Genomic DNA, 223,332 nt, shown 5'->3' with positions numbered 1-223,332 from the left:
ATGACGCGCTCAACGAGTACATCCAGCACGTGGGTTCGGCCGTCTTCGCCGTTCCGCCCGGCGTCCGTGACACGGACGACTGGTGGGGCCGGGCGTTGTTCGCATGACCCGGCGTGGTCCGGGCGGCCCGGGCGTTCCCATGATCCACACCCTGGAAGGACCGGTATGTTCGGCAACTATCTGATCGGCCTGCGCGAGGGACTCGAGGCCGGCCTGGTCGTCTGCATCCTCATCGCCTACCTGGTCAAGACCGGCCGCCGCGACGCGCTGCGCCCGGTGTGGACCGGCATCGCCATCGCCTGCACCATCTCGCTGGCGTTCGGCGCCGCGCTCGAATTCGGTTCCCAGGAGCTGACGTTCGAGGCGCAGGAGATGCTCGGCGGCTCGCTGTCGATCATCGCCGTCGGGCTCGTGACCTGGATGGTGTTCTGGATGCGGCGTACGGCGCGGCATCTGAAGAAGGAGCTGCACGGCAAGCTGGACACGGCGCTCGCGATGGGCACCGGCGCCCTGGTGGCCACCGCCTTCCTGGCGGTGGGCCGCGAGGGCCTGGAGACCGCGCTGTTCGTGTGGGCTTCGGTGCGGGCCAGCGGTGAGGGTTCGTCGTCGCCGCTGATCGGGGTACTGCTGGGCATCGCGACCGCTGTCGTGCTGAGTTGGCTGTTCTACCGGGGCGCGCTGAAGATCAACCTGTCGAAGTTCTTCACCTGGACGGGCGGCATGCTCGTGGTGGTGGCGGCGGGAGTGCTGGCCTACGGCGTGCACGACCTCCAGGAGGCCCGCTTCCTCGGCGGCCTGGAGAGCAAGGCGTTCGACATCACGAGCACAATTCCGCCGGACAGCTGGTACGGCACCCTGCTCAAGGGCGTCTTCAACTTCCAGGCCGACCCGACCGTTCTCCAGGTCACGGTGTGGGCGCTGTATCTCATCCCCACGCTCGCGCTGTTCCTCGCCCCGGTAGGGTTCAGGCGGTCAGTGCGGACGACGGATCAGAAGGCGCAGAAGGCAACGGATGAGAAGGCTGGGTCGACTGGCGGCGGGGCTCGCGACGGCGACGGTACTGGTCGTGACGGCGAGCGGCTGCGTGACGGTACACGGTGAACTGGAAGTAGTGCCGGGAGCGACGGAGTCCGAGGCCGCGAAGGCCCTGGAGGACTTCACCGTGGCCTACAACAAGGCGGACAAGGCGTACGATCCGGCGCTCGACGAGGACCGGGTGACCGGTTCGCTCGGTGCGATCAACCAGGCCGGTCTGGCCGCGCGGCGGAAGAACAGCCCGGAGGGCAACGCCGAGCACGAACCGCTGGAGCTGACCGACGCGTCGTACGTCATCCCCAAGAAGGCGGGCTGGCCGCGCTGGTTCCTCGCGGACACCGACTCCAACCGCGACCAGGACGGCGGGAAGCTCGACACCCGCTGGCTGATGGCGTTCGTCCGCACCGGTCCGGACGCGCCGTGGAAGGTCGCCTACCTGGCGGTCGCCTCGCCGTCCGAGATCCCGAAGTTCCGCGAGGACGCCGACGGCTGGGCCGAGCCCGTGCCCTCCGCGGACACGGACGCCGCCCTGGCCTCCCCGCCGGCGGACCTGAGCACCACGTACACGGACTACCTCACCGACGGCACACCGGACGTGTTCGCCGCGGGATCGATGACCTCGGGCTGGCGCGACGCCCGGAAGAACACCCGCAGGGCGGGCTTCTCGTACCAGTACGTCGACCAGGCACTGGATTCCGGCACGTTCGCGCCGCTCGGCCTCACGACGGAGGACGGTGGGGCGCTCGTCTTCTTCAGCAGCAAGCACTTCGAACGGCAGACGGCGGCCGAGGGGCTCAGTCCCACGGTCACGGCGGACGTGCGGGCGCTGCTGACCGGTGAGGTGAAGAGCACCCTCACCAAGGAGCGGGTCTCGAGTCAGCTGGTCTACGTGCCCAGGAAGGGCGCGGACGGCGGCACGGACGGCAAGGTGCGCGTGCTGAACCGGCTGCCCGGTCTGGTCGCGGCACAGGGTTCCTGACCGCTGAGGACGACGGCCCCGTCGCGGCGGGGCCGTCGCGTCCTCAGCGGCTGAGCGGCCAGGCCACCGAACCGTGGTCGAGATCGCTCTCGTCGGCCGTGTCCGCGTACCGCGCGCAGGCGTCGGTGAGCGTCTCCAGCAGGGTCAGCGGATCGGGCAGCGGGTTCTCGGGTCCGCGGATCCAGTGCACGTCCAGTTCACCGGGGAGCCGTGCGGGAGGCAGGAGGACGTAGCTGCCGCGGCAGTGCCAGCGGAGACCGGGATGCTCGTCCATGGTCTCGGGGTGGCAGTCCAGCTCGCACGGCCACCACTCGTCCTCGTCGTCCGGGGTACCGCGGGTGGCGGTGAAGAAGAGCATCCGGTCGGCACCGGACCGGGCCACGGGCCCGACGTCGATGCCGGCGGCGATGAGCCGCTCCAGTGCGGCCTCCCCCGCCGCGAGGGGGACGTCGAGGACGTCGTGCACCATGCCGGTGGCGGTGATGAAGTTGGCCAGCGGCTGGTTGGCCGCCCAGCGCTCGATCTGTCCGCGGTCCGTCGTGGACTGCGTCTGCCAGGCGAAGGAGACGGGGTGCCGGGCGGGCGTGGGACAGCCGATGCGTTCGCAGGAACACCGGTACCCGGACGGATGCGCGGCGGGTGAGATCGGCATTCCTGCCTCCGCGACGGCCAGGAGCAGCTCCAGCCGCGCCGCGTCGTCGGTCTCCGGCTGCGGTTTCGGCCGCCTGCGCAGCCACTGGGAAATCCTGCCCTCTGTGCCGCGACTGCGGCCGGAATCGGCGCCCATCTATCCCCTCACCTCAGTGGTTACCCGTCCATGGTCCCACCATCCTGCTCCTCGGGTGGCCGTAGTCGCGAAGCGGGTGCCCGGACGGTCACGCGGAGGATGCCGCGCGTGTACGGGCTGTCATGGATCGGGTGGCCGGATTCAGGGGCGTACCAGGAGTCCTCGGAGGGCGTGGTCGACGACCGCGTCCGCGTACTCATGGGTGAGCGGAAGCGTTCTGAGCAGCCAGCGGTGGGTGAGAGGGGCCACCAGGAACTCCACCGCGATCCGCGGATCGACGTCCGCGCGCACCTCGCCGGCCTCCTGTGCGGCGCGCAGGCGTGTGACATACAACTGGAGCTGGGGTTCGAGCAGGTTCTCCACGAACTGGGCCCCGAGCGCCGGATCGATGACGCCCTCGGCGGCCAGGGCACGGGTGGGCGCCTCGGTCGCGGGGTCGTTCAGTTCGTCGACCGTGGCGCGCAGGACCGGCTTGAGGTCCGCCGCCAGGTCGCCGGTGTCCGGGATGCCGTGCTCACCGCCCCCTCCCGACGCGTCCGCCTCCGCCGCCCGGCGGGCGGCCATGTCGAGGAACGCGTCCATGAGCACGGCCGCCTTCGACGGCCACCAGCGGTAGATCGTCTGCTTGCCGACCCCGGCCCGGGCGGCGATACCCTCGATCGTCGTCCGCGCGTACCCCACCTCGCCGACGAGTGCGAGCGCGGCCTCGTGGATCGCGCGGCGGGAGCGGTCGCTGCGGCGACCGGAGTCGGGGGTCCTGTGAGGTGACATCCGGCCACCCTAGAGGGTCGCGGTCCGATACGTATCGTCTTGCCCGTTGCCATGACACCCGCTTCTCCGTCCGTGAGAACCACCCGAACGGATCACAGCGCGACGGCCCGGTCCGGCGCACCATGAACTCACGCACACACCCCGTGCGCATCCCACCGTGCCGCGGCCGAGGCCGCCGTTCGTGAGGAGCCTTCATTGACCCGTGACGCCACCCCTCGTCGCTACCTGATGTGCGCCCCGGCCCACTTCGAGGTCACGTACTCCATCAACCCGTGGATGGATCCGTCGAAACCCGTCGACCTGCCCCTGGCGACCACCCAGTGGGAGGACCTGCGCGACCGCTACCGGGCCCTCGGCCACACCGTTGAACTCCTCACCCCCCGCCCGGACCTCCCCGACATGGTGTTCGCCGCCAACGGGGCCACGGTGATCGACGGCCGCGTGCTGGGCGCCCTCTTCGCCTACCGGGAGCGGTACGCCGAGGCCGAGGCGCACCGGGAGTGGTTCCGGGCCAACGGCTTCACCGAGATCCACGAACCGGCTCACGTCAACGAGGGCGAGGGCGACTTCGCGGTGACCGCCTCGTACCTGCTGGCCGGGCGCGGCTTCCGGTCCAGCCCGCTCTCCCACGACGAGGCCCAGGAGTTCTTCGGCCGACCGGTGATCGGCCTCGACCTGGTGGACCCGCGCTACTACCACCTGGACACGGCGCTGTGCGTCCTCGACGACGCGGCCGACGAGATCATGTACTACCCCGGGGCCTTCTCGCCCGGCAGCCGGTCCGTGCTCGCCCGGCTCTTCCCCGACGCGCTGCTGGCCGAGGAGGCGGACGCCGCCCGGCTGGGCCTCAACGCGGTCAGCGACGGCCGCCACGTGCTGCTCCCGCAGGCCGCGGTGGGCCTCCTCGACCCGTTGCGGGACCGGGGCTTCGAGCCGGTACCGATGGACCTGGGCGAACTGCTCAAGGGAGGCGGCAGCGTGAAGTGCTGCACCCAGGAGCTGCGGGCCTGAGTCGAAAGTCCCTAGTCCTCCGCCGGCGGCCAGGAGTCGCCCCACGCGGTGTCCCGGGCGGCGCGGTAGAGCGGGCCGTGCCGCTTGGTGACCGTGGCGCGCCGCAGGCCCTCGTCCTTCGTGCACAGCTCCAGCAGCACCTGTCCCTTGCGGATCTGGGGCCTGCGGGTGACCCGGGCGGTGGCGGGGGCGGTGGCGAACCGGGTCGCCACGACGTAGCTGAACTTCTCGTCCTCGTGGCTGAGCGAACCGCCCTTGACCTGCCGGTGCAGGGACGAGCGGCTGACGCGCGCCGAGAAGTGGCACCAGTCCGTGCCGCGCTCGATGGGGCAGGCGTCGTCGTGCGGGCAGGGGGCGGCGACGGTCAGGCCGGCCCCGATCAGCCGGTCGCGGGCCTCGATGATCCGGTCGTAGCCGTCCGGGGTGCCGGGCTCGACGATCACCACGGCCTGCGCGGCCGCCGCGGCGGCGTCCACGACCACGGCCCGGTTCTCGGCCGTGAGCTCCTTGAGTACGTACGACACGGTCACCAGGTCCGTGGGCGCCGGAGCCGGTGACGTACCGATCCTCGCCCGCTCCCAGGTCGTGGCCCGCAGCGCGGGGATGCCGGACGACTCGGCCAGCTCACGGCCGAGTGCGAGGGCCGGCTCGGACCAGTCCAGGACGGTCGTCCGCGTCCCCTCCCAGGCCCCGGCGACCGCCCAGCTCGCCGCGCCCGTACCGCCCCCGATGTCGGTGTGGGTGGCGGGCACCCAGTCCGGCGCGGCCTCGCGGAGGGCGGCGAGGCAGGACCGCACCGCCTCGAACGTCGCGGGCATCCGGTAGGCGGCGTAGGCGGCGACGTCCGAGCGGTCCCGCAGGATGGGTGCGTCGGTGGGGGTGGTCCCGCGGTAGCTGGCGATCAGCCGGTCGACGGCCTGCGCGGCCTGGGTCGGGGGCAGCCCGTCGAGCAGGGCGGCCAGCGCCGCTCGCAGGGTTTCCGCGGTGGGGAGGGTGGCGTTCACCGCCGAATTGTAGGCGCAGGGTCACCCCGCTCCGCAGCCCGGTGGTCCGGGACGGAACCGGGACGGAGCGGCTGCACCTGCCGGGCTGCCGGCGGACGGGCCGAGCAGGCCGGGGCCGCCGGGACGGTGCACGCGGGGGCCCGAGCCTGCCCGCCCGGGCCCCCGTGCACGGTCGCGGTGCGCTCAGCCCTCGGCGTACGTCTCCCGCGCGGCACCCGGGCCCTGCCACGGCCGGCACAGCAGCAGGAAGCAGACCACCGCGGCCAGCGCGCAGACCACCTGGACGACGGCCATCGGCACGGCGGTCTTCTCACCGGCGATCCCGACCAGGGGCGAGGCGATGGCGCCGATCAGGAACTGGGACGTCCCCAGCAGCGCGGAGGCCGAGCCCGCCGCGTGCCGCGTGCGCATCAGGGCCTGCGTGTTGGTGTTGGGCATGGCCAGGCCCATCGCGGACATGAGCACGAACAGCCCGACGGCCACCGGCACCAGACCGACCTCGCCGAAGACCCCGGAGGTCATCAGCAGCAGGGCGACCGCCGCGACGGAGATGACGGCGAGGCCGAGGCCGAGCGCCTTGTCCAGGCTGACCCTCCCGACGAGCAGCTTGCCGTTGATCTGGCCGACGGCGATCAGCCCGATGGAGTTGATCCCGAAGAGCAGGCTGAAGGTCTGCGGCGACGCCCCGTAGATCTCCTGGACGACGAACGGCGAGGCGCTCACATAGGCGAAGAGCGCGGCGAAGGCGAGGCTGCCCGCGATCATGTAGCCGGTGAACACCCGGTCGGCGAGCAGCCCGCGCATGGTGCGCAGCGCGTCACCGACACCGCCCGTGTGCCGCTGTTCCGCGGGGAGTGTCTCGTGGAGCCACTTCCAGACGACGAGGGTGAGCAGCACGCCGACGAGGGTGAGGACGACGAAGATGCCCCGCCAGTCGGTGAACTGCAGTACCTGGCCGCCGATCACCGGCGCGACGACGGGCGCGACCCCCGAGATCAGCATCAGTGTGGAGAAGAACCGGGCCATCTCGTCGCCGTCGTACAGGTCGCGTACGACGGCCCGGGAGATCACGATGCCCGCGGCGCCGGCCAGTCCCTGCAGGAGGCGGAAGCCGATGAGGAGTTCCGCGGTGGGGGCGACGGCGCAGATCGCGGTGGCGAGCACGTAGACGACCATGCCGAGGAGCAGTGGCGTGCGCCGGCCCCAGCGGTCGCTCATGGGGCCGACGACGAGCTGGCCGAGTGCCATGCCGGTGAGGCAGGCCGTCAGGGTGAGCTGGACCGTCGCGGCCGGGGCGTGCAGCGCGTCGGTGACCTCCGGGAGTGCCGGGAGGTACATGTCCATGGAGAGCGGCGGGAGGGCGGTGAGTCCGCCCAGCACCAGGGTGACCAGGAGGCCGGCCCGCCGTGCGGTGGTCGTGGGGGCGCCCGGGAGACCGGGCGCGATGGTCGTGGAGATGGCCGGTACACCCGCAGCGGTGGGGGTGGCGGTGGCCTGGGCGCCGAGTGCGGCGCCCTTGCTGATCGTCGGTATGTGTTCGTGCTCCTGCTGGGCCCGGCTCGCGCCGCTGTCGGGCATCCTCGTCTCCGCTTCGTTGAATCCGCATCTATGCTCTCAGGTCAGTCGTAGTGGTCGATACCTTTTTGTGTGAGGGCGGGCGGCATGAGCGGGACTGTGCGTTGGGGTGTACTGGCGACGGGCGGCATAGCCGCGAGGTTCACGGCGGACCTGCTCGCGATGAAGGACTCCGGGGCCGAGGTCGTGGCCGTCGCCTCCCGTACCGAGGCCTCCGCGCGGGCGTTCGCCGAGAAGTTCGGGATCGAGCGGGCGTACGGCAGTTGGGCGGAACTCGTCGCGGACGACTCCGTCGACGTGGTGTACGTCGCCACCCCGCACTCGGCGCACCGGGAGGCGGCCGGGCTCGCACTGGAGGCCGGCAAGCACGTCCTGTGCGAGAAGGCGTTCACCCTGAACGCGCGTGAGGCGCGGGAGCTGGTCGATCTGGCGCGGGGGCGCGGGCTGTTCCTGATGGAGGCCATGTGGACGTACTGCAATCCGCTGGTGCGCCGGATCACCGAGCTGGTGCGGGACGGCGCGATCGGTGAGATCCGCACGGTGCAGGCGGACTTCGGCTTCGCGGGCACCTTCGGGGCCGAGCACCGGCTGCGCGATCCCGCGCTGGGCGGCGGCGCGCTGCTGGACCTCGGGGTCTACCCGGTGTCGTTCGCACAGCTGCTGCTCGGCGAGCCGGACCGGGTGCAGGCCGACGCGCTGCTCTCCCCGGAGGGCGTCGACCTGAACACCGGGATGCTGCTGGGCTGGGACTCCGGTGCCACGGCGCTGCTGAGCTGCTCGATCGTCGGCGATCTGCCGACGTCGGCGACCGTCACCGGTACGGCGGGACGGATCGACCTCCCGCGGGACTTCTTCCACCCGGACCACTTCTTCCTGCACCGGCCGGGCCGGGATCCGGAGAAGGTCGTCGCGGGCCCGGGGCCTCAGGGCCTCACGGGCATGCAGTACGAGGCGGCCGAGGTGACGCGCGCGTTGCTGGCGGGCGAGAAGGAGTCCCCGCTGGTGCCGCTGGAGGGTTCGCTCGCCGTGATGCGGACGCTCGACGCGGTGCGTGACCGGATCGGCGTCCGTTATCCGGCGGACGACCGCGTCTGACCTTCCGCCCCTTCCCCGGGCCGGGCCGGCAGGTTCCGGCCCGGTACCGGCCGCGGGTCACGCGGGGGTGAGCCCCGGGTCGCCGGCCTCGGTCACGAAGGAGCCTGCCGTGGCGACCGGTGCGCCGGGCGTGGTGACCGCCGCCACCGTGCGGAAGTCGGCACGTGCCCGGTCCGTTCCGAGGGTGACGAGCGCGTAGCCGCGGCGTCCGTCGTAGAACTTCATGTGCGGGTTGGCCTGGGTCAGGTTGTTCCAGTTGGACGGCTTCGCGGAGCCGTCCTTGCCGCTGGCGATCGAGGTGGCCACGATCTCCGTGCCGACGGTCCGGGAGGCCGGGTCGTCGAAGTCCTTCTTGAGGTCGAAGCCGTACCCGACGTGCACGTCACCGGTCAGGACCATGAGGTTCTCGATCCCGGCGGCCTCCGCGCCGTCCATGATCCGCTGCCGGGAGGCGGGGTAGCCGTCCCACGAGTCCATGGACAGCTTGTAGGCGTCGGTCGGCACGTCGCGCCGCCGGGCGAAGGTGACCTGCTGGGGCACGACGTTCCACCGGGCGTCGGAGGACTTCCAGCCGTCGATCAGCCAGCGCTCCTGGGCGGCTCCCGTCATGGTGCGCGAGGGGTCCTCGGACTCGGGCCCGGGGACCTTCCAGCCGTCGCCGTACGCCTGGTTGCTGCGGTACTGGCGGGTGTCGAGGATGTCGAACTGGGCGAGCCGGCCGAAGCGCAGCCGGCGGTAGAGCCGCATGTCGGGCCCGGTGGGGCGCTGCGGGGCGCGCAGCGGCTGGTTCTCCCAGTACGCCCGGTAGGCGGCGGCCCTGCGCAGCAGGAAGTCCTCCGGGGGGACGCTGTTCTCCGGTGTGTCGCCCGCGTAGTTGTTCTCGGTCTCGTGGTCGTCCCAGGTGACGACGAAGGGGTGCGCGGCGTGTGCGGCGCGCAGGTCCGGGTCCGACTTGTAGAGGCCGTACCGCATGCGGTAGTCGTCCAGCGTGAGCGTCTCGCGGTTGAAGTGGCCGGGCAGGACGCGGTCGGTGTAAGCGCGGGCGCCGCCGGCCGCCGTGACCGCGTACTCGTAGAGGTAGTCGCCGAGGTGGAAGACCACGTCGACGTCCTCGTCGGCGAGGTGCCGGTAGGCGGTGAAGTAACCGTCGTGGTAAGCCTGGCAGGAGACGGCGGCCAGGGTCAGGGAGCTGTTGCGGGCGCCACGGGAGGGCGCGGTGCGGGTGCGGCCGGTGGGGCTGGTCCAGTCCCCGGCACGGAAGCGGTAGTAGAAGCCCCGGTCGGGCTCGAGCCCGTTCACGTCCACGTGCACGCTGTGCCCGAACTCCGGGTGGGCGGTGGCGGTCCCGCGCCTGACGGTCCGGCGGAAGCGCTCGTCGCGGGCGATCTCCCAGCGGACCTCGACGCGCTCGGCGGGCAGTCCGCCGTCGGCGTCGTAGGGGCGGGGCGCGAGTCTGGTCCACAGGAGCACGGACGTGGGCAGCGGGTCCCCGGACGCCACCCCGAGGGTGAAGGGGTCCTCGGTGATCCTCCGGGCGTCGAGCTCGGCGGCCGCGGCGGTGCCCGCGCCGGGCAGGCCGGCCGCGAAGGCGAGTGCGGCGGCGGCACCGGTGACGGTGAGGAAACGGCGGCGGCCCACCCCGGACGCGAGCCTGCGCGCGGCGTCGCGGAGCTCGGCGGAATGGCCGTCCTGGCCGGGCGTCCTGCTGATCTGTGCGGGTGTCATATGCCCCTCCCCTGCCGGATGCTGTCAGAGGCATTGGAGTGCGGGGCGACGACTTTCCGTTGGCACGTACACCACATCCGTATGGCGGTGCGATGAGCACCCGGTGCCGGGCGCCACGAAACCTCCCGTACGCTGCCGGGCCATGAACGCTGAGCAGAGAATCGCCGTCGTCACGGGCGCGGGATCGGGGATCGGCAGGGCGGTCGCCCTTACTCTCACGGGTGCGGGCTGGACGGTGGCCCTGGCGGGGCGGCGGGCCGAGGCACTGGAGGAGACGGCCGCCGCGGCCGGTCCGGGCACCACGGTCCGCCTGCCCACCGACGTGAGCGATCCGGACGAGGTGACCGCGCTCTTCGACTCCGTACGGGACCGCTTCGGCCGGCTCGACCTGCTGTTCAACAACGCGGGGACGTTCGGGCCGCGCTCGACACCGGTCGAGGACCTCGCGTACGAGGACTGGCGGACGGTGGTGGACGTCAACCTGACGGGGACGTTCCTGTGCGCCCAGGCCGCGTACCGCCTGATGAAGGAGCAGCACCCGCAGGGCGGACGGATCATCAACAACGGGTCGGTCTCGGCCCACGCGCCGCGGCCGCACTCCGTCGCCTACACGGCGACCAAGCACGCGGTGACCGGCCTGACGAAGTCGCTGTCGCTGGACGGGCGGCCGTACCGGATCGCCTGCGGGCAGATCGACATCGGCAACGCGGCGACGGACATGACCGAGCGGATGAGCGCGGGCGTCCTCCAGGCCAACGGCGAGGTGGCGGCCGAACCGGTCATGGCGGCCGACGACGTGGCCCGGACGGTCCTGCACATGGCCGAGCTGCCCCTGGAGGCCAACGTCCAGTTCGCGACGGTGCTGGCGACAGCCATGCCGTACGTGGGTCGCGGCTGATCAACCACGGCCAGAGCTTGCCCTGAACTGACCGACAAATGACAGAAATTGCCAATTTTCGTCTGTGGGGCCAAGCGAGCGCCCACCGCCCGTATGCTACTGACCTTCACTGAAAGAACACAGAAGGACCACGCAGCATGCACATACGTACCGCCGCGCCCCTCGCCCTGGCCGCCGCCACCGCACTGGCCGGCTCTCTCCTCGCCTCGGCCCCGGCCTCGGCGGCCTCCCATCAGGGCGGGCTGCACCTCGGCAAGATCCAGTACGACAGCCCCGGCAAGGACACCCGGACGAACACGTCCCTCAACGCCGAGTACGTGGACATCCACAACAACGGCAAGTCCAAGCTGCAGCTCAAGGGCTACAAGCTGAAGGACGACACCGGCTACACGTACACCTTCCCGGGCTTCACCGTCGCCGCGGGCAAGACGGTCCGGGTCCACACGGGCAAGGGCAAGAACTCCGGGGCGCACGTGTACTGGAACCGCGGCTCGTACGTCTGGAACAACACCGGCGACAAGGCCCGGCTGATCAGGCCGAGCGGCACCCTCCTGGACTCCTGCTCCTGGGGCAAGGGCAACGGCGTGAAGGTCTGCCACTGACCGAGGTGAACGGGCCGCCACGGCCGGGGGGTCCGTGGGCGCGGCCAGGGGGTGGTCCGGGGAGTCAGGACCCCGGACCACCCCGCACGTCTCCCGGTGGCACTCCGTGACGCCACCGGGAATGCGCGGCCCCGGGCCCTGGTTGGCCCGTGGCATGAGTACACACTCCGGCACCGAGGTCCTCCGCTACACCGCGTTCTCCGCCGATCCAGAGGGGGGTAACCCCGCCGGGATCGTCCTGGACGCCTCCGGGCTCGACGACACGGAGATGCTCGCCGTCGCCGCGGAGTTGGGCTACAGCGAGTCGGCTTTCCTCACCGACCCGGACGGACGCGGCGGTCACACCGTCCGCTACTTCAGCCCGAAGGCCGAAGTCCCCTTCTGCGGCCATGCCACCGTCGCCGCCGCCGTCGCACTCGCCGAGCGGGACGGCCCGGGCGACCTGGTGTTCTCCACCGCCGCGGGCCTGGTGCCGGTCACCGTCGTCCGCGAGGGCGGTGAGCTCCGCGCCACCCTCACCAGCGTCGAACCGCGTATCGAGGACGCCGCCCCCGAGGACCTGGCGGAGGCCCTGGCCGCCCTGGACTGGCCGGCCGCAGACCTGGACCCCGCACTGCCGCCACGCGTCGCGTACGCGGGCGCCCGCCACCTGGTGCTGGCAGCCGCGAGCCGGGAACGGCTGGCGGACCTGGCGTACGACTTCGCCCGTCTGGAAGCCCTCATGCACCGACTCGACCTGACGACCGTGCAGCTGGTGTGGCGGGAGTCCGCCACCGTCTTCCACGTCCGCGACCCGTTCCCGGTCGGCGGCGTCGTCGAGGACCCTGCGACGGGCGCGGCGGCCGCCGGGTTCGGCGCGTACGCACGCGAGCTCGGGCTGGTCCCGGACGACACGGTCCTCACCCTGCACCAGGGCGCGGACATGGGGCGCCCCGGCACCCTCACCGTCGAGCTGCGGCCGGGTGACCCCCGGGTCAGGGTGAGCGGCACGGGCACCCGTATCGGCTGACGGGCGGGCGGGGGTCCGGCCGCCGCGCCCCCGCCACCTCCCCGAAGTGGGCCCACCCCGCCGCGCACCCATCCAACTTGCCTATGCTGCTGCCAGGTTGATCGGTCATTCGGCATCCCCGCCCACGGGATGTCCGCATCGGAGGACGGGACGGCGATGGCCCCTGCACACATCGACACCAGCAAGCCGCACCCGGCGCGGCTGTACGACTGGTACCTCGGTGGCAAGGACAACTACCCGGTGGACGAGGAGCTGGGCAAGCGGCTTACCGCGTTCGCTCCCGTCATCCCCGTCATGGCGCGGATGAACCGGGCGTTCACCCACCGGGCCACCCGGTGGATGGCCGGGCAGGGGATCCGCCAGTTCCTGGACATAGGCACCGGGATCCCCACCGAACCCAACCTGCACCAGGTGGCCCAGGCGATCGCTCCGGACGCCCGGGTCGTCTACGGCGACAACGACCCCGTGGTCCTCAGCCACGCCCAGGCCCTGCTGAACGGGACCCCTGAGGGGGCTCTCGGCTATGTACAGGCCGACGCCCGGGAGACCGACCGCATCCTGGCCGAAGCCGGGCGGGTCCTCGACTTCGACCGCCCGGTCGGCCTGTCCCTGAACGCGCTGCTGCATTTCCTGAGTGACGAGATGGGCGCCTACGAGGTGGTGGAGCGGCTGACGGCAGCGCTGGCGCCCGGCAGTTGTCTGGTGATCTCGCACCTCACTCCGGACTTCCACCCCGAGGAGGCGTCCCGGAAGGTCCGCGACATGTACAAGGCCAACGGTCTGACCCTGGACATGCGCGACCGCGACCGCTTCGCCCGCTTCTTCGACGGGCTCGACCTGGTCGCTCCCGGGATCCTGGCCGCCGAGGAGTGGCACCCGGAGCTCGGCGATCCGGTCCCCGGCCAGGAGAGCGCGCACAGCGGGGAGTACGTGGCGGTGGCCCGCAAGGCCTGACCCCGGTCCGTCCGCACGGGCGGCGGCCGGCCCGCCCGTGCGGACGGACCGGCGTGCCGGGCTTCAGGCGAGCAGGCCGGCGATCTCCTCCATCTGCCCGTGCCGCAGCGGGCCGTGGGTGAGGGCGGCCGCGTTCTCCTCGGCCTGCGCGACGGTCCGGAAGCCGGGGATCGGCACCGTCCGTCCGCTGCGCGCCCAGAGCCAGCCGATGGCCCCCTGGGCCAGGGTGCGGCCGTCGGCCGTCAGCACCTCGCGGACGGCCTCGACCTGCTTCGCCCAGTGCTCCGCCGGCTCCCCGCCCGGCTCGAACCAGCTCAGCCAGGCGGGCGGGACGGACCGGATGTCGCCCGCGTCCGCCCGCCGGCCCCGGCCCCGGTCGCCGGCGAGGAGGCCCATGGCCAAGGGGCTCCGGATGACGCTGATCAGGCCTCGCTCCTCGCTGAGGTCCAGCATCCCGGGTGCGTCCTCCAGCACGTTGCAGGCGTGCTGGACGGCCGCGCAGTGGTCACCTCCGGCGAACAGCGCGGCGCGTTCCGGGTCGTCGGTGCTCCACCCGTAGGCTCTGATGAGCCCCTCGGCCACGAACTCCTCGCAGACGTCGCGCAGTTCCGCCGCCCGGTCGAGCGGGACGTCGCCGAGGTGAAGCTGGTACAGGTCGATCCGGTCGGTGCCCAGCCTGCGCAGCGAGGCGACGAGCGCCCGACGGGCGTACTCGGGTGAGTTGTCGGCACCGTCCATCGTCCGGGTCCGCTCGTCGAAGAGGTTGCCCCACTTGGTGGCCACGACGGCCTCGTCCCGTCGGCCCGCCAGCGCCCTGCCCAGCACCCGTTCGCTGTGCCCCGCGCCGTACACGTCCGCGGTGTCGAAGAAGGTCACCCCCAGGTCGAGCGCCCGGCGTACCGCGGCCACCGACTCGTCGTCGTCGACCTTGCCCCAGCCGAGCGGGCTGCCGTCGGGCGTCGACCACTCACCTCCGATCGCCCAGCACCCGAAGCCGAGTGCACCCGTGTCCGTCCCGCCGTCGAGCGTTCTCCGCTGCCATTCCGTTTCCGTTCGCATGCCGCAGAAGCTAGGAGTTGGAGTGCACGAGAAGTCAAGCGCCACCCTCCGGCCCGTCGCCGCACACCCCCGTCAGCTCACGTACACACCCGCCCTGGCGGCCGCCGCCGCCGCCGCAGCCGCCCGGTCGGCGACCGCCTCGTCGAGCGGGTCGCCGCTGGCCAGGAGGCGGTAGTAGAGGGGTGCCGACACCGCCCGGATCACCTCGCCCGCGTCGGTACCGGGGGGCAGGTCGCCGCGCATGACCGCCGCGTCGACACAGCCGGCCCACTCCTCGATGCGCACCGCGTAGAAGCGGTGCAGGGCCTCGGCCGTCCGGACGTCGCAGGTCGCCGCCGCGACGACGGCCGCGAAGAGGGGGCCCTGGCGGGCGTCGGTCAGTGTGCGCACCACGAGCCGCGCGTTGGCCCGGAGGTCCTCGTCCAGGGACCCCGTGTCGCTGCGCGGGACGGACTGCTCCGCCATGTCCGTCAGCAGGTCGGCGACCAGTCCCGCCGTGGTGGACCAGCGCCGGTAGACCGTGGTCTTGCCGACCTCGGCGCGGCGGGCGACATCGGCGAGGTCGAGCCCGTCGAAGCCCTGCTCGACGAGTGCGTCACCGGCCGCGCGCAGCACGGACTCCCGCACGCGGGCCGTGCGCCCACCGGGCCGGACCGTGCCCGGCTCCCCATCCATCGCATCCATAACGGGTCTCCAGTTCCATTAAACGACCAATCCCTGCTACGGTGAGCCCATCTTAACGGCACCACAGTACCGTTAATGCCTTCGGGCCTCCAGGAAGGGCACCCCATGTCCACGTCCAGCTCGGCATCCGTCACCGCGCCTCCCCGGACTCCGGCCGTGCGCATGACCGGCCGCCAGAAGCTCGTCCTCGTCCTCCTCCTCGGTGCGCAGTTCATGATCGCCGTCGACTTCTCGATCCTGAACGTCGCCCTGCCGGCCGTCGGCGAGGGGCTCGGGTTCCCCCTCGCCCACCTCCAGTGGATCGCCACCTCGTTCGCCCTCGCCGCCGCCGGATTCACCCTGCTGTTCGCGCGTGTCGCCGATCTCGTCGGCCGCAAGAGGCTGTTCGTCGGCGGCATGGTCGTCCTCGGCCTCTCCTCGCTCCTCGGCGGGCTGGCCACCTCGCCGGAGGCCCTGCTCACCGCGCGCGTCCTGCAGGGCCTGGCCACCGCCGCGGTCACCCCTGCCGGGCTCGCGCTGCTCACCACGGCCTTCAGGGAGGGTCCGCTCCGCGAGCGGGCGCTCGGTCTCAACGGCGCCCTGATGTCCGCCGGTTTCACGGCGGGGGCGATCCTCGGCGGGCTGCTGACCGACCTGCTCTCCTGGCGCTGGGCCTTCTTCGTCAACGTCCCCGTCGCCGCGCTCGTCGTCGCCCTCGCCCCGTCCGTGCTCTCCGAGTCCCGGCCGTCCGAGCGCCCGAAGCTGGACCTGCCGGGCGCCGCGGCCGTCACCGGCGGCCTGCTCCTCCTCGTCCACGGGCTGACGCGGGCCGGCGAGTCCGGCTGGACCACACCGGCCACGCTGACCACCCTTCTCGCGGGCGTCGCGCTCCTCACCGGGTTCTGGTACGTCGAGAAGCGGGCCGAAGCGCCCCTGGTGCCCGTGCACATCCTGCGGCGGCGCAGCGTCGTCTGGGGGAACGCCACCGGGCTGATCGCCTTCGTCACCGAGACCTCCCTCGTCTTCCTGCTGACGCTCTACCTCCAGGAGGTCCTCGGCTACTCCCCGCTCGCCACGGGACTCGCCTTCGGCGTCCTGGGTGCCGGTACCGTCGTCGGCGGCCTGCTCGGCGGCCGGGCGGTCGGCAGGTTCGGCAACCGGCGCACGATCGTCACCGGCGGCGTCGTCCAGGCCGCCGCGACGCTCTCGCTGGTGGCGCTCGGCACCTCCCACGGCTGGATCGCGCTCCTGCTGGCCGCGACGTTCGTCGGCGGCGTCGGCAACATGCTGATGATCGTGGGCTTCATGGTGACCGCCACCTCCGGTCTCCCCGACACGGAGCAGGGTCTGGCCACCGGGCTGGCCACGATGACGCAGCAGGTCGGGATCACGATGGGCATCCCGGTCATGAGCGCGATCGTCACCGCCCGGACGGGCGCGGCCACCGGGCCCGGAGCGGTGCTGTCGGGGGTCTCGGCGGCGGTCCTGGTCAACTCCGTCCTCGTCCTCGCGGGAGCACTGCTCGCCGGGGCGTTCCTCGGCCGGCCCGGCAGCCGGACGTCCGCCGGGTGAGTCGGGCCGGTGCGGCGGGGCGCGGTACCGGCAGGATGACGGGCATGGCACTACCGCTGACCGTCCCCAGCATGACCGCCGGAGCCGATTTCGTCCTGCGTCCGTGGGAGATGAGCGACCTGCCCCTCGTCCGGGAGGCGGCGGAGGACGACTACATCCCGCTGATCACCACGATCCCCTCGCCGTACTCCGACGAGGCGGCCGAGGCCTTCGTCCGGCGCCAGTGGGACCGGGCGGCCACCGGGACCGGGTATCAGTTCGCCATCGCGCGCACCCGGGACCGGCGGCCGGTCGGTTCCATCGGGATCCGGCTCACGGACGCGGCCGAGGGCCGGGCGACGCTCGGCTACTGGATGACGGCTCCGGGACGCGGCCAGGGGGTCGCGGGGGCGGCACTGCGCACGGTCACCACGTGGGCCCTGCACGAGCTGCGCATCCCACGGACCCAACTCCTCATCGAGCCCTGGAACGCGGCCTCGGTACGGACCGCCGAGAGCGCCGGCTACCGGTGCGAGGGCCTGCTGCGCGGCTGGCAGGAGATCGGGGGGCGACGCCGGGACATGCTGATCTACGCCCGGCTGAACGAGGACCGGCATCCCGGTGACCGGGCGCCCGCCGACGGCTGAACACGAGGCGTTACGATCACGGGCACCGCGGGGAACCGCGGTCGTGCAGCCACCGGGAACCCAGGAGCCGAGCCTTGTCCGAACCACGCATCGGTGTGTCCGTCGTGACCATGGGAGACCGTCCTGAGCAGGTCGAGGCGCTGCTGGCGTCGGTGGCCATGCAGGACGTGCGGCCCTCCCGCGTGGTCGTCGTGGGAAACGGCTCCCCCCTCCCCGACTACGGCTCCTTCCCGGGCCTCACGGATCTCGTCGGCGGCGTGACCATGCTCGAACTCGACGAGAACCTCGGCTGCCCCGGCGGCCGTAACGAGGCCCTCGACGCGCTCGCCGGCTTCGGCGACGTGGACGTGGTGATCGAGCTGGACGACGACGGACTCCTGGTGGACAAGGACGTGTTCCGCACGGTCCGGGAGCTGTACGCCGCCGACCCCGGGCTCGGCATCGTCGGTTTCCGCATCGCGGACGAACACGGCGAGACCCAGCGCCGGCACGTCCCGCGTCTCCGCGCCAAGGACCCGATGCGCGGCGGACCGGTCACCGCGTTCCTCGGCGGCGGTCACGCGCTCTCGATGAAGATGCTCGCCGAAACCGGCCCCTGGCCCGCCGAGTTCTTCTTCACGCACGAGGAGACGGACCTGTCCTGGCGTGCGCTCGACGCGGGCTGGAAGATCCTCTACGAGCCCGGGCTGCTGCTCCAGCACCCCAGGACCTCCCCGGCCCGGCACGCCGTCTACTACCGCATGACGGCCCGCAACCGGGTCTGGCTGGCCCGCCGCAACCTGCCCGTCCTCCTGGTCCCCGCCTACCTCGGCACCTGGATCCTGCTCACCGTCGCCCGCACCCGCTCGGTGTCCGGGCTCCGTGCCTGGGCGGCCGGCTTCGCGGAGGGAACGCGTACCGAGTGCGGCGAACGCCGGCCGATGCGCTGGGGCACGGTGTGGCGCATGACGCGTCTGGGCCGCCCGCCGGTCATCTGACGGCCCGGGGACTCCCGGTCAGCGGACCGCCGTCCACCGGTACAGCACGTCCGGCTCCCCCTCCTCGTTGCGGCTGCCGTCGTCGTACGCCACGGCGACGAAGCCGTGCCGCTCGTAGAAGGCGCGTGCGGCGTAGTTGCGCCGGAAGGTGTACAGGCTCAGCTCCCCCGCCGACGCCTCCTTCACCCGCTCCAGCAGCCGCGTGCCGACGCCCTGCCGCAACGCGTCGGGGCGCAGGTAGAGCTGGTCGAGTTCGCCCCCGTCCAGCGAGGCGAAGCCCAGCAGTTCCCCCGCCTCCCCCTCGGCCACCCACACCCTGCTGCCGGGCAGCACGACGTGGGTGATCCAGGCGAGCGTGTCCTCGTCGCTGTGCACACGCCGCAGACCGGGCAGCGCGGCGGCCCGCGAGGCGAGGAAGACCCGGGTGATCTCCGCCGCGTCCCCGGCGGTCGCGTCCCTCAGGTGCACGGACCCGTCCTGAGCCATCCCGCCACTCCCCCTCGTCGGTGAACGCACAGGTATACCAGGGGGCGTCCGCGGTCGCGTCGACGGATGTCGCGTGACCGCTTGCCGACCTCCACGCACTCCGCCGCGACCGGTTCGGGCGGAGAAGTCCGGAGCACGGTGAAGCGCTCATTCCGGAAAGGACTCTCCGAGTCGATCTTGTGGCATAGATCGTTTAGGGTCTGGGCAGTCTCGGAGCGCAGATGACGGGTCGTCAAATTGCTGCCCAAAACGTGCACTTCGAGTCAATGGGCGTCAACTTCGATCGCCCTGTCGCAGGGGCGGGGGCCTGCGAATCGTCTCAAGAGAGGACGCCAATGCCGCAGGACGTCACGTTCGACCTCCCCTTCGAGGCCCCGGTCAGCGAGCACCTCGCCCACGCCCGGGAGCGCCACCTGCGCTGGGTGTGGGAGACGGGCCTGGTGCGCAGCCAGGCCGGGTTCGAGGAGTACCGGTCCTGGGACCTCCCCCAGGCGGCGGCACGGACCTACCCGCACGCCTCGGCCGAGGACATGGTCGTCCTGATGAACTGGTTCTCCCTGGCCTTCCTGTTCGACGACCAGTTCGACTCCGGGAGCCCCGACCGCGCGGACCGCATAGCGGCGGTCGCGCGGGAGCTGATAGCCACGCCGCTCCGGCCCGCGGGGACGGCCCCCCGCGTGGTCTGCCCGATCACCGTGGCCTGGGCCGAGGTGTGGGCCCAGCTCTCGGATGGCATGTCCCTGACGTGGAGGACCCGTTTCGCCGCCTCCTGGGGGCGCTTCCTCGTGGCGCACACCGAGGAGGTCGACCTGGCGGCCGAGGGCCGGGCCGGAACCCTCGGCATCGAGGAGTACGCGGACTTCCGCCGCCGTACCGTGGGCATCCACCACAGCATCGACGCGGGTGAACGCAGCCGCGGCTTCGAGGTGCCGGCCCAGGTGCAGGCGCACGACCTGATGGTCAGGATGCGGGACCTCGCCGCGGACACCATCGGTTTCATGAACGACATCCACTCCTTCGAGCGGGAGAGGCGCCGCGGTGACGGCCACAACCTCATCGCCGTGCTGCACCGGGAGCGCGGCGGTACGTGGGAGCAGGCCGCCGACGAGGCGTACCGCATGACCGTCCGGTGCCTGGAGGAGTACCTCGAACTCGAGGCGCGCGTCCCGGTGATGTGTGAGGAGCTCGGTCTCGGCCCCGAGCAGCGGGACCAGGTGCGGATGGGCGTGGAAGCCATCCAGCACTGGATCAGCGGCAACTACGAGTGGGCGCTGACCTCGGGCCGGTACGCCGCAGCGAAGGAGGGCCCGGCCGCCACGGCCGAGCTGGCGGGCAGGGGATCGCTGGACGATCTGCTCACCGTCTGACAGGACGTCACGCCCGGCCGGAAGGACCGGCCGGGCGTGACGCCGAGTGGGGACGGGGGGCCGGTCAGACCGCGGCGAACTCGACCGGGAGGCTGTCCAGGCGCGCTTCCCAGGTGGAGGCGGTCGCGGTGAGTTCGTCGGCGGGTACCGACAGGCGCAGCCCGGGCAGCCGGTGCAGCAGGACGTCGACGGCGGTCTCGATGATGGCCTGGCCGATGTTCTGGCCGGGGCACTCATGAGGTCCGCCGCTGAACGCGAGGTGCGACTGGTTGCCGTGCACGGAGACCCCCGGGTCCGGCCGGATGTCCGGGTCGAGGTTGCCCGCCGCCAGCCCCAGCACCAGCAGGTCGCCCTCCTTGACCTGCGCACCGCCGAGTTCGAGGTCCGCCGTGGCGAAACGCCCCGGGAGGACGGCCAGCGGCGGGGTGTTCCACATGACCTCCTCGACGACCTCGGACACGGACCGCTGGCCGCTGACGAGCCCCGCGAGCCGGGAGGCGTCGGTGAGGACCAGTTCCAGCACCCGGGCCAGCAGGTTGCTTGTCGTGGTGTGGGCGGTGATCAGCACCAGGCGCAGATGGCTGAGGATCTCCTCCTCGTCGAGACCCGCGGCGTGCCCGAGCAGCCCGGTGGTGAAGTCGGGGCCGGGCTCGGCACGCTTGCGTTCGGCGAGTTCCCCGAGGATCTGCATGATGCGGTCGTTGTGCTCGAGGGCGTCCGGACCGCCCTTGATGACCTGGGCACAGGAAACCGCGAGGCTGCGCCCTCCGGCCGCCGGGAGCCCGAACAGCCGTGTCAGCACGAGCATCGGCAGGTACTCGGCGTACTCCGCCACCAGGTCGGCGCTGCCCTTCCCGGCGAACGCGTCGATCTGCTTGTTCGCGAAGTGCGTGACGTGGCGCCGGATGCCCCGTCCCGCGAGCGTGTCCAGGTTGTCGGTGACGGCCCTGCGCAGCCTGCGGTGGGGTTCGCCGTCCTGGGACACGCAGTCGGGGCGCCAGCCGAGCATCTGGATCAGTGGCGACGTCTCCTCGACGCCCCCTTCCTTCCAGTCCCGCCAGATGCGTGAGTCCCGGCTGAACTGGAGGGGGTTGTCGAGCACACGCCGGCTCTCGCGGTAGCCGAGGACCAGCCAGGCGCGGACGTCTCCCTCCAGCAGTACGGGTGCCACCGCACCGTGCTCCTTGCGGAGCCGCCCGTAGATGCCCTGCGGATCGATCGCCGCGTCCGGCCCGTACAGCCGGGTGAGGTCGTCCCCGCCGCCGTGCGCGACGGGGCAGCCGCGGGTGCCGTCCGTGTCGTTCGCCGGGTGATCGGTCATCGGGGCTCCAGGGCGGCGTCGGAGCGTGCCTTGAGGTGGCGGATCAGGGCGATCAGCACGTCGCGGCTGGAGTTGCGGTCGCGGGCGTCGCAGGTCACGACCGGGGTGTGTTCGGGGATGTCCAGGGCGTCGCGTATCTCCTCGACCGGGTGGTTCCGGGAGTCGGGGAACATGTTGAGGGCGATGACGAACGGCACGTCCTGCCGCTCCATCTCCTCGATCGCCCGGAAGCTGGAGGCGAGTCGCCGGGTGTCCACCAGCACGACGGCTCCGAGGGCACCCTTGAAAAGGCCGTTCCACAGGAACCAGAAACGCTCCTGCCCGGGTGTCCCGAACAGGTACAGCACCAGCTCGTCGTTGATGCCGATCTTGCCGAAGTCGAGACTGACGGTGGTCTCCTGCTTGTCCGCCACTCCGATCAGGTCGTCGACGTCCACGCTGGCCTGGGTCAGCGTCTCCTCGGTGGTGAGCGGCTTGATGTCGCTGACCGAGCGCACCAGGGTGGTTTTCCCGGTACCGAATCCGCCCGCGATCATCACCTTCACCGAGCGGGTGCCCCCGGCCGGCTGCCGGTCGGGATGGTCAAAGCCTTTGAAGTCCACTGAGTACCTCCTCAAGGAGCGCGAGGTCGGGCCCGCGGCCGGCGCCGGACGCCGGGATGGGATCACGGGCCTCGACACGGCCTGCGTCCAGCAGATCGGCCAGGAGTACCGCGAGAATGTTGAAGGGCAATCCGAGATGGGCGCCGAGTTCGGCCACCGACAGCGGATCACGGCAGCGCCGCAGAATCTCCTCGTGCTCGTGCTGCAGGCCGGTCCCGGCCACGGCGTTGGAGATGATGAGGGTCGCCACGTCCAGGGTCGACGCCGAACCACCCGGTCCGCTGCGTCCCCCGGTGAGGACGTAGTAGCGCTCGAGACCGGGCGGGTCCGTCGGTCGGCGGGGACCACTCATCCAGAGTGCTCCTCCAGGCGCGGGCTGGTGCCGAGAAGCTCACCCATCCTGCGCGCCAGGTCCCTCATCTGGTGTCCGAGCAGGCCCTGGTCGAGTCCCTCCTTGGCGAGGACCCCGAGGTACGTCTCCACACCGGCCCGCACCACGAAGAGGTGACCGCCGTCGACCTCGATCATCGCCAGGCGCAACTGTCCCGCGTAGGTGGGGAACTGCTCGGCCACGGGCTGCGCGAGGGCCTGCAGGCCGGCGACCACGGCGGCGAAGCGGTCCACGTCGTCGGGGTCGTCGGCGCCGTAGGAGGTGATGGCCTTGCCGTCGCTGGAGGCCACGAGGGCGAAGCGGATCTCCCGGATGCTCTCCGTCAGATCCCGGAGTGCCCAGCTCACGTCGGTTCCCTGTTGCGTCATGTGGAGTGGTCGCTCTCTTCAGTGCGGTTGGTCTCGCGGCCGGAAGTCGTCCCACGGGGGTCCGGTCCGGCCTGCGCGGTCGTCGCTCCGGGCGGGGCGCTCTCGCGTCCGGCCGTGGCGAAGGCGGCGAGGCCGGCGAACGAGGCGTCCGGCGGCACGGCGGCCATGGACTCCGTGGCCCGGTCGGCGGTGGCCGGGCGGGCGCTCGGCGCGTCCGGCCGCCTGCTCCTGCGTCGCGGCAGGCCGCCGGGTGTGGTGTCCATGGTTCCGGTGGCCTCGGTGCTCGCCGCGGGCGCGGCGAACGCCGCCGGTTCGGGGGCCGCCGGCTCCGCCCGTCCCGGGGCGAGGGCGGCCGGCTGGGCCCTTCCCGCGGCGGGCACGGCCGACTCGGTCACGGGGGCGGGCAGGTGGCTGAAGTACTTGTGGGGAACCACCACGACCACGGAGGTACCGAGCCACGGCGAGTCCGCGAAGGTGACCCGGATGCCGTAGCGGCGCGCCAGGGCACCGACCACGCGCAGGCCGAGGTTGGCGTCCTCCGAGATGCCTCCGAGGCCGGGGCCCTTCGAGGTGCCCGCGATGGACTGCTCCGCCTCGCGCTTGCGTTCGTCGCTCAGGCCCTTGCCCGCGTCCTGGATCTCGATGCCGACACCGTTGGGAACCTCCTTGCCGGAGACGACCACGGGCTCGGTGGGCGGCGAGTAGCGTGCCGCGTTGTCGAGGAGGTGGGCGAAGATCAGCGTGAGGTGATCCACCAGGCCGCCGTCGACACCGAGTTCGGGCAGGTGCCGGACCTGGACGCGGTTGAAGTCCTTGATGCGCCCTATGCCGCCCCGCACCACGCTGAGCAGCCGCTGGGGTTCCTGCCACTGGCGTCCGGGCCGGTCCGAGCCACCGAGCACTCCGATGCTGGCCGCGAGGCAGTCGGCGGGGCCGATCTCCTGGTCGAGCTCCATGAGCCCCTGGGCCACCGTGGGCAGCCGCCCGTGTTCGCCCTGCATCTCGTGCAGCCGTCCGCGCAGGCGGCCCGTCAGCACGTGGATCCGGCTGCCGATGCCGACCACGGCCTGTTCGGCCGAGGTGGAACGATTCAGCTCTTCTTCGACACCGAGCAGCGCGGTTCTGAGGACCTTGCGTCGCGCGGCGCGCAGTTGTGGACTCGCGTCGGCGTCCTGTCCGACCTCGTCCAGGATGTCGTCGATGGCCTCGCCGTCACGCAGTCGCCCGATCGCTTCGGGGAGGTCACTGTCTCCGAGCCTGGCGACGGCCGCCTGCTGGAGTGCGAGGTTCTCCTCCATGGCGCGGGTCCGCGAGGCGAGACCGGCCTCGTAGGCCTCGGCCTGCTCCGCGAGCCGGGCCTCGAAGGCCGCCGTCCGCTCGCCGAGTTTCGCCTCGGCGGCGGAGCGTTCGGCCGCGAATCCCTGTTCCCTGCTGCGCACATCCGCGTAGCGCTGCTGGGAGTGCTCGGTCTGGGCCGAGAGGAAGTCGTCCTTCGCGCGGCCGAGTCGGGTCCGGGTCCGGACGAGGAGCCTCACGCAGGCCGCGCCTGCGACGGTGACCGCGGAACCCGCGAACGTCGCGGGTATCTGCACCTGTTCAGGTCCCGCCACTGCGGCGGCGACGGTTCCGGCTCCTAAGGCCAGCGGCATCAGCCACCAGCCGTACCAGGCGACGGGGGCACGTGTCGCCGGTGGTGGAGTGGCACGTTCCATCTGCATCCTTCGAGAGCAACACAATCGAACAACGGCTTGCGGGCGCCGCACACATCGAGCGGGCAGCGCGACAGCGGCCGAGTGAGTTCGAGTCAACTCGCCGCGCCGCGACGGAGCCTATCGGGTTTGGGGTACAAGTGATCAACTTCCCTCCGCATGCCGGAGGCGTTCGTCGACGGTGTGGCTGGAACCTTGCGCACGGATCTTGCCGGGAACGAGGGTCTCCGGCGCCGGAAACGCCGCAGGCGCTCACTCGACGGAGCAGGAGGGCCGCTGCGGGAGGGAGCCGGCCAACGGCTGGAACAGCTGCCGGGCCGGCGGGCAAGGGCGGGACGACGGGCCCGGACCTTCCGGGACGCGGAGGGCGTGGCCCCGGATCGCCGACCGGCCGGCGGCGCGGGTCAAAGGCCCGTTTCCAGGGCGAGCCGTACGTTTCCGTGGGGGGGACCGCGAGTGGAGCGGCAGACGAGTCGGGCTGTACGCCGGGTTCTGTCGCCCGGTCGCCTCGCGGCGGCCGGGGAGACGGCCATCCATCTAGGACCGGCATTGCTGCCGGTCTCGTGCGGTCTACCCGCGAACTCGGGCGGGCAGCCCTCGGACGTTCGCGCAGGAGCACCGGGGCGCTCCCTCTTGACCTTGCTCCGGGTGGGGTTTACCTAGCCGTCCGAGTCGCCTCGGACGCTGGTGGTCTCTTACACCACCGTTTCACCCTTACCGGGGACCGAGGTCCCCGGCGGTCTGTTTTCTGTGGCACTGTCCCGCGGGTCACCCCGGGTGGCCGTTAGCCATCACCCTGCCCTGTGGAGCCCGGACGTTCCTCGGGAGGATCCTGGGATCCTCACGCGGCCGTCCGCCCGGCTCGTCTGCCGTGGTCACCATGCTACCCGGCGGGGCCGGGGGTGAAGGCCGCGATGCCCGCCTCCCAGGCCGCGGAGAGGTCGGCGCCCGGTGGGAAGCGGCCGTTGAGCTCCAGGACGACCATGCCGTGGGCGAAGGCCCAGGCCGCCCGGGCCCGGTCCTCGTCGCCACCGGCGGCACGGAACAGCGGGGCGGCCGCGGCGTCCGCCGCTCCCCCGGCGGGGAGGGCGCGGCCCATCGTGAGGAGGTAGAGGTGGGGGTGCGCCAGGGCGTAGGCGCGGTAGGCGGTGGCGAGTGCGGAGAAGGAGCCGGGGGCCGCCGCCTCGGCGGCCGTGAGCACCCCGGCGGTCTCGCCGAGCATCTCGGCGGCCAGGGCCGCCACCACGGAGGACTTGTCCGGGAAGTGCTTGTAGAGGGACGGCGCCTTCACGCCCACCCGGTCCGCCAGCCGGCGCATGGTGAGCGCTTCCGGACCCTCCGCCTCCAGCAGTGCACGCGCGGCGGCGATGATCTGCCGGGGCCTGTCGGCCGTGGGGGCGATGGCGAGGTCACTCACGCGTAAGACCTTCCCTGGTACGGAGTCGGTACGCAGTCCGCAACCGAGGACGTGATCGTACGAGATGCGGACAAGCCGGTCGTCACGGACCTGGCGCCGGGCGGCCCCGGGCGCCCGCCCGCGCTCAGGCGGGTGCGAACAGCACCTTCGTCGGGCCGAGGTCCGCCCGGGTGAGGCGCACCTGGAGCCGCTCGCCCAGCGGGAGCGGGGCACCGGACTCGATCCGGGCGACGATCGCCGGGTCCTGGACGTGCACGGTGCCCACGGCCGGGTCGTCGTCCTCGACGTCGATCACGAAGGCGTCGAAGACCTGGCCGACCCGGCCCCCGAGCAGCGCCGCCTCCGTGAGGTCCACGCACTCGCGCTCCACGGTGTTCGCGCGGCGGGTCCCCTCGGCCATCTCCTTCGGCAGGCCGTCCAGCGCCTGCAGCAGCCACTCCGGCGGCTCCCGCCCGGCGCTCGCCGCGAGGCACAGCTCGGCGGCGTAGCGGTCGACGAGGCGGCGCAGCGGCGCGGTGCAGTGGGTGTAGAGCTCGGCGACGGCGGCGTGCACGGCCGGTGCGGGGAGCTCTCCGTGGTCGAACACGCTGTACCCGGCGCCGCGCAGGAGCGTGGTGCACTCCTGGAGGAAGGCGGCATGGGCGGCCTCCTTGGGGTCGAGGGAGCGCACCACCTCGGCGTACGCGACGTGGTGCGGCCAGTCGATGTGCAGCGCTTCGGCGGAGCGCCTGAGCCGGGCGACGGCGCCGTCGGGGGCGACCGGCAGCGTCCGCAGGATGCCGGTGCCCGAGTCCCGCATGATCCCGGCGGCGGCCATGCCGGTGAGCAGGGAGATCTGGGCGTTCCACCTCTCGGCGGGCACGGGTGCGCGGTAGTCGAGGTCGTAGCCTCCGTCGCGTTCGACCATCTCCTGCTCGGGCACGTCGAGCGAGATGCCGCCCCGGACGGTCTCCTGCTGCTCGCGGAGGAGGCCGATGTCCTTCAGCAGGGCGAGCGGTTCCTCCGCGGTACCGGCGTCGATCTGCCGCTGGACGTCCGCGTACCCGAGCTTCGCGCGGCTGCGCACGAGGGCCCGGCGCACCTCGGTGGCGACTGTGCGGCCCTCGGTGTCGAGGTCGATCCGCCAGAGCGCGGCGGGGCGGGGCCCGCCGGGGAGGAGACTCGCGGCTCCCTCGGAGAGCACCGGAGGGTGCAGGGGGACCTTGCCGTCGGGGAAGTACAGGGTCGTCACACGCCGGTGCGCCTCGGCGTCGAGCGCCCCGCCGGGCCGGACGAAGGCGGCGACGTCGGCGATGGCGTAGTGCACCCGGAAGCCGTGCGGACGGCGCTCCAGGTACATCGCCTGGTCGAGGTCCGTGGAGTCCGGCGGATCGATGGTGAGGAACGGCAGGTCGGTGGCGTCCCGGTGGCCCGACAGGTCCGGGGACCCGGCCGCCTCCGCGGCTTCGGCCATGACGGCGGGCGGGAAGCCGGCGGGCAGGCCGAGGCGGAGGCGCAGCGCGTGCAGGGCCGCCCTCAGCGGGGCGCCGTCCGCGCCGGTCATACGAAGCTGGCGGCGGGGCATGCCATCGAGCGTAGGCGGGGGCGACGGGGTCGGCATCCCGGTCTCCCGGCGGACCCGGCGCGGGCCGGACCGTACCCTTGCCGGAGGGCTTCTCGCGTGTGAGAGGCCCTGAGCCGCGTATGAAGGAGATCGCCCGTGCTCGTGCTGTTGCCGCCCTCCGAAGGTAAGGCCGCCTCGGGGCGCGGGGCGCCGCTCAAGCCGGAGTCCCTGTCCCTGCCGGGCCTCGCTGACGCCCGGGCCGCGATCCTCGACGAGCTGGTCGAGCTGTGCGTGGCGGACGAGGAGAAGGCCCGCGAGGTGCTCGGCCTGAGCGAGGGGCTGCGGGGCGAGATCGCGAAGAACGCTGAGCTGCGGACATCCGGGACCCGGCCGGCCGGGGAGATCTACACCGGGGTGCTGTACGACGCCCTCGGCCTGGCCACGCTGGACACCGCGGCCAAGCGGCGGGCCGGGACGTCGCTGCTGGTCTTCTCGGGGCTGTGGGGCGCGGTGCGGGTGGGCGACCGGATCCCCTCGTACCGCTGCTCGATGGGGGTGAAGCTGCCGGGGCTGGGCGCCCTGAACGCGCACTGGCGCGCCCCGATGGCCTCGGTCATGCCGGAGGCGGCCGGGACCGGGCCGGTCCTCGACCTGCGTTCGTCCGCGTACGCCGGGGCGTGGAAGCCCTCGGGCGAGGTCGCGGAGCGCACGGTGAGCGTGCGCGTGCTCCAGTCCCGGGTCGTGGACGGGGTGGAGAAGCGGTCCGTGGTCAGCCACTTCAACAAGGCCACCAAGGGCCGGATGGTGCGCGACCTGCTGTCGGCCGGGGCCCGCCCGAAGGGTCCCGCGGAGCTGGTGGAGGCACTGCGCGACCTCGGATACGTGGTGGAGGCGAAGGCCCCCGAGCGGGCGGGGCGGCCCTGGGCGCTCGACGTGGTGGTCACGGAGATCCACTGACCTGTCGGAGGTGCGTTGCATCATGCGCAACGCTCGTTGCGCATTGTGCGGTCCTCGCGGCAGGATGAGTCCATGACCTCCTCCGCGCCCGCCGCCGTGTCCGCCTCCGTGCTGGACCTCGCCCCCGTCGTCCCCGTCGTCGTCCTGGAGGACGCGGCCGACGCCGTGCCGCTGGCCCGCGCGCTCGTCGCGGGCGGACTGCCCGCCATCGAGGTCACGCTGCGCACGGCCGCCGCCCTCGACGCGATCCGGGCGATCGCCTCGGAGGTCCCGGACGCCGTGGTCGGCGCGGGCACGGTCATCTCCCCGGCGCACGTGGCGGAGACCGTCGCGGCAGGGGCCCGCTTCCTGGTCAGCCCCGGCTGGACGGACGCCCTGCTGGACGCGATGAAGGCCTCGGGCCTGCCGTTCCTGCCGGGCGTCTCGACGACGTCCGAGGTCGTGGCGCTGCTGGAGCGCGGGATCACGGAGATGAAGTTCTTCCCCGCCGAGGCCGCGGGCGGCACCGCGTATCTGAAGGCACTGGCCTCGCCGCTCCCCCAGGCCCGCTTCTGCCCGACGGGCGGCGTCTCCCTGGCCTCGGCACCGTCGTATCTGGCCCTGCCCAACGTCGGCTGTGTCGGCGGCAGCTGGATGGTGCCCGGCGACGCGGTGGCGGCGAAGGACTGGGCGCGCGTGGAGCGGCTGGCCGCCGGGGCGTCGGCACTGGGCCGCGGCTGAGCCCCGGGCTCAGCTCGCCGCCCGGACCGCGTACAGCAGGCCGATGCCCAGGGCGAGGACGCCCAGCAGGAGCCTCAGCGCCTTCTCGGGGAGGCGGGGCTGGAGCCGTGCTCCCAGGTAGCCGCCGTAGAGCCCGCCGAGGCCGCAGGCCAGGCCGAGTGCCCAGTCGGGCGCGATGTCACCGGTGGCCGTCAGCGACAGCAACGCGTATGCGCCCGCCCCCGCAAGGGACGTGACGAACGTGCAGGCCAGCGCGGCGGGCGCGACCTTGGCGACGGGCACCCCCCGCCCGACGAGTACCGGACCGATCAGGGAGCCGCCGCCGATCCCGTACACGCCGCCCGCGATCCCGACTGCGAGGGCGAGGGCCCTGGTGGCCCGGGGCGACAGGGGCACCGCCTCGTCCGTGCGGCGGACGGGGCGCAGCGTACGCACGCAGAGCCAGGCACCCAGCGGGAACAGCAGGACGGCGACGAACGCCCGGAAGACCGTGGGCCCCGGCACGGCGAAGACCCGGACCACCGCCCCGATCACCACGCCCGGTACGGCGCCCGCCACGAGCAGCCGGGTCAGCGGACCGCGCAGCGCACCGCCGCGGCGGTAGCGCAGGAGCGCGCCGGGGCACGAGACCACGTTGTACAGCAGGTTGGTCGGGGTCACCGCCGGGCTCGGCACGCCCAGGACGCTGACCTGCGCAGGCAGCAGGAACACCGCGCCTGACACTCCCACGGGCGCGGTCGCCACCGAGATCAGCAGTCCGGCGACGAAGCCCAGGAGTCCCGTGGACCAGGTCACCCGACGCCCTACCGCAGGTGCGAGGTGTCGTTGAGGAGTCTCAGCGACGCGTTCCCGTCGGCGTAGTACGCCACCGTCGAGACGGAGGCGGGTGAGAGCTCCATGCGGAACAGCGACTCCGGAGGGGCGCCGAGCGCGAGCCGCACCAGGGTCTTGATCGGGGTGACGTGGGTGACCAGGAGCGCCGTGCGGCCCGCGTGACGGGCGATCAGCCGGTCGCGTGCCGCCGAGACCCGCTCCGCCACCTCGGCGAAGCTCTCGCCGCCGCCCGTGGGCGCCGCGTCGGGCGACGCCAGCCAGGCGGTGAGGTCCGCGCCGTGGCGCTCCCGTACCTCGGCGAAGGTGAGGCCCTCCCAGACGCCGAAGTCGGTCTCGCGCAGGCCGTCCTCGACACGGACCTCCAGGCCGAGCCGTCCGGCCACGGCTTCCGCCGTCTCACGGCAGCGTCGCAGCGGGGAGCTCACGATCTCCTGGACCGTGCCCTGTGCCGCGAACGCCTCCGCCGCGCAGGCGGCCTGCCGACGGCCGGCCTCCGACAGCTCGGGGTCGCTGCCACCGCTTCCCGAGAACCGCTTCTCGGGGGTGAGGGCGGTCTCGCCGTGCCGGAGCAGGAGGAACGTGGCGGGCGCGCCCAGGTCCGGCGCACTGCCCCAGCCCACCTGCGGGGCCTGGGCGGATTCCGGCTGCGGGGCGGCCACCGGCCGGGCCGCGGCCAGGGCGGCGCGGACCTTCGCGGCACCGGCGACCGCGTCGCCGGGCGGTCCGGACGGAGGCTGCTGCTCGTGGAGGATACGCGTGCGCGTCGTCTCCACGTCGGCGGTCGAGGCCCCCGGGTCCCACTGCTCGCCCCGCTTGCCGGCGTCCATGGCCTCGTTGGCGAGCCGGTCCGCGTGCTTGTTCTCCGCGCGCGGGATCCACTCGTACGTGACCGAGGAGGCGGGCAGGACGCGTGCGGCCTCCTCGGCGAGCGGCTTCATGTCGGGGTGCTTGATCTTCCAGCGCCCCGACATCTGCTCGACCACCAGCTTGGAGTCCATCCGGACGCGGACCTGCACGGGCGTGTCCGGGAACAGGTCCCTGACCGCCGTGAGACCGGCGATCAGCCCCCGGTACTCCGCCACGTTGTTCGTGGCGACGCCGATGTACTCGGCCGCCTCCGCGAGCGTGGCGGCGTCGACGGGGTCGAGGACGACGGCGCCGTAGCCGGCGGGCCCCGGGTTGCCCCGGGAGCCGCCGTCCGCCTCGACGACCAGCCGGCGGGGTGCGGGCATTACAGGCCCGACTCCGAGGTGCGGACCAGGATGCGGTGACAGTTCTCGCAGCGCAGCACCGTGTCGGGGGACGCGGCCTTCACGTCGTTGACCTCGGTGATGTTCAGCTCCAGGCGGCAGCCCTCGCAGCGGCGCTGGTAGAGCCGGGCCGCGCCGACGCCGCCCTGCTGGGCGCGCAGCTTGTCGTAGAGCTTCAGCAGGTCGGCGGGAACGGCACCCGCGACGACCTCGCGGTCCTTGGAGACGGTGGCGGCCTCGGCGTCGAGCTCCTGGGTCGCGGCGTCCCGGCGGGCGGTCGCGTCGTCGACCTTGGCCTGCACCGCGCCGACGCGTTCGGTCAGCTCGGTGACGCGCTCCTGGGCGGACTCGCGGCGCTCCATGATCTCGAGGACGACGTCCTCGAGGTCACCCTGGCGCTTGGCCAGCGAGGTGATCTCGCGCTGCAGGTTCTCCAGGTCCTTCGGCGAGGAGACCGCCCCGGAGTCGAGCCGCTGCTGGTCGCGGACGGCGCGCTGGCGCACCTGGTCCACGTCCTGCTCCGCCTTGGTCTGCTCGCGGGTGGTGTCGCTCTCCTCGGTCTGCGAGGCGACGAGCAGGTCGCGCAGCTGTGCGAGGTCGCTGTTGAGCGAGTCGAGCTCGGCGTGCTCGGGCAGCGACGTGCGCTTGTGGGAGAGCTGCGACAGACGTACGTCGAGTGCCTGGACTTCGAGGAGTCGGATCTGGTCGGCGGGCGCGGCGTTCAGTTGGGGGCTCCAGAAGAGTGGTGGGTGGTCCAGGGGTCGGTGACCTGCTTCGAGACGTGGACCCGGAGGTCCCATCCGTGGCGGTCGGAAATCGCGTCGAGCTGCGCGGCGGCCTGCTCGCACCAGGGCCATTCGGTGGCCCAGTGTGCGGCATCGACGAGGCCGAGCGGCGAGTGCTGGACGGCCTCGGAGGCCGGGTGGTGGCGCAGGTCGGCGGTGAGGAAGGCGTCCACACCCGCGGCCCGCACGGCGTCGAAGAGGCTGTCGCCGGAGCCGCCGCTCACCGCGACCCTGCGCACGAGGGCGTCCGGGTCACCGGCCAGCCGGATGCCCTGCGCGGTGGCGGGCAGCCGGGCGGCGGCGCGGGCGGCGAAGTCGCGGAGGGTCTCGGGGTGGTCGAGCTCGCAGACGCGACCGAGTCCGCGGCGGCCCGCCGCGTCGGTGGGGTCCGGCACGAGCGGGCCGGTGACCCGCAGGTCCAGGGAACCGGCGAGGGCGTCGGAGACCCCGGGGTCGGCGGTGTCGGCGTTGGTGTGTGCGACGTGCAGGGCGATGCCGTTCCTGATGAGCCCGTGCACGACCCGGCCCTTGAAGGTGGTGGCCGCGACCGTCGTCGTACCGCGCAGGTAGAGCGGGTGGTGGGTGACGATCAGCTGGGCACCGAGGTCGCGGGCCTCGTCCGCGATCTGCTGCACGGGGTCGACGGCGAAGAGGACCCGGTCGACGTCCGCTCCGGGGTCGCCGCAGACGGTGCCGACGGCGTCCCATCCTTCGGCCCGCTCGGGAGGCCAGAGGGCGTCGAGCTCGGCGATGACTTCAGACAGACGGGGCACGGGGGAAAGGCTACCTGTCCGTCGTGCCCCGCCGCCCCTGGCCGCCGGAGCCCGGGGAGCGGGACCGGCGGCCGGTGCGAATCGTTACTTGACGAGGTCGGCGCGGAGGTCGTCGAGGACGAGGTTCGCGGAGGTGACGCCGAGACCGAGGTACCAGGTCTCGTCGGAGACGTCCTTGGCCCGGCCGGCCTTCACCGCGGCGAGGTTCTTCCAGAGCGGGTTGGCGCGGGCGGTGTCGCGCTTGGTGGCCTTCGCGTCGCCGTAGACGCCGGTGAAGATCCAGTCGGCGTCCGCCTGGTCGATGTTCTCCGGGCTGATCTCCGCGGCGAGATCGTCGATCTGCTGGTTCGCGGGCCGCGGCAGACCCACGTCCTGGAGGATCGTGCCGATGAAGGACGCCTTGGCGTAGAGGCGGATCTTGTCCGGCAGGTAGCGGACCATCGAGATCGTCGGCTTGTCGGGACCGATGTCCTCGCCGAGCTTCTTCGCGTTCGCCTCGTAGGCGGCGAGCTCGGACTTCGCCTTCGCGGTCCTGTCGAGCGCGGCGGCGTTCAGGAGGTAGTTCTCCTTCCAGGTGAAGCCCGGACGGATGGAGAACACGGTCGGCGCGATCTTCGAGAGCTCGTCGTACGTGTCCGCGGCGCGCAGCTGGCTGCCGAGGATCAGGTCCGGCTTCAGACCGGCGATCGCTTCGAGGTTGAGGCTGTTGATCGTCCCGACGCTCACCGGGTCCCCGGCGTCCTTCTCCAGGTACGACGGGATGGCCTCGTCCCCTTCGGAGGGGGCGTAACCGACCGGCTTCACACCGAGCGAGACCACGTTGTCGAACTCGCCGACGTCGAGCACGACCACGCGCTCGGGCGCGGCCTCGATCGAGGTGCTGCCCATGGCGTGGGTGACCGTGCGGGGGAACTCGCCGGCCGCGGCGTCGGTGCCGTACTCCGCCGTCTTCTTCGCGGCGTCGGCGAAGTCCTTGCCGCCCGTGGCGACGGCCGCCTTCTTGTCGCCGCCGGTGTCGCCGCCCGCCGAACCGCCCGCCGTGTCGTCGCCGCCGCACGCCGAGAGGGAGAGTGCGGCCGCGACCGCGAGACCGATCGCGGCGGTGCCGCGGCTTCTGAGGGACATGTTCTGCTCCGGTTCAGGGAGGACACAGGAAGTTCTTAGGAAAGCCTCACCTTAGATGCACGCAGATAGGGCAGCACAGGCACCCCCGCTTCCGCAGGCGAATCCGGACACCGACACCCTTATGTGTGAAAGGGGGTGGCTGACGTTGTCCGGCGGGGAGTCCGAAACCTAGCTTCTGTTGCCGGAGGTGACCGGACCATGACTGCCTGTGCCATCGAGGACAAGACCGCCGGAGTCGCAGGGGCTGCCGCGACGGCCGAGCCCGCACCCGGACCGGCGGATCCGGACGGAGCGGCGGAGCCGGTGAAACCCCGCGTCACGGGAGCGTCGGACGAGGGCGCGGACCCGGTCAGAGCAGGGGCGGCGGACCGGGACACCGGCCCGGCCACCATGGGGACGCCCGGCCCGGGCCCCGGAGCGGCCGCGGAGGGGGCGTCCGGCCCGGACCCCGGACCGGCCGCGGCGCGGGCGGATGCGCGGGACAACGGTCCGCGCGGTGCGGGGGCGCCTCACGCCACCGCCACCGTGGCCGTCGTCGCCGTCGGCCCCGGCAGCGCCGATCCCGGGCGGCTCGGTCCCGGCAGCCTCGGCCTCGGTGGTGTCGGCCTCGGTGGTGTCGGCCCCCGGGTCCCGTCCTGGACCGCTCGCGAAGGGACGGGTACGCGCGACGGGGCGGGCACGGGCGAGGGTGCGGGATCGCGCGCCGAGCCGGGCAGGACCGTGGCGCCCGCTCCTCCCCTGCCTGCCGCCGCCCCTTCCGCACCGCCGGTCCCGCCGATGCCCCCGGCTCCTCCCGCCCCGGCACGGTCGACGACCGCGCCCTTCTTCACGCTCGCGCGGACCGGTGCCGCCGCGTCTCCTCCACCTCCCTCACGGACCGCGCCTCCCGTGGCGGACGGGGTGGCGGTCCGGCCCGCGGATCCGCCGCGTCCGGTGGCGCAGCCGCTCGTCCTGTCCGCCGACCGCGCGTACGCGGCGCGGCTCACCGGGGCCGGGACGGCGGGCGGGCCCGCCTGGTACGCCGAGCGCTGGACGCTGGACGGCCCCGAGCCCTACGCCGTGCCCCTCCCCCTCGACCAGCCGGAGGAGCCCGAGGCCGATGTCCTGCCGCTCTCGGACGGGCGGGTCCTGATCCGCCGGCGGGTCACCGCCGACCGGCACACGTTCTCGCTGCTCTATCCGACCGGGCCCGTTACGGGTGAACTCCTGCTGGGCGCGCTCGACTGCGCGGACCTCGCGCTCCTGCCCCCGTCCCCGGACGGTGTGAGCGTCCTCGCGCTGCTCCCCGGCGCACGCTCCACCGCGGTATGGCTGGTGGCGGGCGGCGAGTTCGGCCCCGAGCACCTCGCGGACGTCCCGGGACGCTGTTCGGGCGGTGTCTGGCTGGACCGTGAGGGCCGACTGCTCGCCCTGGACCGGCAGATGCCCGGTGGCGGCCCCGTGAAGGCGGTCGTGCTGGACCTGGAGCGTGGCGGAGAGGTGACTCCGCTGCTGCAGATCGCCCCGGAGAGCAACGACCGCCTGCTGACGGCGGACGCCGACAGCGGTCTGCTGCTGGTCCGGTCGGACGCGCCCGGCCACGACCGGCTCGGCTGGGGGGTGCTCGGCAGCTGTCTGCCAGTGAGGTTCCCGGAGTGCCTGCGCGTGCCGGACGCCACGCTTACGCCGTTCGCCGTGCAGCCCGGCCAGATGCTGATGCCGGAGAGCTGTGCGGTGGCCCTGCGGATCGACGGGGCCGCGGGCGACCGGGTGGGGCTGTGGCGTCCTTCGGGCCGTCGACTGCACCAGTTCGCGGGCCCCGGCGGGTGGCCGGCCGGGTCCGGTTTCTGGACCCGGGAAGGCGTGCTGCACCTGCCGTACGCGCAGGAGGGCGCGCCCTGTGCCGTGGCGCTGCTGGAGGCGCCCGTGGACGAGCCCCGCCGGGCCGCCGCGCGCGGAACGGAGACGTCCGGGAGGACACCGGCTTTCGGTATGTGCAAACCCGTTCCGTTGGGGCAGGCGCCTCTCACCGGGCGCGACGCACCTGGATAAACTCTCGACGGGGCTACGCAGCCGTTCCGTGCGGGCGCCGACGGTGACCGCGCCGGGGGGCGGCGGGGCTGCGACACACACGTAAGCGATTGCAACGGGGAGACTTCCCACATGCCTGAGGCCCGAACCGACACGACCCAGACCCGTCCGCCCGAGGCGGACACGGCCCGGGGCGAAGCCGGCGGCTACGGAAAGCACCGAGGGGGCGCATCTGCGGAGAGCGTGAACGCGCAGCCGCACGGCCGTCACCGCCGTCCCTCCGAAGGAGGTGGCAGCGCGGCGGCCTGAACCACTCCGCAGGAACACGAGGGCCGTCGCAGCCGTCCGGCTGCGACGGCCCTCGCACGTGCGGTGGGCGGTGGGCGGTGGGCGGTGTGCGGAGACAGACGGACACGGAGGAAGCCCAACAGCGGGCGTTCCCAGGACATTTGTCATCGTCGTGTCCGTACATACACCCCTGCCGCAGGGCACGCCCCGATCCGTAGGGTCGTCGCCATGACACGGACGACGGAGACATCGGGGACGTCGGGGACAGGCCCGGCAAGGACGGTGACGGCAGGCCCGGCAGGCCCGGCAGGCCCGGCAGGCCCGGCACGAGCAAGGGACACGGGCGCGGGCACGGCGGGGGCCAGGGTCGCGGGCCCGGCAGTGGAGTTCACCGCCGCGGTGAAGACGTTCAGGACGGCAGGACGCACCGTCCGGGCGGTCGACGGCATCGATCTGACGGTCGGGCGGGGCGAGACCGTCGCACTGCTGGGGCGCAACGGGGCGGGCAAGTCCACGGCCATCGGTCTCCTGCTGGGCCTGGACGTGCCGGACTCCGGCACGGTCCGCCTCCTCGGCCGCACCCCTGACCGGGCGGTGCGTGCCGGCCTGGCCGGCGCGATGCTCCAGGACGGCCGGCCGATCCCCCGGGTGACGGTGGGTGAGCTGGTCCGCTTCGTCGCGGCGCTCCATCCGCACCCCCTGCCCGTGGCCGAGGCACTCGCCCTCGCCGGGGTGGCGGAGTACGCCGGCCGGCGGGTCGACAAGCTGTCCGGCGGACAGGTCCAGCGCGTCCGGTTCGCGGTGGCGCTTGCCGGTGATCCCGAACTGGTCGTGCTGGACGAGCCGACGGCCGCCCTGGACGTCGAGGCGAGGAACGCGTTCTGGGCCTCGATCCGGTCCTGCGCGGAACGCGGCGTCACCGTCCTGTTCTCCACGCATCATCTGGAGGAGGCCGACGCGCACGCCGGCCGGATCGTCGTCCTGGACCTCGGCAGGATCGTCGCGGACGGCAGCGGCGAGGTGATCAAGCGGTCGGCGGGCGGCGGCGTGGTCTCCCTCGACCTGGCCGGCCGGCCCGCCGCGGGGCTGGACTCGCTGCCCGGTGTCACGGCGGTCGAGGTGCACGGGGACCGGGCTCTGCTGCGCACGGACGACTCGGACGCGACGGTCGTCGAACTGGCCAGGATGGGTGCCGTACGCGGGCTCCAGGTCAGCAGGGCCACCCTGGAGGACGCGTTCCTCCTCCTCACCTCCCCCGCCGCGGGCGCGGCGGCCGGTCCCGGGAAGGAGGCCGAGTGATGTTCCCCTACATCGCCCTGGAGATCCGCAGGACCCTGCGCGATCCCACGTTCCTGGTCTTCGGGACGGGCATGCCGGTGATGATGTATCTGCTCTTCACGAACCTCGGAGGGGGCGGCGCGTACGACGACTGGAAGGCCGCGTCCATGGTCGGCATGGCGGCGTACGGGGCACTCGGGTCCTCGATGGCGATCGGCACGGGCATCGCGTCGGACAAGTCCCTCGGCTGGCTGCGTCAGTTGAGGATCACACCGCTGTCCCCGGGGCGCGCGGTGGCGGGACGCGCGGTCAGCGGTTCGGTGACCGTCCTGCCGACCGTCCTGACCGTCCTGTCGGCGGGGGCGCTCGTCAACGGGGTCCGGATGGCGCCCTGGCAGTGGGGCGCGCTGGTACTGCTGCTGTGGATCGGCGCGCTGCCGTTCACCCTGCTCGGCATCGGCAACGGCTACCGGCTCACCCCCCAGGGGACGGGGGTGGTCAACGTGGCCTGCCTGATGGGCTTCGCGGTCGTCGGCGGGCTGTGGTTCCCGCTCGGCATGTTCCCCGGATGGCTGCGGACCGTGGGCGGGTTCACCCCCGCGCACGCCTTCGCCGACCTTGGCTGGGCGACGATCGCGGGGCGCGCCCCGGCGGCCGGGTCCGTGGCCGTGCTGGGTGCGTGGCTGCTGCTGTTCGGCGGGTACGCGGTGCTGTCCTACCGCAGGTCGGCGAGGACCCTGTGAGGGGGGTGACCGTGCTCGGGAGGGCGACGAGAAGGAGGAAGGGGCGGCCCGGACCGCCCGGCCCGTACGCCCTGCTGCCCACGCTGCTGATGGGGCTCGGCGCGTTCTCCAATCTGTGGCAGGGCGAGACGCCCAATCCCTGGGTCGGCGGACTGGGGCTGCTGGCCTTCAACTCCCTCTACATCTCCGTGGTGTTCAGGGGCTTCGACAGGAGGAGGCGGGAGAGCGTCACGTCCTACGTGCTGCTCGCCGCGATGGGCACCATCACCTTCGGCCTCTCGATCGGCTACGGCGGCAACTGGCTGCTGTTCTTCCCCTTGTTCTCCCTGGCGTGCGGCACCATCCTGCGGGGTCGGCGGCTGGGCGCAGGCCTGGTCGTCCTGGCCGCGTGCGCCTGTGCGGTGGCCGTGTGGCGCGGCGACCACGTGTCGGAACCCTGGACGATCGGGTACGGCACGTTCATCTCGGGGGCGGTGACGGCGGCGATCCTCACGCTGTCGGAGACGGTGACGGAGCTGCGCGCGACCCGGCAGGAGCTGGCCCGCGGCGCCGTCGAGCAGGAGCGGCTGCGCTTCTCGCGCGATCTGCACGACTTGCTCGGCCACACCCTGTCGGTCGTCGTCGTCAAGTCGGAGGCGGCACGCAGGCTCGCCCCGCACGACGTCGACGCCGCGGTGGCGCAGGTCGTCGACATCGAGTCCGTGGGCCGCCAGGCCCTCACCGAGATCCGTGAGGCGGTGACGGGATACCGCGAGGGCAGCCTGGCCACCGAGTTGGAGCGGGCCGGTCCGGTGCTGGCCGCCGCCGGGATCGGCACGGCCGTCCACCGCTCGGGGCCGGCGCCCGCCCCGCAGGCCGACGCGCTGCTGGGCTGGGTGGCGCGGGAGGCCGTCACCAACGCCGTGCGCCACAGTGCCGCGACCAGCTGTGTGTTCGTGCTCGACTCCACGCCCGAACGGGTCCGGCTGACGGTGACGGACGACGGCACCGGGTCCGGACAGCCGGTGGTCACGACGCGCGGCGGTACGGGGCTGAAGGGCCTGGCCGAGCGGCTGGCCGCCGCGGGCGGCTCCCTGGAGTCGGGCCCCGGGCCGGACGGCGGCTTCGTCGTGACGGCGGAGCTGCCGGCCGGGACGTGGGCGCCACCCGGAGCACGGGACTGCGGCTGAGGGGTGCTCCGCCGTGCGAGGTGGTGGCGCCGGGCCTCCGGGCGGGGCCCGGCGGCCTACTCTGAGCCCGTGAACGAGATGCCGGAGGACCACCGCCCCACGGTTTCGGTACGCATCCTGCTCGCCGAGGACCAGGGCATGATGCGCAGCGCGCTCGCCCTGCTGCTCGGGATGGAGCCGGACTTCGAGGTGGTCGCCCAGGTGGCGGCCGGTGACGAGATCGTCGACGCGGCGCATCTGTCCCGTCCGGACGTGGCGCTGCTGGACATCGAGCTCCCGGGCCGCAGCGGCCTGGACGCGGCCGCCGATCTGCGTACGGAGGTGCCTGACTGCCGGGTGCTGATCCTGACGACCTTCGGCAGGCCGGGTTATCTGCGGCGGGCCATGGAGGCCGGGGCTTCGGGCTTCCTGGTGAAGGACGGCCCGGTCGGGGATCTGGCGAAGGCGATCCGGCAGGTGCTGGCCGGTGAGACCGTGATCGACCCGGCGCTCGCCGCCGCCGCGCTGGGCGCGGGCCCGAGTCCGTTGACCCCTCGGGAGCGGGACGCGCTGAACGCCTCGGTGGACGGGGCGACGGTCGCCGACATCGCCGGGAAGCTGAGCCTCTCGGAGTCCACGGTCCGCAACTACCTCTCCTCGGCGATCGGCAAGACGGGCACGCGCAACCGCATGGAGGCGATGCGTGCGGCACGCCGGCAGGGCTGGCTCTGATCTCCGGGCGAGGTGCCGGGAGGCCGCGTTTCAGGCCTCGGGTGAGTGCAACGCCGGCGCGGGCTCCTTCCCGGGCCGTCCCGCCCGGCTCCCGGCCCGCGTGCCCGGCCGGCCTCCGGGGCCGGTCCCTCCGCGGCCCGGCAGCCAGAGCAGCATCATCAGCGCTCCGGCCACCAGCACCAGGGCGGACGTACGGAAGGCCAGGGCGTATCCGGCGGTGATCTCCGCCGCGCCTCCCGACCCTGCGGTGCGGGCGGCCGCGACCGTGGAGAGCACGGCGAGGCCCAGCGCACCGCCCATGGTCCGTGAGGTGTTGACCAGTCCGGAGACGAGTCCGGCGTCGCCGGGTGCCGCGCCCGAGGTGGCGAGCGTGGCCAGCGGGGTGGAGGCCAGTCCGGCCCCGGCCATCATCAGGACGCCGGGGAGGCAGACCGAGGTGAGGTAGGAGCCGTGCACGCCCATGGTGGACTGCCAGCCGAACCCGGCGGCGGCGACCAGGGCACCGGCCACGGCCAGGGGTTTGGCGCCGGTGCGCGCCATGATCGCGGGTGCGGCCTTCGCCCCGGTGAAGACGGCGGCGGAGCTCGGTACGAGCGCGAACCCGGCCTCCAGCGGCGTGTAGCCGAGCACGTTCTGGGCGTAGACGGTCATGAAGTACCACATGCAGAACGTCGCCGAACCGAGCAGCAGCATCGACACGTTCGCCGCGGAGACGGCACGCACCCCGAGGACGCGCAGCGGCATCAGCGGCGCCACCGCCCTCGCCTCCACCAGGACGAACAGGCCGAGCAGTGCCGGACCGCCCAGCAGGGGCACCAGGGTGGCGGCGGTGGTCCACCCGGCGGCCTCGGTCTGCACGACGCCGTACGCCGTCGTCGCCAGGCCGGCCGTGACGAGCACCGCGCCCAGCAGGTCCACGCGGCGCCGGTCACCGGCCCGGCCCTCGGCCAGCCACACCGCCGCGCCCGCGAGGACGAGGACGCCGACCGGGACGTTGATCAGCAGGACCCACCGCCAGGAGAGGGTGTCGGTGAGGACTCCGCCGATGAGCCCGCCGGCCGCTCCGCCGCCCGCGCCGACCGCCATCCAGGTGCCAATCGCCTTGGTCCGCGCGGGGCCCTCGGGGACGGCGGCGGTGAGAATGGTGAGCGTCGCGGGGGACAGCACGGCCGCGCCGAGCCCCTGCCCGGCGCGGGCGGCGAGCAGCTGCCAGTCCTCCTGGGCGAACCCGCCGGCCAGGGAGGCGGCGGTGAAGAGACCGAGCCCGGTCAGGAACATCCTCTTGCGGCCGTAGATGTCCGCGGCCCGCCCGCCGAGCAGCATGAAGCCGGCGAATGCGATCGAGTAGGCGTTGACGACCCACTGCAGTCCGGGTGCGCTCAGGCCCAGGTCGGTGCGCATGGACGGCAGTGCCACGTTGACGACGGACACATCGAGGACGACCAGGAACTGTCCGGTGCAGGCCGCCGCGACCACGGCCCACGTACGGGTCCGGGGCCGGGCGGAGGGCTTCTCGAGCGGGGAGGCGTCAACCATGGGTGTCATCCTCGCAGCCCGCTCACGCCCCGGACATCGGTTTGCGGTCCCGCCGGCTCTCCGCCCCCCGGCGTAGGACTCCGCCGACTTCCCCGTTTTCACGCCGCGTTCACCGGAATATCGCGGGCGTACGAAAGCGTTCAACATGCACACACTTGGCGGTGAGCGCTGCCCGCGGGCGCGCCGCCGTACGCTCCACCCCGCTCGAACTTCCGCTTCTTCCCCTGCCCGGAGGCCACACGTATGCAACGGACGACGAACGAACAGCACGCAGGGAAGCTCCCCGACCCGCGCAGGGGCCGGGGCGGCGGCGTCGTTCCCGTGCTCGCGTTCGCGGGGATCACCGTCGCGGTGATGCAGACCCTGCTCGTCCCCGTCATCAAGGACCTGCCGTCCCTGCTGCACACCGACCCGGCGAACGCGACCTGGGTGATGACGGCGACCCTGCTCGCCGGGGCCGTCGCGACGCCGATCATGGGACGGCTCGGCGATCTGTACGGCAAGCGGCGGATGCTGCTGGCCAGCCTCGCGGTGATGGTGGTCGGTTCGCTGATCTGCGCCTCCACCGACGACCTCGTGGTCATGATCGCCGGCCGGGCGCTCCAGGGCTTCGCCATGGGGGCCATTCCGCTGGGGATCGGCATCATGCGCGACGTGCTGCCGCGCGAGCGGCTCGGCTCGGCGATGGCCCTGATGAGCTCCTCCATAGGTGTGGGCGGCGGACTCGCGCTGCCCGCCGCCGCGATCGTCGCGCAGCACGCCGACTGGCACGCCCTCTTCCTGGCGTCGGCCGGGCTGGGCGTGCTGGCCATGACCCTGACCGTCCTCGTCGTGCCGGAGCCGCCGCTGCGCGCGCCGGGGCGCTTCGACCTCGTCGGCGCGCTGGGGCTCTCCCTCGGCCTGGTCTGTCTGCTGCTGCCCGTCACCAAGGGCAGCGACTGGGGCTGGACCTCCCCCCTGACGCTCGGGCTGATCGCCGCCTCCCTGGTGATCCTGGTGCTGTGGGGCCTGTTCGAGCTGCGTTCCCCGGCGCCGTTGGTGGATCTGCGGACCAGCGCCCGCCGTGAGGTGCTGCTCACCAACCTCGTCTCGATCATGGTCGGGGTCGCCTTCTACGCCGTCTCGCTCGTCCTCCCGCAGCTGCTCCAGCTGCCGGAGTCGACGGGGTACGGTCTGGGCCAGTCCATGGTGGTGGCCGGGCTCTGCGTGGCGCCGCTGGGCCTGACGATGATGTTCGTCGCCCCGCTGTACGCCCGGATCTCCGCCCGCCGCGGGCCGAAGGTCTCCCTGATGCTCGGCATGCTGGTCATCGCCGTCGGTTACGGGGCGGGGCTCGGGCTCATGAGCGCCGCCTGGCAGACCGTGGTGATCGCCGTGGTCCTGGGGGCTGGCATCGGGCTCGCGTACTCCTCGCTGCCCGCCCTGATCATCGGGGCGGTCGACGCCTCCGAGACCGGGGCGGCCAACGGCCTGAACACCCTGATGCGGTCGATCGGCACCTCGCTGTCGAGCGCGGTGATCGGCATGGTGCTGGCGAACACCTCGGTGCGGATGGGACCGGTGGACGTCCCCACCATGGAGGGCTTCCGGACCTCGTTCATGATCGCCACCGGGGCGGTGCTGATCGGTCTCGTGCTGGCCGCGTTCCTGCCCGCGCAGCGGCAGGAACGCCCGGTGCTGCTGGCCAGCAGCTCCGGCGACGCCCTCGCCGCCGCGGAGTCCGCCCCCGTGGCGGCGCCGGTCGGTGTCCCGGAGCGTCGGACCTCGGCTCCGTAGCCGGCGGCCGGGTCACACCGGCCCGGGCCCACTCCGTCCGTACGCCCCCGCCGCTCCCCGCGGCGGGGGCGTACGGCACGATGGGACGCCGTCCGATCCACCGCCCCACCAGGAGGAACCCCGTGGCCGCCGAGTCCGCCGCCCGTCCCGAGCCGGAGGTTCTCGCGGCCTTCGAGGCCGCCAAGGGCTTCATGCCGGTCCACGAAGGGCTCGCCCTGTACGCCGCAGCGGTCGAGGCCGCCGCCCTGGGGCTGCCGCTCCTGGAGGTCGGCACCTACTGCGGGCGGTCCGCGATCCTGCTGGCGGACGCCGCGCGGGCGGCCGGGGTGACCGCCCTGACCGTCGACCACCACCGGGGCAGCGAGGAGCAGCAGCCGGGGTGGGAGTACCACGACCCGTCGGTGGTGGACCCGGAGGTCGGTTTGATGGACACGCTCCCGGCCTTCCGGCGCACCCTGCACAAGGCGGGTCTGGAGGAGCACGTGGTGGCACTCGTCGGAAGGTCTCCGCAGGTGGCGGCCGTCTGGGGCGGTTCGCTCGGCCTGGTCTTCATCGACGGCGGGCACACCGACGAGCACGCGAACGGCGACTACGAGGGCTGGGCCCCGAAGGTCGCCGACGGCGGTCTGCTGGTCATCCACGACGTGTTCCCCGACCCGGCGGACGGAGGCCAGGCCCCGTACCGCGTCCACCGACGCGCCCTGGAATCGGGGGCGTTCACCGAGATCTCGGTGACGGACTCGCTGCGCGTGCTGCGGCGTACGGGCCCGGGGATCTGAGACCTGCGGTCCGAGGATCACGGATAGCATCGCGGCGTGCGTCACTACGACTTCGTTCCCCCCACATCGCGTCCGGGGCCTCGCCACAGGCCCGTGTTCGCCGCCGCGGCACTGGTGGGCGTCTGTCTGACCGCCGCGGGGTGCGCGGGCGACGGCGGGCCGGGTCCCGGCGCCGGCGCGGAATCCGCGACGCGGCCGTCCTTCCCCTCGACGTCCCCCTCCGCCCGGCCCGCGACGCCCCCCGCGTCGACGGGTCCCTCCGGCGGGCCCTCGTCCGCCGAGCCGCTGCCCCGGGGCCCGCTCACCGGCCGCACCGTGGTGATCGACCCCGGGCACAACCCCGGGAACCGCGACCACACGCGGGAGATCAACAGCCAGGTGGACATCGGGACCGGCCGCAAGGAGTGCGACACCACCGGCACCGCCACCGACGCGGGTTACGCGGAGGCCAGGTTCACCCTCGACGTGTCCCGGAGGCTGCGAACGCTGCTGGAGGAGCAGGGCGCCGAGGTCGTCCTCACCCAGGACGGCGACCGCCCCTACGGTCCCTGCGTCGACGAGCGCGCGCGGATCGGCAACAAGGAGAAGGCCGACGCGGTCGTATCGATCCACGCGGACGGTTCCGCCACCGGCAACCGGGGATTCCACGTCATCCTTCCCGCGGCGGTGAACGCGGGCGCCGCCGACACCTCGAAGATCGTGGTCCCTTCGCGTGAACTGGGCGTGAGGATTGCCGGGAATTTCGTACGCGTTACCGGAAGCGCCCCCTCCAATTACATCGGCGACAGCACCGGACTGGACACCCGTGACGATCTCGGCGGCCTGAATCTGTCGACCGTGCCCAAAGTGTTCATCGAATGCGGCAATATGCGTGATCCGAAGGATGCCGCCCTGCTCACCAGTGCGGGCTGGCGTCAGAAAGCGGCTCTCGGCGTCGCCGAGGGCATCGGCAGCTATCTGAAGAGGTAGTTCTGCGGTGGAAGTGGCGACATCGGGGGGACAGCCGGTCCGAGGTCCGGGCAGCACCACAACCCGCCCGGGCAGACGATAGATTCATCCGTACGATGGGGAGCCGCCCCCGAGCTTCGCGCCGTACCCGCCGTTCAGGCGGCATCGACGACCGCCCCGACGAGACGACCGACTAAGGACCTTCACGTGAATATCCGCTCCCTCACTCGAGGCGACGGCGTGGTGATCGGAGCAGCGGTCGTGCTGTTCGTCGCCTCTTTCCTCGACCTCTCCGGCTACGACTGCCCCTCGGGCGTGGACTGCTCGGGCTACAGCGCGAACGCCTGGGACTCGCTATCCGCGCTGATGGGCATCTACCTCGCCGGCATCATCGGCGCCGCGCTGCTGATCGTCAGCCGCGCGATGCCGGGCCGCAAGGTGGTCGGCTTCGAACTCGGCCAGTTCGGCGCCGCGTTCACCGTCTACTCCCTGTGGACCATGTTCTGGACGATCATCGACGCCGGTGACGCGGGCGCCGGCCTGATCCTCGGCCTGCTGGCGACCCTGGCGCTGGCCGGCGGCGCCGTGGCCACTCCGCTGGTTCCCGCGCTCAAGGCCCCGCTGATGGGCGCACCCCGCCCGGCGCAGGCCGTGCAGCCGGCGTACGGTCAGCAGCCCGGCCAGGGATACGGATACCCCGGTGGCCAGCAGCAGTTCGGCGCCCAGCCCGGCCAGCAGCAGCCCTACGGTGCCCAGCCGAGCCAGGGCGGCCAGCCGGAGCAGCAGACCCCGCAGGGTGGTGCACCGGCCGGTGACTTCACGCCCTTCTGGTTCGCGGTGCCGGTGGCCCGTCCGCTGTACGGCGAGGACGGCGGCCAGAACCCGGTCGCCGAACTGGCGCCCGGTACGTGGTACCTCGCGGTCGAGCAGCGTGGCCCCGGGCTCATCGCGCAGACGCAGGACGGCCGTCGAGGTGTCCTGCAGGACACCTCGGGCATCCAGCGCGGCTGATCCGTCACGCCCCGAGTGGCCCCCGCCCGTCCGGGCGGGGGCCACCGTCGTGCCCGGGGCCGTGTCCGGCGCGTGTCAGCCGGTCAGTCGCGGGGTCGAGGCGACCTTGTTCCGCCCCCGGAACGGGGCACGGCAGGCCGCCCGGGCCGGGGTTCACGACGGGTGACGCGGGCCGGCACCCGTCGCCGGGCCCGCCCGCGCCGGAGCGGTCCGCCACCCGGCACACTCCGTACGGGTTTCACCTACGGTAAAGCGGCAATCCGGAGAGCATGTCTCCCAGAACAGGCTCAGGAAGCAGTACCGCCGCACGTGTCATAGCCGTCGTCGCGGACATCATGGCATTCATCATCATCCTGTGGATCCTGATGTACCTGCTCGACGCCAACCGGGGCAACGACCTGGTCCAGTGGGTCCAGGACTCGGCGCACTGGCTCGCCGGCTGGTCGTACGACCTGTTCACCTTCGACGAAGCGTGGGCGCGGGTCGTCGCGGGTTACGGTCTGGCCGCCGTGGTCTATCTGTTCATCGGTCACGCCGTGGCGGGCAGGGTCCGCCGCTTCTGATCCGTCCGGCAGCCGTGGCCTCCCGTCGGGAGCGAGCCCCCAGTCGCTCCGGCCAGGAGGCCACGGCCCGTTCGGGGTCCGGCGGTGTGCACGGGTGCCGGGAGGCACGGTCTCCGGCTCAGCGGCAGCAGTCCGGGTCGAGTCCCACCGGGAGCCGCTCGCCGCCGAAGACCGCCGTGGTCGCCTCGTCGCCCCCGAGCGCGGCCACCGCGAGCAGCAGCGATCCGGCGGTCCAGGTGGTGAGTTCCTCCGGCCACACGGCCTTCTCGCCCTCGAAGACGTATCCCGTCCAGTACAGCCCGCCCTCGGCCCGCAGGTGCTGGACGGACTGGAGGATCTCCAGCGCGCGGTCCGACTCCCCGGTCACCCAGAGCGCCAGGGCCAGTTCGCAGCTCTCGCCGCCCGTCACCCAGGGGTTGGGGAGCACGCAGCGCACCCCGAGGCCGGGGACCACGAACCTGTCCCAGCCGTCCTTGATGCGCCGCGTCGCGTCGGCGCCGGTCACCGCGCCGCCGAGGACCGGGTAGTACCAGTCCATCGAGTAACGGCTCTTGTCCAGGAACCGCTCCGGGTGACTGCGGATCGCGTGGCCGAGCGCACCGGCCGCGAGCTCCCAGTCCGGCTGGGCCTCCTCCCGCTGTTCCGCCAGTGCCAGTGCGCAGCGCAGCGCGTGGTGGACGGAGGAGGAACCGGTCAGCAGGGCGTCGGTGACGGGGGTGCCGTCGGGCTCGCGCTTCCAGCCGATCTCGCCGCCCGGCTGCTGGAGCCGCAGCACGAACTCGATCGCCGCGTAGACCGTCGGCCACATCCGGTCGACGAACGCGTCGTCGCCGGTGGCGAGGTAGTGGTGCCAGACTCCGACGGCCACGTAGGCGCAGAAGTTGCTCTCACGCCCGAGGTCGGTCGGCCGGCCGGGGTCGCCGTCGTGGTAGGCGGCGTACCAGGAGCCGTCCTCGTTCTGATGGCGGGCCAGCCACGCGTAGGCGCGGGCGGCGGCCTCGTGCTCCCCTGCCGCGTCCAGCGCCATCGCGGTCTCGGTGTGGTCCCAGGGGTCGAGGTGGTGGCCGCGGAACCAGGGCAGCGCCCCGTCCTCGCGTTGCACCGCGAGCAGCGCGGCCACGGTCTCGGCGGCCTGCCCGGCGGTCAGGACACCCGGCAGGACGAGGTGTTCGGTCTGCTCCGGCGTGCTCACGCCTCGGCCTTCGGCAGGTGCGGCTTGGTCGCGTACGCCACGAAGCTCTTGCCGACGACCGGGTTGAGCAGCTGCTCGGCGACCCGGGTGGCCAGGGGCTTCTTCATGATGTCCCAGACGAGCAGCTTGTGGTAGGCGCGCACCGGGAGGGCCTTCTCGTTGTCCACCCCGAACGCGCACTTGAGCCACCAGTACGGGCTGTGCAGCGCGTGCGCGTGGTGGGTGCCGTAGGGCTTGAGCCCGGCCTCACGGATCTTGCCGAGGAGCTCGTCGGCCTTGTAGATGCGGATGTGGCCGCCCTCGACCTCGTGGTACGCGTCGGAGAGCGTCCAGCAGACCTTCTCGGGGCCGTAGCGGGGCACGGTGATCGCGATCCGGCCGCCGGGCTTCAGCACCCGGACCATCTCGGCGAGCACGCCCTTGTCGTCGGGGATGTGCTCCATCACCTCGGAGATGATGACGACGTCGAAGGACGCGTCGGGGAAGGGCAGGTTGAGGGCGTCGCCCTCCATCGCGGTGGCGGTCGCGCCCGCGGGGGCCTCGCCGGCCTCCTTCATCGCGGCGAACCACTTCGCGACCTCGCGGATCTCCTCGGCGTTCTGGTCGAGGGCCACGACCTGGGCGCCGCGCCGGTAGCACTCGAAGGCGTGCCGGCCGGCGCCGCAGCCCAGGTCGAGCACCCGGTCGCCTGCGGCGAGCGGGAAGCGGGTGAAGTCGACGGTCAGCACGGGGGCCTGCCTTCGAGGTCGGAGGTACGGGTTCCGGGAGCCGTGGGGGTGCTCACCTGCGGGCTCCCCGGGCGGCGATCGACTGACGGTACAGCTCGACGGTACCGAGGGCGGCCCTGGCCCAGGTGAAGTTGGCGAGCACGCGGGCGCGGCCGGCCGCGCCGAGGCGGGCGCGCAGTTCACCGTCGCCGAGGAGCCGGCCGAGTGCGGAGGCCAGCGCCCCCGCGTCGCCGGGCGGCACGGCGAGGCAGGTCTCCCCGTCGGGCCCCGTGACCTCGGGGATGGCGCCGCCGGTGGTGGCCACCAGCGGGGTCCCGGTGGCCATGGCCTCGGCGGCGGGCAGCGAGAAGCCCTCGTACAGCGAGGGGACGCAGGAGACCTGGGCGCTGCGGACCAGGTCGACGAGTTCGGCGTCGCTGATGCCCTTGACGAACTCGACGGCGTCCTGGAGTCCGTAGCGCTCGATGGCCTGGGCGACGGGTCCGTCCTCGGCCCGCTTGCCGACGACCACGAGGTGCGCGGCCGGGTTCTCGGTGCGCAGCTTGGCGAGGGCCTCGACGAGGTGGACGAGTCCCTTGAGCGGGACGTCGGCGCTGGAGGTGGTGACGATCCGGCCAGGGACCTCGGCGACCGAGGGGTCGGGGGACCAGAGGTCGGTGTCGGCGCCGATGTGCACGACCTGGATGCGGTCCCGGCGCACCCCGAGGTGCTCGGTGATCTCCTGCTGCGACGAGCCGGAGACGGTGAGGACGGACGGCAGGCGGCGGGCGACCCGCTTCTGCATCCGGGTGAAGCCGTACCAGCGTCGGACGGAGAGCCTGCGGCGCACCGACTCCGCGGCGTCCAGGTCCAGTCGGCGGTCGACGGTGATCGGGTGGTGGATCGTGGTGACGAGGGGTGCGCCCAGGTCCCCGAGCAGGCCGTAGCCGAGCGTCTGGTTGTCGTGCACGACGTCGAAGTCCCCGCGCCTGGACCGGAGATGGCGCCCCGCACGCAGGCTGAAGGTGAGTGGCTCGGGAAAGCCGCCGGTCCACATGGTGGCGACCTCGGCGAGGTCGATCCAGTCGCGGTACTCGCCGCGTCCCGGGGTGCGGAACGGGTCGGGCTGGCGGTAGAGGTCGAGGCTCGGCAGTTCGGTGAGCGGGACGCCCTCGTCGAGTACGGGGTAGGGCTGTGCGCCGATCACTTCGACGCTGTGGCCGAGCCTGGCCAGCTCCCGGCCGAGGTGGCGGACGTAGACGCCCTGGCCTCCGCAGAAGGGGTTGCCCTTGTAGGTGAGGAGTGCGATGCGCAACGGCCTGTCACCGTCGGTGGCCGGCGTGCCGCCGCCCTCGAAGGGACCCGTCTCTATGGCCTCAGCGGTCACACTCGGCCCCCTTCTCACTGCGTTTTCGCCGGAGCGTAACCGGTCACGCTAATCTAGAACAAGTTTCAGACTCGTTCGTTCAAACACGCACCGAATCTACCGGCAGGTAGCGTCGGTGTGACGGCCGGATCAGGTGATTCGCGCCACGGTGGAGGCCCTGGCATGCTGTGCGCGCCCGGAAACCGGCGTCCGGCCGGACAGGGAACCGGTTCTCCCTTTGTGGATGGGGACAGATGACAGCTGAAGCCAGGCCGGCGGCACCGCCCCTGACGGAACGCCAGGAGGCCCGTCGCCGCGGCATCCTGCGGGCCGGCGCGCAGCTCGCCGGCCGGGGCGGTTTCGAGGCGGTGCAGATGCGTGAGGTGGCGGACGCCGCCGGGGTCGCCCTCGGCACGCTCTACCGCTACTTCCCCTCCAAGGTCCATCTGCTCGTCGCGATCATGCAGGACCAGCTCCAGCACCTCCAGGTCACGCTCCGCAGGAGGCCGCCCGCAGGGGACGACGCCGCCCAGCGGGTCGCCGAGACGCTGATGCGGGCCTTCCGCGTGCTCCAGCGCGACCCCCACCTGGCGGACGCCATGGTGCGGGCCCTGACCTTCGCTGACCGCGGGGTGAGCCCCGAGGTGGACGCCGTCTCCCGGCTGACGACGTCGATCGTGCTGGACGCGATGGGACTGGAGGACCCCACGCAGGAGCAGCTGGCCGTGGTGCGCGTCATCGAGCACACCTGGCACTCGGCGCTGATCACCTGGCTGTCGGGGCGGGAATCGATCGCACAGGTGAAACGGGACATCGAGACGGTGTGCGGGCTGATCGACCTGCCGGCGGACCCAGGCTGAGACCTGCCCGTGCGCGGTGGTCGCCGGCGCCCTGCTGCGGGCGGCGGCCGTCGAGCGGTGAGGCCTGCGGGCGGCCGGGGCTCAGCCCCGGCCGCCCGACAGCAGGTGCAGCCGCAGGGCGAGTTGGAGCTCCAGGGCGCGGTCGGGCTCGTTCCAGTCGCGGCCCAGCAGCACCTGGATCCGGTCGAGGCGCTGGACGACGGTGTTCACGTGGACGTGCAGCTCGTCCTTTGCCCGGATCAGGCTGCCGCCCGCGCCGAAGTACGCCCGCAGCGTGCGTACGAGCTGGGTGCCGCGCCGCTCGTCGTAGCGCAGCAGCGGTCCCAGCACCGCGGTGACGAAGCCGTCCACGTCCTTCGCGTTGCCCAGGACGACGCCCAGGAAGCCGAGTTCGTCGACGCAGGCCCCTTCTCCCTCACGGCCCAGCACCCGCATGGCGCGCAGGCAGCGCGCGGCCTCCGCGTAGGAGGCGGCGAGTTCACGGGCGCCGCGGGCGGGCCCCGTACCGGCGACGGTGACGGAGGCCTGGACCAGGTGGCCGAGCTGGACGGCCGCCGCACGCGCGGCGTCACCCGGGGGCGTGCCGCCGCCGTCGCAGTCGATCAGCAGCACGACGGTGCCGGCGTGTTCGGCGCTCACCCCGTGGATGTCCCCGCCGAACAGGTAGCGCATCGCGGCGCCTCCGAGCTTCTCCCTGGCCGCCGCCTCCGCCACCAGCAGGACGTGGGGCCGGTCCAGGTCGATGCCCAGCCTCCGGCCCCGCTCGGCAAGGCCCGCGGGATCGCGCTCCGGGTCACCGAGCAGATCGCTGATCAGCTCGCCCCGTATCCGGTTCTCGGTCTCGGCGACCGTGCGGCGCAGCAGCAGGAGCAGGCCCGTCACGACGGCGGCTCGCTCGAAGAGCCGCCGGTCGGAGTCGTCGAGCCGGTCCGGCCGGTGCAGCACCAGGCCGGCGAGGAGTTCCTGGCCGGCGAGCACCGCGCAGATCCACCGGCCGTCGCGGTGCACGGCGCGTGCCCCGTGGCGGGACTCCTCGGCGGTGGCGGCGAGCCAGCCGGCGTCCATGCTGTCGGCGGCGAACCCCGTGCCGTCGGGCCGTACGGCCGCCAGCAGGCGGCCACCGGGGTCGTGGACGGTGAGGGGGCTGTCCAGGAGCCCGGCGACGGACAGCGCGACGTCCTTCACGTCGCCGCCGCGAAGGACCAGGTCGGTGAGCCGGTCGTGGGCCTCCTCGGCGCGCCGCATGGCGGCCGAGTGCGCGCGTACGGCGGCGTTGGCCTCGGCCAGTTCCGCGTTCGCGCCGGCGAGTTCCGCGAGGGCGGTGCGGGTGTCGTCCAGGGCCCGGGCCGTGTCGATCGCGATCGCGGCGTGCGCGGCGAGCGAGCAGAGCAGGGCCACCTCGTCGGGGCTGAAGACCCGTGCGGCGCGGTCGGCCGCGAAGAGGACCCCGATGACCTTGCCCGTACCGCCCCGGCTGGAGCCGAGCAGCAGGGGGACGCCGAGGATCGCCACCAGCCCTTCGTCCAGCACACCGGCGTTGATGTTGCGGGTGTGACGGAAGCGTTCGTCGGTGCGGTAGTCGGGGGTGGCGTAGGGGCTGGCGGTCTGGGCGACCAGTCCGCCGAGCCCTTCGCCCAGTTCGAGCCGGAGCCGCTGGAAGAGGACGGACACGGAGCCGTCGGTCACCCGCATGTAGGTGTCCCCGGCCTCCTCGTCGGGGAGCGTGAGGTAGGCGGTGTCGGTGCCGAGCAGCATCCGGGCGCGCCGCACGATCGCCTTGAGCACGTCGTCCAGGTCCCGGGAGGCCGCCAGGTCGCCCGCCGTGTCGAAGAGCGCCGTGAGCTGGAGTTCCCTGCGCCGGTGCTGGCGCAGGGCGCCCCGGATCCGCAGTGCGGTGGCGGCCGCCCGCTCCACCTCGGCCAGTTCGGCCGCGGGCACGCCCGCGGCCCTGGCCCGCGAGGTGACGGCGCCCAGGGCCTCGGCGGGGGCGTCGTCGGCCAGCAGGTCGAGGAGGCCGGCCAGGAGGGGCGCGGCGGAGGGGGACGGTTCAGACATGGGCGGTCATCGTTCTTCCGGCTCGCATGGGTGGCGGGTGGTCAGTGGGCGGTCCAGCCGCCGTCCATCGTGAGGGAGCTCCCGGTGACGTGCGCCGTGCCCGGTCCGCACAGCCACAGGACGGCGTCGGCCACGTCACCGGGCTCGATCAGCGACTTGAGGGCGCTGCGCTCCAGCAGCACCCGGCTCACCACCTCCTGTTCGGAGATGCCGTGGCTGCGGGCCTGGTCGGCGATCTGGTCCTCGACCAGGGGCGTGCGGACGTAGCCGGGGCTGACGCAGTTGCTCGTCACGCCGTGCGGCGCCGCTTCGAGTGCGACCACCTTGCTGAGCCCCTCCAGTGCGTGCTTGGCCGAGACGTAGGCCGACTTGTAGGGACTCGCGCGCAGCCCGTGCACGGACGAGATGTTGACGACGCGGCCCCAGCCGCGTTCGTACATGCCGGGGAGCGTGCGGCGCAAGATGCGGAACGGGGCTTCCACCATGACGCGGTGGATCAGGACGAAGCGGTCCGGCGGGAACTCGTGCACGGGGGCCACGTGCTGCAGCCCCGCGTTGTTGACCACGATGTCCACGTCGTCGGGCAGCCCGTCCACCGCCTCGGCCACGGAGAGGTCGGCCACCCAGGCCGTCCCGCCGAGACGTGCCGCCAGGCTCTTCGCGGCGTCGGCCGCCTTGTCCACCACGTGCACGTGGGCTCCCGCGGCGGCGAGTGCCTGCGCGCAGGCCAGTCCGATGCCGCTCGCGGCGCCGGTGACCAGGGCGGTGCGTCCCGCGAGGGTGCGGGGGTCGTGCTCGGGGGTCCGGGAAGTCTGCATGGGCGTCACCGTAAGGACGTCGTCGCCCTCATCACACGGGGTCGGTGCACACACCCTGGACCGCCCGCATGGTGGCGGCGTACATGGTGCGGGGCGGCCGGCGCGGAGCGCGGCGGGCGGCCCCCGGCACGCGCAAGAGGAGCGCCCCACACAGCGGTGGGCACCGGATGGCCCCCTGCCACATGGGCGGGCCCGCCACCGGCTCGTAGGTTCCGGCAGCAGTCCCGCACGTCCGACGAGGAGGCCCCACCGTGCGCCCACCGCTCCCGCGACGCCTGCTCCGCCGCGTCGCCTCCGTCTCCGTCTGTGGCCTGCTCGCCGTGCTCGGCGCGCATCCGGCACCCGCCGCCGCCTCCCCCACGGCCGCGGCGGCCGCCGGACTCCAGCAGGTCACCGGCTTCGGCTCGAACCCGGGCAGTCTCCAGATGTTCGCGTACACCCCCGACGACGTGCCGGCGGGCGCGCCCCTGGTGGTCGCCCTGCACGGCTGCACGCAGTCGGCCGAGGCGTACCACACCAACTCGGGCTGGGCGAAGTACGCCGACCTCTGGGGCTTCGACGTCGTGTTCCCGCAGACCACGTCGGCGAACAACGCCCTCTCGTGCTTCGGGTGGTTCGACGCGGCGGAGAGCACGCGCGGCACGGGCGAGGCGGCGTCCGTCGTGCAGATGGTCGAGTACGCGAAGCAGACGTACGGCTCCGACGGCCGCCGGGTCTTCGTCACCGGGCTGTCGGCGGGCGGCGGGATGACCGCCGATCTGCTGGCCGCCTACCCGGACGTCTTCGCGGGCGGGTCCGTGGCCTCCGGCCTGCCCGCGCAGTGCGCCACCAGCCAGGCCGCCGCCTCCGGCTGCCAGACCGGCCCGCCGAAGCTCTCGCCCGCCCAGTGGGGCGACAAGGTCCGCGCTTCCCACCCGGGCTGGACCGGGCCCTGGCCCCGGGTGGCGATCTGGCAGGGCACGTCCGACCACACGGTTCACCCGGCCAACGCCACGGCGCTGCGCGACCAGTGGACCGACGTCTGGGGCATCGGCCAGACCCCGTCGCGCACCGAGGGCCTGCCCGGCGCCACCACCCTGAGCGTCTACGACGACGCGTCCGGGCAGCCCGCCGTGGAGACGTTCTCGGTGTCCGGGATGGGACACGGTCTGCCGGTGGATCCCGGGTCGGGGTCGGAGCAGTGCGGATCGACGGCAGCGTACTTCCTGGACACCATCTGCTCGGCGTACCACACGGGCGTGTTCTGGGGGCTCGACAGGACGTCACCGGGCGGTGGGACCGGGCTGCCGGCCCCGGCCGGTCTGAAGGTCACCGGGGTCACGGACAGCAGCGCCTCACTCGCGTGGGACGCGGTCGGGGGCGCGGCCTCCTACGCCGTGCACCGCGACGGCGCGAAGGTGGCCACGACCACGTCGACGTCCTTCACGGACACCGGCCTGACCGCCGGCACCACCTACCGCTGGTCGGTGACCGCCACCGATCCGTCGGGAGCCGCCGGGGCGGGATCGTCCGCCGTGACCGCGACCACCTCGGGCGGCACGACCCCGGCCGCGTGCTTCACGGCGTCGAACTACGCGCACGTGACGGCGGGCAGGGCGCACACGACGGGGGGCCATGCCTACGCGAACGGTTCGGACCAGGACATGGGGCTGTACAACGTGTTCGTCACCCACACCCTCCGGGAGTCCCCGGCGGGCCACTTCGTGATCGCCGACTCCGGCTGTCAGACCGGGTCCTCGTAGTCGCCCCTGATCTCCCCGGGGAGCCGGCAGCTGTCCTCGACCGCCGTGAGGGACACCGTCGCCCCCGCGCTCTCCTCGGCGCGGTACCGGGCGTACAGCTTCCAGCCACGCTTGGCGAGGGTGCGGTAGGTGACGTCCCCCTCGGCGTGGCTGGAGACGATCTCCCAGTCGTGCTGCCGCAGCCGAGTCACGGTCGCCTCGAACGCGCCGGCTGAGTCCGCCGCCGGCGCGTAGCCCTTCCAGGGCGCGACGCAGGTCCGCCAGTCACCGTCCGGCAGGCCGGTCGCGGACGTGTCCCCGGGCGGGAGGCCCCCCGCCCGGGCGAAGCCCGCTATCTCGTCGGCGACGAGACCCGTGGTGAACGGCAGGGTCGGTTCCGGGGAGGGGGTGGCCGGGGCACTCGCGCTCTCCCCGACGAGCCCGCAGCCCGCCGTCATCGTCATGAGTCCGGCCGCCCCGACGGCGACCACCGTCGTGCCTCTTCTGGTTGCGCGCACTGGATGCTTCCCGCCCCGGTCGTTCCTCCCCACGGGCACGCGCCCGTGTGACCCCCGCCGGAGTCTCGCACGGGCTCTGACCTGCTGGGAAGGCCCTTCGCGGACCGGGTACGACTGTCCGCCCGGAGGGGGTCGGGGGTGCCCCGGTAGAGTGGCTGGTCTCATCATGCCCGTACAGGGGGAAGCCGGTGCGAATCCGGCGCCGACCCGATCCCTACGCGCTCGGCCCAGCTCGAGCAGGGGAAAACCCCATTCGAGAGGCCCGGCCCGACCATGTCCGTACGCCGCCGCGCGGCAGCGCTCGCGATCACCGCCGTGCTCTGTGGAGCGGCCGCCCCGGCGGCGCTCGCCGCGCCGAGCCCGTCCCCGTCCTCCTCCGCACCGGACCTCCCGGAAGGGCTGTACGGCACGAAGGACCCGACGTACGACGGGGTGTGGCGCCAGTCGCTGGCCTTCCTCGCCCAGAAGGTCGAGCTGGTCACGCCCGCCACGAAGTCGGTGGACTGGCTCGTCGGCCAGCAGTGCGACAGCGGGGCCTTCGCGTCGTACCGCGACGCCTCCCGGCCCTGCGACGCGAAGACCGTCGCGGACACCAACGCGACGGCGGCGGCGGTCCAGGCCGTGGTCGAGCTCGGTGTGCACCGCGAGGTCGTGGACAACGGGGTCGCCTGGCTGAAGTCCGTACAGAACGACGACGGCGGCTGGGGCTACAACCCGGGCGGCCCGAGCGACGCCAACTCCACCGCCGTCGTCAACGGCGCCCTGGCCCGGGCGGGCGTACCGCTCGCCGACATCACCAAGGCGGGCGGGAAGACCCCGTACACGGCGCTGCAGACCTTCGCGCTGCCCTGTGGTGGCGAGGACGGCGGGGCGTTCGCCTACCAGCCGGACAAGAAGGGCGAGCTGACCGCGAACGCGGACGCCACGGCGGCCGCGGTGCTCGGCTCGATGGGCAAGGGCATGGCCGCGGGGAACTACAACGCGGTGAAGGCCCCCGTCTGCACGAAGGGCACCGGCCTCACCCCCGAGCAGTCCGCGCAGAACGGCGCCTCCTACCTGGCGAAGGCTCTGGCCGGGAAGGGGTACCTGGACCTGCCGCCCATGCCGGGCGCCGAGGAGTCCGCGCCGCAGGCGGACTTCGGCAACACGGCGGACGCCGTCGTGGCTCTGGCGGCGTCCGGTCACAAGGACAAGGCGGCCGACGCGGTCGCGTATCTCCAGAAGCACGCCCAGGGCTGGGCGAAGGACGGCGGCCCCGCCGCCACCGCCCAGCTCGTCCTCGCCGCCCACGCGACCGGAACCGACGCCCGTGACTTCGGGGGCGTCGACCTCGTCGCGCAGCTCAACGCCACGGGCCCGGCGCCCGCCGCCACGGCCGTCCCCTCGCCGACCGCGACGACGCCCTCCAAGCCGGCGGACACGAGCAGCGACGACGAGGGGCTCGGCCTCTGGTGGATCATCGGCATCGGTCTGGCCTTCGGCGCGGGCATCGGCTTCCTCCTCAGCGGCCGCCGCAAGAACCAGCAGCTGTGAGGCGCCCGCTGGGAAAGGCGGCGCTGCTTCTCCTCGTCGCCACCCTGCTGACCGTGGTGGGCGCGGGGAACGCGCAGGCGGCCGGCTACCGCTACTGGTCGTTCTGGGAGAGCGACGGCGGGAAGAGCTGGACGTACGCCACGCAGGGGCCGTCCTCCGTCCTGCCGGACGACGGCGCGGTGCAGGGATTCCGCTTCTCGGTGAGCGAGGACTCCCAGGACTCGGCCCAGCCGCGCCGCGCGCCCGACTTCGGGGCCGTCTGCGCGGGCACCCCGGCGAAGGACGGCTCCAAGCGGATCGCGCTGGTCATCGACCCGGGCACGGCGGCGGACGCGCCGGACGGCGAGAAGCCGCCGGCTCCGCGCACCGCCTGCGCCCGCGTCGCACCTGACGCGAGCACGGGCGAGGCCCTCGCCTCCGTCGCGAAGCCGCTGCGCTACGACAGCGCCGCGATGCTCTGTGCAATCTCGGGCTATCCGCGCTCGGGCTGCGGCGAGCAGGTCGGCGGGCAGCCGGAGTCCGCGGGGGCGGACGACACGGCCACCGCACCGGCCGCGGACGGCGCGGAAAGCGCGTCCGACGACAGCGGTCCGTCGGTGGGTGTGCTCACCGGCGTCGGAGCGGTGCTCGTCCTGGGTGTCGCCGCTGTGCTGCAGGCCCGCCGCCGCCGATGACCCGCTCCACCGGCCCTGCCCTGCGCGCGCCCGCGGCGACCCGTGCCGACGCGCTTCCGGCCGGGGCCTGGTGGCTGTGGGCCCTCGGGCTGGCGACCGCGGCCTCCCGGACCACCAACCCGCTGCTGCTCGGGCTGCTGGTGGGGGTGGCCGGCTACGTGGTGGCGGCGCGCCGCACGGACGCGCCGTGGGCCCGTTCGTACGGCGCGTTCATCAAGCTCGGGCTGTTCGTCGTCGCGGCGCGCCTGGTGTTCTCCGTCTTCCTCGGCTCGCCCGTCCCGGGCACGCACGCCCTGTTCACGGTGCCCGAGGTGCCGTTGCCCGACTGGGCGCGGGGGGGTCAGGATCGGCGGCCGGGTCACCGCGGAACAGGTGGTCTTCGCGCTGTACGAGGGCGCGAAGCTGGCCACCCTGCTGATCTGTATCGGTGCGGCGAACTCGCTGGCCAATCCGGCCCGGCTGCTGAAGTCCCTGCCCGGCGCCCTGTACGAGGTGGGGGTCGCCGTCGTCGTCGCGATGACGTTCGCGCCGAACATGGTCGCCGACGTGGCCCGGCTGCGGACGGCCCGCCGGCTGCGCGGCCGCCCGACCGGCGGGGTCAGGGCGGTGCTCCAGATCGGGTTGCCGGTGCTGGAGGGCGCGCTGGAGCGCTCGGTGGCCGTGGCGGCGTCGATGGACGCGCGGGGGTACGGGCGCACCGCCCAGGTCCCGCCCGCCGTCCGGCGCACCACGCACGTGCTGACGCTCGGCGGGCTGCTCGGCGTGTGCGCGGGGACGTACGGACTGCTGGCCGCGCAGGGCGCGGTGCACGGGCTGCCGTTGCTGCTGGCCGGGCTGGTCGCGGCGGGGGCCGGACTCAGACTGGGCGGCCGTCGCTCGGTCCGCACCCGGTACCGCCCGGACCGCTGGGGCGTACGCGCCTGGCTCGTCGCGGGCTCGGGCGGGGCCGTCGCGGCGGCGATGGTGTGGGCGGGCGCCGCCGACCCGGAGGCCCTGCGCCCCGGCGTCCTGCCGCTCACCCCTCCGGTACTGCCGCTGTGGCCCGCCGCCGCCGTACTGATCGGTCTGCTGCCCGCCGCGGTGGCACCGCTTCCCCCCTCTTCCTCGGACTCCAAGGAGCACGCATGATCCGGTTCGAGCAGGTCTCGGTGCGGTACGAGGGCGCCGGGCGGCCCACCCTGTCCGGGGTGGACCTCACGATCCCCGAGGGCGAACTGGTGCTGGCCGTCGGCCCGTCCGGTGTCGGCAAGTCGACTCTGCTGGGTGCGGTGTCCGGTCTGGTGCCGCACTTCACCGGCGGGGTGCTCACCGGCCGGGTCACCGTCGACGGGCGCGACACCCGCACCCACAAGCCCCGTGAACTCGCCGATCTGGTGGGCACGGTGGGCCAGGACCCGCTCGCCCACTTCGTGACGGACACCGTCGAGGACGAGTTGGCGTACGGCATGGAGTCGCTGGGCCTCGCCCCTGACGTGATGCGCCGCAGGGTCGAGGAGACGCTGGATCTGCTGGGGCTCGCCGAGCTGCGCGACCGGCCGATCGCCACGCTCTCCGGGGGCCAGCGGCAGCGGGTCGCGATCGGCTCGGTCCTCACCCCGCACCCCAGGGTCCTGGTCCTGGACGAGCCGACCTCCGCCCTCGACCCGGCGGCGGCGGAGGACGTGCTGGCGGTGCTCCAGCGGCTGGTGCACGACCTGGGCACGACGGTGCTGATGGCCGAGCACCGGCTGGAGCGCGTCGTGCAGTACGCGGACCAGGTCCTCCTGCTTCCCGCCCCCGGTGCAGTGCCGGTGCTGGGGGCACCCGCGGACGTCATGGCGCTGTCGCCCGTCCGGCCGCCGGTGGTGGCCCTGGGCCGGCTGGTGGGCTGGGATCCGCTGCCCCTGTCGGTGCGTGACGCCCGGCGCCGCGCGGTGGACCTGCGGGAGCGGCTGGCCGACGTGGAGCCGCCGGAGCGTGAGATACCGGCGCACGCCGCCCCCGCCCCGCTGCCCGAACCGGCCGCGCCCCGCCCCGGCCTCCTCGGCCGGCTGCTCGGCCGCCGTCCGGCCCCGGCACCCGGACCTGCTCCGCTCTCCGGCGTCGTCACCCGGGTCGAGGGGCTCGGGGTGCGGCACGGGCGGGTCCAGGCACTGCGCGGGGTGACGCTGTCCGTCGTGCCGGGCGAGACCGTGGCCCTGATGGGCCGCAACGGCGCGGGCAAGTCGACCCTGCTCTCGACGCTGGTCGGGACGACCCCGCCGACCACGGGCTCCGTCGTCGTCGGCGGTCTCCAGCCGTCCGGCACCCCGCCGCGCGACATGGTGCGCCGGGTCGGACTCGTGCCGCAGGAACCGCGCGATCTGCTGTACGCGGACACCGTCGCGGCCGAGTGCGCGGCCGCGGACTCCGACGCGGGCGCGCCCGAGGGCAGTTGCCGCGCCCTCGTCTCCGAACTGCTGCCCGGGGTGCCGGACGACGTGCACCCGCGTGATCTCTCGGAGGGTCAGCGGCTCGCGCTCGCCCTGGCCCTGGTGCTCACCGCGCGTCCCCCTCTCCTCCTCCTCGACGAGCCGACGCGCGGCCTGGACTACGCGGCGAAGGCGCGGCTCGTCGGCGTACTGCGGCGGCTGGCCGCCGGGGGCCACGCCATCGTCCTGGCCACCCATGACGTGGAGCTGGCGGCGGAGCTGGCGGACCGGGTGGTGATCCTGGCCGACGGTGAGGTCGTCGCCGACGGTCCGACCCGGCAGGTCGTGGTGTCCTCGCCCGCCTTCGCCCCGCAGACCGCGAAGATCCTGGCGCCGCGGCAGTGGCTGACGGTGTCCCAGGTGCGCACCGCCCTGGAGGGTCTCGCGTGACGGCGCGGTCCGCCCGCCCGGTACGGCTCGGCCGGCACGCCGTCGCCGCGCTGGTCCTGGTCAGCGCGGTCGGACTGGTCGGTTTCGGCTGGCCGCTGCTGGCGGGCGCGGGCTCCGGCCTCGCGCACGCCGAGGACGCTCCGTGGCTGTTCGCCGTCCTGCTGGTGCTGCTCGTCGGCGTCGTCCTCGCGACGATCGCGGACTCCGGCCTGGACGCGAAGGCCGTGGCGATGCTGGGGGTCCTCGCCGCGGTCGGCGCGGCGCTGCGTCCGCTGGGCGCGGGGACGGCGGGCCTGGAGCCCATGTTCTTCCTGATGGTGCTGAGCGGCCGGGTGCTGGGGCCCGGCTTCGGATTCGTGCTCGGTTCGGTCACGATGTTCGCCTCGGCACTGCTGACGGGCGGGGTCGGGCCGTGGATGCCGTTCCAGATGCTGTCGATGGGCTGGTTCACGATGGGCGCGGGCCTGCTGCCCGGCCCCGACCGGCTGCGCGGCCGGGGCGAGCTGCTGATGCTCGCGGGCTACGGCTTCGTCGCGGCGTTCGCCTACGGCACGGTGATGAATCTGTACGGCTGGACGATCGTCCCCGGGCTCGGTTCCGGTATCTCCTTCGTCGCGGGCGACCCGCTGCACGAGAACCTGGTCCGCTTCCTCGCGTACTGCACCGCCACCTCGCTCGGCTGGGACCTGGGCCGCGCCGCCCTCACCGTGGTCCTGACCCTGACCGTCGGCCCCACGCTGCTGCGGGCCCTGCGCCGCGCGACCCGGCGTGCCGCGTTCGACGCCCGAGCCGAGTTCGAGGTCCGCGCGGACTGACTCACTCGGCCTGTGCGTGCTGCGCGGCGAGCCTGACGGGGGCGTTCCGGGCGCCGTAGCCGTCGTATCCGCCGACGCGCTCGACGAGTTCGAAGAAGACGCGACCGGTCGTCACGGTGTAGCAGTGCCGGAACTCCCCCTTCCCGTCACGGTCGTGGAGGATGCCGAGTTCGCGGTAGGTCTCCAGCTCACCGGGGGCGAACTCGTAGCGCGCGGCCAGGTCGTCGTAGTAGTTGGCGGGGACCGGCAGCATCCGCGCGCCGGCCGCGAGGGCGCGGCGGACCGTGGTGACGAGGTCGTCGGTGACCAGGGCCACGTGCTGGGGGCGCCCTCCCCGGGCCGGGTCCTCGCTGGGGGACGCCCCCACGCCGAGGGCGATGCGGACGGTGCCGTCGTCGTTGCTCACGGCGCGGCTGCGGAGCAGCCCGTACGGGTCGGCGAGGTCGACGCTCGCGTGGGGACGGAGGCCGAGCACACCGCGGTGGAAGAGGGTCGCCTCGTCGAAGTGGTGCCAGGGCTGGGTCAGCGCGACGTGGTCGACGCGGGTGATCCCGATGGGGGCGGGGGTGTGCGGGGCGGGCACGAAGTCGCCGGTCCAGCCGGGGCCACCGGTGCCTCCGTCGCCGCCGGGGGCCCCGGTGACGCAGAAGAAGAACTCGGTGCCGTCGGGGGCGGCCACCGCGTCCAGCGGGGCGTCGCCGGGGGCGCGGCGCCGGGGCAGGACGGGGGCGAGCAGCGACTCGGCGCGCGCGGAGGCCCCGGCGGGGTCGGGGCTCTCCAGGCCGACCGCGGTGAGGGCGGGGTCGGCCCGGTGGCTGCCGGTGTCGGTGTTGAGCAGGATGCGGGCCTCGCCCTGTTCCCAGAGGTCCACGGGCTTTCCGGAGTGCCTGGCCGTACGGGAGAAGCCCAGCGCGGTCAGCAGCGGGGCGACGCGCGCCGTGTCGGCCGTGGCGATCTCGACGAAGGCGAATCCGGTGGGGACGACCGGTGCCGGGGGCGCGGTCAGTCCCGCCGACTCCTGGAGCAGTGTCAGCGAGCGCCGGGCGTCGATCGCGGTGCGGCCGGCGTCCGACTGGCGGAAGACGTCGTTGAACACCTCGAGGGAGAGGGGCCCGTCGTATCCGGCGCGGACGGCGGCCCGCACCAGTCCGGCGACGTCGAGGTCGCCCTGCCCGGGGAAGCAGCGGTGGTGGCGGCTCCACTGCAGCACGTCCAGCGCCATCTGCGGGGCGTCGGCCAGCTGCAGGAAGAAGATCTTGTCGCCGGGGATGTCCTCGACGCCCGTGACGTCGGATCCCCTGGCCAGGATGTGGAAGCTGTCCAGGCAGACCCCGAGGGCGGGGTGGTCCGCGGCCTCGACGATGCGCCAGGCGTGCTCGTAGGTGCTGACGTGGCGGCCCCACGCCAGCGCCTCGTAGGCGACCCGGATCCCGGACTCCGCCGCGAGGCCGGCCAGCCGGCGCAGCTGCCCGGCGGCGAGGGCGTCGTCGTCGACGGCGTCCGGCGACACGCTGGAGCAGACCAGGACGGTGTCGGCGCCGAGCCGCCGCATCAGCCGGAACTTGTGCTCGGCGCGCCGCAGGTTGAGGGCGAACTCGTCGGCGGGGACGGCCTCGATGTCACGCATGGGCTGGAAGAGGTCGATGGTGAGTCCGAGATCGGCCGCCCGTTCCCTGATCTCCTCGGGGCGCAGCGGGCATCCGGTCAGGTCGTTCTCGAAGATCTCGACACCGTCGAAGCCCGCTCGCGCCGCGGCGGTGAGTTTCTCGGTGAGCGTTCCGCTGAGCGAGACGGTGGCGATGGACGTTCGCATGTCGGCCCTCCTGCGGGCATCGGAGCGGGGATCGGGTGCGGGGCTTCGGTACGGGCTCGGGCTCGGGCTCGGAAGCACGGTGCGGGGCTGCGTGCGGGGCTCAGTGCGCCGACGTGAGATCGGCGATGTCGGCGAGCATGCGGGCGGTGTCGGGTTCACGGCCGGTGAAGAGCCGGAAGGAGTCCGCGGCTTGGTAGGCGGCCATGCCTCCACCGTCGAGGGTGGGGCAGCCGAGGGCACGGGCGGTGCGCACGAGCGCGGTCTCCAAGGGCCGGTAGACGACCTCGGCGACCCACAGCCCGGGGTGCAGCAGCTCCGCGGGGATCGGGAGCCCGGGGTGCGCGGCCATGCCGATGGGGGTGGCGTTGACCAGGCCGTCGGCGTCCGCCGTCGCCGCCGCGATGTCCAGGAGGTCCGCGGCCGTGGCACGACCGGGGCCGAAGTGGTGGTTCAGTGAGGCCGCGAGGGCGCCCGCCCGGTCGGGCAGGGCGTCCAGCACGGTGAGGCGCCCGGCACCGAGTGCGAGGAGGGCGTGGGCGACGGCGGCTCCGGCACCGCCCGCTCCCAGCTGCACCACGCGTTCCAGCGGCGCTTCGGGCAGACCGCGTGCGAAGGAGGCGGCGAATCCGGTCGCGTCGGTGTTGTGGCCGATCGCGAGATCCCCCTCGAAGACCACGGTGTTGACCGCGCCGAGCGCCTCGGCCTGCGGCGAGAGCGCGTCGAGGTGGGTGAGGACCTGCTGCTTGCAGGGATGGGTGACGTTGAGGCCGTCGTACCCCATGTCGCGTGCGCGGCGGACGAGTTCGCCCGCCCTCCCGGGCGGGACACCGAGCGTGCCGATGTCGATGAGGCGGTAGAGGTAGCGCAACCCCTGACGGTCCGCCTCGCGTTCGTGGAGGGCGGGGCTGAGCGAGGGGCCGATATCGGAGCCGATGAGGCCGACGAGATACGAGTCCGGGCTCACCGGTTCGCCTCCAGGAGCTGGGCGAGGTGGGTGAGCGCCAGGGCGTAGCCGTGGGTCCCCGCCCCGCAGATGACGGCGTCGGCGACGGCCGAGACGTGGCTGTGGTGGCGGAAGGGCTCCCGCCGGTGGATGTTCGAGAGGTGGACCTCGACGACGGGCAGTTCGACGGCGGCGAGCGCGTCCCGCACGGCGACCGAGGTGTGGCTGTACGCGGCGGGGTTGATCACGATGCCCCGGTGCGCGGTGCGGGCCTCGTGGATCGCGTCGACGAGCACGCCCTCGTGGTTGCTCTGCCGGCAGTCGGCACGCAGCCCGTGGGCCGTCGCGGTGCTCCGGCAGAGCTCGTCGACATCGGCCAGGGTGTCCTCGCCGTACACCTCGGGCTCGCGCAGGCCGAGCAGGCCGAGGTTGGGGCCGTTCAGCACGAGGACGGGGACGCCCGCGAGCGGGACCGGGGGGTTCGGCATCGTTCACTTCCCGTTGCAGCATCGGCCTGCCGGGCTCACCGGACAGCTAATGTACGGACTGGTTAGTTAGTCATATCGAAAAACGTCCGCCCGGGGAAGCCCTCGGGCGGAATCCGGCGCCCGGGGGCCCGGCTCTAGAATCGCGAGCACGCACCGCCTGCCGCGAAGGATCCGGATGACCAGCACCGAAGGACCCGCCCAGCCCTCCGTGCGGACCCGCGACGCGGCGCGCACCAGGGACGAGATCCTGACCGCGGCGACGCGGGAGTTCGCCCGCCTCGGATACGCGGGTGCCCGGGTCGACGAGATCGCCGCCAGCACGCGCACCACGAAGCGGATGATCTATTACTACTTCGGCGGCAAGGAACAGCTGTTCACCGCGGTACTGGAGCGGGCGTACACCAGGATCCGCGAGGCCGAACAGCTGCTGGACGTCGAGCACCTCGATCCCGTGGCGGCGGTCCGCCGGCTGGCCGAGGTGACCTTCGACCACCACGAGGAGCATCCGGACTTCATCCGCCTGGTCAGCATCGAGAACATCCACGAGGCCGAACACATCGCCGCTTCAGCCGAGTTGAGCCGCATAGGCTCACCGGCGATCGAGGTCCTGCGGCGCATCCTCGACACGGGGCGGGCGTCGGGTCTCTTCACGGCCGACGTGGACGCCGTGGACCTGCACGCGATGATCAGCTCGTTCTGCTTCTTCCGGATCGCCAACCGGCACACCTTCGGCGCGCTCTTCGGCCGCGACCTGGTGGAACCCGGCCTGCGCGAGCACTACCGGACCATGCTGGGCGACATGATCATCGCTTACCTCACGGCCGACCGGGCGGCGTAGGGCGAGCACCGGCAGGACTCCCCGGGCGGGACCCCGGGGAGTGCGGGCCCTGCGGCCCCGGGTCCGATCCTGCGTGAACTCTTGACAGGGACGTCAACTGCTCGCAACATCCCTAGCCATCCGCAACTAACTAACTGGTGCGTTAATTAGCCGGGTCGCTCGCCCCTCCCCCGCACGGATCGTCCCCCGAAGGAGCCCGACGTGACCGCTCACGACCCTGCCTCCGGTCCCCCGCCCCCGCCGCAGGCCCAGCCCCGCAAGGCCGCACTCGCCGCCTGGATCGGCAGTGCGCTCGAGTACTACGACTTCTTCATCTACGGCAGCGCGGCCGCGCTGATCTTCCCCGAGGTCTTCTTCGACAAGTCGGACCCGGCGAACGCCACCCTGCTGTCGCTTGCCACCTTCGGTGTCGCCTACGCGGCCCGTCCGGTCGGCGCGCTCTTCCTGGGCCATGTCGGGGACCGTCTCGGCCGCAAGAAGATCATGGTCTTCACGCTGATGCTGATGGGTCTGTCCACCTTCCTCATCGGCTGTCTGCCCACCAGGGACCAGATCGGCGGGGCCGCCCCCGTCCTGCTCGTCGTCCTGCGGATCCTGCAGGGCATCTCGGCGGCAGGTGAACAGGCGAGCGCCAACTCGATGAGCCTGGAACACGCGCCCGCGCACCGGCGCGGCTACTTCACCAGCTTCACCATCAACGGCACCCAGGCGGGTCAGTTGATCGCGACCCTGGCCTTCATCCCCGTCGCCGCCCTCCCGGAGGAGCAACTGCTCGCGTGGGGATGGCGGATCCCGTTCTGGCTGAGCGTCGCGGTCGCGGTCACCGGGTACGTCATCCGCCGCACCCTGGAGGAGACCCCGGTCTTCACCGAGCAGGCCGCGACCGAGGGCGTGGCGAAGATGCCCCTGGCCGTGCTGCTGCGCGACCACTGGGCCGACGTCCTGCGGGTCGTGGCGGCCGCTGTGATCGCCACGGTCAGCACGATCTTCACCGTCTGGGCGCTGTCGTACGCCACGAGCGACGCGGTCGGCCTGGACCGCACCGGCATGCTCTGGGTGGGTGCGCTGGCCAACGTGGTCGCCCTGTTCACCATCCCGTTGTGGGCCCGGCTGTCCGACCGGATCGGGCGACGGCCGGTCTTCCTCGTCGGGGCCGCCGGCAGCGCGGTGGTGATGCCGCTGTACCTGTGGGCGATCTCGACCGGCAGCTACCCGCTGGTGCTCGTCACGGGCATCCTCGTCTTCGGCGTCGTCTACAGCGCGGCCAACGGCATCTGGCCCTCCTTCTACGCCGAGATGTTCCCCACCCGGGTCAGGCTCTCGGGCATGGCGATCGGCACCCAGACCGGATTCGCCATCGCCGGATTCGCCGTTGCCTTCGCCTCGCAGATCGCCGGCCCGGACGGCGACAACTGGGGCGGCGTCGCCCTCTTCGCCGCCGCGCTCTGTGTGCCGCCGGTCGTCGCGGCGCTCTCCGCACGCGAGACCGCCCACGTGCCCACGGAACAGCTCGGGGAGCGGGGCGGCGACGCGACCGCGGGGGCCGGGGTGTCGGTCAGGGCCTGATCCGCGTCGCGGCGCCGGAATCCGTCACTGAGCCGTTCGAGTGGCGGAATCCTCGTCGCGGGCGGACCCTCGGGGTACGCGGCGATCCATGCCGAAGGGGTGCGGGACGGCTCGGGAGGGCCGCCCCGCACCCCTTCGGCCCGTTCCTACGCCTTGCTGCTCGCGGGTTCGGCCGTCACGACCGGCTCCACGGGCGCGTCCCCGGCCCCGGGGTCCGGGTGCCCGTCCGCGCCGCCGCCGGTGCGCGGGCCGGCGCCCGTGCCGGTCAGGAGCCTGCGCGGTCCCGCCAGGACGTATGTCAGCCCGAAGCCCGCGCACACCACCGCGCCGCCGCCGACCGCGTCCAGCACCCAGTGGTTGCCCGTGGCGACGATGGCGGAGACCGTGAACAACGGGTGCAGCAGCCCCAGGACCTTCATCCAGAGCTTCGGCGCGAGCAGCAGGATCACGAGACCGCACCACAGCGACCAGCCGAAGTGCAGGGACGGCATCGCCGCGTACTGGTTCGTCACCGCGGTGAGCGCCCCGAAGTCGGGGCTGTCGAGGTCCTGCACACCGTGGACGGTGTCGATGAAGCCGAGTCCCGGCATGAGCCGCGGGGGCGCCAGCGGGTAGAGCCAGAAGCCGAACAGGGCGAGGACGGTGGCGAAACCGATGGTGCTGCGGGCCCAGCGGTAGTCGGAGGGCCGGCGCACGTACAGCACGCCGAGGATCGCGAGCGGCACGATGAAGTGGAACGTCGAGTAGTAGTAGTCGAAGAAGTCCCGCAGCCAGGGTATGCCGACGACGGTGTGGTTCGCCCAGTGCTCGATGTCGATGTGCAGCCACTGCTCGGCGGAGTGGATCTGCCGGCCGTGCTCCTCGGCGGCGGAGCGGCCGGCGGTCGCCGCCAGCCTGACCTTGGCGTACGCGGAGTACACGACCCGGATGAGCAGGAGTTCCAGCAGCAGGTTGGGGCGGCTGAGCACCCGGCGCCAGAACGGCACCAGCGGCACCCACGCGAACCGCGCCGGGACCGGCTTCGCGTAGTCCGTGGGGACCGGCCGCTGCCAGTGGGGCGAGGTACGGGACAGGAAGGGCACCGCGCAGGCCGCGCCGAGCGCGGCGACGAGCAGCACGTTGTCGCGCACGGGGACGATGACGCCGACGTTCGGCAGCAGCATCTTTCCCGGCAGCGTCAGCACGAGCACCACGACCGCCGGCCAGACCAGCCGGTCCGAGGCCCGGGTGCCGACGCGTCCGACGACGGCGAGCAGCACCCAGAGCAGCTGGTGCTGCCAGGCGGTGGGCGACACGGCGACGGCGACGCAGCCCGTGACGGCGACGGCCAGGAGCAGCTGCCCGTCCCGGGCGTAGCGGGCCGCGCGGCGCAGCCCGAGGATGACGACGGCGGCGGCGAGGACCAGGAACAAGGCGATCTCGAGCGGCCCCTGGAGCCCGAGGCGCAACAGCGCGCCGTGCAGGGACTGGTTGGCCAGGCCGTCCGGGCGTTCACCGAGGCCCGCACCCGCGAGGTGGTGCACCCAGTACGCCCAGGAGTCGTGCGGCATCATCGCCCAGGCCAGCGCCGTGCAGACGGCGAACGTGGCACCGCCGCTCACGGCCGCGCGGCGCCTTCCGGTGAGCCAGAACAGGGCGGCGAAGAGCAGGACGGCGGGCTGGAGAGCGGCGGCGACACCGGTCAGCACACCGGGAAGGCGCTCGCCGCGTACCGCGAAGCAGGCGAGCAGTACCAGCAGGACGGGCAGGATGCTGGTCTGGCCCAGGTGCAGGGTGTTGCGGACGGGCAGCGACACCATCAGCAGGGTGATCGCGACGGGCGCTGCGAGGAACGCGGTGCGCCTGCTCACGGGTGCGGGAAGGGCGCGCACGGCGACGAAGCCGAGCAGGACGACGAGCAGCAGGGAGCCGAAGGTCCATACGACGCCGAGAGTTTGTTCGGCCGATACGGTCAGCGGTTTCAGCACCAGTCCGGCGAACGGTGTGCCGGTGAAGCGGCCCGGGTCGTAGAGGGATCCCGCGAGGTGCAGGACCCCGGTCGCGCCGGTCCAGGTCTCCAGGTCGGTGAGGCGTTCACCGGGCGGGCGGCGCAGCACCACCGCCACCTGCCGTACCGCCAGGACACCCACGAGCAGCCAGAGGACGGCCCTGGCCGCCGCGGCCCTCGCCCCCGGATCCGCTGCCGCGTCCCCCCGCACACTGCGCTCCACATCTGTCACGCTGCGCCGACCCTCCCGTTTTCAAGCACTGCCCCCTCGGCCCGGGTATGTGCGGATGAAGCTTCGCACTGCCCCATGAGGTAGACACAATCAACTCCCTCTTCGCCTGACTGTCACCACCGATTCGCGGAAACAATGCCCGGATACGGCCGGCGGTCCAGCGGACGCGCCCGTCGAGGGCCCGCGGACGGCCCGCGCATCCGTCCGCCCGCGTCCGCCCGGGTCAGCTCTCCGCGTCCTCGAAGGAGGGGATGTCCGCCTGCCAGCCCGCGAAGAGGGGGACGTCCGACGAGCCGTCCAGGACGACGACGCCGAACGGCCGGTCGAAGGCGATGTGCCGCACCACCCGGGGCGACACCGCGACGGCCCGGAGCGCCACGACCGTGACCGCCGCGGCCTCCACACCCTTCTCCGCGATCTTCACGACCGCCTCCTGGACCACCTCGGAGATGTGGAGACGCCGAGGTGAGAGGCCGGAGAAGTCGGCCGCGCCGGCGTCGGTCGCGAGCCGCACGCCGAGCGCCGGCAACTGGTCGGTGACGGGAATTCTTGTCCGCAGGGTGAATCGGGGCAGCGCGACGGTCACCACGCCGGCATTCCGAGGGGCGTGCGTCCGCGCGGCGGCCCACGCCTTCGGCAGGACGTCGGCCGCCCCTTCGCCCGGCTCACCGAGGACGAACCTGACCCGTAGCGGTGGGGCGCCGTCCGGCTCGGCCCGGCAGCGCAGTTCGACGACGTGGGCGCCCGCCACCGTCCACACGTCGGCGAGCGGGACCGACGCGTGCATCGTGGCGACCTGCCGGCTCGTGCCCGCCGCGTCGGTGAAGGCCGCGTCCCGGGTGCGGCCCATGTCGAACGGCTTCTCCCAGAGCGCCTTGAGGGCCAGTACGCCGACCAGGACGAGCGCCATTTCGCCGTCGATGTCCAGCGGCAGCCTCTCGATCAGGCCGCCGGTCCGCTCACGGACCCATGCGTCGGCCTCCGCGGCGTCCACCGGACCGAAGGCGACGTCGGGCAGCGACCGTTCGTACTCCGGGTGGAGCGGCACACCGTTCCACACCCGGGTCGCCACGTTCAGCGCCTCGGTGCGCCCCCAGTCCCGTGCCGTCTCCGTCACCACGGCGGCCGCTTCCTGCCCGGCCACGCCGAGCAGTGCGCGCAGTTCTCCGGCCGTCTGCGCGCGGGCGCCCGCGGCGACGGCCGTGAGGGCCAGCCACAGTCCGGCGGGCGAGCACACGAAGCTGCCACCGCCGGTCGGGGCCAGCTCACGTATCCACTGTTCCCCGAGCCGCTGGACCACTGTCTCCGGGCCGGTCTCCCACATCATCGCTTCCCCCTGCACCTAATGGTTCGTCGTCCCGTCCCGTCCCGGACAGAATGAACCAATGACGTGGACCGTGACCTCCGAACCCTTCGGCAGCCCCGAGGCGACCGCGCTGCGACGGGACTACTACGACGAGGTGGCGAGCCGGTACTGGGGCCGCCCGGCGACCACCGCGGAGATCGACGACGGGCTGAGGGACGACGGGGCCGACCGACTCGCCCCGCCCACCGGTGAGTTCCTGGTGGGGTGGTACGACGGCAAGCCGGCGAGCTGCGCGGGCCTGCTGCTGGTCGACGCGGTGACCGCGGAGCTGACCCGGGTGTTCGTCCGGCCAGCCTTCCGCTCGACGGGCGGTGGCGGCCTGCTGCTCGCGGGCGTCGAGAGCGCGGCACGGGCCTGCGGAGTACGGTCGGTCCGGCTCGACACCCGTGACGACCTGGTGGAGGCACGCGGGCTGTACGCGAAGCACGGGTACCGGGAGGTCCCGGCGTTCAACCAGGGCCCGTACGCGGAGCACTGGTTCGCCAAGCAGCTGTGAACCACTCCGGGCGGGTCAGCCGACCGAGTGGTCACGGCGGGGCTCGGGCATGTGGGGCCGCTCCCTGCTCGACCCGCTCACCTCGGCCGACAGCTCCGTCACCAGGCGGATCAGGTCGGTGGGCCGGTCCGGCCCCCACCAGTCGCCCAGCAGCTCGGCCAGCGAGTCCTCACGGGCCCGGGACAGCCGGACCACGGCCTCGGCGCCCTGTTCGGTGAGCACCAGTTGCATTCCCTCGCGCCGGGCGTAACCGAGCCCTTCCACCTGGCGGGCGGCCGAGGTGATCACCCTGAGGGGCACGGGGGCGACCTCGGCCAGCCGGCCGGGTTCGACGGTGCCGTGCCGCTTGATGCGGAGCAGCAGCCAGCTGGAGGCGGGCTGGAGGTCGTACCCGGCCTTCTCGGTGATCTTCTCGTAGATCTCCCGGCGTCCCTCACGGGTGGCGAGCACCGACAGGGCACGGGCGCATTCGTCGTACGAGGAGCGCTGGACCGGGTTCGAGGCGAGGGTCTCGGTGGAGTCGGGCGCCGTGACCGATCCGCGCAGGGGTTCCTCCTTGAGGAACCAGGCGAGGACGAACGCGACGAGGACGACGGGCGCCGCGTAGAGGAAGACATCGGTGATCGACGTCGAGTAGGCGCTGAGCACGGAGGGCCGCAGGTCCGCGGGGAGCCGGCCGATGGCGCGGGGGTCGGCGGCCAGCGCACCGGCGTCGGCACCGGACGGAAGAGGGCGGCCGCTGAGCGCTTCCTCGAGTTTGCCCGTCAGCCGGTTGGTGAAGACGGTGCCGAACACGGCCACGCCGAACGAGGCTCCGATGGACCGGAAGAAGGTCGCCCCGGAGGTGGCGACGCCGAGGTCCTCGTAGCCGACGGAGTTCTGCACGATCAGCACGAGCACCTGCATCACGAGGCCGAGCCCGGCGCCGAAGACGAAGAAGCAGAGGCTCATCGTCCAGGTGGAGCTGGTCTCGCTGAGGGTGTGGAGCAGCAGCAGGCCGATCGTGGTGAGGGCCGTTCCGGCGATCGGGAAGACCTTCCAGCGGCCGGTCCGGCTCACGATCTGGCCGGAGCCCGTCGAGGTGAGCAGCAGCCCGAGGACCATCGGCAGCATGTGCACACCGGACAGGGTCGGGCTGATGCCGTGCACGACCTGGAGGAAGGTCGGCAGGTAGGTCATGGCGCCGAACATCGCGAAGCCGATGACGAAGCTGATGACGGCGACGAGGCTGAAGGTCCTCCTGTGGAAGAGCCGCAGCGGGAGCACCGGTTCGGCCGCCCGTCGCTCGGCCGCGACGAACGCCACGAGGAGTACCACGGCGAGGACCGCGAGGGCGATGATCTGCGGGGACCCCCAGGCCCAGGTGGTGCCGCCGAGCGAGGCGACGAGGACCAGGCAGGTGGCGACGGAGGCGATGAGGAAGGTGCCCAGGTAGTCGATGCGGTGCTTGGTGCGGCGGACGGGGATGTGCAGGGCCGCGGCGATGACGAGCAGCGCGACGACTCCGACGGGCAGGTTGATGTAGAAGACCCAGCGCCAGCTGAGGTGCTCGGTGAAGAAGCCGCCCAGGAGCGGCCCCAGCACGCTGGTCATGCCGAACACCGCACCGAAGAGGCCCTGGTACTTGCCCCGTTCGCGCGGGGTGACGATGTCGCCGACGATCGCCATCGACAGCACCATCAGTCCACCGCCGCCGAGGCCCTGGAGGGCGCGGTAGCCGATCAGCTGGGGCATGTTCTGGGCCATGCCGCAGAGCGCGGAGCCGACGAGGAAGATGACGATGGCCGTCTGGAAGAGCTTCTTGCGCCCGTACTGGTCGCCGAGCTTGCCCCAGAGCGGAGTGGCCGCGGTCGCCGCCAGCAGGTAGGCGGTCACCACCCACGAGAGATGGTCCAGGCCGCCCAGTTCGCTGACGATCGTGGGCAGGGCGGTGGACACGATGGTCTGGTCGAGTGCGGCGAGCAGCATGCCGAGGAGCAGTGCGCCGATGGAGACCAGGATGTTCCGCCGGGACCGCCCGCCGTCTGCCGCAAGGGGTGGCGGGCTCAGCTGCTGGGCCATGGGCATCTCCTCGGTTCCGCTTGACCCCCATCCTGGCCGCTCTGTGTCGTTATGGCCTGCCGAGCAGTGCTACGCGCGTTGGGCTTCCCCGCGGCGGCCTGCATAATCGCAGGCAGTTCAAAGGGGAGGGGAACCCACGATGACCGGACAAATATGCCCGGAGTGCGGTGGCGAGCAGAGCGCGAGACCCGGGGCGGGGTGCGCCTGTGGAGCCGGTGGGGCCACGCGGCCCGGACAGGACGCCCGTTCGGCAGAGATCGCGGCGGCCGAGGACTTCGACCCGCTGCGGATCCGGCCGTACGTGACGCTGAGCAGCGAGGACACGGGGGACCACGGGGCTCCCGACGCGGCCACGACGATGCCGCTGTTCTTGGACGGCGCGCCGGGCCGGGAGGCGGCGGGGGTGCCGGGTGCGCGGCCGGACGCCGCCGTGGCGGACGAGAACCGCCGCAGGAGCGCCGCGGCCTACGCGGGCGGCGGGCCCGATCCCGTGCAGCCGCGCCGGCGGAGGCCGTTCGTCGCGGTCGCCGTGGGGGCGGCGGTGGCCGCTGTGGTGGGTACGGCGGCTTTCGCGGGCGGCCTGTTCGACGACGAGGACGGCCGGGAGGCGGCAGCGCTGCCCGAGGTCACGACGAGCGTGCCGGACGCGAGCGACGAGCCCGCCGAATCCGTGTCCGACTCCCCCTCCGCCTCCCCGTCCTCCCCGACACCGTCCTCGTCGGCGTCGGCATCCGCATCGGCGTCACCTTCGGCATCGCCGTCGACGTCGCGGAGTCCGTCGGCCTCACCTTCGGCCACCGCCCCGCAGCCGCCGTCACCTTCCGCGGTGGCGACGAAGGCCCCCACCACGGCAGCGGCGGCACCGCCCGTCGACGAGGTCTCCGGCACGACGCTGCAACGCGGCGACAGCGGCGCGGAGGTCTCCGAGCTCCAGCGCCGGCTGCAGGAGATCTGGGTCTACCGGGGCCCGGACAACGGCGACTACTCGGCGCAGGTGGAGCAGGCCGTCGCCGAGTTCCAGAGGTGGGTGTCGGTCAGGAACGACCCGCCGGGCGTCTACGGGCCGGAGACCCGCGGCGCCCTGGAGGCACAGACGAGCGGCAGGGGGCGCCGGTAGTCGCGCATTCCCCGCGACGGGCACCGGACCGCTGGCTCGGCACCCGGCCCGGCACCGGGTTCCGCGTGCGGACTGGCGTTTCCGCGACGGTTTTTGTATCGTGGAGAAACAAAGTAGCCTCCGCTCGTTCTCCCTGACCGGCGGGCGGGGCTACTTGTTTTTTCTCCACCCGCAGCTACGAGCTGTCCCCCCGCGCTCTGGAGCATGCCGATGCCGGCCACCGTCCTCGAAGCCCGCGCCCTCCTGCTGGACATGGACGGCACCCTCGTCAATTCCGACGCGGTGGTGGAACGCTGCTGGCGCCGCTGGGCCACCGCGCAGGGGCTCGACCCCGAGGCCGCCCTCAAGGTGGTCCACGGCCGCCAGGGCTACGCCACGATGGCCGCCCTGCTGCCGGACCGCCCCATGGAGCAGAACCACGCGGAGAACCGGATCATGCTCGCCGAGGAGACCGCCGACACGGACGGTGTGGTGCCCATCGGCGGCGCCCCCGCCTTCATGGCGTCGATCGCCGCCCTCCCCCACGCGCTCGTGACCTCGGCCGACGAGGCGCTCGCGCAGGCGCGGATGACGGCGGCCGCCCTGCCGATGCCGGAGACCCGCGTCACCGCCGAGATGGTGGGCGCCAGCAAGCCGGACCCGGAGGGATTCCTCAAGGGCGCGGCCGAGCTCGGCTTCGACCCGGCGGACTGCATCGTGTTCGAGGACTCCGAGGCGGGCATCGCGGCGGGCCGCGCCGCCGGTATGCGCGTGGTGGGCATCGGCCCTCGCGCCGCCGCGCTCTCCCCCGACGCCCACGTCGAGGACCTGACACACCTCCGGGTGGAAACGGGCACCGACGGTTCGATCCGCCTGCTCGTCGACGCCGCCTGACGCGCGGTCTCGGCCCCTGGGCCGGGGCGGCCGCCTCGTACGCGGCGCGGGCCGCCCCACCTCAGTCCCGGTTGAGCACTCCCCGCGCCACCAGTTCCAGCACGAGGGCGACGGCGACGGCCTGTACCGCCAACAGCGCCACCAGGACGAACAGCTGAACGGCGCCCGCCTCCACCGGTGAGGCGCCGCCCAGCAGCATGCCCACGAACGCTCCCGGCAGCGTGACGAGCCCCACGGTCCGGGTCTGGTCCAGACCCGGCAGCAGCGCGTCCGACGCCGCGGGCCGGGCGATCTCCAGCCGGGCGTCCCGGTCGAGCAGCCCGAGCGCCATCCCGGCCTCCACCTCCCCGCGCCGCGTCCCGAGTTCGTCCAGCGCGCGACGGCCGCCGAGCACGGTCGCGGTGAGGGCGCCCCCGATGAGGATCCCCGTGACCGGGATCAGCGCGATCCCGCGCGGCGGGAGGAGCCCGGTGAGCAGCAGCGCCACGACCACGGGCACGACGCCCGCACCGATCGGGAGGGCGGCCCACCACCAGGTGCGGTTGGGGGTGATCCGCCGGCCCGCGGTCCGCACCGCGACCGCGAACATCAGGGCGAGGAAGCCCAGCAGGGGCCCCGGCGAGTGCACCACCCAGCCGATGAGCAGGGAGACGGCCGCCAGCTGGACCGCGGCCCGCAGCCCGGCGACGGCGATCTCGCGGGCCCTGCCCAGCGAGGCCCACGCGGCGACCGCGGCGGCGAACACCAGGAGCACGGCGAGCACGACGCCCAGCGTCGGAGTGACCGGAAGCAGCACCAGTTCACCCTAGAGGCCGCCCGCACCCCTCCTTGACGCGTCGGGAACCGCACACTCGTCAACTCCGCGCCTCGAACGCATTTCGGACGGGACGTCAGACCGACCGTCCAAACCCTTGATGTGACGTGCGCATGTCGTCACTCTGTTACCTGGCGACCACCCCGTCGAAACCCGGCGCCGCCACGATGGCCTGGCCCCGCAGGTCGCCCGCGCAACAGCCCCCCACATCAAGGGAGTTCACATGTCAGGTATCTACGCGCGTCGCATAGCCGTCGTCGCCGCCTCGGCCGCGCTCGCCGCCACCACCGGGCTCCTCACGGCCCCGACCGCCCAGGCCGCGATGCCCACCCCGGTCAGCGCCTCGACCGCCCGTACGTATCTGGGTCAGCTCACCGTCTCCACCGAGGGCTCCTCGACCGGCTACAGCCGTGACAAGTTCCCCCACTGGATCACCCAGTCGGGGACCTGCAACACCCGCGAGGTGGTGCTGAAGCGTGACGGCACCGGTGTCGTGCAGGACTCCTCCTGCGCGGCGACCAGCGGCAGTTGGTACTCGGAGTACGACGGAGCCACCTGGACCGCCGCCTCCGACCTGGACATCGACCACATGGTCCCGCTCGCCGAGGCGTGGCGCTCCGGGGCCAGCGGCTGGACGACCGCCCAGCGCCAGTCCTTCGCCAACGACCTGACCCGCCCCCAGCTCATCGCGGTCACCGACAACGTCAACCAGTCCAAGAGCGACCAGGATCCGGGCGAGTGGCTCCCGTCGCGCACCACCTACCGCTGCACCTACGCCCGAGCCTGGGTGCACGTGAAGCACTACTACGGCCTCAGCGTCGACTCCACCGAGAAGAGCGCCCTGCAGTCGGTCCTGAACGGCTGCTGACCACTCACCCGCCCCGGCGGAACCACCCGCCCTCCTCCGTCGTTCCGTACCCTACGGAGCCATCGGTCACGGCGACGCGAGGAGGGCACACATGGCCGGGCTACGCCTGGGACCGCTGCTGAGGTACGTCGACTGGGAGTCCGGCTCCCGGGCGACGGTCTGGGTGGAGTCGACCAGGCCCTGCACGGCGGAGGTCCGCTGTGCGGACGGCGCGGCGGGTACCTCCCCGACGTTCGCCGTCCAGGGGCACCACTACGCCCTGGTGGTGGTGACGGGCCTGACGCCCGGCTCCACCACGCCCTACGAGGTACTGCTCGACGGCCGGCGGGTGTGGCCTCCCGAGGACTCGCGCTTCCCGCCGAGCACCATCACCACGCCCTCGCTCCCGCAGCCGGACGAGGAGAGTCCGGTCCGGGTCGCCTTCGGCTCCTGCCGGTGGGCCGCCCCGCCCGCCCACGGCCACGGCCACGACCCCGTCGGCCCCGACGCGCTCGACACCCTGGCCGTCCGCCTGGCCGCCGATCCCGAGGCGGTCCGCCCGGACATCCTGCTGCTGCTCGGCGACCAGGTGTACGCGGACGAGACCTCGCCGGCCACGCAGCGGCGGCTCGCGGCCCGCCGCGACCTCGACGAGGCCCCCGGGGCGGAGGTCGCGGACTACGAGGAGTACACCCACCTCTACGACGAGTCCTGGCGCGACCCGGACGTGCGATGGCTGCTCTCCACGGTGCCCAGCTGCATGATCTTCGACGACCACGACGTCATCGACGACTGGAACACCAGCGACGCCTGGGTCCGGGACATGCGCGCCACTCCGTGGTGGCACGAGCGGATCGTCAGCGGGCTCATGTCGTACTGGGTCTACCAGCACCTGGGCAATCTCTCCCCCGAGGCCCTGGAGGCCGACCCGGTCTACGCGGCCGTGCGCGCGGCCGACGACGGCACCGAGGCGCTGCGCACCCATGCCGCGACGGCCGACGCCGACCCGGCCCGGACCCGATGGAGCTACCGGCGTGTTTTCGGCCGAGTACGGCTGCTGATGGTGGATACCCGGGCGGCCCGGACCCTCGACGAACAGTCGCGGGCGATGCTCCGCGACGAGGAGGCCGCGTGGCTGCGCGACGAGGTGCTCACCGACCCCGGCGCGTACGACCATCTCCTGATCGGCACCTCACTGCCGTGGCTGCTGCCACCCCTCGTACACGATGCGGAGACCTGGAACGCGGCCCTGTGCCGCGGCGCCCGCGGCGAACGCTGGGCGCGCCGTGGCGAGAAGGTGCGCAGGGCCGCTGACCTGGAGCATTGGGCCGCCTTCCCGGAGTCCTTCACCCAGTTGTCGGAGCTGCTGCGGGAGGCGGGACGCGCACCCGGCGCCCCGGCGACGATTTGCGTGCTCTCGGGCGATGTGCACCACGCCTACATCACCGAACCCCAGTGGTCCGATTCCACCTCGGACGACACTTCCGTCGCTCGCGTCCTGCAACTGACCTGCTCCCCCGTCCACAACTCCGTCCCCGCGTACATGCGCGCCGGGTTCCGCTTCGGCTGGAGCGGCGCGGGCCGGTGGCTCGGGCGCGCGCTGACGCTCCACGGTCGGACGGGGCGCCCTCCGATGCGCTGGCACAGGACGGGCGGACCGTGGTTCGGCAACCAGCTGATGACGCTCACCCTGCACGGCCGGAAAGCTGCGCTGACATTGGTTCAGGCCAGAGCGAGGCCCACCGGGGCGCAGTTGGAGACCGTATGGGAGGACTCACTGACGTCGAACGAATGACCGAGTTTCAGCCAGTGACGAAATGTTGAACTTGCAAGCAATTGTGAGGTCTCCCTAACCTGATGGGCCCCGATCGGTTCACGTCCCCAGACCGAAGGAGCCCCACCCCCCATGTCCATACGTCTGAACCGGGCCCAGCCCTACGCCCTCGGCCTCTTCCGCATCGTCATCGGCTTCCTCTTCGCCTGCCACGGCGCCGCCTCGCTCTTCGGAGTCCTGGGCGGCGCCATGGGCGGCGGCACCGTCCCCGCCGGCACCTGGCCGGGCTGGTACGCGGCCGTCATCCAGCTCGTCGGCGGCACCCTGGTCGCGCTCGGCCTCGGCACCCGTGTCGCCGCACTCGTCTGCTCGGGCTCCATGGCCTACGCGTACTTCAAGGTGCACCAGCCCGAGTCGCTGTTCCCCCTGCAGAACGGCGGCGAGGCCTCGGCAGTCTTCTGCTGGGCCTTCCTGCTGCTGGTCTTCACCGGTTCCGGCGCCATCGCCCTGGACCGGCTGTTCTCGTCCCGCGGCGGCTCGGGACGCTCGAGCGAGCCCGCCCATGACAAGGCGCCGGCCGTCTCGGTCTGACCACGCTCCGCGCGCTCCGGCCCCCCTTCCCTACGAGGGGGGCCGGAGTCGTGTTCCCCACGGGGCCAGAGCCGCACGTGACCTGCGCGACATCGCGTGACCGCCCGGCGAATACCAGGTGAACCGGGCGAACGGCAGGCGTACGCTGTACAGCTGACCCTGCCGCTCCTGCCGCTCCCCTGCGACGTCGCGGTGTTGGAACGGAAACGGGAACGGGGAGTAGAAAGTGCTCGAGAGTGTGGGTGCGCTGATCGGCAGCCCATGGATCTACGCGGTGGTCGCCCTCTCGGTGCTCCTGGACGTCTTCCTGCCCGTCCTCCCCAGCGGTGTGCTGGTGATCACCGCCGCCACCGCGGCGGCCGCGAGCACCAGCACCACGGTCACCGCCGCGGCCGGGGAAGCCACCCGCCACGTGCCCTCGCTCGTGGTCCTCACCCTCTGCGCCGCCACCGCATCCGTGCTCGGCGACCTCGTCGCCTACCGCCTCGCCTGGCGCGGTGGCGAGCGCCTCGACCGGGCCATCGCCCGGTCCCGCCGCCTCACCTCCGCGCAGGAGCGCCTCGGCGCGGCGCTGAGCCGCGGCGGAGGGGCGCTCGTGGTCGTCGCCCGTTTCGCTCCCGCCGGCCGGTCCGTCGTCTCCCTGGGGGCGGGCGCGGCGCACCGCAAGGTCAAGGAGTTCCTGCCCTGGTCGGCCGTCGCAGGTGTCGCCTGGGCCGTCTACAGCGTGGGCCTCGGCTACTTCGGGGGCCAGTGGCTCGGCGCGGGCTGGCTGGGCACGGCGGTCTCGGTACTCGCCCTGTTCCTGGCGGGCGCCCTCGCGGCGGTCGTCGTCCGCCGTCCCGTCCCCGCGGCCCCGGTCACGGTGGCCGGAGCCCCGGCCGGCACCTGACGGCCGGCGCGGTCGCTCAGGCCCGGGCGGCGGCGCCCCGTATCTCCAGGCCGTCCAGCAGCCGCTGGGTCGCGTCGGCGATCTCGGCGACGGCCCGGTCGAAGACCTCCTGGTTGTGCGCGGCGGGCGCGCGGAAGCCCGACACCTTGCGTACGTACTGCAGGGCGGCGGCTCTCATCTCCTCCTCGGTGGCCTCTTCGGGGATGGCTGGCGGACGAAGCGTCTTGATGCTGCGGCACATGTCTCCAGTGTGCGACGCAGCACCGACAACCGGCCTCAGGACCTACGCTCCCGCCCGGCCCCCGGGCGGCTCGACGGGCGGGATGACATAGCGCCCGTCGAGAATCGCCTGATCGGGCAGGTGCAGCCGCATCACCGCACGGAAGCGGCCCGGCGGCACGGGCAGCCAGTTGGCGACCGCGGCCGGGTCCGCGGGGCGTTCCGCGGAGAGGTGCAGCGTCAGCGAGCCGTCGGCGCCGTGGACGAGTCCGGGCGTCCGGCCCCCGATCGCGTACCGTTCCCCGGCGTTCGCGACCAGGTGGCCTCCCGGGCTGTCGTACACGGTCAGCGACCAGAACCCCCGGACCGGCGGCGGCTGTGCGAGGCGCAGGACGTAGCGGTGGGCCCCGTCGAGCGCGTGGCCCCGGGAGTCGCAGGCCGTGTGCGCGTACACCGCTTCGTACCCATGGGGCAGCCAGCGTCCCCGCCGCGCGGCCACCGCCCTGACCAGGTAGGAGGTTTCACGGTCGGGGATCGTCCACTCCGGTGCGCGGAGCGTGCCGACACCGAAGTGGTCCAGGTTGTAGTCGCGCAGATGCGGAACCGTCCGCCAGGCGCCCGGCGGCCCACCGGGCGCGGCTCCGGCCCGGCGGGCCGCCTCCTCCACCCGCAACCTGCCCAGGGCCAGCCCACGCCCCAGGGCGCGCACGAGGGCGGGCCCGGCCGACACGTACGGTGAGATGCCCTCCTCCAGGAGTCCCAGGGGCTGGAACCGGTCCTGGTACGCGCGATCAGGCGCGGCGGGCGGGAAGTCGCCCATCCACACCCGGAGCTCCTCGTAGAACCGCAGCTCTCCGGGTACCCCCGGTTCGGTCGCGGGGAGCCCTGTCCGGTGGGCTCGGTCGCCCAGATGCGTGAGCGTGAGTTCCTGCTGGAGCGCCCTGACCCGCGGCAGGTCCTCCGGCCCGTCGCACGCGAGGCGGCCGACGACCGAGATGACGGAGGTGGGCGCGTCGATCACCCCCGACAGCCCGCCGGGCACGGTTCCGGCCCAGCCCGGCGGGACGACCAGCCAGTCCCCCTCACCCGTGCCGGTGGCCCGGGAGCCGAGGTAGGCGAAGGCGTTGCCCCACGCGTCCACGAACTGGAGGACGTAGTACGCCCCTCCGGTGTCCGGTACGTGCAGCCTCACCGGTCCCCCGGAGAGGTCGAGCTGGGCGAGCGCGTCGACGAGGTCGGCCGGGGCGTACGGGACGTGGGTGCCGGGCGTGGCCGGACCGTCCGCGTGGGCGAAGTCGTTGAAGGGAGTCGGCGCGAGGATCCCGCAGCCCTCCTGCAGACATGCCTGCACGGCCGACAGCTGGCGGACGAGCGGGGATCCGTAGACGTAGGCGTCGGCGGCCAGCGCGGTGATCCCGTCCGGCTCGAGCCCGCCTCGCCCCGGGCTCACGTCAGACGACCGGCTTCGGCCGGCCGGCACACAGGACCCGGATCACGAGGACCCCCGGGACCCGGGACAAAGGGGCGTGAGGAGCCGGAGCGGGTGCTGGATGTGTCATGGTTTCCTCCACTCGACGGACCGGCGGCTCCGACCCCGGGGGGCGGCTCACCGGCCACGCCCCGGACGCACCCGTTCGGATGACCCCGCCCTGCGGTCACTTCGACAGGGACCGCCTCCCCTGCTCGTCGGCGCTTCACGGGGCTCACCCCCAGGTGTCGAGGTCTCCGCCACGCCACTCGATCAACTCCGGCTGGTCCAGATCGATCTCGGCGGCCCCCTGCGCGAGCCCGGCCCGCCGCAGGTAGGACGCGACGTCCCCGCGCCCGTGCGCCAGCCCCACGATCTGCCCACGCACGGTTACCCGCCGCCCACCGGTCGGCGTGGGCGGATACACGATCACGGGCGGATGTCCGGACATGCCTCCACAGTCCCCCGTGCCCAGCCCGCTCGCAATCTCGGGGGTGGCGAGCGGCGGTCGTGGCGTGTTCGTGGGGGCAGGTGGGACGTGGGCTGCCCGAACCCGTCCGCCGATCCGGATACGCCTGGAGTCAAGATGCGCTCAAGACCCACACGTACGCGAACGGCTGGCTAAGGTCCTCCCCATGAGCGCAGCCATAGCCGCCATGGTGACCGCGGTCGTCGGAGTGCTCGGCACCCTCTTCGCGCCGCTGGTCGCCAGCTGGGTGACGAAACGCCAACGCACCGCCGAGGGCCTGGTCGAGGAGCGGCGGCGGCTGCTCGAGGAACGGCGCACCGCCTACACCTCGATGAACCGGGCGACCAGCCACTTCCACACCCTGCTCAAGGACGCCCTGCACCGCGCGCGGGACGGGGTACTCACCGACGACGACCGGGCCCAACTCGAGGAAGGGCGCCGCGATTACCGGGCCCGGTACGCCGAGGCGCAGATGATCGTCCCCGAGGCCGTCCTCGACTCGTCCCGCGAGGTCAACGTCGTCCTCGCGGGGGTGGACGCCGCGCTCAAGCGCATCGACCGCGGCGTGCCCCGCGGAGGTGAGACGGCCGTCCAACTGCTCCTGGACCTCAGGGCCGCGGATCCGAAGCTCACGGCCATGCACCGCCTGATGCGCCAGGACCTCGGCGTATCCGGCTGAGGCGGTCCCGCGCACACGGCGGGTCGCGGAAGCGGGAGGCGGCGGCTACCGGCGGGCGTCGGGGCCGTGGTAGGTCTCTGCTGGAGCGTCGGCCGAGTGACGGGGCGACGCAGACGGGCTGACGCGGGGCGGAGGAACGGTGAGCATGGGCAGCCGCGGAGTGCTGGGAGTCGTGGCGACGGCGACCGACGGGGTCGAGATGTTGCGCACCGGGCTGGTCGGGCCCGCCGTCGCGCTGGGCTGGCAGGTGGCGGTGACCCTGACACCGACGGCCGGCCGATGGCTGAGGGCGAACGGTGAGCTGGACCGGCTGGAGGCGCTGACCGGCCTCCCTGTCCGGGACACGCCCCGCCTGCCGGCCGAACCCCGCCCGCACCCCGTCGCCGACTGCTACGTCGTCGCTCCGGCGAGCGCGAACTACGTCGCCAAGCTCGCGACGGGTATCGCCGACAACCAAGCGCTGACGCAGGTGAGCGAAGCCCTGGGCACGGCCGGCGTCCCGGTGGTGGTGTTCCCCCGGATCAACGCGGCCCACGCACGGCACCCGGCATGGGAGGGTCACATCGGGACGCTGCGCGGGGCGGGCGTGGAGCTGGTGTACGGGCCCGATGTCTGGCCCCTGTACGAACCACGTCAGGGCCCGGCGGTCCGGGAGCTTCCGTGGGCGGCGATCCTGGACAGCGTGGCCGTCCGAGCTCCTGGGAACGGGGCTCGGGCGGAGGGCACGACGTAAGCGGACCGACAGACGGGTGGGACATCGATGACAGGCCGGGTCACAGCGGTGAGCAGCAACGCGGCGTACTCGTTCAGCAAGCCGAATCGCGCCTCCGTCACGCTGCTGGCCGGGCTCGGGGTCGAGGGGGACGTCCACGCGGGCGAGACGATCCGCCACCAGTTCCGCATGACCTACGAGCCGGACCTGCCCAACCTGCGTCAGGTACACCTGATGCACGAGGAGCTCTTCGACGAGCTCGCGCTCAGGGGTTATGCGGTCGCCGCGGGGCAACTCGGAGAGAACATCACCACCCGGGGTGTCGATCTGCTCGGTCTTCCCACCGGTACCTTGCTGCACCTCGGCGAGCGTGCGGTGATCGAGGTGACGGGGCTGCGCAACCCATGCGCGAAGATCAACGACTTCCGGCCGGGCCTGCTCGGGGAGGTCTTCGCCCTCGATGCCGTCTCGGGGGACTTCACCTTCAAGTCCGGGATCATGGCCGTGGTGCGCCAGGGCGGCCCGGTCCGCCCGGACGACACCGTGGAGGCCGAGCTGCCACCGGCCCCGCACCGCCCGCTGGAACGCGTCTGAGGGGAAGGGATCCCCTACCGGCCCTGCGCGGGGCCCTTCCGCCGATCATGACGCCCACGGGCGAGGCGATGGGCTTCACGGAGCAACAGGCGGACTGCGGCATCGGTCCGGGGACCTGGGTTCACCACGGCGAGCCAGCCGGCGGACCCGTAGACGGGGTGGGCTGTCACGGCGTCGCTGACACCGGCGGCGGTGTCGATGACCGGCTCACCCGGCGCGTGGCCGGTCCACTCGCGGAACATGTCCTTCCCGGCGGCGACATTGACGCGAAAGGTGTCCGGGCGGTCGAGGAGGGAGCTCTCGTCGCCCGGGTAGTCCTTCGTCACGATCGTCGCGAACGGCTGGGCCGTCGCCGGCACAGCTCCGTCAGGAGAGTAGGAGAAGAACGTGTCCCCCCAGCTGATCTCCGGTGAGCCGTCGCCGGGTGCCGGGGTGACGGCCAGGACTCCGTCAAGGCCCTGCATGAAGCCGATGATCTCGTCGATGGTCATGTGCTCAAGCGTTTCATTGAGGTGCTTGTGGAGACTTCGAACCGGAAACCCCAGGAGCAGCAGGTGACAACCCTCAAGTCGCCGGTCCTGCGCACCGTCGATGTCGCGCGCCGTTCCGGCTACTCCGTCCAGCAGGTCCGCAACCTGGAACGCGACGGTGTCCTGCCCCCGGCAGCCCGTACGGCCGCCGGCTACCGGGTCTACGGGGAGACGCACCTCTGGTCCGCACTGGCCTACCGTGCGCTCGCGACCGCCACGGGTCCCGTCGAGGCCAAGCGGATCGTCCGCGCCGTGCACGAACAGCCGGCCGCCGAGGCGCTCGCACTGCTCGACGCGGCACACGCCCGGCTCGACCGGGAACGTGCGGACCTGGCACTCGCCGAGGAGGCCGCCGTCGCGATCTCGGCCGATCCGATCGAGGACGTACGCCCGTCGGACTCGATGAGCGTCTCCGAACTCGCCACAGCACTCGGGGTGCGCACCTCGACGCTGCGCCACTGGGACGCCGAAGGGCTGGCGGTACCGGACCGGGTCCCCCCGCGAGGGGCGAGACGGTATGCCCCGGCCCAGGTCCGGGATGCCCGGATCGTGCACCAACTGCGTGGTGCCGGCTACCGGATCGCACCGCTCCGCGCCTTGATGCCGGACCTGCGCAGCGGACACGAACGGGAGGGCATCGGTGCGGCGCTCGCGGCCCGGGGCGCGAGCATCACCGAGCGCTCCCGTGCCCTGCTGGACGCCGCCGTACCGCTCAGCAGGGTCCTCGCTGCCACGCGTACATGACCACTCCTCCACCGGTTGATCACTGGCCTGGGCTCCGCGTGTCCGCATGCGCAGCATGCACGGCCGAGGGGGCGTTCATGATTCCAGGACCGACGACGCGTGGGCCGGGGGCGATGCGCCTGCCGGCCGACCGCGGCGGGGACGCGTGCTCCCACGTCTGGCGATCGCCGTACTGCTCCTGGCGGTTCCCGTGGGAGGGATGACCTGGCTGTTCCAGGACGAACTGTTCCACCCGTTCGGCGACGCCCGTGCCTGCGAGGGCAGCGAGGTGCCGTTGTCGGACGTGGTCGGCGCGGTGGACGCAGCGATACCCGAGGACGCCACGGACATCCCCTACTTCACCCGGAACGGCAGCGCGCAGGTCACCTTCGTGAGCCGTCGGATGCCGGACTTCCTCCACCGGACGGGTGTGGTCCCTGACGGAACGTCGGCGTTCGCCTCCCGTTACAGCGCCAAGTACGCCCTCGGCGACGGCGAGACCGAACTCCCGGCAGGCCTGTGCGGTTCCGGCGTCCGGGGGCCCGTCCTGACGTACGACAGCTCCTCGGTCAGCGTGTTGGTGGAACGCTCCCCCTTCACCGACGAGTCCTTCCGGAGCCCCGCCCGCGCCCTGGTGACCTACCGCACTCCCTGACGTGTCAGGACGTCGCCGTGTCGGCCGTTGCCCACCGCGGGAGCGAAGGGGCCGTCCAGGGCGGCCCATTGCAGGAGCATGATGGTCTTGCCGTCGCAGACGCGTCCGTCGCGGACCATGGCCAAGGCATCACCGAAGGGCATTTCGAGCACTTCGATGTCCTCACCCTCCTCCTCCAGACCGCCTCCGCCGCCGGTGCGGTCCGCGGAGGTGTAGGGGGCCGCGTAGAAGTGAAGGCGCTCGGTGACCGAACCGGGGCTCATGTAGGCGTCGAAGACACGGGTGAGCGGGCCGAGCGTGACGCCGAGTTCCTCCGAGGCCTCCCGGCGGACGGCGGCGACCGGATCGTCTCCGTCGAGCAGCCCGGCCGCGGCCTCGACGAGCATGCCGTCGGGGTGTTCGTTGACGTAGGCGGGGTAGCGGAACTGGCGGGTGAGGAGCACACACCCGCGCCCGGTGTCGTACGGCAGTACCACCGCACCGTTGCCGCGGTCGTACGTCTCACGCTGCTGGGTGACCCGGCGGCCGTCGCGGCGCCGGTAGTCGAAGGTGGTGCGGCGCAGTACGTGCCAGCCCCGAGAGGTCAGCTCCACGTCGCGGACGACGACGTCGGGGTTGCGGTCGAGGTCACGCCCGGCACGGTCGAGGCCGGTACGGCCCCGGTGGTCGGGGACGTCGATTCCGGGGCGGGCGTTCACGCGGCTCCCTGCCGGGTGAGTCGCGGGATCTCGCTCACGTCGTGGGACGCGGGCAGGCCACGGCGACGGGCGGCGGCCACGTCCTGACCGGCTCCGGCGGAGTCCCCGGAGAGCTGGGCGAGGTCGGCGGCTCTGGCGTGCGGGTCGCGATCGGCGCCGGGGCGACAGGACCCGGCCATGACGATGAGCTTCGGCTTTTCGGTCATGGGGCGCTACGATACATGCAGAAACGCGCAACAACGGGAGAGAATGCGGATGCTGGCTGCTGAACGACGCGACCACCTGCTGGGCCTCCTCGCCCGCGAGGGCAAGGTCGTGGCCAAGAACGTCGCCGCTGATCTGGGCATCTCGGAGGACAGCGTGCGGCGCGACCTCCGCGACCTGGCCGCCGAGGGACTCTGCCACCGGGTCTACGGCGGAGCGCTGCCGGTCTCCCCGGCTGTGGCGGACTACACCACCCGCGAGTCCGTCGCCCCCGACGGCAAACGGAAGGTCGCCAGGACGGCGGCGGCCCTGGTGCGCCCGGGCAGCGCGCTGATCCTGGACGGCGGCACCACCGCCCTCGCCGTCGCCCGCACGCTTCCGCCGGAACTGGCGTGCACGGTGATCACCCACAGCCCGACGATCGCGGCCGCGATGACCGAACATCCGCGGGCCGAGGTTTTCCTGCTCGGCGGCCGCATCTTCAAGCACTCGGCGGTGGCCTGCGGTGCGGCGGCGGTGGAAGCCGCCCAGAACGTCTCGGCCGACGTCTGCCTGCTCGGCGTCACGGGCGTCCACCCGGAGGCGGGGCTGACCACCGGCGACGCGGAGGAGGCCGCGATGAAGCGAGCCCTGGCGGCCCGGGCCGCGGACACGTATGTCCTCGCGTCGTCCGAGAAGATCGGCACAGCCTCACGCTTCCGCGTCCTGCCCTGGGAGGACATCAGCGGAGTGATCACGGACGCCGGCCCCGACCACGCGGTCGTCGAGCAGCTCGTGGCGCGGGGAGTGGAGATCCTGGCTGCAGGCTGAACCGCGGACCGCGGAGACTCGGTGGATCCGGTCTCGGCGAACGGCGTCGGCTGCCGAGCCTGGCGCGCACGCCTCGGTGACCGAGTCAGGAATACGGGCGCCGGCCGCAACCGGGGGCGGCGCTCCTACGCGGGTCAAGGCTTTGAGGCCTGCCCTCACCTTGTCCGATCGGTTTATGGGCACCGCGCAGCATGGCCAACAGGCTCCGCTGCCGCGTCTACATGCCGGGCATACCCGCCGGGATCCGCCGACTGTCGGGCCCCGTTGGCGTCAGCCGCTGATGTCATCGCCGGATGGCCCGTTCAGGACGCCGGTATCCGTACGTACGCGATGGCGACGAGTCCCGCTCCGATGACAGCGGCACTCGAAGACCAGAATGCGCCCCACACCAGCAGGAGGACGCCTGCTCCCCACACCCTTGGCCGCTTGACGTGCCGCTGTAGCCGGCGGCCGGGGATTCGTCCGAGGATCAGCGCGTGAATGGCCAGTACGGACCCGGTCAGCGCGAGCGCGATCACTGAGAAAAGCGCGCCAAGCACGACAGCCCCGAAAGCCGCTCCCACGGCCCACCCCCCACTTGACGCCACCCTGCGGCGGATCGCCCAGTGTGGCAGAGGGAGCAACCGCCCGATCTGGCGCGTCAAGGTCGGTGGAGTTTCAGGGGCGAGGCGGCAGTTCGCCGCACTCCCCAACCCACCGCTCACGCACCCAGGCCCGGGGCATCCGAGACGGAGGCAGAAGCATCCCGCGGCCGAGGCGCTGCCGTCGCCTACTACCGTCAACGCCCCCGCAGCGGCTCGCTGCGGGGGCGTTCTGACTGGTGGGCGCGGACGGTTTCGAACCGCCGACATCTGCTTTGTAAGAGCAGCGCTCTACCCCTGAGCTACGCACCCGTGGATGAGGCAACAGGTTACATGGCCCGCCGCCCCCATCGGCAATCCGGTTCCGGCCCGGCCGCCTGTCCGCGCGGTCCCCCCGCTCCCCCGAGGCCGGACGGGCCCGCCCGGGCCGTACGGGGGATATCCCCACCCCGGAGACGGTAGCCGTCCGGATCGTACGAGGGGTGGGCCCGTACATACGGTGGTGCCACACCGGCAGCGCTCTCAGGGGGACTCCAGATCATGACCGTTCGCACACGCCGCACCGAAACGCTCGTCGCCGCTGCCGGGACCGTGCTTCTCGTCGCCGCCCTCAGTGGCTGTGGCAGCACGGACGCGGAGGGCGCTCCCGCCGAGCACAAGTCGTTCGCCTTCAGCGGGAAGGCGCTGACCATCGACGCCGAGAACTCGAGCCTGGACCTCGTGTCCGCCGATGTGCAGGAGATCGAGGTGACCCGCCGGGTCGACGGGTGGGTCCTGCTGGGCAGCGGACCGGACCCCGTGTGGAAGCTCGAAGGCGACGAGCTGAAGCTCGAGGTGAAGTGCCGGGCGGTGATCAGCAACTGTGAGGCGCACCACGAGGTGAAGGTGCCCCGCGGGCTGGCCCTGACCGTGGAGGGGGACAACGGGGAGGTCGTCGCCGCCGGCTTCGCCACCGCGCTCAAGATCTCCGCCGACAACGGCGCGGTCGGCGTGCGTGACGCCTCCGGACCTCTCGAGTTGCACGCCGACAACGGCTCGATCGAGGCGGAGCGGATCACGGGGCGTTCCGTGATCGCCCGTTCGGACAACGGGACGGTCGAGCTGGGGTTCTCGGCGGTCCCCGACCTGGTCGACACCGTGAGCGACAACGGGAGCGTCTCGGTCACCCTGCCGGGCGGGAAGCAGACGTACGCCGTGTCCGCCGAGGCCGACAACGGTGACGTCTCGGTCGACGTGCCGCGCAGCGGGAGCAGCGGGCACGTGGTGAAGGCGCGCAGCGACAACGGTGAAGTCACTGTCCGAAGCGCGAACTAACCGGCCCGTGCGTTCGTCCTTACTGGTGCGAGAATGAACCGGGCAGGGCGAATCGGCACGGGAGAGGGATGTGACGGCGACACACACGCGGCCGGAGGCGCAAGCGAGTGTTGGTTGTGCCGTCAGGGACGTCCTGGTGCTGATGCTGCTGCCGGTCCCCCTCGTCGTCGCGGCGCTGCCGGCCGCCTTCGCGGGCGGGGGTACGCGCCGCTGGTTCGGTGGCCGTGGGGAGAATCAGCGGGCCGACGCACAGGCCGCGAAGGACGCGGCGGCCGCGGCTTTCTACGAGCTGGACACCGCTCAGCGCGATCTCCAGATCTCGATCGAGACGATCACCGCCGTGGACAGTTCACCGCGTGCCCGCAAGGCCGCGGAGGACTTCGCGGCACTGGGCCGTCGGATCGACGACGTCAGTCACACCTACATCACCGCGGTCGACGCCCACGATCTCGACCGGGACGATCTGGAGCCCTCGGCGGCGGCTGGTGCGCGCACCCAGCTGACCCGGGCCAAGGACGATCTCGTGCGGGTGAAGGGTGAGCTGGACCGCTTCTCCCAGGGACTCGGGAGCCTGCTCAGCAGCGCGGAGACGCAGCTCGCGCGGCTCGCTCCCGCCGTGGAGCGGGCCCGGCAGGCGTTGCTCGCCGCGAGTAACGCCCTGGACGCCGTACGCGCCTCCGGGCTGCGGGCCGACGATCTCGCCGCCCGGCTCGCGGCTCTCGCCCCGGAGCTGACCAAGCTCAACCAGGGCGCGGGACGCCATGGGGTGGCCGAGACACTGCAGCGCGCGGACCAGGTGCTGCGTGACGCCGAGGCGGTGCGGGCGGAAGCGGACCGGCTTCCCGAGCGGGCCGCCGAGATCGACCGGAGGCTGGTGTCGCTGCGCACCCGGGCCGAGGCGCTGACGACACGCGCCGGGCAGGTCGAGCCGGTGCTCAGCGAGCTCAGGCGGCGTTTCTCGGCCGCCTGCTGGCAGGACCTCCAGCCGGTTCCCGAGCAGGCCGCGGTCAACGTGCGGCAGGCCGAGGAGAAGCTGGTGGAGGCCGCCGCGGCGCGGTCCGAGCAGCGCTGGGCCGATGCGACGTCCCGTCTGAGTACGGTGCGGGCGCTGCTCAACGCGACCGATGAGGCCGTGTCCGCCGCCGGGGACCGGCTGCGGCGGCTCGACGCGGTCGCAAGGAGTCCGCAGGCGGAGACCGACCGCACCCGCTTCGCGATCCGGGACGCGCAGCGGCTGGCCATGGCCGGCCGCAACACCCCCGACCCGCGCCATGCCCGCCCGCTCGACGACGCCGTGGCGCGGCTGGAGCGGGCGATCGCCGGGCTCGACGGGCGGCATCCCGACTACTGGCACTTCCTCACCGAGACGGAGGCGGTGCGCCGGACCGCGAACCAGGTCGTGTCCGCGATCCGCGAGGAGCTGGGCGGCGGAGCGTGAGCGCTCCCCCGGACCGCTGACGGGCAGGTGCGGCAGGGCGGCACCGAAGGCGCAGACCCGGGATGGGCTGATTTGTCCCCGGCAGCCGGTGGGCCGATCCTGGATGTACTCAGCGGCTTCCGCCGAGACGTCCCTGGCCGCAAGCGGCCGAAGGAGGCCGTCATGGCCACACACGTCCTGCGTCCCACGCGCCGGCGCGGCGCACCCTCCCACCGGAAGGCCACGAACCTCGACGAGCACCTGCCCGTCGACCACCGGCTCAGCCAGGTGTACCGGGTGGGGGCGGGCCTGATGGGCCTGGTCCTCGTCGCCTTCGGCGTCCTGGGGCTCATCGACCGCATCGGCTTCTTCGACACCGGCGGCGACACGGTGGCGGGGCTCAACACCAACGGCACGCTCAGCATCCTGTCCATCTGCGTCGGGCTGCTGCTCTTCGTCGGCATGGTCATCGGCGGGAACTTCGCCTCGACCCTGAACATGATCCTGGGCATCGCCTTCATCGTCAGCGGGTTCGTGAATCTGGCGCTGTTGGACACCGGCCTGAACTTCCTGGCGTTCCATATGCAGAACGTGCTGTTCAGCTTCGTGGTCGGGTTGTTGCTGATGATGTTCGGCATGTACGGACGGGTCAGCGGCGGGCTGCCCCACGACAATCCGTACTGGCGGGCCCGCCACCCCGAGCAGGTCGCGACGGAGGAGCGGCGACGCCGCGCTCTCGCCGCGATGCCCGAGGTCGCGAAGGGGAAGAGGCTCTAATCTGGGGCCATGCCCCGTTACGAGTACCGCTGCCGCCCCTGTGGCGAGACGTTCGAGCTCAGCCGTCCGATGGCCGAGTCGTCCGACCCCGCCTCCTGCCCCTCCGGGCACGAGGACACCGTGAAGCTGCTCTCCACCGTGGGCCTGGCCGGCTCCGCATCCTCCGCCGCTCCGGCCCCATCGTCGGGCGGCGGCGGAGGCTGCTGCGGAGGCGGCTGCTGCGGCTGAGCCCGGAGCCGGAGGACCGTCCAATCACCTGTGAGCCCGGAGGCGGAGGCCCCGCCCGGTCACCTGTGAGCCCGGAGGCGGAGGCCCCGTTCGGTCACCTGCGGCGCGAGAGCGTCAGTCCGTCCGCGACGGTCAGCAGCACGCTCTCCATCCGGTCGTCGGCGGCCACGTGGTCGTTGAAGCCCCTGATGGCCGCCGTGTCCCCGGTGGCCAGGGGATCGATGACGCCTCCGTGGAAGAGGACGTTGTCGGTGACGACGAGCCCGCCGGGGCGCATGCGCGGGACGAGTTCCTCCCAGTACGCGATGTAGTTGCCCTTGTCGGCGTCGAGGTAGGCCATGTCGATGTGGGGTTCGGCCGGCATCGCGCGCAGGGTGTCCAGCGCGGGCGCGATCCGCAGGTCGACCCGGTCGTCGACGCCTGCCTTCCGCCATGCGTCCCGCCCGTACGCCGTCCACTCCTCGGAGATGTCGCAGGCGATCAGCACCCCGTCCGCGGGCAGTGCCTGGGCCATCGACAGCGCGGAGAAGCCGGTGAAGGTCCCGACCTCGACGATGTGGCGGGCCCCCGTCAGCCGGACGAGGAAGGCGAGCAGCGGTCCCTGCTCCTGCGCCGACTGCATGCCCGCGTGGCCGGGCAGCTCGGCGTAGGTGGTCTCCACCAGCTCGCGCTGCACGGCGTCCAGCGGGGGGTTGTGCGCCAGGGTGTACGCGTAGAGCTCATCGGTGATCTTGGTGCTGTTGCCCTTGGTCATGCGGGTCTCCTCGGTTCGCGACGGCCCGGCCAGCTTGCCGAAGATCGCCCGCGGGTGCTCAGCGATCCGCCCCCTGCGTGTCGGCGGCGCGCAGGAAGCGGCGCAGGATCTCCTCGCCCGCGGCGACACCCCGCTCCCTGAGCACCTCGGTGTCGGGCGCGCCCCAGCCGCAGTCGGCGAGTTCGCCGTGGCCCGGGCGCCAGGCCCGGTCGGCGGCGAGCAGCAGGTCGGCGTCCAGGAGGGAGTCACCGGCGGCGAGCGTCTGCGTGGCGCCGGTACGGCGGGCCACCTCGCGCATGGCGGCGCTCTTGGTGAGCGGTTTGGGTACGGCGTAGATCTTGCGGCCCTGGAGGGAGACCGTCCAGCCCTTGGGGTCGGCCCACGCCGTGAGTTCCTTGACCCAGCCCTCGGGGAGCGCGGCGCGGTCGACGACGAGGTAGGCGAAGAGGTCCTCGGCGATCCGTTCCTTGAGCAGCCAGGAGGGGTCGGCGGCAGCCTGGAGGTGGGCGCGGACCTCGGCGAGGGAGGCGCACTCGCCGGCGATCCGGCCGGTCACGTGCTCCTGCCAGTCCGGGTCGGAGACGCCGTCGACCAGGATGTGGCCGCCGTTGGCGCAGATCGCGTACCGGGGGGCGGGGCCGGGGAGGTGGATGCGGCCGTACTGCTCCCGGGTCCGGGTGGTGGTCGGTACGAACACCGTGGTCCGGGCCAGTTCGTCGAGCAGCGCGGCGGCGGTCTCCGTCATGTAGCAGAGGGGCGCCCGGCCGTAGACCTCCACGCAGAGCAGGCGGGGGGCCCGCTCGTCCGGCATGGTCAGCTGCAGGGCCGCCGCCGAGTAGATGAGGGTGCGGTCGAGGTCGCTGGCCACCAGGGTCACGGGAGTCTTCGGCGCCGCGCCCTCGGGGGCGTTCACGGTTCCGCTCACTTCGCCGTCACCGCCGTGCCGTCCGCGCCGGTGGCACCCCGGGTGTACTTGGGGTGGATCAACCCGACGCAGGTGTAGGGAAGTTCGTCGACCTCCTCGACGGGGACGCCGCGCTGCTCGGCGAGCAGCCGTACGTGGTCGAGGTCGGCGCCCGCTCCGCGCTTGGCCAGGATCTTCCAGGGCACGCGGCGCAGCAGGACCCGGGTCGTCTCCCCGACGCCGGGCTTGACCAGGTTCACGTCGTGGATCCCGTACTCCTCGCTGATGCGTTCCACCGCGGCCCAGCCCTCCCAGGTGGGGGCGCGGTCCGCGGCGAGGAGTTCCTTGGCCTCGGCGTCCACGGCGTCGGCGACCTCGTCGAACCGGGATGCGACCGTGTCGAGGAACAGCCCGGAGACGTCGGAGTCCGCGAGTTCGCGGTAGAACTTCGCGCCGTGGAAGTCGTGCGGGCCGACGAGGTCGGAGCGCAGGACCGTACGGGAGACGAGCCCGGACACCGTGGAGTTGAGACAGGCCGACGGGATGAGGAAGTCCTCACGCGTCCCGTACGTCCCTACGCAGCCGCCCGGGTCGGCCAGTACGGCGATCTCCGGGTTGAAGCCCTCGAACTCCTCGACCGCCGCTGCGAGTTCGCGGGTGATGGCACCCTTGCCGGTCCAGCCGTCGACGAAGACGACGTCCGCCGGGTCGTGGTGGGCGGCCAGCCAGCGCAGGGCGTTGGCGTCGATGCCGCGGCCCCGGACGATGGAGACGGCGTAGTGCGGCAGGTCGAGGCCGTGCCGGTGCAGGGCCCATCGGCGCATGAGCACCCCGACGGGGGTGCCGGCCCGGGCCAGGGAGACCAGGACGGGGGTTCCCGCGCCCGGGCGGTCCGGCGAGTGTTCCCCGGGGCGGGAGCGTTCGGCGAGGACGGTCTCGGTGACGGTGCCGACGGCCCGGGCGATACGGGCCGCCGAGGTACCCAGGGCGGCCTTGAACAGCTCCTGGTACCGAGGGCTGGGCTGGTATTCGACGGGCAGTGATTCGGCGTAGTGCGCGCCGCCGCTCTGGATCGCCTCCTCGCGCTCCTCCGTGGGGGCCTCCAGGGGCGTGTCGGAGAGGTCCTGGAGCAGCCAGCCGACCTCGTCCGCCGCGTAGGAGGAGAAGGCGGGTCCCCGGAGGGGTTCGGGCAGCATGGCGGCTTCCTGCCTGTGGGAGGTCGGTGACGGCGCGGAGGCCGGCGAAAGGATCCTGCCCGTCGTCGGCGAGTGGGCGCCGTCGGTGGCCGGCGACGGCAGGTACGAGGGGACGACCGCGAGCAGCACCCGGTCGGTGTGCCCGGCGAGCCGGGCGAGCAGTCCGTCGGGGGCGTGCAGGGCCGGGGTGTCCGCGGCGGAGTCGACGACGGCGACGACGGCGTCGAAGCCGCCGCCCGCGACGTTGTAGGCGTACCGGTCGCCGGGCCCGTCGGCCGGGTCGTCGTGGGCGGGGAAGACGAGGCGGCTGCGTATCGCGTAGCCGGGGTCGTCGACGGCGAGCACGGGCGAGCGGGTGGTGGTGGAGTAGCGCACGTCGGCCGTGGTGGCGCCTTCCAGTGCGGTGCCGAGCCTCAGGGGCGCGTACATCAGCTCCTCGAAGCCGAGTACGAGCACCCTGCGGGCGTCGCCCAGGGCGTCGGCGACACGGGCGGCCATGCCCGGGAGAGCGGCTTCCAGGGCGGCTCGGTGGGCGGGGCTGAAGCCGTGCCGGCCGCCGTCGGGAACGTCTGCCGGCCAGTCGAGGGCGACGCGTACGGGGACGGACCGGGGCGCGGGGGGTTCGGTCGCCGCGTGGTCCGCGTCGTGCGCGGACACCAGGCTCCGCCCCTTCTCCAGGACGCCTTCGGGCAGACGCACGGTGCCGCGGGCCCGGACGATCAGGTCCACCCGGGCGCCGATCTCCTCGGCGAACTCGGCGAGCCGCCCCTGGTCGGCCTCGGACCTCATGTCCACCAGGGCGACGATGACGTACCGGCCCCTGGGGTAGCGGGCGTGGAGGGCGCGGATGGTGTTGAGGACGGTGTTGCCGGTGGAGAACTCGTCGTCGACCAGGACCAGCGGCGAGCCCTCCGCGGAGGCCTTCAGCAGATCGGGGTCCTCGGGCAGCAGCAGATGGGAGGTGGCGTGCGAGTGCGCCTCCTCGAAACCGCCCGCCTGGGCGACGCCGGCGACGGGGCGCCGGGTCGAATGGAGGTACGGCGCCACCCCGAGCCCGTCCGCGACGGCGTGGCCGAGGCCGGTCGCCGTCTCCGCGTAGCCGAGGACGACCGCGCGGCGGGCCTCTGCCTCGCCCAGCAGGTCCCGTACCCGTTCGCCGAGCTCGAAGCCCACGCCGTGGACCACGGACGGCCGCTGCGGCACGTGCTTGCCCAGGACGTTCGACACGAGCAGATGGGCCCGCTTGGGGTTGCGGCGCAGGGCGAGGCCCAGCAGTTCCCGGAGCTCCCCGTCACCGACGAGCTCGACGCCGAGGCGCTCCGCGACCCAGTTACCCGACCACTCCACGTCCACTGCCTCTTCTTCCGGTATGTGCTCGGATTCTTCCGTCACACGCTCACCCATGCCCGCGCTCAGTCCGTCAGGCCGGCGGCGAGGAGCTCCACGAATCCGACGTCCTCGCGTGCCACGCCGAAGACCTCGGCCCGCTGCAGGGTGCGCTCGGCCCAGGCACGGTGCGGCTTCACCTCGTTCATCTTGTTCGTGTACGAGGAACGCAGCACCCCGCCGCCGCCCCGCTCGGGCCGCAGGATGTCCTGGGCGTCGCTGTACTCCTCATGGCTGACGACGGACAGCGCGTGCACGGGCAGGACGTGGGACGGGTGGATGCAGGTCTTGCCGAGCAGTCCGTTGGCGCGGTCGAGCTCGATCTCGCGCAGCAGCCCGTCCAGGTCGTGCTCGATGAGCGTGGTGCGCAGTTCCTCGGCCCGCCCCATGAAGGGGCTGCGGCGCAGCTGGGGTTTGAACATCCGCTCCTGGAGACGGAAGTACTCCCACACGGGTCCGGTGATGGTGAACCCGGTGCCGTCCGCCCTTCCCAGCACGTTGACGACGTCTCCGATGACGGCACCGACGATCTGGACGTCGTACGCCGTCATGTCGGGGGCCCTGCGCAGGCCGTAGGCGGAGCAGAAGTCGGTGACTCCGAGCCGCAGCGCCAGGATCCGGTCGCGGTACTTGTCGACGGTACGGGCGATTCCCCGGAGGGTCTCGCCCCTGGTCTCCAGGTGCAGGAGTTCGGGTGATTCGAGGACGGGCATCGCGAACAGCCGGTGTCCACTGTCCGCTTCGGCGGCGGTGAGGGCCTCCAGGAAGAGCTCGCCCCGCTCTTCCGTGAATTTCGGAAGTACGAATCCGGACAACAATCGGACGGAGGTTCCGAGCCGTCGTACGAGGTCGGAGATCTGGTCCGGTTCGCGGACGCGGATGAAAAGGAGCGGCGCCTCGACGTCGCGCGCGTCGAGGTCGGCGAACTGCCGGACCAGATTGGCCTCGGCGCCGACCACTTCGGCGTCGTCGATGGAATCCTCCAGGCAGAGCACCATGGAGACCACGCCGAGGCCGGTCTGCTTGATCACGTCGTCGGCCAGTCTGGGCCGGGTGGCGGGGCTGTAGAGCGTGGCCCCCAGGGCCGCGCTCAGCATGCGGGAGGCGGAGCCGGCGTCGAATTCGCACGGCTCCCTGAAGAACAGGCTCTCCCGGACAGCGGGCGAGATGTGCCCGAAATGACGCATGTGATTCCCCCGTACTGTCATGGAGACCGGATAAACGTATGGCCGGTAATAGTACGTTCGGTCAGGTGTCGTCGGTTCCCGGACCGTATGAACTTCCGGTGTCCCCGGTGTATCTCACACCTCTCGCGGCGCGCCTGTACGACCCCGGCGACCGATGCCTGGCCTACTGGTTCGTACCCCCGCGTTGTCCGCGCGCCCCACCAGCAGGCAGGATGACCGCCATGACGCACGCGATGCTGAAGGGTTCGAACGTCCCCCTCGACGCCACGGCCGTACGGGCCGTGCTGCGCTGGACCCCCGGCGCCGGTGTCCCGGACGTGGACGCCTCGGCGCTGCTGATCGGCCCCTCCGGACAGGTGCGTTCCGACGAGGACTTCGTCTTCTACAACCAGCCGCGGCATCCGTCGGGCCTCGTGCGGCGTCTGCCCAAGCGCAGCTCGCCCGAAGGGCTCACGGACACGATCGAGGCGGACCTTTCCTCGCTCGACCCCTCCGTGGACCAGGTGGTCATCGCCGCGTCCTGCGACGAGGCGGCGTTCGAGCGGGTGACGGACCTGCGGATATCGCTGTACGACGCGGCGTCCGCCGACGGTGAGCCGCTCGCGCACTTCGACGTGCGGGCGGAGACGGGCGAGGAGACCGCGGTCATCTGCGGCGAGCTGTACCGGCGCGGGGACGGCTGGAAGTTCCGGGCCGTGGGACAGGGATACCCCACGGGCCTCGTCGGGCTGGCGACCGCCTTCGGGATCTCGGTGGACGAGGCCGAGGCGGCGTCCGAGCCCGGTCCCGCTGCCGTGCCCGGCCCCTCCGAGACCTCCGAGTCCGCCCCGCCGGCGCAGGCGAGCACCGCACCGTCGCCCGACTCCCAGGCCACGGTCCAGCACCAGCAGCCCGCGTACGGCTACCCACAGCCCGCCGTGACGCCCCAGCCGGCCTACGGCTACCCGCAGCAGCCGACGGCGGCCCCCCAGCCCGCCTACGGCTACCCACAGCCCGCCGAACCGCCGGCGTACGGCTATCCGCAGCCCGCTGCGGCGGCCGCCCCTGCCGCCGACCCGAATTTCGTGCTCCCCCCGCAGGGCCCGCAGTTCCTCCGGACATGAGCCCGGGGTGGGGCGGCCCTCCACGGCGCTCACTCAGGCCCGCGTCTTGTAGCCGCGTCCCCACTGCATACCGAAGCCGTACATGCGGTCCAGCTCCGACTGGAAGCCGTAGACGAACTTCACCTCGCGGCGCACGACGAGTTCACCCTTGGTGTTGTCCACGGTGAACACGGCGCAGGAGCGGGCCTGCGGGGCCCTCTCGTCCAGCTCGATCTCGATGCGCGGGCCGTTGCCCGGATAGAGCGTCACCTTGGCGTGCGTACGGTCGAAGGCCGGGGTCTGGTCGTAGATGTACACGAAGAACAGCAGGCGCTTGATCTCGTCGCGCTTGTCGAGGTTCACGTAGACGGTCTCGCCCGACGGCGCCCCGAAGCGGTCGTCCCCGCTGAGCCTGATGTAGGGGGCCGCGTTCAGGTCGCCTATGAGATTGCCCAGGGGCTGCACCACGCCCCGCGTCCCGTCGGCCAGTTCGTACATGCAGCCGAGGTCCAGGTCGACGTTGACCATGCCCTGGGTGTGCGCCTGCACCACGTCGGGCTGGAAGAGCTTCAGCGGACGCAGCAGCCGGCCGCTCTGCCGCGACCGCCCGCCGATGTCCGACGTGCGCATCCGCCACGACAGGTTGACGCGCAGGTTGCCCGACAGGGCGCCCTGCTTGTTCAGCGAGACCGTGGCGTTGCGCTTGGACAGCACGATCGAGTTCGTCGCGGAGTTACCCGACTCGAACTGCGCCGCCCGGCGCGGAAAAAGGCCGTCCCAGAAGGCCATCCCAACCCCCATATGTATCCCTAGTAACCGCCGACCCCGCGCATACGGCGCCACACGCCCCGCACACCACTGCGGGGCGGCCACCGGGTCGGGTCCGGGTGTTCCCGGATAACCGCCGCCGTGGGCCGCCCCGCAGAGAGAGCGTTCCTCAATCCCTACCGGGTCACACCCCGGAGGAGACTTCCGCCTTGGAATCGGATCCGCCGGCCGCCTCGATCGCCTTGTTGCGCCGCACCGAGGACCAGAAGGACCAGCCGATCAGGATGACCCCGACGGAACCGGTGATGAGCTCGTTGATCTGGTACTGGATGGTCACCAGCAGGATGACCGACAGGGCGCCGATCGCGTAGTGCGCGCCGTGCTCCAGGTAGACGTAGTCGTCCAGCGTTCCCTGACGCACCAGGTACACGGTGAGCGAACGCACGTACATCGCGCCGATACCCAGACCCAGGGCCATCAGCACGATCTCGTTGGTGATGGCGAAGGCACCGATGACACCGTCGAACGAGAACGACGCGTCCAGGACCTCGAGGTAGAGGAACATGAAGAACGCGGCCTTGCCCGCGAGAAGGACCCCGGACACCGGCTTCCCGGCCTTCCTGGCCTCTTCCTCCGCCTCCTGCTCGCGCTCCTCCTCCTCCTCGAGCTTGTTCTCGAAGAACCCGGAGAGACCGCCGACCACGAGATAGGTGATCAGACCCGCGATACCCGAGAGCATGACGGTCGACGCCTTGTCGGCGTGCCCCCCGCCGTGCTGGTGCGCGTGGGTCGCGAACGTCATCGCCGAGACCAGCAGCACGATCAGCGCGACACAGACCGACAGCATGTCGACCTTGCCGAGCTTGGCCAGCGGACGCTCGATCCAGCGCAGCCACTGGATGTCACGGTCCTCGAAGATGAAGTCGAGGAAGATCATCAACAGGAACATGCCACCGAACGCGGCGATCGACGGATGGGCGTCCGTCACCAGCTCCTTGTACCGGTCAGGGTCGTTGAAGGAGAGGTCGATCGCCTCGATCGGCCCCAGCTGCGCACTGATGGCCACGATCACGACGGGGAAGACCAGCCGCATACCGAAGACCGCGATGACGACACCGACGGTGAGGAAGATCTTCTGCCAGAAGGCATTCATCTTCTTCAGGATCCCGGCGTTGATCACCGCGTTGTCGAAGGACAGCGAGATCTCCAGGACCGACAGGATCGCGACGATGCCGAACGCCTGCCACCCCCCGTAGAACACCGCTGCGACCAGGCCGATCGCGGTCACCGCGAACGACCAGCCGAAGGTTTTCAGAAGCACTGGCTACCCCATCGTGTATGTAACGGGTCTCCCCCGGTTGAGTAAGGGGCTCCCCCGCGCCGTGCGCGGCTTTACGAAACGTTGACCCCGAAGTCTAGAGCGATGCCCCGGAGCCCTGACGCGTACCCCTGTCCGACTGCACGGAATTTCCACTCCCCGCCGTATCGGTAGAGCTCGCCGAAGATCATCGCCGTCTCCGTCGACGCGTCCTCGGTGAGGTCGTACCGCGCCAACTCCTGGCCGTCCGCCTGGTTGACGACCCGGATGAAAGCGTTGCTGACCTGACCGAATGTCTGCCCACGATTGTCGGCTTCATGGATGGACACCGGGAAAAGAATCTTGTCGCAGTGCGCCGGCACCTGCGTGAGGTTCACGATGACGGACTCGTCGTCGCCGTCGCCCTCCCCCGTGAGGTTGTCACCGGTGTGCTCGACCGAGCCGTCGGGGCTGGTGAGGTTGTTGTAGAACACGAACCACTCGTCGCCGAGGACCCGGCCCGACTGGCACAGCAGTGCGCTGGCGTCGAGGTCGAAGTCGGCTCCCGTCGTGGATCGTGCGTCCCAGCCGAGCCCGACCAGCACCTGTGTGAGATTGGGTGCGGCCTTGGAGAGGGAGACGTTGCCTCCCTTGGCGAGCGTGACGCCCATGGTGTGTCCTCCCCGAGTCGATGACGGTCTTCCCAGCCCGGCACGGGCGCCTGACGGACGCGGGGCGCCCTGCCGAGTACGTCCGGCGCCGCACAGGGTGCGGCGCCGGACGCGATGGAGCTGAGAGTGCCCGGAGGATCTCCCTCCGGAGCGGCTCAGACGTTGACGCCGAAGTCCTGCGCGATGCCGCGCAGACCCGAGGCGTACCCCTGGCCGATGGCACGGAACTTCCACTCCGCGCCGTTGCGGTAGAGCTCGCCGAAGACCATGGCGGTCTCCGTCGAGGCGTCCTCGCTCAGGTCGTAGCGGGCGAGCTCGCTGTTGTCCGCCTGGTTCACCACGCGGATGTACGCGTTGCGCACCTGGCCGAAGCTCTGCTGACGGCTCTCGGCCTCGTAGATCGAGACAGGGAAGACGATCTTGTCGACGTCGGCGGGGACGCCCGAGAGGTTGACCTTGATGACCTCGTCGTCGCCCTCGCCCTCACCGGTGAGGTTGTCACCGGTGTGCTCGACCGAGCCGTCGGGGCTCTTGAGGTTGTTGAAGAAGACGAAATTCCCGTCGCTGCCGACCTTGCCCTCGGCGTTCGTCAGCAGAGCGCTGGCGTCGAGGTCGAAGTCACCGCCGGTGGTCGTCCGGGCATCCCAGCCCAGACCGACGATGACCGCCGTCAGGTTCGGCGCGGCCTTGGTCAGCGAGACGTTGCCGCCCTTGCTGAGGCTGACTCCCACGAGTCCTCCAAAAGTTTTGAGAGGGCCGGCAGACACCAGCGCCCCCGTCGTGCGTTGGCATCGGATCAACGATTGGATCCTAGTGACCGGTTCCCGGCCAAAACAGGCTTTTGGCCGGTCGCCGCCAGGAGATCCCCGGATCCGGCGATTCGCAAACCCCGGATCCCGCACCTCACGGGCCCCAGGTCACGAACCGGCCGGGGGCCAGGGTCCTCGCCGGGGAACCGGAGGCGTCCGGTCCCCGCCCACCTCGGATCAGATCGAGTCGAGTGCCTTGATGTAGTCGTTCAGGTCGCGCGCGTCCGGCAGACCGTTGACGACGGTCCAGCGCACCACGCCCTCCTTGTCGATGACGAACGTGCCGCGCACCGCGCAGCCCTTGTCCTCGTCGAAGACGCCGTACGCCCGCGAGGTCCCACCGTGCGGCCAGAAGTCCGACAGCAGCGGGTACTCGAGCCCCTCCTGCTCGGCGAAGACGCGCAGGGTGTGGATCGAGTCGTTGGAGACGGCGAGCAGCTGGGTGTCGTCGTTCTCGAACGCGGGCAGCTCGTCACGGAGTGCGCACAGCTCCCCCGTGCAGACGCCGGTGAAGGCGAAGGGGTAGAAGAGCAGCACCACGTTCTTCTCTCCCCGGAAGTCGGAGAGCTTCACGGTCCGCCCGTGGTTGTCCTTCAGCTCGAAATCCGGAGCCTTCGTGCCGGCCTCGATCGCCATGTAGAACGCATCCCTTCGCAAACGTCACACTTCCCGGCCTGGGCCGTCCGGGTGAAACCCACCCTACGCAGCGTCCCCCGCGGAATCCGGGCGGACCCGCGGCGGGACGTACGAGGGCCCCCGCCGGCGTGCTGCCGTCGGAGGCCCTCGGTGGTGATGGAAGAGCTCAGCGCTTGGCCTTGGCCCCCTTGGGGGTGACCAGACGGCTGCCCGTCCAGTCCTTGCCCGCGTTGATGCTCTTGGTCTGGGCAAGACCAGCTGTCTGGGCAGCCTCGTTGATGTCGCTGGGCTCGACGTATCCGTCTCGGCCGGTCTTGGGCGTCAGCAGCCAGACCGTGCCACCGTCCTCGATCAGACCAATGGCATCCACCAGCGCGTCCGTAAGGTCGCCGTCCTCGTCGCGGAACCAGAGCAGGACGACGTCAGCGACGTCGTCGTAGTCCTCGTCGACGAGTTCCTGGCCGATTGTGGCCTCAATGCCCTCACGGAGCTCCTGCTCGACGTCGTCGTCGTAGCCGATCTCCTGGACCACCTGTCCGGGTTCGAACCCAAGCCTGACGGCTGTGTTGGTCCGCTCCTCCGCGTGGTCCGCGGTCGCGCTCACGGGTTGCCTCCTGATCATGTTTCGGAAAATGCTGCAGCCACGCGCGTGCGCGGGGCATTGGCCGTAGTCCACACGGGCTCGGCGAATCGCGCAAGTACCCGGCGTCCGAGACCGCCTAAACGGTGACGTTCCCTGCCACGTCACCGCAACGTCCGGCATGTCTCCCGCGGGTCCGGAAATGCTGTCCGGACCCTTTACGTCCTTCCTCAGCTTATGCCGTTTCGCTCCGCCATTCGGATTCGAACGGGCTTTGGAATCGTTTGGCCGGGTCGGGCGTATGGTTGCGGTTTGGGCAGGACCGCCCTCGCGCTGCTGGTACTGGTGCCCGGACACGGTGTCCGGGAACCTTGTGTTACCCCACAGTAGAGGTGACGTTTGGGTCCGCGCGGTACACGATGGAGGCGGCTTACGCCTCCGGCCCGGGGGTACGTTCCCCGCAACCAGGCCCCGAAGAGCACCACCGAACAGCGAAGGAACAGCGTGGCTTCCGCATCCGATCGCAACCCGATCATCATTGGCGGCCTTCCCAGTCAGGTCCCGGACTTCGATCCCGAAGAGACCCAGGAATGGCTGGACTCCCTCGACGCCGCCGTCGACGAGCGCGGCCGGGAGCGGGCCCGCTATCTGATGCTCCGGCTCATCGAGCGCGCGCGCGAGAAGCGCGTGGCCGTGCCCGAGATGCGCAGCACCGACTACATCAACACGATCGCCACGAAGGACGAGCCGTTCTTCCCGGGCGACGAGGAGATCGAGCGCAAGGTCCTCAACGCGACCCGCTGGAACGCCGCGGTGATGGTCTCCCGCGCCCAGCGGCCCGGGATCGGTGTCGGCGGTCACATCGCCACCTTCGCCTCCTCCGCCTCCCTGTACGACGTGGGCTTCAACCACTTCTTCCGGGGCAAGGACGACGGCCGGGGCGGCGACCAGATCTTCTTCCAGGGGCACGCGTCCCCGGGCATCTACGCCCGCGCCTACCTGCTGGACCGGCTCAGCGAGGCGCAGCTCGACGGTTTCCGCCAGGAGAAGTCGAAGGCCGGGCACGCGCTGTCCAGCTACCCGCACCCGCGGTCGATGCCGGACTTCTGGGAGTTCCCCACCGTCTCGATGGGCCTCGGCCCGCTCGGCGCGATCTACCAGGCGCGGATGAACCGCTACATGGAGGCGCGCGGCATCGCCGACACCTCCGGCTCGCACGTCTGGGCCTACCTCGGCGACGGCGAGATGGACGAGCCGGAGTCGCTCGGCCAGCTGTCCATCGCCGCCCGTGAGGGCCTGGACAACCTGACCTTCGTGGTGAACTGCAACCTGCAGCGCCTCGACGGCCCGGTCCGCGGCAACGGAAAGATCATCCAGGAGCTGGAGTCGCAGTTCCGCGGCGCCGGGTGGAACGTCATCAAGCTGGTCTGGGACCGCAGCTGGGACCCGCTGCTCGCGCAGGACCGCACGGGCATCCTGGTCAACAAGCTGAACACCACTCCGGACGGCCAGTTCCAGACGTACGCCACCGAGACCGGGGCGTACATCCGCGAGCACTTCTTCGGTGACGACCCGCGGCTGCGGGACATGGTCAAGGACATGTCCGACCACCAGATCCTGCACCTGGGCCGCGGCGGTCACGACCACCGGAAGGTCTACGCGGCGTACGCGGCGGCCAAGGCCCACAAGGGTCAGCCGACGGTGATCCTCGCGCAGACGGTCAAGGGCTGGACGCTCGGGCCGAACTTCGAAGGCCGCAACGCGACCCATCAGATGAAGAAGCTCACGGCGGACGACCTCAAGCGCTTCCGTGACCGTCTGCACATCCCGATCGCGGACAAGCAGCTGGAGGAAGGCAACCCGCCGTACTACCACCCGGGCCGCGACTCGGAGGAGATCCAGTACATGCACGACCGCCGCCAGGGTCTGGGCGGTTACGTCCCGACGCGTGTGGTGCGGGCGAAGCCGCTGCCCCTTCCTGACGAGAAGGCGTACGCGACCGCGAAGAAGGGTTCGGGTCAGCAGTCGATCGCCACGACCATGGCGTTCGTGCGTGTCCTGAAGGAGCTCATGCGGGACAAGGAGATCGGCAAGCGTTTCGTGCTGATCGCGCCCGACGAGTACCGCACGTTCGGCATGGACGCGTTCTTCCCGAGCGCGAAGATCTACAACCCGCTGGGGCAGCAGTACGAGTCGGTGGACCGTGAGCTCCTCCTCGCGTACAAGGAGTCGCCGACCGGGCAGATGCTGCACGACGGCATCTCGGAGGCGGGCTGCACGGCCTCGCTGATCGCCGCGGGTTCGGCGTACGCGACGCACGGTGAGCCGCTCATCCCGGTGTACGTCTTCTACTCGATGTTCGGTTTCCAGCGAACCGGAGACCAGTTCTGGCAGATGGCCGACCAGCTCTCGCGCGGTTTCGTGCTGGGAGCGACCGCCGGACGTACGACCCTCACCGGTGAGGGTCTGCAGCACGCGGACGGCCATTCGCAGCTGCTCGCCTCGACGAACCCGGCATGCGTCTCCTACGACCCGGCGTTCGGGTTCGAGATCGCGCACATCGTCCAGGACGGTCTGCGCAGGATGTACGGCGGGACCCCCGAGGAGAACGAGGACGTCTTCTACTACCTCACCGTCTACAACGAGCCGATCCAGCACCCGGCGGAGCCCGCGGACGTGGACGTCGAGGGCATCCTCAAGGGCGTGCACCGCTACCGCGCCGGCGAGAAGGGCCAGATCCCGGCCCAGATCCTGGCCTCCGGCGTGGCGGTCCCGTGGGCGGTCGAGGCCCAGCGGATCCTCGCCGACGAGTGGAACGTGAAGGCGGACGTCTGGTCGGCGACCTCCTGGAACGAGCTGCGCCGCGAGGCGGTCGAGGTGGAGCGCCACAACCTGCTCCACCCGGAGGAGGAGCAGCGCGTCCCGTACGTGACGGAGAAGCTGTCCCGCTCCGAGGGTCCGTTCGTGGCGGTCTCGGACTGGATGCGTTCCGTGCCCGACCAGATCGCCCGCTGGATTCCCGGCGCGTACCAGTCGCTGGGTGCGGACGGCTTCGGCTTCGCCGACACCCGTGGTGCGGCCCGCCGCTACTTCCACATCGACGCGCAGTCGATCGTGCTGGCGGTGCTCACCGAGCTGGCGAAGGAAGGAAAGATCGACCGTTCGGCGCTGAAGACGGCGCTGGACCGCTACGAGCTGCTGGACGTGGCCGCGGCGGGCCCCGGCCCGGCCGGTGGCGACGCGTAGGACTCCCGGCGAAACCGGAGGGCGGCGGGGTCGAGGACCCCGCCGCCCTCCGGCGTGTCCGGGCCCGGGGCCGCTCAGCTCTCCCAGATCTTGAAGGCCCTCACCGTGTACGGGGACCGGGGCACCCAGGTGCCGCCGCCCGGGTAGGTCTCGAACTCGCCGGTCTCGGCGCACTCGGCCGACTGGTAGGTGGTGACGGGCCGCCCGGTGCGGTTCACCAGGGCCTGTGCGGATGTGCCGGACGGCAGGGGGACGCAGCTCTCGATGTCGACGGTGGACAGTTCGTGTGACTGGGCGGCCCCCTTGAAGTCGGGCTTCGCCCAGAGGCAGAGCTGTCCCGAGCCGCACGGCGCGAGCCCCGCCGGTGCGGCCTGCGGGGCGCTGCGGGCGTGCCGCTGTCCGGTGGCCCCGTGGTGGGCGGTCGGCGTGGCGTCCGAGGACAGGGCGGTGGCCGGGACGAGTGCGGTGGCCGCCAGGGTGGCGGCGAGGACGGTGGTGCGCATGGTGGTTCAACCCCCGTGGTCGAGCGAGCCGGGTGGCTCACATGTCCGCACTCTGACCTGCGGAAGTGAGGGCCGGGAAGAGGGCGGGCGGCGGACCACCCTGATAGGCGACAGCCCCGCCGGAACCTTCCGGCGGGGCTGTCGGGTGCGCTGTGTTGACGCCCGGGACCTGCGGGCCGCCCGGGGCGCCAGGGTGCCGCCGAGGGATCAGATGTGGCCTGCGCCCATCCCCGCCTCGGCGTTCGCGCCGCGCTTGGTGAGCGTGGCGACCAGTGCGGCGACCACGGCGACGATGCCCGCGACCATGAAGGCGGAACTCATGCCCGACACGAACGTGTCATGGGCGACGTCCGTGATCTTCGCCGCGATCTCCGGCGGGGTGCCGGGTGCGACCGGCGGCATACCGACCTTGACGGCGGCCGACGCCTGGTCCAGTTGCGCCGGGTCGACCGGCGGAAGCGCCGCGGCCTTCCAGTTGTCGTCGAGCCTCGCGTCGACCTGGGCGGCCATGACGGCGCCCAGGACAGCCGTGCCGAGGCTGCCGCCGACCTGCATCGCGGCCTGCTGGAGACCGCCCGCGACACCGGAGAGCTCCATCGGGGCGTTGCCCACGATGACCTCGGTGGCGCCGACCATGACCGGCGCGAGGCCGAATCCGAGCAGTGCGAACCAGAGCGACATCGTCAGCGTGCCGGTGCCGATGGTCAGCTGGGACATGCCGAACATGGCGATCGCGACGGACACCATGCCGCCGACCAGCGGCACCCGCGGGCCGAACCGGGTGATCGCGACGCCGGCGAGCGGCGAGCCGACGATCATCATTCCGGTCAGCGGCAGCAGGTGCAGTCCGCTGTCGACCGGGCTCATGCCATGGACGTTCTGCAGGTAGAACGTGACGAAGAACAGGCCGCCCATGAAGGCGAACGCCATCAGCACCATCAGGACCACACCGGCCGACAGCGGCACGGAGCGGAACATGGCCAGGGGGATCAACGGCTCGCGGACGTTCTTCTGGGAGAGCGCGAACACGACGAACAGGATGACGGAGGCGCCCAGGAAGCCGATCGTCCTCCAGTCGCCCCACCCCCACTCCGAGCCCTTGATCAGGGCCCAGATCAGGCAGAACATCGCCTGCGACAGCAGGACGATGCCGCCGATGTCGAAGGACCTCGGCGCGTTCTCGGCGCGGTGGTCCCTGAGGATCACGAGGCCGAAGAGGAGCGCGATCACACCGACGGGCACGTTGATGAAGAAGACGGACTGCCAGCTGACGTGCTCCACGAGTACGCCGCCGAGGATGGGACCGCCCGCGGTCGAGGCGCCGATCACCATGCCCCAGATGCCGATCGCCATGTTCAGCTTCTCGGCGGGGAAGGTGGCGCGCAGCAGACCGAGTGCCGCGGGCATCAGCAGGGCGCCGAAGAGGCCCTGCAGCACGCGGAAGACGATCACCAGGGACACGCTGCCGGAGAGGCCGATGGCCGCCGAGGCGGCGGCGAACCCCGCGATTCCTATCAGGAACGTCTGGCGGTGGCCGAAGCGGTCACCGAGCTTGCCCGCGGTGATCAGCGAGACCGCGAGGGCGAGCATGTAGCCGTTGGTGATCCACTGGACGTCGGCGAGCGAGGCACCGAGGTCCTGCTGGATCGCGGGGTTGGCGATCGCGACGATCGTGCCGTCGAGCGCCACCATCATCACGCCGACGGCGACGGCGAAGAGCGTCAGCCAGGGGTGGCCGCGCAGCCCGTTCGCCGGTGCGGGAACAAGGGTGTCCTCAGGCTCCCGCGGGGCCTTCTCGACAGTGGTCCGACTAGTCATGCGCAGGACGTTATGGCAGCCACTGACAGTTGACAAACCAATTCACGAGACAGTAACCGTCGTGTAGCTCACAGGTACTCTGAACAGGTAGAAGCAGTGAAATGAGGTCCGGCACGTGACACGCGGGCAGACATCCGGAGTTCCCCTGCCGGGAGCTCCGTGCGGATTGCGCGAGAGCAGGAAGCGACGCACCCGCGAGGCCCTGCTGCACGCCGCCCTCCGGCTGTTCCTCACGCAGGGGTACGACCGGACCACGGTCGACGAGATCGTGGAAGCCGTCGAGGTCTCCCAGCGCACCTTCTTCCGTTATTTCGTGAGCAAGGAGGCCGTCGCCCTCGCCGTCCAGGAGGCGGTGGACGCGCGCTTCCTCGCGGAACTGCGTCAACGCCCGGCCTCCGAGACGCCCTTCGAGGCGATGCGGCAGGCCGTCCTGCACGCCTGGAGCACCCTTCCCGAATCCGGCGGAACGGACATGACACCCGAACTCCGGGTACGGGCCTACCGGATGATCGAATCGACCCCCGCGCTGCGTGCCGCCCACACGCGGCGCACCGTCGGCCTGGAGCAGCAGACCACCGCGCTGATCGCGGAGCGTGAGGGGATCGACCCGGAGGCGGATCCGCGCGCCCGGGTGGCCGTCGCCGCGTTCTCCGGGGTGATGCGGATGACCGGACAGGTGTGGGGCGGGCGGAAGGACGCGGGGATCGACGCGCTCCGGGAGCTGACGGAACTCCACCTGGACCAGCTCGGACCTGCACTCTCCGGTAGCCGGCGTGTCGCGTAGGTACGCCCTTACGTGAACCGCACAGGTGTGCCGCACTCCTCACCGGCTCCGCATGGCCGACATCACAACACCCCGGTTCTCCGGGCCGTTTCGGGCGGCCGGGGGGCTCGTCGCGCGCCGGTACGTGGATCCGGAGCATACGGAGCGTAAGAGACGGGCGGTCAATTCCCCGCGGACGAGTGATCCGTGTCACCCCTGTCACGGCGCGATGTGAGCGTCTCCTAGGGTGGGGCTCAGTGACTTCCTTCGATTCCTCCCCCACGCTCACCGCATGGCGCGCGCTGCTCGCCATCGCGGTCGTGTTCGTGATGCTGGCGACCACCGGGTGGACCGCCGTGCGTCATCAGCACTCGGCCGAACCGCGCGAGATCGCGCTCGCTTCCTGGGCGAAGGACCGGATAGCCGGTCGCGTCCTTCCGGACGTGGGTGCCCCGGCATACCGGCTGGCGCATTTCTTCGCGGCGCTCACGGCGGGCCAGCAGGTCGCCCTCGCCGACAAGTACCCGCTGGTCGTGGGGAACATGGACGGTGCGCCGGTGACCCTGCGCTACCGGGCGAACCGGCATGCCCTGGAGCAGGCCGAATCGGCCGAGGAGCAGCGGACGCAGGACGTGCGGCTCTCTCCGGACGGGCACCGTCAGGCCGTGCTCCGGCTGGACCGCTTCCGTTCCCTGCTCGCCGGTGACCGGCAGATCCTCACGTTCGATCCGTCGGGACGCGGCCGGGCCGCCGAGGTCTTCGGCGACCTCGACCGGGCCGAGCGGATCTCGGTCGTCGTGCCCGGGGTGGACACCAATCTGCTGACGCTGGAGCGGACCGGCGTGAAGAAGAACGCCGCGCCCGTCGGCATGGCCCGTTCGCTGTACGACGCGGAGCGGTCGGCGAGCCCGGCCTCTCGTTCGGCGGTCATCGCGTGGGCCGACTACACGGCGCCCGCCGGGATCGGCATGGACGCCGCACTGGGCGGACTGGCCTCGGAGGGCGCATTGCGGCTGAACGCCCTGGTGAGGGCGCTGCCCGGCACGTCGGACGTCTCACTGTTCTGTCACAGCTACGGATCGGTGCTGTGCGGAGTCGCCGCGCGCGGGCTGCCGTCCAGGGTGTCCGACATCGCGGTCGCGGGCAGTCCGGGGATGCGGGCGGACAACGCCGGCGCCCTGCACACCCGGGCGAGGGTGTGGGCCATGCGGGACGGTGACGACTGGATCGAGGACGTCCCCAACCTGGCGGTCGGCGGGCTCGGGCACGGCGCCGACCCGGTCGACCCGGCCTTCGGCGCGCGGATCGTGTCGGCGAGCGGCGCGATCGGGCACAGCGGCTATTTCGAGCCGGGCACCGAGAGTCTCAGCAACTTCGCCGCGATCGGCGTGGGGGCCTACGACTCGGTCAGCTGCGCGACCTCCGACGACGCGTGCCACCGGGAGATTTCCGGCGAGTCAGGGACCTGACGCGCGTAGAGAGGCGCCTGACGCGCGTAGAGAGGCGCCTGACGCGCGTAGAGAGCGACGAACGGCCTGCCCGATTTCGTCTGTACCGAAGGGGGACGTGCGGGCCTGTGCCACATACGATGAGGCACATGGGTGATGTGCTGGCCGGAATTCAAGCCACCTGGGAGTTCGACACCGACTCCGTGCTCATCCGCTTCGAACGGGGGATCCGCACGCCGAGGCTGCTCCAGAGCCTGCGTGAGCGCCGCGTTCCGTACGCGGCGCTGTCGTCGGTGACGCTGACTCCCGGCAAGCGGGGCACGGTGGTGCTGCGCGCCGTGCCCAGACCTGGCGCCGATCCGCTGCTGGAGGCGGCGGCCGGGCAGCTCAAGGAGAGCAGCGACCCCTACCGCCTGGTACTGCCGGGCGAGCGCGAGACGCTCGCCGAGTACTACGCCGACGAGCTGCGCGGTGTGCTGGGCCCCGAGGCCTCGCTTCCCACCGAACGTTTCCTGGTGACGGCCCCCGAGGCGCCGATGCACTTCAAGGCGTACGACGGCCGGGCGGGCTTCGACGGGGCCCTGGTCTCCTTCCGGTGGTTCTGGACGGGGGCGTCGAGCGCCAAGTGGAAGGCGGGCGACCAGACGTTTCCCGTGGCGGACCTGACCGGGGTCGAGTGGCGGTCGCCCGAGGCCCTGGAGGGGTATCTCCGGCTGGTGCCGCGTGGCGCGGTGGCCGGCTCGGAGGCGGACGCCCCGGCTGCGGACCCGGTGCCCGGCGCGGGCCGTCCCGCCGTGCCACGGGCCCAGCCCGACCAGGACCCCGCGTCGGTCGTGTTCGGCCTGGGGTACGGGCCGGTGCACGAGTCGCTGCCCTTCGCCGCGGCGGTCCTGGAGTCCGTCCGCCGCACGCAGTCCGTGCCCGTCGCGACGGCTCCCGTCCCGGTGGGCGGGGCACGGCGCGACCCGGCGGACATCGCCGAGCGGATGCGCCACCTCGGGGACCTGCACCAGGCGGGCCTGGTGACGGACACGGAGTACAGCGCCAAGAAGGCCGAACTCCTCGCCGAGCTGTAGGACGTGCCGGGAGGACGGCCGCGGGGCCGCCGGCGCGGACACCCCCTACTCCGGTACGGGGCCGGGTGCCCGCGGTCCACCCCCCGGTATGACGCCGCCCGGCACACTCCGCGCCTACTCTGACCCGACCATGTCCCCTTCACCCGCCGGGCCCCCGCCCTCCGACGGTCTGCTGAGCGCCACCCGCCGCAATCTGCGCGAGCTCGCCCACGGGCTGTCCCACGCGTCCCATCCGCCGACCCCGCTGTTCGCGGGGTCCCCGAGGCGGTGGCTGCGACTGCTTCCGTACGCGGCCGTGGTCGCCCTCGCGGCGGTCTTCGTCCCCGTCACGATCCAGGTCCTGGCCGACGACTACGCCGTGCCCGGCGGCCTGGCCGGAGCCCTGGGCGTCGGACAGGCCGCACCCCTGCTGATGCTGGCGCACCGCCCGCTCCAGGCCTGGTGGATCGTCTTCACGGCCGATGTCCTGGGAGCTCTGGTGCTGCTGGGCCGGGGGCCGGAGGAGCCGGGCACCATCTGGCCGTGGACGCCTCCGGCCGTCGTGGCCTACCTCTTCGTGCTGCTCGCGCTCGCACTGCGGGAGAGCCGGCGGACCGTGATCGGCGTCTGGCTGGTGACGGGAACGGCAGGGCTCCTGCTGTATCTGGTCGCGCCCGGGCGCAGCGGCGGCACCGGGGTCCTGCTCTTCGTCCTCGGCGGGGTGGTGCTGGTGATCGGGGCGGCCGTGCGGGAGCGGGGCGAGGCCCAGCGGAGGCTCGTCGAGCAGGAGACGATCAGTGAGGCCGAGCGGGCGCAGCGGACCCTACTGGAGGAGCGCACCCGGATCGCGCGTGAGCTGCACGACGTGGTCGCGCACCACATGTCGGTGATCACGGTGCAGGCCGACTCGGCGCCGTACCGGGTCGGCGGGCTCTCCGACGAGGCGCGGGCGGAGTTCGCGTCGATCGCGGCCGGCGCACGGGAGTCCCTGACCGAGATGCGACGGCTGCTGTCGGTGCTCCGCAGTGACGGCACCCGGGGTGAACTGGCTCCGCAGCCGGGTCTCGACCGGGTGCAGCAGCTGGTGGAGGCGACGGTGCGGGCGGGGCTCCCGGCCGAGCTGTCGCTGGCGGCCGACGTGGCCGAGGCGGTGGAGCGGGGCGGGGTGCCGCAGACCGTGGACCTGTCGGCGTACCGCATCGTGCAGGAGGCGCTGGCCAACGTGGTCCGGCACGCTCCGGGTGCGCGGACGCGGGTGTCGGTCACGGCACGCGAGGGCCATCTCACGGTACTGGTCGTCAACGGGAGGCCGGAGAAGCCCGGTTCATCGCTGGAGACGTCGGGGACGGGACACGGGCTGGTCGGCATGCGGGAGCGCGTACGGTTGACCGGCGGCACGCTCGACACCGGTCCCCTGCCGGACGGGGGCTTCCGGGTCGCCGCGCGGCTCCCGTTGCCGCCGCCCCAGCCGCCCCGGCATCCGTGACCCCGGAGGAACCGTGACCATCCGCGTGATCATCGTCGACGACCAGGCCATGGTGCGGGCCGGGTTCGCGGCGCTGCTGTCGGCGCAGAGCGACATCGACGTGGTGGGTGAGGCCCCGGACGGACGGAAGGGCGTCGAGGTCAGCAGGTCGGCGCATCCGGATGTCGTCCTGATGGACGTCCGGATGCCGGAGATGGACGGACTGGCCGCCGCCCGGGAGCTGTTGACCCCACCGCCGGGTGTGGTCCACCGGCCGAAGGTTCTGATGCTCACCACGTTCGACGTCGACGACTACGTCTACGAGGCGCTGCGCGCGGGGGCGTCCGGGTTCCTGCTGAAGGACGCCCCGCCGGCGGATCTGATCTCGGCGGTGCGGGTCGTGGCGGCGGGGGACGCGCTGCTCGCGCCGTCCGTGACCCGGCGGCTCATCGCGGACTTCGCGCGCCGGAGGCCGGCGGCGCCGTCCGGTGGGCCGGCGCTGCGGCTGAACGGCCTGACACCGCGCGAGCGGGAGGTCCTGGAGCTGATCGCCCGGGGCCTGTCGAACCAGGAGATCGCGGCGCGGCTGGTGCTGGCCGAGCAGACGGTGAAGACCCACATCGGCCGGGTGCTGGCCAAGCTCGGGCTCCGGGACCGGGCGCAGGCGGTGATCTTCGCGTACGAGTCGGGGCTGGTGACTCCGGGAGAGCAGTAGCCAGGGGCCATCCCCCGCTTCGCGGTGGGGGTGCCCCCCCGTACTCCCCCTACCCCGGTATCACCCGGCAGTTGGCTCCCCGGGGTGACGCCCTGTCACCCGCAGGCCTCCTACCTTCCTCTCCGGCGCACCGACCGGTGTGCGCACATCGGACGGGGAGGGCACGATGCGACGGTTCGCGAGGACGCTGGCCGCGGTCGCACTGGCGGGCGCGGTGGTGGCGGGGACGACGGGATGGGCGTCCGGAACCACCCAGCGGGCGGTGACGGGGCCGCCGCCCGGCAGTGCCTCCTGGCGTGCGGACGGGGTGCTAAGTCGGGAACTGCCTGACCCGGGCAGCGCGACGGCAGCACAAGTGAGTGTCTTCTTCGCCGGGTTGAGTGCCCGGGAACGGCAGATCCTGTTGGAGCGGCACCCGTTGGTGGTCGGCAATCTGGACGGGGCGCCGCTGGAGCTCCGCTACCGCGCCAACGCCCGTGCGCTGAGGGCCTCCCACGACTCCCGGTACACCCGACTCGCCGCATCCGGCCGGCAGATCCTGGCGTTCGACCCGCGGGGGCGGGGCCAGGTCGCCGAGGTGTTCGGTGACCTGCGCTCCGCGCGGCACGTGTCCGTCGTCGTACCCGGGTCGGACATCGACGCGGGGACCTTCGACCGGAGGAACGACGTGTACGGCACCCCGGCGGGCATGGCGCAGTCGCTGTACGCCGAGACGGCCCCGGGCAGCGCGGTGATCGCCTGGGCCGGTTACACCACCCCCGTCGGGCTCGGCCTGGACGCGGCGACCGGCGGTTTGGCCGAGGCCGGTGCCGGCAGGCTGACCCGGTTCACCGAGGGGCTGGCTGCCGACGGTCTGCCCTCGCCCGTCGTGTTCTGCCACAGCTACGGCTCGGTCGTCTGCGGGCTCGCGGCCCCGCGGCTCGGCGCCACCGACCTGGTGGTGCTCGGCTCCCCCGGGATGCGCGCCGACGACGTGGCCGGGCTGCGCACCGGGGCGCGTGTCTGGGCCGCCAAGGACGACACCGACTGGATCGACGACGTTCCGCATGTCCGGGTGGCGGGTCTCGGGCACGGCGCCGACCCCGCCGGCGAGGCGTTCGGGGCCCGGCGGGTGCCCGCCGAGGACGCGAAGGGCCACACCGGCTACTTCGCGCCCGGCACGGACTCGCTGCGCGCCTTCGCGGCCATCGCCGAGGGGGACTCCCGGTGAGCGTGCGGCAGTTGGTCTCCCGGATCGACGCGTCCACCCCGGCCCACCGCGACCGCGCGGTCGACGGGCTGCGCGCCCTCGCGCTGATGGCGGTGCCCGCCGGCCACTGGCTCCTCGGCGGGTTCACCCGGGACGGCGACGGCGCCCTGCACAACGCCAGCCCGCTCTCCACGTTCGCCGTGTTCTCCCCGGTGAGCTGGGTGCTCCAGATGCTGGGCGTCTTCTTCCTGGTCGGCGGCTACGCCTCCGTCCTCTCCTACCACCGCAGGCCGTCCACCGGCGGGGCCTGGCTGCGCGGCCGGATGGTCCGGCTGGGCAGACCGGTGCTCGGTGTGACCGCCGTGTGGGCGCTGATGATCCCGGTGCTGTACGCCGTCGGCGTGCCCGAGGACACCCTGCGCACGGGCGCGAAGCTGGTGATCCAGCCGCTCTGGTTCGTCGGGGTGTACGCCCTGGTCACGGCGCTCACACCCTGCTGCGTGCGTCTGGCCAGGAGGTTCGGCGGCTGGGCGGCGGTCCCGCTGATCGGCTCGGTCGCCGTGGTCGACTTCCTGCGCTACGGACCGTACGCGGACGCCGTGCCGTCCTGGGTCGGGGTGCTGAACATCCTGCCCGGCTGGCTCTTCGCCTATCAGCTCGGCGTCTGCTGGGGGCAGGGCCGTCTCTCCCGGCGCGGCGCCCGGCTCCTGCTCGTCGGTGGCACGGCCCTCTTCGCCGTACTGCTGCTCGCCTTCCACTACCCGGCGTCGATGGTCGGCGTACCGGGCGAGGCGCGGACCAACTCCCATCCGCCGTCGCTGCTGGTCCTGGCGCTGGCCTCGGCGCAGAGCGGTGCGGCGGTCCTGTTGCACGGACGGATCGGCCGGGCGCTGCGCCGTCCCGTCCTGTGGGCCCCCGTGGTGGTGATCAACCTGTCGGCGATGACGATCCTGTGCTGGCACCAGACGGCGATGCTGGCCGCGGCGGTCCCGGCGTCGTTCGCGGGCGTGGTACCTGGGCTGACGACGAGCCCGGACTCGGTCGGCTGGATCGTGGCCCGGCTGGCGTGGCTGCCGTTGTTCGCCGGTCTGCTGGTGCTGATCTCCCGTTACGCCCGGCGGTTCGAGGACCCCTGGGAGACGGGCGACCGCGCCGGTAACGTCCGCCGGGCGGCCGCCGGACTGCTCGCCGCGGGCTTCGCGGTGTTCGCCCTGCGACTGGCCTGAGGCATCCCCGGAAGACGCGGAACGGGCTCAGCCCCGCCCGTCGACCAGACCGGATTCCCAGGCCCAGGCGGCGATCTCCACGCGGTTGCGGGCGGACAGTTTGGTCTGCACGTTGCCGAGGTGGGTCTTCACCGTGCCCACGGAGATGGTGAGTTCGGCCGCGATCTCGGCGTTGGTCAGCCCTCTGGCCACCAGGCGCACGAGATCGTTCTCCCGGGCGGAGAGGGCGGTGTGTGGCTTCCTGGACGGGGCCGGCGCGCTGTTGAGCTGCCGCAGCAGGCGGACGGTGATGGCGGGGCTCACCAGCGCCTCTCCCGAGGCGGCGGCCCTGATCGCCTCGACCAGCAGGGCGGGGCCGGAGTCCTTGATCAGGAACCCGGAGGCGCCCTCGCTCAGGGCGCGCTGGACGTACTCGTCGTCGTCGAACGTCGTGACCACGACGATCTTCGGCGGGTTCACGGTGCCCGGGCGGGTCAGCCTGCGCAGGGCCTCCAGCCCGTCCATGCGGGGCATGCGGATGTCCATCAGCACCACGTCGGGCCGGTGGCGCTCGGCGAGTTCGACGGCGAACACCCCGTCGGCGGCCTCCGCGACGACGTCGATGTCGTCCTCGGCCGCGAGGATCATCGCGAAGCCGGCGCGGACCATGGCCTGGTCGTCGGCGATCAGTACGCGGATCGTCATGAGGCGGCCACGCCCGCGGTGGTCGCCGGGAGCGTCGCCTCGACGCCCCAGCCACCGGCCGTCACCGGCCCGGCCTGGACGCTTCCGCCGATCAGGCCCACCCGCTCGGCCAGTCCCTTCAGCCCGAAGCCGCTCCGGGAGACGGGGCGCGGCCGTCCGTCGTCGCTGACCCGCACGGTGACCCGGTCCGCCGAGCGGTCCACGCGCACCCGCACCTCGGTGCACCCGTGGGCGTGCTTGCGTACGTTGGTGAGGGCCTCCATCACCACCCGGTGCGCGGTGGTGGTCACCTCCACCGGAAGGTCGTCGAAGGCACCCTCCAGTTCGAGCCTGGCCCGCGCGCCGCCGAAGGCCGAGAACTCCTCGACCAGCGAACGCACTTCGCCGATGCCCGCCAGGGGCGTCAGCGCCACCTCTCCGTCGGCGTCACGCAGCATCCCCACCATGTGCCGCATCGAGGTCAGCGCCTCCGAGCCCGCCTGTTCGATCCGCTCCAGCGCCGGCGGCACGAGTTCGGGCCGCCGGTCCGCGATCGCCTGCGCCCCCTGCGCCTGTACGACGATGCCGGTGACGTGGTGGGCGACGAAGTCGTGCAGGTCCCTGGCGAACTCCGTCCGCTGCTCCAGCTTGAGAGCCGCCGCCTGTCGCCGCCGGTCCACCAGGAGCAGACGCATCCCGAGGCCGATGCCCAGCGCCGTGACCGCCACCAGGGCCAGGAACAACGCCATGATCGTGGTGGTCTGCCTCACCGAGATCGACACCGGCCTCAGCACGATCGCCATGAGCAGCAGGGGGACGGCCACCGCGGCCCACGACGGCTTGCCCCGTCGCGCGACGAGCAGCAGGAGCCACACCAGAGCCGCCGGCTCGGCGAAGCCGAGCGCCTGCGAACCGACCGACAGCATGACGTGCATCGCGGCCGAGAAGAACAGCGACGCGACCGCGAACACGCCGGCGGTCGCCGGGAGAGCCCGGTCACCGAGCCGGGGCGAGACGACTGCGAGGATCCCGCACAGCAGGGCGCCGGCCAGCTTGGCGGAACCGATCTCGTCCGGCCGCCCGGGTGTCCAGTAGATGCCGCCCATCCAGTCCGTCACGACGAGGGCGACCAGGGACCCGGCGAGCAGCAGCTGGACGGTGACGGGCAGGAACAGCAGGCGCCGCTTCCCTCGTGCGGTCGTGGGTGCCGCCGCCGTGTCCACCGTCTCCAGCATCTCCCTCATGGCCCTCCCGCCGACCGGCCGAAAGTCGGAGTCGGCCTCCAACGATCTGTCTTTCGCCCGATCCGCCGCGGGGCGCGGCGGAGAAGAGTGGTCTCCACCGGACGGCGCTCGCGACTGTACAAGGCGGCCCCTCCCCCACGCACGAGGTGGCCTCCCTTCCCCCACACGTACACGGTCGCCCCTCCCCACACGCACAGGAGCCACGCATGGACCACGCAGGAACGCACCACGGAAGCGGAACGGGGTTCGGGCCCCCCGTCGGCGAACCGGCGATCGAGGCCCAGGGGCTCGGCAAGAAGTACCGGCGCGGCTGGGCACTGCGGGACGTGTCCTTCCGGCTGCCGGCCGGGCGGGTCTGCGGGCTCGTCGGCCCCAACGGCGCCGGCAAGAGCACCCTGATGGGCCTGGCCAACAACATGATCCGGCCGACGACGGGCGCCCTGCGGGTGTTCGGCGCGGCCCCGGGGTCGACGGAGGCGGTCCTGCGCACCGCGTTCCTGACCCAGGAGAAGCCGCTGTTCCGGCGCTTCACCGTGGCGGAGACCCTCCGGCTCGGCCACGAGTTCAACCCCCACTGGGACCAGGAGGTCGCCGAGGGCATCGTCCACGCGGGCCAGGTGCCCATGGGAGCGAGGATCGGGACCCTGTCCGGCGGTCAGCGCACCCGCGTCGCCTTCGCCCTGGCCTTCGGGAAGCGCCCGGACCTGCTCGTCCTCGACGAGCCGATGTCCGACCTGGACCCGCTGGTGCGCCGTGAACTCATGACCACACTGACGCGGGAGGCCGCCCAGCACGGCACGACGGTGCTGGTGTCCTCGCACATGCTCGCCGAACTCCAGCACATCTGCGACTACCTGCTCGTCATCGCGAACGGTGGCCTGCGTCTCGCGGGCGAGGTCGACGAACTGCGCGCCGCCCACGCCCTGCTCGACGTCGCGGGGAGCGGCCCGTCCCCGGTCGTCGCCCCGCACCGGGTCGTCGACGCGCACAGCGGCGAGGGCCGGCCGGGCGTCCTGGTGCGTCTCGGCGGGCCGGTCGAGTACGGCGGGCGGGCGGAGCCTCCCACCCTGGAGGAGCTTCTGCTCGCGTACCTGCGCTCACCCGACGCACCGCCGCTGATCGCCCCCAGCGCCCAGGTCGGCGACATCCGAGACATCATCACCCGCGACCGGCAGAAGGCTGTGACCGCATGACCACGCTGACTCGTGACCCGGCCCGCCCGACGCCCGCCGCGCGCCCCGGGAACAGGTGGGTTCCCCGGCTGGGCGGTCCGGTCTGGCTCGTCTGGCGCCAGCACCGCGCGGCGTTCTGGACCCTCATCGGCCTCACCCTGCTCGGCGTGATCGCCATGGTGTACCTGCGCGGGCAACTGGTGGACTACCTGAGCACCCTCGCCCCGACCACGCGGAAGTCCGGCAGCATGCCGCCCGAGTTCGAGGACCGGGCAGACCCTCTGTTCAGCCTCGGGAGCTACCTGAGCTACGTCCCGGTCCTGCTGGGTGTCTTCCTCGGCGCCCCGCTCGTCGCGGGCGACCTGGAGACCGGGACCGCGAAGCTGGTGACCTCACAGTCCGTCAGCCGGCTGCGCTGGCTGACCGTGAAACTCGCCCTGCCCGCCGTGCTGGTCACGCTGTGCACGGGTGCGCTCACCGCCGTGTTCACCTGGTGGTGGGGCCCGGTGAAGACGCTCTCCGAAAGCCTCACCTGGACGGCCTTCTTCAGCGTCACGGGGCCGGTGCCGGTGGCACACGCCCTGCTCGCCCTCACCGTGGGCGTGGCGGTCGGTATGGTCCTGCGCCGCACGCTGGTCTCGATGGTGGTCACCCTCGGCATCGTGGGGGCGATCGGGTTCGTCTGGAGCGAATGCTGGCGGAGCCTGGGGAACGTCCTGACGATCAACACCCACGACGGCGTCGGGCCCGGCATGTCGCCGCCGGAGCTGCCGGCCCAGGCGGAACAGCAGGGACAGGGCACCTACTTCCTCACGGAGTCCGGGGACCGCCTGCCCTGGACCACCTGCCTCGAACACTCGGAGAACGCCCGGGCGCACAGCGCGTGCATGGACGCCCAGCACGTCGTCGGCTGGTCCATGGACTACCTCCCCGCCTCCCAGATGCACACGATGCAGTGGCTCGGGGCAGGCATCATGCTCGCCGTCAGCGCCGCCGTCGTCACCTTCGTCATCGCCTGGGGCCGCAAGCGCCTGCTGTGACCGGAGAGTTCGCGAACCGGCCGAGGAGTACCCGGACCAGCGGGTACTCCTCGGCCGTCGTGCGCGGGCGGGTGCCCGGACAGCCGTGGGGCACGGGCGGTTGCCCGTGCCACCTACTCGCGCGCGGTGGCCGTGCTGCTCATGTCCGGGTAGCGGTCGCCCGCCACCTGGCCCGCGATGGGCTCCAGCGACCGGAGTTCCTGCTCGGTCAGGGTCAGCCGGGTCGCCCCGACGTTCTCCAGCAGACGGCTGCGCTTGCGCGTGCCCGGGATCGGCACCACGGTCAGCCCGTGCACCTGGGCCCGCTGCTGCACCCAGGCCAGGGCGATCTGCGCGGCCGTCGCGCCGTGCGCCGCCGCGATCTTGTGAACCGGCTCCAGCAGTGCCGCGTTGGCCTTCGCGTTCTCACCGGTGAAACGGGGCTGGTGCTTACGGAAGTCACCGTCGCTCAGCTCCTTGCCCGCGTCCGCGAACGCCCCGGTCAGGAAGCCGCGCCCGAGCGGCGAGTACGGGACGAGCGTCACCCCGAGCTCGACGGCGGCCGGAACGGCGCTGAGCTCGACGTCGCGGCTGAAGAGGGACCACTCGGACTGGAGGGCCGCGATCGGGTGCACGGCGTGCGCCTCACGGAGTTCGGCCCCGGTCACCTCGCTGAGCCCGAGCTGCTTGACCTTGCCCTCCCGCACCAGGTCGGCCATCGCGCCCACCGACTCGGCGAGCGGCACGAGCGGATCGCGGCGGTGCATGTAGTAGAGGTCGATGACATCGGTGCCCAGCCGGCGCAGGCTGGCCTCGACGGCCTGGCGGATGTACGCGGGATCGTTGCGCACCCCGCGGAAGTTCGGATCGGTGTCACTCCGCTCGATGGCGAACTTCGTCGCCAGCGTGATCTCGTCGCGGTGCGCCCCCACGAACGGCGCGAGGAACGTCTCGTTGGCCCCGCTCCCGTAGATGTCGGCGGTGTCGAAGAGGGTCACGCCCACTTCCAGCGCCGCCTCCAGGGTGTCCCGGGCGGCAGCCTCGTCGGTGTCCCCGTAGAACTCGCTGATCCCCATGCAGCCGAGTCCCTGCACGCCGACCTGCGGGCCGCCGGTACCGAGCTCCGCCGTCGCGATCTTTCCGGTGTCACTCATGTCGTTCAGACCCTTTCCGGCGCCGTACGGGCGCCGCCGTAAAAGTCGATCTTGAAGTCGAGCACGGCCAGGGTTCCCTGGAGCTCCGCGATCCGCGCCTGTACGTCGCGCCGGGTCGACTCCAGCAGCTCCTGCCGCTCGGTGAAGGTGTGGTCGCCCTCGCGGACCAGTTCGGCGTACCTGACCATGTCGGCGACCGGCATTCCGGTCAGCCTCAGCTTGCCGACGAAGGCGAGCCAGTCCAGGTCGCGGTTGCTGAACCGCCGCTGGCCGGTGTGGGAGCGGTCGACGTGCGGCATCAGCCCGATGCGCTCGTACCAGCGCAGCGTGTGGGCGGTGAGCCCGCTGAAGGCCACGACCTCGCTGATGGTGTAGCGGTCCTGGCCCTCGGGCCGCGGATGCGCCCTCGGGGCCGAGGCGCAGGTGTCCGTCCGTGCGGAAGTGCTCTCCATCACCGTCATGCCTCCACGCTAGAACCTTGGAGTGCACTCCAAGCAAGCGATACGGGGTGGCCGACCAGGATTCGGGCTCCCGTTAGGCTCGTACGCATGCAGAGCCTGGCGATGATCGAGAACTGGCCCGTCCCCACCGCGGCAGCCGCCGTCGTCACCTCGGACGGCACGCTCCTGGGTACCCATGGTCCCACCGCGCACCGCTTCCCGCTGGCCTCGGTGACCAAGCCGCTCGCCGCCTACGCCGCGCTGGTGGCCTACGAGGAGGGTGCCGTCGAGCTGGACGAACCGGCCGGCCCCGAGGGCTCGACCGTCCGGCACCTCCTCGCGCACACCAGTGGTCTCGCCTACGACGAGCACCGGGTCACCGCACCTCCCGGCACCCGCAGGCTGTACTCCAACGCGGGCTTCGAGGTGCTCGGCGACCACATCGCCAAGGCCACGGAGATCCCGTTCCCCGAGTACGTGCGCCAGGCCGTCCTCGAACCCCTGGGCATGACCTCGACGGCGGTGGAGGGCTCACCCGCCAAGGACGGCGTCTCGACGGTGGACGACCTGGTGCGGTTCGCCGCCGAGGTACAGGCCCCGCGACTCCTCGACCCGCGTACGGTCCTGGAGGCCCAGACCGTCGTTCACCCCGGTCTCAAGGGCGTGCTCCCCGGATACGGTCATCAGAACCCCAACGACTGGGGTCTCGGCTTCGATATCCGCGACTCCAAGTCGCCGCACTGGACCGGGCTTTCGTCCTCCCCCGCCACCTTCGGACACTTCGGCCAGTCCGGCACGTTCCTGTGGATCGACCCGGCGGCGGGCGCGGCCTGCGTCGCGCTGACGAACCGGGCCTTCGGGCCGTGGGCGGTCGAGGTCTGGACGCCGTTCACCGATGCGGTACTGGCGGAGCTCGGCGCCTCCCGCTGACCGCACTCGAACCAGACCGTCTTCCCCCGGCCGTCACCGCGCGCCTCGACACCCCAGCCGTCGGTGACGGCCTCCACCAGCAGCAGCCCCCGCCCGCCCTCGTCGAGCGCGTCCCCCGCGACCGCGTGGGGCAGGCGGGGCGACGCATCGGAGATCTCGACCCGCACACCCCGGCCCGGCAGCAGGATGATCAGCGTCTGGCAGCGGCGGCCGGGCACATGCCGTACGACATTGGCGACGAGCTCGGTGAGGGCCAGTTCCGCCGCGTCCGCCACGTCGAGCAGGCCCCAGCCGGTGAGGTAGAGCCGCAGGATGCGCCGCAGGTGTCGGGCGGAGTGCTCCCCCAGCGCGAGATCGGCACGGTAGGCCGCGGCCTCGGCGTCACCGGTCCGGGTATCGGATACGTGATTCATGTCACCAGAGTGCAGTGGGCTGATTACTCTCGGCCACGACCTGAAACGAACGCCGCCAGGCGTTGAAGCGAGAGGCACCCCGCCGTGGCCAACGTGCAGTCACTCGACCCCAGCGCCTCCCCACTGGACTACTACGGCTGGGAACTGCGCCGCCAGCGGGAGGCCCATGGGCTGCGGCAGGGCCAGCTCGGCGAGATCATCTTCTGTACGGGCTCACTGATCGGCCAGATCGAGACGACGAAGAAGGTGCCGACCCGCGACTTCTCGGAACGCCTGGACGCGGCACTGGGCACGGACGGGGTCTTCTCCCGCCTGGTCGGCCTGGTCCTGCGAAGCCAACTGCCGACCTGGTTCCAGCAGTACGCGGACATGGAGGCGAAGGCGACCTACATCTCCACCTACCAGGCGCAGCTGGTGTACGGGCTGCTGCAGACGGAGGAGTACGCGCGGGCCGTACTGCTCACCGGCATGCCGGACGACCTGGAGGGGCTGCTCGCCGCCCGGCTGGAACGCCAGCGCATCCTGGAGCGGCAGCAACCACCCCTGGCCTGGGCGATCCTGGACGAGGCGGTCCTGCACCGGCCGATCGGCGGCCACGAGGTCATGCGGAACCAACTGGCCCGCCTGTTGGAGTTCACGAGGCACCGGTGGATGCGGATTCAGGTGCTGCCGTTCGTCGTGGGTGAACACACAAGCTTGGATGGTTCGTTCACGGCGATGCGATTCGAGAAGGACCCAGACATCATCTACACGGAGGACCTCATCTCCGGCCACATGACCGCCAACCCCGAGACCATCAGGGAGGCCGCCCGCCGCTACGCTCATTTGCAGGCCGCAGCCCTCTCCGTCGAGGACTCCGCGGCACTGATCACCCGTGTGATGGAGGAGCGTTATGGCGACCGGTCCGAACCTGAAGAGCGCGGTGTGGCGTAAGTCCAGCTACAGCGGGAGCACCGGCGGCGAATGCGTCGAGGTAGCCGACGGCTGCGCCGCCTCCGTCCCCGTCCGGGACAGCAAGGACCCGGCCGGCCCCGTTCTCGTCATGAGCGCGGGCGCCTGGCAGGCCTTCGTGGACGGGCTGCGATGACCGCCCGCCCCCACTAGGACGGAAACAGACCTGCATGCGGGGCACTCTCCTCCCGACGACACCGATCGACGAAGGAGTGCCCATGCTGCAAGGTCTCACCACCGTCAGGTTCCACGCCTCGGACCTGGCGGCGGCCAAGCATTGGTACACCGAACTGCTGGGTGTGGAGCCCTACTTCGAGCGCCCGGGTTACGCGGAGTTCCGGATCGGGGACTACCGACACGAACTCGGGCTGGTCGACAGCGCCTTCGTCCAGAACCTGGGGAAGCACGGCGGTGCTGGTGCCGGTCCGTCCGGCGCCGTCGTGTACTGGCATGTCGACGACGTCCATGCGGCGGTGGAGCGGGCGCTGGGCCTCGGGGCCGAGATCAACGAAACAGCAAGGGAGTTCGGCGCGGGGTTTCTCGAGGCTTCGGTCCTGGATCCCTTCGGGAACGTCCTCGGGCTCATGCAGAACCAGCATTACCTGGAGGTCCTCGCCACACGGACGGGCGAGGGCGTTCCGCACGGCACCCAGGGCTGAACGGCGTTACCGTGCAGGCGTGACCGGTTCTCCTCCGCCCCTTCTCTTCCTCGACGTCGACGGCCCGCTCATCCCCTTCGGCGCGACACGGGAGCAGCTGCCGGACGGCTATCCGGTCTTCGACGCGGGGCGCGGGCCCGGAGGGGCCGACGCGAACCCGCTGGTCAACAGGGCCGACCCGGGTCATGGGCCCCGACTGCTGGCGTTGCCGTGCGAGCTCGTGTGGGCGACGACGTGGATGTCGGAAGCGAACGCCTACCTCACTCCGTGGCTCGGGCTGCCGGAACTGCCGGTCGTGAGCTGGCCGGATCCGCCCCTCGTCCAGGGCCCGCGCGGGCTTCACTGGAAGACCCCTGGGCTCGTCGGGTGGGCCTGCGGGCGCCCCTTCGTCTGGGTCGACGACGAGATCACGGACATCGACCGGGACTGGGTGGAGGCACACCACCCGGGGCCGGCGCTTCTCCATCGCGTCGAGGCGTGGCGGGGGCTCACCGGTACGGACTTCGCCGTCCTGGACGCGTGGCTGCGGTGTTTCACGGCCTGATCCCGCCCGGGCGGACCCCGCGAAGATCGGGCTCCTATAGATTCGGCCGCTATGCGTTCACGAGAGTTCGAACTCGACTTCCGCGACAAGGCCACGAAGAGCCGCACCCGGGGCGTCGTCCTGCTGTCCCTGGCGGCCGTCCTCTGGGTCTGGTCCGCCGTGCTGCTGACGACGCCCTACCAGGCGGACAGGAAGCCGGACGACGCGTATCCGGTCGACTGCGAGTCCCGGCTGTTCACGGACCGCGGCACCGCCAACGAGGGTGGGATACACGGGACTTACTGCGCACAGGAACGGGACTGGCCGAAGGTCCTGGCCGTGCTCGGGATGTCCGTTCCGCTCTCGGTGGCCGGCGGGACGCTCTTCGCCATCGGCACCGTGACGCGCCGGATCAGTTCGTACGGTCAGGCGATACGCGAGCTGGACAAGCTGGCGGACCGGCCGAAGGCCTGAGGCCCCGGCGCCGTCAGAGCCAGACGGTGGCCAGCCAGGCGGTCACTGCGGCCCACACCAGAAGGACGACGTTGAGTCCGATCACCCGCACCTCGCCGCGGGACAGGTGCAGGGCCAGGCCGCCGATCTGCACCAGCACCAGACCGATCGCGGCGGCGACGGCGAGCACGACCGCGATGCCGGTGAGCGGCGGCAGGACGAGACCGAGCGCGCCGAGGACCTCGACGGCCCCGATCGCCCTGACCAGCGGCATGGGCGTCCGGTCGACCCAGCCCATCATGGGCCGGAGCTGGTCCTGGCTCCGCAGGACCTTCACGCCTCCCGAGTAGACGTAGAACAGGGCCAGGAGCCCGGCGACGATCCAGTACGCCAGCTGCACGGGGAGTACCTTCGTTAGTTACGAACCGTAAGTTGCCTCATCATGAGTGACTGTCGGGAGGCCTGCAAAAGGCACACGGATGTGAGCTACGCACAAGGAGCTGTCGTGGAGCTGTACGAACACACCTGCATGATCCGGGGGGACGGCGGCAAGGCGATCCGGGCGATCCTGGACCGGATCTGCGACAAGTGGACGATGCTGACCGTGGCGACGCTGGAGCAGGGGCGCATGCGCTTCTCCCACCTGCAGCAGCACATCCCCGGCATCTCGCAACGGATGCTCACGCTGACCCTGCGCAACCTCGAACGGGACGGGCTGGTCTCCCGCACCGCCTACGCGGAGGTCCCGCCCCGAGTCGAGTACGCGCTCACGCCCCAGGGGGAGAGCCTCATCCCGCCCGCCCTGGCGCTCGCCCGCTGGGCCATCGAGCACAACGGGGAGATCCAGGCCAGCAGGGATGAGTACGACGCCCGGAGCAAGTGACGAGGCGGGGGCGAGGTGTGGCGCGGGTGAAGAGGTTGTGCCGCCGGAGATCTTCAAGGGGCGGCGGGTCACGACCGTGTCATAGCCGTCGCAGCTCCCCGGGATCCGCCGGAGGACCGCGCGAACCGTTGCCCCGGCGAGCCGTCAGGCACCACCGCGCGGGTGGCCAGGGCCCCATTTCACGGGCCGGGAGCGGCACGGGCCTCCGGCGCGACCGCCGCTCCCGGGGTCTGCCGGCACGGGCGGTCACGCCCCCGCGCCCACAATCGCCTGTAACAGGCATGTATTAGCGGGAGGCCGGGTGGAACGTCCGGCCGGTCGGGACGGGTCCTGAAGGTCAGTAAGGCCCACTCGTGCCGGGCAGACGGCACCGACCGCAAAGGAAGCACACGATGCGCGCCACGAAGCTCACACTGACCGCACTGATCCTCACCGCCGGTCTCTCGCTCACCGCGTGCCAGGGGGACGGCGACTCCGCCGCCAGCGCGACCAACGACTCCGGAGCCTCCTCCTCCTCGGCCGGGGCCTCCGACAGCAACAGCGAAAGCACCGACAGCAGCGCCTCCGGCGACGAGAAGAGCACGGGATCCGGAAACGGGTCGACCACCACGGCGTCCGCCCAGGGCAGCGGCAACGGGCAGATCAACACCGGCCCCTGCAAGACGGCGAACCTCGAGTTCGGCACCGCTCACGGCATGGGCGAGGGCGACCTCCTCGTCAGCCTCAAGAACACCGGCGACGCCTGCACCCTCAAGGGCTTCCCCGGGGTCGACCTGCGGTCACAGGACGCCTCCGGGCCCCTCAGCGCCGAGCGCAGCGACATCGACGCCCCGCTGGTCAACCTGGGTAACGGCGAGACCACGCGCTTCACCCTGCACTACCCGTCGGCCGAGGGCACGGGTGCCTACGTCAGCGCCATCGAGGTCACCCCGCCCGACGAGACCCACTCCAAGGCCCTGTCGGTCTCGCTCCGCCTCCAGATCTCCGACGGCGCCGACCAGAAGGTCGTGGTGGACCCGGTCGGCACCGGCAAGCAGTGACGTACACGGACGACTGCCCTGCCCTCACACCGAGGCGAGCTCCCAGAGCAGCACCTCGGCCCGCTCCAGTGCCTCCAGCTCCAGCCCCTCCGCCTCCGTGATCCGGGCGGCGTCGCCCGGCTCCAGCTCCTCGCTCGCGAGCCGCACACGGCCCCGCACGACGTGGACGTAGACGCCCGCGGCATCGGGCACGGCGGTCCGCTCGCCCTCCGCCGGCCGCCGCACATGGAGCACGGCGCCCGCCTCGGGCAGGGCGTACGGGGTGGAGTCGGCCATCCCGACGACGTGGGTGTAGGAGGGCTCCCCGCCGGGTTCCAGGGGCGCCAGCCACATCTGAACGAACGTCAGCGGGTGTTCCCCGTCGTTGCGTTCGACATGCCGTACCCCTGCGGCCGAACTGAGGTGCTGGACGTCCCCGGCCCGGACGACCGTGGCGTGCGAGGCCGAGTCGCGGTGGGTGAGTTCGCCCTCCACCACCCAGGTGACGATCTCGGTGTGGCTGTGCGGATGCTCGTCGAAGCCGGCGCCCGGGGCGAGACGCTCCTCGTTGCAGGCGAGGATCGGCCCGAAGCGCAGGTTGTCCGGGTCGTAGAACCGCCCGAAGGAGAAGGCGTGCAGCGTCTCGATGCCCGCGGAGTCACCCGTGGCCGGGTCCCCGCCGCGGAAGCGGTCCCCGGAGCGGCGTACGTCGATCACGCCTCCAAGGTATCCCCGTCGGCCCGCCTCACGCCCCACCTCACCGGGCACCTGTCCCGATAAGGCAGTCTTGTGTGCGTGCCCCGACACGATCCTGAGCAGTCCGCCGCGCATGACGCCCATCTCCACGCCGCGACCCTGAAGCGGCTGGAGCAGTCCTCCGGCCGGCTGGCCGCGAACGCCATCGCCCGCATGGACGAGACACTGCCGTGGTACCGGGCGATGCCACCGGAGAACCGGTCCTGGATCGGCCTGGTCGCCCAGGCCGGTATCGCCGCGTTCACCGAGTGGTTCCGGCACCCGGAGACACCGCAGGCCATCTCCACCGACGTGTTCGGCACCGCCCCGCGCGAACTGACCAGGGCGATCACCCTGCGGCAGACCGTGGAGATGGTGCGTACGACGATCGAGGTCATGGAGGCCGCGATCGACGAGGTCGCGGCGCCCGGCGACGAGTCGGTGCTGCGTGAGGCGCTGCTCGTCTACGCGCGCGAGATCGCCTTCGCGACCGCGCAGGTCTACGCGCAGGCCGCCGAGGCGCGTGGCGCGTGGGACGCCCGGCTGGAGTCGCTCGTGGTGAACGCGGTGCTGTCCGGCGAGGCGGACGAGGGCGCCGTGTCCCGGGCGGCCGCCCTCGGCTGGAACTCACCCGAGCACGTGTGCGTCATCCTCGGCACCGCGCCCGACGGTGACAGCGAACTCACCGTGGAGGCGATCCGACGGGCGGCCAGGCACGCCAAGCTCCAGGTCCTGACCGGAGTGCTCGGACACCGCCTGGTCGTGATCGCCGGAGGCAGCGACAACCCCTTGAACGTGGCGAAATCGCTGATCGGGCCCTATGCGGCCGGTCCCGTCGTCGCCGGTCCCGTGGTGCCCGACCTGCTCGCGGCCACCCGGTCCGCGCAAGCCGCGGCCGCCGGTCTCAAGGCATGTTCGGCGTGGCAGGACGCTCCGAGGCCCGTCCTGTCGGACGATCTCCTTCCGGAGCGTGCGATGGCGGGAGACCCCGCCGCGCGCGATCAACTGGTGGAGGAGATCTACAGACCGCTCGAAGAAGCGGGTTCGGCACTTCTGGAGACGCTGAGTGTGTATCTGGAGCAGGCGAGCAGTCTCGAGGGCGCGGCGCGCATGCTGTTCGTACACCCCAATACCGTGCGCTACCGGCTGCGACGTGTGACCGACGTCACCGGCTGGTCACCCTCCGACGTCCGTTCCGCGTTCACGCTGCGGATCGCCCTCATCCTGGGGCGCTTGGCCGACGGAGACAGTCAGTCCTAGACTTTTGTCGAACTTCAACAATTCCCCTGACGGTTCTTCGTCCCTGTCCCCACGGGCGTCCTGGGCCGTCCACAAGAGAGAGTGTGAGGGTGCTCGTACTCGTCGCTCCCGGCCAAGGCGCTCAGACGCCCGGCTTCCTGACTCCCTGGCTCGAACTCCCCGGTGCCGCCGACCGCGTCGCCGGATGGTCCGACGCCATCGGGCTCGACCTTGTCCACTACGGCACGAAGGCGGACGCGGACGAGATCCGCGACACGGCGGTGGCCCAGCCGCTGCTGGTCGCCGCGGGTCTGCTCTCGGCCGCCGCCCTGGACGTCTCACCCGGCGTCGTCGCGGGACACAGCGTCGGTGAGATCACCGCCGCCGCGCTCGCCGGTGTCATCGAGGACGAGGCGGCGCTCCGCTTCGTCCGCACCCGGGGGCTCGGCATGGCCGAGGCCGCCGCGGTCACCGAGACCGGCATGGCCGCGCTCCTCGGCGGGGACCCGGACGTCACGGTCCCCCATCTGGAGAAGCTGGGGCTCACCCCGGCCAACGTCAACGGCGGCGGGCAGATCGTCGCCGCCGGCACCGCGGCCCAGATCGCCGCGCTGGCCGAGGACAAGCCCGAAGGCGTACGCCGTGTCGTCCCGCTGAAGGTCGCCGGCGCGTTCCACACGCACCACATGGCCCCGGCCGTGGAGAAGCTGCGTGCCGCCGCCACCGCCCTGACGGTCACCGACCCGAAGATCACGTACGTGTCGAACGCCGACGGGAAGACGGTCGCCACCGGCGACGAGGTCATCTCGCGGCTCGTCGGCCAGGTCGCCAACCCGGTCCGCTGGGACCTGTGCATGGAGACCTTCGCCGAGCTCGGTGTCACCACGCTCATCGAGGCCGCGCCCGGTGGGACCCTGGTCGGGCTCGCCAAGCGCGCGCTGCCCGGTGTGCGGACACTCGCGCTCAAGACCCCCGACGACCTCGACGCGGCCCGCGCGCTCATCTCCGAGCACGCAGGCGCCTAAGGAGCCCGAGAGCATGTCGAAGATCAAGCCCAGCAAGGGCGCCCCGTACGCACGGATCATGGGCGTGGGCGGCTACCGCCCGACCCGTGTCGTGCCCAACGAGGTGATCCTCGAGACGATCGACTCGTCGGACGAGTGGATCCGCTCCCGCTCCGGCATCGCCACCCGGCACTGGGCCTCCGACGAGGAGACCGTGTCCATGATGTCCGTGGAGGCGTCGGGCAAGGCGATCGCCGACGCGGGGATCACCCCCGAGCAGATCGGCGGAGTCATCGTCTCCACCGTCTCGCACTTCAAGCAGACCCCGGCGGTCGCGACCGACATCGCGCACCGGATCGGCGCGGGCAAGCCCGCCGCCTTCGACATCTCCGCCGGCTGCGCGGGCTTCGGCTACGGCCTCACCCTCGCCAAGGGCATGATCGTCGAGGGCTCGGCGGAGTACGTCCTCGTCATCGGTGTCGAGCGGCTCAGCGACCTCACCGACCTGGAGGACCGCGCGACGGCCTTCCTCTTCGGTGACGGCGCCGGCGCCGTCGTGGTCGGCCCGTCCCAGGACCCGGCCATCGGCCCCACGGTCTGGGGCTCGGAGGGCGACAAGTCCGAGACGATCAAGCAGACCGTCGCGTGGAACGACTTCCACATCGGCGACGTCTCGAACCTCCCGCTCAACGAGCGGGGCGAGGTCAAGTTCCCGGCCATCACGCAGGAGGGCCAGGCGGTCTTCCGCTGGGCCGTCTTCGAGATGGCGAAGGTCGCCCAGCAGGCGCTGGAGGCCGCCGGGATCTCGCCGGACGACCTGGATGTCTTCATTCCGCACCAGGCCAACATGCGGATCATCGACTCGATGGTGAAGACGCTCAAGCTGCCGGAGCACGTCACGGTCGCCCGTGACGTGGAAACCACCGGCAACACGTCGGCCGCCTCGATTCCGCTCGCAATGGAGCGGCTTCTGGCGACCGGTCAGGCCAAGAGCGGCGACACGGCGCTCATCATCGGCTTCGGGGCGGGTCTCGTCTACGCCGCGACGGTCGTTACCCTCCCCTAGGCACACCGGACCTTTCGGTCCGCTCGCCCGAACCCTGCAGAAACACATCGAAGGAGCGCCAACATGGCCGCCACTCAGGAAGAGATCGTCACCGGTCTCGCCGAGATCGTCAACGAGATCGCCGGTATCCCGGTCGAGGACGTCCAGCTGGACAAGTCCTTCACCGACGACCTGGACGTCGACTCGCTGTCCATGGTCGAGGTCGTCGTCGCCGCCGAAGAGCGCTTCGACGTCAAGATCCCCGACGAGGACGTCAAGAACCTCAAGACGGTCGGCGACGCCGCCGACTACATCCTGAAGCACCAGGGCTGATCCCAGCCCGTCCCGTGTGTCGCCACCCGGCGGTGGCGCCGCTGATTCACGACCCTCTACACGTGGAGAAGATTTTCCAGTGAGCCCGACCAATCGCACCGTGGTCGTCACCGGTATCGGCGCAACCACTCCGCTGGGTGGCGACTCCGCATCGACCTGGGAAGGTCTGATGGCCGGTCGTTCCGGCGTCAAGCCTCTCGAGGGCGAACGTTTCGCCGAACTGCCCGTCCGGATCGCAGCCCTCGCGGCCGTGGACCCCGGCGAGGTACTGCCCAGGCCGCTCGCCCGCAAGCTGGACCGCTCGGCGCAGTTCGCGCTGATCGCGGCCCGCGAGGCGTGGGCGGACGCAGGCTTCACCGGCAAGGCCGGTGAGGACGAGAAGATCCAGCCCGAGCGTCTGGGATCAGTCATCGCCTCCGGCATCGGCGGCGTGATCACCCTGCTCGACCAGTACGACGTGCTGAAGGAGAAGGGCGTACGCCGCGTCTCCCCGCACACCGTTCCCATGCTCATGCCCAACGGCCCGGCGGCCAACGTCGGCCTGGAGGTCAACGCCCAGGCCGGTGTCCACACCCCGGTGTCCGCCTGTGCTTCGGGCGCCGAGGCGATCGGCTACGCCGTCGAGATGATTCGCACCGGCCGGGCCGACGTGGTCGTCGCCGGTGGCACCGAGGCGGCCATCCACCCGCTCCCGATCGCCGCGTTCGCCAACATGATGGCGATGTCGAAGAGCAACGACGAGCCCGAGAAGGCCTCTCGTCCCTACGACACGGCGCGTGACGGCTTCGTCCTCGGTGAGGGCGCCGGCGTCGTGATCCTGGAGTCCGCGGAGCACGCCGCCGCGCGGGGCGCCAGGGTCTACTGCGAGGTGCTCGGCCAGGGCCTGTCCGCGGACGCCCACCACATCGCGCAGCCCGAGCCCACCGGGCGCGGCATCGCCGCGGCGATGCAGAACCTGCTGGACTCCACGGACCTGAAGCCGTCGGAGGTCGTGCACCTGAACGCGCACGCCACGTCCACACCGCAGGGCGACATCGCCGAGATCAAGGCACTGCGTGCGGTGCTGGGCGACGACCTGGACCACGTCGCGATCTCGGCCACGAAGTCCATGACGGGCCACCTGCTCGGTGGCGCGGGCGGCATCGAGACCGTGGCGACGGTGCTGGCACTGCACAACCGCATGGCGCCGCCGACCATCAACATCGACGACCTCGACGAGGCCGTCGAGGCCGACGTCGTGCGCGGTGAGCCGCGTGCGCTGCCCGAGGGGTCGATCGCCGCGATCAACAACTCGTTCGGCTTCGGTGGCCACAACGTGGTGCTGGCGTTCCGTTCGGTCTGATCCGATCCTGCCGCGAGGCCCGCTTCCCGGTCCGGGAGGCGGGCCTTCCGCGTGCGCGCGGCACGGCGCCGCAGCTGCGCCCGGGCATGCGGGAGCACCGCCCGGCGCGTGCCGGAGGAAACGTTTCAGCGCGGCGGGGTGACGGGGACGGGCGCGGTGCCCCTCCCCCTCAGACCACCTGGTGCAGCCACCTGACGGGCGCGCCCTCTCCGGCGTGGCGGAAGGACTCCAGCTCGTCGTCCCAGGGCTTGCCCAGGAGTTTCGCGACCTCGGCCTCCAGGTCCGTCTCGCCGTTCAGGGAACGCGCCAGCGCGGCCCGAAGCCGGTCCTCCGGGACCAGGATGTCGCCGTGCATGCCGGTGACGGCGTGGAAGATGCCGAGGCCCGGAGTGGAGCTGTAGCGCTCGCCCTCCGCCGTGGGGCACGGTTCCGCGGTCACCTCGAAGCGCAGCAGGTCCCAGCCGCGGAGGGCCGAGGCCAGCTCCGAAGCCGTACCCACGCGGCCCTTCCAGGAGAATTCGGACCGCCAGGTGCCGGGTGCGGCCGGCTGTCTGATCCAGTCCAGCTCGACTCTCAGACCGAGTACACCCGCCACCGCCCATTCGATGTGCGGGCACAGCGCGCGCGGTGCGGAGTGGACGTACAGAACTCCACGTGTCGTCACCGGGACCTCCAGTGTGGGACGAAGTTCGCCATTCCTAGCGGCCTCGCGCCCGTACCGCCTCTTCCCGGCCGGATCCCGAGGTTGTCATCAGTAAACAGCATCGGGAGTGAATCTCCTGAAAAGGGACAGTATGTGACGTGAGTTAACTTACCGGACTCGCTGCTTCCCGTGCGGGCCGATGGGGCGCCACTGGTTCGACGGGGAAAAGCTACCGTGCCCCGGGGCCGCCTGTGTGACGTACCGTCGGTCCCGGGCCCATGATTCTCCGAGCATTCACCCGCGAGGGCGCGAGGGCCGCCACCTGGGGCTGTGTGGATGTGCCAGGGGCAGATTCACCCGTGTGGCTGGAGAGAGGACAGGGATGCCTGAGCGTCCGTCACGACGCCGCGCCAGGGGCGCCGGGGCCGCTCTGGCGGCGGTCGTGCTCACCGGTGCCGCCGTACTCACGGGCTGCGGCGGCGACGGGGACACATCGCCGCGGAGCACCGCGGGTGCGGGGAGTCCGTCCGCCTCGCCCACGCCGCTGTGGGACGCGAGTCCCGCCTCCGTCGGGGCCGTCGGGGACTCCATCACGCGGGGCTTCGACGCCTGCTCGGTGCTGGCGGACTGCCCCGAGGTCTCCTGGGCGACCGGGACCGACGCGGGGGTGCGCAGCCTCGCCGTCCGTCTCCTGGGGCCGTCGAAGGCGGCCTCGCACAGCTGGAACCACGCCGTGTCCGGCGCCCGGATGGCGCAGCTGCCCGAGCAGATGGCGCTGGCCGCGAAGGACCGGCCCGAGCTGCTCACGGTGATGATCGGCGCGAACGACGCCTGCCGGGACTCGGTGGAGCTGATGACTCCGGTGGACGGCTTCCGCACCTCCTTCGAGGCCTCGATGCGGCAGCTGCGCGCCTCGGCCCCGAAGACGCAGGTGTACGTGTCGAGCGTGCCGGACCTCAAGCGGCTCTGGTCGACCGGGCGGGAGAACCCGCTGGGCAAGCAGATCTGGAAGCTGGGGATCTGCCGGTCGATGCTGGGTGACGCCGACGACATGGGAGCCGCGGCGGTCGCACGACGCGACGCGGTGCGGGAGCGGGTCGTCGCGTACAACGAGGTGCTGCGGGACGTCTGCGCGCGGGACGAGCGCTGCCGCTACGACGGCGGGGCGGTCTTCGACTTCCGCTTCACCGGTGAACAGCTGAGCGAGTGGGACTGGTTCCATCCCGGCCGCGACGGCCAGGCCAGGCTGGCGGAGATCGCTTACCGCAATGTCACGGCGGCCGGGCCCCCGGCGTAAAGTTCTTGATCATGAAGACGGGTGCGGCGGTACACAGCGAGGACTTCTCCACGGTCACGGACGGCACGCCGGTCCGGCGCTGGACCCTGGAGCGCGAGGGCACCCTGGTGCGGGTGCTGACGTACGGCGCCGTGGTGCAGTCGGTCCAGATCCCCGGCAGGGACGGCGACCGGGCGGAGGTGGCCCTGGGGCTGCCGGACGTCAAGGGGTACGAGACGCACGCGGGTCCCTACTTCGGCGCCGTGGTCGGCCGGTACGCGAACCGGATCGGGGGCGGCTCCTTCGTCCTGGACGGGCGTACCCACCGGGTCACGCGGAACGAGCGCGGCAACACGCTGCACGGCGGTGAGCGCGGCTTCGACAAGCGCGTGTGGGACGCCGAGGAGGTGCCGGACGGCGTCCGGCTCACCCTGGTCGCCGAGGACGGCGAGGAGGGCTTCCCGGGGCGGCTGGCGGTGTCGGTGACGTACACCCTGGACGAGGTGGGCGCGCTGCGGATCGCCTACCGGGCGACGACGGACGCGCCGACCGTGGTGAGCCTGACGAACCACACGTACTGGAACCTTGCCGGGGCGCAGAGCGGGAGCGCCCTCGGGCACGAACTGCGGCTCGCGGCCGGGCGGATCACTCCCGGGGACGAGCAGTCGATCCCCACGGGGGAGTTCGTGCCGGTGGAGGGGACCCGGTTCGACTTCCGGGAGCCGAAGCCGGTGGGGCCCGGATACGACACCAACTACGTGCTGGACGAGACCGGCGGGGAGCCGGTCGCCGAACTGTACGACCCGGCGTCGGGGCGGCTGCTCACGGTCCGTACGACGGAGCCGGGGCTCCAGCTGTACACCGCGGACCACCTCGGCGGTGACCCGTTCGTGCCGTGCGCCGGCATCGCCCTGGAGACGCAGCACTTCCCGGACTCCCCGAACCGCCCGGAGTTCCCGAGCACGGTGCTGCGGCCGGGCGAGGAGTTCGCCTCCACGACGGTGTACGGGTTCTCGGTGCGCTGACCCCTTCTCGGGGCCCGCGGGGGGCTCAGTCCTTCTGCAGGGTGTACGGCGAGGCCGGCTGCGGGTCCGTCGCGGGCGGCGCCGTGAGCTCGCGGACGAGCAGCGTGGCCCCGGCGACGGCGCCCGGCATCAGGAACACGGCGACGAAGGGGACGACGAAGGCGAGCGCGAGCGGCACCCCGAAACCCAGGACCATCATGCGGCGGCCGCGCAGCAGCACGAGCCTGTCCTTCAGCACCATGCCCCGGCGCTGGAGGGCGACGGCGGTGAGCTCCTCGGAGAGGAAGTAGCCGGAGACGCAGAAGCCGAGGACGGGGATGACGGTCTGCCCGACGACGGGGATGAAGCCGAGGGCGAAGAGCAGGACCCCGTACAGGGCGACGCGCACCAGGATGCGGACGGAGTCGCGGGCGGAGATCCAGAGTTCGCGCCAGAGCGGCAGGCCCGACTCGGGTACCTCCCCGCCCTCGCCGCGGTCGACCTCCTCGGAGAGCGACTCGTAGAACGGCTGGCCCACCAGCAGGGTCACCGCGGTGAAGGTGATCACCGCGAGGAATATCCCGAACACGAAGACCAGGACGACCAGGGTGTTGCGCAGGAGGCCCAGCCACGGGGAGGACCAGTCGTCGGCGAACGGGGTGGCCCAGGCGACGAAGTCGTCAGCGCCGTAGCCGAGTCCGGTCAGCGCGCCCGCGTAGACGACCAGGGTGATCAGTGCGGGCAGCAGGCCGAAGCCGAACCAGCGGCCGTGCCCGAAGGCCCAGCGCTGGCCCTTGATCAAGTAACCGAAACCCGCCCCGAGATCACTCATGGCGTCAGCGTACCCAGACCGGTCGGCACATGAAGGGGCGGCCGGTCTTACGCGAACCATTGACACGTCCCCCGGCCCGTCATTAACGTCACGCCAGCATTTCGAACGAGTGACGAAATACCGAACACGTTGAGAGGCAACATCCGTGCGCATCACCGGAATCAGTACGCATGTCGTCGGCACGCCGTGGCGCAACCTCACCTACGTCCAGGTTCACACGGACGAGGGCCTCACCGGGGTCGGCGAGACCCGGATGCTGGGGCGCACGGACGCGCTGCTCGGTTATCTGCGGGAGGCGTCGGCCAACCACATCAACGGCTCCGACCCGTTCGCGGTCGAGGATCTCGTCAAGCGCATGAAGTACGGCGACTACGGCCGGGCCGGGGAGATCGTGATGTCCGGCATCGCGGTCATCGAGATGGCCTGCTGGGACATCAAGGGCAAGGCGCTCGGTGTCCCGGTCTGGCAGCTGCTGGGCGGCAAGGTCACGGACCGGGTCAAGGCGTACGCCAACGGCTGGTACACCACCGAGCGCACCCCGGAGGCCTACCACAAGGCGGCTCAGGGAGTCGTCGAGCGCGGATACCGCGCGCTGAAGATCGACCCCTTCGGCACGGGACACTTCGAGCTGGGCCAGGAGGAGACGCGCTACGCCGTGTCCCTCATCGAGGCCGTGCGGGACGCCATCGGCCCCGACACCGAGCTGATGCTGGAGATGCACGGGCGGTTCAGCCCGTCGACGGCGGTGCGGATCGCCCGCGAGATGGCGCCCTTCAGGCCGGCCTGGCTGGAGGAGCCGGTGCCCCCGGAGAACCTCAAGGCGCTGAGCAAGGTCGCCGAGAAGGTCGATCTGCCGATCGCGACGGGTGAGCGCATCCACGACCGGATCGAGTTCCGTGAGCTCTTCGAGTCGCAGGCCGTCGACATCATCCAGCCGGACGTCGGCCACATCGGCGGCATCCTGGAGACCAGGAAGCTCGCGGCGACCGCGGAGACCCACTACACACTGATCGCGCCGCACAACGTGGGCGGCTCGGTACTGACCGCGGCCAGCCTCCAGGTCGCGGGCTGCACACCCAACTTCAAGATCCTGGAACACTTCAACGACTTCGCGGACGCCGACATCAAGAAGGTCGTCAAGGGCGCCCCGTACGTCGACCCCGAGACCGGCTGCTTCGAGCTCTCCGACGCGCCCGGTCTCGGGGTGGAGCTGGACGTGGACGCGGCGGCGGAGTTCCCGCAGCAGCAGGCGCGGTTCGACCTGTGGGCGGACGGCTGGGAGAAGAGGCAGCCCAAGTGACCACGCTCTCGCGCTCGTTGACCATCGAGCGGCCCGGCAACCACACCCTGAGCGAGGGGCCGCTCCCGCAGCCGGGCCCCGGCGAGGTCAGGGTGCGGGTCGCCGCGGCCGGGATCTGCATGAGCGACCGCGAGGTGTACGACGGCCACCGCGACCCGGCCTACGTGCGCTACCCCGTGGTGCCGGGTCACGAGTGGTCGGGGACCGTCGACGCGGTGGGCGAGGGCGTCGACCCCGCGCTGACCGGGCGGCGCACGGTCGCCGAGGGCTTCCGGGCCTGCGGGCGCTGCGAGCGGTGCCGGTACGGGGAGACCTCCCTGTGCACGGCGGGCTACGACGAGACGGGGTTCACACGGCCCGGCGCGTTCGCCGACCACCTGGTGGTCCCGGCACGGCTGCTGCATCCGCTGGCCGACGACGCCGATCTGCGGGCGGCGGCCCTGCTGGAGCCGGCCGCGGTGGTCGCAGCGGCGGTGCGGGCCGGTTCGCCCGAGCCCGGCGAGCGCATCGCCGTGCTGGGGGCGGGGACACTGGGGCTGCTCGCGGTGCAGTTGCTGGCGGCGGTGTCGCCCGCGGAACTCACCGTGATCGACCCGAGGGAGGGGCGGGCCGCCCAGGCACTGGACTTCGGGGCGAGCGAGGCCCGGACGCCCGAGGAGGCGGAGGAGGTGCGGGGCCGCTACGACCTGGTCGTGGAGACCGCCGGCGCGCCGTCCACCGCGGCCGACGCGTGCCTGCTGGCGCGTCGTGGCGGGCGGGTGGTGCTGACCGGGATGTTCACCCCGGGGGCCGTGGGCATCGACCCGGTGCACCTGTCGCTGAGCCAGCTCACCGTGCGCAGCGTCTTCGGGGCGCCCTCGGCGGCCTGGTCCTACGCGGTGCGGGCGTTCACGGCCGGGCTGCTCGACCCGGCACCGCTGATCACCCACGAGTTCCCGCTGGAGCGGTTCGCCGAGGCGGTGGCGCTGGTGGGATCCGGGGACCCGGAGACCGGGAAGGTGCTGCTGCGGCCATGAGGTGCACGCCCTGATCCGTACGCCGGTACTGCGGCGTCCTGACCGCCTCCGTACCGGCGTACCCCCAAAGATCCGAACTTCGTCCGAAATACCGAACGTGAAGGACCAGTCGTGAACGACGCCCCTGCCTCTTCCCCCGGTGCCGCCGGCGCCCGCCGTCCCGGTGGCGCGGCGCTCGCCGCGCTCGGCCTCGGCCCGGCCCCCCTGTCCCCGGCGGACGCCTCGCCGCACTCCTTCCCCGACGGCGGGAGCTGGCGCACCGAGGTTCCGTCCGTGGAGGGCCCGGAGGCCCTCGGTGTCGTGCTCAAGGAGTCCGCGAGGCTCGACGTCCCGGTCCACCGCGTCAGTCAGGGCAGCGGCGTCTGGATGCTGACGGACGCCGAGATCACCGAGATGGTGGAGGGCTGCGCCGAACGGGACATCGAGCTCTGCCTGTTCACGGGGCCGCGCGGCACCTGGGACACCGGCGCTTCGGTCCGTACGGACTCCGGCGGTGCCGGGCTGCGCTCGCGTGGCCACGACGCCCTGGCCGGCTGTGTCGAGGACGCCCTGCGCGCCACCGAGCTCGGCGTGAAGTGCCTGCTCGTCGCCGACGAGGGGGTGCTGTGGACCCTGCACCGGCTGCGCGAGCAGGGCGTCCTGCCCGCGGACACCACCTTCAAGGTGTCGGCGCTCATCGGGCCGGTGAACCCCGCCTCGTACGCCGTGTTCGAGCAGCTCGGCGCCGACTCGATCAACATCCCCTCCGACCTGACGCTCGCTCAGTTCACCGAGATCCGACGGGTGTCGAGGGCTCCGATGGACCTCTACATCGAGGCGCCGGACGACCTCGGCGGCTATGTGCGGATGTACGAGGTCGCCGAACTGATCCGGCGGGGCGCCCCGCTGTACCTGAAGTTCGGCCTCGCCAAGTCACCCGGGATCTACCCCTACGGCCAGCACATGAGGGAGCTGGCACTGTCCACCGCCAAGGAGCGGGTGAGGCGCGGCAGGCTCGCGCTGGACCTGCTCGCGCGGCACGGGGCAGACGGCGGGATGGCCCCGCTCGGCAGCCGGCTCCCGGGCCCGCTCAACCGGTTCGCGATCTCGTCATAACGTTCCGGAAACACTCTCCCCAAAAGAAGACACAGCCGCGCACAATCCCACACACCTGTTCTCGGTCGATCTGCCCTCAGCGTTCCGGCACAACCGGACCGAGCTCTGACACACATCAAGGATGATGACTATGCGCAACCGCAGAGCCGCACTCGCCGCCGTCGCCTCCGCCGCCTCCCTCGCCCTCGCTCTGACCGCCTGCGGCCAGAACAGCGAAGGCGGCGGCGAGGAGAAGAAGGGTGGCGCCGACGGCGCCACCATCGGCGTCGCGATGCCGACCAAGTCCTCCGAACGCTGGATCTCCGACGGCGCCAACGTCGTGAAGGAACTGAAGTCGAAGGGCTACAAGACCAAGCTCGTCTACGGCGAGGACGACCCGGACCAGCAGGTCTCGCAGATCGAGAACATGATCACCCAGGGCGTGGACGCCCTGATCGTCGCCGCGATCGACAACAAGTCCCTCAACAACGTGCTGCAGCAGGCCAAGGACGCCGACATCCCGGTGATCTCCTACGACCGGCTGATCCTCGGCACGGAGAACGTCGACTACTACGCCTCGTTCGACAACGAGAAGGTCGGCGAGCTGCAGGGCTCGTACATCGTGGACAAGCTGGGCCTGGCGGACGGCAAGAAGGGGCCCTTCAGCATCGAGCTGTTCGCCGGCTCCAACGACGACAACAACACCAAGTACTTCTTCCAGGGCGCGATGAACGTCCTCAAGCCCCACATCGACAAGGGCGAGCTGGTCGTCCGGTCCAAGCAGACCGCCCTCAACCAGGTAACCACCCTGCGCTGGGACGGCGGCACCGCGCAGAAGCGCATGGACGACCTGCTGACGTCCAGCTACCGCAGCGCCAAGGTCGACGCCGTGCTCTCCCCGTACGACGGCATCTCCATCGGCATCCTCTCCGCCCTGAAGTCGGACGGCTACGGCACCAAGGCCAAGCCGATGCCGGTCGTCACCGGCCAGGACGCCGAGCTCGCATCCGTGAAGTCGATCATCGCGGGTGACCAGACGCAGACCGTCTACAAGGACCTGCGCAAGCTGGCGAAGGTCGCCTCGAACATGGTGGACGCCGCCCTGAACGACAAGAAGCCCGAGGTCAACGACACCAAGTCCTACGACAACGGTGTCAAGGTCGTCCCCGCCTACCTGCTGCAGCCGGTCAGCGTCGACAAGGCCAACTACAAGCAGGCCCTCATCGACGACGGCTACTACACCGAGAACGACCTCAAGTAACCGGGCACCCCTCAAGGATTGGAAGGCAAGACCATGGCGGGACCCGTCCTGGAAATGCGCTCGATCGTCAAGACCTTTCCCGGTGTCAAAGCGCTTTCGGACGTCACACTGACCGTCCGTCAGGGCGAGGTCCACGCCATCTGCGGTGAGAACGGCGCCGGCAAGTCGACCCTGATGAAGGTGCTCTCCGGCGTCCATCCGCACGGCAGCTACGAAGGGGACGTCCTCTTCGAGAGCGAGACCTGCCGCTTCAAGGACATCCGGGCGAGCGAGCAGCACGGCATCGTGATCATCCACCAGGAGCTGGCGCTGGTGCCGTACCTCTCCATCGCGGAGAACATCTTCCTCGGCAACGAGCACGCCAAGCGCGGGCTCATCAACTGGAACGACACCCTCAGGCACGCCGGTGAACTGCTGCGCCGGGTCGGCCTCGACGAGCATCCGGAGACCCGCGTAGCCGACATCGGCGTGGGCAAGCAGCAGCTGGTGGAGATCGCCAAGGCCCTGTCGAAGAAGGTGAAGCTGCTCATCCTCGACGAGCCGACGGCGGCTCTCAACGACGAGGACAGCGGCAAACTCCTCGACCTGATCCTCTCGTTGAAGGAACAGGGCATGACCTCGATCATCATCTCGCACAAGCTGAACGAGATCCGCCGGGTCGCCGACTCGGTCACGATCATCCGCGACGGGCGCTCCATCGAGACGCTCGACGTGAAGGCGGAGGGGACGACCGAGGACCGGATCATCAGCGGAATGGTGGGCCGTGACCTGGAGAACCGTTTCCCGGACCGGACCCCGCACCATCCTGAGGAGGGCACCGCGCCCGCTCTGGAGATCCGCAACTGGACCGTCCACCACCCCATCGACCAGCAGCGCAAGGTCGTCGACGACGTCTCGATCGAGGTGCGGCGAGGTGAGATCGTCGGCCTCGCCGGGCTCATGGGCGCCGGCCGCACCGAGCTGGCGATGAGCGTCTTCGGCCGCTCCTACGGCCGGTACGCGGGCGGCACCGTCCTGAAGGACGGCGCCGAGATCCGTACGAAGTCCGTCCCGGAGGCGGTCGCGCACGGCATCGCGTACGCCACCGAGGACCGCAAGCACTACGGCCTCAACCTCATCGACACCATCAACCGGAACATCTCGCTGACCGCGCTGGGCAAGGTCGCCAAACGAGGTGTGGTCGACGAGCACGGGGAGCGGCAGGTCGCTGAGGACTTCCGGAAGTCCATGAACATCAAGGCGCCGACCGTCTTCGAGCCGGTGGGCAAGCTGTCCGGCGGCAACCAGCAGAAGGTCGTCCTCAGCAAGTGGATCTTCGCCGGTCCCGAGGTGCTGATCCTGGACGAGCCCACGCGCGGTATCGACGTGGGCGCCAAGTACGAGATCTACACGGTCATCGACCAGCTGGCCGCCCAGGGCAAGGCGGTCGTCTTCATATCCTCCGAACTGCCGGAGCTGCTCGGCATGTGCGACCGCATCTACACGATGGCCGCGGGACGGCTGACGGGCGAGTTCTCGCGGGCCGAGGCATCGCAGGAAGCGCTGATGCGTCAGATGACGAAGGACAAAGAGGTAACCCGATGAGCACGGACGTCACCGACCGGACCCCGGCCCCCGCGCCCCCCGGCAAGAGCAAGGCGGCTTCGGGCGACGGCCTGCTGCAGCTGGTGCTGGACGGCATGCGCCGCAACATGCGTCAGTACGGCATGCTGATGGCGCTCGGCCTGATCGTGGTGCTGTTCGCGGTGTGGTCGGACGGCGACCTGCTGCTGCCGCGCAACGTCTCCAACCTGGTGCTGCAGAACAGCTACATCCTGATCCTCGCGATCGGCATGATGCTCGTCATCATCGCGGGCCACATCGACCTCTCGGTCGGCTCGCTGACGGCGTTCATCGGCGCCATGGCCGCCGTGCTGATGGTCGAACACGACATGCCCTGGCCGCTCGCGGTGGTGCTGTGCCTGGCCATCGGCGCGGTCGCGGGCTCGGTGCAGGGGTTCTTCATCGCCTACCTCGGCATTCCGTCGTTCATCGTGACCCTCGCGGGCATGCTGCTCTTCCGCGGTCTGACGGAGATCTTCCTGAAGGGGCAGACCCTCGGCCCCTTCCCGAAGGACCTGCAGGAGATAGCCAACGGCTTCCTGCCCGAGGTCGGGCCGAGCACCAACTACCACAACCTCACGCTGCTGCTGGGCTTCGCGCTGATCGCCTTCGTGGTGCTCCAGGAGGTCCGTGACCGCAAGCGCCAGCAGGAGTTCGCCCTGGAGGTGCTGCCGGCCAAGCTCTTCCTGCTGAAGCTGGTCGCCCTCGTCTCGGCCGTCCTCGTGGTCACCCTGCTGCTCGCCAGCTACAAGGGCGCACCGGTCGTGCTGCTCATCCTCGGTGTGCTGGTCGTCGGGTTCGGCTACCTGATGCGCAACGCGATCATCGGCCGCCACATCTACGCCATCGGCGGCAACCTGCCCGCGGCCAAGCTGTCGGGTGTGAAGGACAAGAAGGTCACCTTCCTGGTCTTCCTGAACATGGGCATGCTCGCGGCCCTGGCGGGTCTGGTCTTCGCCGCCCGCTTCAACGCGGCCTCTCCCAAGGCGGGCCTCAACTTCGAGCTGGAGGCCATCGCCGCCTCGTTCATCGGCGGCGCGTCGATGAGCGGCGGCGTGGGCACGGTCCTCGGCGCGATCATCGGTGGTCTGGTCCTGGGCGTGCTGAACAACGGTATGAACCTCGTGGGTATCGGAACCGACTACCAGCAGGTCATCAAGGGCTTCGTCCTGCTGGCCGCGGTCGGGTTCGACGTATGGAACAAGCGCAAGGTCGGCTCGTAACGCCCCTTCATCCGACAGGAGTTGTTTCATGACCTTCACCACCGGAACCAGCAGACGCACCGTCCTGGCGGCCACGGCCGCCGCCGGGCTGGCCGTGGCGGCGGGCTCCCCCGCCGCGCACGCCTCCGCCACCGGACACACCCCGTCCAAGGAGCTCTTCGGCACGCTCGCCGACGGGACGAAGGTGCACCGCTGGACCCTCGCCAACGGCGGGACCCGGCTGAAGGTCCTCTCCTGGGGCGGTGTCGTCCAGTCCCTCGAGATCCCCGACCGCCGGGGCCGGACGGCGAACGTGTCGCTCGGCTTCGGCGGCCTGCCGGACTACGTGGCGAAGTCCCCGTACTTCGGCGGGCTGATCGGGCGGTACGGCAACCGGATCGCCGGGGGCCGTTTCACCCTCGACGGTGTCACGCACCAACTGCCCGTCAACGACGGCCCCAACAGCCTGCACGGCGGTGACCAGGGCTTCGACAAGCGGGTCTGGGACGTGAAGCCGTTCACCGGACGCGGTGACGTCGGGCTGGTCCTGACCCGGACCAGCCCGGACGGCGAGGCCGGCTATCCGGGCGCGCTCGCCGTCCGTGTCGTCTACACCCTCACCTCACGGGGTGAGTGGCGCATCGACTACACGGCGACCACGGACCGCGCCACGGTCCTCAACCTGACCAGCCACACCTATTTCAACCTGGCGGGCGAGGGCAGCGGCAGCGTCGACGGGCACCTGCTGGAGCTGGCGGCGGCGCGCTACACGCCGGTCGGCGCGACGCTGATCCCGACGGGAGAGCTCGCCCCTGTGGCGCGTACGCCGTTCGACTTCAGGCGGTCCCGGGCCGTCGGGGAGGCCGTCCGCACCCCGCACGAGCAGGTCGGGTACGGGCAGGGAATCGATCACAACTACGTGCTGGACAAGGGGATCACGGCCCGCCCCGAATACGCGCTGACCGTCACGGACCCCGGCTCGGGCCGGGTGATGAAGATGTACACGACGGAACCCGGCATGCAGGTCTACACGGGGAACTTCCTCGACGGCACGCTGACCGGCACCTCGGGGCGGGTCTACCGCCAGGGCGACGCGTTCTGCCTGGAGTCGCAGCACTTCCCGGACTCCCCGAACCAGCCGTCGTTCCCGTCGACGGTACTGCGCCCCGGCGACACCTACCGCTCGACGACGGTGCACGCCTTCTCGGCGCGCTGACCCCGCGCGGCACGCGGACGGCGCCCTCCCCGGCCGGGGAGGGCGCCGTCCGCCGTCGTCGGTACGGCGCCGGGGACCGGACGTCAGCCCTGTCGCGGTGGTCGGGCCACGTGGCCCTCCATCCGGCCCTCGGCCCGCCGGCGGTCGTACCGGCGCTCGTCCTCCGCGTCCAGGAACTCGAGCCTGCGCCAGCGGGAGTCCTGGTGACCGGGTACGGAGCGCCAGTGTCCCGCAAGGACACAGAGGCGGTTCCAGTCTTCCCGAAGGCGCTCGAGCCGTACCTCCGCCCGCACCCGGCGTTCCTCCTCGGCAGGCACCCGGGGCGGCGGAGCCCCCTCGCGGACGCGGCCGCGGCCGGGTGTCCGGCCGGTGATGGTCCCCTCCAGGGTGAGGACCAGTGTGGCCACCGCCTCGGCGAGCGCCGAGGCGGTGATGGCCTCCTCGCTGTCCGAGGGGTGAGTACGTGCCGCTCGTTCCAGTCGGGGGAGCAGGAAGTCACCGACCTCCCGGACGACGTCGGCGGTCAGCTCGTCGGCGTACCGCATTTCGCTCTCCACCGGGCCTCCATCGTTCATCAGGTCACCCTCCGGTTCGGGCCGCTCCGGAAGAAGCAGACCCCACGTCCGGCCTCGGGGGCGCCCCGGACGATCGGGACGGCATGAGAGCAGCGCGGGCGCCCCACGTCAGGAACCAGCACTCAGACCAGCCGGATCACGTTCCAGGACAGCGGCTCCAGCACGGCCTTCAGCGTTCCGCCGGACAGCTCCGTGCCCTCGGCGGCGTGGGGCACGACCCGCTCGGGCTCGGCGAGGGTGTTCCGCGCCTCCGGGTCGGCGTCGGCCACCACCAGGTGCTCGACGACCCGGTCCAGGTCCATCCCGGTCAGGGCGACTTCGAGCGGCAGTGCCGCGTCCTGGCTGCGGTTGACGGCGAAGACGGTGACGGCGCCCGTCTCCGGGTCGCGTACGGCGGTGGCGTGCAGCAGGTCCGTCTCGCCGTACTTCGCCGTCCCGTACGTCGGCGAGTCCACCCGCACGTCCAGGACCTGGCCCCGCCCGTACCGCGCGGCCTGGGCGAAGGGGAAGAAGGTGGTCTGACGCCAGGCGGGCCCGCCTGGCTCGGTCATGATCGGCGCGATCACGTTGACCAGCTGGGCGAGACAGGCGACGGTCACCCGGTCCGCGTGGCGCAGCAGCGCGATGAGCAGGCTGCCGAAGACGACGGCGTCGGTGACGCTGTAGTTGTCCTCCAGCAGCCGGGGCGCCTCGGGCCAGTCGAGCGGGTTCTCCTCCGCTTCCTTCTGGAAGCGGCTCATGTACCAGACGTTCCACTCGTCGAAGGAGAGGTTGATCTTCTTCGGCGACTTGAGGCGTGCCCCCACGTGGTCGCAGGTCGCGACGACGCTCTCGATGAAGGACTCCATGTCGACGGCCGAGGCGAGGAAGGAGTCGCGGTCGCCGTCGGTCTCCTCGTAGTAGGCGTGCAGCGAGACGTAGTCGACGACGTCGTAGGTCTCGGCGAGGACCGTCGCCTCCCATGCCGCGAAGGTCGGCATGGCGCGGCTGGAGGACCCGCAGGCGACGAGCTGGACCGACGGATCGATCTGCCGCATCGCGCGCGCCGTCTCGGCGGCGAGCCGCCCGTACTCCTCGGCGGTCTTGTGCCCGGTCTGCCACGGGCCGTCCATCTCGTTGCCCAGACACCACAGCTTGATCCCGAAGGGGTCCTTGTCGCCGTGCGCGACGCGGCGGTCGGAGAGTTCGGTGCCGGACGGGTGGTTGGCGTACTCCTGGAGCTGGATGGCCTCCTGGACGCCGCGGGTGCCGAGGTTGACCGCGAGCATCGGTTCGGCCTGCGGGCCGACCTTCCGGAGGAAGTCGATGTACTCCGAGAGGCCGAAACGATTCGTCTCGGTGGAGCGCCACGCGAGGTCGAGACGGCGGGGGCGTTCGTCGGCGGGGCCGACACTGTCCTCCCAGCGGTAGCCGGAGACGAAGTTGCCACCCGGGTAGCGGATCGCGGTGACGCCGAGTTCGCGGACGAGGTCCAGGACGTCGGTGCGCAGTCCGGCCTCGTCCGCCGACGGGTGGCCGGGCTCGAAGATGCCGTCGTAGACGCAGCGGCCGAGGTGCTCGACGAAGGAGCCGAAGAGCCGGGGGTCCACGTCGCCGACGGTGAAGGCCGGGTCGAGGGTGAAGCGCGCGGTGCGGGTCATGGCTTCCTTACTCGTTCGATATTTCGGATGCTGATCGTGAACTCGAACGGACCGTAGTTTTCAACCTCCGCGGCAGTCAATGCCCTTGCGCGCGCTCTTCCTGATGCGGGACGGCCGCACACGGCCGAGGGCCGCATCCCCGTGACGGGATGCGGCCCTCGGGCGTGTGCGAGGAGCTGGAGCTCAGCCGGCCGACAGCTCGACCTTGATGTTGCCCCGGGTGGCGTTCGAGTACGGGCACACCTGGTGCGCCTTCTCGACGAGCGCCTGCGCGGTGGCCGTGTCGACGTTCGGGATGGAGGCGCTGATCGCGACCTCCAGGCCGAAGCCACCCGCCTCGGTCTTTCCGATGGAGACCGACGCGGTCACCGTCGAACCCGTGATGTCGGCCTTCTCCTGACGGGCGACCACGCCGAGCGCACCCTGGAAGCAGGCGCTGTAGCCGGCCGCGAAGAGCTGCTCGGGGTTGGTCCCCGCGCCGCTGCCGCCCATCTCCTTCGGCGGGTTGACCACGACGTCGAGCTTGCCGTCGTCGGTGGAGACACGGCCGTCACGGCCGTTCTCGGCGGTGGCGACGGCGGTGTAGGCCACGTCTATGTGCTGGATCGTCATACCGGTGATTCCTCCTGCTGATGCGCCGCGGCTCGCGCCCACGACCGCGACGGCCTGGGCCGAGCCTAACGGGTGACGGCGCGCGGGCGGGACCGCCGCCGGGCGCGCACGGGATAGGGATGGATGATGCAGACATTCCTGCCGTACGCCGATTTCGTCACGAGCGCCGCCGCGCTGGACCCCCGCAGACTGGGCAAGCAGCGGGTCGAGGCGATCCAGGTGCTGCGGGGACTCACCGTCCCCGGCTACGGCTGGCGCCACCACCCCGCGGTCCGGATGTGGACCGGGTACGAGGAGGCACTCGTGCGGTACGGCTTGGACGTGTGCGCCGTGTGGACCACCGGGGGCAGGGCGGACACCTGCGCCACGACCCTGCGCGCGGACCTCGCCGGGTCGCTCGGGCGCACCGCCGTCCGGTCGGCCGCGGAGCTCGCGGCGGCGGGGGAACTGCCCCCGTGGCTGGGTGACGAGGCACTGCACGAGAGCCATCGCTCCGCACTGGTGCGCAAGGACCCCGATTACTACCGGCCGCTGTTCCCCGACGTGCCGCCCGACCTTCCGTACGTGTGGCCGCCCTCGGACCGCCCGGCTCGGTGACGGGCCCGACGGGCGGCGGCGGACGACGACGGCCCGGCCCGCGGCCGTCGCGGGATTCGCGCGACGGCCACGAACCGGGCCGGGAGCCGTCAGGCGTCCAGCGAGACGATCATCTTGCCGGTGTTCTCGCCGCGCAGCAGGCCGACGAAGGCGTCGTAGGCGTTCTCGATGCCCTGGACCTTCGTCTCGTTGTACTTCAGCTCGCCGGAGGCCAGCCAGCCGGCCACCTCCTGGACGAACTGCGGCTGGAGATCGGCGTGGTCGCCGACGAGCATGCCCTGCAGGCGCAGCCGCTTGCCGATGACGAGCGCCAGGTTGCGCGGGCCCGGGGTGGGCTCCGTGGCGTTGTACTGGGCGATCATCCCGCAGATGGTGGCCCGGCCGTGGACGTTCATCGAGGAGATCGCGGCTTCCAGGTGCTCACCGCCGACGTTGTCGAAGTAGACGTCGATGCCGTCGGGGGCGGCCTCTGCGAGCTGCTCGCGGACGGGGCCGTTCTTGTAGTTGAAGGCCGCGTCGAAGCCGTACTCCTCGGTGAGGAGCTTGACCTTCTCGTCGGAGCCGGCCGAGCCGATGACCCGGGAGGCGCCCTTGAGCTTCGCCATCTGGCCGACCTGGCTGCCGACCGCACCGGCCGCGCCGGAGACGAAGACCGCGTCACCCTCCTTGAAGGAGGCGACGTCGAACAGGCCGGCGTAGGCGGTGAGCCCGGTCATGCCGAGCACGCCGAGGTAGGCGGACAGCGGGGCCAGCGAGGCGTCGACCTTGACCGCGTGCTTGGCCGGGACGTCGGCGTACTCGCGCCAGCCGAGACCGTGCAGGACGTGGTCGCCCACGGCGAAGCCCTCGGCGTTCGACGCGATGACCTCGCCGACCGCGCCGCCGTCCATGGGGTGGTCGAGCTTGAAGGGCGGGGTGTAGGACTTCACGTCGTTCATCCGGCCGCGCATGTAGGGGTCGACCGAGAAGTGGAGGTTGCGGACGAGGACGCGGCCCTCACCGGGGGCGGACACCGGCGCCTCGCGCAGCGCGAAATCCGTGGGCTCGGGCCAGCCGTGCGGGCGGGCGACGAGGTGCCATTCGCGGCTGGACGTGGGAAGTGCAGACATGGGCTCGGGTTCTCCTCGATGTCGTACGGGGGCGAAGCGAAAAGCTTCAGGACGTGAAACAACCATGCGTCCAGATATTTCACCTTGTCAAGTAATTCGGTACCCTGGGTGTCATGGCCTCCTCGCGAACCGACCCGCTCACCCTCGACGTCATCCAGCTCATCGGCGGAGTCGTGGCGCGCTACCACGAGGAGTACGACCGGGCCGCGGCCACGCACGCGCTGACCGGCGCGCAGGCCAGGGTCCTCGGGCTGCTCTCGCTGCAGCCGATGCCCATGCGCAAGGTCGCCCGGAAGCTGAAGTGTGAACCGTCCAACATCACGGGCATAGTCGACCGGCTGGAGCTCCGTGGCCTGGTGGAACGCCGCCCGGACCCGGCGGACCGGCGGGTGAAGCTCGCCGCCCCGACCGAGGAGGGCATCCGGACGGCGGAGCAGCTGCGGGAAGCGCTGGACTTCGCGCGGGAGCCGCTCGCCGAGCTGTCGGAGGCGGAGCGCACGGTACTGCGCGACCTGCTGCGCCGGATGCTCGGCGAGGACGCCGCCTGACCGGAGCGCCGAGCCCGCGTGAGCCCTGCTTCGAACCGGGGTCAGACCGCGTCGGACCCGGGTCGGACCGCGTCAGCCCCCGTCAGCGCCGCGTCAGCAGAAGATCCACCATCGGCAGGTCTCGGTGGGCGTCGGCGTGGGAGTGGGTTCCTCCGAGGGCTCCGGTTGCGTGGGATCCGCCGACGGGGTGCCCGGGCCCGGCGGCTCGGCCGGTGACCCGGTCACCTCCGGATCCGGTGTGCCCGGTGCCGGCACGGAAGCCGAGGTCTCCACGGGCGCGGGCGCCTGAGAGGCGGCCCCGGTCGCCCCGTCGACGACGGGACCCTCCGTCGCCGTGGCCGAGTGGGAATCGGTGACCGGCGCCACGGTGGGCACGTCCACCGGACCGGGTTCGTCGGGCTCCGTGCTCGACGAGGCCGACGGAAAGGGCTCCGTGGCGGAGGACGTCGCCTCGCTGACGTACTCCGAGGCCCCGCTGTCGCCACCGGGCTCCATGGCCAGCTCGGCCAGACTGAGCGCACCCAGCGCGAGCACCACACCCACCGCCGTCAGGAGCAGCGCGCGGCCGCGCCGGCGGTGCGTACGACGGCCGCGCCGCCGGGTGGCGCCCCGGGCACGGCGACGGTGGCCGCCGGCGTCGGCGGCTTCCGGGGTCTCCCCGGCGGGCTCCGCGGCGCGGCTCGAGCGTTCGGCGACGACGGCGTAGGGGGCCAGCGCGTCGGCGGGTGTCCCGCAACCGGCGCAGGCGAGCGCCCCGTTGAGGTGCCGTTGGCACGGGTGACAGTAATCCATCGCGCCCGCAGACTAGACGGCCGGGGAACGCCACAGGAAGGCACACAGGTGAGGATCCTGTGTGGAATGCGGGACTCCGATGCGCGACGTCCCCTGCTCGTGACACGCGGCAGGATGGGTTCCATGACCGCTCCCGTCCCGTTCGGGCCTCTCCAGTTCCAGCTCGTCCTGCTGCGCCGGATGGCCGACCACCAGCCGGACCTCGTGGAGGACGCCCGTCACGAACTGAGCGCGTCGCTCGCCGACATGCGGGAGGCGAACCGCCGCTGGCAGGCGATGCTGCGCGCCCCGCGCGGCAGGGGGGCACTGCGCCGCTACCGCTCCGTCCTGGGTGAGCCCGAGTCGTCCGTACGCCGCAAGGTCGGCGACCTGGAGTGCGACGCGCTGCTGTGGCCGCTGCCGCTCTGGCCGGACCTGCGGTTCGAGGTGATGGCGGGTCCCGGTGGAGCGGTGTGGAACGAATGGCTCGTCCGCGCCCCCGGTTCGGCGGACCCCGAGCCGCGCACGGCCGCCGACCTGCGCCCCTGGTCCTGCACCGTGGACGAGGTGGCCAGGGCCTTCGCCCCGGTGCGGCCCATGGAGGGCAGCGCGCCGACCCGCTGGGCACTGGCCTTCACCGATCCGGCCGACGGGCGGCCCTGTGTCGCGGAGTTCACCTGGGGGCTGTTCCAGCGACTGCTGCCGCGCTTCGCCTGAGATCTGTCGCGCCGTCAGCTCCGGTTCCCCCCTACGGCCCACCCAACGCGCGCCTCCCCCGCCGCGGCGTGACGATGCAGGGAGGACCGGCTGCCGCCGGTGCCCGCCGCCAGCGCTCTCGGGAGACCTTGCCGTGACCGTCAGTCTCGAACAGTTGCGCCGTTGCCACATCGCCGTCGATCTCGGGGCCTCGAGGACCCGCGTGTTCGTCAAGGGAGTGGGTCTCGTCGTCGACGAGCCCAGTGTCGCCGCCGTGAACACGCGCACCGGCTCGCTCATCGCGGTCGGCGCGCTCGCCGAACAGATGACCGGCCGTACGCCCGCCTACATCCGGGTGGCCCGCCCGGTCTCGGGCGGGACCGTCGTCGACATCGACATGGCGCAGCGCATGCTGCGGCACCTGCTCGGCGAGAAGCTCCGCCGCCAGCTGCGCCGCAAGCCCCGGCTGCGGGCCGCCGCCTGCACCCCGCACGACGCCGATCCGCTGGCCCAGCGCGCGACCGTGGAGACACTCGTGGGGCTCGGGGCCCGGCGGGTGGAGCTGGTCGACACCCTGATCGCGGCGGCCCTCGGCTGCGGACTGCCGGTCGAGCAGCCGACCGCCACCATGATCATGGTGTGCGGGGCGGCGACCACCCAGATCGCCGTGCTCTCGCTCGGCTCGATCGTGACCGCCGTACGCATCCCGATCGGCGGCGAGGCCATCGACAACGCGGTGATCCAGCACCTGCGCCAGCACCACCAGCTGATGCTGCCCAGCCAGTCGGTGCGCCCCCTGCAACTGGCGCTCCGGGGCAACGGCCTCACGCTCAACGGTCCGGCGGTGACGGAGATCCACGGGCGTGACGTGGCCACCGGCCTGGCCCGTTCGGTGCAGGTCGACACCGCAGCCGTACGCCAGGCGATCCACGCCCCGCTCACCGCCGTGCTCGACGGGCTGGGCAAGGTGCTGCGCGACTGCCCGCCCGACCTGGTGGCTGACATCGCGGAGTCCGGAATCATGATGGTCGGTGGAAGCGCCCTGCTGCCGGGGTTCGACCAGATGCTGCGCGAAGCGACGGGCGTGCCGGTGAACATCGCCGAACGGCCGGACGTCTGTTCCGTCCTGGGGCTGGGCGCGATGCTGGACGGCACGGTCCAGCCGCTGGTCCTCACCCCTCTCGCGGGCTGAGAGCCGGAGAGGTCACCGGTGGCGGGGACGGGCCTCGACCTGAAGACCACCCTCCAGCACATCGTGGACACCGCCACGGCGCTGGCCGGGGCGCGCCACGGCGCCCTGGCCCTCCTCCACGGTGAGGACCGCAGGGTCACCGACCTGTTCACCGCCGGCATGTCCGACGACGAACGCCGCGCCGCGGGTCCGCTCCTGGACGGGCGTACAGGGGCGCTCGGGGCGCTCGTGGACGACGCGCAGGCCGTCCGCGTCGACGATCTGACGGCGGGACCGCACCGCCGCGACGTGCCGGCCCCTCTCTCCGCGCGCTCCTTCCTGGGCGCGCCCGTCCGGGTCCACACCGAGGTGCTCGGCAGCCTCTGTCTCACCGCGGACGAACCGGGCCGCTTCACCGACACCGAACTGGCGCTGCTGCGGCTGCTGGCCTCCCAGGCGGCCGCGGCGATCGGAGGCGCCCACCTGTACGAGGCGGCGAGGCAGCGGGAGCACTGGATCGAGGGGGCGGCCGCCGTCACCAGGGCGCTGCTGACCGGAGCGGGTACGACGGACGCCCTGACGACGGTCGCCGAGCGGGCCAGGGTGCTGGCGGGAGCCGCGGCCGGGGTGATCCTCCTGCCGACCCCGGACGGCGGGATGGAGATCGTCGCCGCCTCCACCCTCGACGACCCGGCGGGCATCGTGGGTACGGCCATCGAGCCGGGCTCCCCCGTCCTCGTCCAGCTGCTGGGCGGCGAGGAGGTCTTCATCGAGGACTCCGCGACGGACGAACGGATGACGACCCCGGTACGGTCCCGCTACGGGCCCAGCATGATGCTGCCCCTGCAGAGCGGGGGCCGGCTCATCGGCACGCTCGCGCTGCCCCGCCGACGCGGTGGCGCCCCGTACACGGCGATGGACCGGCTGCTCGCCTCGCAGTTCGCCTCCCAGGCCGCGCTCGCCCTGGTGATGGCCGACGCGCAGCACTACAGGGAGCAGCTGGCGGTCTACGAGGACCGCGACCGCATCGCCCGCGACCTGCACGATCTCGTCGTACAGCGGCTGTTCGCGACGGAGATGATGCTGGAGTCGACCCGTCGCAGGGACCTGGCCGGGGACACGGAGACCGCCGAGCTGCTCGGACACGCGGTCGACGAGCTGGACTCCACCATCCAGGAGGTCAGGACCACGATCTTCGCGCTCCAGCAACCACCCGCCGAAGCACCCACGACCTTCCGCGGCCGGGTCCTCAGGGAGACGGGCGGCGCGGCGGCGGTGCTCGGGTTCCAGCCGTCGGTGCAGTTCACCGGCGCGGTGGACGCCCTGGTGACGGAGCCGGTGGACGGCGAACTGCTCGACGTGCTGCGCGGGGCACTCGCCGGCGCGCACCGGCGGGAGGGGGTGTCGGCCGTCGAGGTGGAGGTGGACGCGACGGCACGGCTGGCCGACGGGCGTGCGGCGGTGCGGCTCGTGGTCGCGGACGACGGGCGCGCCGAGGACGGCGGCCGGTCGCCGACGGTCATCTGGCAGGCGCCGCTCTGAGGGCGATCCGGGTGGTGGAGTGGGCCACGCCCGCGTCCTTCTTCAGCCGCCGCAGCAGTGTGTCCAGGGAGCCGGGATCGGCCGCCGTGGCGCGTACGAGGTAGTCGTGGCCGCCCGTCACGTGCACCACCTCGGTGATGCCGGGCAGGGTCAGCACCGAACGCTCGAACTCCTCGTTCGTCGTGTCGAGGCGCAACGACACGTCGATGAAGACGACGAGGCCCGAACGGGTGTCGGCGGCGGGGTCGACGATGACCGTGAAGCCACGGATCACCCCGTCGCGGCGCATACGGCGCACGCGGTCGCCCGCCGCGTTGGCACTGAGTCCGACACGCACGCCCAGATCGCGGTACGAGATCCGGGCGTCCTCCTGGAGGATGCCGAGGATCTCTCTGTCCAGCCGGTCCATACCGCTGATTCTCCCAGCCCGGGGCCGGAAACGGCCTGCGGACGGCCCCGGGGTGGCCGCTCGGAGGCCCTCCGCCCTACGGACGCCTGCCCGGCGCCGTCTACCCGGATGGCCCAACCCGCCGTGCCCCGACCTCCTCCCCGCCCTTGACTTGCGGTGTGCAGACAGCCGCCCAGCAGGCCCCCGCCCCGGATCGGAGACGATCTGCCGCGTACCGGAACCTGATCATGGCCACGATCGGCTTCACCCTCACCTTCTGGGCGTGGAACCTGGTATCCCCGCTGTCGGGCGACTTCAAGGAGCGGCTGGATCTGAGCTCCTTCCAGCAGTCGCTGCTGGTGGCGGTGCCCGTGCTCGTCGGCTCGCTCGGCCGTGTCCCGGCGGGCGCGCTGACCGACAAGTTCGGCGCCAGACGGATGTTCCCCCTCGTCTCGGCCCTGACGGTCGTCCCGGTCCTGCTGCTCATCCCGGCGAAGGACAACTACGGGGCGATGCTGGCCGTCGGCTTTCTCCTCGGCCTCGGCGGGACGACGTTCGCGATCGGCATCCCCCTGGTCAACTCGTGGTTCCCGCCCGCGGACAGAGGTTTCGCACTCGGGGTGTTCGGCATGGGCATGGGGGGCGTCGCACTGTCCGGCTTCTTCACGCCGCGGATCGCCGAGCACGACGAGAACCTCCCCTTCCTGATCGTCGCCGGCGCGCTCCTGGTGTACTCGCTCCTGGCCGTGGTGCTGGTCAGCGACCATCCGGACCGCAAGGCGCCCACGGACTCGCTGGGCCACCGGCTGGGGCGGGCGGGCAGGCTGCGGGTGACGTGGGAGCTGGCCGCGCTGTACGCGATCGGTTTCGGCGGCATCGTCGCCTTCGGTGTGTACCTGCCGACGTACCTGAAGACCTGGTACGAGATGTCGCCGACCGAGGCGGGCACCAAGGCGGCGGGTTTCGCGCTGGTCACGGTCATCTTCCGGCCGGTCGGCGGCTGGCTGTCGGACCGGATCCACCCCGCCCTCGTCGCGGCCGCGGCGCTGCTCCTGGCGGCGCTGACGGCCATCGTCCAGGCCTTCGACCCGCCGCTGGATCCGCTCGGTACGATCGCGCTGCTGTGCATGGCTGCCGGACTCGGCACCGCGAGCGGAAGCGTCTTCGCCCTGGTCTCGCAGGTGACACCGCAGGCCGAGGTGGGCAGCGTCACCGGCATCGTGGGCGCGATGGGCGGACTCGGCGGCTTCGTGCCCCCGCTGGTCATGGGCGCGATCTACAGCGCGAAGAGCTCGTACTCGATCGGCTTCATGCTGCTCTCCGACCTCGCACTGGCGGGCGCGGTGTACGCCTACGGCCGGATGCGGACCGTCCGGCGCGACGGCTGACCCAGGAGCCGGCCGGCGGTTCGGCGGGTGGCGCCGGGCGAGGTGCGACACGAGCGCCGAAATGGCCCCGCGTCGCGGCGGTCCCGGAGACCATGGGCGGACCGAAGCCCGTTCCGTCCCCGGCAGGTGTGTCATCGACAGATCCGCCCACGCCCTGTTGGGCGTGTACAAGGGGTACGGCGCCGAGGCCGTCGAAGCCACGGTGCGGCACGAGGAGCTTCTGGGCCGGCCCGTCGAGATCGGCAACGACTACCTGCCGCACGCGAGCTGGACGGACTTCGATCCGGCGGCCATGTGCCGGTACCAGCTCGGTCCGTGGCGCGCATGGCGGGACGGACGCCCGGGCTCGGCCTTCGTGTACGGCGTTCCGCCGCTGGTCGACGGTTTCGAGGGGGCGTTCGCGCGCGGGGTGGCGGGCGAGTTCGACGCGGCGTACGCACGGGCTGCGGGGGCGCTGGTGGAGTCGGGCCACTGCGACGCGGTGGTCCGGCTCGGCTGGGAGCCGAACAACCGGGCCATCGGCGCGTGGCAGGCGACGGACGACCCCGCGGGCTACGCGGCTCTGTTCCGGCACGTCGTCGACGTGTTCCGCGCGACGCCAGGAGCACGCTTCACGTTCGAGCTGTCGAGCGCGCTCGGTGTGCAGCCCGGACGGCGGCTGCGCACCTTCGCCGACTACTACCCGGGGGACGGGTACGTCGACTGGCTGGGCATGAACGCCTACGACCTCAAGTGGGCCGCCCCGGCGGTGTCCCCGGCCGACCGCTGGTCCTGGATCCGGTCCCAGGAACTGGGCCTCGACGCCCATGTCGCCTTCGTCCGCGCGCGGGGGAAGCGCAATGTGTGCTCCGAGTGGGGTCTGTACCGCCCCGGAGACGCGTTCGCAGGGGGCGGTGACGACCCGTATTACATCGACCGGATGGTCGAATACTTCTCCTGGGGTGATGTCGCGTACCAGTCCTACTTCGACCATGACTGGGGCGGCGGGACGCTGTCGGAGTTCCCCGCGGGGCGGGACGCGTACGTAGCGCGATTCGGGTGATCACACACAGACGACCGGGCGCGGGCGGTACCGCGACTCCTGGGGCCACCTCCCCGCACGCCTCGAACGCGTGCACCCGCGACGCGTGTACAGACAGCTCAGCCACCGGTCCGGCATACGCGACCCGACCTCACACATGCGTGTGACCTTGGCGGATTACGCCGTTCGAAAGCCGGAACAGCCCCGAACCGGGAAGAGCCCCGTGCACCGCCTCGCGTGACACCCGCCGAACAGCCCATTCCTCGGACTAGCCTTATAAAAATGGTTACGTATTCCCATACTCTCGGCCTACGTTTCCCGAGACCGCTCCGCATATCGGCTTGTCCGAGCCGTCCGCATTCTGCTGTCCATGCGCGCGGGACGTGGGGCCAATTCACCTCTCATTCCTGGAGAAACACATGCGCGTTGCCGTTACCGGTGGCGGTGGTTTCCTTGGTTCGCACCTGTGCGAAGCGCTATTGCTGCGCGGCGACTCGGTCGTATGCCTGGACAATTTCTCGACGGGCGACCCCGCGAACATCGCACACCTCCTGTCCGACCCGTCGTTCGAATTCCAGCCCGTCGACGTGAGCCTTTCCGTGGAGGTCACCGGCCGCGTGGACGCCGTTGCCCACCTGGCGTCCCCCGCGTCCCCGCCCGACTACCTGCGCCAGCCGCTCGAGACCCTCGCGGTCGGCAGCCGCGGCACCGAGAACGCGCTGCGTCTGGCGCTGCGTCACGACGCCCGCTTCGTCCTCGCGTCGACGAGCGAGATCTACGGCGACCCCCTGGTCCACCCGCAGGAGGAGACGTACTGGGGCAACGTCAACTCCATCGGTCCGCGCAGCGTCTACGACGAGGCGAAGCGGTATGCCGAGGCGGTCTCCGCCGCGTACCGCCGCACGCACGGCCTCGATGTCGGCATCGCACGGATCTTCAACACCTACGGCCCGCGGATGCGCCCGCACGACGGGCGTGTGGTGTCCAGCTTCATCACCCAGGCCCTCACCGGTGAACCGCTCACCATCTACGGCGACGGCGGGCAGACCCGTAGCTTCTGCTTCGTGGACGACCTGATCCGCGGTCTCGTCGCACTCCTCGACTCGTCCGAGATGGGCCCGTTCAACCTCGGCAATCCGGTCGAACGCACCGTCACCGAGCTCGCCGAGATCGTGCTGGCGATGACCGGCTCGCCGTCCGAGGTGCAGCACCACCCGCTGCCCGTCGACGACCCGGTCCGCCGCCGCCCGGTGATCACCCGCGCCCGCGAGGTACTGGGCTGGGAGCCGGAGATCGACATCACCGAGGGCCTGCGCAGGACCGTCGCGTACTTCGCCGCCCGCCCGGACCGGCTCGGCACGTCTGCCGCGGCGATCCGCGGCGGCCAGAGCGAGACGGTACCGCTCGCCGCGGTGAAGACCACGGCGACCACACCGCAGACGATCCCCGGCCCCTCGTCCGCCGTCACCGCCGTGGCGTCCGCCACCTCACCCGGGCTGCCCGCCTCGGCGAAGTGACCCCCTTCTCCTCCCCCACACCCGACGGCCCCCTGTCGCACCATCTGGAGAACTCGCTGCCATGACGTCGTTGGAGCAGGGTCCCGTCCTCGGGACCGGAACCGTCAAGGATTTCCCGCAGCCCTCCCCTGCTCCCGGGTCACCGGAGGAGTGGGATGCGCTGGGCGAGGAGATCCGAGCCCTGTCGAAGGGTTCGGTGGCCTCCATCGGCCCGGACGGCCCCGTCCTCGCAAGGCCGTCGCACCGGCTGACCACCCTCCCCTCCAGTTCCGTGCGGGCGTTCTCACGCTACGACCGCTTCCTCGTCGCACTGCTGTCGCTGGGCTGGGCGAGCTGCCTGGTCTGGTTCTGGGCCTGGTGGCTCCAGCCGTCCCACCGCGTCGGCTGGCTGGGCATGGTCATCAACAGCGCTCTCCTGCTGTACCTGACCTACCAGCCGGTGCACTTCCTCGTCGCGCTGCTTCGTATGCGGCGCTTCGACCCGGCCGTCGAGGTGCCCGCGGTCCGCACCGCGTTCGTGGTGACCCGCGCTCCGTCCGAGGGCTGGGACCTCGCCCGCGCCACCCTGGAGGCGATGCTCGACCAGGACTTCCCTCACGCCTACGACGTGTGGCTGTGCGACGAGGACCCCACCGAGGAGATCACGGACTGGTGCCGGGCCCACGGCGTCGGCGTCTCCTGCCGACGGGGCCGCACCGACTACCACCGGGCCGACTGGCCGCGGCGCACGCGCTGCAAGGAGGGCAACCTGGCCTTTTTCTACGACCACTGGGGCTACGCCCGCTACGACGTGGTCGCCCAACTCGACTGCGACCACGTCCCCGGCACCCGGTACCTCGCCGAGGTCGTCCGCCCCTTCGCCGACCCGGCCATCGGCTACGTCGCGGCCCCCAGCGTCTGCGACTCGAACGCCGGCGAGTCCTGGGCGGCCCGCGGCCGGCTGCAGCGCGAGGCCACGTTCCACGGCCCCATGCAACTGGGCCACTCCGCCGGCCTCGCCCCGGTGTGCATCGGCTCGCACTACGCCGTCCGTACCCGGGCGCTGCGGGACATCGGCGGTCTCGGCCCCGAGCTCGCCGAGGACTTCTCGACCACCTTCCTGCTCAGCTCGGCCGGCTGGCAGGGCGCGTTCGCGATCGACGCGGAGGCACACGGCGAGGGTCCTCTCACCTTCGGCGCCATGATCACCCAGGAGTTCCAGTGGTCCCGCAGCCTGGCTGTCATGCTCCTGGGAATGCTGCCACGCCACCTCGGCCGCATGTCCCTCAAGCTGCGGGTGCGCTTCGGTGCGGCGCTGATGTACTACCCGCTCCTCGCCATGGCCGTCATCACCGGCCTCCTGCTGCCGCCGATCGCCGCGATCACCGGTGCTCCCTGGATCAACGTCAACTACTTCGAGTTCCTGGCGCGCTTCTGGAGCATGTCCGTCTGGCTCATCCTGCTGTCGCTGCTCTGCCGCCGTCGCGGTCTGATGCGTCCGAAGGACTCCGTGGTCGTCAGCTGGGAGATCTGGCTCTTCGGGCTCTCCAGCTGGCCCTACGTCGCCTGGGGAGTACTGGCAGCCTTGAGGCAGAAACTGCGGCCCCGTCAGGTCACCTTCAAGGTGACGCCGAAGAAGCGCGACGGCCTGGAGCCGCTCCCGCTGCGCGCCGTCGCCCCGTACCTGCTGATCACGACCTTCCTGTCGGGCTCGGCCCTGGTCGGCCAGTTCACGGGTCCGGCCGTCGGCTACGTCTTCCTCTGCATCCTCGGTTCCGCCTCGTACACCGCCGTCACGCTCGCGATCGGCGGGCTGCACGTCAGGGAGACGGCACGCGCAACCGGTGTCTCCGTCTTCCGGACACTGCGCACGGCCGCGCTTCCGCTCGCCGCCGGCGCGCTGACCCTGCTCCCCCTCGCGCTCGCCGTCGCCGTCTTCCCCACCTATCTCACCGGCTTCTACGCCTGGTGACGGCCCCTGCGGCCGATCGAGAAACGAGGTTCCCGTGTCCCAAACGGTCCTGGTAACCGGCGGCGCCGGTTTCATCGGAAGCCACACCTGCGTCGAGCTCCTCCGCTCCGGCCACGAGGTCGTCGTGCTCGACGACCACTCCAACAGCTCTCCCGAAGCCCTCGAACGCGTCACGAAGATCGCGGGGCGTCCGCTCGCCGCGACCCACGTCGCGGACGTGCGTGACCGACGGGCCCTGGACGCCGTCTTCATGAGCCACCCGATCGACGCGGTGATCCACTTCGCCGCGAAGAAGGCCGTCGGCGAGTCGGTACAGATCCCGCTCGCGTACTACGACATCAACGTCGGCGGCACCACGGCCCTGGTCTCGGCCATGCATGACCACGGGGTGCACCGCCTGGTGTTCTCGTCCTCCTGCTCGGTCTACGGCGACGCCAGTACCGTCCCGCTGACCGAGGACTCCCCGGCCGCGCCGACCAACCCGTACGCCACCACCAAGTGGACCTGCGAGCAGGTCCTCACGGACCTGTGCCGGCACGTGCCCGAACTGCGCGTGCTCGCGCTGCGGTACTTCAATCCGGCCGGCGCCCACCCCACCGGGCTGCTCGGCGAGGACCCGCGCGGCGTACCGAACAACATCATGCCCTTCCTCACCCAGATCGCCGTGGGCCGTCGCGACGAGCTCAGCGTCTTCGGCGACGACTACCCGACGCCCGACGGCACCGGGGTGCGCGACTACATCCACGTCGTGGACGTCGCCGAGGGACACCGCGCGGCCCTCGACCACATCGACGACGCGACCGGCATGCGGGTCTTCAACCTCGGCACCGGGCACGGGGCGTCCGTCCTGGAACTGGTGCGCACCTTCGAGGAGGCTTCGGGACGGCCGATCCCGCACCGCATCACCGAGCGCCGCCCCGGCGACGTCGCGGAACTCGTCGCCGATCCCGCGAAGGTCACCGCGGCCTGGGGGTGGAGCGCGCAGCGCGACCTGGCCGCGATGTGCCGCGACGCGTGGAACTTCCAACAGCGGAACCCGCACGGCTACGCCCCCCGCCGCGCCCCGTACACCTCGTCCCTCCCCGCACCCTCGCCCAGACAGGAGACCAGCACATGCAGCTGACCGTCATCGGTACGGGGTATCTCGGAGCCGTGCACGCCGCTTGCATGGCCGACATCGGACACGACGTGCTCGGCGTCGATGTCGACAGCGAGAAGATCACCGCCCTCGTCGAAGGGCGACCGCCCTTCTACGAACCCGGCTTCGACGATGTCCTGACCCGGGCGCTCGCCTCCGGGCGCCTGCGCTTCAGCACCGGACTGCGCGAGGCGGCGGCCCACGGCGAGGTCCACTTCATCTGCGTGGGTACCCCGCAGAAGGCCGGCTCCCTCGCGGCCGACCTGCGGTACGTGGACGCGGTCGTCGACGGGCTCGCGCCGCACCTGCCCGCTTCGTGCCTGGTGGTCGGCAAGTCCACCGTGCCGGTCGGCACCACTGCCCGGCTGGCCTCCCGCATCGCGGATCTCGTGCCGGAGGGGGTGCGGGCCGAGGTGGCGTGGAACCCCGAATTCCTGCGGGAGGGCTTCGCGGTCGAGGACACGCTGCGGCCGGACAGGCTCGTGGCGGGCACCACCAGCCGGGAGGCCGACGAGACGCTGCGCCGGGTGTACGCGCCGATGCTGGAGGCGGGCGTCCCCTACATCTGCACCGACCCGAGCACGGCCGAACTGGTGAAGGTCGCGGCCAACTCCTTCCTCGCCACGAAGATCTCCTTCATCAACGCGATGGCCGAGATCTGCGACGCCGCGGGCGCGGACGTGGCCACCCTCGCCGACGCCCTCGGCCACGACACCCGGATCGGCCGGCGGTTCCTGAACGCCGGTCTGGGCTTCGGCGGTGGCTGCCTGCCCAAGGACATCCGGGCGTTCACCGCCCGCGCGGAGGAGCTCGGCGTCGGTCCGGCCGTCGCGTTCCTCCACCAGGTCGACGAGATCAACGAACGCCAGCGGGCCCGTACCGTCGCGCTCGCCCGTCAGATGGTCGGCGGCGACCTGACCGGGCGTCGGGTGACCATCCTGGGTGCGACTTTCAAGCCGGACAGCGACGACGTGCGCGACTCGCCGGCTCTGGCCGTCGCGATGTCGCTGCACCGGCAGGGCGCCGACGTCCGGGTCCACGACCCGGAGGGTACCGCGAACGCCCGCCTCGCCCATCCGGAGCTGCGCTGCAGCCCGGACCTGCTGACGGCCTGCCAGGGGGCGGAGATCGTCCTCCATCTCACCGAGTGGGGCCAGTACCGCCAGGCGGACCCGGTCAAGCTGGCGCGCGTGGTCCGCCGGCCGGTCCTCATCGACGGACGGAACGCGCTCCCGCACGACACGTGGCGGGCCGCCGGATGGACCGTCAAGGCACTGGGGCGGCCGGCGTCGCCGGGCCTGCCGTCGGCCGGCCGGGTCGGGGAGCCGCTGCGGGCCGTGATCGCGCCCATGACGGCCGAACCGGGCCGGACGGCGGCCATGGCCGCCGCACTGCCGGCCGGCCGGGGATAGACCCCTCCGGCATCTGCCCCGCGCTCATGGCCCTCGGTCACGAGCGCGGGGCCGAGCCGTTTCACGCCCGTACTCCAGCAGCAGCGGTCGGCACGGTGAGGTGGTTCTCCGACAGCTGCCGGGAGAGCGGCGTCCGGGACGCGAAGACGCCACCGGCGTCGGCGGCGGTCCACACGCGGAGGGTGGTGGACCGCCCCGATCCGGCCGGCTCCTCGGTGTTCGCGGAGCTCGCGGTGCTCGGCTCAGTCGGCTGCGGGAGCCTGCACGGCCCCGACGTCCGGCGACCGCGGGACCCGGTTGCCGAAGTAGTCGACGGAGCCCACATCGACGCCCAGCGCCTGCGGGGCGATACCGGCGGGGACCTCGCCCTCGCAGTGCGGCACCAGGCTCCCGGGGCCGGCCCCGCTGGGGACCGGTCCGGCCAGACCGGACAGGCACGGGTCGTCGCTGGAGCCGGTCGGCTCGCCGTCGAGCAATTCCTGGCGGGAGCCGGTGCGCCAGTCGGCCAGCGTCGTGAAGCGCCGCGTTCCCCACTCCAACGACCAAGGGCCCGTGCTGTAGTAGTCGTTCCCCTGGAGGAGCAGCGTCCCGGGGCCGTACGACGACTCGGCCGCCACCAGCGGACCGCCGTCGGTGGCGAAGATGTTGTTGTGGACCCGCACGCCGCGCATGCCGTCCTGCAGCCGCAGCGCGGGAGGCCGGTTCCCGTCGTCCACCGGGGAAGCCAGGTCCCCCGTACGCATCACGACCGTGTTGTGGTAGATGTCCAGGTTCCTCATGCGGACGCCGTAGGCGACGATGCCGCCGTACTCGGGCAGCTTCCGCGCGTCGTCCCAGCTCATGTTGAAGCGGACGACATTGTTCTTGTGGGCGCCGGTGGGCTTGCCGGAATAGACGAGGAAGCCAGGCCCGTCGTTGCCGTACGCGAGGTTGTACTGCATGACCGATCGCGAAACGTTGTTGTCGAGCCCGAATCCGCCACCGTCGACGCGCGAGCCGGTGCGGTTGCGGTACGCCCTGTTGTTCTCCAGCACCACGCGGGTGGAGTCGTACACCCAGATGCCCTCGGGGCCCTCCTCGGCGTCGGCCGCCGACCTCGAGCCGTTGTCGTGGGCCACCGAGCGCATCACCTTGGCGTCGCGGACGCTGCCGAGCACGACACCACTGCCCGTGTTGCGCGTGTCGCTGTCCGGGTCACCGGTGTTGGAATACGCCTTGACCCGGTCGATCCGGATTCCGGCGTGCGCGTAGGCTGGGCGTTCGGCCTCGAACCCCGGCCCGTAGAAGACGAGTCCGGCCTCGAGGTTGTGGTGCACGGACACGTCTGTGATGCGCACGTCGCTGTAGCCCTCGGCAGCGCCCTTACCCGCGCCGACGCTGATCCCGTTCTGGAAGCCTGTGGCCTCGACGTTCGTGATCCTGACGTGGTCGAGTCGCCGGCCGCCCGGGAGCCTGGTGCGGAAGGCGATCCCGATGCCCTCTCGCAGCGCCTCGCGGTCGCCGACCAGCGAGACGTTCCTGATCTCCACTCCGGCGGTGTCGTGCACGGTGATGCCGGACCTGCCGCGCGGCGCGATCGTGGCTCGGCCGGTGCCGTACGAATCGATCACGACCGGCTCCGTCGAGCTGCCGGCCTCGCCCTTCTCCAGGGTGACACTGCCCCGGAACCGCTCGCCGCCCTTGAGCCGGAGCCGGTCGCCGGGCCGGAAGCGCACTGCGTCGGCGTGGTCGAGGGTCCGCCAGGGCTTCTCCGGCGACATGCCGTCGTTCTCGTCATCACCGTCGTGGCTCACGTAGAAGACATACGGACCGCCACTGGCCGGGCGGGCCTGCCGGTAGACACCGGGCACCTCACACCCTGTAAGCATCAGAAGGACTGCGGCCGAGACTCCAGCGGCAGTCCTCGTCGTCCGGCTCCGCTTCACCGCGTTCAAGCGCACCCCTTAGGGACGTTCCGTGTCGCACCAAGCGCACAAACCGACAGAATGTCAGAAAAGGTGCATTGAAACGCCGATGACAGCTCGGCATCCGAGTCATGTGCGCACTCATCCGTGGCGGTGACCCACTGGCCCGGGCCGACCGCTGTTACGGGCGACTTCGAGTCCTGCCCGTCCACCGCATAGCCCCGACGGGATCCTCATCGGTCTTCTAGGCTGCACCGCGTGACCTCTCTACTGCCCGCGCTGCGCGGAGCGTCCGGCCGGACGGACTCCCCCGAGGCCGTCCGGTTCGGCGAACACGTCCTGACCTACGCCCAGTTGGCCGAGACATCCGCCTCCCTCGCCACCCGGATCGCGGGAGCGGGGCGTGTCGCCGTCTGGGCCACGTCCACCCCCGAGACCGTCGTCGCCGTGGTGGCGGCCCTTCAGGCGGGGGTGCCCGCCGTACCGCTCAACCCGAAGACCGGCGAGCGGGAACTCGCGCACATCGTCGCCGACAGCGCGCCCTCGACGGTGCTGGCCGCTGCGGCCGACGCACTGCCGCCCGCGCTGGACGGCCTGGAACGGCTGGACGTCAGCACGCTCGCGTCGGGCCGTCCTGCCGGGGCCGTCCCGGCCGAGCCCTCCGAGGAGTCCCCGGCCCTGGTCGTCTACACCTCGGGCACGACGGGCCCGCCCAAGGGGGCGGTCCTGACCCGCCGGGCGATCGCCGCGTCACTGGACGCTCTGGAGGACGCCTGGGCGTGGACCGGTGAGGACGTGCTCGTCCACGCCCTGCCGCTGTTCCATGTGCACGGGCTGATCCTGGGCGTCCTCGGCCCGCTGCGCAGGGGCGGCTCGGTGCGCCACCTCGGCAGGTTCTCGACCGAAGGGGTGGCCCGGGAGCTTCTCTCCGGGGGCACGATGCTGTTCGGCGTGCCGACGATGTACCACCGGCTCGCCGGCGCGCTGACCGGCCCGGAGGGCCCCGGGAACCTCGCGAAGGCCCTGGCGGGCGCACGACTGCTGGTCTCCGGCTCGGCGGCCCTCCCGGTCCACGACCACGAACGGATCGCCGCGGCCACCGGACGCACGGTCGTCGAACGGTACGGGATGACGGAGACCCTCATGAACACGGGCGTACGGGCCGACGGCGCGCCGCGCGCCGGGACGGTCGGACCACCGCTGGCCGGCGTCGAGCTCAGGCTCGTCGAGGAGGACGGCACCGTGCTCGAGGACACCGCGTCCATCGGCGAGATCCAGGTGCGCGGGCCGAACCTCTTCACCGGATACCTGAACCGCCCTGACGCCACGGCGGCCGCCTTCACCGAGGACGGCTTCTTCCGCACGGGCGACATGGCCACGATCGACCCCGACGGCTACGTCAGGATCGTCGGCCGCAAGGCCACCGACCTCATCAAGAGCGGCGGCTACAAGATCGGCGCGGGCGAGATCGAGAACGCCCTCCTGGAACATCCCGGCGTGCGTGAGGCGGCCGTCACCGGCGAGCCGGACGCGGACCTCGGCGAGCGTATCGTCGCCTGGGTGGTACCGGAAACCCCCGGGCCGCCCCCTGGTGAGCAGGAACTCGCGGACCACGTGGCGGACCTGCTGGCACCGCACAAGCGCCCGCGCGTCGTCCGCTACCTCGACGCCCTCCCCCGCAACGAGCTGGGCAAGATCATGAAGAGGTCCCTGGGTGACTGACTCCGGGTGCGCCCGCCTGTCGGCGCGGGAGGCGATCGCCGCCGTCACGGGGAGGTTCGCGGAGCACCTGCCGGCCGGACGCCCCGCACCACCGGACGGCCCGCTCGGCTGGAACGGCTACGGGGAGTCCAGGGCGCGCGCCTCGGCACGGACAGGCGAGGAGGAGTCCGTCGTGTACGGGACCGCCCTCGTCGGGGACCGGGAGTGCGTTCTGGTGTCGTTCGAGTTCGGCTTCATGGGCGGCTCGCTGGGCGGACACACCGGAGACCGTCTGGAGGCCGCGTACGCGCTGGCGGCCGAGCGGCGGCTGCCGCTCGTCTCGCTCGTCGCCACCGGGGGCAGCAGGATGCAGGAGGGCATGATCGCGCTGACACAGCTGCAGCGCGTGGCCCGCGCTTCCACCTCGCTGAGGGCCGAGGGGCTTGCGCAGATCGCGGTACTGCGGGATCCGACGACCGGTGGGGGCTGGGCCACGGTGGGGGCGGGCGCCGATGTGGTGCTGGCGCTGCCCGGGGCGCAGATCGGCTTCGCGGGTTCCCGGGTGCGGCCCGCCGACGCGGACCCGTACGCGTACACCGCCGAGGGACAACTGGCAGCCGGCCAGATCGACGCGGTCGTCGCGCCGGAGGAGCTGCCCGGGACCCTGGGCCGCTGGCTGGCCGCGCTGGCGGTCACCGGTCCCGCGCAGGCAGCCCCGGTACCGGACGCACTGTCGGCCGCGGAGCTGCCCGCGACCGGCTGGGACGCGGTGGAACAGGCTCGGGCGGTGGCGCGGCCACGGGCGGAGGCCTATCTGGACGCCTACTTCGCTTACCGTCTGCCGATCGGCGGCGACCGGTGCGGCGGCAGGGACCCGGGGCTGCTCTGCGGGGTGGGCCTGCACGCCGGACGGCCGGTGGCGTACGCCGCGCAGTGCGGCACCGCGACCCGTCCGGCGGGCTACCGCACGGCCGCCCGGCTGATCCGGCTCGCGGACCGGCTCGGCCTTCCCGTGCTCACCCTGATCGACACCCCGGGCGCGGCCAACGACGCCGAGGCGGAACGGGCCGGCGCGGGCGCCGCCATCGCGGACGCCTTCGCGGCGGTCGCCGGAGCCCGGGTCCCCGTGACGACGCTCGTGATCGGCGAGGGCGGCTCCGGCGGCGCACTCGCCCTGGCGGCGCCGGACAACACCCATGTCACCACGGACAGTTACTTCTCGGTGATCGCACCGGAACTGGCGGCGGCCATCCTGAAGCGCGGTCCGGACGAGGTACGGTCCACCGCCGATCAGCTCCGGCTTCGCCCCCAGGACCTGGTGGAGCTCGGAGTGGCCCGGTCGGTGGTCGGCCCCGCACGGGCCACGGGCGGCTGACGGGACACGGCACAGGGCCCTTCCGCCGCGCGGAAGGGCCCTGTGGCGACAGCTGATGAGACCTCGTCAGCAGTTGACCGTACGGTCGTAGTTCCCGAAGATCCCGTGGTAGACGTACAGGGCGTTGGTGCCTTTGGACATCACGTAACAGGGGCTGTCCGCGGCCAGTGAGACGACGACCTTCACCGAGCGGGTGCCACCGCACTTGTTCGTGAGAAGGACGTCGAAGCCGTCGGTCGTCTGCGTGACCATGCGGCCGATGCAGGTCGGGGCCGTCGTCGCCGCGGCGGCCGGCGTCGCCGAGATGATCATGGTTCCGCCCAGAGCCGCAGCGGTCACTGCGGCCTGTGCCGCCCTCCGGGACATACGCATCAAGGACTCCTTGTCGAGAAGACGTGTTTCGCAACAGGCGGCACGCTATGGCGAGCGGCGCACATTCCGCGCATAGAGTGCGCACAACTCGCACTCGGCAGACGGACTTGCGGACCCTCGGACGCACGGCAGGGAGTCACGGTGCATTTCGCTCTTCTCGGCCCGCTGGAGGTCTCCCGCGACGGCGACCGCCTCGACCTGGGCTCCGCCAAACAGCGCCTGCTGCTGGCAGCCCTCCTCCGGCGCCCTTCCGAGACCGTACCGACCGCCGCACTCACCGTGGCCCTCTGGGGCGACGACCCGCCGGCCTCCGCCGCCGCGAACCTACGGACCTATGTGCGCGGTCTGCGGACCTCCCTGGGCGGCGGCGGCCCCTGGGACGGGGTGCCGCGCACACCGGGCGGCTACCTGCTCCGGATCGAGCCGGGGCAGCGGGACGTCGACCTCTTCGAAGAGGCGGCGGCCGGCGGCCGCCGGGCCCTGACCCTCGGCGATCCCGCCAGGGCCTGCGAGGAGCTGGACCGGGCACTGGGCCTGTGGCGCGGGACGTTCCTCGAAGGGCTGCCGCTGTCGGACGCGCTCGACCGCTGGGCGGGCCGGCTGGAGGAGCGGCGCTGGCACGCCGAGGAGGACTACGCGGAGGCGCTGATCGCGGAGGACCGCTGCCCGGAGGCGGTCCTCCGCATGCGGGGGCTGGTCGAGCGCCGTCCGCTGCGGCAGGGCGCCTGGCTCCATCTGATGCTGGGCCTCTTCCGGGGCGGTGACGTGGCGGGGGCGCTGGAGGCCCACAGCCGGGCGCGCGAGGTACTGGTCCGGGAGACCGGCCTCGAACCCGGCCCCGAACTGAGCCGTCTGCACCAGGACATACTCAGGCAGCGCGCGGTGCCCCCACCGGCCGCGCACGCCCCGGCCACCCCCAGCCCCAGGCAACTGCCGCTCGTCACGGCCGGCTTCGTCGGCCGCGATGCCGCGCTCGCCGCGCTCGACTCCTGTCTCGGCGGCGCGACCGCCGTTCCGGGAACCGCGGTGATCACCGTGGTCTCCGGAATGGCGGGCATCGGCAAGACCGCTCTCGTGCTGCACTGGGCCCATCGGGTGGCCGGCCGCTTCCCCGACGGTCAACTCCACGTGAACCTGCGCGGATACGACGAGGAGGGCCCGCTGCCGGCCACCGACGCCCTGCGGGGGTTCATCGAGGCGTTGGGGGTACCGCAGGCGCGGATACCCTCCGGCACGGAGGCCCGCGCGGGCCTCTTCCGCAGCCTGCTGGCCTCACGCCGCGTACTCGTCGTCCTGGACAACGCACGGGACTCCGCCCACGCGCGGCCGCTGCTGCCCGGAGCCGGAGGGAGCGTGGTGGTCGTCACCAGCCGGGAGCGGATGCACGGGCTGGTGACGACCGAGGGGGCGCAGCCGCTCACCCTGGACGTACTGACCGAGCGGGAGTCGACCGACCTGCTCGCCCGCCGCCTGGGTGAGCGGATCGCGGCCGAGCCGGCCGCGGCGGCGGAGATCGTGGCCGCCACCGGACGGCTCCCCCTCGCCCTCGCCGTCGTGGCCGCACGGATGGCGGACCACCCGTCCTTCCCCCTCCACACCTTCGCCTCCGAACTGCGCCCCGCCGGGGCGCTGCTGAACGCACTGGAGGACGGCGACGCACGGCGGATCCTGTCCTGGTCCGCGCTCGCCCTCACCGACGGGGCGGCCCGCCTCTTCCGCCTGCTCGGACTCCACCCGGGCCCCGACCTGACACTGGACGCGGCGGCGGCGCTGGCCGGAGACCCGGAGCCCTCGGTCCGGCCTCTGCTCCTGGAGCTGACACGGCTGCACCTGTTGACGGAGCACTCCCCCGGGCGTTACCTGTTCCACGATCTGCTGCGGGCCTACGCGGCCGAGCTCGTGCGGACGACGGAGCCGCCCGCGGAACGCGGGGAGGCCCTCGAACGACTGTACGACCACTTCCTGCACCGCGCTCACGCGGCAGCCGTACTCGTGCAGCCTCAGTGGCCGGCCGTCACGCCCGTGCCACGGCTGCCGGCCAACAGCGGAGGGCACGCCCGGGACGCCGACACCGCCCTCGGCTGGTTCGCCGCCGAGCACCAGGTCCTGCTGCGCACCGTGGCGCAGGCGGAGCGGCACGGCTTCGAGGCGTACAGCTGGCAGCTGGCCTGGGCACTCACCGCCTACCTGGCGCCCCACGGTCTGTGGCAGGACCAGCGCACGGTCCAGGAGACCGCGCTCGTCGCAGCCGAAAGAGCCGGCGATGCGGCAGGCCAGGCCATGGCCTGCCGTCTGCTCGCCCGTGCCGACTCCCGTCTCGGGAATCTCGGTGCCGCGGAGAGCCGACTGCGCCGTTCCCTCGAGCTGTACGCCCGCCTGGGCGACGCCACAGGCCAGGCGCAGACCCTGCACAACTACGTCGAACTCTGTTACATGGACGGACGGCTGGCGGAGGCGCTGCGGCACGGCGACGAGGCGCTGCGTCTGTACCGGCTGTCCGGCAACCGGGACGGCGAGGCCCGCACCCTGAACGCGATCGGGTGGCTGCACGCCGCGGGGGGAGACTACGAACGGGCCATCGACAACTGTTCCCAGGCCCTCGAACGGCAGCGGCACGCCGGTGACCGCAACGGCCAGGCCGCCACCCTGGACAGCCTCGGCTTCGCCTATCACCATCTGGCCCGTCACGACCGCGCGGTCGCCAGCTACGAGGAGGCCGTAGCCCTGTTCCGGGCCTCGGCGGACCGCTACCACGAGGCGGAGACCCTGGTACGGCTGGGAGAGACGCTCCGGGCGACGGGCGACACCCGGCGAGCCGAAGGCGTCTGGCGCCGTGCCGCCGCGATCTTCGACGCGCTGCGGGACCCGGAGGCGGACGCCGTAAGGGAGCGCCTCGCCCTCATCCGGGAGCCGTGACCCGCCGGCTCGGTCGCCGCTCCGCTCGCCGGACGGCCGGGACCTCTTCGGCGCGCCGCCCGGGCGAGGGTTGGCTAGCGTGAGAAGGAGGACCATCCGCCGAGTACAGAAAGGTCCGAGTCATGGCCGCAGAATCCGAGGGGACTCCGTGCTGGGCCGACGGTACGTTCGGCGACCTCGAAGGGGCGAAGCGTTTCTACGGTGAGCTCCTGGGCTGGACGTACGGCGACTCGATGCCGGAGTACGGCGGCTACACCCAGGCCCATGTGGACGGCAGGGCGGTCGCCGCCCTGTCGCCCCCCATGCCTGGCCAGGAGGCGCCCAACGCCTGGTGCCTGTACCTCGCGTCGCCGGACGCCACCGCCACCACCGCGAAGATCCGCGAGCACGGGGGTGAGGTGCTCGTCGAACCGATGCGGGTCGGCGACTTCGGGACGATGGTGCTGGCCACCGACCCCGGCGGGGCGACCTTCGGGGTCTGGCAGGCGGGCAGCCACAAGGGGTTCGAGGCGCAGGCGGTGCCCGGGGCCTTCTCCTGGGCCGAGATCTACACCCGGGAACCGGAGAAGGCGGACGGCTTCTTCTCGGGCGTCTTCGGGTACGGGGTGAAGCACCTGGACGACGACGCGATCGACTTCTCGCTCTACGACCTGGGCGCCGACCCCGTGCTCGGACGGATGAAGATGGGCGAGGAGTTCCCGCCGCAGGTGCCGGCCCATCTGAACGTCTACTTCGGCGTCGCCGACTGCGACGCGGCGGTGGAGAAGGCGAAGTCGCTGGGTGCTCAGCTCCGGTTCGGACCGATGACCATCCCGTTCGGCCGGTTCGCGTCGCTGACGGATCCGCAGGGCGCGGTGTTCTCGCTGTTCGACCCCTCCACGACCGGCGGCGAGATGCCGAGTGTCACCGAGGTCTCCTGACGGGGCCGCCGGCAGGGTGTGGAGGGCGTGACCGGAGCGGATGGTCGCGGGGCCGTCCGGCTCTCTCCCCCTTCCCCGCACGTCGAAGCCGGGCCCTCGGGGCCGAGTTCGGCCGGACCGCCGCCGGCATACGGAGCGCGGCCCGGGGAACCCGATGACCGGTACGCCTTCACGCGGTGGTGCTGTCACTCGGGCACGAGGCACCACCGCGTCCGGTCCTACGGGAGGAACTCCCAGAACGGGCCGTCCGGCGCGACGTCACGGGAGCACAACGTCACGTCCCTGCCTCTGAGATAGTCCAGCAGCCACTCACCGAACGTCATCTCGTACAGAGTCCACGCCGGGCTGTCGAACTCCTGGACCACGACACGCCAGGGTGACGAGGCGTCGTCGGGAACGCGGAGGAAGACGGCTTCCCCCGTCGTGGCCGTCGCCACCGGCATCAATTCGCCGGGACCGCTCCCCACCGGAGCGGGCAGGAATTCCGCCATGTCCTCCTCGCGCCAGAGTTCGAGATCCCTTCCGACCATCACACCCAGACTGTGCAGAAGATGGCCGGCGGGATGCTTCAGATACAGCTGCCCATTGACCGATATCGACCCGTAGGCGTCGACGATCTCACGGAAATCCGAGGGGAATCGCATTCCGAGTTCCCCCTCCAACTCGACCCACGGGGTCGGATCCGACCAGTTGAACCGGGGTTCACCCAACAGGGCCCGGACCTCCGAGAGCGATGCCACCACTATGCCCCTTCCAGCATGTCGGACCCTTACCGGTCCGGGAGTTGATCGCGGTGCACGAGCAGGCGGCCGTCATCTCTCACCCTCGGCGAGAAGGGCGGTACGGTCAGTCGTCCCCTCGCCGTCAGCGGTCGGCACGTCCGACGTGCCACCGCCACAGAAGTGTTCGGCCGGACCAGGTGCCGCGGTGAAGTGCCCTCCCCCGAGGCCTCCGTGGCCTCCGCGGACGCCACGTCACGGCGCGGTTCGCGGAACCTAGGGCACGGGCAGGCCGCGGGTGGGTACGGCACGGCGGGCACGACCGTGCACCAGCAGGTAGAAGCGCTGAACCGACTCCTCGGAACCGGCCTCGAACCGGCGCACCGGCTTCCCCAGCGGGTTCCACACGCGACCGTCGCCCATCCGGACGCCCACGGACTGGCCGAAGAAGAGCCTCTGCTCGGCGTCGAAATCCACCCATCGGCCGTCAGCCCTTCGGACCATGACCTCGCCGAGGTAGGCGCCCAGCCCCCGCAGCACCGGGTCGACCCGCCTCCGGTCGGGCTGGTCGCGCCGCAAGCCGTCGATGACCAGGTCGACGAGGCGCAGGCTGGCGATGGAGTAGTCGAGCGGCAGACGGTTCCGCTCCGGCAGTCCGGCGACGAAGCACGCGACGTAGGCACGCATCTGTCTCGACGAGGGGTGGGGTCCCCCGGAATCAAAGTCCATGTCTGCCCCAGCGACACACCCCCTGAAAGCATCACGCGTACACGAGGTGACGGTTCTCATACAGCGAGTTCCAGCCACTCGTACAACCCTGGGCCTCGAGGTCGTCGGCACGCACCGGCGCCGGTCGGCAGACGTCCTACTCGTCCGCTCCGGCGCCGCGGGCGTGCTCCGCGCCCCTGCCTCGTACGGAGGAGGCCGCCGGGGACTTCTTCGACTGTCCCGGCGCCGTCCTCCCGCCCGGATTCCCGGTCGACGACGTCGGCGTCCCGCTCGCACCGGCCGACGCGGCGCAGTAGGAAGGCACGGCGGCCTCTCCTCCCGCGGCATCGGCCAGTCGCCGGAACGCCTTGCCCAGGTGCTTGCCGTTCCCCTTGCCCCATGCCGCGCAGAGCGCCGCGTGGCTCCTGGGCACAGGAGCCCGGTCCGAGGGCGACGCCGTCGGTGCGGAGGACGGCCGGCCCGTCTCGCCCCGGCCACCGCCGGGAGTCCGCGGGGCGTCCACGACCGGCGGCGACTGGGGCCTCCGGACATCGTCGTCGGCCTCGCCGAACGGCCCGGACAGGGCACCCGTGCCGACCGCGAGCGCGACACCGCCGAGTGCGACGGTCGCCAGGGCGGCTCCGAGCGCCGCCCTCAGGGAGACGGAAGCGGGGGAACGGCGCGAGGGGCGCCAGTCGTCCCGCCTTCGGGGGCGCTGCGGGCCTGCGCCCTCCGCCGCGCGGAACTCCCGGAACGCCGCGAGCGCACGTTCGGCGCCCTCCGGTTCCACCCTGCCTCGCACGGCTTCCGCGAGCGCCTCGGCCTCCGGCGCGAAGAGCTCCGCCTCACTGTTCTCCGTCTTGCGCCTCATGTCTCGTTCCTCAGTGCGGCCGTCGCCGCGGGCACGGTGTCCGCCGCTCGGCTTCCGGAGGCCAACTGATCGGTCAGCCGCCTCAGTCCGCGGTAGGCGGCCGTCCGCACGGCACCCGGCCGCTTACCCAGTACCCGTGCGGCCGCCGGCCCGTCCAGCGCCACCACCACGCGCAACAGCACCGCCTCCGCCTGGTCCTGCGGCAACCGTACGATCTGCGCGAGGGCCCACTGCGTGGACACCGACTCCAGCGCCTCGTCCGCCGTGTCCGCCCGCCCGGGCAGATCGAGGACGTCCTGCTCGATCAGTGACGTACGAGGGCGGCGCTTCTGCTTGCGAAGGTGGTCCAGCGCCCGGTGCCGCGCGATGGTCGCCGTCCAGCCCCGAAAGCCCGCACCGTCCCCCCGGAAGCGCCTCAGATCCCTCGCGATCTCCAGCCAGGCGTCCGAGGCGACGTCCTCGGCATCGGCCCCGACCAGCCCGCGCACGTACCCGAGCAGGCCCGGATGTACGAGCCGGTAGACGGCCGCGAAGGCGTCGTCATCCCCCTGCTGGGCACGTGACACGGCCGATCCCAGCTCCACGTCGTCCGCCTGTGCCTGACGCCGGTCCCCACCCCTGCCCACACGTGCCTCTTCGATCGTTCGGCAATCTCCCCCCTTCTTAAGCGTTCTGACGCACAGAAACGTCACAGACGGCGCGTCCGCCTCGACGCCCTTGCCGGCTGTACTCCCCATCCGGCCGTCAGGTCTGCCGGTGCGTGCCGCCGCCCGGTGATGTTTCCCGGTCCGTCGGCGCTCATGTACTGGGGCCGGAAGCTCCGGTTTCCCTGGGAGGACACACGTGCTCATCAAACGCGCCGTACTGACCGTGGCCATCGCCGTCGCCGCCGGTCTGACGACAACAGCGACCGCCGCGGCGGAGCAGGGGACGGCGGCAACCTGGATCACCGCCACCGACTACTCCTCCGGCTCTCCGGCTCTGGTCTCGCTCGACCCCGCGAACGGCGACGTCGTCCGGACCTTCGCGCAGGACGCCGAGGACGGCGTCCTCTCCCCGAAGGGGGCGACCGCGGCCTACATCCAGCGCGGCAGCACCTGCCTCCCCCGGACCGAGGGCTGCGTCTACGCCCGGAACCTGGTGGTCGCCGAAAGCGACGGCAGCGGCCGGCGCGTTCTGGTCGAAGGCATCGCACCCGAAACCAACGAGGCCCCGTACGTCGGGCACCCCGACTGGTCGCCGGACGGCAAGCGGATCGTCTACGACAGCCCGCGCGGTCTGGAGTGGATCAAGAGCGACGGCACGGGGCAGGAGGTGCTCACCACCACCGGCGGCGCCGGCACCTTCTCGCCCGACGGCCGGACCATCGCCTTCGTGAGAACCACCGCGTACGAGACCCCCGACGGCTGGGAGTACGGCAAGGACGTCTGGGCCATGGACACCGCCACCCGGCAGGCGCGCCAGGTCAGCGCGTCTCGCGACGCCGTGTCCACGTCCGTCGACTGGTCCCCCGACGGGCAGCGCATCGTCTATGGCACCGGGACCGGCCTGAACACGGTCGACGTGGCGACCGGCGCGGTCACCGAGCTGCAGAGCAGCTGGGCGACCCCCCTCAGCAGCGTCCAAGGCCCGGTCTACTCTCCCGACGGCACCCGCATAGCCTTCTCCGCCATGAACGACGTCGACCAGACCCGCAGCACCCATGTCGTCGACGCGGCCGACGGAACGGAACTCCAGGTCCTCACGGGCCCGGCCGCGATCCCGACCGACTGGCTGAACAGGTAACGAGAACCGGGCCCCCGGACCTGTCACGACAGGAGGACCGCCGGGGGAAGGCACCACACCCGAGCGCACATCGGCCGAGTGCCCGGACCCGCGGGTCCGGGCACTCGGCGTCCGCCGGAGCCTCGGGGCCTTCGCAGGAGACCGCCCAAGACCCGTGGTTGGCGGATCGTCTGATCACACAGGTACCTTGGCGGTCGCCTTCCACTGCCGAGAACCGGTACCGGCACGGCATCGAGGACGCGCGGAAGAAGAGGGGACAGCCGTAGCCATGAACAAGAAGTACCTGGCTCTGCCGGCCGTGCTCGTTCTCGCGGCAGCGGTCGTCGCAGCGGTCGAACTCCGGCCCACGGAGCTCAGGAGACTGCGCGAGCAGAATCTGTGTCTCGGCATGCTGACGGAACAGACCGCGGGTCTCCTCCAGGACGGCAAGGGCGGAGACGTCGTGGTCGACGAGTTCATTCCGAACAGCTCGGGATCCGCAGCCGAGCCGGCGGACCCAATCTTCTCCACCATCTGCTCCGTGAATCGGAAGAACGCCGACGACGAGGACGGCTCGCGGCTCCAGTACACCCTGGACGTCAGGTCCACCAGCACGCTGAACGACCGCCCGAAGGGCGCCACCCCTGTCGGGAACGGCCGCACAGGTTGGGTGGGACCCCGGCAGAGCGAGGTCCAGCTGCCGGGCGGGTGCGAGAAGAAGATGCGGAGGCCCGACGCGCGGTACATCACGGTCTCACTGAAGGTCTCGCCCGTCGCCGTCACCGGACGGGACTGGGACTACCCGTCGCTGACGAGGGACTCGCGGACCGTGGTCCTCGATGCCGTGGAGAACCTGACCAAGCAGTACGACTGCGCCACCTGACCGGAGTCGACGAGCCCGCTGGGACGTCCGGTTCACCACCCGCAGGTGCCGCCGTGGGGCCTTCCGCGACGCCCCCGGCTCGGCAAGCTTGAGGCGCTGCGCCTCACCGTCGGCCGACTCGGTCCCGCGCTGCCCGAGTTGGAGGCAACCCAGCCCCGCTCTGCTGGGTGTGGCCGTCGCCGGGCAGCCCCTAGATGCCGGCGAGGACGGTGGGGTCTCCTTGGGTCCAGGCGTTGTCGACGGTGACGTGCTGGATGAGCCAGACGTCGCCGCTCCTGACCAGTTCGACGTCGTAGCGGTTGGTCATGAGGACGTGGCGGGAGTGGTCCTCTCGGGGCAGATGCTGGCACGCCACGATCGCTTCGAGCTTCGCCCTGTCGCCGTCGAGGCTCACGCGCGGGTTGCTCACGGAGTGCGTGGTGTCCAGGTGACCGAGCGAGGCCAACAGGGCTGCGGCGATGGTCTCGCGGCCTTCGACCGGCGGGTACTCCTGGCCGGCCTTCTTCGTGGCCGGACCGAAATCGGCTACGGCATCGTCTGTGAACGCGGACGAGAGGAGGTCCTTGTCACGCAGATCGAGGCCGGCTGCGTATCGGTAGATGGTCTCCACCACGGCGAACTTGTCCGCGATTGCCGCGGTGGAGGTGCTGCTGCCTGTTGTCGACATGACGCTTCCTTACTTGACGGGCCGGTACGCGATCCACGGTAGACCACTAAGCGACAGGTGTCGAATAGTGGTAACGTCGAGAGCGAACCCGGCCGAAGGAGCGACATGTCAGACATGAATCAGCGTGCTCGAATAACGGCCGTCGCCGGAGTCGGCAGAGGCTCGGACCTTCCCGTGCCGCCCTGCCGGCCGCGCGCCGCACGGAGGCGAAGCCCGGGTCTCCTCGTCGGCGCCTGCGAGGCTCCCTCGGCGTACCCGCCGAGGGCCGGTCGGCGACGGCGGCCCCGGGGCCAAGGAGGTGAAGCGCTGCGATCACCCGCGAAGTAGGGTGCTTCCATGGTGAGTGATCAGCCCCCGGCAAATGACGCGGACCCACGCTTCACGCGTTCGCGACGGGCGATCGCGGACGCGCTGGCCGACCTCATGCAGCGGACACAGTCGTGCCCCTCGGTCTCCGCCCTGGCGGAAGCCGCCGGCATCCACCGCGCCACCTTCTACAACCACTTCGACTCCGTCGAAGAGGCGGCCGTATACGTGATCGCGGACGATTTCCGCTCCCTCCACGTCCTGAACATCAGCGATCGGCAGATGGGCGCGGACCCGACCGCCGTGGCAGTGGCGACGCTGAACGCCATGCTCGACTCCCTCAGGCAGCGCAGAAGCCTTTTCCTGCTGGCTTCGACCTGGCGGTCGTCGAGCGGCCTGATGGGGATCGGCGACCTTCTCCTGGAGCAGCTCCGCGCTCTTCGGCGCGACCTCGGTGTCGACGAGCGGGAATCCGGCCCGCACAACTCGGTCGAGGACGTATTTACCGCCTCCGGCGTGCACGGAGTCTTCTCTGCCGCCGTCGGGGGTAACACCGACTGCGACCCGGAAGAGATCGCTGTCCGTCTGTACGCCCTCCTCCCCGACTGGGTCCGTCAGCCACCGCAGTCGCCGACGAACTGAGCCGACCGCTCGGCCGGCCGTGACACCGACCAGCCTCAAAGCATCACCGTGCGCTCGTGCCGCCGGTGTGCCCTCATCACCATGGCGCACGGGCATGCCCGCCGTACGACCGCACCGCCGCATTCCGCCCGTGCGGCGCCAACCACATCGGCTTCGACGAACCGGCCGCCTCATTGCCGCCGCTCGTCGGAAGGAGACAGCGACATGAGCATCGCCCTCGTACGAAACCCAGGCGACGGCCAGGACTTCCCCTACTACGACAACGTCATCGAGCAGGTGGCGACCAACGCCGAGACGAGCGGGGCGGTCAGCGTCATGCGTCTCACCGTCGGCCGCGAGGATGCGCCGCCCTTGCACACCCACAGCCGGGAGGACGAGAGCTGGGTGGTCCTGTCCGGCCGCGTCCGGTTCTGGGTCGGGTCGACCTCGCTGGACGAGTGCGAGGTGCACGACGCCGAAGCAGGGGCCTACATCTACGTGTCCCGGCTGGTCCCGCACACTTTTCAGACGATCACACCGACCGCGGAGGTCCTCGTCATCAACAACCCCGGAGCCGTCGAGGGGCTCTTCCACACGGTCGGACCCGCCGACGCGCGTGCAGACTCCGAGCACACCGACCTCGCGTCGGAGTACGGGATCGTGAACCACGACGGCCCGCCGCCCGCCTGAACCCCGGGCGGCGCCCGGTCATCGTCATGGAGAGACCGACGCCCCGAGAGGCGAGGGAATCGGCCACCGGCTCAGGTCGCCGCTCCCCACGTCGGCCGCACTGAGCGTCCGGTCGGACCGGACCCGCAGCCTGCTCTGTCGGCGCCCCGCAGCTTCCATCAGAAAAGGGACTTCCATGAGCCAGAACCTCAAAGACAAGGTCATCACCTACCTCCGCGCACTGGAGAAGTCCGACTGGGAGACCGCGCGTGCGCTGTGCTCCGAGTCGGCCACCGTCTGGCACAACGACGGCAAGGGCGATGAGACGCTCGAGGAGTACTTCGAGGGGTTGAGACGGCAGATCGGCTCCTACGAATCGATCCGCTACGTCATACTCCGCCAGCTCTCCCAGCCGGGTGAAGTCCTCCAGCAGCACGTCGTACACGTCACGGCGAACGACGGCAGGCGTGGGGAGGTGCACGCCGCGGTCCACTTCGACTTCGACGGCGTCGGCCTGATCACCCGCATCGAGGCGTACGCCAACTACATCCCCGTCGGTCAGCACAGCTGAGGCGCAGCCGCACGCTCACCACACCGACGCCCCGAGGCGCTCACGAGGAGCGACAACACGCGGACCATGGAGCCCGACATGGGTCTGCAAGACGCATGGGCGGCGCCCCTGCCCGAGAGTGGGCGTTGCCTCACAGAGTGATGCAGAAAGGGTGACCCGCAGGGTCCAGAAGGATTCGCCGCCGGTCAGGAAGCGGTTGCACCTCCGCTTCGACGGCTCCCAGGGCGATGAGCCGGGCCAGGGCCACGTCCAGGTCGTCCACCCCGAGTTCCAGATGAGCCTGCTTCGGTACCGAGGGACCCGGCCAGCTGGGAGGTCGGTAGTCGTCCACGCGGTAGAAGCCCAGCCCGGGTGAACCCTCACGGGCCAGCAGCACGAAGTCGTCAGTGGAAAGAGTGACGGGCAGGTTGAGGGCCTCACTGTAGAAGCGGGACAGCTCGGCGGGGTCGGAACAGTCGAAGGTGACGGCCAGGTAGCGGATCGCAGGACGGGTATCGGTGTGGGCGCTCATTCAGAGGACTCCTTGCTGGCGGGGCCGGCCCCGGAGGATGTTGACTGTCGTCCGGTGGCGTCGGGTGTATCCCGAGGCCGCCGGACGCTCACGTTCCTGTCCCGTTGTCCACATGTTCCGTTTCAGCTCGCGCATGTGTATCCGTGCGACACCGTGCTCACGGTGTGCGCACTTCGCCGGTGGGGAAGTCCGGGATCGGTGTGAAGACCTCGATCATGGTGGTGTCCTCGAGGGCGACCGCGGAATGGGGCACTCCACCCGGGATGCCAAGTGCCTCGCCCGGTCCCAGGACAAGCTGCTTTCCGTCGACGACGTATGCCATGCGACCGGTCAGGATGACGTCGATCTGCTCCATCGGGTGCACTTCTTGCTCGCTCGGATCCGCGGGACCGGGGATTACCGTGTCCGCGGCGATCGCCACGTGCAGCACCTGTGCCTTGTCGGCGGTCAGCGCTTTGATCATGATCCGGTTACCGAAGTCACCCAGAGGCGTCGGCTCGATCTCACTCCAGATCCGGTGCTGCGGCCGGCCGAGTTCATGTGCGGAAACGTGTTCTGTGGTCATGACGAAGACGCTACGGGGAGACCAGGACAGCTTCAGTCCTGGTTCTGGAGGAGACTCTCGCCTGTGATCAGCACCTCTGCCCGCCTGTTGCGTCTGGTCGGTCTGCTGTCCGCACGCCCCTCGTGGGCCGACGCCGAACATCTGTGTGTCAGCCCTTGGGCATGCTCTGCAGGGTCCGCCGCAGGCCGTCACCGATGCGGTCCATAGTGGCTTCGTAGGCTTCCGGCATGTCGACGTCGAGTCGGTCGGCCAGCACGAAGACCCACCACAGGCATTCGGCCAGTTTGTGCCGCAGTTCGGCGTCCACGTCACCGTCGATGTCCCAGGTGCGCTCGGCGGCGAGCACCAGACGCCCCACGTAGGCGGCGTCGTTGGTGAAGCCGAGCGCGAGTTCCGGCAGGGTCCAGGTCCGGCCCAGTACGCGCTGTTCGATCTGCTCGTACTGGGCTCGCACCTTCAGCGCCCTGTCGTCGGCCTCGACGAGCCCGGTCTTGTCATCGGGCATCGGCGTCTCGTTCATCTGGGTGTCCTTTCGGGAGTGGTTCGTACCGTCGCGATGCCAGAGGCAGATGCGCACGGCTTTGTTCCCCGTCTGCCAGGTGGTGATGCGGTCTGTCGGCAGACGGGTGATGCGTGTGACCGACAGGGCGGCGCACGTGGACAGTGATCGCCGGCCGCGGCCCGGAAGCTGCCCGGCTTCCCTCCGTGCCACGCGTCACGGTGTGTCCGTGGGGGTCAGTTCGAATTCGGTCCGGTCGGACTCGATTCCGTTGATCTGCAGGGAGATCGCGTGCGTCCCGGGGTAGTAGCGGCGTGTCGTGATCGGCCGGAACGAGTGCTCCCGCGTCACCTCGATCCGCTCGTCCGGTGCGAGGGTGCGGGTGGTGAGTTTGAAGGTCTTGCCGGTCCGGGTTCCGTTCGCCTTGCGGTGGTGCACGATGTAGTCGACCGCGAGCCGCGCCGGGGAATCACCCGTGTTGCGAATCGACGCGGTGAACCGGATCCTCCCGCCGAGAGGGACGCTGTCCCGGTCCAGTCGCGGCCCGCCGATGTCCAGGACCGCGGGGGCGTAGCCGAGCACTTCCAGCGCCCCGGGGTGGCCGCGCTTGATGAGCGTGCGCAGCCCGTGCCGCACCAGGCGTTCGGTGGTGGCGGTGGGGGTGCCCAGCCAGCGGCGTGCCGTGTCGACGACGAGGTCGGGGTGGTCGCGGCTGAGGTCGTTGAGGTGGTTGGCGACCGAGCGGCGTACGTATTCGCTCTCGTCCCGGTAGAGGGCGTCCAGAACGGGCACGGTCGCCCCCGGACGGGCCAGGATCTGCGGGACCCGTACCGCCCAGGGCAGGTAGGGACGGGTGCCTTCGGAGGCGAGCCGGCGCACGTCGACGTCGGCCGATCCGGCCCACGCGCCGACGATGGTGCCGAGGGCACGGTCGAGATCGTGTCGCAGCAGTGTCCTGATCGCGAACTCGGAGGAGAGGCGCCCGGTGAGGCTCGCGAGCAGCGCCATCGCGTCGTCGAAGGCGGCGGTCCCGTCCTCCTGGACGGCACGGGTGGCGACCGCGCCGGTGACCGGCCAGATCAGCCATCCCGTGAAGTCCGGAGCCTTGTCACGGGCGGTGCGTACGGTGTGGGCGAGTGTGGCGTAGTCGCCCGGTACGTCCGTCAGCAGTGCGTCACGCAGCAGGTCGGCGCGCTGCCGCAGAGGCAGTGGGCCGATCTGTCGAACCGCCGCGCGCAGTGCCGTGAGGTCGGCGTCCGGAGCCGCGGTCCGGATGGCCTGTGTGAGGCTCTGCACGGTGTGGCGGCTGATGAGTTCGTCGGCGAACGGCATGCTGGTCCCTCCGTCACGTGAGGTGGTGCAGCGCGGTGGTGAGCTGCCAGTCCACGCTGTCGTGGTCGATCGTGGCGTGGACGGGGGAGTCCGCCATCTCGCCGGTGATGCCGGCGGCACCGGCTCGTGCGTGCGGCAGGCTGTCGTAGGCGACGATGTCGATGACGCGCCCGTCATCGGTCTCGACGATGCGCCGCCACACGAAGCCGGGCTGCCGTGCGAGGTAGGCGTCGATGTCCGCGTTCGCCTTCACGAAGTCATCGGCGGTGTGGCCCGGGGCTGGGCGCAGTGTGGTGATTTCCAGCGTCTCGGTCATGGTGCGTTCCGTTCTGGTCACGTCGTGGTGCGGCCGGGGGTCAGCGGACGAAGGCCTTGGCGGACCGGCCGTTGATCGTGGTGTCTCCCTGCTGGAAACCGACCATCGACTCGATCATGTTGTGCGGGTAGTCGAGGCTCGGCGCCGTGAGGGTGTCGAGCTCTGTGATCTGTGTGTCGGTGAGCGTGACGTCGAGCGAGGCGAGATTGGCGGCCAGTTGTTCCCGTGTCCGGGCCCCGACGAGCGTGGACGTCACCTCGGAGCGCTGCCGGACCCAGGCGAGTGCCACCGCTGCCACAGTCGTTCCGAGGCCGTCGGCGATCTCCTGCAGGGCGTCGAGGAGGACGAAGGTCGGTTCGCTCAAGTAGGAGGCGGCGTACGCGGTGCGCCCGGAACCGGCCACCTCGGTGGCGGTGCGCGAGTACTTGCCGGACAGGACGCCGCTGGCCAGCGGACTCCACGGTGTGATGCCGAGCCCGAAGCGGCGGGCGGCTCCGAAGGTCTCGCCCTCGACACCGCGGGCGAGCAGGGAGTACTCGACCTGGAGTGCGGCGACGGGCTCCCATTCCCGCAGCCGGGCGGTGGTGGCGGCCTCGGCGACCCACCAGGCGGGCGCGTTGGACAGGCCGATGGCGTGGATCTTGCCCGCGCGGACCAGATCGGTGAGGGTGGAAAGGGTCTCCTCGACGGGAGTGTGCCGGTCCCACTGGTGCATCCAGTAGAGGTCGATGTAGTCGGTGTTCAACCGACGCAGAGACGCGTCCAGTTGCGCGCGGATCGCCTTGCGGCCGGCACCGCCGGAGTTGGGATCGTCCGCCGCCATGCTGCCGCCGAACTTCGTCGCCAGGACGACGCGGTCACGGCGGCCGGGACGCTGGGCGAAGTAGCGGCCCAGGGTCTCCTCCGAGGCGCCGCCGTTGTACATGTTGGCGGTGTCCACGAAGTTGCCACCGGCGTCGAGGTAGTGGTCCAGCAGCCCGAACGAGGTCTCGGGGCCGGATCCCCAGCTGCCGTCATCGAAGTTCATCGCGCCGAAGGCGAGAGGGCTCACGCGGAGCCCGGAGCGGCCGAGGGTGCGGTACGAGGTGAGTGACATGGTGTTCCTTCTGCGTGTTCGAAGTCTCGGAACTGCGATCCGGACGAAGAGGTCGCCCGGGGGGTGTGGACCCCACACTCGTCGACAGCGCTCCGAAGGGGGAGGCTGTGTCAGGGTGGGTGCGCCACACCCAGGCAGACCGTCGGTGATCGTGGATCCGACGGTCTGCGCGGATCAGGCGTCCGTCTCAGGGCGGTCGGGGTGCGCCCAGTGCGTGTGGAAGGCGCCCTGCCGGTCGATACGCCGGTAGGTGTGAGCGCCGAAATAGTCCCGCTGGCCCTGCAGCAGTGCGGCGGGCAGCCGGTCGGCCCGCAGTGTGTCGTAGTACGACAGCGCCGCGGCGAACGCGGGAGCGGGGACACCGCGTCGGGCGGCGGTGGCGACGACCTCGCGCCAGGGGACCTGGGCTGCGGTGATCTCCTCCGCGAAACCGGGCTCGGCCAGCAGGCTGACGAGGTCGGGGGCGGCCTTGTGGGCCGTGCGGATGCGATCGAGGAAGGCGGCGCGGATGATGCAGCCGCCTCGCCAGATGCCGGCCACCGCTCCGAAGTCGATGTCCCAGTCGTATGCGAGCGCGGCGTCCTGGATCATCGTGAAACCCTGGTCGTAGGCGATGACCTTGGAGGCGTACAGCGCCTGCTCGACCTGCGACGTGAAGCGTTCCGCCTCCGAGCGCGTCTTCGGTATGTGCATACCGCCGGGCAGTGGACGGTATGCGGTACGCAGGGCGGACTGGCCGGACGCCGCGCGTGCGAAGGTCGCCTGAGCGATGGTGGTGACGGGCGAGGCGAGGTCGAGGGCGGTCTGTACGGTCCAGCGGCCGGTGCCTTTCTGTCCGGCGGCATCGGCGACCACGTCGACGAACGGCCTCCCGGTGCCGGCATCCGTGTGGGAGAGCACCTCGGCGGTGATCTCGATGAGATAGGAGTTCAGCCGCCCCTCGTTCCAGGTGCGGAAGATCTCGGCGATCTCGGCCGGACTGTACTGGGCCACCTGGCGCAGCAGGTCGTAGGCTTCGGCGATGAGCTGCATGTCGGCGTACTCGATGCCGTTGTGGACCATCTTCACGAAGTGACCGGCGCCGTCGGATCCGATGTGCGTGCTGCAGGCCTCCCCGTCGACATAAGCGCTGATGGTCTCGAACATGGGGCCCAGGACCGCGTAGGCCTCCTTCGAACCGCCGACCATGATCGACGGGCCGTCCAGAGCGCCCTCCTCACCGCCGGAGACACCTGCTCCGACGAAGTGGACACCACGTTCACGCAGGTCTGTCTCGCGACGCCGGGTGTCGGCGAAGTGGGCGTTCCCACCGTCGATGATCATGTCCCCGGGCTCGAGCAACGGAGCGAATTCGTCGATGACGGCGTCCGTGGCGGCGCCCGCCTGCACCATGATCATGAGGCGGCGGGGGCGCTGCAGGGCATCGACGAGATCCCGGGCGGTCTCGGCCGGTACGAAAGTGCCCTCGTGACCGAACTCCTCCATGAGGGTCCGGGTACGCGCCGGGGTCCGGTTGTGGACGGCGACCGTGTAGCCGTGGCGTGCGAAGTTGCGGGCCAGATTGCGGCCCATCACCGCGAGTCCGGTGACTCCGATGTGCGCGCGTGCGTTCATGGTGATCTCTTTCTCTGCCGCCTGTACGGCGCAATGCGAGTAGGTGGTCATGGCTGCTGCCCGCCCATGGCCGCGAGGTAGGTGAAGGCCTCGGCGCTGCGACTTCCCGGGGCGGGGACGCCGATCAGCAGGTGCTGTCCCGGGGCGGCCGCCACGCCGTGGACGCGGTACGAGAGCTCGATGTGTCCGGCTGCTGGATGGACCACGCTTCTGTACGCGCGGTCCAGGCCGAACGTCTCGTCGCCGTCCCACCTCCTTGCGAAGTCGGCCGACTCGGCGGACAGGTCGGCGACCAGGTCCGCGATGTCGGTGTTCTGGGGCAGCCGGAGGGCATTGAGACGCAGTGTGTGCAGCGAGCCGGCGGCGGCCGGCGGCCATTCGGTGAAGTAGCTCCGCGCCCCGGGGTGTGTGAAGAGGATCCGGAGAAGGTTCTGATCGGGGCCGACGGCGTCCGCGTCGTCGGCAGCACCGGGGCCGCACAAGGGAGACAGCAGTGCCCGGGCGTGCGCGTTGGCCGCCATGATGTCGAGGCAGGGGCTCAGCACGTAGGCCGCTGCCCGGTGAGACGCCTCCATTGTGTGCAGTAGTTCTGGGTGCACCTGCCTACGGGCGGTGTCGGGACGAAGGTTCGGGTTGAGTCCGGCGAGACGGAACAGCCGGCTTCGCGACTCCGGGACCAACCGCAGGGCTCGGGAGAGGGATTCGGTGATCCGGGGCGAGGGGTTTCGCTCCCGGCCCTGCTCGAGACGGCTGTAGTAGTCGGCGCTGACGTGCGCCAGGACAGCCACCTCCTGCCGGCGCAGTCCTTCCACCCGACGGCGACGGCCACCGGTACCGAGGCCGACATCCGCGGGAGTCAGCCGGGACCTGCAGGCCCGGAGGAACTCTCCCAGGGAGTTGTCCCGTGACCCCTCGGCGTTCCCGGTGGTTCGCGCGGAGCCCGGGGGCACCATGGCCGGCACGTGCACGCGCATCCGCACTCCTGCCCTGCTCAGCGCACCCGGGACCGGCGCGCACGGGGCGAGCGGGCACCTCGGCGCACTTCAGGCGTCCTGCTGGGCCTTGAGGTGGTAGCGGGTGTCGCCGGTGAAGTCGATGGTGACCTCCCGCCGGGCGAAGGACCACGTGCCCTCACGCCGCTCGAAGCGGTCGCGGTACCGCCCGCCCGCCACCATCTGCAGGGGCAGGAGGCCGGGCACAGCCTGGAGGATGTTGTAGTACGACCGCGCTTCGGCGCTGCCGTCGTCCTCGTTCACCTCGATGAGGATGTTCGTCGTGATGTGCCGGGTACGCAGGGTCCCGTCGTCGTGCACGACGAGCATCGAGCCGATCAGGTCCTCGATGGTCTTCCCACCGCGCAGGCTCACTTCACCGGACACGAAGTCCGCGTGCTCGAAGAGCGCGCCGAACTCCGCGAAGTTCCCCTCGTCGACGAGGTGCGAGTAGCGGGCGATGAGGTTCTCGATCTGTCGGGCGCTCGAGATCGAGGAGGTGGCAGCAGACATGACAGTGGCCTTTCAACAGGAGGTTTCGCTCGACCCGTCGGGCGAACACCGTCAGTCTGGTGGCGCGACGACCGGCCAGGAAGGACCTGTCTACCTGGGTGCCACACACCTATGTTCCGCTCGGGCTCCCGCGGTGACAGCCTCACCCGCGCGGTGTCCCTAGAGGTCCTTGATCTGCGAATCGCCGACCGCGAGGGCCAGTTCGGGGCCGTAGGCGGAGGACGGCGACTGGAAGCCGGGCGTGAAGGACCCGGCCAGTACGCGGCGGGCGATCTCCACGGACGACAGCTGGGTGAACCGGTAGCCCGTCGGTGTCTCGATCAGGGAACGGACCACGCTGCCGTCCCGGCCTGTCACCTCCGCGACGACCTTGCTGCGGCCCACCTCCCGCTCCTGAGCGGTCGGTCCGTCAGGCAGCGCCGAGAGGTCCAGGTCGATGGGGAGCGGCTGACCCACCTGCACGTACACCTCGATCGAAGGGACACCGGTGGCGTAGTGACTGGTGATCAGGTCCCCCATGGACACGGATACGCACTCCTCCGGCCCCTCGTCACCGAAGTCGAAGGCGGCGACCCTGGGCTCCGGCAGCACGACGATGTCCCCGTCGCTGCGGACCAGCACGCCCAGGTCACCGATGCCCTCCGTGGCGCTGACGATGGACCCTCGGGAGAAGAGGTTCAGGCCCTCCGACTCCTCGGGGGTCGCGCTGAGGAGCTTGAGCGCCAGGCGCAGACCGACGGGCTCCGCGACGCGTGCCGCGGCGTGGGCGGCCACGCAGTCGCTGGGCACCACGTCCCAGCCGGCGCCGGACATGACCATCACGCCGGCGGCCACTGCCTCGGCGTGACGGGAGCGTGCGGTGGCGAAGACGTCGTACTCGGCAGTGGTGTCGAGGTAGTGCACCCCCTGGTCGATGCAGGCGTCCATCAGCGGGCGTGCGGTGCGGTGGAAGGGGCCGGCGACGTTCAGGAGCACGGTGATGCCGTCGAGCGCGTCGCGCAGGAGTGCGGGGTCGTCGACTGTGAAGGCGCGGCTCTCGACGCCGAGCTCCTCGCCGAGCGCCTTGACGCGCTCCTGGTTGCGACCGGCCACGACGACGTCGAGGCCGGACTCCTTGGCGTGCTCGGCGACGAGCTTGCCGGTGTAACCGGTGGCTCCGTAGACCAGCAGGCGGGGGGTGGCTGACATGATGCGCTCCCATGAACAGGTGTGGGGTGAGGACTGCGGGAGAGGCAGGTCCGGAGCGGTGAAGCGCTCGGCGCTGTGTGCCTCGCATCCAGGCTAGGAGCAGATCCGGACAGCTACGGTCCTGGTCTCTCGCCGTCGCTGTCCGGGACCCGCCCGGTCGTCACGAGCGCAGCGTCACTGCTACGCGTCGGCTCCCTGCCGGCCCACTTCGTTGCCGCGGTACAGCGCGTCGAGCCGGGCGAGGAGGGCCTGGCGCACGGAGTCGGGCGACAGCACTTCCAACGGTGTGCGCAGGCCCAGGAGGTAGCCGGCGAGCTGGTCGGGGTCGGACCCGCCGATGCTGATGACCGTCGCGTCCGGCCCGTCGGGTTCATGGGTGGCGACGATGGGCGCCACCAGGCGCCGGGCGTCGTCGTAGGACAGCGGGAGCCGGACACGGGCGAAGAAGGGGTACCCGGTGCGGGTGATGGTGTCGGAGACCAGCTGCGCGGCGTCCGGGGCGTCCGAGACCTCGATCACCTGTCCGGTGGACTCGGCCTCCACCACCCGGTCGGCCCGGAACGTCCTCCAGGCCGAGCGTTCGACGTCGCGGGCCACGAAGTACCAGTGGGCCCCGGTGTACACCAGGCGGTGCGGATCGACGCACCGGACCGTGGTCGTGCCGTGCATGTCCCGGTAGGTGAGTGTGGTGCGCTCGGAGGCCCGGCAGACGGAGGCCAGGAGCAACAGCACGTCGGCGGACGCCCGGGGGGTCTCGCAGCGCGGGGTGTGTTCGACGGTGGCGTCCAGGCCCGCCAGCCGCCTCGCCATCCGGACGGGGAGGATCTGCCGCAGCTTCAGCAGCGCCGACAGTGCCGCCGGGTCGGCACCGAGTGCCGCACCGTGTGCGGCTTCCCTGAGCGCCACGGCCACGGCGAACACCTCGTCGTCGTCCAGATTCAGCGGCGGCATGCGGTTGCCCGCGCCGAAGCGGTAGCCGCCGCCCGGCCCCGGTACGGACTCCACGCCGTAGCCGAGCTCACGCAGCCGGTCGATGTCCCGGCGCACCGTGCGCTCGGTGACGTCCAGTTGTCGTGCCAGTTCCGCGTTGGACCAGGTGGGCCTGCTCGACAGCAGGGACACCAGCCGAAGCAGCCGGGCAGAGGTGGCGATCACGAGAAGAACCTATCCGGGTGAAACGGCGGGCCTGGTACCCGGCGGGTCGAGGACGGCACGGAACCGCCGCGCCCCACGTCGCCGTGACGGGACGGCATCAGGCGGTCGCCACGGGACGGCATCAGCCCGTGGCCGCGCCGCGCTCGGCCGGCGCCAGGAGAGACGCGATCGCAGCGGCGCTCGCGCTGCCGGGCTCGGGAACGCCGACCAGGAGCTGCTGTCCGGGAGCGTCATGGACGTCGAACGTCTGGTAGGTCAGCTCGATGCGGCCGACGCCGGGCAGTACGAAGGTTTTGAACGCGCGTGCCATGTTCTCCACCTCGTTCTCCTGCCACAGACTCCGGAAGTCCGACGACTCCTGCGACAGTTCGGCCACGAGGCCGCTGATGCCGATGTCGTCGGGGAACCGACCCGCGTGCAGCCGCAGCGCGTGCACCGTGGCGCGCGCCACGACGGGCCAATCGACGAAGACCTCTCGCGCACGGGAGTGCTGGAACAGCACCCGGACCATGTTCACGGTGCCGTCGAAGGGTGCGAGGAGTGCGGTGGCGACGGCGTTCTTCGCGAGTACGTCGAAGGCGGGGCTCAGCACATAGGCGGCGGCTGCGGGGAAGGCATCCAGCAGGTGCAGCAGGGAGGGGTGGACCGTGTCGCGGCCCGCGACCGAAGTGAGAGCGGAGTGGAGGCCGGCCAGCCGGAAGAGATGGGTCCGCGCGTCCGGTGTCAGGCGCATCGCCCGTCCCACCGCGTCGACCACCTGCGGTGAGGGGTGGCGCTCGCGTCCCTGTTCGAGGCGCGCGTAGTAGTCGACGCTCACACCGGCGAGCACAGCCACCTCTTCACGTCGCAGACCTTTGACTCTGCGACGGCCGCCACCGGCGAGCAGGCCCACGTCCGTCGGCTCGGTGCGGGCGCGGTTGGCGCGCAGGAAGGCGCCGAGTTCGTTCTGTGGCTGCCGCATGTTCAGACCTGTCGAGTGGGGCGAACGGGGGATGGACAGAGCGGGCGGGCACGGCCCCTTCTACCGGGCTCTCCGCCCGTCTTCGAGGACGGCGGAGACCGTCCGCATCAAGTGCTCACGCACAGATTCCGGATCGTCCAGGTCTCCCCCGGTCATCGCCCCGTCCCGGAGGAGGATCAGCACCGCGGTGGTGTGTTCGCTGTCGGTGCATCCGCCGGCGGTCACGAGGTTCAGGACCGTCTGCCGGAACCAGGACCGGTGAGCCTGGACCGCTCGCCGGACGGGGTGCTCGGGGTCGGGGTACTCGGCGGCGGCGTTGATGAACGGACAGCCGCGGAAACCCGGCCCGCAGATCTCCGCCCCGATGCCCGCCATCATCATGATCAGCAAGGTCTCGGGATCGGTACTCGTCCGGAACGCCTCCGTCACCACCGACCTGATCTGCTGGTCACGCTGCTCGACGTGGGCGAGCACGAGGTCTTCCTTGCTGGGGAAGTGCCGGTAGAAGGTGACCCGGGTGACCTGGGCCTCGGCGATGATGCGGTCGACGCCGACGTGACGGATGCCGTCGGCGTAGAAAATGGCCGAGGCTGCCTCCAGGAGCCGGGCTCGGGCCGGAGACGCTGTCGCGGGAGCTTGGGGTGGGGTCACTCCACCACCATACCGGAACGACCGTTCCTTCTTCAGGGCAGCAGGGTGGCAGCCTCCTCGACCGCTTGGGCGCGGATGACCCACCAGCGGCCAGCTCCCCGCCCTACGTAGCTTTCAGCCCTCCGGTCATCGATTGACGATCACGAGGGCGAGCGCTACGGTCAGCGAAGTAGATAGAACGTTCCATCTACCTGAGGCCTTCCGGGTCTCCTCACGCCACCAGCAGAGAGGGCAAACCATGCCCCGACGTCACATCCGGTCGGCACGCCGCTCCCGTCACGCCGTGCTCGCGGTAGCCGGCGCTGCCGTCCTCGCCACCGCCGCGGTCCCAGCCGTCGCCAGCAGCCCTTCCGGCAAGGGAGAGACCATCGCGGCCGCCGCTGCCACCTCGCACTCGGCGCCGAAGCCGACCGTCCTGCTCGTGCACGGCGCCTGGGCCGACTCCTCCAGCTGGAGCCCGGTGATCGACCGGTTGCAGGCCCGGGGATATCCCGTACAGGCGATCGCCAACCCCCTGCGCGGGCTCGCCTCGGACGCCGCCTATGTGAAGAGCCGGATCGAGAGCATCGGGGGTCCGGTCGTCCTGGTCGGGCACTCCTACGGCGGCGCGGTCATCGGGGAGGCCGCCACGGAGGAGCCCGAGGTGAAGGCACTCGTCTACGTCGCGGCCTTCACGCCGGACAAGGGTGAGTCACTCGGCGCGCTGGTTGCCAGGAATCCCGGCTCGCACGCCACACCGGACGCGCTGAACCCCGTTCCCTTCGCCATGGGCAACGGCGTGAGCGGCGTGGACCTCTCCATCAAGCCCGACAAGTACCGTGACGTGTTCGCCGCGTCCCTGTCCGCACGCGAGGCGAACAGCCTCGCCGCCGTGCAACGGCCGATCAACGCCGCGGCCCTCGAGGAGACCGCGACGAACGCAGCCTGGCGTGCCGTTCCCTCCTGGTACCTGGTCACGCGCCAGGACCACGCTCTCCCCCCGGCCACCCAGCGCTTCATGGCCGGGCGCGCCCACGCGCACACCACCGAGGTCGACGCGCCCCACGCGGTCATGCTGACCCGCCCGGGCACCGTGGCCGACCTGATCCAGCGCGCGGCGACGGCCACCCGATGAACGGCGCGACGTTCGAACCGGTCCACTCAGCACAGACGGCACACGAGGAGACGCAATGGCAGGCTCGATAGAAACAGGGAGTACGGCGCCGGAGTTCGTCCTCTCCGGGGGCGTACTGCGAGACGGTGACTTCACCCGGCAGACCTACCGGCTCGACGCCGAGCGCTCGCGCCCCCTGGTCCTCGCCTTCTACCCGCAGGACAACTCGAGTGTCTGCACCAAGCAGTTGTGCTCCTACTCGAGCGGGCTGGAGCAGTTCACCGAACTGGGAGCCGAGGTCTGGGCCGTCAGCCCGCAGGACATCGACAGTCACGAGGAGTTCGCCCGCAGGAACGACCTCCGCATGCCCCTGCTCAGCGACCCGGACCGCACCGTGGCCAAGCTCTTCGGCGTCGCGGCCCCCGGCGTAGGCCTGAGGCGCTCGGTGTTCCTCATCGCTCCGGGAGGACGGATCGCGTGGAAGCACGCGGCGCTTGTCGGCCTCACCTGGCAGCCCCTGGAGAGACTCACCACGGAACTCGCCCTGCTCTGAGCCTCCGGGCCGGTGCCCAGGCGCTCGCTGCCTCGGCACCCGACAGCGTCGCCGCAGCAGGGCGGCGCTGCCCAGCGCCCCGCAGTTGCCGGCGGAATGATCCGTGCGTCGAATTCAGCGGCAGCCTCCGCTTCGCGCGAGTGCGAGTCTCCGCCGGACTCTCGCGGCCGGCCCCGTGGGACCGTCCTGCGCTCCCACGGGTACAGAACCACAAAAAGAACAGGTCACAGCCACGCACGGCTTGCATTGAAGGGCCGAAGGTCCACGTTCGCCACACCCCCGTGCGGCGAACGTCACGCAAGAGGCCTCCGGAAAAACCGGTTCCCCAGGTCAGAACGACTCTGCCTGGGGATACTCGGTGGAGCGGATGGGCACCGCGCATCCCGGTCAAACCTGGCTGCGCCGACTGTGACGCACGAGTCCCGCGTCACCGCTCCACGCACCGTCGCGAGCGACCGGTGCGCCGCCCTTCACACGTAGTGCCCAGCCCAGCGGAACGTCCGCGAAAAAGAAGTTATGACGGCACGCCTCAGCATCGGCGAGTTCGCTCTGATGACGCACCTGAGTAAGAAGGCGCTGCGGTACTACCACGAAGTAGGGCTCCTGGAGCCGATTCACACCGACCCGCACACCGGATACCGCCACTACGGCACGGATCAGGTCACCCAGGCGCAGATCATCCGCTGCTACCGCGGGATGGACATGCCGCTACCGGAGGTCGAGGCCGTACTGGCCGCCGAGAGAACCGAGGACCGCAACGCGATCATCGCCACGCACCTGAAGCGCATGGAGGACCAGCTGAGGGAAACCAGCAAGGCCGTCCAGACCCTGCGTGAACTGCTGACCGGAAGCAGCGGGCAACGGGACGTCGAGTTCCGCACGCTGCCCCGTACGCGGGCGTGGGCCCTGACCTCGATGATCAGCCTGGACGACTACTACACCTGGTACGCGGACGCTCTGCAGGAAATCCGCACTGCCCTGCCCCGTGTCGAGCGGGCCCCGCGCGGCCCGCTGGGCGGGCTCGTCACGCGAGAACTGTTCACCGACGAGACGGGCAGGGCAACTCTCTTCGTCCCCATGGACGTCCCGCCGCCGACCGACACCCGGCTGGTGCGGATAAGTCTGCCGGCCACCCGCTACGCCGTGGCCGTGCACACGGGTGACCGCGAAGGGGCGGACCGGGTCTGCGGGGACCTGGGCAGGTACATCATGGAGCGGCAGACCGGCGTTCCGGGACCCGTGCGTGAGCACTACCTGTCGATCGAAGGCTCAAGCCCCACGCACACCGAGATCTGCTGGCCCGTCACGACGGATTCTCAGTAGCCCACCTGGGCCGGAGCGCGCTGCGGAGCCAGAGCGCTCCTGGTACACCGGCGGCGTCCCCCAACCGAGCAGCGATCCGAAGCGCCCGCTGGTGTGCAACGGCCCGGCGGAACGCCGCGACCGGGCTGCTCAGCAGCCAATGACGGCCGCTCGCAGCGCACGTGGCCCACTCGCCTACCGTGTCCTCCGGCCCAGCAGGTTCAGGTTGCGGTGCTTCAGCGGAGACAGCAGGGCGATGTCCTCATCGCGATCTCCAGGGCCTCTGCACGGCGCGATATCCGGCCCCCTGCTCGATGGGGCGACCGCGCGGGAGACCACCACGGACGAGGACCGTGCGCGATCGCGCAGCCCTCGTCCGGTGCGTGTCCATTGCCTCTGGCGCGCCGGCGGTTCCGTCCTCGGGGTCGCCACTTCCGGGGCGGCCGGGAAAACGGGCCGATCTCGGTGCCCGCGGACGGAGGCGGGCCGGGCGCTCCGGAAGCGCGGTCCTCCCGGAAGGCTGCGCGGTCAGCGCCGGCCGCCGCCGATGCGGCGGTCGTCGGCCAGTCCGGTCAGCGGGCCGAACTCGCGGGCAAGCTGGGTCCACGTCAGAACCTCGCCACAGCGGGCCGGGAACTCCTTCGGGTCGAACTCGGGCATGGTCCAGGTACCAGCGCCCCGGTCCCGCAGCCAAAGGTCCCCGTCACCGTCGACCACAGTCGGCGGGACCGGTACGGGTTCGGCCTGATCGATGGGCTCCCAGGTGACCCGGCCCGGGTGGGAGGCGCGGCGCAGCTCGGTGGTGGCCAGCCGCGCGGCCAAGTCACGGGTGGACTCTTCGGCGTCCTTGACCGACGCGAGTCGGAATGCGTCGTCAAGTACGGGCAGGGCTGGATTCTTGCTGCGCTTTGAACTCATACGCTGACTACCTCCGGTGGGGGGCGTCACATCCGTTATGGCACCCCGTAGAGGAACACGGTATCCGAGGCGGGAGCCGGACCGGCTACGACCACTGTCCAGGTGGAGACGCCGGCACACCGGGCGGTGGGGCTAGGTGGTGAGCTGGTCCTGGACGTGGCGCAACCCGTGGTGGTGGCGCTCGGATATGGCGGTCCGGGTCTGAGAAGGTGAGGCCGCCGGGGCGAGCGGACCTCCGGCCGAGCGCGTGCGGGCTCGGTCTCGCCGGGTGGCTGGCGGAACTCGGCGCCCTGCGGCTGGCCGAAGGGATCTTCACCGCGCTGGACGAACAGCAGGGGTGATGAGGCGGGCTTCGCCGATCTCGCGAAGGAAGCCCTGGGTGGTGTGGAGCATGACGGCGGCCCGGCCCAAGGTGTAGGCGGGGTGGTCGTCATCGTCGAGACGGCCGAAGGAATCGTCTGCTGTCATTTGCACCTCTTCCTGTCGAACGCGTGGAGGGGCCCCGGTGCGATATCGCACCGGGGCCCCGAAGGAACTGCTACACCATCTGCCGGCCCTGGTAATGCGCCGGCCTTCTGTTTCCGCCGACCCGACCTGAACTGTGCCGGGGGTGCGGGGATCGCGGTTGCTTGACCGGAGACCACCTCACTGACGATGTCCTGCGGTACCCGGACTCAACACTCCGTCCGGGCGATCCTGATGGCGCTCAACTCCTCCGTTCTTCCCTCTGGGGATCAATTGCGAACTGCGGGTACTGCTCATTCGGTACTGCTGGTGATGCGAACTGCTCGTGGCTTGATCAAGCGCCACGTTCCGGCAGCCAGCCCCGTCGCCTGTCTTGCGTCTACTCTGGCTTAGAACCCCACTGCCGAACTTCCCGGTACGCGCGCCCGCAGCCTGACGCCTTTACCGAGGTGTTGCTCTCCTCAACTTCGCTGCTGGTCCTGCCGCTGCGCGCATTGCGCTACTTCGTGCGGCGGCCCCTGATCACTGCGGGCCACCCGGTCCGGTCGCCAGCCCCGTCGCCGTCCTGCAACCACCCTGGCTTCGAAGCTCCGCCACCGCACCGCCCTGCGAACTGCACCTACTTGTACTTCGGGTACTGCTGCCGGGCAGTTCATCCCTGCCCGGCCCTGCTGTCCTTCTGGCTACGACAGAAACCATAACCACACCACGACCCAATGTCTACCTCAGTCAGCACAGATTTTCAGGGTGCGCGTCAGAGAGGTATTCGACTGCGAAGCACGCAGAGACGGACGCGGCCACCCCGATGTCCGAGCCACTGGGATCGTCGCCGAGTCAGCAGCGACCGCCAGAAGGGGAGCGAGGTTCGCGAGACGGGCGCGAAGGTCTACCACGGCCTGGGGCAGGTAGGTCCGTGACGCCCAGGCCGGCCTCGAGTCCGGCATCACGCCGAGCAAGCATGTCGTCGTCCTGGACGACTGAGCCCCCGGGTCCCTGAGAGACACGGCAGCTGAGAAACGACGACCAACCACCCCCGACGCGCCGTGACCTGCAACGGCCGGCCACGGCGTCCGCAGCCCGACGACGGGGTCATCCGGCGAGGAGTCAACCACCGACAGGCGCACCGACGAGGGGCGCCTCCCCAGGCCGAAGACGTTTCCCTCGTGCTCGGACGGGTGGTGAAGGGACGGGTTCCGGTCAGCTCGTCATAGACCGACAGTGGCCGTCGACCGACCTCGACGCGGGTGGCCGCGGCCCGGTTCAGCAGGACCTGCAGAGGTTCGGCCTCCTCACCCAGAGGACGCTCTTGGCGGGGCTGGGACAGGACGTCGCCGGTTGTGGTGCGACGTCCTCTGCCGGTGGGCAGGCCGTCCAAGTGGGCCTCTTCGACGACGCGGACCCCGCGGCCGATCGCCCGAGGACGGGTCGCCAGCACCGTCTCGCCGCTGCTGGCCGCGACGGTGGAATGCAGCATGATCTGCGACTTTGTGGCCCGGATCTCCACCAGTTGACGTGGTCGGACCCGGCGTGCGGGCACCGAGTAGAGGTTGCCGCCGAAGGCGACCAGGCAGTCCTTGCCGACCGGCCGCAGGTGCCGTTCGGCCACGAGATACGGGGTCGGTGGCAGTGGCTTGAGGGCCACGTGGTCGCGGGCGGCCCGCTCTCCGATGATCTGCTGGTAGGTCCTGTGGGCTGGGCCCGTCGCTGCGGGACCCAGGTGATGAAGGCCGCGTCCATCTCCTCGACGGAGGTGAAGAATCGGCCGGACAGGACGTGGTCGCGGACGATGAGGACTTGCCGCTCGACGCGTCCCTTGCCGGTGGGCCGGGTAGGCGGCCAGGACGTCGATGTCGAAGTCGTAGTGGCCGAAGCCGACCGCCTCCGGGTGCAGCGGAACCTCGAAGCGGCGGTGCATGCCCGCCAGTTCCTCGACTCGATGCTGCGGGCCGAGATCCTGATGAAGGCCGCAGTGATCCACGAGCGACTGACCGCGCAGTACGGGTTCACCGGCGACTACCAGCGGACCAAGCTCTACGTCCAGGAAGCCCGGCCCCGGATCGCCGAGGAACTCGGCATCACGCCGGCGACGGCGATACCTGCCGCGAACACGACGAGCGCGACGACGAGGACGGGCGCGCATGCTGGGACGTGCCACGGCGGGCTGCGTGGCCGAGCACCGAGAGCAGACTTGCGCTTGCTGCTGCGGCGATGAAGTGCGGTGGGCGGGGGCCGTCGCGCCGCCGCCCACCTCGCGGAACTACCTCGTTTCGACCTTGGCCATCGGGTCTTCACCGTTCTCCAGGGCGTTCACCGCGTTCTTCCAGGACGGGTCGGCCGAGTAGAGCTGGCTGCGCAAGTAGGCCCACACGAGAGCCCGCAGAGTCGCCACGCGCTCGGGATTCTCGTCGCCCGTCTCTGCCGCGTCGTATCCGGATATGCCACCGAAGATGTGACCAGCGCCGTACATGGTCACCATGGTCTTGTTGCCGCCGGGGCTGGCCGAGTAAGCGTCAGCACGGTAGCTGAGCCGATTGGAGAAGTTGGGGTTGAGGTCCTGATCGCCCACGATGATCAGGCCGGTGCCTGTCATCTGCTCGAAGTCGGTGTAATACAGCACCGGGTAGTTCGTCTTGGCCCACTCGGCGAAGTACTCGTCGTTGCCGATGCCTGGAGCTCCGATGAGCACTCCCGCCGTGACACGAGAGTCGGAGAGGTCCTTCGGCCGGTCGTCGTCCGGGTCCAACATCTGGGCTCCGAGGAGGAGGGAGACGGTGTTGCCGCCCAGGGAATGTCCTACGGCACCGATACGGTCCCTGTCGATCCGCCGTTCGGCAAGACCAGGGACGGCGGCCTCGATGCCGTCGAGGCGGTCGAGGATGTTGTGCATGTCGGTGGCGCGGTCACGCCAGAACAGGGGCGCGTCCTTGAGATCGGTGTCACGCAGACCGAGGGCCGTCGAGTCCAGGTGGGTCGGCTGGATGACCGCGAACCCGTGGGCGGCGAAGAAGTTGGCCAGCGGCCCGTAGCCGTTGTAGGAGGACAGGAAGTTCGCCAGCCCGTGCCCGTGGGACAGGAGGATGAGCGGCAGGTCGGTGCCGGTCGCGGGGATCGACACCTTGACCTCCAGCGGCACGGGTCGGCCGGGAACGTCGAGGGTGACCGGGTGGTAGGTGAGGACGGGTTGCGACGCGTTGACCGGGATGTTGGCGGCGTCGCTGTACGGCTTGCTCATCGGAGCCCTTTCGAGATCGGTGTTGACATAACGCCTGTCGTAACTGGCGGTAGGCATGGAACTGGCGGTCGTGGCTGCGAGCCTGATGGGCCAGGAACGGCCGCCCGGCACCTGGGTTGGTGTGGACGGTGATCTCCGCAGCGGTGCACAGATCTCGTCAGGTGTTCGTCCCGCGGTCTGACGGCAGGGGGAGGACGACTGGCTCGACCATCGACTGTCATGCCTCCCTAGCTCGACGGATGCACTTGTCTTGCCGGGAACTGTAAGATCAACAGAACAAACTGAACTAGGGCGAAAGTGACATGACTGAGTCCGCGGTCGAATGGCGTCACAGAAGAGCACGGTTCGGAGTCGAGAGCCTGGTTGTGCGCGCTGCCGATGGTGACTTCCCCACCGTTGTGAACGGTGGATACACTGTCAAGATCACGCATGGCGGCTCTGCACCCCCTTTTCAGTACCTCGGCCGAACCCAGGATCCCCCTGTTCCTGGCGCGGTGACGGTGATCGAGCCCCATGAGGTCGTGAGCTGCCTCGATCAGGACAAAGCCGCCGCTGACGGCCAGGCCATTGTGCAACTGATGTTCATTGACGCCGATCTCATGCCGGTCGGCACAGGCCGGCCGCGCTTTCATGAGGTGACCTATCCAGACCGCAGCCTCTTCAACGGCATTGCTGCGCTGCACAAGGGTTTGGCGCACGGCGAGGACGAGTTGGATCTCGAATCGTCGCTGATCCGCTTGCTGACCGTCCTGCTCGCCAGGCATGCGGATGCTCCCGGCGCAGCGAGTCCGACACTTCGTCCTCGAGCGCTTCGTCACGTACGAGAGATGCTCCACAGCCAACTGAACTCCAACATCAAGCTCGACGACCTCGCGGCAGTCGCCGGTTGCAGCAAACGCCACCTGATCAGGAGTTTCCGGCAGGCTTACGGGGTTCCACCGCACCATTACCGGACCCTGTTGCGCTTGGCACGCGCCAAGTCCATGCTGGCAGCGGGACGATCCGTGGCAGAGACCGCCGCCGAGCTTGGTTACTGTGACCAGAGCCAGCTCAACCGGCACTTCCGGCGGGAGTTCGGCATGAGCGCAGGTGGCTATGCCAGGACCGTGCGGTAGACCTGCGATGTCTTGGCTCAACTGCCACCTTGCCGGCCTGGCCCCACGGGAAAGCGCTGACCGGTGGGCCGGGTCACGTCCGCTGGAGTGGTGTATCGACGGCCACTCGGTGATCTCGGCCTGAGGCTATGCGGCCTTCTCGCGGCGACCGGCTATCGCTTCGGAATCAGCTGCGACCGAGCCGGCCGAGCACAGGCAGAACCGCGGTCAACCTACGGTGATCAAGGGGAAAGCTTCAGGACTGAGAGCTCACGGCCCCTACTCGCAAGGGCCCTTCGGGGAGCCGCTCCACGTGCGCGGCGACGTCCTCAACGACGCCCTCGAAGCTGTTAGGGCCATCCTCGACGCGCCATTCGACTACCCCAACGAATGGGTTCTGGCAGCCGTCGCAGCAGCCGAACGCTCAGCTCTGGCCTCCGACGCCTCCCACCTGCAGGATGTCGCCGGCGTACAGAACTGGTTCACCCACCAAGACCGCTGAGCTGAATGGTCAGAGTTCGGCTGCGAGCAGGGTGAGACGCAAGAGCGCTGCGATGGCAAAGGCGGCAGGGATGGCGTACCACCATTTCCGGAGCCATTCGGCCTTGACGAAGGCCATCGTGAGTAGTCCCATCACGGTGGAGAGGATCAGCGCGATGGCGCCGGCGAGCTTGGAGTTGGTGACGGCTTGCTGGTCCCAGGGGCCATCGGGTTCGACCATGTAGGCGGTGAGTGCGACGTAGCCGGTCACCAGGGTCACCATGGTCAGAGCAGTGGCGCAGACGCCGGTTCCCAGCCGTCCAGCGGCCCGAGAGCGTTCCTTTTGCATCGTTGGGGATGCACCAGCGTCCTGGTTCACTTCAGTGCCTCCGTTGCGTCGTCCAGTTTCCGGTCGAAGCCTCGACCATATGCCTGGGCGGCGGGGTCCTCGTAGTAGGGACCGCCGTTGTAGCGGGCGGCGAGTTCCTGCATCTGCGCGCGGGTCATTTGTTCCGGAGGTATGTCGGCGAAGCCGCTCTCTGCCTTGAGCTGGGCGAGGTACTCCGACGCGATGAAGATGTTCTTGGCGGGATCCTTGATCGAATCTACGACCACGCTCCGTTGCATGTCGGTGAGGTTGCTTGGGTCGTACCCAAGGACCTCAGCCGCACGACGGACCTGGATGGCCATAGGCCCCATAGACGTCTGGTCCGGATCACCAGGAAGGATCTTCCGTGCTTCATGAGCGACGTCGTCGAGCGCCCCCGGGTCGCCCTCGACCTCCTGCCACGCGATGCCGGCGATCATCTCTGGCGGTAGCCCCGTGTCGTGCGCGGCTGCTCTGATCAGTTCGGTGTTGGCGGAGATGTATTCTCGGCGGCTTTCGTCGGAGTTGGACAACATCAAGTAGTTGTTGCCCTTCGCGTCCGGCAGGCCGTCGATGCGGGTCTCGATCCGCATCAGCATCTCGTTGACCACCACGGAGTCGCCCGTGGCGCCGAGTTCGGGGTTCGACTGTCGGTCGGCCGCACCGGTCAATGCTGGGACAACGCCCTCGCCGAGTCGTTCTTCTGACCATCAAACGCGAACTGCTCGGCACCTCCGCATGGCCCAGCCGGGCCGCCGCCCACACCGCGATCTTCGACTTCATCGAAGGCTGGTACAACTTGCACCGCCTGCACAGCAGCCTCGGCTACCTCAGCCCAACTGAGTACGAGACCGCACTCGCAACCTGACCACCACACCAATGGTGTCCGTCAAAGCGGAGCAAGCTCAGTCCAGGGCGTCCGCCCGTACGTGCTGCCGAAGGAGGGCGTACTCATCGGGTTCGAGGAAGACCTCGTCGTCCTCCGTGTCGTTTCCCTTGGGCAGCCGGGTGTGCGCGCAGGGATTCGAGTCGCGCAGCGGCGGATCGGAGGTCACGGCCGCCTGGAGAATGCTGAACAGCAGGCCGTGCGGGTTCGCGATCGTCTTCGCGGCATACGGTCGGCGTTCGGTTCCGGCAGGATGCAGCGGACCAGGCTTGCCACCTTGCAGGTCGAGGATCCACTGACTGATGTGGGCGCGGGTGAACCGCGGGCCCCGGTCGGAGACCGACAACTCCGCGAACCACGGAATCAGGTGGTTATCGATGAATGTGGTGTAGTTCGTACGCGTGTGGTCCGATATATCGGTGAGCAGACCTACGTAGGCGTGTGCATACACGGCGAACATCTCGGCATCAGGCACCGCCGGTTCGTCAGGCTTGACGAAGCCCTTGCCCTTGATCCACCCCGGAGGCCATTGCTGTCCGTGACCGTTCACCAAGTCTCGAAAGCGTTCCGCCGGGTCGGGATCATCGAAGGTCTCGTTGCACCACGCGCCAGCGCGGCCGCCTCCGGCCCGCCAATAGACGATGTGCGAGGCCCCTCCGGAGCTCAGATTCTTTGCCTTGAATAGGCCATGAAGACAAGCGTACGAGGGCCCCGTGCGGTACTCGTGCGGTACCGCGCCTGCCCGACGGCTCATCAATCGAGTGAACCTGCAGGTCACGACGTTTCTGCTGGAGTGGGGCGGGTGGGACTCGAACCCACGGCCGACGGATTATGAGTCCGCTGCTCTAACCGGCTGAGCTACCGCCCCGTCTCGGCGTGGCGCGTACATGTGTACGCGCCGTCTGCCGCAGCATAGCCGGTCATACGATCTCCTGCTGCGGATGCCCTGCTTCGCGTGACCATGAAGACCGCGCTGCGTGCTGCCCGGTTCCCGGCGGTACGGAATCACCCCGAAAGAGTCACCGGTGCCCCCGCGCGGGCACACGAAAAAGGACCCCGAAGGGTCCTCTTCCGTCTCGCTCCCCCGACTGGACTCGAACCAGTAACCCTCCGGTTAACAGCCGAATGCTCTGCCAATTGAGCTACAGGGGATCGCGCTCCCCCGACTGGACTCGAACCAGTAACCTGCCGGTTAACAGCCGGCTGCTCTGCCAATTGAGCTACAGGGGATTGCTGCGGTGCCTCGAATCGTACCTGCCTGGCGGCTGCCGAGCGGCGCGCGTTCGCTGCGACACATACATTAGCGCAAGCAGGGGGGTGCTCCGCCAATCGGTATCCCCCGGGGTGATCTCGGGTGTCCGCGGGTAGGCGGGCAGCACACGTCGCACGGAGCGAAGGAAGGGTGGCACCCATGCGGTACCGGCTCACGTTCATCGCCGGAGTGGCGCTCGGTTACGTGCTCGGCACGCGAGCCGGGCGCGAGCGTTACGAGCAGCTGAAGAAGGCCGCGCAGCAGTTGGCCGAGAATCCCGCCGTGCGGAACGCGGCGGAGTCCGCCGCCCACGGCGGCCGGGACTTCGCCGGCAAGGCCTACCACTCGGTGAGCGAGAAGGTCGGGGACAAGGTCCCCGTGTCCGTCTCCGACCGGGTGCGCTCGCTGCGGGACCGCAGCGGGCGGAACGGCAGCGACGACTGGGGGACGACGAACACCTGAGGCCCGTTCCCGTGCCGGGTGCCGCCCGGTACGGGAACGGCCCGGTACGGGAACGGCCCGGTACGGGAACGGCCCGGTACGGGAACGGCCCGCGGGTGCGGCAGAATCTTGTCCATGGGCATAGTGGCCGGCTTGGACAGTTCATCCGCCTTCACGCACATCGTCGTCTGCGACACGGACACCGGTGAGGTGCTGCGGCAGGGGTACGCCGCGCATCCGATCGAGGCCAAGGCCTCCGAGGTGGATCCGCAGGCGTGGCTGCTCTCACTCGGTGAGGCGGCCTCCGGAGGGCTGCTCGAAGGCGTGCAGGCCATCGGTGTGTCCGCGCAGCAGCACGGGCTGGTTCCGCTGGACCACCAGGGCAATCTCGTACGTCCGGCGCTGCTCGGCAACGACCGGCGGGCTCAGGCCGCCGCGGCGGATCTGATCGACGGGCTCGGCGGGCGGCAGCCCTGGGCCGAGGCGGTCGGGGCCGTGCCCCAGTCCTCCCAGCCCGTGGCGAAGCTGCGCTGGCTGGCGCGGAGCGAGCCCGAGAACGCGCAGCGGGTAGCGGCGGTCCTGCAGCCGCACGACTGGCTGGTGTGGCAGCTCCTCGGCCGGCCCGCCCGGCGGACGACGGACCGCGGTGCGGCGTCCGGGACGGGCTACTGGTCGACCGGGTCCGGTTCGTACCGGCCCGACCTGGTGGAGCTGGCGCTCGGCCACCATGCGGCGCTGCCCGAGGTCCTCGGCCCGGCCGACGCCGCCGGGACGACACCGGAGGGTCTGCTGATCTCCGCGGGTACCGGCGAGACGATGGCCGCCGCCTTCGGGCTGGGTGTCGCCGTCGGGGACGCCGTCGTGTCGCTGGGCGCCTCGGGATCGGTGATGGCCGTGCACCACGAGGCACTGGCCGACCCCACGGGGATGATCACCTCCTTCGCCGACGCGACGGGGATGCACCTGCCGGTGGTCCACACGTCGAACGCGGTCCGCGCCCTGCGCGGCACGGCGGAGATGCTCGGACTGGAGGGGCTGGACGAACTGTCCGGGCTGGCGCTGGAGTCGACGCCGGGGGCCTCGGGACTCGTCCTGCTGCCGTACCTGGAGGGCGAGCGCACCCCGCATCTGCCGCACACCGCCGGAACCCTGAGCGGACTGCGGCGTGAGTCGATGAAGCCCGAGCACCTGGCACGGGCAGCCTTCGAGGGCATGCTGTGCTCGCTGGCCGACGCGCTGGACGTGCTGCGGGACCGCGGTGTGGAGGTGCGGCGGGTGTTCCTGCTGGGCGCCGCGGCCGAACTGCCCGCCGTGCAGGCGCTGGCCCCCGCACTGTTCGGCACCCAGGTCGTCGTGCCGCAGCCCGCCGAGTACGCGGCACTGGGTGCGGCCCGGCAGGCGGCGTGGGCGCTCGGCGTCTCGCAGGGGACGCTCGATCCGCGCACTCCACCGGCCTGGAAGGAGGCGGACGCGCAGGTGCTGGAGCCGGGTGAGGAGCTCGCTGTGGGCGGCGCGGTCCGCCAGCAGTACGGGGCGACCCGCGACCAGATCCACCCCGGGGCGTTCGACCCGGCTGTCTGAAAACGGGGCCCCGCGGGCCTGAACCGTGCGGGGCCCCCAGCGATTTGACCCGGGCTTGGGCAAAAGCGTTGGCGGTCGTGGACCGGAGTGCCGGAGTATGTACCGGCCTCTGCTCTTCGCCGACTCCGAGAGACTCGTGTGCTCATAAAACTCCTGCGGACCTATCTGGGTCCGTACAGACGTCCCATCGTGCTGCTGGTGCTGCTCCAGCTCCTGCAGACCTGCGCAAGCCTCTACCTGCCCAGCCTCAACGCGGACATCATCGACAACGGTGTCGTGCGGGGTGACACGGGCTACATCCTGGAGTTCGGCGGCGTGATGATCGCCGTCAGCGTCCTGCAGATCGTCTGCAACATCGGGGCGGTCTACTACGGGGCCAGGACGGCGTCCGCGCTCGGACGCGACGTGCGCGCGTCGGTCTTCGGCCGGGTGCAGTCGTTCTCCGCGCGCGAGGTGGGCCGGTTCGGGGCCCCTTCGCTGATCACGCGGACGACCAACGACGTGCAGCAGGTCCAGATGCTCGTCCTGATGGCGTTCACCCTGATGGTCTCGGCGCCCATCATGTGTGTCGGCGGCGTCATCATGGCGCTCGGCCAGGACGTCCCGCTGTCGGCGGTGCTGCTGGCCGTGCTGCCCGTCCTCGGTGTCTCGGTGAGCCTGATCGTGAGGCGCATGCGGCCTCTGTTCCGCACGATGCAGGTACGGCTGGACGCGGTCAACCGGGTGCTGCGCGAGCAGATCACCGGTAACCGCGTCATCCGCGCCTTCATCCGTGACGGCTACGAGGAGGAGCGCTTCCGCGGCGCCAACACGGAGTTGACGGACGTCGCGCTGTCGACGGGGCGGCTGATGGCCCTCATGTTCCCGACGGTGATGACGGTGGTGAACCTGTCGTCGATCGCGGTGGTCTGGTTCGGGGCGCACCGCATCGACAGCGGCGGGATGCAGATCGGGGCGCTCACCGCGTTCCTCGCGTATCTGATGCAGATCGTGATGTCGGTGATGATGGCCACCTTCATGTTCATCATGGTCCCGCGCGCCGAGGTGTGCGCGGAGCGCATCCAGGAGGTCCTGGAGACCGAGTCGAGCGTGGTGCCGCCCACCGCTCCGGTGACGAAGGTGCTGAAGCACGGGCATCTGGAGATACGGGGCGCGGAGTTCCGCTTCCCGGGGGCCGAGGAGCCGGTGCTGCGCTCGGTCGATCTGGTGGCCCGGCCCGGGGAGACGACCGCGATCATCGGGTCGACGGGCAGCGGGAAGTCGACGCTGCTCGGGCTCGTTCCGCGGCTGTTCGACGCGACGGACGGCGACGTGCTGGTCGACGGCACGGACGTGCGGACACTGGATCCCGTCCTGCTGGCGAAGACCGTGAGCCTGGTCCCGCAGAAGCCGTACCTGTTCTCGGGCACGGTCGCGACGAATCTGCGCTACGGCAATCCGGACGCCACCGACGAGCAGCTGTGGCACGCGCTGGAGGTGGCACAGGCGAAGGACTTCGTGGAAGGGCTGGAGCACGGCCTCGACGCGCCGATCTCGCAGGGCGGCACCAATGTCTCCGGCGGTCAGCGGCAGCGGCTCGCGATCGCGCGGACGCTGGTGCAGGAGCCGGAGATCTATCTCTTCGACGACTCGTTCTCGGCCCTGGACTACGCGACGGACGCCGCGCTGCGCGGGGCACTGTCCCGGGAGACGGCGGGGGCGACCGTGGTGATCGTGGCCCAGCGGGTGTCCACGATCCGTGACGCCGACCGGATCCTGGTGCTGGACGAGGGCCGGGTCGTCGGGACGGGCAGCCATCACGAGCTCATGGAAGGCAACGAAACCTACCGGGAGATCGTGCTCTCCCAGCTGACGGAAGCGGAGGCCGCCTGATGGCAGGACCGGGCGGACGGATGATGATGGGGCCCACCGAGCGCTCCATGGACTTCAAGGGATCCGGGAAGCGGCTGCTGAGGAGGTTCAGCAAGGAGAAGGCCTCGCTGTACCTGATGCTGGGTGCCGTGGCGCTGAGCGTGGCGCTCTCCGTCGTGGGGCCCAAGATCCTCGGTGCGGCCACCGACCTGATCTTCGCGGGTGTCGTCGGACGGCAGATGCCGGACGGCACCACCAAGGAACAGGCCATCGAGAGCCTGCGCGAGAAGGGCGACGACGGGCTCGCCGACATGCTGACCGGGGTGGACTTCACGCCGGGCACCGGCATCGACTTCGGCGCCGTGGGCCAGGTCCTGCTCGCGGTGCTGGTGGTCTACGTCGGCGCGGGGCTGCTGATGCTGGTGTCGACCCGGGTCTCGATCCGGGTGATCAACCGGGTCGTCTTCCAGCTGCGCGAGGACCTGCAGACCAAGCTGGCACGGCTCCCGCTGTCGTACTTCGACCGGCAGCAGCGCGGTGAGGTGCTGAGCCGGGCGACGAACGACATCGACAACATCTCGCAGACGATGCAGCAGACGATGGGTCAGCTGATCAACTCCCTGCTCACCATCGTCGGCGTGCTGATCATGATGTTCTGGATCTCGCCCCTGCTGGCCCTGGTCGCGCTGGTGACGATCCCGCTGTCGGTGTTCGTGGCCGCGCGGGTCGGCAAGCGGTCGCAGCCGCACTTCGTGGCGCAGTGGAAGGTGACGGGCAGGCTCAACGCCCACATCGAGGAGATGTACACCGGCCACACCCTGGTGAAGGTCTTCGGCCGGCAGGAGGAATCCGCCCGCGACTTCGCCGAGCAGAACGAGGCGTTGTACGAGGCGGGCTTCAAAGCCCAGTTCAACAGCGGGATCATGCAGCCGCTGATGATGTTCGTGTCGAACCTGAACTACGTGCTGGTCGCGGTCGTCGGCGGGCTGCGCGTGGCATCGGGCGCGCTGTCCATCGGTGACGTGCAGGCGTTCATCCAGTACTCGCGGCAGTTCTCGATGCCGCTGACCCAGGTCGCCTCGATGGCGAACCTGGTGCAGTCGGGCATCGCTTCGGCCGAGCGGGTCTTCGGTCTGCTGGACGCCGAGGAGCAGGCGCCCGACCCCGATCCCGCCGAGCGGCCGGAGGAGCTGCGTGGCAGTGTCGCGCTGGAGAACGTGTCGTTCCGGTACGACCCGGAGAAGCCGCTCATCGAGGACCTCTCGCTGAGCGTGGAGCCCGGCCACACGGTCGCGATCGTCGGCCCGACCGGTGCCGGCAAGACGACCCTGGTCAATCTGCTGATGCGGTTCTACGAGGTGACGGGCGGCCGGATCACCCTCGACGGGGTCGACGCGGCGAAGATGACGCGCGACGAACTCCGTTCGGGCATAGGCATGGTGCTCCAGGACACCTGGCTGTTCGGCGGCACGATCGCGGAGAACATCGCCTACGGCGCCTCGCGCGAGGTGACCCGGGAGGAGATCGAGGACGCCGCGCGGGCGGCCCACGCCGACCGTTTCGTCCGCACGCTGCCCGACGGCTACGACACGGTGCTCGACGACGAGGGTGCCGGGGTCAGCGCCGGTGAGAAGCAGCTGATCACGATCGCGCGCGCGTTCCTGTCCGACCCGGTGATCCTGGTGCTCGACGAGGCCACCAGCTCGGTGGACACGCGTACCGAGGTGCTGATCCAGAAGGCGATGGCGCGGCTGGCCCACGGCCGTACGAGCTTCGTGATCGCGCACCGGCTCTCCACCATCCGGGACGCCGACGTGATCCTGGTGATGGAGAACGGCTCGATCGTCGAACAGGGCACGCACGACGAGCTGCTGGCGGCGGAGGGGGCGTACGCACGGCTGTACGCAGCCCAGTTCGCCCAGGCTCTGGCCGAGGTGGACTGACGGTCTCGTCCGGCTCCGAACACGGAAGGGCGGGGTGGGCCGCGGCCTCGGCGGACGGCTCGCCACGTCCGCGTGCTCCCAGGAGGCCGGGCCCTCGGTGAGTCCGGCCCCGCCCCGACCGGGGCACTTCTCCACGCGTCTGCCCTGCGCCCGGTGGTGACGGTGCGCGGCGGGCGGGGCGGCCGGTGACGTCCGGGCGGGTCCGCGCCTGAGCCCAGCGCGTGAGAGCGCGGCCCGCCCCGTCCGGAGACGGCGTTCCGGGGCGCCGCCGCCGAAGGCACGGGGTCGCAACCCCGCTCATCGCCCGCTTGGTTCCGTCCTGCGGCAGGCCTCGTCGGCCGCCACCGTTCCGGGGTGCACGGGCCACCCATCCGGCCGGCGCCCGCGGGGGTCCTACCACGGTCCGGCCAGGTACCGCCGCCGCCTCACGTGACGCAGATCACGGCTGAGAGAAAACCCGAGGGCCCGGTCCGGCGTCCAGCAGGTGTGAGAGCAGACAGGAAAGCGCTGCACCAGGTGGACGAGGAGCGCCTCGTCCACCTGGTGGCCAAGGGCGACCGCGCCGCGTTCGAGGAGCTGTACCGGCGCACGTCGCCGTGGATGGCGGTACGGCTGCGCCGCCGCTGCTCCGACGAGCAGATCGTCGCCGAGGTGATGCAGGAGACGTATCTGGCGGTGTGGCGCGCGGCGGGCGCGTTCGCCGGCAGCGCGGTCGGCGGCACGGCCGTCGGATGGCTGTGGACGATCGCGGCGCGCCGCCTCGTGGACGCCTTCCGACGCCGCGCCCACCACGCCGAGCCGCCTCCGGCCGCCGCCGCGCGGGTTATGGCGCCCGCCGCCGAGGAGGAGGCGCTCGCGGCGGGCGTCGACGGTGACGTCGGCGACGCGCTTCGGCGTCTGGCCCCGGAACTCAGAGAGGTACTGCAGGCCACGGTGCTCGACGGGCTGTCCGTCCGGGAGACCGCCGCCCTGCTCGGGCTGCCCGAGGGCACGGTCAAGACCCGTGCCCGCCGGGCGCGGATCGCGATGCGGAAGGCGCTGGCATGAGCGGGTTGAGCGGAGAGAGCAGAGAACACGCGTCCGTGCGGCTCATCGGCCGTTACGCGCGCGGCGACGCGGACATCGCCGCCGACGAGGTGTGGGCGCTGGAGGCGCACCTGGAGGCCTGCGCGACATGCCGCACCCGGCTCTCGGACGCCGTGGAGACCGGGGCGCCCGACGTCACCTCGCTGATCGGCACCGTCTGGCGCGGCCTGGAGCCGAGTCTGGACACCGCGCCCACGATGCCGGCGCGGCGGCGCCGGCCGGTGTGGCTGACGGCGTGGCTCACACCGGCGATGGCCCCGTGGCTGGCCATGACCGTCGGCGTCGTCCTGATCGCGCTGGCGCTGGACCTGGCCGCTCCCGGCTTCAGCGAGGTGTCGCTGGTGCTGCTGCTCGCCCCGGTCCTGCCGCTGGGCGGGGTCGCCGCGTCCTGGTCGCGGGGGCTCGATCCGGCGTACGAGCTGACGGCGGCGGCCCCGCGGGCGGGACTGCACCTGGTGCTGCGCCGCACCGCGTCCGTGCTGGCCGTGGTCGTCCCCGTTCTGCTGGCCGCGGGGTGGCCGGCCGGGGTGTCGGCAGCTCAGTGGCTGCTGCCCTGCCTGGCCCTGACCTCGGCGGCCCTGGCGCTCGGCGGCGTCTTCGGGGTGGCCCGCGCCGCTCTCGGCCTGATGGCCGTGTGGACGGCCGGTGTGATGGCGCCGTCTCTGATCAACCGCAGCAAGTCCGCCTTCCTGGACCCGGACAGCCTGCCCGTGTGGGGCCTGTTGCTCGTGCTCGGCATGGGCGTCGTGATGGCCCGCCGGGGCTCGTACACCACGGTCCCCCGGGTTTCCCCGTGACCACCCTGACCCCCACCACCACCACCCGAGAGGAACAGCGCATGACACGCGCGGTGAGCGCGGCGGAAGTCGCGCCGAGGACCTACGCCCATGAGATCAGGGCCGCAGGACTGAAAATCCGGGTCGGACGGACCCGGATGGCCGTCGACGGGCTCGACCTGTCCCTCGGCACGGGCGTGCACGGCCTCCTCGGCCCGAACGGGGCGGGCAAGACCACGCTCATCCGGGCACTGGCCACCGTGCTGCGGCCCGCCGAGGGCGCCTTGGAGCTGTTCGGCACGTCCGTGGCCTCCGCGGACGAGCACCGCTCGGTGCGCCGCCGGATCGGCTATCTGCCGCAGGAGTTCGGTTACTACAAGCGGTTCACGGTGCGCGAGTTCGTCGAGTACATGGCCTGGCTGAAGGAAGTCCCCAAGGCGGACGTCCCGGCGGCCGTCCAGCGAGCCGTGGAGCGGGTCGGTCTCGCGGACCGCGCCGACGACCGGATGAAGGCCCTGTCCGGCGGCATGGTGCGACGGGCCGGCATCGCCCAGGCCATCGTCAACGACCCGGAGGTCCTGCTGCTGGACGAGCCGACGGTCGGCCTGGACCCGGCGCAGCGGATGCGCTTCCGTGAACTGCTGCAGGAGCTGGCCACGGACACCTGCGTGGTCGTCTCCACGCATCTGGTGGAGGACGTCGCGGCGGCCTGCACCGATGTGGTGCTCTTCGCCGAGGGCCGGCTGGTCTTCCAGGGCACCCCTGCCGGGATGGCCGCCGCGGGAACCGCCGGCCATCCGGGGGACAGCCCGCTGGAGCGCGGCTACTCGGCGCTGCTCGCCGAGCCCGCGCCCGGCTCCGCGCAGAAGAGGGGTGCCTGGTGAACGTCCGCGTACTGCGTACCGAACTGAGGCGCTCCGTCGCCCCGTGGGCCGGCGTCGCCGTCCTGACGACCGGACTGCTCTTCCTCCTCCTGGTTCTCGGCCCCGGGGAGAGCACCGCGGACTGGACGGTTCAGTGGACGCCCATGGCCCTGACCGTCCGCGGCCTGCTGTACTACCTGTGGCCCGTCGCGGTGGGGCTCGGGGCCCTGCAGGGTCTGCGTGATCCGCGCTCGCGGGTGACCGAGTTGATGGCGACGGTGCCCCGGCCCGCCTGGCAGCGCGTGGCGGTCCCTTCGGCGGCCTCGGCCGTCACGCTGACATCGGCCTTCCTGGTCATCGTCGCCACGGGCGGAACCTGGGTACTGCTGGGTGACACCACGTACATGCCCCTCGGCTGGCTGCCGATCGTGCTGGTGGCGGCGTTGGCCCTGGTCGCGGGGACACTGTTCGGCATGGGTGTGGCGCGCGCGTTGCCGTCCGTCCTCACCCCGCCGCTGATGGCGGTGGCCGCTCTCGTGATGACCGTCCTGCTCCAGCAGTTCGCGGATGAGGCGCTGCCGACGGGTAACGCGCCCAACCTGCTGGCGCAGCTGGTGCCCGGTGTGGCGCTGCCCCGGGAGGAACTGCTCACCCTCGCCCCCTCCGTGCACCTGGGACAGACCGTGTGGTTCTCCGGCATGCTCGCCACCGGCTTCGCCCTGCTGGCCGCCGCCTCGGCACGCGCCCGGCTGCTCGCCCTCGCCCCCGTCCTGGGGAGCGCGGCGCTCGCCCTGCTGATCCTGCCCGTCGAGCCGCGTGACACGTACGTGATCGACAAGGCCGCTGCCGAACTGGTGTGCGACGGCCCGGTGTGCGTGACGGAGATGCACCGCGACCGGCTGGCGGCGCTCGCACCGCACGGCAAGGAGGCGCTGCGCGTGCTGCAGGAGGTACTGGGCGAGGATGCGCCGGACGTGGTGCGGGAGGAGACGGCGCTGCGTGGGCCCATGGGGAAGCGGGAGCTTTCGGACGAGGCGGTGCTCATCGACCTCGACGACCCGGTGATCGTACGGGCGGAGGGCGAGCAGCTGACCCGGGCCCTGGTCGGCCAGGGGCTGGCACCGCACTGTACCGAGCGCAGCAGCTGGATAAACGGCATCGGGCTGGACGAGATATCCCAGAGCGTCGGGGCGGGCTGGGCTCTCGGTGACTTCCGGCTGATCGACTGGGCCGGTCACTTCGACGGGCCGGAGCACCGGGAGGCCGGGGAGGCGGCGTGGGGCCGGCTGACGGCACTGCCACCGGCGGAGCAGCGCGCGTGGATCGGCGACACGCGCACCGCCGCCCTCGCGTGCGACGTGCGGGACGCGCGCGGAGTGCTGACGGGTGAGGCCTTCTGATGAGGTGGCTGGTGCTGTACGCACGGTCCCGGCAGGTGCCCGCCTCGGCAGCGGCTGTGCTGGCCGCCGCCCTGGCCATGTGGATCCTGGCCCGGGGCGAGGGCACCGACCCGCGGCTGCCGGTGCTCGCCCTCACAGCGGCCGTGACGGCGGCCTCGATCGGCCTGGGCGGGCAGGACTCCGCGCTCGATCGCACGGCGGCGGTGCGCTGGAGGCCCCGCCGCGCGGTGCACGTGCTCCTCATCGGCGCCGTCGTGGCCTCGGTGCTGCTGGCGGTGCGGGCGATGGGAGCGGACGTGGGCACCACCGCCTTCGTCGTCCGGGACAGCGCGGGCCTCGCGGGGCTCGCCGCCGTCGGGGCGGTGCTGTGCGGCGCGCAGCACGCGTGGACACTGCCGGTCGGCTGGCTGACCCTCGCTCTCTTCCCCGCGACCCTGCCGGAGGGGGTGCACGAGATCCTGGCCTGGCTGCTGCTGCCGCCTGGCACGGCGGCTGCCACATGGGTCGCCGTGACCCTGGCCGTGACCGGCATCGTGGCATACGCCGTCGTCGGCCCGAGGCGCTAGCGACCGCCCACGGACGGCATGTGGCCACGCGGCGGCGAGGCGCCCGCTCCGCTCAGTCCAGGTAGCCGCGGAGCTGGTCGGCGAAGGCGTGGTCGCGCAGTTTGTCGAGGGTCCTGGACTCGATCTGGCGGATGCGTTCGCGTGTCACGCCGAAGATCCTTCCGATCTCCTCGAGCGTGCGCGGCCGTCCGTCGTCCAGTCCGTAGCGCAGCTGGACGACCTTCCTCTCGCGCTCCCCGAGCGTGGAGAGGACGGCTTCCAGGTGTTCGCGCAACAGGAGGAAGGCCGCGGTCTCCACCGGTGAGGCGGCGTCGCCGTCCTCTATGAGGTCACCGAAGGCGACGTCGTCCTCCTCGCCCACGGGCGCGTGCAGGGACACGGGCTCCTGGGCGAGGCGCAGGACCTCCCCGACGCGTTCCGGCGTCAGGTCGAGCTGGGCCGCGACCTCTTCGGGGGTGGGCTCGTAGCCGCGTTCCTGGAGCATGCGCCGCTGGACGCGTACGACCCGGTTGATCAGCTCCACGACGTGCACCGGGACCCTTATGGTCCTGGCCTGGTCGGCCAGTGCGCGGGACATCGCCTGACGGATCCACCAGGTCGCGTACGTGGAGAACTTGTAGCCGCGTGCGTAGTCGAACTTCTCGACCGCCCTGATCAGCCCGAGGTTCCCCTCCTGGACCAGGTCGAGCATGGTCAGGCCGCGGCCCACGTACCGCTTGGCCACGGACACCACGAGGCGGAGGTTGGCCTCGATGAGCCGGCGCTTCGCCATCCGTCCCATGACCACGAGCCGGTCCAGATCGACGGCGAGCCGGGAGTCCGGGTCGGGGGTCCCGGCGAGCCGCTCCTCGGCGAAGAGCCCCGCCTCGACCCGGCGGGCGAGCTCCACCTCCTCGGCGGCGCTGAGCAGCGGTATCCGTCCGATCTCGCGTAAGTACTGGCGGAAGAGATCGGAGGTCGGGCCGCCTGTCTCCGGACGGCTCCGGGGCTCCGGGGGCCCCACGGGGTCCTCCAGCACCGGTTCGGGCGTGCCCGCCGTCTCCGGGTGACGTGTGACCCGGTTCTGTGCGGGAATCGCCGGGACATGCTCGGTCGTGGTCGGCACGGTCCGGGTCTGCACGGGGGCGACCTCCAGGTGATCGCTGCCGGACCGCGGGTATGGAGGTCCGCCCTGGACGGACCGGCCGCGCTCCGATGACTCAGGCACCGCCACCCAGTGTGGGGTACGACACATCGCCGCCACGAGGGGCGTGCGGTGACTTTTTGCGTCCGGAGCGTGACGGGGTGCTGTTCCGCCTCAGAGGGCGTCGGCGCCGTGGTTCCGCAGCGACTGGGCGTACTGCTGGAGGACCCAGACCTCGTTCTGGGCGGCGGCCAGGTGGTCCGGGGCGACGTTGCTGCCGAGGCGGGCGAGGCTGCCCTGCACGTCGTCGATCCTGCGGTCGACGGCCCGCAGGCGGACCTTGACCAGGTGCTCGCCGGCGTACGTCTCGTCGATGGACTTGCCGTGGAAGACCTCGACCGCGAGCTCGGTGACGAGCTTGCGCACGGTGTCGTCGGGGGTCGCGTCGAGTACCTGGACGAGGTACTCGCGGGTCTCCGCGACGCCCATCTCGGCGCCGCCCGCCTCCGCGATGCACTGGCGCACCGCCGCGTAGGGCGGGGCGGTGAACTCGTCGATGCCGTAGGCGTCGAAGGCGGGCGATACCAGTGCGGGCTTCTGCAGGGCGAGCTTGAGCAGCTCGCGCTCCGTGCGGTGGGCGGGGCTGCGGAGGTTGAGGGCGGGGCCGGGCGGGGCCTTGGGTGCCTGGATCTGGTGCTGCGGGGCGCCGCCCCGGGAGGGCTTGCCCGGCCCGGGTCCGCGCTCGCCCCGGCCGCGGGCCCACTGGGCGAGCTGGTTGACCCGGTGGACGACGAACTCCTGGTCGAGGATGCCGACGAAGCCCGCGAGCTGGACGGCCACCTCCCGCTGCACACTGCTCGTCTTGATCTTCGCCACGACGGCGGCCGCCTCGTCGAGTGCGGCGGCACGGCCTGCGGGGGTCTCCAGGTCGTACCGGCCGACGATCTGCCGGAGCGCGAACTCGAAGAGCGGGGTGCGGGGCTCGACCAGGTCGCGTACGGCGTCGTCGCCCTTGGCGAGCCGCAGGTCGCACGGGTCCATGTTGTCGGGGGCGATCGCGATGTACGTCTCGGCGGCGAACTTCTGGTCGTCCTCGAAGGCGCGCAGGGCGGCCTTCTGGCCCGCCGCGTCACCGTCGAAGGTGAAGATCACCCGGGCGCTGCCGTTGTCCATCAGGAGGCGCCGGAGGATCTTGATGTGGTCGTTGCCGAACGCGGTGCCGCAGGTGGCGATGGCGGTCGTGACCCCGGCGAGGTGGCAGGCCATGACATCGGTGTAGCCCTCGACGACGACGGCGCGGCTCGCCTTGGCGATGTCCTTCTTGGCCAGGTCGATGCCGTAGAGCACCTGGGACTTCTTGTAGATCGACGTCTCGGGGGTGTTGAGGTACTTCGGGCCGTTGTCGTCGTCGCGGAGCTTGCGGGCGCCGAAGCCGACGATGTCGCCCGAGGTGTCGCTGATCGGCCACATCAGCCGGCCGCGGAAGCGGTCGATGGGGCCGCGGCGGCCGTCCTGGGAGATGCCGGAGCTGATGAGCTCCTTGTCGCTGAAGCCCTTGCCGCGCAGGTAGCGGGTGAGGTGGTCCCAGCCCGCCGGGCTGTAGCCGACCCCGAAGTGGGCCGCCGCGTCCTGGTCGAAGCCGCGCTCCGCGAGGAACTTCCGGCCGATCTCGGCCTCGGGGCCGTTCAGCTGCTCACGGTAGAAGTCGGCGGCGATCTTGTGTGCCTCGACCAGCCGGATCCGCTCGCCTCGCTGGTGGGAGGGGTTGTAGCCACCCTCCTCGTAGCGCAGGGTGATGCCCGCCTTGGCGGCGAGGCGTTCGACCGTCTCGGAGAAGGTGAGGTGATCGATCTTCATCACGAAGGCGATCGTGTCGCCGCCCTCCTGGCAGCCGAAGCAGTGGAACAGGCCCTTGCCCGGGCTCACCTGGAAGGAGGGGGACTTCTCGTCGTGGAAGGGGCACAGACCCTTGAGGTTGCCGCCGCCCGCGTTGCGCAGCTGAAGGTACTCGGACACGACGGCGTCGATCGGGACCGCGTCCCGGACCGCCTTCACGTCGTCGTCATTGATCCTGCCTGCCACGGGTGAAGTCTACGGGTGGGGCCGGGCGTCCGGGACCGGCCGGCCGCGGGGGTGGTGCCCCGGGCGGCGGGCGGTCCCGGATGCCGGAAGGCGGTCAGACCAGGGAGTCCAGTGGCACCGACGGGTCGCCCAGGGCGTGCGGGTCGACCGGCCGGGCGGACCTGATCAGCTTCTGGATGTCCTCGGTGACGTCCCACACATTGACGTTCATCCCGGCGAGGACCCGGCGGTCCTTCAGCCAGAACGCGATGAACTCGCGCTTGCCGGCGTCACCCCGGATGACGACCTGGTCGTACGAACCGGGCGGCGCCCAGCCGGAGTACTCCAGACCGAGGTCGTACTGGTCGGAGAAGAAGTACGGCACCCGGTCGTACGTCACGTCCTGGCCGAGCATGGCCTTCGCCGCGGCGGGTCCGCTGTTCAGGGCGTTCGCCCAGTGCTCCACGCGCAGCCGGCCGCCGAAGAGCGGATGGTCGACGGACGCGATGTCCCCGGCGGCGTAGATGTCCGGGTCGGAGGTGCGCAGCGAGGCGTCGACGACGACACCGCCGCCCTGGGACCGTTCCGCCATGTCGAGTCCCGCGGCCTCGGCGAGCGAGGTGCGGGGGGGCCGCGCCGATCGCGGCGAGCACGTCGTGGGCGGGGTGCTCCTCGCCGTCGTCGGTGCGGGCGGCGAGGACCAGGCCGTCCTGCCCCGTGATCTCGGTGATGCGGGCGCCGAAGTGGAAGCGGACACCGTGCTCGGCGTGCAGGTCGGTGAAGATCTGGCCGACCTCCGGGCCGACGACGTGGTGCAGCGGGGTCGCCGACGGGGCGACGACGGTGACCTCGGCGCCGTACTCGCGGGCGGCGGCGGCGATCTCGAGGCCGATCCAGCCGGCGCCGGCGATCACCAGGTGGCCGTTGTCGCGGCCGAGGGCGGCCAGGACGTTGCGGAGCCGCTCGGAGTGGGCGAGACGGCGCAGATGGTGGACGCCGGCCAGTTCGGTGCCCGGGATGTCGAGGCGGCGGGGCTCGGCGCCGGTGGCGAGGAGCAGCTTGTCGTAGTGGACGACCGTGTTGTCGCCGAGCTGCACGGACCGGCCGGCCCGGTCGATGGAGGTGACCACCTGGCCGAGGTGCAGCTCGATGTCGGCGCCGGCGTACCAGGCGGTCTCGTGGACGAAGACCGAGTCCCGTTCGGCCTTGCCCAGCAGGTAGCCCTTGGACAGGGGAGGCCGCTCGTACGGATGGTCACGCTCGTCTCCGATGAGGATCACCCGGCCGCTGAAACCCTCGGCTCGGAGTGTCTCGGCCGCCTTCGCTCCGGCGAGTCCTCCGCCGATGATGACGAACGTCCGATGTGCGTCGACCACTTGATGCCTCCTCGGTACTTGGCTGCGCGGCGCCTCCACCTGCGAGCGTCCCGCACGCAGCGTGATGACGAAAGAGGGTGTGCCCCGATCAGGTCACAGCCTGTGGCATGTCGCCCGGTCACGGTCCAGTCTGCCGGGCTCCCGTGAGTGTTCCGTGGAGGGACCGGGCGGAGGCGTCCGTGAGTGCGGCGATCTGGTCGACGAGGACCCGCTTGCGGGCCCTGTCGTCGGGGGCCGCCGTGTACAGGGCGCGGAACTGCGGCTCCAGCCCTTCGGGGGCGCTTGCGGTGAGGGCGGCGGCGAGTTCGGCGATGACGATCCGCTGTCCCGCGCGGATGACCTCCTGCTCGGGGCGCTGCATGACGTAACGGTCAGCGACCGCCTTGAGCACGGCGCACTCGTTGCGTACCTCGCGCGGGACGATGAGCTCGGCGCCGTACCTGCCGAGGCGCCCGGGGCCGTACGCGGTGTGGGTCGCGGCCTCGGCGGCGAGGCAGAACCTGCCGATGAGCTGGCTCGTCGCGTCCTTCAGCCTGGCCTGGGCGACCGCGGTGCCGTCGTAGCCGAGCGGCCACCACTCCTGGGCGGTGAGCCGGTCGAGTGCGTCGGCGAGCTCCTGCGGGTCGGTGTCCGCCGGGACGTACCGGCCGACGGCGACGGCCCAGATCTCCGCGCGCTCCGGCTCGGCGAAGAGGCAGCCCGGGTCGATGTGCCCGGCGTGCAGTCCGTCCTCGAAGTCGTGGACGGAGTAGGCGACGTCGTCGGACCAGTCCATGACCTGGGCCTCGAAGCACTTGCGGTCCCGCGGGGCGCCCTCGCGGACCCAGGCGAAGACGGGCAGGTCGTCCTCGTACACACCGAATTTCGGTGAGCCGGGGTCGGTGGGGTGCGCGCCCCGGGGCCAGGGGTACTTGGTGGCGGCGTCCAGGGCGGCCCGGGTGAGGTTGAGCCCGACGCTCACGAGTTCCCCGCTGCGGGGGTCGCGGACGAAGCGCTTGGGTTCGAGGCGGGTCAGCAGGCGCAGCGACTGGGCGTTGCCCTCGAACCCGCCGCAGTCCGACGCGAAGTCGTTGAGCGCCTGTTCGCCGTTGTGGCCGAAGGGCGGGTGGCCCATGTCGTGGGAGAGGCAGGCCGCCTCGACGAGGTCGGGGTCGCAGCCGAGGGCCGCGCCGAGCTCCCGGCCGACCTGGGCGCACTCCAGGGAGTGGGTGAGCCGGGTGCGGGGGCTGGCGTCCCAGGCACCGCTCCGGATGCCGGGCGTGACGACCTGGGTCTTGCCCGCGAGCCTGCGCAGGGCGGCGGAGTGCAGCACCCGTGCGCGGTCGCGCTGGAACGCGGTGCGGCCGGGCCGTTTGTCCGACTCGGTGTCCCAGCGCTCGGTGTCGGCTGCGCCGTAGGGCGTGTCACTGGGGTCGTGCGTACCGTCCATGCCCCCGACATTAGACCGGCGGACTGACGGGACGGGTCAGGCGCTGGCCAGCAGGTGCGGGTGCGTCAGGCCTCCGCGGCCGGGCGCGTCGGCGGTCAGGGCCTGGTCGTAGCGGTGCAGCAGGAGGCGTGCCATCGCCGGGTGCGCGCCGAGCGGTGCGGCGGCGATGCCCGGTGCGGCGGCGGCCGAGACCGTCGCGAAGCGGCCGGGGGCCGTGAAGTACGAGGCGAGGGCCACCCGGTGGCGGCCGCGGGCGGCGAGTGCGCGCAGGGCGGCCGGCACGTCGGGCGTGGTCGCCGAGGCGTAGGCGGGGACGACGGGGACCCCGCCGAGGCGGTCGCTGAGCATGGCGGCTGTGCGGCGTGCGTCCACGTCCGAGTCGGGGTCGCGTGACCCGGCGGCGGCGAGTACGACGGCGGCGCTGCGGCTCGTGCCGTCCTCGTCCCGCCAGCCGGCCTCGGCCAGACGCTCGTACAGGGCCTCGACGAGCAGCGGGTGCGGTCCGAGCGGGGCCGCGACACGGGTGCGGAGGTGGCTCGCGGCCGCCGCTGCGAGCGGCAGGTCGTGCCGGACGTGGTGGCCGCGGCCGAGCAGCAGCGGTACGAGCACGGCGTCGCCCCGCCCGATGCCGTCCAGTGTGTCCGGCAGCAGGGGCTCGTTCAGCTCGATGTGGCCGAGCCGGACGTCGAGGCCGGGCCGCAGCTCCCGTACCCGGTCCAGGAGCTCCAGGACGGTGCACAGGGCCTGCGGGTCCCGGCTGCCGTGCGCGACGGCGACCAGGGTGGGGGCGGATCTCCGGATGCGGTGCATGGGCCTGCGGGTTCCGTTCAGGGAGACGAGGCTGAGCTGGGTTCCGAGCTGGGACGTGATGCGGGTCAGGAGTTGCGCCGTGCTGTCGAGGGGCAGGGGCTCACGGGGGTGTTCCGGTGCCGGCTCCGTCATGGACCGATGGTGCCGGTCGGACGTTGCCGGGCCGTTTCGCACCGGTGACGGGTGTTTGCCTCCGTCTCACGGGGAGGGGGCCGACGGTGTCAGTACCCATGCTCCTCCTTGTGGGCGGCCTTGTGGGCGGCGCGAACCATTCGCCCTCGTCGTTCGTCCCCTTCCACGAGGAATCCGGTACGAGGGCGGGGGCGCCGCATGCGGCTGAAGGCACCGTGGGGACCCGGCCGGGCGCGGCCGGGCGCTCTGGGACGACTCGCGGCCCGGCGGCCGCGGCTGCCGCGGACCCGGCGGGGGCGGCGCCGGCTGGTGCAGGCGCTGATGGTGGCGTGTGCGGTGGCGCTGGCGCCCGCGGCGTGGCTGCACACCACGGCCGACGCCCGGGTGCGTACGACGGCCGGGGCCCCGGCGCAGCAGGTCGCCGTGGTGTTCGGGGCGGGGCTGTGGGAGGGGCGGCCGTCGCCGTATCTCGCGCACCGGCTGGACGCCGCCGCCGAGCTGTACAGGACCGGGAAGGTCCGGGTCGTCCTGGTCACCGGGGACAACAGCCGCGAGGAGTACGACGAACCGGATGCCATGCGCGCGTATCTCGCGGAGCGCGGGGTGCCGGACGCGCGGATCGTCAGCGACTACGCGGGCTTCGACACCTGGGACTCCTGTGTACGGGCCAGGAAGGTGTTCGGGGTCGACCGGGCCGTGCTCGTGAGCCAGGGCTTCCACATCCGGCGGGCGATCGCGCTGTGCCGCTCGGCCGGGATCGACGCGTACGGGGTCGGGGTCGACGACGTGCACGACGT

214 protein-coding genes, 4 tRNA genes, 1 other RNA gene and 6 pseudogenes (2 of these 225 running past the window's edge) are annotated in these 223,332 nt (G+C 71.4%); 121 read left to right on the top strand and 104 right to left on the bottom strand.

Annotated elements, in window-relative coordinates:
- The 3 genes in view from efeB to LWJ43_RS23985 are tightly spaced (at most 58 nt apart) and all read left to right on the top strand, a layout consistent with a single transcriptional unit that may run on beyond the window.
- On the top strand, window positions 1–107 hold the 3' portion of the coding sequence (gene efeB, locus LWJ43_RS23995; protein ID WP_277334280.1) for an iron uptake transporter deferrochelatase/peroxidase subunit. 1,162 nt of this gene lie to the left of the window's left edge; the window shows 107 of its 1,269 coding nt (coding positions 1,163–1,269); its start codon lies beyond the left edge, outside the window; the stop codon is at window positions 105–107.
- A gap of 58 nt (window positions 108–165) precedes the next feature.
- Window positions 166–1,101 carry an iron uptake transporter permease EfeU gene (efeU, locus tag LWJ43_RS23990; RefSeq protein ID WP_277334279.1) on the top strand — a complete coding sequence of 312 codons (936 nt, stop codon included), beginning with the start codon at window positions 166–168 and terminating at the stop codon, window positions 1,099–1,101.
- A complete protein-coding gene (locus tag LWJ43_RS23985; RefSeq protein ID WP_277334278.1) occupies window positions 1,013–2,014 on the top strand; it encodes an SCO2278 family lipoprotein in 1,002 nt (333 codons plus the stop codon). The genes efeU and LWJ43_RS23985 overlap by 89 nt, the downstream gene beginning before the upstream one ends.
- A 43-nt stretch (window positions 2,015–2,057) precedes the next feature.
- On the opposite strand, the gene LWJ43_RS23980 is transcribed toward LWJ43_RS23985, so the two are convergent.
- Together LWJ43_RS23980 and LWJ43_RS23975 are read right to left on the bottom strand one after the other, a co-directional pair.
- Window positions 2,058–2,801, bottom strand: coding sequence for a bifunctional DNA primase/polymerase (locus LWJ43_RS23980; RefSeq protein ID WP_277334277.1), 744 nt, complete (start codon window positions 2,799–2,801; stop codon window positions 2,058–2,060).
- A gap of 141 nt (window positions 2,802–2,942) precedes the next feature.
- A complete protein-coding gene (locus LWJ43_RS23975; protein WP_277334276.1) occupies window positions 2,943–3,572 on the bottom strand; it encodes a TetR/AcrR family transcriptional regulator in 630 nt (209 codons plus the stop codon).
- 174 nt (window positions 3,573–3,746) lie between these two features.
- Here LWJ43_RS23975 and ddaH point away from each other — a divergent pair.
- Window positions 3,747–4,583, top strand: a pseudogene (gene ddaH / locus LWJ43_RS23970) (dimethylargininase); the annotation flags it as partial.
- 11 nt (window positions 4,584–4,594) lie between these two features.
- Here the strand turns inward: ddaH and LWJ43_RS23965 are convergent.
- Entirely contained in the window at window positions 4,595–5,587 is a 993-nt protein-coding gene (locus tag LWJ43_RS23965; protein ID WP_277334274.1) for a small ribosomal subunit Rsm22 family protein, read from the bottom strand.
- Between the two features lie 183 nt (window positions 5,588–5,770).
- Complete coding sequence (locus tag LWJ43_RS23960) at window positions 5,771–7,165, bottom strand: Bcr/CflA family multidrug efflux MFS transporter (RefSeq protein ID WP_277334273.1); 1,395 nt, start codon at window positions 7,163–7,165, stop codon at window positions 5,771–5,773.
- Between the two features lie 84 nt (window positions 7,166–7,249).
- On the opposite strand from LWJ43_RS23960, the gene LWJ43_RS23955 reads away from it, so the two are divergent.
- On the top strand, window positions 7,250–8,257 hold the full coding sequence (locus tag LWJ43_RS23955) for a Gfo/Idh/MocA family protein (protein WP_277334272.1): 1,008 nt from the start codon (window positions 7,250–7,252) through the stop codon (window positions 8,255–8,257).
- 57 nt (window positions 8,258–8,314) lie between these two features.
- Here LWJ43_RS23955 and LWJ43_RS23950 read toward each other — a convergent pair whose 3' ends face one another.
- Window positions 8,315–9,982, bottom strand: coding sequence for an alkaline phosphatase D family protein (locus LWJ43_RS23950; protein ID WP_277334271.1), 1,668 nt, complete (start codon window positions 9,980–9,982; stop codon window positions 8,315–8,317).
- A gap of 142 nt (window positions 9,983–10,124) precedes the next feature.
- Between LWJ43_RS23950 and LWJ43_RS23945 the strand changes: the two genes are divergently transcribed.
- The 4 genes from LWJ43_RS23945 to LWJ43_RS23930 all read left to right on the top strand — a co-directional run bounded on the left by LWJ43_RS23945 (window position 10,125) and on the right by LWJ43_RS23930 (window position 13,445).
- Window positions 10,125–10,880, top strand: a complete 756-nt coding sequence (locus tag LWJ43_RS23945) for an SDR family oxidoreductase (protein WP_277334270.1) — start codon at window positions 10,125–10,127, stop codon at window positions 10,878–10,880.
- A gap of 137 nt (window positions 10,881–11,017) precedes the next feature.
- Entirely contained in the window at window positions 11,018–11,482 is a 465-nt protein-coding gene (locus tag LWJ43_RS23940) for a lamin tail domain-containing protein (protein WP_277334269.1), read from the top strand.
- A gap of 154 nt (window positions 11,483–11,636) precedes the next feature.
- Window positions 11,637–12,491: a PhzF family phenazine biosynthesis protein gene (locus LWJ43_RS23935; RefSeq protein ID WP_277334268.1), complete on the top strand. Its 855-nt coding sequence runs from the start codon at window positions 11,637–11,639 to the stop codon at window positions 12,489–12,491.
- A gap of 156 nt (window positions 12,492–12,647) precedes the next feature.
- The gene (locus LWJ43_RS23930) at window positions 12,648–13,445 is read left to right on the top strand and encodes an SAM-dependent methyltransferase (protein WP_277334267.1); all 798 of its coding nucleotides are present in this window, start codon (window positions 12,648–12,650) and stop codon (window positions 13,443–13,445) included.
- A 63-nt stretch (window positions 13,446–13,508) separates the two neighbouring features.
- Here the strand turns inward: LWJ43_RS23930 and LWJ43_RS23925 are convergent, their stop codons facing one another.
- Window positions 13,509–14,504 (bottom strand): aldo/keto reductase, encoded by a 996-nt coding sequence (locus LWJ43_RS23925; protein ID WP_277334266.1) that lies wholly within the window; start codon window positions 14,502–14,504, stop codon window positions 13,509–13,511.
- Window positions 14,505–14,576: 72 nt separating this feature from the next.
- A complete protein-coding gene (locus LWJ43_RS23920) occupies window positions 14,577–15,188 on the bottom strand; it encodes a TetR/AcrR family transcriptional regulator (RefSeq protein ID WP_277334265.1) in 612 nt (203 codons plus the stop codon).
- 105 nt (window positions 15,189–15,293) lie between these two features.
- Between LWJ43_RS23920 and LWJ43_RS23915 the strand changes: the two genes are divergently transcribed.
- The 3 genes from LWJ43_RS23915 (at window position 15,294) to LWJ43_RS23905 (ending at window position 18,342) form a co-directional block, all read left to right on the top strand.
- A complete protein-coding gene (locus LWJ43_RS23915; RefSeq protein WP_277334264.1) occupies window positions 15,294–16,739 on the top strand; it encodes an MFS transporter in 1,446 nt (481 codons plus the stop codon).
- A gap of 44 nt (window positions 16,740–16,783) precedes the next feature.
- A complete protein-coding gene (locus LWJ43_RS23910) occupies window positions 16,784–17,365 on the top strand; it encodes a GNAT family N-acetyltransferase (RefSeq protein WP_277334263.1) in 582 nt (193 codons plus the stop codon).
- Between the two features lie 74 nt (window positions 17,366–17,439).
- Window positions 17,440–18,342 carry a glycosyltransferase family 2 protein gene (locus tag LWJ43_RS23905; protein WP_277334262.1) on the top strand — a complete coding sequence of 301 codons (903 nt, stop codon included), beginning with the start codon at window positions 17,440–17,442 and terminating at the stop codon, window positions 18,340–18,342.
- 18 nt (window positions 18,343–18,360) lie between these two features.
- Here the strand turns inward: LWJ43_RS23905 and LWJ43_RS23900 are convergent, their stop codons facing one another.
- Window positions 18,361–18,828: a GNAT family N-acetyltransferase gene (locus tag LWJ43_RS23900; protein WP_277334261.1), complete on the bottom strand. Its 468-nt coding sequence runs from the start codon at window positions 18,826–18,828 to the stop codon at window positions 18,361–18,363.
- A gap of 335 nt (window positions 18,829–19,163) precedes the next feature.
- Between LWJ43_RS23900 and LWJ43_RS23895 the strand changes: the two genes are divergently transcribed.
- On the top strand, window positions 19,164–20,195 hold the full coding sequence (locus LWJ43_RS23895) for a 7-epi-alpha-eudesmol synthase (RefSeq protein WP_277334260.1): 1,032 nt from the start codon (window positions 19,164–19,166) through the stop codon (window positions 20,193–20,195).
- 64 nt (window positions 20,196–20,259) lie between these two features.
- On the opposite strand, the gene LWJ43_RS23890 is transcribed toward LWJ43_RS23895, so the two are convergent.
- The 8 genes from LWJ43_RS23890 to LWJ43_RS23855 all read right to left on the bottom strand — a co-directional run bounded on the left by LWJ43_RS23890 (window position 20,260) and on the right by LWJ43_RS23855 (window position 27,546).
- Window positions 20,260–21,516, bottom strand: a complete 1,257-nt coding sequence (locus tag LWJ43_RS23890) for a cytochrome P450 (RefSeq protein ID WP_277334259.1) — start codon at window positions 21,514–21,516, stop codon at window positions 20,260–20,262.
- Window positions 21,513–22,118, bottom strand: a complete 606-nt coding sequence (locus LWJ43_RS23885; RefSeq protein ID WP_277334258.1) for a GTP-binding protein — start codon at window positions 22,116–22,118, stop codon at window positions 21,513–21,515. The genes LWJ43_RS23890 and LWJ43_RS23885 overlap by 4 nt, the downstream gene beginning before the upstream one ends.
- The gene (locus LWJ43_RS23880; RefSeq protein ID WP_277334257.1) at window positions 22,099–22,470 is read right to left on the bottom strand and encodes a DUF742 domain-containing protein; all 372 of its coding nucleotides are present in this window, start codon (window positions 22,468–22,470) and stop codon (window positions 22,099–22,101) included. Before LWJ43_RS23880 ends, LWJ43_RS23885 begins: the two co-directional genes overlap by 20 nt.
- Window positions 22,467–22,877 (bottom strand): roadblock/LC7 domain-containing protein, encoded by a 411-nt coding sequence (locus LWJ43_RS23875; protein WP_277334256.1) that lies wholly within the window; start codon window positions 22,875–22,877, stop codon window positions 22,467–22,469. Before LWJ43_RS23875 ends, LWJ43_RS23880 begins: the two co-directional genes overlap by 4 nt.
- Complete coding sequence (locus LWJ43_RS23870) at window positions 22,874–24,589, bottom strand: sensor histidine kinase (protein ID WP_277334255.1); 1,716 nt, start codon at window positions 24,587–24,589, stop codon at window positions 22,874–22,876. The genes LWJ43_RS23875 and LWJ43_RS23870 overlap by 4 nt, the downstream gene beginning before the upstream one ends.
- A 462-nt stretch (window positions 24,590–25,051) precedes the next feature.
- Window positions 25,052–25,451, bottom strand: an RNA gene (rnpB, locus tag LWJ43_RS23865) — RNase P RNA component class A.
- A gap of 18 nt (window positions 25,452–25,469) precedes the next feature.
- Window positions 25,470–26,003 carry a TetR/AcrR family transcriptional regulator gene (locus LWJ43_RS23860; RefSeq protein ID WP_277334254.1) on the bottom strand — a complete coding sequence of 178 codons (534 nt, stop codon included), beginning with the start codon at window positions 26,001–26,003 and terminating at the stop codon, window positions 25,470–25,472.
- Between the two features lie 124 nt (window positions 26,004–26,127).
- Window positions 26,128–27,546 (bottom strand): RNB domain-containing ribonuclease, encoded by a 1,419-nt coding sequence (locus LWJ43_RS23855; RefSeq protein WP_277335975.1) that lies wholly within the window; start codon window positions 27,544–27,546, stop codon window positions 26,128–26,130.
- Window positions 27,547–27,702: 156 nt separating this feature from the next.
- Here LWJ43_RS23855 and yaaA point away from each other — a divergent pair, with 156 nt between their 5' ends.
- Both yaaA and eda read left to right on the top strand, forming a co-directional pair.
- Window positions 27,703–28,503 (top strand): peroxide stress protein YaaA, encoded by an 801-nt coding sequence (gene yaaA / locus LWJ43_RS23850; RefSeq protein ID WP_277334253.1) that lies wholly within the window; start codon window positions 27,703–27,705, stop codon window positions 28,501–28,503.
- 72 nt (window positions 28,504–28,575) lie between these two features.
- Window positions 28,576–29,223 (top strand): bifunctional 4-hydroxy-2-oxoglutarate aldolase/2-dehydro-3-deoxy-phosphogluconate aldolase, encoded by a 648-nt coding sequence (gene eda / locus LWJ43_RS23845; RefSeq protein ID WP_277334252.1) that lies wholly within the window; start codon window positions 28,576–28,578, stop codon window positions 29,221–29,223.
- Window positions 29,224–29,232: 9 nt separating this feature from the next.
- Here eda and LWJ43_RS23840 read toward each other — a convergent pair whose 3' ends face one another.
- From LWJ43_RS23840 to LWJ43_RS23820, 5 genes are all read right to left on the bottom strand, one after another.
- A complete protein-coding gene (locus tag LWJ43_RS23840; protein ID WP_277334251.1) occupies window positions 29,233–30,018 on the bottom strand; it encodes a sulfite exporter TauE/SafE family protein in 786 nt (261 codons plus the stop codon).
- Between the two features lie 8 nt (window positions 30,019–30,026).
- A complete protein-coding gene (locus tag LWJ43_RS23835; protein ID WP_277334250.1) occupies window positions 30,027–31,289 on the bottom strand; it encodes a bifunctional RNase H/acid phosphatase in 1,263 nt (420 codons plus the stop codon).
- Window positions 31,289–32,032, bottom strand: coding sequence for a zinc ribbon domain-containing protein (locus tag LWJ43_RS23830; RefSeq protein ID WP_277335974.1), 744 nt, complete (start codon window positions 32,030–32,032; stop codon window positions 31,289–31,291). The genes LWJ43_RS23835 and LWJ43_RS23830 overlap by 1 nt, the downstream gene beginning before the upstream one ends.
- Window positions 32,029–32,865, bottom strand: coding sequence for a Nif3-like dinuclear metal center hexameric protein (locus tag LWJ43_RS23825; protein ID WP_277334249.1), 837 nt, complete (start codon window positions 32,863–32,865; stop codon window positions 32,029–32,031). The genes LWJ43_RS23830 and LWJ43_RS23825 overlap by 4 nt, the downstream gene beginning before the upstream one ends.
- 84 nt (window positions 32,866–32,949) lie before the next feature.
- Window positions 32,950–33,990 (bottom strand): ABC transporter substrate-binding protein, encoded by a 1,041-nt coding sequence (locus tag LWJ43_RS23820; protein WP_277334248.1) that lies wholly within the window; start codon window positions 33,988–33,990, stop codon window positions 32,950–32,952.
- A gap of 777 nt (window positions 33,991–34,767) precedes the next feature.
- On the opposite strand from LWJ43_RS23820, the gene LWJ43_RS23815 reads away from it, so the two are divergent.
- The 5 genes from LWJ43_RS23815 (at window position 34,768) to LWJ43_RS23795 (ending at window position 40,189) form a co-directional block, all read left to right on the top strand.
- The gene (locus LWJ43_RS23815) at window positions 34,768–36,021 is read left to right on the top strand and encodes a hypothetical protein (protein ID WP_277335973.1); all 1,254 of its coding nucleotides are present in this window, start codon (window positions 34,768–34,770) and stop codon (window positions 36,019–36,021) included.
- Window positions 36,022–36,669: 648 nt separating this feature from the next.
- The gene (locus tag LWJ43_RS23810) at window positions 36,670–37,587 is read left to right on the top strand and encodes an ABC transporter ATP-binding protein (protein ID WP_277335972.1); all 918 of its coding nucleotides are present in this window, start codon (window positions 36,670–36,672) and stop codon (window positions 37,585–37,587) included.
- Complete coding sequence (locus tag LWJ43_RS23805) at window positions 37,587–38,309, top strand: ABC transporter permease (protein ID WP_277334247.1); 723 nt, start codon at window positions 37,587–37,589, stop codon at window positions 38,307–38,309. Before LWJ43_RS23810 ends, LWJ43_RS23805 begins: the two co-directional genes overlap by 1 nt.
- A 5-nt stretch (window positions 38,310–38,314) precedes the next feature.
- Window positions 38,315–39,478: a sensor histidine kinase gene (locus LWJ43_RS23800; protein WP_277334246.1), complete on the top strand. Its 1,164-nt coding sequence runs from the start codon at window positions 38,315–38,317 to the stop codon at window positions 39,476–39,478.
- 78 nt (window positions 39,479–39,556) lie between these two features.
- On the top strand, window positions 39,557–40,189 hold the full coding sequence (locus LWJ43_RS23795; protein ID WP_277335971.1) for a response regulator transcription factor: 633 nt from the start codon (window positions 39,557–39,559) through the stop codon (window positions 40,187–40,189).
- A gap of 30 nt (window positions 40,190–40,219) precedes the next feature.
- Here the strand turns inward: LWJ43_RS23795 and LWJ43_RS23790 are convergent, their stop codons facing one another.
- Entirely contained in the window at window positions 40,220–41,734 is a 1,515-nt protein-coding gene (locus LWJ43_RS23790) for an MFS transporter (RefSeq protein ID WP_462100906.1), read from the bottom strand.
- A gap of 234 nt (window positions 41,735–41,968) precedes the next feature.
- Between LWJ43_RS23790 and LWJ43_RS23785 the strand changes: the two genes are divergently transcribed.
- The 5 genes from LWJ43_RS23785 to LWJ43_RS23765 all read left to right on the top strand — a co-directional run bounded on the left by LWJ43_RS23785 (window position 41,969) and on the right by LWJ43_RS23765 (window position 46,802).
- A complete protein-coding gene (locus tag LWJ43_RS23785; protein WP_277334244.1) occupies window positions 41,969–43,501 on the top strand; it encodes an MFS transporter in 1,533 nt (510 codons plus the stop codon).
- A gap of 122 nt (window positions 43,502–43,623) precedes the next feature.
- Window positions 43,624–44,280, top strand: coding sequence for a class I SAM-dependent methyltransferase (locus LWJ43_RS23780; RefSeq protein WP_277334243.1), 657 nt, complete (start codon window positions 43,624–43,626; stop codon window positions 44,278–44,280).
- 36 nt (window positions 44,281–44,316) lie between these two features.
- On the top strand, window positions 44,317–45,249 hold the full coding sequence (locus LWJ43_RS23775; RefSeq protein ID WP_277334242.1) for an N-acetylmuramoyl-L-alanine amidase: 933 nt from the start codon (window positions 44,317–44,319) through the stop codon (window positions 45,247–45,249).
- Between the two features lie 186 nt (window positions 45,250–45,435).
- Window positions 45,436–46,239, top strand: a complete 804-nt coding sequence (locus tag LWJ43_RS23770) for a DUF5336 domain-containing protein (RefSeq protein WP_277334241.1) — start codon at window positions 45,436–45,438, stop codon at window positions 46,237–46,239.
- Between the two features lie 269 nt (window positions 46,240–46,508).
- Window positions 46,509–46,802, top strand: a complete 294-nt coding sequence (locus LWJ43_RS23765) for a hypothetical protein (RefSeq protein ID WP_147963195.1) — start codon at window positions 46,509–46,511, stop codon at window positions 46,800–46,802.
- A 118-nt stretch (window positions 46,803–46,920) separates the two neighbouring features.
- Here LWJ43_RS23765 and LWJ43_RS23760 read toward each other — a convergent pair whose 3' ends face one another.
- From LWJ43_RS23760 to LWJ43_RS23750, 3 genes are read right to left on the bottom strand one after another with little or no spacing between them, the layout of a single operon-like run.
- Entirely contained in the window at window positions 46,921–47,994 is a 1,074-nt protein-coding gene (locus tag LWJ43_RS23760) for a prenyltransferase (RefSeq protein ID WP_277334240.1), read from the bottom strand.
- The gene (locus tag LWJ43_RS23755; RefSeq protein ID WP_014156527.1) at window positions 47,991–48,722 is read right to left on the bottom strand and encodes a class I SAM-dependent methyltransferase; all 732 of its coding nucleotides are present in this window, start codon (window positions 48,720–48,722) and stop codon (window positions 47,991–47,993) included. Before LWJ43_RS23755 ends, LWJ43_RS23760 begins: the two co-directional genes overlap by 4 nt.
- Window positions 48,723–48,774: 52 nt before the next feature.
- Window positions 48,775–50,088, bottom strand: a complete 1,314-nt coding sequence (locus LWJ43_RS23750) for a glycosyltransferase family 4 protein (protein WP_277334239.1) — start codon at window positions 50,086–50,088, stop codon at window positions 48,775–48,777.
- Window positions 50,089–50,321: 233 nt separating this feature from the next.
- Here LWJ43_RS23750 and LWJ43_RS23745 point away from each other — a divergent pair, with 233 nt between their 5' ends.
- Window positions 50,322–50,927 (top strand): TetR family transcriptional regulator, encoded by a 606-nt coding sequence (locus LWJ43_RS23745; RefSeq protein WP_277334238.1) that lies wholly within the window; start codon window positions 50,322–50,324, stop codon window positions 50,925–50,927.
- Window positions 50,928–51,008: 81 nt separating this feature from the next.
- On the opposite strand, the gene LWJ43_RS23740 is transcribed toward LWJ43_RS23745, so the two are convergent.
- The gene (locus LWJ43_RS23740) at window positions 51,009–52,982 is read right to left on the bottom strand and encodes a helix-turn-helix domain-containing protein (RefSeq protein WP_277334237.1); all 1,974 of its coding nucleotides are present in this window, start codon (window positions 52,980–52,982) and stop codon (window positions 51,009–51,011) included.
- Window positions 52,983–53,023: 41 nt separating this feature from the next.
- Window positions 53,024–53,800, bottom strand: a complete 777-nt coding sequence (locus tag LWJ43_RS23735) for a 3-hydroxybutyrate dehydrogenase (protein WP_277334236.1) — start codon at window positions 53,798–53,800, stop codon at window positions 53,024–53,026.
- A 251-nt stretch (window positions 53,801–54,051) separates the two neighbouring features.
- Between LWJ43_RS23735 and LWJ43_RS23730 the strand changes: the two genes are divergently transcribed.
- Window positions 54,052–55,542: an extracellular catalytic domain type 1 short-chain-length polyhydroxyalkanoate depolymerase gene (locus LWJ43_RS23730; RefSeq protein ID WP_277334235.1), complete on the top strand. Its 1,491-nt coding sequence runs from the start codon at window positions 54,052–54,054 to the stop codon at window positions 55,540–55,542.
- On the opposite strand, the gene LWJ43_RS23725 is transcribed toward LWJ43_RS23730, so the two are convergent.
- On the bottom strand, window positions 55,524–56,039 hold the full coding sequence (locus LWJ43_RS23725; protein WP_277334234.1) for a hypothetical protein: 516 nt from the start codon (window positions 56,037–56,039) through the stop codon (window positions 55,524–55,526). The two genes, LWJ43_RS23730 and LWJ43_RS23725, sit on opposite strands and share 19 nt — an antisense overlap.
- Before the next feature lie 273 nt (window positions 56,040–56,312).
- On the opposite strand from LWJ43_RS23725, the gene LWJ43_RS23720 reads away from it, so the two are divergent.
- The 5 genes and pseudogenes from LWJ43_RS23720 (at window position 56,313) to LWJ43_RS23700 (ending at window position 61,901) form a co-directional block, all read left to right on the top strand.
- Complete coding sequence (locus LWJ43_RS23720; protein ID WP_277334233.1) at window positions 56,313–57,572, top strand: prenyltransferase/squalene oxidase repeat-containing protein; 1,260 nt, start codon at window positions 56,313–56,315, stop codon at window positions 57,570–57,572.
- A complete protein-coding gene (locus tag LWJ43_RS23715; RefSeq protein ID WP_277334232.1) occupies window positions 57,569–58,246 on the top strand; it encodes an SCO2322 family protein in 678 nt (225 codons plus the stop codon). Before LWJ43_RS23720 ends, LWJ43_RS23715 begins: the two co-directional genes overlap by 4 nt.
- Window positions 58,243–59,374, top strand: a pseudogene (locus tag LWJ43_RS23710) (energy-coupling factor transporter transmembrane protein EcfT). The gene LWJ43_RS23715 and the pseudogene LWJ43_RS23710 overlap by 4 nt, the downstream one beginning before the upstream one ends.
- Window positions 59,371–61,086, top strand: coding sequence for an ABC transporter ATP-binding protein (locus tag LWJ43_RS23705; RefSeq protein WP_277334231.1), 1,716 nt, complete (start codon window positions 59,371–59,373; stop codon window positions 61,084–61,086). The pseudogene LWJ43_RS23710 and the gene LWJ43_RS23705 overlap by 4 nt, the downstream one beginning before the upstream one ends.
- Entirely contained in the window at window positions 61,083–61,901 is an 819-nt protein-coding gene (locus tag LWJ43_RS23700) for an ECF transporter S component (RefSeq protein ID WP_277334230.1), read from the top strand. Before LWJ43_RS23705 ends, LWJ43_RS23700 begins: the two co-directional genes overlap by 4 nt.
- A gap of 1 nt (window position 61,902) precedes the next feature.
- On the opposite strand, the gene LWJ43_RS23695 is transcribed toward LWJ43_RS23700, so the two are convergent.
- The 3 genes from LWJ43_RS23695 to aroQ all read right to left on the bottom strand — a co-directional run bounded on the left by LWJ43_RS23695 (window position 61,903) and on the right by aroQ (window position 65,145).
- Complete coding sequence (locus tag LWJ43_RS23695; RefSeq protein WP_277334229.1) at window positions 61,903–63,714, bottom strand: bifunctional sugar phosphate isomerase/epimerase/4-hydroxyphenylpyruvate dioxygenase family protein; 1,812 nt, start codon at window positions 63,712–63,714, stop codon at window positions 61,903–61,905.
- Between the two features lie 100 nt (window positions 63,715–63,814).
- On the bottom strand, window positions 63,815–64,678 hold the full coding sequence (locus LWJ43_RS23690) for a shikimate dehydrogenase (protein ID WP_277334228.1): 864 nt from the start codon (window positions 64,676–64,678) through the stop codon (window positions 63,815–63,817).
- Window positions 64,675–65,145, bottom strand: a complete 471-nt coding sequence (gene aroQ, locus LWJ43_RS23685; RefSeq protein WP_277334227.1) for a type II 3-dehydroquinate dehydratase — start codon at window positions 65,143–65,145, stop codon at window positions 64,675–64,677. Before aroQ ends, LWJ43_RS23690 begins: the two co-directional genes overlap by 4 nt.
- A gap of 175 nt (window positions 65,146–65,320) precedes the next feature.
- On the opposite strand from aroQ, the gene LWJ43_RS23680 reads away from it, so the two are divergent.
- Together LWJ43_RS23680 and LWJ43_RS23675 are read left to right on the top strand one after the other, a co-directional pair.
- Entirely contained in the window at window positions 65,321–65,983 is a 663-nt protein-coding gene (locus LWJ43_RS23680; RefSeq protein ID WP_277334226.1) for a TetR/AcrR family transcriptional regulator, read from the top strand.
- 201 nt (window positions 65,984–66,184) lie between these two features.
- Entirely contained in the window at window positions 66,185–67,549 is a 1,365-nt protein-coding gene (locus LWJ43_RS23675; RefSeq protein WP_277334225.1) for an MFS transporter, read from the top strand.
- A gap of 146 nt (window positions 67,550–67,695) precedes the next feature.
- Here the strand turns inward: LWJ43_RS23675 and LWJ43_RS23670 are convergent, their stop codons facing one another.
- Together LWJ43_RS23670 and LWJ43_RS23665 are read right to left on the bottom strand one after the other, a co-directional pair.
- The gene (locus LWJ43_RS23670; protein WP_277335970.1) at window positions 67,696–69,747 is read right to left on the bottom strand and encodes a bifunctional glycosyltransferase 87/phosphatase PAP2 family protein; all 2,052 of its coding nucleotides are present in this window, start codon (window positions 69,745–69,747) and stop codon (window positions 67,696–67,698) included.
- A 244-nt stretch (window positions 69,748–69,991) separates the two neighbouring features.
- Window positions 69,992–71,095, bottom strand: a complete 1,104-nt coding sequence (locus LWJ43_RS23665) for a serpin family protein (protein WP_277334224.1) — start codon at window positions 71,093–71,095, stop codon at window positions 69,992–69,994.
- Between the two features lie 58 nt (window positions 71,096–71,153).
- On the opposite strand from LWJ43_RS23665, the gene LWJ43_RS23660 reads away from it, so the two are divergent.
- Complete coding sequence (locus LWJ43_RS23660; protein WP_277334223.1) at window positions 71,154–71,630, top strand: GNAT family N-acetyltransferase; 477 nt, start codon at window positions 71,154–71,156, stop codon at window positions 71,628–71,630.
- Window positions 71,631–71,645: 15 nt separating this feature from the next.
- Here LWJ43_RS23660 and LWJ43_RS23655 read toward each other — a convergent pair whose 3' ends face one another.
- Entirely contained in the window at window positions 71,646–73,691 is a 2,046-nt protein-coding gene (locus tag LWJ43_RS23655; protein ID WP_277334222.1) for an MDR family MFS transporter, read from the bottom strand.
- A 139-nt stretch (window positions 73,692–73,830) separates the two neighbouring features.
- On the opposite strand from LWJ43_RS23655, the gene LWJ43_RS23650 reads away from it, so the two are divergent.
- Together LWJ43_RS23650 and LWJ43_RS23645 are read left to right on the top strand one after the other, a co-directional pair.
- Window positions 73,831–74,808: a peptidoglycan-binding domain-containing protein gene (locus LWJ43_RS23650; protein WP_277334221.1), complete on the top strand. Its 978-nt coding sequence runs from the start codon at window positions 73,831–73,833 to the stop codon at window positions 74,806–74,808.
- Window positions 74,809–75,018: 210 nt separating this feature from the next.
- Window positions 75,019–75,681: an HAD-IA family hydrolase gene (locus LWJ43_RS23645; RefSeq protein WP_277334220.1), complete on the top strand. Its 663-nt coding sequence runs from the start codon at window positions 75,019–75,021 to the stop codon at window positions 75,679–75,681.
- 61 nt (window positions 75,682–75,742) lie between these two features.
- On the opposite strand, the gene LWJ43_RS23640 is transcribed toward LWJ43_RS23645, so the two are convergent.
- Window positions 75,743–76,477: an ABC transporter permease gene (locus tag LWJ43_RS23640; RefSeq protein WP_277334219.1), complete on the bottom strand. Its 735-nt coding sequence runs from the start codon at window positions 76,475–76,477 to the stop codon at window positions 75,743–75,745.
- 241 nt (window positions 76,478–76,718) lie between these two features.
- On the opposite strand from LWJ43_RS23640, the gene LWJ43_RS23635 reads away from it, so the two are divergent.
- The 4 genes from LWJ43_RS23635 (at window position 76,719) to LWJ43_RS23620 (ending at window position 80,596) form a co-directional block, all read left to right on the top strand.
- The gene (locus tag LWJ43_RS23635) at window positions 76,719–77,363 is read left to right on the top strand and encodes an HNH endonuclease family protein (protein WP_277334218.1); all 645 of its coding nucleotides are present in this window, start codon (window positions 76,719–76,721) and stop codon (window positions 77,361–77,363) included.
- Window positions 77,364–77,454: 91 nt separating this feature from the next.
- The gene (locus LWJ43_RS23630; RefSeq protein ID WP_277334217.1) at window positions 77,455–79,137 is read left to right on the top strand and encodes an alkaline phosphatase D family protein; all 1,683 of its coding nucleotides are present in this window, start codon (window positions 77,455–77,457) and stop codon (window positions 79,135–79,137) included.
- A 111-nt stretch (window positions 79,138–79,248) separates the two neighbouring features.
- Window positions 79,249–79,707 carry a DoxX family protein gene (locus LWJ43_RS23625; RefSeq protein WP_277334216.1) on the top strand — a complete coding sequence of 153 codons (459 nt, stop codon included), beginning with the start codon at window positions 79,249–79,251 and terminating at the stop codon, window positions 79,705–79,707.
- Between the two features lie 226 nt (window positions 79,708–79,933).
- The gene (locus tag LWJ43_RS23620) at window positions 79,934–80,596 is read left to right on the top strand and encodes a DedA family protein (RefSeq protein WP_277334215.1); all 663 of its coding nucleotides are present in this window, start codon (window positions 79,934–79,936) and stop codon (window positions 80,594–80,596) included.
- A 16-nt stretch (window positions 80,597–80,612) separates the two neighbouring features.
- Here the strand turns inward: LWJ43_RS23620 and LWJ43_RS23615 are convergent, their stop codons facing one another.
- From LWJ43_RS23615 to LWJ43_RS23605, 3 genes are all read right to left on the bottom strand, one after another.
- Window positions 80,613–80,837 carry a DUF2277 domain-containing protein gene (locus LWJ43_RS23615; protein ID WP_015577004.1) on the bottom strand — a complete coding sequence of 75 codons (225 nt, stop codon included), beginning with the start codon at window positions 80,835–80,837 and terminating at the stop codon, window positions 80,613–80,615.
- Window positions 80,838–80,879: 42 nt separating this feature from the next.
- Window positions 80,880–82,265, bottom strand: a complete 1,386-nt coding sequence (locus LWJ43_RS23610; protein WP_277334214.1) for a DUF1254 domain-containing protein — start codon at window positions 82,263–82,265, stop codon at window positions 80,880–80,882.
- Window positions 82,266–82,518: 253 nt separating this feature from the next.
- Complete coding sequence (locus LWJ43_RS23605; RefSeq protein ID WP_277334213.1) at window positions 82,519–82,734, bottom strand: hypothetical protein; 216 nt, start codon at window positions 82,732–82,734, stop codon at window positions 82,519–82,521.
- Between the two features lie 184 nt (window positions 82,735–82,918).
- Between LWJ43_RS23605 and LWJ43_RS23600 the strand changes: the two genes are divergently transcribed.
- The 3 genes from LWJ43_RS23600 to LWJ43_RS23590 all read left to right on the top strand — a co-directional run bounded on the left by LWJ43_RS23600 (window position 82,919) and on the right by LWJ43_RS23590 (window position 84,737).
- Window positions 82,919–83,431 (top strand): hypothetical protein, encoded by a 513-nt coding sequence (locus tag LWJ43_RS23600; RefSeq protein WP_277334212.1) that lies wholly within the window; start codon window positions 82,919–82,921, stop codon window positions 83,429–83,431.
- 145 nt (window positions 83,432–83,576) lie between these two features.
- A complete protein-coding gene (locus tag LWJ43_RS23595; RefSeq protein WP_277334211.1) occupies window positions 83,577–84,164 on the top strand; it encodes a flavoprotein in 588 nt (195 codons plus the stop codon).
- 27 nt (window positions 84,165–84,191) lie between these two features.
- Entirely contained in the window at window positions 84,192–84,737 is a 546-nt protein-coding gene (locus tag LWJ43_RS23590) for an MOSC domain-containing protein (RefSeq protein ID WP_277334210.1), read from the top strand.
- A 14-nt stretch (window positions 84,738–84,751) separates the two neighbouring features.
- On the opposite strand, the gene LWJ43_RS23585 is transcribed toward LWJ43_RS23590, so the two are convergent.
- A complete protein-coding gene (locus LWJ43_RS23585; protein ID WP_277334209.1) occupies window positions 84,752–85,228 on the bottom strand; it encodes a DUF6194 family protein in 477 nt (158 codons plus the stop codon).
- Window positions 85,229–85,291: 63 nt separating this feature from the next.
- On the opposite strand from LWJ43_RS23585, the gene LWJ43_RS23580 reads away from it, so the two are divergent.
- Both LWJ43_RS23580 and LWJ43_RS23575 read left to right on the top strand, forming a co-directional pair.
- Window positions 85,292–86,011, top strand: a complete 720-nt coding sequence (locus LWJ43_RS23580; RefSeq protein ID WP_277334208.1) for a MerR family transcriptional regulator — start codon at window positions 85,292–85,294, stop codon at window positions 86,009–86,011.
- Window positions 86,012–86,156: 145 nt separating this feature from the next.
- Entirely contained in the window at window positions 86,157–86,645 is a 489-nt protein-coding gene (locus LWJ43_RS23575) for a hypothetical protein (protein WP_277334207.1), read from the top strand.
- On the opposite strand, the gene LWJ43_RS23570 is transcribed toward LWJ43_RS23575, so the two are convergent.
- The gene (locus LWJ43_RS23570; RefSeq protein ID WP_277334206.1) at window positions 86,630–87,343 is read right to left on the bottom strand and encodes an NUDIX domain-containing protein; all 714 of its coding nucleotides are present in this window, start codon (window positions 87,341–87,343) and stop codon (window positions 86,630–86,632) included. The two genes, LWJ43_RS23575 and LWJ43_RS23570, sit on opposite strands and share 16 nt — an antisense overlap.
- Complete coding sequence (locus LWJ43_RS23565) at window positions 87,340–87,549, bottom strand: hypothetical protein (RefSeq protein WP_277334205.1); 210 nt, start codon at window positions 87,547–87,549, stop codon at window positions 87,340–87,342. Before LWJ43_RS23565 ends, LWJ43_RS23570 begins: the two co-directional genes overlap by 4 nt.
- A 49-nt stretch (window positions 87,550–87,598) precedes the next feature.
- Between LWJ43_RS23565 and LWJ43_RS23560 the strand changes: the two genes are divergently transcribed.
- Window positions 87,599–88,357, top strand: coding sequence for a DeoR/GlpR family DNA-binding transcription regulator (locus tag LWJ43_RS23560; protein WP_277334204.1), 759 nt, complete (start codon window positions 87,599–87,601; stop codon window positions 88,355–88,357).
- Window positions 88,358–89,175: 818 nt separating this feature from the next.
- Here the strand turns inward: LWJ43_RS23560 and LWJ43_RS23555 are convergent.
- Window positions 89,176–89,250 (bottom strand) — tRNA-Val (locus LWJ43_RS23555).
- 228 nt (window positions 89,251–89,478) lie between these two features.
- Here LWJ43_RS23555 and LWJ43_RS23550 point away from each other — a divergent pair.
- From LWJ43_RS23550 to LWJ43_RS23535, 4 genes are all read left to right on the top strand, one after another.
- Window positions 89,479–90,252, top strand: coding sequence for a DUF4097 family beta strand repeat-containing protein (locus LWJ43_RS23550; RefSeq protein ID WP_277334203.1), 774 nt, complete (start codon window positions 89,479–89,481; stop codon window positions 90,250–90,252).
- Window positions 90,253–90,322: 70 nt separating this feature from the next.
- Window positions 90,323–91,690 carry a hypothetical protein gene (locus tag LWJ43_RS23545; protein ID WP_277334202.1) on the top strand — a complete coding sequence of 456 codons (1,368 nt, stop codon included), beginning with the start codon at window positions 90,323–90,325 and terminating at the stop codon, window positions 91,688–91,690.
- Between the two features lie 162 nt (window positions 91,691–91,852).
- The gene (locus LWJ43_RS23540) at window positions 91,853–92,446 is read left to right on the top strand and encodes a DUF4383 domain-containing protein (protein ID WP_277334201.1); all 594 of its coding nucleotides are present in this window, start codon (window positions 91,853–91,855) and stop codon (window positions 92,444–92,446) included.
- 9 nt (window positions 92,447–92,455) lie between these two features.
- A complete protein-coding gene (locus LWJ43_RS23535; protein WP_277334200.1) occupies window positions 92,456–92,674 on the top strand; it encodes an FmdB family zinc ribbon protein in 219 nt (72 codons plus the stop codon).
- Window positions 92,675–92,768: 94 nt separating this feature from the next.
- On the opposite strand, the gene LWJ43_RS23530 is transcribed toward LWJ43_RS23535, so the two are convergent.
- From LWJ43_RS23530 to LWJ43_RS23515, 4 genes are read right to left on the bottom strand one after another with little or no spacing between them, the layout of a single operon-like run.
- On the bottom strand, window positions 92,769–93,428 hold the full coding sequence (locus tag LWJ43_RS23530; RefSeq protein ID WP_277334199.1) for an O-methyltransferase: 660 nt from the start codon (window positions 93,426–93,428) through the stop codon (window positions 92,769–92,771).
- Between the two features lie 58 nt (window positions 93,429–93,486).
- Window positions 93,487–94,353: an HAD family hydrolase gene (locus LWJ43_RS23525; protein ID WP_277334198.1), complete on the bottom strand. Its 867-nt coding sequence runs from the start codon at window positions 94,351–94,353 to the stop codon at window positions 93,487–93,489.
- Window positions 94,350–96,932 (bottom strand): phosphoribosyltransferase, encoded by a 2,583-nt coding sequence (locus LWJ43_RS23520; RefSeq protein WP_277334197.1) that lies wholly within the window; start codon window positions 96,930–96,932, stop codon window positions 94,350–94,352. Before LWJ43_RS23520 ends, LWJ43_RS23525 begins: the two co-directional genes overlap by 4 nt.
- 8 nt (window positions 96,933–96,940) lie before the next feature.
- Window positions 96,941–98,101, bottom strand: a complete 1,161-nt coding sequence (locus LWJ43_RS23515; protein WP_277334196.1) for an HpcH/HpaI aldolase/citrate lyase family protein — start codon at window positions 98,099–98,101, stop codon at window positions 96,941–96,943.
- Between the two features lie 221 nt (window positions 98,102–98,322).
- Here LWJ43_RS23515 and LWJ43_RS23510 point away from each other — a divergent pair, with 221 nt between their 5' ends.
- Window positions 98,323–99,204 (top strand): TerD family protein, encoded by an 882-nt coding sequence (locus tag LWJ43_RS23510; RefSeq protein WP_462100905.1) that lies wholly within the window; start codon window positions 98,323–98,325, stop codon window positions 99,202–99,204.
- A 33-nt stretch (window positions 99,205–99,237) separates the two neighbouring features.
- Here the strand turns inward: LWJ43_RS23510 and LWJ43_RS23505 are convergent, their stop codons facing one another.
- The 6 genes from LWJ43_RS23505 to LWJ43_RS23480 form a co-directional block, all read right to left on the bottom strand.
- Complete coding sequence (locus tag LWJ43_RS23505) at window positions 99,238–99,972, bottom strand: TerD family protein (protein WP_277334194.1); 735 nt, start codon at window positions 99,970–99,972, stop codon at window positions 99,238–99,240.
- 163 nt (window positions 99,973–100,135) lie between these two features.
- Window positions 100,136–101,272 (bottom strand): DUF475 domain-containing protein, encoded by a 1,137-nt coding sequence (locus LWJ43_RS23500; RefSeq protein WP_277334193.1) that lies wholly within the window; start codon window positions 101,270–101,272, stop codon window positions 100,136–100,138.
- Between the two features lie 71 nt (window positions 101,273–101,343).
- Window positions 101,344–101,919, bottom strand: a complete 576-nt coding sequence (locus tag LWJ43_RS23495) for a TerD family protein (protein WP_014156474.1) — start codon at window positions 101,917–101,919, stop codon at window positions 101,344–101,346.
- Between the two features lie 155 nt (window positions 101,920–102,074).
- Window positions 102,075–102,650, bottom strand: coding sequence for a TerD family protein (locus LWJ43_RS23490; protein WP_014156473.1), 576 nt, complete (start codon window positions 102,648–102,650; stop codon window positions 102,075–102,077).
- A gap of 255 nt (window positions 102,651–102,905) precedes the next feature.
- Window positions 102,906–103,364, bottom strand: coding sequence for a peroxiredoxin (locus LWJ43_RS23485; protein WP_277334192.1), 459 nt, complete (start codon window positions 103,362–103,364; stop codon window positions 102,906–102,908).
- Between the two features lie 166 nt (window positions 103,365–103,530).
- On the bottom strand, window positions 103,531–103,968 hold the full coding sequence (locus LWJ43_RS23480; protein WP_014156471.1) for a DUF3052 domain-containing protein: 438 nt from the start codon (window positions 103,966–103,968) through the stop codon (window positions 103,531–103,533).
- A 480-nt stretch (window positions 103,969–104,448) separates the two neighbouring features.
- Between LWJ43_RS23480 and aceE the strand changes: the two genes are divergently transcribed.
- On the top strand, window positions 104,449–107,190 hold the full coding sequence (gene aceE / locus LWJ43_RS23475) for a pyruvate dehydrogenase (acetyl-transferring), homodimeric type (RefSeq protein ID WP_277334191.1): 2,742 nt from the start codon (window positions 104,449–104,451) through the stop codon (window positions 107,188–107,190).
- A gap of 74 nt (window positions 107,191–107,264) precedes the next feature.
- Here aceE and LWJ43_RS23470 read toward each other — a convergent pair whose 3' ends face one another.
- Window positions 107,265–107,693, bottom strand: coding sequence for a peptidase inhibitor family I36 protein (locus LWJ43_RS23470; protein ID WP_277334190.1), 429 nt, complete (start codon window positions 107,691–107,693; stop codon window positions 107,265–107,267).
- A gap of 207 nt (window positions 107,694–107,900) precedes the next feature.
- Window positions 107,901–109,511 (bottom strand): MFS transporter, encoded by a 1,611-nt coding sequence (locus LWJ43_RS23465; protein WP_277334189.1) that lies wholly within the window; start codon window positions 109,509–109,511, stop codon window positions 107,901–107,903.
- Between the two features lie 115 nt (window positions 109,512–109,626).
- Here LWJ43_RS23465 and LWJ43_RS23460 point away from each other — a divergent pair, with 115 nt between their 5' ends.
- The 7 genes from LWJ43_RS23460 (at window position 109,627) to LWJ43_RS23430 (ending at window position 117,372) form a co-directional block, all read left to right on the top strand.
- Entirely contained in the window at window positions 109,627–110,295 is a 669-nt protein-coding gene (locus LWJ43_RS23460) for a TetR/AcrR family transcriptional regulator (RefSeq protein WP_462100904.1), read from the top strand.
- 236 nt (window positions 110,296–110,531) lie between these two features.
- Entirely contained in the window at window positions 110,532–111,743 is a 1,212-nt protein-coding gene (locus LWJ43_RS23455) for an alpha/beta hydrolase (protein ID WP_277334187.1), read from the top strand.
- 128 nt (window positions 111,744–111,871) lie between these two features.
- A complete protein-coding gene (locus LWJ43_RS23450; protein ID WP_277334186.1) occupies window positions 111,872–112,798 on the top strand; it encodes a DUF4429 domain-containing protein in 927 nt (308 codons plus the stop codon).
- 130 nt (window positions 112,799–112,928) lie between these two features.
- Window positions 112,929–114,263, top strand: coding sequence for a sensor histidine kinase (locus LWJ43_RS23445; protein ID WP_277334185.1), 1,335 nt, complete (start codon window positions 112,929–112,931; stop codon window positions 114,261–114,263).
- A 13-nt stretch (window positions 114,264–114,276) separates the two neighbouring features.
- A complete protein-coding gene (locus LWJ43_RS23440) occupies window positions 114,277–114,957 on the top strand; it encodes a response regulator (RefSeq protein ID WP_277334184.1) in 681 nt (226 codons plus the stop codon).
- Between the two features lie 166 nt (window positions 114,958–115,123).
- Window positions 115,124–116,167 carry an alpha/beta hydrolase gene (locus LWJ43_RS23435; RefSeq protein ID WP_277334183.1) on the top strand — a complete coding sequence of 348 codons (1,044 nt, stop codon included), beginning with the start codon at window positions 115,124–115,126 and terminating at the stop codon, window positions 116,165–116,167.
- Window positions 116,164–117,372 (top strand): acyltransferase family protein, encoded by a 1,209-nt coding sequence (locus tag LWJ43_RS23430; RefSeq protein ID WP_277334182.1) that lies wholly within the window; start codon window positions 116,164–116,166, stop codon window positions 117,370–117,372. The genes LWJ43_RS23435 and LWJ43_RS23430 overlap by 4 nt, the downstream gene beginning before the upstream one ends.
- A gap of 27 nt (window positions 117,373–117,399) precedes the next feature.
- Here LWJ43_RS23430 and LWJ43_RS23425 read toward each other — a convergent pair whose 3' ends face one another.
- Both LWJ43_RS23425 and LWJ43_RS23420 read right to left on the bottom strand, forming a co-directional pair.
- The gene (locus LWJ43_RS23425; RefSeq protein WP_277334181.1) at window positions 117,400–118,056 is read right to left on the bottom strand and encodes a response regulator; all 657 of its coding nucleotides are present in this window, start codon (window positions 118,054–118,056) and stop codon (window positions 117,400–117,402) included.
- Complete coding sequence (locus LWJ43_RS23420) at window positions 118,053–119,279, bottom strand: sensor histidine kinase (protein WP_277334180.1); 1,227 nt, start codon at window positions 119,277–119,279, stop codon at window positions 118,053–118,055. Before LWJ43_RS23420 ends, LWJ43_RS23425 begins: the two co-directional genes overlap by 4 nt.
- A gap of 206 nt (window positions 119,280–119,485) precedes the next feature.
- On the opposite strand from LWJ43_RS23420, the gene LWJ43_RS23415 reads away from it, so the two are divergent.
- Entirely contained in the window at window positions 119,486–120,472 is a 987-nt protein-coding gene (locus LWJ43_RS23415) for an ABC transporter ATP-binding protein (protein WP_277334179.1), read from the top strand.
- Window positions 120,469–121,491 (top strand): ABC transporter permease, encoded by a 1,023-nt coding sequence (locus LWJ43_RS23410; RefSeq protein WP_277334178.1) that lies wholly within the window; start codon window positions 120,469–120,471, stop codon window positions 121,489–121,491. Before LWJ43_RS23415 ends, LWJ43_RS23410 begins: the two co-directional genes overlap by 4 nt.
- 113 nt (window positions 121,492–121,604) lie before the next feature.
- On the opposite strand, the gene LWJ43_RS23405 is transcribed toward LWJ43_RS23410, so the two are convergent.
- Window positions 121,605–122,624, bottom strand: a complete 1,020-nt coding sequence (locus LWJ43_RS23405; protein WP_277334177.1) for an aldo/keto reductase — start codon at window positions 122,622–122,624, stop codon at window positions 121,605–121,607.
- A 5-nt stretch (window positions 122,625–122,629) separates the two neighbouring features.
- On the bottom strand, window positions 122,630–123,085 hold the full coding sequence (locus LWJ43_RS23400) for a MerR family transcriptional regulator (RefSeq protein WP_277334176.1): 456 nt from the start codon (window positions 123,083–123,085) through the stop codon (window positions 122,630–122,632).
- Window positions 123,086–123,172: 87 nt separating this feature from the next.
- Here LWJ43_RS23400 and LWJ43_RS23395 point away from each other — a divergent pair, with 87 nt between their 5' ends.
- Window positions 123,173–123,994 (top strand): serine hydrolase domain-containing protein, encoded by an 822-nt coding sequence (locus LWJ43_RS23395; protein WP_277334175.1) that lies wholly within the window; start codon window positions 123,173–123,175, stop codon window positions 123,992–123,994.
- 2 nt (window positions 123,995–123,996) lie between these two features.
- Here LWJ43_RS23395 and LWJ43_RS23390 read toward each other — a convergent pair.
- A pseudogene (locus LWJ43_RS23390) lies at window positions 123,997–124,407 on the bottom strand (ATP-binding protein); the annotation flags it as partial.
- 84 nt (window positions 124,408–124,491) lie between these two features.
- Here LWJ43_RS23390 and LWJ43_RS23385 point away from each other — a divergent pair.
- The 5 genes from LWJ43_RS23385 to LWJ43_RS23365 all read left to right on the top strand — a co-directional run bounded on the left by LWJ43_RS23385 (window position 124,492) and on the right by LWJ43_RS23365 (window position 127,014).
- Entirely contained in the window at window positions 124,492–125,340 is an 849-nt protein-coding gene (locus LWJ43_RS23385) for a helix-turn-helix domain-containing protein (RefSeq protein ID WP_277334174.1), read from the top strand.
- A complete protein-coding gene (locus LWJ43_RS23380; RefSeq protein ID WP_277334173.1) occupies window positions 125,300–125,494 on the top strand; it encodes a DUF397 domain-containing protein in 195 nt (64 codons plus the stop codon). The genes LWJ43_RS23385 and LWJ43_RS23380 overlap by 41 nt, the downstream gene beginning before the upstream one ends.
- An 82-nt stretch (window positions 125,495–125,576) precedes the next feature.
- A complete protein-coding gene (locus LWJ43_RS23375) occupies window positions 125,577–126,017 on the top strand; it encodes a VOC family protein (protein WP_277334172.1) in 441 nt (146 codons plus the stop codon).
- A gap of 19 nt (window positions 126,018–126,036) precedes the next feature.
- Complete coding sequence (locus LWJ43_RS23370) at window positions 126,037–126,561, top strand: HAD domain-containing protein (RefSeq protein ID WP_277334171.1); 525 nt, start codon at window positions 126,037–126,039, stop codon at window positions 126,559–126,561.
- A 51-nt stretch (window positions 126,562–126,612) separates the two neighbouring features.
- Complete coding sequence (locus tag LWJ43_RS23365) at window positions 126,613–127,014, top strand: hypothetical protein (protein ID WP_277334170.1); 402 nt, start codon at window positions 126,613–126,615, stop codon at window positions 127,012–127,014.
- 13 nt (window positions 127,015–127,027) lie between these two features.
- Here the strand turns inward: LWJ43_RS23365 and LWJ43_RS23360 are convergent, their stop codons facing one another.
- Window positions 127,028–127,393, bottom strand: coding sequence for a DoxX family protein (locus LWJ43_RS23360; RefSeq protein ID WP_277334169.1), 366 nt, complete (start codon window positions 127,391–127,393; stop codon window positions 127,028–127,030).
- A gap of 105 nt (window positions 127,394–127,498) precedes the next feature.
- Between LWJ43_RS23360 and LWJ43_RS23355 the strand changes: the two genes are divergently transcribed.
- Both LWJ43_RS23355 and LWJ43_RS23350 read left to right on the top strand, forming a co-directional pair.
- Window positions 127,499–127,876, top strand: coding sequence for a winged helix-turn-helix transcriptional regulator (locus LWJ43_RS23355; RefSeq protein ID WP_277334168.1), 378 nt, complete (start codon window positions 127,499–127,501; stop codon window positions 127,874–127,876).
- Between the two features lie 392 nt (window positions 127,877–128,268).
- Window positions 128,269–128,916 (top strand): DUF4232 domain-containing protein, encoded by a 648-nt coding sequence (locus tag LWJ43_RS23350; protein WP_277334167.1) that lies wholly within the window; start codon window positions 128,269–128,271, stop codon window positions 128,914–128,916.
- Between the two features lie 24 nt (window positions 128,917–128,940).
- On the opposite strand, the gene LWJ43_RS23345 is transcribed toward LWJ43_RS23350, so the two are convergent.
- Window positions 128,941–129,612, bottom strand: coding sequence for a pirin family protein (locus LWJ43_RS23345; RefSeq protein WP_277334166.1), 672 nt, complete (start codon window positions 129,610–129,612; stop codon window positions 128,941–128,943).
- A gap of 78 nt (window positions 129,613–129,690) precedes the next feature.
- Between LWJ43_RS23345 and LWJ43_RS23340 the strand changes: the two genes are divergently transcribed.
- From LWJ43_RS23340 to fabF, 5 genes are all read left to right on the top strand, one after another.
- Window positions 129,691–130,890: a PucR family transcriptional regulator gene (locus LWJ43_RS23340; RefSeq protein WP_277334165.1), complete on the top strand. Its 1,200-nt coding sequence runs from the start codon at window positions 129,691–129,693 to the stop codon at window positions 130,888–130,890.
- Between the two features lie 89 nt (window positions 130,891–130,979).
- Window positions 130,980–131,894, top strand: a complete 915-nt coding sequence (locus LWJ43_RS23335; RefSeq protein ID WP_277334164.1) for an ACP S-malonyltransferase — start codon at window positions 130,980–130,982, stop codon at window positions 131,892–131,894.
- Between the two features lie 13 nt (window positions 131,895–131,907).
- Window positions 131,908–132,939, top strand: coding sequence for a ketoacyl-ACP synthase III (locus LWJ43_RS23330; RefSeq protein ID WP_014156447.1), 1,032 nt, complete (start codon window positions 131,908–131,910; stop codon window positions 132,937–132,939).
- 63 nt (window positions 132,940–133,002) lie between these two features.
- On the top strand, window positions 133,003–133,251 hold the full coding sequence (locus LWJ43_RS23325) for an acyl carrier protein (protein WP_014045780.1): 249 nt from the start codon (window positions 133,003–133,005) through the stop codon (window positions 133,249–133,251).
- 79 nt (window positions 133,252–133,330) lie between these two features.
- Window positions 133,331–134,593 carry a beta-ketoacyl-ACP synthase II gene (gene fabF / locus LWJ43_RS23320; RefSeq protein WP_277334163.1) on the top strand — a complete coding sequence of 421 codons (1,263 nt, stop codon included), beginning with the start codon at window positions 133,331–133,333 and terminating at the stop codon, window positions 134,591–134,593.
- A 169-nt stretch (window positions 134,594–134,762) separates the two neighbouring features.
- Here the strand turns inward: fabF and LWJ43_RS23315 are convergent, their stop codons facing one another.
- The gene (locus tag LWJ43_RS23315) at window positions 134,763–135,257 is read right to left on the bottom strand and encodes a DUF3145 domain-containing protein (protein WP_277334162.1); all 495 of its coding nucleotides are present in this window, start codon (window positions 135,255–135,257) and stop codon (window positions 134,763–134,765) included.
- 361 nt (window positions 135,258–135,618) lie between these two features.
- On the opposite strand from LWJ43_RS23315, the gene LWJ43_RS23310 reads away from it, so the two are divergent.
- Together LWJ43_RS23310 and LWJ43_RS23305 are read left to right on the top strand one after the other, a co-directional pair.
- Window positions 135,619–136,533, top strand: coding sequence for an SGNH/GDSL hydrolase family protein (locus tag LWJ43_RS23310; RefSeq protein WP_277334161.1), 915 nt, complete (start codon window positions 135,619–135,621; stop codon window positions 136,531–136,533).
- An 11-nt stretch (window positions 136,534–136,544) separates the two neighbouring features.
- Window positions 136,545–137,537, top strand: a complete 993-nt coding sequence (locus LWJ43_RS23305; RefSeq protein ID WP_277334160.1) for an aldose epimerase family protein — start codon at window positions 136,545–136,547, stop codon at window positions 137,535–137,537.
- Window positions 137,538–137,562: 25 nt separating this feature from the next.
- Here LWJ43_RS23305 and LWJ43_RS23300 read toward each other — a convergent pair whose 3' ends face one another.
- Entirely contained in the window at window positions 137,563–138,348 is a 786-nt protein-coding gene (locus tag LWJ43_RS23300; RefSeq protein ID WP_277334159.1) for an EI24 domain-containing protein, read from the bottom strand.
- Between the two features lie 145 nt (window positions 138,349–138,493).
- Here LWJ43_RS23300 and LWJ43_RS23295 point away from each other — a divergent pair, with 145 nt between their 5' ends.
- The 7 genes from LWJ43_RS23295 to LWJ43_RS23265 all read left to right on the top strand — a co-directional run bounded on the left by LWJ43_RS23295 (window position 138,494) and on the right by LWJ43_RS23265 (window position 147,019).
- Window positions 138,494–139,648 (top strand): mandelate racemase/muconate lactonizing enzyme family protein, encoded by a 1,155-nt coding sequence (locus LWJ43_RS23295; protein WP_277334158.1) that lies wholly within the window; start codon window positions 138,494–138,496, stop codon window positions 139,646–139,648.
- A complete protein-coding gene (locus tag LWJ43_RS23290; protein ID WP_277334157.1) occupies window positions 139,645–140,664 on the top strand; it encodes a zinc-dependent alcohol dehydrogenase in 1,020 nt (339 codons plus the stop codon). The genes LWJ43_RS23295 and LWJ43_RS23290 overlap by 4 nt, the downstream gene beginning before the upstream one ends.
- A gap of 111 nt (window positions 140,665–140,775) precedes the next feature.
- The gene (locus LWJ43_RS23285) at window positions 140,776–141,759 is read left to right on the top strand and encodes a hypothetical protein (RefSeq protein ID WP_277334156.1); all 984 of its coding nucleotides are present in this window, start codon (window positions 140,776–140,778) and stop codon (window positions 141,757–141,759) included.
- 130 nt (window positions 141,760–141,889) lie between these two features.
- Window positions 141,890–142,999, top strand: coding sequence for a multiple monosaccharide ABC transporter substrate-binding protein (chvE, locus tag LWJ43_RS23280; RefSeq protein WP_277334155.1), 1,110 nt, complete (start codon window positions 141,890–141,892; stop codon window positions 142,997–142,999).
- Between the two features lie 33 nt (window positions 143,000–143,032).
- Window positions 143,033–144,583, top strand: a complete 1,551-nt coding sequence (gene mmsA, locus LWJ43_RS23275) for a multiple monosaccharide ABC transporter ATP-binding protein (RefSeq protein ID WP_277334154.1) — start codon at window positions 143,033–143,035, stop codon at window positions 144,581–144,583.
- Window positions 144,580–145,824, top strand: coding sequence for a multiple monosaccharide ABC transporter permease (mmsB, locus tag LWJ43_RS23270; RefSeq protein ID WP_277334153.1), 1,245 nt, complete (start codon window positions 144,580–144,582; stop codon window positions 145,822–145,824). The genes mmsA and mmsB overlap by 4 nt, the downstream gene beginning before the upstream one ends.
- A 28-nt stretch (window positions 145,825–145,852) precedes the next feature.
- The gene (locus LWJ43_RS23265; RefSeq protein WP_277334152.1) at window positions 145,853–147,019 is read left to right on the top strand and encodes an aldose epimerase family protein; all 1,167 of its coding nucleotides are present in this window, start codon (window positions 145,853–145,855) and stop codon (window positions 147,017–147,019) included.
- 83 nt (window positions 147,020–147,102) lie between these two features.
- Here LWJ43_RS23265 and LWJ43_RS23260 read toward each other — a convergent pair whose 3' ends face one another.
- The 3 genes from LWJ43_RS23260 to LWJ43_RS23250 all read right to left on the bottom strand — a co-directional run bounded on the left by LWJ43_RS23260 (window position 147,103) and on the right by LWJ43_RS23250 (window position 149,846).
- Window positions 147,103–147,594, bottom strand: coding sequence for a hypothetical protein (locus LWJ43_RS23260; RefSeq protein WP_277334151.1), 492 nt, complete (start codon window positions 147,592–147,594; stop codon window positions 147,103–147,105).
- Window positions 147,595–147,716: 122 nt separating this feature from the next.
- Window positions 147,717–149,234, bottom strand: coding sequence for an arabinosylfuranosidase ArfA (gene arfA, locus LWJ43_RS23255; RefSeq protein ID WP_277334150.1), 1,518 nt, complete (start codon window positions 149,232–149,234; stop codon window positions 147,717–147,719).
- 183 nt (window positions 149,235–149,417) lie between these two features.
- Window positions 149,418–149,846 carry an organic hydroperoxide resistance protein gene (locus LWJ43_RS23250; RefSeq protein ID WP_277334149.1) on the bottom strand — a complete coding sequence of 143 codons (429 nt, stop codon included), beginning with the start codon at window positions 149,844–149,846 and terminating at the stop codon, window positions 149,418–149,420.
- A gap of 126 nt (window positions 149,847–149,972) precedes the next feature.
- Here LWJ43_RS23250 and LWJ43_RS23245 point away from each other — a divergent pair, with 126 nt between their 5' ends.
- Entirely contained in the window at window positions 149,973–150,443 is a 471-nt protein-coding gene (locus LWJ43_RS23245; RefSeq protein WP_277335969.1) for an MSMEG_6728 family protein, read from the top strand.
- An 89-nt stretch (window positions 150,444–150,532) separates the two neighbouring features.
- Here LWJ43_RS23245 and LWJ43_RS23240 read toward each other — a convergent pair whose 3' ends face one another.
- Window positions 150,533–151,552 (bottom strand): NADP-dependent oxidoreductase, encoded by a 1,020-nt coding sequence (locus LWJ43_RS23240; protein WP_277334148.1) that lies wholly within the window; start codon window positions 151,550–151,552, stop codon window positions 150,533–150,535.
- A 113-nt stretch (window positions 151,553–151,665) separates the two neighbouring features.
- Here LWJ43_RS23240 and LWJ43_RS23235 point away from each other — a divergent pair, with 113 nt between their 5' ends.
- Entirely contained in the window at window positions 151,666–152,100 is a 435-nt protein-coding gene (locus LWJ43_RS23235; RefSeq protein ID WP_277334147.1) for a MarR family winged helix-turn-helix transcriptional regulator, read from the top strand.
- A 93-nt stretch (window positions 152,101–152,193) separates the two neighbouring features.
- Here LWJ43_RS23235 and LWJ43_RS23230 read toward each other — a convergent pair whose 3' ends face one another.
- Entirely contained in the window at window positions 152,194–152,892 is a 699-nt protein-coding gene (locus LWJ43_RS23230; RefSeq protein ID WP_277334146.1) for an SCO2400 family protein, read from the bottom strand.
- A gap of 123 nt (window positions 152,893–153,015) precedes the next feature.
- Between LWJ43_RS23230 and LWJ43_RS23225 the strand changes: the two genes are divergently transcribed.
- From LWJ43_RS23225 to LWJ43_RS23215, 3 genes are all read left to right on the top strand, one after another.
- Window positions 153,016–153,588, top strand: coding sequence for an RNA-binding protein (locus LWJ43_RS23225; RefSeq protein WP_277334145.1), 573 nt, complete (start codon window positions 153,016–153,018; stop codon window positions 153,586–153,588).
- 133 nt (window positions 153,589–153,721) lie between these two features.
- On the top strand, window positions 153,722–154,759 hold the full coding sequence (locus tag LWJ43_RS23220) for a rod shape-determining protein (protein WP_277334144.1): 1,038 nt from the start codon (window positions 153,722–153,724) through the stop codon (window positions 154,757–154,759).
- Window positions 154,760–154,777: 18 nt separating this feature from the next.
- Window positions 154,778–156,280, top strand: a complete 1,503-nt coding sequence (locus LWJ43_RS23215) for a sensor histidine kinase (RefSeq protein WP_277334143.1) — start codon at window positions 154,778–154,780, stop codon at window positions 156,278–156,280.
- On the opposite strand, the gene LWJ43_RS23210 is transcribed toward LWJ43_RS23215, so the two are convergent.
- Complete coding sequence (locus LWJ43_RS23210) at window positions 156,258–156,689, bottom strand: Lrp/AsnC family transcriptional regulator (RefSeq protein ID WP_277334142.1); 432 nt, start codon at window positions 156,687–156,689, stop codon at window positions 156,258–156,260. The two genes, LWJ43_RS23215 and LWJ43_RS23210, sit on opposite strands and share 23 nt — an antisense overlap.
- Window positions 156,690–156,847: 158 nt before the next feature.
- Here LWJ43_RS23210 and LWJ43_RS23205 point away from each other — a divergent pair, with 158 nt between their 5' ends.
- From LWJ43_RS23205 to LWJ43_RS23180, 6 genes are all read left to right on the top strand, one after another.
- Window positions 156,848–158,056: a nitrate/nitrite transporter gene (locus tag LWJ43_RS23205; protein ID WP_462100903.1), complete on the top strand. Its 1,209-nt coding sequence runs from the start codon at window positions 156,848–156,850 to the stop codon at window positions 158,054–158,056.
- A 163-nt stretch (window positions 158,057–158,219) separates the two neighbouring features.
- Window positions 158,220–159,098 (top strand): glycoside hydrolase family 26 protein, encoded by an 879-nt coding sequence (locus tag LWJ43_RS23200; protein ID WP_277334140.1) that lies wholly within the window; start codon window positions 158,220–158,222, stop codon window positions 159,096–159,098.
- Between the two features lie 398 nt (window positions 159,099–159,496).
- Window positions 159,497–160,594, top strand: a complete 1,098-nt coding sequence (locus tag LWJ43_RS23195; RefSeq protein ID WP_277334139.1) for a UDP-glucuronic acid decarboxylase family protein — start codon at window positions 159,497–159,499, stop codon at window positions 160,592–160,594.
- A 61-nt stretch (window positions 160,595–160,655) separates the two neighbouring features.
- Entirely contained in the window at window positions 160,656–162,545 is a 1,890-nt protein-coding gene (locus LWJ43_RS23190) for a glycosyltransferase (RefSeq protein ID WP_277334138.1), read from the top strand.
- Window positions 162,546–162,579: 34 nt separating this feature from the next.
- Window positions 162,580–163,668 (top strand): UDP-glucose 4-epimerase GalE, encoded by a 1,089-nt coding sequence (gene galE, locus LWJ43_RS23185; protein ID WP_277334137.1) that lies wholly within the window; start codon window positions 162,580–162,582, stop codon window positions 163,666–163,668.
- Window positions 163,659–165,095 (top strand): UDP-glucose dehydrogenase family protein, encoded by a 1,437-nt coding sequence (locus tag LWJ43_RS23180; protein WP_277334136.1) that lies wholly within the window; start codon window positions 163,659–163,661, stop codon window positions 165,093–165,095. The genes galE and LWJ43_RS23180 overlap by 10 nt, the downstream gene beginning before the upstream one ends.
- Before the next feature lie 242 nt (window positions 165,096–165,337).
- Here the strand turns inward: LWJ43_RS23180 and LWJ43_RS23175 are convergent, their stop codons facing one another.
- Entirely contained in the window at window positions 165,338–166,945 is a 1,608-nt protein-coding gene (locus LWJ43_RS23175; RefSeq protein ID WP_277334135.1) for a right-handed parallel beta-helix repeat-containing protein, read from the bottom strand.
- Window positions 166,946–167,257: 312 nt separating this feature from the next.
- On the opposite strand from LWJ43_RS23175, the gene LWJ43_RS23170 reads away from it, so the two are divergent.
- Together LWJ43_RS23170 and LWJ43_RS23165 are read left to right on the top strand one after the other, a co-directional pair.
- Complete coding sequence (locus LWJ43_RS23170) at window positions 167,258–168,721, top strand: acyl-CoA synthetase (protein ID WP_277334134.1); 1,464 nt, start codon at window positions 167,258–167,260, stop codon at window positions 168,719–168,721.
- Window positions 168,714–170,075: a carboxyl transferase domain-containing protein gene (locus tag LWJ43_RS23165; protein WP_277334133.1), complete on the top strand. Its 1,362-nt coding sequence runs from the start codon at window positions 168,714–168,716 to the stop codon at window positions 170,073–170,075. The genes LWJ43_RS23170 and LWJ43_RS23165 overlap by 8 nt, the downstream gene beginning before the upstream one ends.
- A 66-nt stretch (window positions 170,076–170,141) precedes the next feature.
- Here LWJ43_RS23165 and LWJ43_RS23160 read toward each other — a convergent pair whose 3' ends face one another.
- The gene (locus LWJ43_RS23160) at window positions 170,142–170,447 is read right to left on the bottom strand and encodes a beta-Ig-H3/fasciclin (RefSeq protein ID WP_277334132.1); all 306 of its coding nucleotides are present in this window, start codon (window positions 170,445–170,447) and stop codon (window positions 170,142–170,144) included.
- Between the two features lie 141 nt (window positions 170,448–170,588).
- On the opposite strand from LWJ43_RS23160, the gene LWJ43_RS23155 reads away from it, so the two are divergent.
- Together LWJ43_RS23155 and LWJ43_RS23150 are read left to right on the top strand one after the other, a co-directional pair.
- Complete coding sequence (locus LWJ43_RS23155; protein WP_277334131.1) at window positions 170,589–173,363, top strand: AfsR/SARP family transcriptional regulator; 2,775 nt, start codon at window positions 170,589–170,591, stop codon at window positions 173,361–173,363.
- 122 nt (window positions 173,364–173,485) lie between these two features.
- On the top strand, window positions 173,486–174,283 hold the full coding sequence (locus tag LWJ43_RS23150; protein WP_277334130.1) for a VOC family protein: 798 nt from the start codon (window positions 173,486–173,488) through the stop codon (window positions 174,281–174,283).
- Window positions 174,284–174,501: 218 nt separating this feature from the next.
- Here LWJ43_RS23150 and LWJ43_RS23145 read toward each other — a convergent pair whose 3' ends face one another.
- The 4 genes from LWJ43_RS23145 to LWJ43_RS23130 form a co-directional block, all read right to left on the bottom strand.
- Window positions 174,502–175,023: an SMI1/KNR4 family protein gene (locus LWJ43_RS23145; RefSeq protein WP_277334129.1), complete on the bottom strand. Its 522-nt coding sequence runs from the start codon at window positions 175,021–175,023 to the stop codon at window positions 174,502–174,504.
- A gap of 255 nt (window positions 175,024–175,278) precedes the next feature.
- Window positions 175,279–175,689, bottom strand: coding sequence for a hypothetical protein (locus LWJ43_RS23140; RefSeq protein WP_277334128.1), 411 nt, complete (start codon window positions 175,687–175,689; stop codon window positions 175,279–175,281).
- A gap of 178 nt (window positions 175,690–175,867) precedes the next feature.
- On the bottom strand, window positions 175,868–176,581 hold the full coding sequence (locus tag LWJ43_RS23135; RefSeq protein ID WP_277334127.1) for a hypothetical protein: 714 nt from the start codon (window positions 176,579–176,581) through the stop codon (window positions 175,868–175,870).
- Window positions 176,578–177,207, bottom strand: a complete 630-nt coding sequence (locus tag LWJ43_RS23130) for an RNA polymerase sigma factor (protein WP_277334126.1) — start codon at window positions 177,205–177,207, stop codon at window positions 176,578–176,580. The genes LWJ43_RS23135 and LWJ43_RS23130 overlap by 4 nt, the downstream gene beginning before the upstream one ends.
- A gap of 217 nt (window positions 177,208–177,424) precedes the next feature.
- Between LWJ43_RS23130 and LWJ43_RS23125 the strand changes: the two genes are divergently transcribed.
- Both LWJ43_RS23125 and LWJ43_RS23120 read left to right on the top strand, forming a co-directional pair.
- A complete protein-coding gene (locus LWJ43_RS23125) occupies window positions 177,425–178,366 on the top strand; it encodes a hypothetical protein (protein WP_277334125.1) in 942 nt (313 codons plus the stop codon).
- A gap of 268 nt (window positions 178,367–178,634) precedes the next feature.
- The gene (locus LWJ43_RS23120) at window positions 178,635–179,228 is read left to right on the top strand and encodes a hypothetical protein (RefSeq protein WP_277334124.1); all 594 of its coding nucleotides are present in this window, start codon (window positions 178,635–178,637) and stop codon (window positions 179,226–179,228) included.
- A 190-nt stretch (window positions 179,229–179,418) separates the two neighbouring features.
- Here LWJ43_RS23120 and LWJ43_RS23115 read toward each other — a convergent pair whose 3' ends face one another.
- Window positions 179,419–179,895: a nuclear transport factor 2 family protein gene (locus LWJ43_RS23115; RefSeq protein WP_277334123.1), complete on the bottom strand. Its 477-nt coding sequence runs from the start codon at window positions 179,893–179,895 to the stop codon at window positions 179,419–179,421.
- 336 nt (window positions 179,896–180,231) lie between these two features.
- Between LWJ43_RS23115 and LWJ43_RS23110 the strand changes: the two genes are divergently transcribed.
- From LWJ43_RS23110 to LWJ43_RS23100, 3 genes are all read left to right on the top strand, one after another.
- A complete protein-coding gene (locus LWJ43_RS23110) occupies window positions 180,232–180,843 on the top strand; it encodes a TetR/AcrR family transcriptional regulator (RefSeq protein WP_277334122.1) in 612 nt (203 codons plus the stop codon).
- A gap of 204 nt (window positions 180,844–181,047) precedes the next feature.
- Window positions 181,048–181,512, top strand: a complete 465-nt coding sequence (locus tag LWJ43_RS23105) for a cupin domain-containing protein (protein ID WP_202076284.1) — start codon at window positions 181,048–181,050, stop codon at window positions 181,510–181,512.
- A gap of 175 nt (window positions 181,513–181,687) precedes the next feature.
- Window positions 181,688–182,062: a nuclear transport factor 2 family protein gene (locus tag LWJ43_RS23100; RefSeq protein WP_277334121.1), complete on the top strand. Its 375-nt coding sequence runs from the start codon at window positions 181,688–181,690 to the stop codon at window positions 182,060–182,062.
- A gap of 130 nt (window positions 182,063–182,192) precedes the next feature.
- On the opposite strand, the gene LWJ43_RS23095 is transcribed toward LWJ43_RS23100, so the two are convergent.
- From LWJ43_RS23095 to LWJ43_RS23035, 13 genes are all read right to left on the bottom strand, one after another.
- Window positions 182,193–182,573, bottom strand: a complete 381-nt coding sequence (locus LWJ43_RS23095) for a VOC family protein (RefSeq protein ID WP_277334120.1) — start codon at window positions 182,571–182,573, stop codon at window positions 182,193–182,195.
- 157 nt (window positions 182,574–182,730) lie between these two features.
- Entirely contained in the window at window positions 182,731–183,138 is a 408-nt protein-coding gene (locus tag LWJ43_RS23090; protein ID WP_277334119.1) for a cupin domain-containing protein, read from the bottom strand.
- A 148-nt stretch (window positions 183,139–183,286) separates the two neighbouring features.
- Window positions 183,287–183,658: a nucleoside triphosphate pyrophosphohydrolase family protein gene (locus tag LWJ43_RS23085; protein WP_277334118.1), complete on the bottom strand. Its 372-nt coding sequence runs from the start codon at window positions 183,656–183,658 to the stop codon at window positions 183,287–183,289.
- Between the two features lie 195 nt (window positions 183,659–183,853).
- A complete protein-coding gene (locus LWJ43_RS23080; RefSeq protein WP_277334117.1) occupies window positions 183,854–184,969 on the bottom strand; it encodes a DNA alkylation repair protein in 1,116 nt (371 codons plus the stop codon).
- A gap of 13 nt (window positions 184,970–184,982) precedes the next feature.
- A complete protein-coding gene (locus LWJ43_RS23075; protein ID WP_277334116.1) occupies window positions 184,983–185,285 on the bottom strand; it encodes a hypothetical protein in 303 nt (100 codons plus the stop codon).
- A gap of 40 nt (window positions 185,286–185,325) precedes the next feature.
- Complete coding sequence (locus LWJ43_RS23070; protein ID WP_277334115.1) at window positions 185,326–186,381, bottom strand: aldo/keto reductase; 1,056 nt, start codon at window positions 186,379–186,381, stop codon at window positions 185,326–185,328.
- Between the two features lie 174 nt (window positions 186,382–186,555).
- Entirely contained in the window at window positions 186,556–187,995 is a 1,440-nt protein-coding gene (gene gndA / locus LWJ43_RS23065) for an NADP-dependent phosphogluconate dehydrogenase (protein WP_277334114.1), read from the bottom strand.
- Between the two features lie 47 nt (window positions 187,996–188,042).
- The gene (locus tag LWJ43_RS23060) at window positions 188,043–188,969 is read right to left on the bottom strand and encodes a helix-turn-helix transcriptional regulator (protein WP_277334113.1); all 927 of its coding nucleotides are present in this window, start codon (window positions 188,967–188,969) and stop codon (window positions 188,043–188,045) included.
- A 69-nt stretch (window positions 188,970–189,038) separates the two neighbouring features.
- The gene (locus LWJ43_RS23055; RefSeq protein WP_277334112.1) at window positions 189,039–189,500 is read right to left on the bottom strand and encodes a nuclear transport factor 2 family protein; all 462 of its coding nucleotides are present in this window, start codon (window positions 189,498–189,500) and stop codon (window positions 189,039–189,041) included.
- Between the two features lie 159 nt (window positions 189,501–189,659).
- Window positions 189,660–190,688, bottom strand: a complete 1,029-nt coding sequence (locus tag LWJ43_RS23050) for a saccharopine dehydrogenase family protein (RefSeq protein WP_277334111.1) — start codon at window positions 190,686–190,688, stop codon at window positions 189,660–189,662.
- A gap of 180 nt (window positions 190,689–190,868) precedes the next feature.
- Window positions 190,869–191,843, bottom strand: coding sequence for a helix-turn-helix transcriptional regulator (locus tag LWJ43_RS23045; RefSeq protein WP_277334110.1), 975 nt, complete (start codon window positions 191,841–191,843; stop codon window positions 190,869–190,871).
- A gap of 121 nt (window positions 191,844–191,964) precedes the next feature.
- On the bottom strand, window positions 191,965–192,804 hold the full coding sequence (locus LWJ43_RS23040; protein ID WP_277334109.1) for a helix-turn-helix transcriptional regulator: 840 nt from the start codon (window positions 192,802–192,804) through the stop codon (window positions 191,965–191,967).
- Between the two features lie 60 nt (window positions 192,805–192,864).
- The gene (locus LWJ43_RS23035; RefSeq protein ID WP_277334108.1) at window positions 192,865–193,455 is read right to left on the bottom strand and encodes a TetR/AcrR family transcriptional regulator; all 591 of its coding nucleotides are present in this window, start codon (window positions 193,453–193,455) and stop codon (window positions 192,865–192,867) included.
- 238 nt (window positions 193,456–193,693) lie between these two features.
- Between LWJ43_RS23035 and LWJ43_RS23030 the strand changes: the two genes are divergently transcribed.
- From LWJ43_RS23030 to LWJ43_RS23020, 3 genes are all read left to right on the top strand, one after another.
- Window positions 193,694–194,569, top strand: a complete 876-nt coding sequence (locus LWJ43_RS23030) for an alpha/beta fold hydrolase (protein WP_277334107.1) — start codon at window positions 193,694–193,696, stop codon at window positions 194,567–194,569.
- 55 nt (window positions 194,570–194,624) lie between these two features.
- The gene (locus LWJ43_RS23025) at window positions 194,625–195,101 is read left to right on the top strand and encodes a peroxiredoxin (RefSeq protein ID WP_277334106.1); all 477 of its coding nucleotides are present in this window, start codon (window positions 194,625–194,627) and stop codon (window positions 195,099–195,101) included.
- A gap of 516 nt (window positions 195,102–195,617) precedes the next feature.
- Window positions 195,618–196,424, top strand: a complete 807-nt coding sequence (locus tag LWJ43_RS23020) for a MerR family transcriptional regulator (protein ID WP_277334105.1) — start codon at window positions 195,618–195,620, stop codon at window positions 196,422–196,424.
- A gap of 507 nt (window positions 196,425–196,931) precedes the next feature.
- Here the strand turns inward: LWJ43_RS23020 and LWJ43_RS23015 are convergent.
- From LWJ43_RS23015 to LWJ43_RS33110, 3 genes and pseudogenes are all read right to left on the bottom strand, one after another.
- The gene (locus LWJ43_RS23015; RefSeq protein ID WP_277334104.1) at window positions 196,932–197,321 is read right to left on the bottom strand and encodes a hypothetical protein; all 390 of its coding nucleotides are present in this window, start codon (window positions 197,319–197,321) and stop codon (window positions 196,932–196,934) included.
- A gap of 333 nt (window positions 197,322–197,654) precedes the next feature.
- A pseudogene (locus tag LWJ43_RS23010) lies at window positions 197,655–197,789 on the bottom strand (MerR family transcriptional regulator); the annotation flags it as partial.
- A gap of 940 nt (window positions 197,790–198,729) precedes the next feature.
- Window positions 198,730–199,353, bottom strand: coding sequence for a hypothetical protein (locus tag LWJ43_RS33110; RefSeq protein ID WP_462100957.1), 624 nt, complete (start codon window positions 199,351–199,353; stop codon window positions 198,730–198,732).
- Here LWJ43_RS33110 and LWJ43_RS33105 point away from each other — a divergent pair.
- The gene (locus LWJ43_RS33105; protein ID WP_462100966.1) at window positions 199,252–199,998 is read left to right on the top strand and encodes a hypothetical protein; all 747 of its coding nucleotides are present in this window, start codon (window positions 199,252–199,254) and stop codon (window positions 199,996–199,998) included. The two genes, LWJ43_RS33110 and LWJ43_RS33105, sit on opposite strands and share 102 nt — an antisense overlap.
- A gap of 45 nt (window positions 199,999–200,043) precedes the next feature.
- Here the strand turns inward: LWJ43_RS33105 and LWJ43_RS22995 are convergent, their stop codons facing one another.
- Complete coding sequence (locus tag LWJ43_RS22995) at window positions 200,044–201,018, bottom strand: alpha/beta hydrolase family protein (protein WP_277334103.1); 975 nt, start codon at window positions 201,016–201,018, stop codon at window positions 200,044–200,046.
- A gap of 302 nt (window positions 201,019–201,320) precedes the next feature.
- Between LWJ43_RS22995 and LWJ43_RS22990 the strand changes: the two genes are divergently transcribed.
- Both LWJ43_RS22990 and LWJ43_RS22985 read left to right on the top strand, forming a co-directional pair.
- Window positions 201,321–202,133: a helix-turn-helix domain-containing protein gene (locus tag LWJ43_RS22990; protein WP_277334102.1), complete on the top strand. Its 813-nt coding sequence runs from the start codon at window positions 201,321–201,323 to the stop codon at window positions 202,131–202,133.
- Between the two features lie 292 nt (window positions 202,134–202,425).
- A complete protein-coding gene (locus LWJ43_RS22985; RefSeq protein ID WP_277334101.1) occupies window positions 202,426–202,614 on the top strand; it encodes a hypothetical protein in 189 nt (62 codons plus the stop codon).
- 9 nt (window positions 202,615–202,623) lie between these two features.
- Here the strand turns inward: LWJ43_RS22985 and LWJ43_RS22980 are convergent, their stop codons facing one another.
- Together LWJ43_RS22980 and LWJ43_RS22975 are read right to left on the bottom strand one after the other, a co-directional pair.
- Window positions 202,624–202,863 (bottom strand): hypothetical protein, encoded by a 240-nt coding sequence (locus LWJ43_RS22980; RefSeq protein ID WP_277334100.1) that lies wholly within the window; start codon window positions 202,861–202,863, stop codon window positions 202,624–202,626.
- Between the two features lie 104 nt (window positions 202,864–202,967).
- Window positions 202,968–203,573 carry a transglycosylase SLT domain-containing protein gene (locus LWJ43_RS22975; protein WP_277334099.1) on the bottom strand — a complete coding sequence of 202 codons (606 nt, stop codon included), beginning with the start codon at window positions 203,571–203,573 and terminating at the stop codon, window positions 202,968–202,970.
- Window positions 203,574–203,624: 51 nt separating this feature from the next.
- On the opposite strand from LWJ43_RS22975, the pseudogene LWJ43_RS22970 reads away from it, so the two are divergent.
- Window positions 203,625–203,827, top strand: a pseudogene (locus LWJ43_RS22970) (integrase core domain-containing protein); the annotation flags it as partial.
- Window positions 203,828–203,864: 37 nt separating this feature from the next.
- On the opposite strand, the gene LWJ43_RS22965 reads toward LWJ43_RS22970, so the two are convergent.
- The 4 genes from LWJ43_RS22965 to LWJ43_RS22950 all read right to left on the bottom strand — a co-directional run bounded on the left by LWJ43_RS22965 (window position 203,865) and on the right by LWJ43_RS22950 (window position 205,075).
- Window positions 203,865–204,398: a hypothetical protein gene (locus LWJ43_RS22965; protein ID WP_277334097.1), complete on the bottom strand. Its 534-nt coding sequence runs from the start codon at window positions 204,396–204,398 to the stop codon at window positions 203,865–203,867.
- A 241-nt stretch (window positions 204,399–204,639) separates the two neighbouring features.
- Window positions 204,640–204,713, bottom strand: a tRNA-Ile gene (locus LWJ43_RS22960).
- A 211-nt stretch (window positions 204,714–204,924) separates the two neighbouring features.
- Window positions 204,925–204,997, bottom strand: a tRNA-Asn gene (locus tag LWJ43_RS22955).
- Window positions 204,998–205,002: 5 nt separating this feature from the next.
- A tRNA-Asn gene (locus tag LWJ43_RS22950) sits at window positions 205,003–205,075 on the bottom strand.
- 181 nt (window positions 205,076–205,256) lie between these two features.
- Between LWJ43_RS22950 and LWJ43_RS22945 the strand changes: the two genes are divergently transcribed.
- From LWJ43_RS22945 to LWJ43_RS22905, 9 genes are all read left to right on the top strand, one after another.
- Complete coding sequence (locus LWJ43_RS22945; protein ID WP_277334096.1) at window positions 205,257–205,559, top strand: YtxH domain-containing protein; 303 nt, start codon at window positions 205,257–205,259, stop codon at window positions 205,557–205,559.
- A gap of 114 nt (window positions 205,560–205,673) precedes the next feature.
- Window positions 205,674–207,119, top strand: coding sequence for an FGGY family carbohydrate kinase (locus LWJ43_RS22940; protein WP_277334095.1), 1,446 nt, complete (start codon window positions 205,674–205,676; stop codon window positions 207,117–207,119).
- Window positions 207,120–207,257: 138 nt separating this feature from the next.
- Window positions 207,258–208,991 (top strand): ABC transporter ATP-binding protein, encoded by a 1,734-nt coding sequence (locus LWJ43_RS22935; protein WP_277334094.1) that lies wholly within the window; start codon window positions 207,258–207,260, stop codon window positions 208,989–208,991.
- Window positions 208,991–210,913: an ABC transporter ATP-binding protein gene (locus LWJ43_RS22930; RefSeq protein ID WP_277334093.1), complete on the top strand. Its 1,923-nt coding sequence runs from the start codon at window positions 208,991–208,993 to the stop codon at window positions 210,911–210,913. The genes LWJ43_RS22935 and LWJ43_RS22930 overlap by 1 nt, the downstream gene beginning before the upstream one ends.
- Before the next feature lie 486 nt (window positions 210,914–211,399).
- Window positions 211,400–211,960, top strand: a complete 561-nt coding sequence (locus LWJ43_RS22925; RefSeq protein ID WP_277334092.1) for an RNA polymerase sigma factor — start codon at window positions 211,400–211,402, stop codon at window positions 211,958–211,960.
- Window positions 211,957–212,796 carry a zf-HC2 domain-containing protein gene (locus tag LWJ43_RS22920; protein WP_277334091.1) on the top strand — a complete coding sequence of 280 codons (840 nt, stop codon included), beginning with the start codon at window positions 211,957–211,959 and terminating at the stop codon, window positions 212,794–212,796. Before LWJ43_RS22925 ends, LWJ43_RS22920 begins: the two co-directional genes overlap by 4 nt.
- Window positions 212,797–212,837: 41 nt before the next feature.
- Window positions 212,838–213,659, top strand: coding sequence for an ABC transporter ATP-binding protein (locus LWJ43_RS22915; protein ID WP_205020428.1), 822 nt, complete (start codon window positions 212,838–212,840; stop codon window positions 213,657–213,659).
- Window positions 213,656–215,038, top strand: coding sequence for a hypothetical protein (locus LWJ43_RS22910; protein ID WP_277334090.1), 1,383 nt, complete (start codon window positions 213,656–213,658; stop codon window positions 215,036–215,038). Before LWJ43_RS22915 ends, LWJ43_RS22910 begins: the two co-directional genes overlap by 4 nt.
- Complete coding sequence (locus tag LWJ43_RS22905; RefSeq protein WP_277334089.1) at window positions 215,038–215,604, top strand: hypothetical protein; 567 nt, start codon at window positions 215,038–215,040, stop codon at window positions 215,602–215,604. Before LWJ43_RS22910 ends, LWJ43_RS22905 begins: the two co-directional genes overlap by 1 nt.
- A 52-nt stretch (window positions 215,605–215,656) precedes the next feature.
- Here LWJ43_RS22905 and LWJ43_RS22900 read toward each other — a convergent pair whose 3' ends face one another.
- The 5 genes and pseudogenes from LWJ43_RS22900 to LWJ43_RS22880 form a co-directional block, all read right to left on the bottom strand.
- Entirely contained in the window at window positions 215,657–216,724 is a 1,068-nt protein-coding gene (locus LWJ43_RS22900) for an RNA polymerase sigma factor (RefSeq protein ID WP_277335968.1), read from the bottom strand.
- Window positions 216,725–216,901: 177 nt separating this feature from the next.
- A complete protein-coding gene (gene dnaG / locus LWJ43_RS22895) occupies window positions 216,902–218,809 on the bottom strand; it encodes a DNA primase (RefSeq protein ID WP_277334088.1) in 1,908 nt (635 codons plus the stop codon).
- A 94-nt stretch (window positions 218,810–218,903) separates the two neighbouring features.
- Window positions 218,904–220,164: pseudogene (locus LWJ43_RS22890) on the bottom strand (NAD(P)/FAD-dependent oxidoreductase).
- A 118-nt stretch (window positions 220,165–220,282) separates the two neighbouring features.
- Complete coding sequence (locus tag LWJ43_RS22885) at window positions 220,283–221,593, bottom strand: deoxyguanosinetriphosphate triphosphohydrolase (RefSeq protein ID WP_277334087.1); 1,311 nt, start codon at window positions 221,591–221,593, stop codon at window positions 220,283–220,285.
- A 36-nt stretch (window positions 221,594–221,629) separates the two neighbouring features.
- Entirely contained in the window at window positions 221,630–222,535 is a 906-nt protein-coding gene (locus tag LWJ43_RS22880; protein ID WP_277334086.1) for a sirohydrochlorin chelatase, read from the bottom strand.
- 198 nt (window positions 222,536–222,733) lie between these two features.
- Between LWJ43_RS22880 and LWJ43_RS22875 the strand changes: the two genes are divergently transcribed.
- A protein-coding gene (locus LWJ43_RS22875; RefSeq protein WP_277334085.1) for a SanA/YdcF family protein crosses the window boundary here: on the top strand, window positions 222,734–223,332 show its 5' portion. Its footprint extends 157 nt past the window's final position; 599 of the gene's 756 nt are visible here — the first part of the coding sequence; it begins with the start codon at window positions 222,734–222,736; its stop codon lies off the right edge, out of view.

This window comes from Streptomyces sp. JH34, from assembly GCF_029428875.1.
Lineage (GTDB): Bacteria > Actinomycetota > Actinomycetes > Streptomycetales > Streptomycetaceae > Streptomyces.
Note: the sequence above shows the minus strand (reverse complement) of the source record. Positions and strands in the feature narration are given on the sequence as shown.

Excerpts from the sequence above, each read along its gene's own strand:
- LWJ43_RS23645 (WP_277334220.1), top strand. The coding sequence starts at position 75,019 with ATGCCGGCCACCGTCCTCGAAGCCCGCGCCCTCCTGCTGGACATGGAC.
- LWJ43_RS23470 (WP_277334190.1), bottom strand. The coding sequence starts at position 107,693 with ATGCGCACCACCGTCCTCGCCGCCACCCTGGCGGCCACCGCACTCGTC.
- LWJ43_RS23875 (WP_277334256.1), bottom strand. The coding sequence starts at position 22,877 with ATGACGCAACAGGGAACCGACGTGAGCTGGGCACTCCGGGATCTGACG.
- LWJ43_RS33105 (WP_462100966.1), top strand. The coding sequence starts at position 199,252 with ATGCAGCATGATCTGCGACTTTGTGGCCCGGATCTCCACCAGTTGACG.
- LWJ43_RS23025 (WP_277334106.1), top strand. The coding sequence starts at position 194,625 with ATGGCAGGCTCGATAGAAACAGGGAGTACGGCGCCGGAGTTCGTCCTC.
- LWJ43_RS23310 (WP_277334161.1), top strand. The coding sequence starts at position 135,619 with ATGCCTGAGCGTCCGTCACGACGCCGCGCCAGGGGCGCCGGGGCCGCT.
- LWJ43_RS23590 (WP_277334210.1), top strand. The coding sequence starts at position 84,192 with ATGACAGGCCGGGTCACAGCGGTGAGCAGCAACGCGGCGTACTCGTTC.
- LWJ43_RS23950 (WP_277334271.1), bottom strand. The coding sequence starts at position 9,982 with ATGACACCCGCACAGATCAGCAGGACGCCCGGCCAGGACGGCCATTCC.
- LWJ43_RS23980 (WP_277334277.1), bottom strand. The coding sequence starts at position 2,801 with ATGGGCGCCGATTCCGGCCGCAGTCGCGGCACAGAGGGCAGGATTTCC.
- LWJ43_RS23540 (WP_277334201.1), top strand. The coding sequence starts at position 91,853 with ATGGCCACACACGTCCTGCGTCCCACGCGCCGGCGCGGCGCACCCTCC.
- LWJ43_RS23435 (WP_277334183.1), top strand. The coding sequence starts at position 115,124 with ATGCGACGGTTCGCGAGGACGCTGGCCGCGGTCGCACTGGCGGGCGCG.
- LWJ43_RS23945 (WP_277334270.1), top strand. The coding sequence starts at position 10,125 with ATGAACGCTGAGCAGAGAATCGCCGTCGTCACGGGCGCGGGATCGGGG.
- LWJ43_RS22885 (WP_277334087.1), bottom strand. The coding sequence starts at position 221,593 with ATGGACGGTACGCACGACCCCAGTGACACGCCCTACGGCGCAGCCGAC.
- LWJ43_RS23110 (WP_277334122.1), top strand. The coding sequence starts at position 180,232 with ATGGTGAGTGATCAGCCCCCGGCAAATGACGCGGACCCACGCTTCACG.
- LWJ43_RS23955 (WP_277334272.1), top strand. The coding sequence starts at position 7,250 with ATGAGCGGGACTGTGCGTTGGGGTGTACTGGCGACGGGCGGCATAGCC.
- LWJ43_RS23910 (WP_277334263.1), top strand. The coding sequence starts at position 16,784 with ATGGCACTACCGCTGACCGTCCCCAGCATGACCGCCGGAGCCGATTTC.
- LWJ43_RS23665 (WP_277334224.1), bottom strand. The coding sequence starts at position 71,095 with ATGATGTGGGAGACCGGCCCGGAGACAGTGGTCCAGCGGCTCGGGGAA.
- LWJ43_RS23660 (WP_277334223.1), top strand. The coding sequence starts at position 71,154 with ATGACGTGGACCGTGACCTCCGAACCCTTCGGCAGCCCCGAGGCGACC.
- mmsB (WP_277334153.1), top strand. The coding sequence starts at position 144,580 with ATGAGCACGGACGTCACCGACCGGACCCCGGCCCCCGCGCCCCCCGGC.
- LWJ43_RS23085 (WP_277334118.1), bottom strand. The coding sequence starts at position 183,658 with ATGAACGAGACGCCGATGCCCGATGACAAGACCGGGCTCGTCGAGGCC.
- LWJ43_RS23515 (WP_277334196.1), bottom strand. The coding sequence starts at position 98,101 with ATGCGTCATTTCGGGCACATCTCGCCCGCTGTCCGGGAGAGCCTGTTC.
- LWJ43_RS23070 (WP_277334115.1), bottom strand. The coding sequence starts at position 186,381 with ATGTCACTCACCTCGTACCGCACCCTCGGCCGCTCCGGGCTCCGCGTG.
- LWJ43_RS23080 (WP_277334117.1), bottom strand. The coding sequence starts at position 184,969 with ATGCCGTTCGCCGACGAACTCATCAGCCGCCACACCGTGCAGAGCCTC.
- LWJ43_RS23520 (WP_277334197.1), bottom strand. The coding sequence starts at position 96,932 with ATGGGTGAGCGTGTGACGGAAGAATCCGAGCACATACCGGAAGAAGAG.
- LWJ43_RS23745 (WP_277334238.1), top strand. The coding sequence starts at position 50,322 with ATGACAGCTGAAGCCAGGCCGGCGGCACCGCCCCTGACGGAACGCCAG.
- LWJ43_RS23615 (WP_015577004.1), bottom strand. The coding sequence starts at position 80,837 with ATGTGCCGCAGCATCAAGACGCTTCGTCCGCCAGCCATCCCCGAAGAG.
- LWJ43_RS23240 (WP_277334148.1), bottom strand. The coding sequence starts at position 151,552 with ATGTCTGCACTTCCCACGTCCAGCCGCGAATGGCACCTCGTCGCCCGC.
- LWJ43_RS23350 (WP_277334167.1), top strand. The coding sequence starts at position 128,269 with ATGCGCGCCACGAAGCTCACACTGACCGCACTGATCCTCACCGCCGGT.
- LWJ43_RS23090 (WP_277334119.1), bottom strand. The coding sequence starts at position 183,138 with ATGACCACAGAACACGTTTCCGCACATGAACTCGGCCGGCCGCAGCAC.
- LWJ43_RS23785 (WP_277334244.1), top strand. The coding sequence starts at position 41,969 with ATGCAACGGACGACGAACGAACAGCACGCAGGGAAGCTCCCCGACCCG.
- LWJ43_RS23150 (WP_277334130.1), top strand. The coding sequence starts at position 173,486 with ATGGCCGCAGAATCCGAGGGGACTCCGTGCTGGGCCGACGGTACGTTC.
- LWJ43_RS23565 (WP_277334205.1), bottom strand. The coding sequence starts at position 87,549 with ATGACCGAAAAGCCGAAGCTCATCGTCATGGCCGGGTCCTGTCGCCCC.
- LWJ43_RS23975 (WP_277334276.1), bottom strand. The coding sequence starts at position 3,572 with ATGTCACCTCACAGGACCCCCGACTCCGGTCGCCGCAGCGACCGCTCC.
- aroQ (WP_277334227.1), bottom strand. The coding sequence starts at position 65,145 with ATGCCGAACCCCCCGGTCCCGCTCGCGGGCGTCCCCGTCCTCGTGCTG.
- LWJ43_RS23450 (WP_277334186.1), top strand. The coding sequence starts at position 111,872 with ATGGGTGATGTGCTGGCCGGAATTCAAGCCACCTGGGAGTTCGACACC.
- LWJ43_RS23820 (WP_277334248.1), bottom strand. The coding sequence starts at position 33,990 with ATGTCCCTCAGAAGCCGCGGCACCGCCGCGATCGGTCTCGCGGTCGCG.
- LWJ43_RS23050 (WP_277334111.1), bottom strand. The coding sequence starts at position 190,688 with ATGTCAGCCACCCCCCGCCTGCTGGTCTACGGAGCCACCGGTTACACC.
- LWJ43_RS23550 (WP_277334203.1), top strand. The coding sequence starts at position 89,479 with ATGACCGTTCGCACACGCCGCACCGAAACGCTCGTCGCCGCTGCCGGG.
- LWJ43_RS23585 (WP_277334209.1), bottom strand. The coding sequence starts at position 85,228 with ATGACCATCGACGAGATCATCGGCTTCATGCAGGGCCTTGACGGAGTC.
- LWJ43_RS23650 (WP_277334221.1), top strand. The coding sequence starts at position 73,831 with ATGACCGGACAAATATGCCCGGAGTGCGGTGGCGAGCAGAGCGCGAGA.
- LWJ43_RS22945 (WP_277334096.1), top strand. The coding sequence starts at position 205,257 with ATGCGGTACCGGCTCACGTTCATCGCCGGAGTGGCGCTCGGTTACGTG.
- LWJ43_RS23535 (WP_277334200.1), top strand. The coding sequence starts at position 92,456 with ATGCCCCGTTACGAGTACCGCTGCCGCCCCTGTGGCGAGACGTTCGAG.
- LWJ43_RS23135 (WP_277334127.1), bottom strand. The coding sequence starts at position 176,581 with ATGAGGCGCAAGACGGAGAACAGTGAGGCGGAGCTCTTCGCGCCGGAG.
- LWJ43_RS23895 (WP_277334260.1), top strand. The coding sequence starts at position 19,164 with ATGCCGCAGGACGTCACGTTCGACCTCCCCTTCGAGGCCCCGGTCAGC.
- LWJ43_RS23180 (WP_277334136.1), top strand. The coding sequence starts at position 163,659 with ATGCAGCTGACCGTCATCGGTACGGGGTATCTCGGAGCCGTGCACGCC.
- LWJ43_RS23105 (WP_202076284.1), top strand. The coding sequence starts at position 181,048 with ATGAGCATCGCCCTCGTACGAAACCCAGGCGACGGCCAGGACTTCCCC.
- LWJ43_RS23985 (WP_277334278.1), top strand. The coding sequence starts at position 1,013 with ATGAGAAGGCTGGGTCGACTGGCGGCGGGGCTCGCGACGGCGACGGTA.
- LWJ43_RS23250 (WP_277334149.1), bottom strand. The coding sequence starts at position 149,846 with ATGACGATCCAGCACATAGACGTGGCCTACACCGCCGTCGCCACCGCC.
- LWJ43_RS23505 (WP_277334194.1), bottom strand. The coding sequence starts at position 99,972 with ATGGCCTTCTGGGACGGCCTTTTTCCGCGCCGGGCGGCGCAGTTCGAG.
- LWJ43_RS23705 (WP_277334231.1), top strand. The coding sequence starts at position 59,371 with ATGATCCGGTTCGAGCAGGTCTCGGTGCGGTACGAGGGCGCCGGGCGG.
- LWJ43_RS23400 (WP_277334176.1), bottom strand. The coding sequence starts at position 123,085 with ATGACGGTGATGGAGAGCACTTCCGCACGGACGGACACCTGCGCCTCG.
- LWJ43_RS23925 (WP_277334266.1), bottom strand. The coding sequence starts at position 14,504 with ATGCGAACGGAAACGGAATGGCAGCGGAGAACGCTCGACGGCGGGACG.
- mmsA (WP_277334154.1), top strand. The coding sequence starts at position 143,033 with ATGGCGGGACCCGTCCTGGAAATGCGCTCGATCGTCAAGACCTTTCCC.
- LWJ43_RS23795 (WP_277335971.1), top strand. The coding sequence starts at position 39,557 with ATGCCGGAGGACCACCGCCCCACGGTTTCGGTACGCATCCTGCTCGCC.
- chvE (WP_277334155.1), top strand. The coding sequence starts at position 141,890 with ATGCGCAACCGCAGAGCCGCACTCGCCGCCGTCGCCTCCGCCGCCTCC.
- LWJ43_RS23245 (WP_277335969.1), top strand. The coding sequence starts at position 149,973 with ATGCAGACATTCCTGCCGTACGCCGATTTCGTCACGAGCGCCGCCGCG.
- LWJ43_RS23695 (WP_277334229.1), bottom strand. The coding sequence starts at position 63,714 with ATGCGAACGTCCATCGCCACCGTCTCGCTCAGCGGAACGCTCACCGAG.
- LWJ43_RS23190 (WP_277334138.1), top strand. The coding sequence starts at position 160,656 with ATGACGTCGTTGGAGCAGGGTCCCGTCCTCGGGACCGGAACCGTCAAG.
- LWJ43_RS23265 (WP_277334152.1), top strand. The coding sequence starts at position 145,853 with ATGACCTTCACCACCGGAACCAGCAGACGCACCGTCCTGGCGGCCACG.
- LWJ43_RS22940 (WP_277334095.1), top strand. The coding sequence starts at position 205,674 with ATGGGCATAGTGGCCGGCTTGGACAGTTCATCCGCCTTCACGCACATC.
- LWJ43_RS23805 (WP_277334247.1), top strand. The coding sequence starts at position 37,587 with ATGTTCCCCTACATCGCCCTGGAGATCCGCAGGACCCTGCGCGATCCC.
- LWJ43_RS23880 (WP_277334257.1), bottom strand. The coding sequence starts at position 22,470 with ATGAGTGGTCCCCGCCGACCGACGGACCCGCCCGGTCTCGAGCGCTAC.
- LWJ43_RS23625 (WP_277334216.1), top strand. The coding sequence starts at position 79,249 with ATGTCCATACGTCTGAACCGGGCCCAGCCCTACGCCCTCGGCCTCTTC.
- LWJ43_RS23530 (WP_277334199.1), bottom strand. The coding sequence starts at position 93,428 with ATGACCAAGGGCAACAGCACCAAGATCACCGATGAGCTCTACGCGTAC.
- LWJ43_RS23300 (WP_277334159.1), bottom strand. The coding sequence starts at position 138,348 with ATGAGTGATCTCGGGGCGGGTTTCGGTTACTTGATCAAGGGCCAGCGC.
- LWJ43_RS23940 (WP_277334269.1), top strand. The coding sequence starts at position 11,018 with ATGCACATACGTACCGCCGCGCCCCTCGCCCTGGCCGCCGCCACCGCA.
- LWJ43_RS22990 (WP_277334102.1), top strand. The coding sequence starts at position 201,321 with ATGACTGAGTCCGCGGTCGAATGGCGTCACAGAAGAGCACGGTTCGGA.
- LWJ43_RS23260 (WP_277334151.1), bottom strand. The coding sequence starts at position 147,594 with ATGAACGATGGAGGCCCGGTGGAGAGCGAAATGCGGTACGCCGACGAG.
- LWJ43_RS23230 (WP_277334146.1), bottom strand. The coding sequence starts at position 152,892 with ATGGATTACTGTCACCCGTGCCAACGGCACCTCAACGGGGCGCTCGCC.
- LWJ43_RS23890 (WP_277334259.1), bottom strand. The coding sequence starts at position 21,516 with ATGACCGATCACCCGGCGAACGACACGGACGGCACCCGCGGCTGCCCC.
- eda (WP_277334252.1), top strand. The coding sequence starts at position 28,576 with ATGACCTCCTCCGCGCCCGCCGCCGTGTCCGCCTCCGTGCTGGACCTC.
- gndA (WP_277334114.1), bottom strand. The coding sequence starts at position 187,995 with ATGAACGCACGCGCGCACATCGGAGTCACCGGACTCGCGGTGATGGGC.
- LWJ43_RS23195 (WP_277334139.1), top strand. The coding sequence starts at position 159,497 with ATGCGCGTTGCCGTTACCGGTGGCGGTGGTTTCCTTGGTTCGCACCTG.
- LWJ43_RS23410 (WP_277334178.1), top strand. The coding sequence starts at position 120,469 with ATGACCACGCTGACTCGTGACCCGGCCCGCCCGACGCCCGCCGCGCGC.
- efeU (WP_277334279.1), top strand. The coding sequence starts at position 166 with ATGTTCGGCAACTATCTGATCGGCCTGCGCGAGGGACTCGAGGCCGGC.
- LWJ43_RS23900 (WP_277334261.1), bottom strand. The coding sequence starts at position 18,828 with ATGGCTCAGGACGGGTCCGTGCACCTGAGGGACGCGACCGCCGGGGAC.
- LWJ43_RS22930 (WP_277334093.1), top strand. The coding sequence starts at position 208,991 with ATGGCAGGACCGGGCGGACGGATGATGATGGGGCCCACCGAGCGCTCC.
- LWJ43_RS23920 (WP_277334265.1), bottom strand. The coding sequence starts at position 15,188 with ATGGATGCGATGGATGGGGAGCCGGGCACGGTCCGGCCCGGTGGGCGC.
- LWJ43_RS23510 (WP_462100905.1), top strand. The coding sequence starts at position 98,323 with ATGACGCACGCGATGCTGAAGGGTTCGAACGTCCCCCTCGACGCCACG.
- LWJ43_RS22915 (WP_205020428.1), top strand. The coding sequence starts at position 212,838 with ATGACACGCGCGGTGAGCGCGGCGGAAGTCGCGCCGAGGACCTACGCC.
- LWJ43_RS23100 (WP_277334121.1), top strand. The coding sequence starts at position 181,688 with ATGAGCCAGAACCTCAAAGACAAGGTCATCACCTACCTCCGCGCACTG.
- LWJ43_RS23765 (WP_147963195.1), top strand. The coding sequence starts at position 46,509 with ATGTCTCCCAGAACAGGCTCAGGAAGCAGTACCGCCGCACGTGTCATA.
- LWJ43_RS23815 (WP_277335973.1), top strand. The coding sequence starts at position 34,768 with ATGCCCCCGGCTCCTCCCGCCCCGGCACGGTCGACGACCGCGCCCTTC.
- LWJ43_RS22880 (WP_277334086.1), bottom strand. The coding sequence starts at position 222,535 with ATGACGGAGCCGGCACCGGAACACCCCCGTGAGCCCCTGCCCCTCGAC.
- LWJ43_RS23445 (WP_277334185.1), top strand. The coding sequence starts at position 112,929 with ATGTCCCCTTCACCCGCCGGGCCCCCGCCCTCCGACGGTCTGCTGAGC.
- arfA (WP_277334150.1), bottom strand. The coding sequence starts at position 149,234 with ATGACCCGCACCGCGCGCTTCACCCTCGACCCGGCCTTCACCGTCGGC.
- LWJ43_RS23635 (WP_277334218.1), top strand. The coding sequence starts at position 76,719 with ATGTCAGGTATCTACGCGCGTCGCATAGCCGTCGTCGCCGCCTCGGCC.
- LWJ43_RS23870 (WP_277334255.1), bottom strand. The coding sequence starts at position 24,589 with ATGGAACGTGCCACTCCACCACCGGCGACACGTGCCCCCGTCGCCTGG.
- LWJ43_RS23365 (WP_277334170.1), top strand. The coding sequence starts at position 126,613 with ATGCGTTCACGAGAGTTCGAACTCGACTTCCGCGACAAGGCCACGAAG.
- LWJ43_RS23720 (WP_277334233.1), top strand. The coding sequence starts at position 56,313 with ATGTCCGTACGCCGCCGCGCGGCAGCGCTCGCGATCACCGCCGTGCTC.
- LWJ43_RS22920 (WP_277334091.1), top strand. The coding sequence starts at position 211,957 with ATGAGCGGGTTGAGCGGAGAGAGCAGAGAACACGCGTCCGTGCGGCTC.
- LWJ43_RS23120 (WP_277334124.1), top strand. The coding sequence starts at position 178,635 with ATGAACAAGAAGTACCTGGCTCTGCCGGCCGTGCTCGTTCTCGCGGCA.
- LWJ43_RS23630 (WP_277334217.1), top strand. The coding sequence starts at position 77,455 with ATGGCCGGGCTACGCCTGGGACCGCTGCTGAGGTACGTCGACTGGGAG.
- LWJ43_RS23075 (WP_277334116.1), bottom strand. The coding sequence starts at position 185,285 with ATGACCGAGACGCTGGAAATCACCACACTGCGCCCAGCCCCGGGCCAC.
- LWJ43_RS23030 (WP_277334107.1), top strand. The coding sequence starts at position 193,694 with ATGCCCCGACGTCACATCCGGTCGGCACGCCGCTCCCGTCACGCCGTG.
- LWJ43_RS23325 (WP_014045780.1), top strand. The coding sequence starts at position 133,003 with ATGGCCGCCACTCAGGAAGAGATCGTCACCGGTCTCGCCGAGATCGTC.
- LWJ43_RS23160 (WP_277334132.1), bottom strand. The coding sequence starts at position 170,447 with ATGCGTATGTCCCGGAGGGCGGCACAGGCCGCAGTGACCGCTGCGGCT.
- LWJ43_RS23595 (WP_277334211.1), top strand. The coding sequence starts at position 83,577 with ATGGGCAGCCGCGGAGTGCTGGGAGTCGTGGCGACGGCGACCGACGGG.
- LWJ43_RS23485 (WP_277334192.1), bottom strand. The coding sequence starts at position 103,364 with ATGGCGATCGAGGCCGGCACGAAGGCTCCGGATTTCGAGCTGAAGGAC.
- LWJ43_RS23375 (WP_277334172.1), top strand. The coding sequence starts at position 125,577 with ATGCTGCAAGGTCTCACCACCGTCAGGTTCCACGCCTCGGACCTGGCG.
- LWJ43_RS23655 (WP_277334222.1), bottom strand. The coding sequence starts at position 73,691 with ATGGCCCAGCAGCTGAGCCCGCCACCCCTTGCGGCAGACGGCGGGCGG.
- LWJ43_RS23060 (WP_277334113.1), bottom strand. The coding sequence starts at position 188,969 with ATGCGCGTGCACGTGCCGGCCATGGTGCCCCCGGGCTCCGCGCGAACC.
- LWJ43_RS23405 (WP_277334177.1), bottom strand. The coding sequence starts at position 122,624 with ATGAGTGACACCGGAAAGATCGCGACGGCGGAGCTCGGTACCGGCGGC.
- LWJ43_RS23395 (WP_277334175.1), top strand. The coding sequence starts at position 123,173 with ATGCAGAGCCTGGCGATGATCGAGAACTGGCCCGTCCCCACCGCGGCA.
- LWJ43_RS23015 (WP_277334104.1), bottom strand. The coding sequence starts at position 197,321 with ATGAGTTCAAAGCGCAGCAAGAATCCAGCCCTGCCCGTACTTGACGAC.
- LWJ43_RS23140 (WP_277334128.1), bottom strand. The coding sequence starts at position 175,689 with ATGCGTGCCTACGTCGCGTGCTTCGTCGCCGGACTGCCGGAGCGGAAC.
- LWJ43_RS23560 (WP_277334204.1), top strand. The coding sequence starts at position 87,599 with ATGCTGGCTGCTGAACGACGCGACCACCTGCTGGGCCTCCTCGCCCGC.
- LWJ43_RS23680 (WP_277334226.1), top strand. The coding sequence starts at position 65,321 with ATGACCAGCACCGAAGGACCCGCCCAGCCCTCCGTGCGGACCCGCGAC.
- LWJ43_RS23855 (WP_277335975.1), bottom strand. The coding sequence starts at position 27,546 with ATGACCGGCGCGGACGGCGCCCCGCTGAGGGCGGCCCTGCACGCGCTG.
- LWJ43_RS23055 (WP_277334112.1), bottom strand. The coding sequence starts at position 189,500 with ATGTCTGCTGCCACCTCCTCGATCTCGAGCGCCCGACAGATCGAGAAC.
- LWJ43_RS23115 (WP_277334123.1), bottom strand. The coding sequence starts at position 179,895 with ATGTCGACAACAGGCAGCAGCACCTCCACCGCGGCAATCGCGGACAAG.
- LWJ43_RS23235 (WP_277334147.1), top strand. The coding sequence starts at position 151,666 with ATGGCCTCCTCGCGAACCGACCCGCTCACCCTCGACGTCATCCAGCTC.
- LWJ43_RS23380 (WP_277334173.1), top strand. The coding sequence starts at position 125,300 with ATGGCGACCGGTCCGAACCTGAAGAGCGCGGTGTGGCGTAAGTCCAGC.
- LWJ43_RS23225 (WP_277334145.1), top strand. The coding sequence starts at position 153,016 with ATGACCGCTCCCGTCCCGTTCGGGCCTCTCCAGTTCCAGCTCGTCCTG.
- LWJ43_RS23420 (WP_277334180.1), bottom strand. The coding sequence starts at position 119,279 with ATGAGGGAGATGCTGGAGACGGTGGACACGGCGGCGGCACCCACGACC.
- LWJ43_RS23960 (WP_277334273.1), bottom strand. The coding sequence starts at position 7,165 with ATGCCCGACAGCGGCGCGAGCCGGGCCCAGCAGGAGCACGAACACATA.
- LWJ43_RS23735 (WP_277334236.1), bottom strand. The coding sequence starts at position 53,800 with ATGCAGACTTCCCGGACCCCCGAGCACGACCCCCGCACCCTCGCGGGA.
- LWJ43_RS22995 (WP_277334103.1), bottom strand. The coding sequence starts at position 201,018 with ATGAGCAAGCCGTACAGCGACGCCGCCAACATCCCGGTCAACGCGTCG.
- LWJ43_RS23790 (WP_462100906.1), bottom strand. The coding sequence starts at position 41,734 with ATGACACCCATGGTTGACGCCTCCCCGCTCGAGAAGCCCTCCGCCCGG.
- LWJ43_RS23425 (WP_277334181.1), bottom strand. The coding sequence starts at position 118,056 with ATGACGATCCGCGTACTGATCGCCGACGACCAGGCCATGGTCCGCGCC.
- LWJ43_RS23495 (WP_014156474.1), bottom strand. The coding sequence starts at position 101,919 with ATGGGCGTCACGCTCGCCAAGGGAGGCAACGTCTCCCTCTCCAAGGCC.
- LWJ43_RS23915 (WP_277334264.1), top strand. The coding sequence starts at position 15,294 with ATGTCCACGTCCAGCTCGGCATCCGTCACCGCGCCTCCCCGGACTCCG.
- LWJ43_RS23040 (WP_277334109.1), bottom strand. The coding sequence starts at position 192,804 with ATGCGGCAGCCACAGAACGAACTCGGCGCCTTCCTGCGCGCCAACCGC.
- LWJ43_RS23095 (WP_277334120.1), bottom strand. The coding sequence starts at position 182,573 with ATGAGCGCCCACACCGATACCCGTCCTGCGATCCGCTACCTGGCCGTC.
- LWJ43_RS23605 (WP_277334213.1), bottom strand. The coding sequence starts at position 82,734 with ATGTCCGGACATCCGCCCGTGATCGTGTATCCGCCCACGCCGACCGGT.
- LWJ43_RS23415 (WP_277334179.1), top strand. The coding sequence starts at position 119,486 with ATGGACCACGCAGGAACGCACCACGGAAGCGGAACGGGGTTCGGGCCC.
- LWJ43_RS23740 (WP_277334237.1), bottom strand. The coding sequence starts at position 52,982 with ATGTCTGAACCGTCCCCCTCCGCCGCGCCCCTCCTGGCCGGCCTCCTC.
- LWJ43_RS23935 (WP_277334268.1), top strand. The coding sequence starts at position 11,637 with ATGAGTACACACTCCGGCACCGAGGTCCTCCGCTACACCGCGTTCTCC.
- LWJ43_RS23330 (WP_014156447.1), top strand. The coding sequence starts at position 131,908 with ATGTCGAAGATCAAGCCCAGCAAGGGCGCCCCGTACGCACGGATCATG.
- LWJ43_RS23835 (WP_277334250.1), bottom strand. The coding sequence starts at position 31,289 with ATGCCCGCACCCCGCCGGCTGGTCGTCGAGGCGGACGGCGGCTCCCGG.
- LWJ43_RS23305 (WP_277334160.1), top strand. The coding sequence starts at position 136,545 with ATGAAGACGGGTGCGGCGGTACACAGCGAGGACTTCTCCACGGTCACG.
- LWJ43_RS23600 (WP_277334212.1), top strand. The coding sequence starts at position 82,919 with ATGAGCGCAGCCATAGCCGCCATGGTGACCGCGGTCGTCGGAGTGCTC.
- LWJ43_RS23465 (WP_277334189.1), bottom strand. The coding sequence starts at position 109,511 with ATGACTAGTCGGACCACTGTCGAGAAGGCCCCGCGGGAGCCTGAGGAC.
- LWJ43_RS23020 (WP_277334105.1), top strand. The coding sequence starts at position 195,618 with ATGACGGCACGCCTCAGCATCGGCGAGTTCGCTCTGATGACGCACCTG.
- LWJ43_RS22905 (WP_277334089.1), top strand. The coding sequence starts at position 215,038 with ATGAGGTGGCTGGTGCTGTACGCACGGTCCCGGCAGGTGCCCGCCTCG.
- LWJ43_RS23210 (WP_277334142.1), bottom strand. The coding sequence starts at position 156,689 with ATGGACCGGCTGGACAGAGAGATCCTCGGCATCCTCCAGGAGGACGCC.
- LWJ43_RS23930 (WP_277334267.1), top strand. The coding sequence starts at position 12,648 with ATGGCCCCTGCACACATCGACACCAGCAAGCCGCACCCGGCGCGGCTG.